The organism is Halorubrum marinum (assembly GCF_048381195.1).
Taxonomy (GTDB): Archaea; Halobacteriota; Halobacteria; order Halobacteriales; family Haloferacaceae; genus Halorubrum.
Window position 1 is genome coordinate 57,672 of record NZ_JBLWMM010000004.1, and the last position, 227,240, is coordinate 284,911.

Genomic DNA, 227,240 nt, shown 5'->3' on the forward strand with positions numbered 1-227,240 from the left:
ACGTCGCCGTTCGGCGCGTGGAAACACGAGTTTACGATTCGAGACCCGTCTCGGTCCTTCTCGAAGTGGACCAACGAGTCGATAATATCCGACCGAGTCGACGTCGAGGTGACGTGAACACCGTCCAAGACGACCTCGTTAGGCTGGTCGGCGCCGGAGTTGACACTCTGGAACCACAGGTTCGGTGCGAGAGTCTCGTTATAGATCCGAGTGTTTTCGATCGTCAGCCCGCCCGGGTTACTGTTCCCGGTGTTCGTGAGACGAATGGCTCCCCAGAGCGATCCGGCGTTGTCGGGCGCGACCGAGATGTCTTTATATTCGATATCACAGTTGCGGATGATCAGCCCCGAGTTCCCGACGCGGCTGTCGACGTGGATTCCCATCGCTTGATGGGGCTCAGTACCGCCGGTATCGTTGAGCTTGGAGTGGTCCTTTTCGATGTGAGCGCCGTCGATCACCGAGGTTTTCGTCGGGTGATCGCCGCCTTGGAAGCGGAGGCTCGACACGTCGCAGTTCAGGAAGTACCCGCCTTTGACCGTGACTACCCCGTCGTTGTTCGTCGAGCGCATCGCGTTGTGCCCGCACTGCTCGAAGTGGACGTCCTCTAAGCGCAACTCGCCGATGTGATCCGGGCTGTGACGCATGAACGTCGAGCCCGGCGTCGTGTTCGTGGAACTCCGGTGGCCGCCGAGGTAGCTGCCCTGCTTCCCGAACGTGACCCGACGGGCGATATTCACGCCGTCCGTCGTCGCACCGCGAGAGCGGTCGACGTTCATTCGGAGCAACGACCCGTTAGACTCGTTCTGCGCCGGGATGAATCCGAGCCATTCGAGGTCGATCGCCAGCCCGTTGTCGTTCACGTCGAACTGGATCGAGACGCTCGTCTCCATGTCGTCGGTGAGCTGGATCGAGAAATTCTCGTACAACACGTCCGTTCCGCCGTATTGGCGGAACCCCCAGTAGCCGTCCGACGATGCGGCGTTCGGGAACGTGAACTGGACGTCTCGGTGAGAGTCGCCGAGCCCCAGCATGCCGAACCGAGATTTCGACCCAGAGATGGGTGCCTCGTTGTCGATTCGGTAGGTTCCCGTCGGGAATTCGATAAGCGTTCCAGTCTCGTAGGCGTTGCGTAACGCCCCGTCGATGGAGTCGTTCCCGTTGGGGTCCATCCCGAGGTCGTCGACCGCGTTCACCACGCGATCGAACCGGATCCCGCGCCGTTCGGCCGCGGCCGACCCCAATCCGGACGAAGCCAGAACCGCACCCGTCGTCACCGCACTCAGCTTCACGTAATCGCGCCTGTTTATCATCCGCCCGGCGGCCCCGCCGCCGCTGTTCTCTCCGTCCAGTTCGTCGTTTTCGACAGACCCGTTGCTGTCGCTGTCGCTGTCCTCGCGTACCAGCTTGCGTGCCATGCAAGTAGTAGGTTCATACTAACCGCTATAAATGTATCGTTAATTATATATTTCAAAGTATATGAAAGTCACACAAAATCAGTAGAACAGCGAGCACAGTCTATTCAGTTCACACTTCCGAGTCGCTCTTCTTCGAGCTGTTAGAGCGGTATTAACGAGGTAGTAACGCGTGATTAACACGTGCGTATCGGATCGCACTGGCTCAGAAACGGCACTCGACGGCAGACAGACCGGGTTCGAGAGGCCGTTCGCCACTGCCCCGGTCGGTGGCAGTTCGACCTCGGTGCGAAGTCGCGCGACACGTTCGAGCGGGTAACAGGGCTATAACGATACGTTGCGTCGGCTTGAACTCCGCCGATGAAAGACCACGACGACGTCGTGCTCGTCACCGGCGCCGCCGGGTTCATCGGTTGGCATCTCTCGGCGGAGCTGCGAGACAGGGGATACGGAGTGCTCGGCGTCGACGGCCGCCCTACCCCCCGTCGGAGTGGAGGGATACGTCGATAATGACAACAGCAGAGGATGTCTACGGGTCTGACTCTTGGCAGAACGAATCGAACTCTCGATGGGATTCGGAAGCAAGCGCGACCGAGGAGGAGCGGTCGGTCGAGCGAGTGCTCTTCGTGTACGGGCCGACGAACGTCGAGAAGATAACGCGCCACGTAAAGCCGCTGGCAGACGCCGTTGAGTCGACGACGCTCGTCTGTACCAGTACCGATCCGGAGGTGGACGGCTTCCGACAGGTCGCGCCGCCGTCGACCGGCTACCGGCTCCTCGATCTGTTCTTAATGACCGTTCTGACCGCCGTCGAGTCCGTGAGAGGGGAGTACGACGCCGTCGTGACGATCTCGTTGTTTCCGCACGGTTGTCTTGGACTCCTCGCCGCGAAGTACAACGGGATCCCCTCGCATCTCGGGATCATCGGCCGTGACATCGACGTCCACGCTCGGGCGTGGTACGGTCGACCGGTCCGCTGGCTCATGCGTCGGTTCGACGCGGTGACCGTCCCCGGACCCACGCACAGGCGACAGCTCCACCGGTCGGTCGGTGTCCCGTGGCACAGGACCGCCATCCTCGCCAATCCCGTCGACATCGACCGGTTCACCGACGCGGAACCCGACCGGGACCGCCGATACGACCTCGTGTGGGTCGGTCGGATGACGGCGGAGAAACGGCCGCTGTTGTTCGTCGACGTGGTCGCGGCGGTCGCGGAGGGAGATCCCTCGCTGCGGGCCGTGATGATCGGTGACGGCCCGCTCTCGACGGCGGTCCGAGAGCGGATCGCCGAACACGACCTCGAGGGAACGCTCGAGACGCCCGGCTGGATCGAGGACCCGATTCCGTGGTACGCAGACGCTTCCGTGTTCGTGTTGACGTCCGAGCGAGACGCGCTTCCGCTGACGCTGATCGAGGCGATGGCGAGCGGGACGGTCCCGGTGACGCCCGCCGTCGGCAACGTGGGCGATCTCGTCGTCGACGGCTGGAACGGACGGATCGACGACCCCCTCACGGTCGACGGCGTCGCGACGGCGGTCGAGGACCTCCTGACGGACCCAGATCAGAGAGCCCGGATCGGAGCCAACGCACGCGGCGTTCGTGACCGGTTTTCGTACGCCGCAGCTACCGATGACTGGCGGCACGTGACTCGTGTGCTCGCCCGGTCGACCCGACAATAACCGGGTCAACTACTCCATAACGAAACGGGCGCGAACCGACGCGAGAGACATGCAGGATCCGACTGTCTTATTCGTCATCCTCGATTCCGTCCGCCGTGACCGGACCTCCGCGTACGGCCACGACCGTCCGACGACTCCCAACCTCGATCGACTCGCCGAGGAGGCGACGCTGTTCGAGAACGCCTACACCCCCGCGCCGTGGACGCTCCCGTCACACTGCGCGATGTTCACCGGCCGCTTCCCGAGCGAGCACGGCGTCACGAACGGCTTCTCGGACGTGTCGCTCAGGCTGCCTGACTCCGTCGAGACGCTCACAGAACGGCTCTCGGCGGACGGGTACCGGACCGCCGGCTTCTCGAACAACCCCTGGGTCGGGCAGCTGTCGGGAATCGACAGAGGGTTCGACGAGTACGTGGAGTGGGACCTCGAGATCGGCGTCGACGGGGACACCGACATCAACTCGACGCGCGACAGACTGTACTCGGCCGCACACACGGTGCTCGCACAGGGGGCTCGTCAGCCGGTGTTCCTCTTGAAACGGCGGCTGTTCACGTCGAACCTCGTCGAGCGGGCGACGCGGTGGATGCGAGCGACCGCCGCCGACGAATCGCCGGCGTTCACGTTTCTGAACCTGATGGAAGCCCACAGCCCCTACTTCCCGCCCACCGAGGCGTTCGAGGAGCTCGGACTCTCGCCGCCCGGGCCGATCGAGCCGCGACTGTTGAACACGAAGCTGCTGGCGTACGTCCTCGGGAAGGCCGACTTACCCCCGGAGCGACGACGGCGCGTGTTGGAGTTCTACGACGCCAGCCTCCGGTACCAGGACCGGAAGCTCGGCGAGCTACTGTCGACGATGAAAGCGACGGGGACCTACGACGATTCGCTCATCGTCGTCGTCGCCGACCACGGGAAGAACCTCGGGGACCACGACCGCGACGAGATCCCGCCCCACTCCACTCGCTCGGTCAACACCGACGTTCCGCTGATCGTGAAACGACCCGGACAGGAGACCGCCGAGCGGCTCGACGACCCGGCAGAGCTGACGGGGCTGTTCGACCTCATCTCCAATCCGAACATGTCACCGGCCGTCGCACTGAGCGGAGACGAAGGGGCACTCGTCGAGGACTACGTTCCGCACACGGGCCGGACCAGCGAACCGACCACCCGATGGCGGGTCCTCACGGACGGCGAACACCGGTACGTCAGGGCCGACGACGGGCGCGAGTTCCTGTTCGCCCCGGACGGAAATCCCGTCTCAGAAGACCGAGAGCCGCTGTTGTCGCGGTTTGCTGAGATGATGGACGGCCGAGAGGCGCGTCTCTCTGACCCCGAGGAAATCGACGATTCCGACCCCGAAGAGCTGTCGCGGGGCCTGGAGTCCCAACTCGAGGACCTCGGGTACCTGGAGTGAGCGACTGGCCCTGACGCGTCCCGTGGCGGATCAGCGTAGTTCACGAGAGGCTGCCGGCGATAGACCGGATGTCGTTTTCGATCTTCCACGGTGAGACCCGCGCTAACAGGAGGGCGACAGCCGTGTAGACGACGACGCCTGCGGGAACCAAGACGATTAGTTCGACCAGGGGAGTCACGTCCATCAGCCCGCGCAGCTGCCAGAGGGACGCGAACATGACGATGGCACCGACGAGCGGGTAGAACCACTCTCGGTAGAACTCAACCGGGCGAGTGTCCGTGAGCTTCGAGACGACGTACACATCGAGCGGGAGCATCGGAAACGCGTACACCCCGACGACGACGAGGCCGACGCCCTCGATGCCGAACCGCGCGGCTGCCGGCCAGATCAGGATGGCAATACAGGCGACGCGCAGCGCGGCGAGCTTCGCGAGGAGGTCCGGTCGGTCGAGCGCCTTCCAGACCGAGCCGAAGTTGCGAGTGATCGAGTGGAACATGCCGTACAGCGCCAGCAGCTGCATGATCCGGATCATCGGTATCCAGTCGTCTCCGAGGACGACCGGCACGAAACTCGGCGCCACGAGCGCGATCCCGACCGCCATCGGGATCGTGATGAACCCCGTGACCCGCGTCGTCGCGAGCAGGGCCTGGCGCAGTTCGGCCGGGTTGTCTTGGAGCTTCGAGTAGGCGGGGAAGCTGACGCTGGCGAGGATCTCGGACACCTCCGAGGACGGCGTGTCGGCGATGCGGTAGGCGTACTGGTAGAAGCCGAGCGCCGTCGCTGACAGGAACCAGCCGACGAAGGCGTCGTCGCCCTCGCTGTACAGGAAGTAGAGAATCGAGGACGCGGTGATCCACTTCCCGTAGTTGATCAGCTCTCGGGCGATGGAGACGTCGAAGGACGGCCACGGTCGGTAGTTGTGGATGACGTACGAGAGACCGAACTTGAACGCGTCCGCGGAAACGTACGCGAACACGAGCGCCCAGACGGTCGGGGAGATCAGCACGTATCCGACGCCGACGACGAACTGGACGATGCCCCCGCTGACCTGATAGACGAACTCCTTGTGGAATTCGAGGTCCTTCCGGAAGTAGATGATACCCGGGTTTCGAAGCCCGAACAGCAGCGGACCGAGCCCGATGACTCGTATCAGCGGAACCGCGCTCGGCTCACCGAAGAGGTCACCGATGAACGGCGCGGCGACGAACAGCACGGCGAAGATCAAGACGCCTCGACCCGCCTCGAGACACCACGCCGTGTCTAGGTACTCGTCGACGTTCTCGTTTTTCTGCTGAATGAGCGCCGTCTTGAGACCGATCTTCGAGAAGTTCCGCGTCGCGCTCAGCGACACCAGCGCGATGCCCATGAGCCCGAACTGCCGCGGCGCTAGCACCCGCGCGAGAATGATCAGCATCAGTATCTGGAGGAGCCGACTCGATACCTTGATCGCGGTGGCCCAGATTCCGCTCTGAACAGTCCGATCGAGCATCGAACCGCTCGGAATGATCCCGTCGAGGAGGGCCCGAAGGCGGTCCCTCACCGTCGCGCGAGTGCGAGACCGGTCATTGGTGGGCCGTGAACGGACGTCTTGTGAGCGGACATTGGGTACCGGAGACTCACAGGGAGTAGACAAGGTAATCAAGCACCTGAATTCCGTTAAGCACCGTACAACCTATCGACGCCGCGACGGGTACGGCGTCGGATCGGACCTGCGGAACGCCGTCTCCTGCGCGGAATAGCGTTTCCGCGTACTGACCGTCGTCGAATGCGATCTCGCGTCCGCATCGATCGCCGAGTATCTCGGCTCTACCGTGTGTGCCCGTCGAAATATCTATTTCACTGAAGCGACTGCACGCCTGCTTTCACGTACAATGCCCGCGGCGGGTATCGGTCAAAACGAATTGAATTCCCGGCGACCGCTACATGTACCCCAGATCGCGCAGCCGTTCCATCAGGTCCTCCTTGTCCTGTGCGCGGCCGGCGCGCTCCGTGGTGTCCTCCAAGTCCTGGAGCCACGCGGGCTCCTCGGTCGTTTTTTCCGTACTGACCTCGCTGCCGAGCGAGCGGAACCCGGCGAAGTACTTCGGCGAGATCGGCACGTCCTCTCGCTCGACGCCCTCCGGGAGATCGTCGTCGGACTGCGGGACGTACCCCTCGTCGGGGAAGGCGTCGACCGTGTCCGGGACGACGTAGTTCCAGAAGGCGTCCCACACGTCGCGCTCGGCGAACTGTAGGATTGGCTGAATACGGTCGTGCGGCGGGAACAGGTCGGGATCGTGGCGCGGCGAGAAGAACGTCTCGTCGGCCCGGGCCTCCTGTTCGTCCCAGCGCACCCCGGAGATGACACCGTCGATGTCGTACTCTTCGAGGGCGTTGTTGAGCGCGACCGTCTTCAGCAGGTGGTTCCCGACGTACGTGTCGAGGAGGAACGGGAAGGTGTCCTCCTCGTACTCCAAGATGTCGCGGATGTGGTGCCGGTTCTGCTCGTTCAACGCAGCGACCGGGATATCGTCGCCCGGCTCTAACCCGCGTTCCTCGACGTACGCGCCCACGTCTTCGTTGCGGGCGTACACGAGCTCGATCTCCCACTCGTCGGCCCAGTGCTCGACGAAGTCGGTGATGTCGTCGAAGTGCTGGAAGTGGTCGATGAACACGGCGGTCGGCTTCTCGTAGCCGAACTTCTCGGCCACCTGGTTGATGAAATACAGCGTCAGCGTGGAGTCTTTGCCGCCGGTCCACATGACCGCGGGGTTCTCGTACTGTTCGAGGCCCTGCCGGGTCACCTCGATTGCCTTTTCGATTTTGTGTTGCAGCGACGGGTAGTCGGAGGGGTCCTCTCCCTCACCGTCGGCGTAGTCGACATCGACGCTCGCCGGGAAATCCTCGCTCATACGGCCGAAGTGTCGACGCGGAAGGAAATATGCCTTCTGCATCCGAGAGCCCTCACTCGCTCCGCAACCCCTCGGAACAGAAGGAATATGCCGCCTCGCCCGGACACCTCACCCATGGGACTGTTCGATCGGCTGCGCGGCGACGACGCGGAGCGCGTCGTCTTCCTCGGCATCGACGGCGTACCGTATGACCTCGTGCAGGATCACCCCGACGTGTTCGAGAACCTCACCGCGATCGCCGAGGACGGGGCGGCCGGTCGACTGGAGAGCATCGTGCCTCCCGAGTCGAGCGCCTGCTGGCCGAGCCTCACCACCGGCGTGAACCCCGGTTCGACCGGCGTGTACGGCTTTCAGGACCGCGAGACCGACTCCTACGACACGTACGTCCCGATGGGGAGCCACGTGAAGGCGACCCGCCTGTGGGACCGCGTCACCGACGACGGCCGGGACGCGACGGTCCTCAACGTCCCCGTGACGTTCCCGCCGTCGACGCGGATCCAGCGACAGGTCTCCGGGTTCCTCTCGCCGTCTATCGAGCAGGCGTCGAGCGACGAGTCCGTCCAGCGGGTCCTCGAAGACCGCGACTACCGGATCGACGTGAACGCCAAGCTCGGCCACGACGACGACAAGACCGACTTCATCGAGAACGCCCACGCGACCCTCGACGCCCGCCACGACGTGTTCACTCACTACCTCGCCGAAGACGACTGGGACCTGTTTTTCGGCGTCTTCATGAGCACCGACCGCGTGAATCACTTCCTGTTCGGCGACTACGCGACCGACGGCGAGTACAAGGCGGAGTTCCTGGAGTTCTATCGGGCCCTCGACGAGTACATCGGCGAGATTCGCGACTCGCTCGACGGCGACACGACCCTCGTCGTCGCCTCCGATCACGGCTTCACCCGACTGGAGTGGGAGGTGAACTGCAACCAGTGGCTCGCCGACGGGGGGTGGCTCTCCTACGAGACCGACGCTGACGACGAACCCGACTCCCTCGCCGACATCGGCGACGACGCGCGCGCCTACTCGCTCATCCCAGGACGCTTCTACCTCAACCTAGAGGGCCGCGAGCCCGACGGCGTCGTCCCCGAGTCCGAGTACGAGGCCGTCCGCGAGGAACTCATCGCCGACCTCGAATCGCTCACCGGTCCCGACGGCCGCGAGGTGTGCAAGCGGATCGTGAAAGGCGAGACGGTCTTCGACGGCGACCACGACGATATCGCGCCCGACCTCGTCGTCATCCCCGCGGACGGCTTCGACCTGAAGTCCGGCTTCGGCGGGAAAGACGCCGTCTTCGCCGAGGGGCCCCGCAACGGGATGCACAAGTTCGAGAACTCGCTTTTGTACGCCACCGATCCCGACCTCGACGTCGAGGGATCGAACCTCTTCGACGTGGCGCCGACGATCCTCGACCTGATGGACGTCGAGCACGACGGCGACTTCGACGGCGACAGTCTGTTGAGCGTGTAACAGTCGAGGACGCGTCGTCGCACCTACCCGATCAGCGACCACCGCTCGCCCGGCGTCGCGTGAAACCCGTACAGTTCCCCGTCGTCGAAGGCGACTAGGCGACCGCCGACCGCGAACAGTTCGTCGACGGTGACGCCCTCGGGGAGCGGCGCCCGCCAGCGGTCTTCCCCGTCGACACCGACGGCGAGGATCGCTCGTGACCCGACTGCGTAGACCCCGTTCGAGTCGACGGCGACCCTCTGGTGGGCGGGTAGATCGGTGCGCTTCCACGCGGTGTCCCCGTCTCCGACGTCGAGCGCCCTGACCGTCCCGCCCCGGCGGAGATAGAGTCGTTGCCGGGCGGACCCCTTCTCGCGGTCCCCTTCGACGACCGGTGGCCGGTCCCTCGGCGCCGGCACCGACAGCGAGAAGCGCCGATCGAGGTTCGGGTCGAATCCGATCACGGTTCCCGCCGCGGCGCTCCCGGCGACGAGCGTCTCCCCCACCCGGACGAGCCAGCTGATGTCCACTGAGACCGGTCGCTCCGCGCGGCGCTCGCCGGACGGGCCGAACCGGGTGAGGACGGGTGTCGCCCCCTCTGACTCGCCGCCAGACCGGCCGTCGCTCTCACTGACGATCGCGGCCCACACGTTTCCGCCGTCGACCGCGACACGGTCGGACGCGCCGGCACGGTCCGGCCACGCCTCAGGGACCTGAAAGGCTCGATCGCCCGTCTCGGCGTCGAGAGCGATCAGTTCCGGTCCCGCGATCGCGACAGCGAGTCGGCCGCTCGCGCGGACGCCGTCGATTCCCGGGGAGTCCGCCGTTCCGTCATCGGCGGTCGCGATCCCGTCGACCTGCCAGCGAACGTCGTCGCCTTCGGCTTCGTCGCTTTCGGCTCCGTCACCGCTGGTGCCGCCGGTGGTCCTCCGCGCGTTGGGGTCGATCCCCGCCGTACCGCGGTCGATCGCGGTGATTCGACCGCCCTCGACGGGGACGAACAGCAATTCCTCGGTGACCGCTGGCGGGGCGACCGCCTGTCGTTCCGTCTCCGCGGCGAGCCGGGTCTCCCCCGACTCGTCGACCGCGGTCACGGACGCGTTCTCGACGTCTTGCCACGTACTGGTTCCGAAGTCGTAGGTGAGTCCCGACTGGTTCCGGACGGCGAAGAGCCGATCTGACGTGACCGCGAACCGCGGCGGCCCGGTCCTGTGAAGTCCGTCGGGTCCGATCGACGACTCCCACGCGAGGTCGCCGCCGCCGGGGCGGTAGCCGCACCCGGCGAGGCCGCCGACCGCCCCACTCACTGCCGCCGAGAGGAGTCGGCGTCGCGAGAGTTCCGAGCGTCGTTCTCGCCCGGTCACGCGGTCTCACCCGCGGTCTCACTCGCCATCTCGCGGAGCCGCGCGATTCGCTTCCGGGTCGGCGGGTGCGTCTCCGGAAACACGTCCGTGCTCACCAGTTCCTTGTCGCCGAAGGCTCGGCCCTCTAGGGGCGCGATGTACAGCGCCTCCGCACCGCCGTCGAACTCGCGGAGGTCCCGCTCCGGAACCTCGGGCATCGATTCGTCGAGCGTCTCCAGCGCGCTCGCGAGCGCCGCCGGCGATCCCGTGATCTCGGCGGCCGCGCGGTCGGCGGCGTACTCCCGGTACCGCGAGAGCACCCGGTGGATCAGGACGCTCCCGAACCAGAACATCGCCGAGACGGTCAAGGTGAGGAGCGCGCTCACCGTGATCACGACGAGCCCGATCGCGAGCGCGCGGCCGTCCCGATTTCCGCCCGACCGGCCGCCGCCGAACTGAAGGAACTTGAACAGCCCGTAGAGGACGTAAGAGGCGAGCACCGCGAGGTAGTAGGTGATCGTCGGGAGCACCCACGCCACGGTCATCAGGCTCGCGTCGCGGTTCTTCAGATGCGCGAGCTCGTGGGCTACCACGGCGTCTCGTTCCTCCTCGTCGAGCCGCTCCAAGAGCGCGGTCGTGACGACGACGGTCCCGTTTCCGGGGGTTCCGACCGCGAACGCGTTCGGTAGCTCCGTCCGCGCGACCGCCACGTCCGGCTTCGGGGCATCGGCCTGGGCCGCGATCCGAGTGACTGCGGCGTGGAGTTCGGGGTACTCGTCGGGTGACACGTGCCGCCCACCGATCGAGCGCAGAACGCTCCCGGGGCCGTACCGGTACTGCACCGCGAGCCCGCCGAGCACGACGATCGCGAGAGCGACCGGGTCGACGTACACCTCGCCGGTGTACGGGCGCTCGTTCGCCCACTCCAACAGCGGGAGGCCGACCGTGTTGATCAGAAACACGAACGTGTAGACGAACGCGAACGGGAGCAGGACGACTAAGCCGGTCGCGATCAGCAGACGGGCGCGTAGCTGCTGGTCCGAATCGAGACGGTTCGCCGGACGGAGGGGCCCGAGGGTCGCGCGGATGGAGGACGACATCGTGTGTTCGGTGAGGAGGTTTGGTCCCCTCTCTTAAACTTCCTCTGTCGGCGTCGAACACCGCATACAGAGCACGTCGGTTCCGGCCCAGTTGACGTCGTTCGAGCCGCACGCCGGACAGCGACGCGTCTCGTTGCCGTACTCCGTGGTCCCGCGCGGGGCCGCGAGGTGACCGTCGGCGATCGCTCCCGCAACGAGCCCCGCGAAGCGCTGTTTTTTGTATCGGGCGCGATGCGCGAGGAAGTCGCCCGCTTGCGAGGGGTCCGGACCGTGGAGGTCCTCCCACGTGACCGCGATCTCGCCGTTCGCCTGCCCGCGAGCGACCTGTTTGATCGTCGCGGCCGCGGCGCCGAACAGCGGGGTCGTCGCCAGCGCCTGGGGCGAGTCGACCTCGTCGCCGACAACCGCGTAGCGCTCTGCGGCGTCGTCGTACGCTTTCTCGGGACCCTCGAGCTCCCCGGCGACCCGGAAGTCGGCGACGAACTCCGCGAGGCAGGCACCCTGTCCGGGGGCGTCGAGCACCCGCTGGAAGTCGCGCGTCGCGGCGATCCCTTCGACGGCGCGCTGGGTGGCTCGACGGTCCGCGCCGGCAACGCGGTACGCCACCGCGGCCATCAGCAGCTGCTGGAGCCCCTGTCCGGTCCAGCCCTTCTCGTCGGGCTCGAACGGATCCAGATCCGGACGCGGATCGGCGAGTACCCGGCGACCGCCCCGAGTGTACCGATCCCCGGCCGTCTCGTACTCCCGAGCGGCCAGCGCATCGACCGCGGCGTCGTAGTGGCCGCCGTCCTGCGTGTTCATACCGATCGGAGGGTCTGCGGCGGATTAGGGATGGCGGTGCTGGCGGTGGCGGCGGTGCTGGCGGTGGCGGCGGTGGCGGCGGTGGCGGTGGCGGCGGTGCTGGCGGTGGTGGTGGTGGTGGTGGTGGCGGCGGTGGCGGTGGCCCTCAGACCGGATCGGTCTCCGGCCGAATCGACTCGTAAAACGCGACCGAGTACGTCGCGTAGAACGCGCCGAACAGCCCGGTCAGGACGACGTACCCGATCGCGCCGACGACGGCCGTCGCGGTCGTGGGGTCGAACGGAATCAGCTCGGCGATCGGACTTCCCGGCGGCTGCGGCCCGACGGCGAACGACGCCGCGGCGGCGAGCGTGCCCAGCAGCGCACTGCCGATAACGAGTAGGATAGTGTAACCGAGCGCACTGAGGAGGTTCGAGCGAACGACCCCGACGCTTCGGCGGAATCCATCGACCAGTTCCCGGTCGTCCAAGACGATCGCGTGAGCGTAAAACTGGATGAAGAACGTGATCAAGAAGTAGACGAGCGCAAGCCCGGTGGCGACGATCCCGAGGACGGTCAGCAGGGTCAGCCCGCCCGGGACGCTACCGGCGCCGGACGTCGGGTCACCGAATCCGCCGGGGCCGGAGGCCGCGCCGAACGAGGTGCCGAGGACCGCGATGAATATGCCGAAAAAGGTGATCAGGCCGAATATGAGGTTGATCGCCAACAGCACGAAGTACGCGAGCAGCAGCGAGACGTAGTTGGCTTTCCCTTCGGCGACGAGCGTCGAAAGGGTCGTCTCTCCGCGAATCGCCTCGCTGGCCATGGCGAGCATACCGCCTTGAAAAAAGGGGAGCACGACGAGCAACAGGCCCGTCATGGCGAGCGAAATCAGCGACGCGAGCAGGGGTCGCGTCGGTTGAATGAGCAGGTTCGGGAGCTGTGCGAGCCCGTACAGCGCGGTGATAGCGATCAGTATCGGGTTGCGAGCGACGCCGCTGGCTGCGGGCCGGAGGGCTTGGAGGGCTGCCATGCATCGGAATGCAGTTCGAGTTATATAAATGACATGGGATCCTTCGTCGCGGACACGTGGCACACCGCCACAGGCGACGCCCTCGTCACCAGGTGAGTCCCTCGTACACCAGCCCCTCGCGGCGCTCGATGATCCGGCGACCGTCGATCACGACCGGATCGGCCATCGCGTCGAAGTCGTCGTCCAACGCCGCGAACTCGTCCCAGTCCGTCACCACGAGCGCCGCGCTCGCACCGTCGAGCGCCGCCGGGGCCGACTCCGCGTACTCGACGTCCGGGAAGCGCTCGCGCATGTTCGCGGTCGCAACGGGGTCGTACCCGACCACCTCCGCGCCGCGCGCCTGGAGCCCCTCGATCACGGGGGTCGCCCGAGAGTTGCGGATGTCGTCGGTGCCGGGTTTAAACGCCAGCCCGAGCACCGCGACGCGCTTCCCGGCCACGTCGGCGTGGTCGTCGAGCAGGCCGAGCATGCGCTCCGGCTGCCCGTCGTTGACCGCGACGGTCGCGTCGAGCAGCGCCGGCTCGTAACCGGCCTCGCGGGCCGCGGCGCGGATGGCGTCGACGTCTTTTGGAAAACAAGATCCGCCGTATCCCACCCCCGAGCGCAGGAATTTCGCCCCGATACGGTCATCGAGTCCGACCGCGTCCATCACCTCGTAGGCGTCGATACCGAACTGCTTGCAGATGTTCCCGAGGTCGTTCGCCAGCGATATTTTCGACGCGAGAGCGGCGTTGTTCGCGTATTTGATCATCATCGCCGTTTCGGGGTCGGTCCGGACGACCGGAACGTCCCCACCGATCGCACTGAGAAGCGGCTCGTACAGCGCCTCCAACCGGCCCGTGGCCCACTCGGACTCGGTCCCGAAGACGAGTTTGTCCGGGTGCTGGAAGTCGTGGACTGCGGAGCCCTCTCGGAGGAACTCCGGGTTCGTCGCGAGCTCGACGCGGACGGCGGCCCCGCCCGCGCCCGTAAGAAGCGCGTCGCGAACCTCGGCGACGCCGGGCGGCGTGATCGTGCTCTTGACGACGACGAGGTGGCGGTCGCCCGTGTCCGCGGGCGAGGAATCGTTCTCCTCGGCGAGCGCCTCGCCGGTCATCTCCGCGGCCGCGGTCAGCGGTCCGAGATCGATGCTCCCGTCCCCGCGGGAGGGCGTGCCGATCGCGAGGAACGTCACGTCGGCGTCGGGGACGCTGTCGTACTCGGTGGTCGCTCGCAGTCGATTACCCGCGTGCTCGGCCAGTAGGTCGTCGAGGCCCGGCTCGTGGATCGCCGCGCGACCCTCGTTCAGCGCCGCGACCACATCGGAATCGATGTCGACAGCGGTGACGTCGTGGCCCACGTCCGCGAGGCAGGCCGCGAGCGTGGTTCCCACGTAGCCGCTGCCGATGACGGTGACTCGCATACCCCATCAAGCGACCCCCGGCTCAAAGAGCGTTGCGTCGGTGGCACTGGGGCTCGCGCTGGCGTCGGGAGATACTTGAGCGCAGGGGGCCGAGACGAGGATATGTCCGAGGTGCCGGCGGAGCGAGGCGAGCAACCCGGCCCCGTCGCACGTCCGGCGGCCGTCAGCAGTCGCCGCGGCTGGCTCCTCGTCGTCGCGCTGCTCGCGGTCCCGATGGCGGTGGTTCCCGCGGACGGCAGCCTGACGGTCGTCAGCCTCTGGGGGTTCCTGAACACGGGCTCGCCCGGACCGGGACTCGGCGTCGACGGCTATCCGGTGTGGGCGTACTTCCGCGACCAGCCCCGGGCGTTCGGCTCGCTGCCAGCGTCGATCCGAGCGTGGCCGCTCGCGATCGGCTTTCACCTTTTGGCGACTGCCAGCGCGACCGGTGGGGTCGCGTTCGGCCGCGAGGACCGCCGCGTCACCGGCGGTCTGCTGGCGCTCGCGTCGGTCGCCAGTCTGTGGGTCTCCGTCGGCCTCGCGACGCGGTTCGGCGTCGGTGTCACCACGGGCTGGCTCGCCGTGCTTCCGGTCGGGGCGCTGGCGACGCTCGCAGTTGTCATCGCGGTGTACGGCGATACTCTGCGGCGGGTCGTCACGCGCTGACCGCCTCGCTCGCCGCCGGTGCCCGTTTTTATGTGTGATCGGACGGAACCTCGGCTCATGACCGACCTCCTCACGGTGGTTACCGTCACCGGCGTGGCCGGACTCGCGACCGGCCTCGGGGCGCTTCCCGTGTTCGTTCGGGCGCGCGTCACCCACCGAGTCTACGACGCCGCACTGGGGCTCGCGGCCGGACTGATGGTCGCCGCCAGCGTCTTCGGCCTGATCCTCCCGGGGATGGAAGAGGGGACCCTCGCCGCGGTGATGGGCGGCCTCGCCATCGGCGGATTGGTGCTACTCGGCGGCAACTACGCCATCCCCCACCTCCACGCCGAGTTTCGCGAGTGGTTCCCGGAGGGGGGCGCAACGGGTGACGATGCGGCAGCGATGTCTCTCCCCGCCGATCCGGTTGCGGCCGCGACGGTGGACGACCGATCCGACGAGTCCGTTCCAGACGCCGCCCTCGGCGACCCGACCGCGCCCATCGATGACCCGGACTCGGTGCTCCGCAAGGCCCTGCTTATCGGCGGCGCGATCACCTTACACAACGCCCCGGAGGGACTGGCGATCGGCGTCGCCTTCGCGTCGGGGTTAGAGGAGGTCGCGCTGCTGCTCGCGGTCGTTATCGGCCTCCAGAACGTCCCGGACGGATTCGCGTTCGCCGTTCCCATGGGCGAGACGGGGATGTCGAACGCGAAGGTGTTCGTCTACACCGCGCTCTCCGGGCTCGTGCCGCAGGTCGCCGCCGGCGTCTTCGGCTTCCTGCTCGTGTCCGTCGCGGCCGGACTGTTCCCGATCGCTTCCGGGTTCGCCGCCGGCGCGATGCTCGCGGTGGTCTTCCGAGAGCTGATTCCCTCCTCACACGGCCACGGGCACGCCGACGCCGCGACCCTCGCGTTTTTGCTCGGATTCGTGGTCGTGATCGCCGTCGACGAACTCCTCGTGGTGTGAGCCGCGCAGACCCGCGGAAACCTTTCTACGGTCACTCCCGAAGTTCCGGGCGTGTCCACCACCGTATCGACGCCCGAAGCCGACGAGGCGTGCGCCTACTGCGGATCGCCGATCTTCGACCACGACCCGATCTGCGTGCGCGACTGCGACGACGACTGCGGGTCGCCAGCGTATTTCTGCAACTACGCGTGTCTCTCCGCGCACGTCGATGAAAACGACCTGACCGCGGGCGACGCCTGCGAGTGGTCGCCGGGGGAGTGACGACAGCCCGAACGACTGGAGGTCGCTACTCGTTGTCCGGGTTGCTCGGGTGGTAGTCGGTGTCGTACTGTCCCGGGCGGCCGTCGACCCGATCCGGGTTGATACGTCCGGCAAGCAGCATGAAGTCGAGGACGGTGCAGTAGAGCATCGCCTCGACGACGGGCACCGCGCGCGGCGGGAGGACGGGGTCGTGCCGCCCCACTACTTGGACCTCCTTCTCCTCGCCCGTCTCCCAGTCGGCCGAGCGCTGTTTCTTGGGGATCGAGGTCGGCGCGTGCCACGTCGCCTCGCCGTAGATCGGCTCCCCGGTCGTGATCCCGCCCTGGAGCCCGCCGTGGTCGTTGCCGACGGGGACCGGGTCGCCCGCCTCGCTTGCGACGTGCTCGAACGACTCGCCGTCGTCGAACGTCCAGTCCTCGTTGCGATCGCTGCCGGTCACGTCGGTCGCGTCCGTTCCGAGTCCGTACTCGACGCCCGTAGTGGCCGGAATCGAGAACATCGCCTGACCGAGCCGCGCCGGGAAGCTGTCGAAACGCGGCGCGCCGAGCCCGCGCGGGACGCCGCGACACTCGAAGTAGATGGAGCCGCCGATCGAGTCGCCCGCCTCCTGATACTCCTCGATCAGCTCCTGCATCTCGGCGGCAGCTTCGGGGTCAGCACATCGCACGTCGTTCTCTTCCGAGTGCTCGAGGATCTGCTCGAAGCTCACGCCGTCGGCCTCGACGTCGCCGATTCGGTTCACGTGCGCTTTGATCTCGACGTCGTGCTCGGAGGCGGCGAGGACCTGCTCGGCGACCGCGCCGGCGGCGACCCAGTTCACCGTCTCGCGCGCGGAGGAGCGCCCGCCGCCCCCCCAGTTGCGCGTGCCGAACTTCGCGGAGTAGGTGTAATCGCCGTGCGAGGGGCGCGGGGCGGTGACGTACGGCTCGTACTTGCCGGAGCGCGCGTCCTTGTTTTGGATCACCATGCCGATCGGCGTGCCGGTGGTGTACCCGTCCTGCACGCCGGAGTTGACGACGACCTCGTCGGGCTCGCCCCGGGAAGTCGTGATCATCGACTGGCCCGGCTTGCGCCGGTCGAGGTGCGCCTGAATGGCTTCCTCGTCGAGCTCGACCCCGGCGGGCACGCCGGAGACGGTCACGCCCATCGCGTCGCCGTGGCTCTCGCCGTACGTCGTCAGCTGGAAGAGCCGTCCGAACCGGTTTCCGTTCATACCCGTCCGTATGGCCGAGGGCATATAGGGGTTGCAATCCGCGCAACGACCGCGCGGTATCCGCGGCAACGACCGCGCTGTGTACGCGATGCGTCTCGGCGGGAACGGACCGGTGCTGGTATATAAACGGGCGATGATACTGTGACCGTGCGCGAACGACTCACCTCCGATCTCGGCGTGTACGCCCTCTCCGGGCTGTTCTCGCTCGTCGTGTTCGGCGTGGCGCTGGGTATCCTCTCGCGGACGCTCCCGGGCGGAATCGGCTCCCGACAGCTCGTGGGGCTCGTGGTCGGCTACCTGCTTTTCATCGGCGCCTACACCGCCGCGTGGTTCATCTACAGCGAGATCGACAGCCGCGAGGAGATCTGAGCGCTCCCACCGCCCGTTGGTTCGGCTCCTCGCTCGTTCGAGTTCCGCCTGCCGAACGGTTTTCACGCCTCCGCGAGACGGGCCGGTATGTCGTGGGACACGATCACGCTCGACGTCGATACCGAGACCGGTGTGACGACGCTCACCGTCACCCGCCCGGAACAGCTCAACGCGCTCACCGTCGACACGCTCGAAGCGATCGAGGAGGCGCTCGCGGAGGCCGAGGCGGCTGGCGCCCGCGCGCTCGTTATCGCCGGCGCGGGTGACGACGCGTTCGTCGCGGGCGCGGACATCTCCTACATGGTCGAGCTATCGACACCGGAGGCGCAGGCGTACGCCGAACTGGGCCACCGGGTCGCCGATGCTCTCGAGTCGTTTCCGGCCCCCACGGTCGCCGCGATCGACGGCTACGCGTTCGGGGGCGGCTGCGAGCTGGCGCTCGCCTGTGACCTCCGGGTCGCCGCCGAGAGCGCGGTGCTCGGCCAGACGGAGATCGACCTCGGAATCATCCCGGGCTGGGGCGGCACCCAACGGCTCTCCCGGCTCGTCGGCGACGAGACGGCGAAGCGGCTCGTCTTTTTGGGCGAGCGGATCGACGGGGCGGAGGCCGCCGAGATCGGGTTCGTCGGCGAGGTCGTCGACGACGACGCGTTCGACGAGCGGCTCGACGAACTGGCCGCGGAACTCGCCGCGAAGCCGGCGTTCGCGACTCGCGCCGCGAAGGAGGCGCTGAACGCGGTCCACGACGGGACACAGCGAAGCGGGCTCGCTCTGGAGCGCCGCGCGTGGTCCGGCCTCTTCGGAACCCACGACCAGCGGGAGGGGATGGCGGCGTTCCTCGAGAAGCGCGAGCCCGAGTTCGAGTAGACGGACTGGGGCTCGGTATCGGACGGGGTGTGGCTCGCGGGCAGCCCGAAAGAGTCGCCTTGACGCTCGGTTCGTCCCGTGCCACCGGTCCACACCGGACGGCGTAACCGCCACGCTTTATTAATCCGCCCGAGTACCGGCGACATGGACCAGTTGCGGCAGTCGCTCCTCGACGCGCCGATCATCGAGAAAGGCGAGTACCAGTACTTCGTCCACCCGATCAGCGACGGCGTTCCCATGCTCAAACCGGAGCTCCTCCGGGAGATCGTCATCCGGATCATCCGGAAGGCGGAGCTGGAGAACGTCGACAAGATCGTCACGCCCGCGGCGATGGGCATCCACATCTCCACCGCGCTCTCTTTGATGACGGACATCCCGCTCGTCGTCATCCGCAAGCGGCAGTACGGCCTCGACGGCGAGGTGCCGCTGTTCCAGGAGACCGGCTACTCCGAGTCGGAGATGTATATAAATGATGTCGAGGAGGGCGACCGCGTCCTCGTCCTCGACGACGTGCTCTCGACGGGCGGCACGATGAAGGCGATCCTCGACGCGCTCACCAACGAGGTCGGCGCGGAGGTCGTCGACGTCGTCGCCGTGATCAAGAAGGCCGGTGCGAACGAGCTCGACGAGACCGACTACAACGTGAAGACGCTGATCAACGTCACCGTCGAGGACGGCGAGGTCGTCATCGTCGACGCGAAGGGCGACGAGTAGGGCACTCCGACGCAACGGCGGTTATAAACCCCGCGCCCGCCCTCGTCGCTGCCGGGCGCGGACGTCTTTTCCGTCGGGACCGCGAACGATAGACTACACATGAGTAGCGCGCTGTTCGTCGTGAGCGAGGAGGGGTACTGGGCCGAAGAGTGCATCGAGCCGCTGACGACGCTCGAAGCGGAGGGCGTCGACGTGACGATTACGACGCCGTCGGGTTCGCCGCCGGTCGTCGACGAGCGGTCGCTGGAGCCGGACGCCGCGGGCGGCGAGGACCGAGCCGCGGAGCTCCGCGAGGTCGACGAGACGCATCCCGGACTCAACGATCCGGAGCCGCTCGCGACCGTGAGCGCCGACGGCTACGACGCGGTCGTAGTCCCCGGCGGACACGGCACCGTCTGGGACGTGAATCAGGACCGACACGCGCGCCAGCTCCTGCTCGACGCGGTCGCCGGGGACGACGGCGTCGCGCTCGTCGTCTGTCACGCGGTCGGAATCTTAGCGTTCACCCGCGAGGCCGACGGGACGCCGCTCGTCGAGGGTCGCTCGGTCACCGGCTTCCCGAACGCGTGGGAGGAGGGCATCGTCGACGACCACGACGTGATGCCGGACGGTCGGAAGCTCCCGTACTGGGTCGAAGACGAGGTCGTCCTCGCTGGCGCCGACTGGGACGCCGAGCTCGACGCCGACACCAGCGTCACCGTCGACGGTGACCTGATCACCGCCCGCGGCCCGGGATCCTCCGCGGCCGCCGCGGCGACGCTGCTGGACGAGCTGTAACTGCGTTCGAATAGCCGGGCGACGCTCAGCGGATCACGAACGCCGGCTCCTCGATTCGCTCGCTCTTGCACTCCGGACACCGAGACGGCTCGTTGACGGGGTCGTCGAAGCCGTCGAAGCCGCAGTCGCGGCACGTCGGCGGGGCGACGAGGAACTCGCCGTCGCCGTCGACCGACCGCGAGACGTGCTCCAAGTGCTCGTACACGACGGGCGTCGGCAGCGATAACGACTCCCCGATGTCGCTCGCGGTCGCCGGCGCTTCACGGAGCGTCTCGGCGATTCGCTGGCGCGTCGTCTCCATGCGTTGCGTTAGTCGGGAGTATATAAAACGACGACGGCGAAGCCGAGGGCGTCTCGACCGAGCCCCGACGGACCGGACCGTCACTCCACCGCGATCCGAGACCGGAACTCCGATCGACCACCGGTCGCGAGGCCCGTCGCTCGGAACAGCGCGCCCGCGCCGTCGCCCTCGATCGAGCGGTTCGAGTCGCTCAGCGCGGTCGTCAGGTACATCACGTCCCGTGAGGGGCCAGCGAACGTGAGAGAGGCGACCTTCCGCGCCGGCAGCGAGATCTCGGCGACGGACTGCCCGGTCGGGTCGTAGCGGACGGCCCGCCCGCCGTCCCAACGCGCCGACCAGACGTGATCGTCGGCGTCGACGGTCATCCCGTCCGGGACGCCGTCGCCGGGCGGCGTCTCGACGAAGGTGCGGCGGTTCGTTAGTTCGCCCGTGGCGTAGTCGTAGTCGTACGCGTATATCCGTCGGGCCTCAGACTCCGTGAGATAGAACGTGGTGGCGTCGCCGGAAAAGCCCATACCGTTCGGGATGTCGAGGCCCGTTTCGACGACCCGAACGGAGCCGTCGGCGTCGATTCGGTAGAGGTCGCCGAGTCGTTCGTCGCCCGGCATCGTCCCCGCGAACACCCGCCCTTCGGGATCGGCGATGACGTCGTTGAATCGCGTGTCGGCGTCGACGCTCGCCACCTGTTTCGCCTCTGAGGTGCCCGGAACCCATCGCTCGATCGCGCCGTGCGTGAACAGGAGAAGGGCGCCGTCGGCCTCGACCGTGTATCCGCCGAGCGGGTCGCCGCCGGTCTCGTAGGCAATCTCGTTGGAGCCGGACTCTGGATCGTACTGGTACAGTCGCCCAGCCGGGATGTCGACCCAGTAGAGCAGCCGCTCCGCCGGGTGCCAGAGCGGCCCCTCGCCGGTGTGTGCGGTCTCGTCCGCGACGCGGTCGGTCCGAACCATACGGATCCTCTCGAAGCGCAGTACTTCAGTGTGTCTCCCGGACGAAATCCGCCACCGGTTTCATATCGTCGCCCGACGAACCGCAGACATGGTCACACGTATTCTCGTCGCGATGGACGATTCGCCGCTGAGCCGCGAAGCGCTCGCGTTCGCGCTCGACACCTTCCCCGACGCCGATATTACTGCGGTGCACGTCGCGTACCCGGAGATCGATATGCTCCCGGCCGACGTGAACGAGGTGTACGACGCCGACCTCGACGAACTCGACGGCGTCGGGGACGACATGGCGCAGACGGTGTTCGAGACGATCCGCGAGGTCGCCGACGGACGCGAGCTCTCGGTCACTTTCCTCATGGGCGAGACGGATCGCCGACTCGTCGAGTACACCGACTCGGGCGGGTTCGATCACGTCGTTCTCGGCACCCACGGGCGGGAGGGACTCTCACGGCTCCTCCTCGGCAGCGTCGCCGAGGCCGTCGTGCGCCAGACGGACGTGCCGACGACGCTGGTCCGGTGAACCGAATTATCTCCCATATCAGAACGAGGGACGCCGATCTACGTCAAGATCGTCGAATATGGGCTCGTTATTTTCACGATCTGTTCCTCCTTGAGGGGCGCTCTCGAACGTGTTCAACCAGGCGTCCCGGTCTTCAGTCGTCGCCTCCGATTGCGATGCGTGTGATGCGCGTGTCTCCGGGATGGAGTACCCGATGGTGTGCCGGACGCCGATAGCTGATTCTGTCGGACAGAAGTCGCAGAACGTATGATTCCGTATCCGCAGACGCGTCGATCGGTCTAGATGCCGCCGGCGAGAACCTGGGCCGGGTCGCCGAGCACTTCGGAGGTAGTTGGAGAATGTTGATATCATAGTTGGAGAATGTTGATATCATAGTTGGAGAATGTTGATATCATAGTTGGAGAATGTTGATATCATAGTTGGAGAATGTTGATATCATAGTTGGAGAGAATTAATACTATGGTTGGATATAATTAATACCACAATTGTCGAGAACTATCAAATTTCTGTTATAGTATCGTTAACCGGATATAATACTGTTTTACTATTTGTTGTTAGATTTTTGATCTTTTGTCGGCCCAGCAGTAGGACGCGAACCGAAACCTGCCGGCCAACGGACAATCACACATATGCCACCGACACGATCGAAGCGGGCCTTCGCACTGCTCTTCTCGCTATTGATGATCACGTCTATGATGGGCGTGGCATCGATAGCGGTCGGAGCCGGTACCGCGCAGGCGCAGACAGGTGAAGACGTACAGTATCGACTGAACGCGGGAGGATCAACGGTCGGGGCCGTTGACGGCGCCTCCGACTGGACACCGCCGGGCTCCACGAGCGGCGTATCCGTGAGCGGGAGCTCGTCGACGTATAGTACAGGCGATTCGATCAGCCTCGATGGTACGGTCCCGTCGAGCACGCCCTCAGCGGTATTTCAGTCGGAACGCTACGGCGACCAGCAGTGGGACTTCGACGTCACGTCCGGTCAAGAGTACGAAGTCCGACTGTACTTCGCCGAAATCTACCAAGAATCGTCGAACGAGCGCGTCTTCGATGTCGCCCTCGAGGGAGAGACGGTCCTGAACGACTACGACATCCACGCCGAAGTCGGCCACGACGTCGGAACGATGAAGTCGTTCACCGTGACGCCTACGGACGGCACATTGGACGTCGACTTCACGACCGAGGTCGATAACGCGAAGATTTCGGCTATCGAGGTCGTCGAGGCCGAGCCTCAACCCGATACGCTCGGAGGGCCGAGCGCCGTGAACTTCGGAACGGTCGTCACCGGCGACAGCGACACCAAACAGGTCACGGTGACGAACCTCGGCGACAGCGACGATCCGAGCATCGATATCTCCGATGTCTCGATCGCCGGATCAGACGCGAACGAGTTCACCGCCGGCGCAGCATCCGAGACGACGCTGGCTCCGGGTGAATCAGCCGAGATCCCGGTGACGTTCTCGCCGTCGAGCGTCGACGCGATGAGCGCGACGCTCGAAGTGAGCCACTCCGGCACGAACTCTCCGCTGACGGTCGACCTCGCGGGTGAGGGTGCCAGCGACGTTCCGGTCGGCTTCAGCAAGTCCACGCTCCAGGGCTTCAGCGCCGGTAACCCGACGGCCATCGACTTCGGTCCTGACGATCGAGCCTACGTCTCGACACAGGGCGGCACCGTCTACGCGCTCGAAGTCGAGCGCACCGGCGAGGACAGCTACCAGGTGCTCAACGAAGAGGAAATCGGCGCGATCAAGGACATCCCGAATCACGACGACTTCGGGAACCACGACGCGGATCGGACCGCGCGACAGATTACTGGCATCACCGCGGGTGGAACGGCAGCCGAACCGGTCGTCTACGTCTCCTCGAGCGACGACCAGATCGATGTCGGCGATGACGACGATTCGAAGGACACCAACTCGGGAGCCGTCTCCCGGCTGACGTTCGACTGGAACGACGACGGCAGCCTCGCGAGCCTCGACCACGACGTGCTGGTGCTCGGCCTGCCGCGCTCCGAGGAGAACCACGCCCCCAACGGGATGGACCTCTCCGAGGACGGTGAGACGCTCTACCTCGCGGTGGGCGGCCACACCAACAAGGGCGCACCGAGCAATAACTTCGGACACACGCCCGAATACGCGCTCTCGGCGGCCGTCCTGAGCATCGATCTGGCACAGATCGAGGCCGAACACCAGCCGAAAAGCCTCCAGAACGAGGATTCGGCGTACGCGAATCTCGACTATTATTACTCGATTCCGACGGTTCAGGGCGGGACACTTCCGTTCGGCGGGGATGACGGGCTTAACCAGGCGAAGATCGTCCAGGGCGGTCCAGTTCAGATATACTCGCCCGGGTACCGGAACGCCTACGACCTCGTTCTCTCACAGGACGACCAACTCTACGTCATCGATAACGGGCCGAACGGCGGCTGGGGCGGCCAGCCGGTCGATGGGGGACCGAACGGGATCTGCACCAACGAGCCCAACGAGGACGGGAGCTACGGCACCGGCGATCAGCTCCACCTCGCCACCGAGGGCTCCTACGGCGGTCACCCCGCGCCCATCCGAGGCAACCCGGACGGCGCGGGCCTCTGGGACGCGAACGGGAATCAGTACCACGACTTCGACGAGTCGGACACGCCGGTTCCCTTCGACATGGCCAACCCGGTTGAGTGCGACTACCAGGATCCCACCGAGGACAATTCGATCGGCCCGACGTTCAGCTGGACCGGTGGCATCACCGAGTACACCGCCTCCAACTTCGGCGGCAGCATGCAGGGCGACCTGCTGGTCGTGGAGGGCGGTAGCGGGACAATCAAGCGCACTCAACTGAACAGCGCCGGTGACGACGTCACCGACGTAAGCAACGTCTTCAACACGAACGGTCCGCTCGGAATCGCCGCGCAGGGCGACGACGACCAGCTCTCCGGTACCGTCTGGACGGCGAACCACGGTCCGAACGACATCACCGTCTTCGAGCCGAACGACTACGACGGCAGCGGCGGCGGCGAACAGTGCACCGGCGCATACGACTGGGAGCTAGATGAGGACGGCGACGGCTACAGCAACGCCGACGAGATCGACGCGGGATCCGACCCGTGCTCGGCGGCGTCCACTCCCGCCGACTTCGACGGCGACGGCGTCTCGAACGTCAACGACGACGACGACGACGGCGACGGCTGGCTCGACTACGAGGACCCGTTCGCGCGCGACGCGGCGAACGGCCTCGACACCGACGTCCCGATGACGTTGGACTTCCAGCCGAACGCCCAGCCCGGTACGATCCTCGGCCTCGGCTTCACCGGCGTGATGACGAACGGCCAGGACGACTACATGGACCTCTACGACGACGAGAACGTCATCGCCGGCGGCGCGGCGAACGTGCTCACTGTCGAGGGAGTCCCGCAGGGCGACGCGCACGCGAACTCGAACAGCCAACAGTACGCGTTCCAGACCGGTGTGAACGCGCCCGACGAACCGTTCGTCGTCAGCTCCACGGTGACCGGCTATCCCGACTCCCCGGAGAACTACCAGTCGATGGGGATCTACCTCGGTAACGGCGATCAGGACAACTATGCGAAGTTGGTCGTCTCCGCCAACGACGGAACGGGTGGTGTCGAGTTCGCGAAGGAAGTCGACGGGACCTTCGACAACGTGGCGCAGCCCGATGACGCGAGCGTCACCGGACAAAACACAAACACCGACCTCTACCTGCACGTCTACCCGAGCAACGACACCGTCGAGGCGTACTACGCGACCGACGGCGGCGGGATGACCTACGTCGGCGAGACGACGATCCCGTCCGAGTGGCTCGACTCGACCGAGCGCGGGATGGCCGCCGGCGTCATCTCGACGTCGAACGGCGCGAGCTCGACGTTCGACGCGACTTGGAAGAACCTCTACGTCACGCCTCTCGAGGGCGACGGCGAGACGAATCAGCCGCCAGTCGCGGACGCTGGCCCGGACCAGACCGTCGACGAGAACACGGAAGTTCAACTCGACGCCTCGGGCTCTTCGGACCCCGACGGTGACATGCTCGGCTACACGTGGACGCAACTTGATGGGCCGGACGTCAGCCTCAACATCAACGACGCGGTGGATCCGACGTTCACCGCGCCAGAGGTCGACGAGGACACCACGCTCACCTTCGAGGTCAGCGTCTCCGACGGCGAACTGTCCGACACCGACACGGTGAACGTCACCGTTCAGGACGCGGACGACGGCTCCGACGACACGCTGACCATCGAGGAGGCGGTCGCGAGCATCGACGAGGACGGTGACGACACGAAGATCGAGTTCACCGAAATCCAGCAGGCGATCAACCTCTGGCAGACCGACGCGGAGGTGCCCAACACCGGTGGTCAGACTATCGACTTCCAGAAGATGCAGGAGCTGATCAACCTCTGGCAGACCGACGCGACCATCGGCGACGGTAACGAACAGCCGACGGCGTCGTTCACCTTCAGTCCCGACTCTCCCGAGGCGGGCCAGCAGGTGAGCTTCGACGCGTCCGGCTCCAGCGACGTGGATGGCTCCATCGCGAGCTACGAGTGGGACTTCGGCGACGGCGAGACCGCCACCGGCGAGCAGGTGACGAACACCTTCGACGCCGCGGGCGACTACGACGTCACCCTCACCGTCACCGACGACGACGGTGCCACCGACAGCACGGCCGAGACCGTCACGGTCGGCGAATCAACGGCCCAACCCGGCGCCGCGTCGGTGAGTGTCACGCCCAACAGCGGCACCGAGGCGTCCACCTACGGCAGTGGATCGTTCACGGTTGAGAACACCGGCGACCAGCAGATCTCGTCGGTCACCTTCGACCTCTCCTCGGGAGCCATGCCTGACATGGTGTGGGATCCCGATGGGACCGCCGGCGATCAGGCGGCGAAGGGACTGAGCATCGACTCGGAGTCGGGTGACGGCGTCGGCGTCGTCAGCACGGCCGATGACGACGTGTTCAGTCAGCCCCACAACGGCATCGACGGCGACGACGGCTACGACGTGTTGACCATCGAGTTCACCGACTTCGAACCCGGCGAGTCGGTGTCGTTCTCGGCCGACAACGACCCGACGAGCATCAAGGGCGCGACCATCAGCTCGCAGGAGGCCGGACCGGTCTCCGGGCTCGAACTCGCCCGCTCCAATGTGAGCACCGAGTACACCGATGGAATCGTCCAGGAGACGCAGCTCTTCGGTGACGGCAGTGCGGGCGGCGCACAGGCGACGCTCGACGAGTCGGTCGCACCGGCACCGAGTATCGACGTGCAAAACGTTAGCCTCGACGACGGCGCGCTCCGCGACCACCACAGCGCGGCCACCGTGAGCGAGGCCGACCAGACCGTGACCGTCACGGGAGAGCCCGGCGAGACGGTCACGCTACTGCACTTCGAGGCCGAACTCGAACTCGACAACGTGCCGGACACCGACGGCTCCGGGTCGCCCGGCTACGATATCGAGGACTACGAAGCCAACAAGATCGAGCAGGTGAACTACGAGACGGTCACCCTCGACACGAACGGCGAGGCCGAGCTGCCCGTCACGCTGCTCAACACCACTGATGTCGGCGGCTACAACTACTTCGTGGCGACGCACGGCGAGCCCAGCTCCGACACCGGCCTGGGCTCGAACGCGGTCGTCCTGAAGTACGAGCAGAGCACTGACGGCGGTGGTGACGACGGCGACTCGACCAGCTTCACCGTGAACGCCGGCGGCGACGCCTACACCGCCAGCGACGGGACGGAGTTCCAAGCTGACACCGCCTTCACCGGTGGGACCACGTACAGCTTCGTCCAGCCGATCGACAACACGCAGGACGATCCGCTCTACCAGACCGAGCGGTACGGCAACTTCAGCTACGACGTGCCCCTTGAGGACGGTCAGTATCAGGTCACCCTGCACTTCGCAGAGATCTACCAGGGGACGTCTAACGACAACAACCCCGACGAGGATCAGACCGGTGAGCGGCTCTTCGACGTGAGCGCCGAGGGAGAGCAACAGCTCGACAACTACGACATCTACGCGGAAGCCGGCGGCGAACTGATCGCGATCCAGGAGACGTTCACGGTCGAGGTCGCTGACGGCGAACTGAACGTCGAGTTCACCACCGTCGAGGACAACGCCAAGGTATCGGCCATCGAGGTCGACCCGGTCGAAGGCGACGCGAACCAGCCGCCGACGGCTGACGCGGGTAACGACCAGACCGTCGAGGAGGGCGACGAGGTCACCCTCGACGCCTCCGGCTCCAGCGACCCGGACGGTGACTCGCTGAGTTACGACTGGACGCAGACGGCTGGTCCCGACGTGACGCTCAGCGATACGTCCTCGTCCACGCCGACGTTCACCGCACCCGAGGTCGACGCCAACGAGACGCTCACCTTCGAGGTGAACGTCTCCGACGGCGGATTGACTGACACCGACACGGTGAACGTCACGGTGCAGGACGCCGAGCCTGCCAATCAGGCGCCGACCATCGAGGCTGTCGACGACCAGGCGGTCACCGAGGGCGATACCGTCACGGTGAACGTGTCGGCGTCCGACGCCGACGGCGACGACCTCACGCTGTCGGTCGACGGCCCCGACTTCGTCAGTCTGACTGACGACGGCGACGGCACCGGAACGGTCGACATCGCCCCGCAGTCGGGCGACGCGGGCACATACACAGTCAACGTGACAGCAGACGACGGTACGACCACGACGACAGAGAGCTTCCAGCTCACTGTCGAATCGCAGTCAACCGACGATGAACTCGTCTACGCGGTGAACGCCGGTGGCTCCGACTACACCGCTGCGGACGGTACCAACTACGCCAATGACACGGACTTCGGCGGCTCCTTCAGCGGATCGGAGGGAACGACCGTCGATACCAGCCTGACCATCGAGAACACGCAGGACGACCCGCTGTACCAGTCCGAGCGGTACGGCGATTCGCTCTCGTACAGTATGCCGGTCGAAGACGGCACCTACGAGGTGACACTGCAATTCGCCGAGATCTGGCACGGCGTCGATGGGGGGAACGCTGGCGGTGGAGAAGGCGACCGCGTGTTCAACGCCTCCGTCGAGGGCCAACAGGTCCTGACCGACTACGACATCTACGCGGATGTCGGTGCGTTGAACGCGACCGAGGAGACGTTCACCGTCGAAGTTACCGACGGCGAACTGAACATCGAACTCGACGCGTCCGAGGACTTCGGCAAGCTCAGCGCGTTCACGGTCTCGGAAGCTGACAGCTCTGACGGTGACGGTGACGAGAACACCGCACCGACCATCGACGCAATCGCGAACCAGACGGTCACTGAGGGTGACACCGCCCAAGTATCCGTCAACGCCTCCGACGACGACGGCGACTCGCTGACGCTGTCGGTGAGCGGTCCCGACTTCGTGACCCTCGACGGGGACACGATAACGATCGCTCCCGAGTCCGGCGACGCGGGGACGTACACGGTCGACGTGACGGCTGACGACGGGCAGGCGACTGCGACCGAGAGCTTCCAGCTTACCGTTGAGCAGGCTGACGATGGCTCGGGTTCCATGCAGATGCTGGTGACCCCGAACAGTAACAACATCGACGCCAGCACCTATGGTAGCGGTTCGTTCCAGATCACGAACACCGGCGACCAGGAGATCACCTCGGTGACGCTTGATCTGCGAACGGCCACGTTCCCCGACATGATCTACGATCCGGAGGGGACCGCCGGCGACGAGATCGGCAAGGACTTCACTGCCGACTCCGGTGCCTCCCAGACGGGTTTAATCGAGGGTGTGCTCTCGGAGCCCCATAACTCCGATCCCGACGACGGGTACGACGTGCTGACGATCGCCTTCGATGACTTCCAGCCCGGCGAGACGTTCGCGTTCTCGATCGACAACGATCCGACGAGCATCAAAGGTTCGTCCGGGTCGCAAGCGGCCGGTCCCGTCTCGGGACTCGAGCTCGCCGGCGCGACGATGACCGTCGAGTACGCCTCCGGGGCCACCCAGACGAACACCCTGTTCGGCGACGGCAGCGCGGGTGGCTCGCAGGCGACCACCAAAGACGGGATCGCCACCGCACCGTCGATCGACGTGCAGGGCGTCACGCTCGACGACGCCGTCCTTCGAAGCCATCACAGCGGGGCCACGGTAGCGGACGCCCAGCAGACGGTCACGATCACCGGCACTCCCGACCAGACCGTGAGGCTGCTCCGGATCGAGGGCGAACTCAACCTCAACGGCGTCCCAGACGCAGACGGCTCGGGATCGCCCGGCTACGACATCGAGCCGTACGAGGCGAACAAGGCGCTGCAGGTCGAAGAGGAGATCGTCACGCTCGACTCGAACGGCGAGGCGACCGTCGACGTCACGCTGACCGACTCGACCGCTGACGGCGGCTTCAACTACCTCGTCGCCGCCGTGCAGGACGGCGACGGTGACACCGGCGCGGCCTCGAACACAGTCGTGCTGAACTACGACGAGAGCGCCGGCGACGACGATTCGTCATCGGTTCAGACACTCCACCGCGTGAACGCGGGTGAGGAGACGACGATCAACGCGACAGACGACGGTCCCGACTGGACCGGGGTCGCAGACGAGAGTTCGCAGTACCTCGCTTCAGTGGGCCCCGGCTCGACCGGCAACTACGACGGCGGCTCGATCATCTCGACGACCGCGAACGTCCCATCGAGCACCCCTGACGGAGTATGGGACTACGAGCGCTACGGGAATATGACCTGGGAGTTCTCCGTCGACTCGGGTCAGCAGGTCGAGGTCCGGCTCTACGTCGGCAACTCGTTCGACGGAGCCAGCGATCCCGGTGACCGCCAGTTCAACGTCTCCATCGAGGGCCAGCAGGTCCTGACGCAGTACGACCCCGTGGCCGATGTCGGCCACCAGACGGGGACGATGAAGAACTTCACCGCCACCGACGACGGCGACGGCACGATAACGGTCGAGTTCGAGAAAGGCAACGCCGAGAACCCGGAGGTACGGGCCATCGAGATAGTCGAAACGGAGGACAGCAGCTCGTAGTAGCGACGCTGCGCCAAGATCGATGACCGGAACCACCACACGCGCCGTCGCTGTCCGCCCGCGGTCGACCGACGAGGTCGACCCCGATAGCGACGGCCGCGTGCGGATGCGAACCGATGACGGCAGGCGAGCGCTCCGGCGTTTCGCCACGTGGCACGGACCGGCGCCCTTCGGGGGTAACAATCACGAGATCCGAACTGCGCCGGCCGTCCGATCGGCAACTTGCCAGAGGCCCCATCGGAAATCGGTCGCCCTGACGACGCCGAGACGCGCCTCTCTCGGTGACGGGTACTGTGCGACGAGCGACTCAGTGAAACCAGACAACACCTAGACAACCACAGATAATGAAATTGATAGCGAAACAGAACCAACGGAAGACACTCTCGTTGGTTCTCACTCTCGTCGTCATCCTCTCGGTCCTCGGATCGGTCGGGACGGTGGCGGCTCAGGAAGTAACGACACTCGAACAATCGGAGACCGACGTCACAGCAGCGCCCGGAGAGACGGTCGAGCTGACCACGACGTTCAGTGTGGAGGGATTAAACGCGCATGGAATGCAAGTTGCTTTCCCATCCGGATGGGATGGAACAATCACGGACGCTGACGGCGGTGCTATTGGCCCAGACGGGATTGTCTGGCTTAATCAAGACCAGTCAGCGACCTACGAAGTCACCTACCAGATAGACGTCCCTGAGGACGCCGAGGAGGGTGACTACACCGTTGACGTCGAAGGGTCGGGCTTCGATCCCGGAACGGGCGACCGGATCGTCGAATCGACCCAGACCACTATCACCGTCGAAGAGCCCGATCAGAACACGCCGCCGACCGCCGACGCCGGTGACGACCAGACGGTCGACGAGGGCGATTCGGTGACGTTGGACGCCACTGGCTCCAGCGACCAGGACGGCGACGCGCTGACCTACCAGTGGACGCAGACGGCTGGTCCCGACGTGACGCTGAGCGACGCCGACACGGCGACGCCGAGCTTCACCGCGCCAGAGGTCGACGGTGACGAGACGCTCACCTTCCAGGTCGAAGTCTCGGACGGCCAAGCCAGCGACACCGACACGGTGGATATCACCGTTCAGGACGTCCCAGAGCCGAACCAGGAGCCGACCGCGGCATTCACCGTCGATCCGGCCTCGCCCGAGGTGGGTGAGGACGTAACCCTCGACGCCTCGAACTCCGAGGACTCAGACGGGGATATCGTCTCCTACGAATGGTCTATCGACGGCCAAACACTCGACGATACCGGTGAAACGGTGACGACTAGCTTTGACACCACCGGCGACTACGACGTCGCCCTTACCGTCGAAGACGACGACGGCGCCACCGACACGACGTCCCAGGTCGTGACAGTCGTCGAAGCGCCGCCGGAGAACCAAGATCCGATCGCCGACGCCGGTGACGATCAGACCGTCGACGAGGGCACAGAGGTCACACTAGACGCCTCGGGGTCCTCAGACCCGGACGGCGACAACCTCTCGTACCTGTGGTCGGAGACGACAAGTTCCGGTGTGACGCTCGACAGCGACACGTCGGTGATGCCGAGCTTTACCGCACCCAGCGTGGAGAGCGAGACGACACTCACCTTTGAGGTCGAGGTCTCCGACGGGAACGGCGGGACCGACACCGATGAAGTGAACGTCACCGTCCAGCCGGTTACCGAGGCACCTGCTCCGGCGGACTTCCAGGTTTCGAACCTGAACGCACCGGACAGCGCGACGCAGGGCGAGGCGATCGACGTCTCGGCTGATGTCACCAACGACGGCGACGAGGAAGCCACCCAGACGGTGGAGTTCCGACTCGACCTCGACGGTGACGGCACGCTCGACGAAGGCGAGATACTGGACTCACAGGAGGTGACGCTGGACGGTGACGAGACGCAGACGGTCACCTTCAGTGATATCGACACGGGCGGGCTCCTGGCTGGGGACTACGCCCACGGCGTGTTCACTGACGACGACTCCGCGACGGCGACGATCACTATCGACGAATCGGAAGCATCGGCTTCCGAAACGTCGGTGAGCCTTTCGCCTCAAAGCGCTGAAGTCGTGGCCGGGAACACCGAGACCTACGACGTGGTCGTGGATAGCGCCGACGGCGGCGTCGGTGCATACGAACTCACGGTCTCGCTCGATGACGCAAGCGTCGCGTCGATAACTGACGTCACGATCGCCGGTAATCCCGGCCTCACGAACGTGAACTACGCGGAGGACAACTCATCGGTGACGATTCGCGCGGCACTGATGGACACGGACGACACCGGCAGCGTCTCCATCGCGTCGATCACCGTTGAGGGAACGGCCGAAGGATCGAGTGACATATCCCTAGACGTGCAGGCGCTCGGAAATGAGGACGGCGAGAGCTACACCGTCACCGACGAGAACGGTGCGTCCATCTCGGTCGTCGAACTCCCGCCTATCGGTAACTTCCAGAATTCGCCGACCGACCCGGACGGTGACGGCCTCTACGAGGATATCAACGGCGATGGCGAGTTCAACATCGTCGATGTCCAGGCGCTGTTCGCCAACCTCGACGACGAGACGATCCAGAACAATCCGGACAAGTTCGACTTCAACCAGGACGGAGTCGTCGACGTGGTTGACGTCCAGAAACTGTTCACCGAGGTGCCCTGAATGAGCGCACGTAACATCACGCCGACACTCGAGCTGAATAGTCTCATGGCCATCGTGACGGTCGCGCTGGTCACGACGGCTGGCATCGGCGGCGCGGCACTAGGCGTCGGACCGATCGGCGGCCAGGAACCGGTGGCAGCACAGCAGGAGAACCCGCTCGAGACGGCAGTGAGTCTTGAGCCGAGCAGTGCGACCGTCACGAGCGGCGAGACGATGACGTACGACGTGGTAGTCGACACCGCCGACGGTGGCGTCGGTGCGTACGACTTCACCGTCAGTATCGCCGATCCGAACGTCGCCTCGATATCGGATGTCGCCGTCGGCGGGGACCCGAGCCCTCAGACGACCGATGTCTCGATCGCAGCGGACGGCTCCTCGGTCGACGTGCTTGCTGCGCTCGCTGACACGGACGATAGCGGCAGCGTGACCATCGCGACGATCACCGTTCAGGGTGACGAGGCAGGAACCAGTGACATCGGGCTGGCCGTTGAGGCGCTCGGTACCGAGGCCGGCGAATCGTACACCGTCACCGAAACGACGGGTGCTTCGATCACGGTCGAGGCCGACGACCCGGCGCCGGAACCCGACCCGCCGAACTTCCAGGTGTCGAACCTGGACGCACCGGACAATGCGACGCAAGGTGACGCGATCGACGTCTCTGCGGACATCACCAACGACGGCGACGAGGAAGACGCTCAAACGGTGGAGTTCCGACTCGACCTCGACGGTGACGGCACGCTCGACGAACAAGAGGCGTTGGACTCACAGGAGGTGACGCTGGACGGCGACGAGACGCAGACAGTCACCTTCAGCGACATCGACACGAGCGGTCTCGATGCCGGAGACTACACCCACGGCGTGTTCACCGACGACGACTCCGCGACGGCGATAATCACCATCGATGCCGTCGATGACGGTGACGACGCAGACGACGGCGACGACGCCGACGATGGTGACGACGCAAACGATGGTGACGACGGCGACGACGCAGACGACGGCGACGACGAAAACGATGGTGACGACGGCGACGACGCAGACGACGGCGACGACGCAAACGACGGCGACGACGCAAACGACGGCGACGACGCAGACGACGGCGACGACGCAGACGAGGGTGACGACGCAGACGACGGCGATGATACGGCACGAGAGACGGCAGTGAGTCTCCAGCCGCCAGATTCGACGGTTACCGCCGGTGAGACGATGACGTACGACGTGGTCGTTGACTCAGCTGACGGTGGCGTCGGTGCGTACGACTTCACCGTCAGTATCGCCGATCCGAACGTCGCCTCGATATCGGATGTCGCCGTCGGCGGGGACCCGAGCCCTCAGACGACCGATGTCTCGATCGCAGCGGACGGCTCCTCGGTCGACGTGCTTGCTGCGCTCGCTGACACGGACGATAGCGGCAGCGTGACCATCGCGACGATCACCGTTCAGGGTGACGAGGCAGGAACCAGTGACATCGGGCTGGCCGTTGAGGCGCTCGGTACCGAGGCCGGCGAATCGTACACCGTCACCGAAACGACGGGTGCTTCGATCACGGTCGAGGCCGACGACCCGGCGCCGGAACCCGACCCGCCGAACTTCCAGGTGTCGAACCTGGACGCACCGGACAATGCGACGCAGGGTGACCTCATTACCGTCTCCGCGGACATCACTAACGACGGCGACGAGGAAGCCACCCAGACGGTGGAGTTCCGACTCGACCTCGACGGTGACGGCACGCTCGGCGAAGGCGAGGCGCTGGCCGATAAGGAGGTGACGCTGGAGGGCGACGAGACGCAGACGGTCACCTTCAGCGACATCGACACGAGCGGTCTTGACGCCGGAGACTACGCCCACGGCGTGTTCACCGACGACGACTCCGCGACGGCGACGATCACCATCGAGGCCGTCGATGACGGTGACGAGGGCGATGATGCCGACGATGGCGACGACGCAGACGGGGGCGATGGCGACGACGCAGACGGGGGCGATGGCGACGACACAAGCGATGGTGACGACGCCGACGAGGGTGATGACGCAAACGATGACGACGCAGACGACGGCGACGACGCCGACGATGGTGACGACACAAGCGATGGCGATGGTGACGACGCCGGTGATGGGGATGGCGACGACGCAGACGATGGCGATGATGCCGACAATGGCGACGACGCAGACGAGGGCGATGACGCGGACGATGGTGACGACGCAGACGATGGCGACGACGTAGACGAGGGCGATGATGCAGACGAGGGCGACGACACAAGCGATGGTGACGACGCCGACGACCGCGATGACAGTGCGGACAGGGAGTTCACTCTCGACGAGATTGCACAGGCGAAGTACGATCGGAACTTCGCGGATCTCAGCACCAAGACCGCCGGAGAAGTACAGGCGATCTATAACCGCCAGCCGTTCCCCGAAGGAACGGAACCGGTCGATATCCGCACGCGGGATGAGATCACTAACGACCGCCACAATCGCGACTTCAGCGATGTGAGCCGCGAGACGACGATCGAGATACAGAACGACTACGACGCACAGTTCGGTCCGCACCCGTCCGATCCGGCGTTCACTCTCGACGAGATTGCACAGGCGAAGTACGATCGGAACTTCGCGGATCTCAGCACCAAGACCGCCGGAGAAGTACAGGCGATCTACAACCGCCAGCCGTTCCCCGAAGGAACGGATCTCGATGAGATTCAAACGCGGGATGAGATCACTAACGACCGCCACAATCGCGACTTCAGCGATGTGAGCCGCGAGACGACGATCGAGATACAGAACGACTACGACGCACAGTTCGAGGGGGACAACTAGCTCAGGGCACTACCGTTTCGGCGCTCGCTTCTTTTTAATTGTAACACGATTCATTGTGAGATTTTCTCGGTGAATACGTACTTGAAACCCTATGGCTGGCCCCGTCGATGAAATTCTACACCGGCTACTATCCCCCACAGATAGAGGACGGGCAGTAGAAGCGTCGCCACGTCGAACAGAACGTGCCCGTCACCGCCGCCGCCGAACGCGAAAAGCAGCGCAACGGTCCACAGAAGGACAGTTTTTCCCCCGAGAACGACGCCCGCCCAGTCGACGGCGCGATGCGTGAGCGATGTCGAGCGAAGTGCCCACCCGAGGAGCGTGACTCCCGTTCCGACGAGCAAGCCGTACACGAGGAGGTGTCCGGCACCGAAGGGAACAATCAGCGTCTCCAGTACGAAGTCGTGCGCCGCCTTGCGGGACCCTCGCACGTCCACGTACGCCCACGAGACCCACTGGAGACCCCGGAGTACGCCCAGTCCGAGCGCCCCGACCGCTAGTTCCCCGACCAGCCCGTCTCGGAGCTCCGCGATAGACCGCACGCTAACACACGCGGAGACCGTCAATAACGCTACTGCGAGCGCCCAGAGCCCGTGACGCCATCCCAAGTCTCGGCGACAGCGACGGAGGGACCTCGGTTCGCACGAGTATTATCCCACCGAGACAGAACGACACGCCGGCCAGCACGAATCCGGCGCTCGCGAGCCGCGGTGGACTCGTTCGGCGGCCGTCACGGGATCCGTCGTGTGTGTGGGTCATCGTGACCACCGCCTCAAGAGTGTGGTCGTACCAAGTATCGTGAGCAGTACCGAGACCACGCCGAACCCGACCTGACCGTCGATTCGCGATCGTTGAGTGACGACCCGTCGTCGGGTTCGCGGTCGTCCGTGGCGGTTGCGCCGCGGTCAGCGTTCCCCTCGTTCACTCTCGTCGAGTCTTCGCCGGCAGTTTCATCGGTGTCGCCGTCGTCCAACAGGTGGTTGTCCTCGCTCGGATCAGTCGACCGTGGCCGATTCAAGCGTGCCAAAGGGAGTGTCCGGCCGTCTCTCCATTGGTAATGGACCGACCATCCTGATATAGACCAAGTAAACACAGCCAGCCCGATATTCAAATTATCGTATCTTTATCAGAGCACACCATCAAGACGTGATCCTATCGATTTCAGAGACAGGTCTGAAAGCCCTGATCGCTTGCTATCCCGGGAGTATGTGACGGTACCACAACCTCGGAGGATGCAGTTGATGAGCGGTTTTTTCAGAATACGATCAGTAGGTTATATCATTCAATCCGGATCTGAACACCTTCCAAAGTGCTGCCAATAATGTGAAGTAATCGGACGTTTACATTGTTGACATCTCGGACCGAGAGTTGACCTCCCATGAGTAACGAGCCGAGCGGAAGCAACATCGAAGGCGATCGGCCGGTCGCAGAGAGTGTCGTCGAAACTGCGGAGGCGACGATCACCGACGACGCCGAACTCGAACGGACTCTCGGACTGACCGGTGGCCTCGCGATCGGCATCGGAACGATGATCGGTGCCGGAATCTTCGTGTTTCCCGGTCTGGCCGGGGCCAGAGTCGGAACGGCCGCAACCGCCTCCTTCGCGGTCGGCGGCGTCATCGCACTACTCGTTGCCCTGCCGACCTCGGAGTTGGCCACCGCGATGCCGAAGAGCGGTGGGGGCTACTACTTCATCTCTCGCGGCCTCGGCACCCTTGCAGGGACCATCGTCGGGCTCTCGCTGTGGCTCGGCCTCGTGTTCGCGACCGCCTTCTATCTCGTCGGTCTCGGCCTCTATGCGCTCGATGCCCTCGCCGAGATCGGGATCGCTATCGGTGCCAGCCCCGGACTCCTCGTCTCCGTACTCGCAGTCCTGTTCGGTATCGGATTCACGGTTCTGAACGTCACTGGCACCAAAAACGCCGCGAAACTCCAGAACGGCATCGTCGCCCTGCTGTTGTCGATGCTCGTCGCGTTTCTCGCGTTCGGAATGTTGGAAGCGCTCGGGTTCATCGACGCCGATACACCCCCAGGCGAAGCCGCCAACGTCTGGGAGGTCGTCCCGATCATGTCCGTCGCCGCGCTGGTGTTTACCTCCTATCTCGGATTCGCACAGGTCGCGACCGTCGCGGGCGAGATGAAGAATCCGGGCCGAAACCTCCCGCTTACCATGATCGGTTCGGTGCTTATCGTCACCGCGATGTACGTGTTGACGATCTTCGTCGCAACGAGCGTCTTCACCCAAGACGCGCTCGCGGCGGCCGGTGAGACGGCGATGGTCGAAGTCGGCCGGCAGCTGCTCGGGCCTGCGGGCGCGTTGGTGATCATCGTCGGTGGATTGCTCGCGACGATGTCGTCGGCGAACGCCTCGATTCTCAGCACTTCCCGGGCGATCTACGGCGTCTCGAAGGATGCACTCCTCCCACGGCGGGCGAGTCGGATCAACCTGAGATACGGCACACCACACGTCGCATTGGGGATGGCCGGCGGCCCGGTAATCGTGCTAGCGGCGACCCGACAGGTTCAGCTACTCGCCGAGGTCGCGTCGTTCCTCCATCTCATTATGTACGGGCTGATCTGCGTGGCGCTCATCGCCATCCGCCGGGATCAACCGGAGTGGTACGATCCCGACTTTCGAGTTCCCGGAGGACCGGTAATCCCGGTGATCGGCGCCCTCGCGAGCTTCGGCCTGATCGCCTTCATGAACCCGGTATCGATCGGCGTCGGCGTCGCCGTCATCGTCCTGACCGCCGGGTGGTACTTCTATTACGCTCGGAACGTGAAGCTCAAGGGGGCCTTATAATGACACGCGTGCTCGTTCCCGTCGAAGTCCTCGAGGGAAATACCGTCTCGCCCGGGTTGATGACACTGCTCGGCACGGTGGACGTCACCGTCCTCGGATACCACGTTCTGCCCGAACAGACGCCGCCGGATCAGGCCCGCATGCAGTACGGAGAACGGGCGAACAGCGCGCTGGAAGATCTGAGCCAAGAGTTTCGGACGGCCGGTGGCGCTGCCGATTATCGACTCGTGTTCACCCACGATCGCGAGCAGACGATCGGTCGGATCGCCGAGGAGGTCGACGCGCGGGCGTTTGCCATCTCCGGGATGACCGGTAATGTGGACCGACTCCTCGTCTCGCTGTCGGGTGACGTCGCTGTCGACCGAATCCTGACGTTCGTCGAAGAACTCGTCGGCGGCCGAGATATCAGTGTGACCCTGTTTCTGGCCACCAGTACGGAACCCACGGGAGCGGATCGGCTCGACACGGCAGCGGAACGGCTCGGCGAGGCCGGAATCGACGTCCGGACGGAACGAGCCGTTGGTGGGTCCCCGTTCGATGCACTGATCGAGACGGCTCCGAATCACGATGCGATCGTTATGGGCGAGAACGCCCCCTCGTTCCGGTCGCTCGTCTTCGGCGAAGAAACCGATCGCGTCGCCGCCGCCTCAGTCGGCCCCGTCCTCGTCGTTCGATACGACGAAGCCCTCGACGGCTAACGGGGCGCATCTTCCGCTCACTCAGTGCTCGGTGTCTCGACGGAGCCGGAAGAGCGGCCGCCCATGAGAACGACGTTGGTAACGGCTCCGATCAAGATCACCAGCGCTCCAAAGTAGAGAAAGGTAATGAGGAGTATCACACCACCGAGAACACCGTACAGGTCTTGAGTCGACGAGTACGCGACGTAGAGACCGAATCCGGCGTTGAGTAGTGTCCATCCGACGGCCGCAACCGCTGTCCCTGGAAGAACCATCTTGAAAGACAGATCCACGTCGGGGAACACGTAGTAGATGGGAATAAATACGATCGAGAGGCCGAAAATCAACAACACCTCTCTCGCCAGCCGCGGGAACGGAAGGTCCGGGACGAGACGGAGGCTCAGTCCCGCGACTATCACTACTAACAACGCGACCCCCAGAGACACTAGCACCACGATCCCGTCTTTGAACTGATGGACGAGGTCGTTCTTCCACTGGGTGTCGTAAATCGCTGAAAAGGCGGTGTCGAGCGCACGAAAGACCCTCAGTACTCCCCAAAGAAGCACGACGAGCCCGAGAATCGAAAGGCCCGTTTGGCTGCTCGCCGAGGTGATACTGTCGGCCAATAGGGACTGTCCACTCGGTGTGAGGTAGCTCTCTGTAACGGTTTGAACGCGGTTTGCCAGCGATTCGCCGCCGACTACAGACGCCGCGATCACCAACAACAAAATAAGCGGAAGCAGTGAGACGAACGCCGAATACGCGATGCTCCCTGCCATGAACGGGACGTTCTTGTTTTTAGATTCCTCGACGATGTCCCGCAGTATTCGGACCGCATTTTTCGCTGTGTGAGTGTACTGTGAACGCATGCGCTATCTCTCTCTCATTCGCGCCGCACCGACGTGTCCGCTACTCGATGGCTCCGTACAGGGACTTAGAGATCGGAGTCGCAGCAAGGACACCGGCAGGCTCATCGGCGGCGTAGAGCGACGCTCACAGGCGACCTTCCGCTCCGACCGTCGATTCCGTGAGCGTCTGTTCGACGAGATGGGAGTGAGCCCGTCGGAGACGTTCGGATACGGCTTGATGAGACACGTCGAAGCCCGTGGCCAGTTCCTGCAGCGTCGTACCCCGTGGGACGTTGTAGTAATCCGTCTCGAACGCTTGGGTGATCGTGCTGTGTTGTGTCGCCGACAACCCTCCCTTACTGCCTTCCCGACGGGATAGATTGCCGATACGAGAGAGCGACGGGCTCATACCGTTGTCACACCACGTTTGGAAGGCCGCTGATGCCGTCGCGCGGTCAGGAAACAGTATCTGTAGCTTCCACTGATCGGACGCCCCCCGGACGTCGAGCACCAAGCCGTCAGTCTCGGCAAACCCGTCGATGAGAGACGCCGCGGGTGCTGTCCAATCAATCGAGTATAGCGCACGACCCCCATCTGTGGACAGGCGGCGAACGCGCTCTAGAGACGAATCACCTCGTAAGGCAGCGTCCAGTTCGTCTGGTTGACTCGTCGACGCCCAGAGGAAGGGCATCGTGCACGCCGAACTGTGGATGGCAGATTGGAGGAACTCGCATTCGATGTCCGGGACCCGCTCGATAGTCTCCTCAAGAACGAACTCGCCAGTTGGGATGGTGGCAACGAGGACGGTCTCCATATGCGCCACTGTCCGTGTGAGGGTTTTAATATAAACAGCGTATGCGTCCGTTAGTTATATTTCGCAGACGGGTGGAATATTGGCTCCTGTAATCGGGTGAACACGGCCGAATACTGTGGGCATATTTTGTTCAGTACTCCATTAAGCCTTGAAAATCGTCCGGAGTGAGACTGTGCTGGCCACGAAACGAGAATTGGACTGAGAGACCGGTCAAAACGCGACCCGAGGTCGAGCCTGACCGCTGAGAGTGGCTGCCCTTCCGTGCCGGGAGTCGAGCTAACGCGGGCGGGAGACCGACCCATCCTGCCGGCCAGTACCGGCAGATCGCTGTCAGCGTCGCGACCACCCCTCGCTCAGGCCGGAAACATCGAATACTGCGATTCTTCGGGGGTCAGATTCTGGACGTCTGCCTGCAGCCGACCGGCCTGTTGCAGCCGTCGCGTTCGCGCTTCCGAGTCGCTGAGTTGGTACGGTCCGTGAAGCCTCGTCGAGAACGGATCGTACGCCGAGGTATCGAACCCCAAATCCTGCAGATACGCGTCGACGTCCGGGGATTCGAGCCCGGTTTCGATCGCCTTCCAGCTCAGGTCTTGAAGCGCCTCGAACTCCGGGATCCGAACGGAATCCTCCCCGACCGCTGGGTCGCCGACTTCGACGGACGCCGTTCGCGTGTGCGACATGAGCGTCTCGACGTCGGTCGCGAGTTGGAGAATTTGGCTGGGGAGCGTGGTGTCTGGCGCCCGCCACTCGACCGTCGGCTGACACTCTCGAAGGCGAACGGGGTTCAGCACGGTATCTTCGGGCGCGAACAGCTCCTCGACGGTCTCGCGGGAGACTCCCTTGTCGGCAGCCAGCCGCTTGAACCGATCGTACTTCTCGTCGACACGGCCTCGCCATCTCGCGGGGCTGTCCGCGTATTCACACAAGTCCGTGTAACAGCGGAAGTCGTCTCCGCAATCCGCTCGATACGCGAGGGAGCGCGATGAGTTTGCGCCGTGTGTCCCGCGGTAATAGGCCGAGGAACTCACCAACGCGAGTGCCGGATCGAGTGCAGTCAGAAGGTTGAGTTGGTCGACGATATCCTCCTGCTCAAAGTGGATGTGCGCTCCGGCGGAGTTCTTCGCGCTCTCGACACCGCTGCCGTAGATGGTTTCGAGGGCCCGTCCACGCTCGCAGTTCGCAGGGGCGTCTGACGCGGTCAAGGGGGTCCCCAGCGGAACGAGGCGTTTGCTCGCGCCCTCCGCCGCGAGGATCGCCGTCTGAAGGACCGACTGAAGATCACGCCGCAGAGCGCGTTCGCTGTCGTGCGGCTTCGTCTTCACCTCGATGAGCGGATCGATGAACTCGGGTTCTATCCGATCGTGTGCGTAGGTTATGTCCGTTCCGTCACACAGTCGTCCCGTCTCGTCGACGACCCACAGTTCCAGTTCGACGCCAGTGTTGAGTGTATACATGGGTTAGGTCACCGTCGGCTGGGTTGCCTCGATAGGACGGGTCTCAGTGCCGTACTCGACGAGTCCAACTCCCGTTATTTTCGGTGGGTGCGCTGCGTGGACCGGGGATTCTCTCGTTATATCGGACATACGATATCTCTGATAGGAGATACCGATGAGAGACGTGTGAAGGATCCGCCTAAGACTATAGATTGACGTCCGCTCTGCGCTTCGAGCTGGAGTGTCACCTCGCAACTTCCAAAAGGCCGCTACCGCGTGGTCACGTCGGCTCGATGTCTCGGAAGCGTTGTCGACAGCACCTGACCGGCTGGCCGTCACGGGAGGCGTTCCGCGATCTGAATCGGAATCTGCACTCTAGCGGTCCTTTCCGACGATTTCGTACCGCAGTTCACACGCAGGTAGGGTGCACGTTCAGTCCTCTTCGACGGCGGAAATCGCTTCCACTGGAGCGCTACAGTTCGGGCACGACTCTGGCAGTCCCCCGTCCAGTTCGTCCATCTCCCCGCACTCACCACACCGCCACATCAGGTATCCCTCACCGAACTCCTTCCCCGGCACTTCCTCGACTTCGCTCTCGTCGAGGGCCGTCTCCTCGGCTTCGAACCCGTCGTTGGTGAGGCCGCTCACTCGCCCTACGACCCGGCTGTTGCTGTCGTACACTAGTTCTCCCGGTTCGATAGACACGCTCTGGACTCGATTCTGGGCATCCATACCGTACTCGTGGTTCGTTCGCGGCATCAACGTGTGGCCAACATACGTGGAACCCCGCCGTTCCGAGACATACTACCGGATCACTGCACAGTACTCGCTAAACACGATGTGATGAAGAGAGTAACAGTCGGGTTATATCCAATTACGCGCGTTCATGGTAACTGGGTCAGGGAAAGCCTCTGACATTCCGGAACTTCGTTACGTTCCGGATTGGACTCCCCGATCCTTCGTTGCGATTCCGTCTCGTGTTGATGTTTGGATCCTACACACCGTCCAGGCATTCGAGTGGCGACGAGAGCGAGGAGGACTTCCGGCTTGACGACTCCGACAGTGACGCCATCTCCGACAACGAGATTCGCCTGAACAGATCCCACTGCCCGCTGGGCCTTCGCCGGTCCGTCTCCTGCCGGATCATTCTTCTCGGACGGCTGTTAGCATGTGATCTCACACCACGAGTACCCGCGATACCCGAGCGGCGCTCCGCGAGCCGCCGCAGTCAGGGTGGCAGCGGCTAGATACTGGGAGACCATTCGCTGTCGCGAATTAACGTACGTTGGCGCAATCCTATTGATAATTGTCGGCGATACGTGAGTGTGACAATAGGATTTGTCGGTTCGATAGTCGCATTCATCGTTGCGCTCCTGATCGGAGGGCTCGCAATATACATCAGTGCCCGCGTGATCGCGGACACTGACGATTACAGCCACGCCGTCGTCACCGCGTTCATCGGTGCCGTCGCGTGGGCCCTGACCGTATGGATCCCGCTTTTCGGGCCGGTTATCGCCCTGATCGTGTGGATAGCCGTCATCAACTGGCGGTATCCGGGTGGCTGGCTCCAGGCAGCGCTGATCGGCGTGGTCGCTTGGGCTTCCGCGCTCGTCATCCTCTTCGTCTTGAACAGTGTCCTCGGGCTCGGAATCGGTGCGTTCGGAGTCCCTGGGGCGTAATCTGATGGTCTCAGTACAACCCCTCGGGACCGCGTGGACGATCTGGAAGGTGGCGAGGAAGCGAGTCGGTCCAGTCGGTGCCTCGATCGCCACTGTCGCCATACTCGGCGGGATGGTGTATCTCGCGCCGTGGTTGGCCGTAAAATACCCCGCAATAGCGGCGGTCGTTACGAAAGTGACACAGGGAAAGCGCTCTGTCCCCGAATAGCGGGCCCACACGCTACCTGACATCCGACCTGTCGCAGCGTCTGTTACGGCACGGTCGCGGAGGATTACCGTCTACCAGGAGTACGGGTATGCACTGAACGGGCGCAGAGCCCCAAGCTTCAGAACGGGACTGTTCACTCCTGATTTGACGGCTCCCAAGGTGACGGCGGTATCGCTCCGTCGCCCGCGATCGTCTCGAACACCGCTTCGAACAGCGTGCGTTCAGCGGCTCGGAAGTGTTCGCTGAACGTCGCTTGTGTGACCCCGAGAAGTTCGGCCACCTCTTCACCGGTACTCTTTCGCGGCCAATCGAAGTAGCCGGCGTGGAACGCTGTCTTGAGCACGGCGCGTTGTTTTTTCGGAAGTTGATTCTCGAACGCCAGATGAAAGTCGGCGATAGCCGGGTTGTCACGGGGCACCGTCCATTGGGCACGCAGCGTCGCGTCCGGATAGTGGTCCTGAACGAGTGCGACCAAGTGATGCTTGTCCCGCCTTGGCGGGACGTCGACGACGAACTGAAGCTCACCGTCGGCGATACTGATCCCGGTTACGAAGGCACCGTGTTTTGCGAGGGCGGGCACCAGTTCTTCCCCCCAATTCATGACGAGTTCAATTTCGTACGTATCAGATTCAGGCGAGAGGATCCGAAGGTCCGTGACCAGTGTCGAGCGATCGACGACCTCGCGAAACTCGTCTTGACTGATTCCCTCGACGCCGCCGAACGCGAGAATCCCGGGATCAGTCCGAATGAGATGCTCGAACTCAAGCGTCCACCCCTGTGCTGAGGCAGCGACAAGCGCATCGGTCTCGCCGTCTTGACTGAACGTCAACTGGAGCACTGTCTCACTCGTGAGAGCGTCCTTGCGTTCGACGGCGGTAATGGCGTGGCCGATGTTCTGACCTAACCGTGAGAGGTTCTCGTGATCGATATTGCTGAAGGCGTTCGGCGACTCGTCGTAAATGGCTAAAATTCCGTAACAGACGTCTCCGTAGGCGACGGGTATCGCGACCATAGTGCGGTACCCGCACGCTCGCATCTGCTCTCGACGGTGTTCGAACTCGGGAGCGGTTTCGATATCTTGCACGACCCGTACCTCTTGGGTACGAACCGCGCTGGCTTCAGGTCTCTCAGCGTCTGTTTCACCGTCGAACGGAATCGTGGCGATGTCGAACCCGCAGTCAGCAGGGGCAGAGTCGCGCCGAGTGAATCGACCGGTCGAGTGATTCACCTCACCTATCCAAGCGAAGTCGTACGCGTCGGCTTCCACGAGCCTCTCGCAGACTGCTCGCTCGAGATCCTCGCGCGTCGATTCCGTTATCAGTGCGTGGATGACGTCTTGACTGATTCCGTACAGTCGATTGAACGCCTCCAGTTGCTTGCGATACCGGATCCGTTCACGCTCCTGACGGGACTGCTCGATCGCGTACTGAATCGAGTGGATGAGCAGGTCCTCCGTCACCTCGTTTTTCACGAGGTAGTCATGGGCCCCGTTCTGAATCGTCTGTACGCCGAGACCACGATTGTCCTGTCCCGTGAGCACGACGACGGGCGTGAATTCGGCCGCTTCGACGACGCTGATGAGCGTGTCGAAGCCGGTACTGTCGGGAAGCCCGAGGTCGAGCAGTATCACGTCAACGGCTCGCTCAGACAACAGCGCCACTCCCGCTGCGAGGGTCGGTTCGTGGTGGACTGACGGCCGATCGGGAGTCGACCCACCGAGATCGATTCGTCTGAGCTGTGTTCCCGCGTTGTCGAGCATCTCCGCAACGAGTCGTGCGTCACCGGGATTGTCCTCGATGAGAAGGACATCGAGCGTGTCGTCAGTCATATCCGTCCCCGGCTGGCGGCAGTTCAACGATCTCGAGCCAGAAATTTTCAAACGATTTGATGGTGGCGATGAATTCGGACGGATCCACCGGCTTCGTCATGTAGGCGTTAGCCTGCAACTCGTATGACTTGACGATGTCCTCTTCGGCCTGTGAACTCGTCAGCACGATCACCGGAATGTGCGCGAGATGAGGTGGCTCTTCCTCCAACTCTTCGAGGAACTCAGCCCCGCTTTTCCGGGGGAGATTGAGGTCGAGAAGGACGAGGTCGGGCCGCGGGACGGCTTCGTACGTATCGCGCTTGTTCAGGAAATCGAGCGCTTCGATCCCGTCGTTCACGACGTGGAGCGAGGTGGCGATGTGGCTCTGGCTGAACGCCTCCTGAGTGAGTCGGATGTCGCCCGGGTTATCTTCTATCAGTAAAACGTCGACCGGGGTGCTCAGATGGAGCTGGTCACTCACGGTCATCACCGACGGCCGGGAGTGTAACCGAGAAGGTCGCTCCCTCGCCCAGACTGGAGTCAACCCGGATATCGCCTCCGTGACGCTCGACGATCCGCTTACAGAGTGCCAATCCGATTCCCGATCCGTTTTCGCCCGGAGCGTCAAGGCTCTGAAACACCTCGAAGATGCGGTCGGCGTCGGTGGGATCAATTCCAATGCCCTCGTCGCGCACGGCGATCAGCCACCGATCACCGTCCCGTTCGGCGGAGATGTGTATCTGCGGTGGGGCGTCGCCGCTGTTTGCTATCGCGTTCTCCAACAAGTTTTGGAACAGTTGGCGCAACTGCCCGCGGTCCCCCGTAACACGGGGCAGGGAGTCCACTGTAATATCGGCTTGGTGCTCGTCACACAGCATTTGGAGAGCGTCTCGGACATCTGCGACGACAGCATCGAGCTCGACGGGCTCGAACGAATCGCCGGCTGACTCGACCCGTGCGTACGCTAACAGGCCGTCAATCATCTCACGCATTCTGTCGGCGCCGTCAACGGCGAAATCGAGGAACTCCTGTCCGTCATCGTCGAGCACGTCTCCGTAGCGCTCTTCGATAAGTTGGAGATAACTGGAGACCATCCGAAGGGGCTCTTGTAGGTCGTGAGACGCGGCGTAAGCGAACTGTTCGAGCCGTTCGTTGGACTCTTTGAGCTGCTGTTGGCGTCGTTTGCGCTCGCTAATGTCCCGCCCGATGCCCGCGATCATGGACTCGTCACTGGGCGTGTCGATCGCCGACGCAACGAACTCCATCGGAACTTGCTCTCCCCGTTTTGTCCTGATAGGCGCCTCAACTCGCCTGTCCCCCGTCTCAAGCGTCTTGGCCATGTTGTCGGCGACTCGCTCTCGATCTTCCTCAACGATGAAATCCAACGGATCCATCGTCTCGATCTCGTCGTCTGAGTAGCCGGTGATGGAGCGAATGCCTTTGTTCCACTGCCGGAAGCGTCCCTCTCCGTCGACCACATAGAACAGATCGTCGATCGTGTTCAGGACCTCGTTAATGTAGCCGTTATTCGCCTCGAGTGCTTGTTCGCGCTCGCGGACTGCGTGCTGACGTTCCCGCCGTTCGGTAACGTCGCGAAAGTATACCGATACGCCGGTTACGGAAGGGTAGACTGACACCTCGAACCGTGAATTCAGCGGTGAGAAGAACTCCTCAAACGAGACGCACTCTCGTTCGCTCATCGCTCGCAGGCAGTTCTGATGGAAGGACGAATCGACCGCCTCCGGAAACGCGTCCCAGAGTCCCTGCCCGTTTGCTTCTTCGGGAGAAATTTCGAGGACTTCAGCCGCGCGGTCATTAATATAAGTGAACCGCCACTCGTCGTCGAGTGCCAAGAAGCCGTCCGAGATGCGGTCGAAGACGTGGCGAAGTTCCCTCTCCACTCCCTCGTGACCGTCGTGCTGCTCGGTCACGTCGACGAGGCCCAGCGGGAGGTCTCGGGATTCGGAGCGGGACTCGTGAGGGGGTGGGTGCGCCATAGCGTCTGACCGAACGATGCCGAGCGATTCCTGACCCCCGGTATTCGTAGACAGCACGCTCACTTGTACGAGACACTCGATGGGTTCCCCCTGAAGAGAGTGTATCGACAGTCCGATCGGGGTGGGAGTACGCGAATCCCGCTGCCGTGCGATTTCGTCTTTCAGGCACTCGACGTCATCGTCGGTGAAGAGGACCGAAACGTGCTCTCCGAGCAGTTCGTTCCGGGGGTACCCCGTCATCGCGGTGAACGCTTCGTCGAGTGCGACGACGTGCAACTCGGAGTTCACTTGAAAGACACCGTCGCTCCGCGTATTGGCGAGGTCCCAGTGCTGTCGCCGAGCTGCGGTGTCATCCGTTTCGGTGACGCAATTCCGGTTGCTACCACTCGGAGACGGGATCATGATACTAGCCTACTAGACCAGAGCTATTTAACTACGAATACCGAAAATTGGATTAAGCAACCGTGACACGTTGAAGTATCGTCGTTACAGGTCCCTTTTTCGTAGGCCTGACCACACGCCGCCTGATCCAGCCGCACGGAACTTCACTTCTGACTGAACGCCAAAATCAGTCTCTGCAGTGGGAGCACCCCCGGGTCGCTCCCAAGCGAAAATCCGGATTTACCAGTATATTGGTCGGAGAGTCGTGTCGCCTCCACCCGTAGATGCTACGCAGCCGAATTCGTAGTCGACAGCGGCACAGATTCCATATAGCAACATAAGCTTCATGAGGTGGATAGCGGACACAAAATGAGTCGGGTTTTACTCAACAGAATACGGCTCGTCGACGAAAAACCGGCGAACACCCGGAGTCGCCGGTTACCTACGCGAGGAGTCGGTAGATGTTCGCCTCGTACGTCTCTCGGACCTGATCGCCCCAGTTGTGGGTGTACGTGTCTATCACGTCGTCGGCGACGTCGCCGCGCAGATACTTGACAACCCCGCGGTCCCCCGTTCGGTCGCGGAGATGCGTCGTGAAGAAGTGTCTGAAGTAGTGAGGTGTGACGTTTTCCGTGGCCCCGCCCCCCGTGCGATACCACCCCTCTTCGCGGGCGTATCCCTCGACGATGTGGCGTACGGCCTCCGGATCGAGCCGTTCGCCCCACGCTTCCGCAGTTCCGACAAACAACGGATCTGCGGGCGAATCCGTGTCCGGGCGTATCGCGAGCCACCGTTTGAGCGTCCGGGCGAGCTCGTCGTCGACGGGGATCACGGTTCCGCGCTTTCGCTTGTTCGAGGCGGTCCGCACCTCCCCGTTCAGCTCCTTCCCGACGGTCGCGTCAGGAGTCACATACAGCGAATTCGGCCGATCGGCGAGCATCGGTCGGGCCCCGAGATCGAACGCGTCGGACAGCTCGTCGTCCGCCACCGCGAGATCGCGCAGATCGAGATTACAGAGCTCGCCGACACGCATCCCCGTTTTGAGGAGCGTTACGACCAGCGCTCGGTGAAGCGGATGGCGGATATCGGTGACGAACGACCGCATGGTGGGAATCGGAATATCCCGTCGAGCCGGGTCTTTATCAACGGTCTCGTCCATCTCCTCCATCACGAGCGTCATCGGATTGCCGTCGAAGACCCCGACCTCGGTCATGTACCCGTAAAACCGATGGAGGTAAGCCGCGTACGTCGCGACCGTGCTGTCTGCGACCTCGCCGCGCAGTGAGTGAACGAATGCCATGCAGTCGCGGTGCGTAGCGGTTCCGGGTGTCGTCTCGGCGTCCAGAAACGCCTCGAACTGCCGAAGCACGCGCCCGTACGACTCCCGAGTTCGCTCGGTCTTTCCGTGGTACGTCAGGTCCTCGATGAAGTAGCCTATCGGATCCTCGACGTCGGCAGGGGCACGTGCGCTACTCATCTGTCAACACGTACCCACCCTTCCGTCCGTTGTATCGAACACGATCGCGACCTTGGAGAGAATCGAGCGCGTCCTCCAACTGCGCCTCGAAGTCACCGATCACCGCGTCCACGAGCTCCTCCCACGAGTGCGGCTCCGCGGCGAGGGCGGCTTCGACCTCGCTCTCCAACCCAATTTCCGGGGCGTCACCCCTGGGGTCAGACCCCTCGGGAGGGGACTCCACGGGATTTGTCGAGGGCGACGTGGTAAACCCTCGTCTCCCGGCCTGTACCATCGTTCTGACGAACTCGCTCTGTGACATCCCGAGTTCGGCGGCGTGGTCCTGCCACCGACCCTTCTGTTCGGCGGGTACGTACGTTTTCACCGATCGGCGATCGTCGCTCATCGCTCGATCGGTAGTTCACGAGCCGGTGACTTCAATGTATCCCACAATTCCGGATAAGGTCACTTATCCAAAATGTAGGTACCATATATCGACCGCGAGGATACGGTAATACGCTATTCTAGTACTACTATTTTCGATCGAGTTCCTATATTCCGGGATATAATATAGGCACTGTTCGTTGTGAACGTGATTCGTACTCTCCTATTGTGTCGTTCAACGGTGGTCGTCGCGGTCACCAAATTCGGTACAGTTGGTTTTTCGGTCGTGTCCGACGTCCGTCGCTACCGTCGAAGCGAGCGTCGTGGTCGGCCAGGTGTGTGGGTCGCGTACCGGGTCGCCACGACGAGAGCGCGAGTTAGGGCCCCCTCGATCCTATGGGTCACTCGGCCGTTCCGGCGGTCGGTACACGCGCCGTTGATGTCACTCGACTCCCTTCCACAGGGATAGTGAATCGCACAGAGCGTCGCGAGGGCGTCTTGGATGCTGTTGTACTCCGCGTGTCTTGGAACTGCTACAGTCCGTGAGACGCCGACAAAAGGGGTGTAACCGATCACTCGTGCGCGAGTCGAAACACCAGCGATTCGCGATCACGTATATCGCATATCGCGATATCGATGCGGGGAGTTACAGTTGGATCTCAGACGCGGGCTCGTCGACGTCCAGCACGGCCAGCGCGCGTTCTACGCTCGGGTCGCGTTCGGCGGCGTTTCGCATCAGTACCGTCTCGCTCGGGAAGAGATGTTCGCCGACGACGAGTCCGTGTTCCCGGGCTGTCGACCCGGTTACGGTGAGGTAGACGCCGAGGCCCGCCCGAGCGATCGCGGCCTCCTCCTCCTCGTCGGGGCTGGGATAGACGAACTCCACCTCGTCGAGCGCATCCGTGCCTAGTACGGCGGTGACGAGCCGTTCGTACCGCGGTGATATACACAGGTCCCCTTCGTATTTCTCGAAGAAGTCGCGGTCGAGGGTAACTGTCGGGTCGATCGCTTTCGGCTGCCCCATCAGCGTGTGGTACACGGTGTCCCCGAGACCGTTGACGACGCGGACATCGGTGTCGACCGGGTCGATCCGCTCGTTGATGTCTGCGATGGTGCCGAGCCCTCCCGGACGGATCCCGACGACTTCCTCCAAGACGAGGTCGGCGGAGTCGAAACCGAGTGCGAACTCGTGGGTTCTGAGCGCTCGAAACGGCTCCTCGCGGCCGACGAGCTTGAGGCTGGTCGCGCCGAGATCGACCGTCGCCGCATCGAACACGATCCGACGCGGCTTTCCGTCGCGGTCGTCGCGCATCAGCGTAAACTCCGGTTCGTTCGGCTCACCCGGATCAGAGTACTCCATCAATCGTTTGTAGGGGCCGTGCTCGGCCTCGACGCGGCCCTTCGTGACCGCTTTCTCGTACCTGAGGGTGTTGCTGACGCGGTCGGCGAGATCCTCCAGCCGGCTGTCGTCCCCGGCGTTCGCGATCCGTTCGAGGACCGCCTCCAGCGGCCTCCCTTTGCGGGGGACGGCGACCGGCACCGGTTCACTCATTATCGGGAGTGGGTCACCACAGCTAAAACGGGTTGCGCTTTCCGTTCGAATCGCCCGAACCGCTGATCCGAACCCACTGACGGTCTATCGAGGCGTTACGGGCCGAAAGCCTCGTTGAGCCGCTTGCGGAAGGCCTCCAACTCTTCGAGGTGTGCGTTGATGTCGTCGAGTTCCGACTCGACGTCGCCGAGGTCATCGCCGAGACGATCCTCGATGTCGGTCAGTCTGGTGTCGACCTCGGCGAGGTCGTCCCACAAGTCGTCGAACTCCTCGTCGAAGCGACCGAGGCGCGATTCGACGTCGTCGACGCGGTCTTCAGTCGATTCGAGCCCCGCTGCCGTGTCGTCGACCTGTTCGTACAGCGTCTCGACGTCGTCTCCGAGGTCCTCGACGGAATGACCGATTTCCGTGGTCCGGTCGTCGATCCGAGAGACATCATCGCTGACCTCATCGACCGTCGTTTCGACCGTCGAGACCGTCGTTTCGACGCCGTCAACTCGGTCGGTGACACCGTCTACGCGTTCACCCACGCTATCGACGTCCGAGGAGACCGACGACACCGAGTCGTCGACCTGCGAAACGTCCTCTCGGAGGTCCTCGCGATCCGCGGCGGCGGCGGCGAGTCGATCGTCGATCGCGGACATCTCGGATTCGACCGTCTCGACGGTCTCGTCGAGGTCCTCGAGGATCGCCCGTGCGGTTCCTTCGCCGTCGATGAACTCCGCGAGCGCGTCGGCGTACGCCTCGATATCCGCGACGCTGGACTGTAAGCGCGCGATTCGGACATCGACGCTCTTGGGGACGCTCACCTCGAGCTCGTCGCGGAGCGTCGCGAGATCGGACTCGTCGACCTCGTCGGCTCGGATCTCGGCCGCGAGCGCAGCCGCGAGGCCTGCGTCCGCCGTTGCGGACGGCCGCGTCTGTGATGCGCCGTCTGCATCGGGCTCCGACCCGTCGTCCGATTCGTCGGTATCGTCCACCGAGTCGGCCTCGTCGAGGGCTTCCGCGTCCGGTTCTGTCTCACCGATCTCGTCGGATTCCCCTTCGGCGCGTGGCGTGACAGCGGCGGTTCCGCCAGCCGAGACTGTGCGAGGTGCGGGTGTCGACGGTTCTCCATCCGCGGGACCCGAATCCGCGGTCGCCGAGTTATCTACGTCCGAAACCGGCTCCTCCATTCCGGGGAGCGTCGCGCGATCCCCCGAGAGAACCTCTCTGACAGCGTCTGTGTCTCCGGTTCCGAGGACATCTTCGATCTCCTCACCGACGGGGACGTGCTCGATGACGGGCGTACCGAGGAAGCCGTCCAGATCCGGCTCGTCGTCGCGAATACCGAAGACCGTCTCGACGACGTCTCCAGGCTCGAGGACGCGTTCGAACTCGACGCGGTGGTCCTTGTACGCGGTCCAGTTCTCGCTCTCGTAGTCGGGATGGAACCCGATCTGGTCCATCGGGAAAGACTCCGGGATACGGTCCACGATCCGGATGCGGACCGGGTCCTCGCGGGTTGAGGAGAGCTCGTACATCACCGCCGGTACGGGAAACGCGTCGTCGGTAAAGGATTTCTCGACGCGAATACCGTCCTCGTCGACGGTCGTCGTCGCTTCTGCCGTCCGTTCGCTCATATCGTGAGACTCCCGGAGCAGGGGCTTAAATTCCACGGGCTATGTTTCGGCGTTGATAACCGAAGCGGCGTGAAAATTGGCCGGACGACGAACTCCGTCGCAGATTCGTTTATAAGTCGATTCGGTCGCCGATCTCGACGATCGCCAGCTGATTCGGATGCGAACGGCTCCGAACGTGCTCGTGAAGCGCTGTCGGATCCGCGGTCAGCCCCTTCCACATGTCCCAGTGGGTCGGCACGAGGCGGTCGAGCGCGAGGTCTGCCGCGGCGGCGGCGATCTCGTTTTCGTCGCTGTACCACTTCGTCTCGACCGGTTCGCCGGTCTCTTTGTCAGGAACCATCCCCACGGAGCCGAACGCGAGGATTCCGAGATCGATGTCGAAGCGATCGGCGAGAGACGGGAAGGACGGAGACGGTTTGCTGTCACCGGCGTGGAACACGGTGCCCGTCGCGTGTTCGATAACGTATCCGACCGGATGCGTCGCGTCCGAGTCGTGCGTTTCGACGACGTGAACGGTGAACTCGCCGATCCGAAGCTCGTCGCCCTCGATCACTTCACAGAAGGCCTCGTCGTCGACCGCCCACTCCTCGGTCCACTCCTCTTCCTCGCGAGCGACCGCGATCGAGTCGTCAGGCGCGACGAAGTCGGCGTCCGTGTTCGCGAGGATCGGCGCCTGCGAGGGACCGTGCACGTGGTCAGTGTGCTCGTGGGTCGCCAGCACCGCGTCGGCGACGTCGACGTCTTCGGGGTCGAACGGCACCGGAATCATCCGGATCGTCCGGGGCGGGTCGCCGGTCCCGACGTAGGGGTCGATCCAAATGACCGTCCCCTCGCTGCCCTTGATCGCGAAACCGTTACAGCCGAGATACCACAGCGCGACGGTGTCGGGGTCGGCGTCCGCGACCGCACGCGGCAGCCACTCCCCCCAGTCGGAGTTCGTCATGGGTGTCGCTGCGGGGGCGTGTGGGGTAATCGTTGCGGAGTTCGTGCCAATTCCGTCGGATAGGAACGAACAAGATGCTGTCCGAGTTGCGACCCATATATGATATGTCGCTATATGGAATCAGTGCTCTCGGGAACTGACCAGCGTCTCAATGCAACGACGAAGATCACGTCACCTCGAATCGATCCGCTTTGGCTTCAAATCTCCAGCAGAGTGTGAGGATTCGGGTTACCGACACGGGTTTTCACACGGTCTGTGAAGTATCTAGCGTTCACGCGAGCCAGTGTCCCGACCAGAACGGGACCATCATGAATGACTTACAACAGCGGATATCGACCGAGACAGCACTACGGCTGCTGACCAGACAGCAGCGACGACAGATCCTCCGTCAGATGGCAGACGCCGCTGAGGAGACGACTGTCAGCCAGCTCAAGAAACATCTAGAAGTGGCGGACTCGGAGTATTCAGCGGAAGACGACTCGGTGGAACGTCGAGGTATCGGGCTTCATCACATTCACCTGCCGATGTTACAGGACGCGAACGTGATTGAGCACGACGCCGGTCGGGGCGTGGTGTATCGAGGCGAAGCGTTCCAAGACGTTCTGTCCCTGCTTGAGGCGATTGACGCCCAGCGAGAAGAGCGGTCACCACCGATCCCCTGATCGCGGATCGTCTACCGGAATTCTCTCCGAAGGCGAGTGGAGCAATCAGACGGTCTTACCATCGACCTGAACTTCAATGCCATCGTGCCGGTTTCTGTTCACCGAGACGTCGGTGTCGGCGTATCGAAACGAGACTACTACCGAGGACGACCGTCCATTGAGCAGCGTATCAAGTGCATCTGAATCGATGGCATCCTGCAGTGGCGGCAGATCGGTCGGCATCCGGTTAGTGGCTTTAGCGACCGCTTCGATGATCGTTACACAGTGCTCGTCAGTTATCTCCGAGGTATCCAGAGTCATTGTGTTGTTACGCATTGTGTATCACTGTTATTGGGAGAACGACACCGGTGGAACCCACTACGGTTTCTCTTACTGACCGTTCGGTCTGGGCCCGTATAGAGCTGTTGTGATTATCTGAGTAACTGATTATCGAGCTACTCGCGGTTGTTATTGAGCTGCCAGGTAAACACGGTCTTCAGAATCACGACAAGGCTGTTCGTCGCTCCCGTCCCCCAGATGGCCGTTTCGTCTCGCGGTTCGGGCGGGTGCTCACCGTTGCCGTCGACGAGCACACTCACGAGCGTCTGCTCCTGATCCACCATCAGGAGGCGACCGGCAGGCGTGTCCGACCAGTCCCACAGTGACTCGAACAGCTGCGCGTCGGGAACTTTGCGTTCGAGTCGGTCTTGGGCGGACCGAGACATCTCTGCGAGACGAACCGACACTCCGCGATCACTCGCACGCGAGAGACTTTCGGCGATCTCTTCGCTGAGCACCTCCTCCGCGGTCATGTAGACGATCTCGTCGTCGGCAGTCGAGATGAAATCAATCACGCGCTCACTTACGGTATCACGGCCGACTACCGTCCAGACACCTCGTTGTTCGGTGGTATGATTTCCCGAGTCGAGCGTGTCCAGCGCGTCTGTCAGTGAGGTCACGCGGTGTTCGTATTCCTGTCCGAAGTGCCGACCCGCCGTTTCCGTCGAAATCGCCCAATATCGCTTGGGACTCGACTGTTTTACGTCGACGAGGCCGCGATCACGGAGTTCGTCGGCCGCGTCGTAGACTCGCGTTCGAGGCACGTCGGCAACCTCACTCACGTCCTGAGCGCTCCCTTCGTCGAGGCTGACGAGTGCGACGAACGTTCTGGCGGCGTAGGTACTGAGACCGAGTGCTTTGAGCTGCCTGATGGCCGTGGACCGTGCTCGGTCCGATGAATCCTCGGACATTGTGTCGTCACCGCTCCCGTGAAAACCACCGAAGGTGGTGGCTTGGCGTGTAGCGACAGAGAGGTTGGGACCAGTTCTGAAGTTACACGCCACGCTACGATCCGTGCTACCGGTACAAAGATGTGTTGTGATTAAGTGGGTGAACAGCTTTGTGATACGACTGTTCCGGGCCCGAAGTCGCTAGTTCCGGCATAATTAGGTGATTATGTGAGTGACATGGCGGGGTCTCGGTGCGATGTACTAAACATCCGGGGGACAAATGAGGGTATAGCAGCCGAGGTTGGGACCAATGGACAACACATCAAATCAAGACCAAGCGATCGAACTGCTCCAACAACTCGGCCTCAAAGAATACGAGGCCAAGTCGTTCGTAGCACTCGCACGCCGCAAAAGCGGAACGGCAAAAGACATCGGAGAGACCTCTGAAGTGCCCCAGACGCGCGTCTACGACGCAATTCGGGTGTTAGAATCGAAAGGATTAGTCGAGACCCAGCATTCGAACCCACGGATGTTTCGTGCGGTCTCTATCGATGAGGCCGTCAATACACTCCGGACCGAGTACGTGGAGCGCGCGGAATCACTCCGAGACGCACTGAGCGGGCTCGAACCGACTGATGACGAAAGCGTCACTGAAGCGACTCACGAGGTGTGGGCGATCTCGGGCGATCAGGGCATCACGAGTCGGACCCAACAGTTGATCGAGGGCGCGACTGACGAGGTAATCCTCGTGATCGGGCACGAGAGCATATTTACCGACCAGTTGGCAGAGCTGCTGAACGGCGCCAACGACCGGGGATTAAACGTCATGGTCGGTACGGTCGATGAGGAACTACAGAGCGATATCCAAGCCAAGCTTCCGGGTGTATCGGTGTTCCTCTCGGAGCTGGACTGGGTGAGTCGCTCGCCGCTTCCGGGCGACGACACCGAGATCAGCCGACTGTTACTGACCGATCGAGAGGCGATCCTGGTGAGTTCGTTCACCGAGGCCCGTCGCGACGAGCGAGAACACGAACAGGGTGTGTTCGGACGAGGATTCGATAACGGCCTCGTCACCATCGTTCGACGGCTGATGGCTACCGGGCTACTGGTGGAAAACGACCCGAAAAAAGGCGAGGCCTGAGTGAGCTGGCACGCCGCAGCACACGGGTCAGGTTCATTGGCTGGACGCGCCGAGTACTTCGATCGGACGCGGTACGCCGAGACCGCCGACTACGTCTTCCCGCGGCTCGCCGAGCTCGTCGAACCTGCGTCGTCTCCGAACGTCCCGTCCTACTGACGGGCGTTTTCCGACCCGCTGTCGCGACGGACGGTCGGTCCCTCGTTGGCCGTCCCCCGCGTCACGCTTAATCCGACGGCACGTGAACTGCGACCTATGATCACGACCGACCGAATGGCCGCGGTCGACGCCAACGCCGCGGCCCTCGGCGTGCCGCAAAAACAGCTGATGGAGTCCTCGGGCAACGCGGTCGCCCGAGAGGTCCGGGCGGTCGCCGACCCGGGCGCCTCGATCGCGTTGGTCTGCGGGCGCGGGAACAACGGCGGCGACGCGCTCGTCGCCGCACGCTTTCTCGACGACTACGACGTGACCGTTCACCTGCTCGGGCGACCGGGGACCATCGGGACCGACATCGCGCGCGAGAACTGGGACGCCCTGACCGCGGCCGAGGTCCCGACCGAGGTCGTCGGCGACTCGGCCGACCTCGGGCTCGGTGGTCCAGATCTCGTCGTCGACGCGATGCTCGGTTCGGGAGCGACGGGCGCGCTCCGCGAGCCGGAGCGGACCGCGGCTCGGCGGATAAACGGGAGTGATGCCGCCGTCGTCGCCGTCGACGTTCCCTCCGGGATCGACGCCGACACGGGGGAACCGACCGCCGACGGCGACCGTCCCGTCTTCGTCGACGCGGATCGAGTGGTCACCTTCCACGACGCGAAACCCGGGCTCGACCGTCTCGACGCCGCGGTGACGGTCGCCGACATCGGGATCCCCCGAGCCGCGGAGCGGTTCACCGGGCCGGGCGACCTGCTCGGGCTCGCACGCGATCCCGACTCGCACAAGGGCGAAAACGGCGAGGTGCTGGTCGTCGGCGGCGGCCCCTACACCGGCGCTCCGTCGCTGTCGGCGCGTGCCGCGCTCCGGACCGGGGCCGACCTCGTCCGCGTCGCGTGTCCGGAATCCGTCGCCCGGGAGGTCCAGGGGTACTCCGCCGACCTGATCGTCCGAGACCTCCCCGGCGACCGCGTCGGTCCGAACCACCTCGAACGAGCGCTCCGATTGGCCGACGGAAACGACGTCGTGGTGCTCGGTCCCGGAATCGGCGACGGCGACGGCGCCGCCGCGTTCGTCCGCGAGTTCCTCGCCGAGTTCGACGGTCGCGCGGTGGTCGACGCCGACGCCCTCCGGATCGTCCCCGAGATCGACACCGACGCCGAGCTGATCTGCACGCCGCATCAGGGCGAACTGGTCGGCATGGGCGGCGAGACCGCCGACGATCCGAACGAGCGAGCCGCGCTCGTCGAGGCGTTCGCCGGCGAACTCGGTCACACCCTGCTGGTGAAGGGCGCGTACGACGTGATCGCCGCCGGGAGCGACGAGGAAAGCGGCCCGTCGGACGCGGTCCGCCTGAACCGCACGGGGAACCCGGGGATGACGGTCGGAGGGACCGGGGACGTGCTCGCCGGGGCGGTCGGCGCGCTCGCGGCGACGACCGATCCCTTCCGCGCCGCGGCCGTCGGGGCGTACGTCACGGGGACCGCGGGCGATCTCGCCGCCGCGGACAACGGGTACGGGCTGGTGGCGACGGACTTAATCGACCGGCTCCCGCAGGCTATGCGTAATGAGTGACGAGGACGCGGAGGGAGCAGAACCCGCCGACGGCGACCCCGCAGCGGCGCTGACACACACGACGGACGCCGGCGATGTCGACATGGTCGACGTCGGCGCGAAGCCGGACACGAGCCGTCGCGCGGTCGCGCGCGGCGAGATCCGACTGACGCCGTCGACGATCGCCGCCGTCGAGGCCGACGCGGTGGAGAAGGGAGACGTGTTGGCGACCGCGCGGATCGGCGCGGTACAGGCGGTCAAACACACGTGGGAGACGATCCCGATGTGTCACCAGATCCCGATCACGAACGTCGACACCGACTTCGCGGTCGGCGCCGACCGGATCGAACTGACCGTGGCCGTCGAGACGACCGGCAAGACGGGCTGTGAGATGGAGGCGTTGGAGGGGGTCACGACCGGTCTCAACGTCGTCTGGGACATGGTGAAAGCGGCCGAAAAGAACGCGGACGGACAGTACCCGGACACGCGGATCGCGGACGTCGCGGTCGTCGAGAAGGAGAAGCGGGTGGTCGGTGACGGAGACGGGGGTAAGTAACCCGTTCAGAACAGCCCGCTCACGTCGCCGTCGGCGTCGACGTCGATCCCCTCGGCGGCGGGTCTCGCGGGCAGTCCGGGCATCGTCATCACGTCCGCGGTCTTGACCACGACGAACCCGGCGCCGGCGGAGGGACTCGCCTCCCGAACGGTGAGCGTCCACCCCTCCGGAACGCCCGTGAGCGACGGATCGTCGGCAAAGGAGTACGGCGTCTTCGAGACGCATATCGGGAGGTCGCCGTGTCCCCACTCCTCGATCCGATCGAGATCGTCGCTCGCGCCGTCGACGTACTCGACGCCGTCGGCACCGTACACCTCACGGGCGACGGTCTCGATCTTCTCGCGAAGCGACGCGTCGAGGTCGTACAGCGGCGCGTACTCGCCGGTTCCGGCTCGCTCGCGGACGAGGTCGGCGAGGTCGAGCGCCCCGTCGCTCCCGTCCAGATACGCGGTCGAGCGGGCGACGGCGACGTCGCTCTCGGCGAGCGTCGATTCGAGCGCCGCCAGTTCCGCCTCCGCGTCGTCCGGGAACACGTTGACCGCGACGACCGTCGGAATCCCGAACGACTCGACGACCTCGACGTGGCGGCGGACGTTCGCGACCCCCGCCCGCACCGCCTCCGGATCCGGCTCGTCGAGCGCGTCGAAGTCGGTCGGCCACATCTCCAGTCCGTGTCGCTTGGCGCCCCGTACGGTGGCGACGACGACGGCGACATCCGGGACGATCCCCTCTCGGGCGACGATGTGCGCGAACTTCTCGGCACCCAGATCCGCCCCGAATCCGGCCTCGGTGACGAGGTAGTCCGCGAGCGAGGCGCCGACGCGATCGGCGACCAGCGTGTTCGTCCCGTGAGCGATGTTCGCGAACGGACCGCCGTGGACGAAGGCGGGGACCCCTTCGTTGGTCTGGACGAGGTTGGGACGGAACGCGTCACGCAGCAGGGCGGTGACCGCGCCGGCGATACCGATATCCGCCGGTGTGATCGGGTCGCCGTCGGCGGTTTCGGCGAGGACGATCCGCCCGATACGCGCCTTGAGATCCGCGAGGTCGCTCGCGAGCCCGAGCACGGCCATTAGCTCGGAGGCCGCGGTGATGACGAACTCGTCCTCGCGAGGGACCCCCCGCGCGGGTCCGCCGAGCCCGACCACCGTCTCCCGGAGCGCACGGTCGTTGACATCGAGGGCGCGGGGCCAATCGACGCGTCGCACGTCGACCGACTCCTCGTTCCCCTGATGGAGGTGGTTATCGAGGGCGGCCGAGATGAGGTTGTGTGCGGCCGTGAGCGCGTGGATATCACCGGTGAAGTGGAGATTGATCGCCTCCATGGGGAGCACCTGCGAGTAGCCCCCGCCGGCGGCGCCGCCCTTGACTCCGAAGACAGGGCCGAGCGACGGCTCCCGAACCGCGAGCGCGGTCGACTCGCCCCGCGCCGAGAGCGCCTGTCCGAGTCCCACGGTCGTCACCGTCTTCCCTTCGCCCTTCGGCGTCGGTGTCATCCCCGTCACGAGGACGGTCGTGCTATCGACCGCGTCCGGGTCCGCCGTCGCCGAACGGACCGCCTCGTGGGTGAGCTTCGCGATCCCGTCGCCTCTGGGCTCGATGTCGGCCGAGCCCAGTCCGAGGTCGGCGGCGACGTCTGCGATCGGCCGCGAATCGGCAGCCCGCGCGACCGCGAGATCGGACTCCGGTACATCGACGGCCTCGGCAGCGGAATCGAGTCCCATATCGGCCCTTCACAGGGGGAGAGTATGAGGATTGTTCGGTGTGTGCTGGCGTGTGACGTGGGCGGCCGGAAGCCGTGATAGTAGAATACAGGGCGCGCGCAGTCAGTCGTCGGCCGGCTCCGCGCCGTCGCCGCCCGACGCGTCATCCGCGGCTCGGCCATCCGCGGTTCCGCCGTCCGAGACGGTGACCGCGATGTCCGCGGCCGCGGCCTTGTACTCGGGGATTTTCGCCCGATCGTCGAGCACGTCGTTAGTGAGCCGGTTAGCGGACGCGGCGGCGAAGTGCGGGGTCGTCCAGACGACGCCCTCCTTGATGTCCTCGGTCACCTGCGCTTTCACCTCGATCTCGCCGCGCCGCGACCGGAGGGTCACGGTGTCGCCGTCCTCGATCCCGTACGCCTCGGCGTCGTTCGGATGGACGTCGACGAAGTTCTCGGGGTGCTGGCGCAGGAGCGTGGGGGACCGGCGGCTCATCGTCCCCGTGTTGTAGTGCTCCTCCAGACGAGCGGTCGTGAGGATCAGCGGGTACTCCTCGTCGGGGACCTCCGCGGGCGGCTGATGCTGGACGCCCTCTATGTGTCCGAGACCGTTCTCGGTGTCGAACGAGTCCGCGTAGAGGTACTGGTCGCCCTCGTCGCCCTCCTCGTAGCAGGGCCACTGGATCCCGGTCTCACCGAGCGAGTCGTACGTCATCCCGTGGTAGATCGGACACACCTGTCGAAGCTCCTCGAAGACGGCCTCAACGTCGTCGAACCGGAACTCCTCCTCGCTGAACAGGCGGCTCCCGATGTCCATCAGGATGTCGAGGTCGTGTCTGGTGTTCTCGTGGACCTTGTCGGCGCCGCGCATCAGCTGGACGCGTCGGTCGGTGTTGGTGACGGTGCCGCCGCGCTCGGCCCACGTCGTCGCCGGGAGGACCACGTCAGCGAGTTTGGCGGTCTCCGTCATGAAGATGTCCTGGACACAGAGGAACTCGAGGTCCTCCTTGAACCGCTTCTCGGTCTCGTTGCCGTCGGGTTCGCTCATGATGGGATTTTCACCCATCACGTACAGCCCGTGGACCGTGTCGCCGATCGCATGCGATATCTCGACGTTCGTGAGTCCCGGCTCGTCGGGGACCTCGAAGCCCCACTCCGCTTCGACCGACCGGCGGGCCTCGTCGTCGTCGACGAGCTGGTACCCCGGCAAGACGTTCGGCATCGCGCCGACGTCGCAGGTTCCCTGGACGTTGTTCTGCCCGCGAAGCGGGTTGACGCCGGCTCCCGGCTTCCCGAGGTTCCCCGTGATCAGCGCGAGGTTGATCTCGTTTTGCACGTTGTCGACGCCGCAGGTGTGCTGGCTCATCCCCATTCCGGTGAAGATGGCGGCGTTGTTCGCCATCGCGTACTTCTCGGCGGCGATCTCGATGTCTTCGAGCGGCACGCCAGCCTCCTCCGCGGCCGCCGCCTTGTCGAAGTCGTCGAGCGTTTCCTTCAGGTGCTCGAACCCTTCCGTGCGCTCCTCGACGAACTCCTCGTCGATCCAGCCCGCGTCCGGCTCCTCCTCGTGGCGTTCGAGGACCGTCTTGAGCACGACGTTCAACAGGGGAATGTCGGTCCCCGGGTTCAACTGGAGGTGCATGTGCCGCTCCGTCTCCTCGATCTCGAACGAGCGCGTCGTCTTGTTGGCGTGCGGGTCGACCTGGATGACGGTCGCGCCCTCTAAGACCGCCTGTCGGAAGTACTGGCTGTTGGCGATCGGATGCTGCTCGCCGGGGTTCGCCCCCTGTATCCAGAGGACGTCCGCAGACTCCTCTAGGTCCGCCATACTGTTGGTCATCGCGCCCTGCCCGAGACTGGTCCGGAGCGCCCACACCGTGGAAGCGTGACACATCCGCGTGCAGTTGTCGACCTGATTCGTGCCGTATCGGCGTGCGAGCTTCTGGAGGAGATAGTTCTCCTCGTTCATCGTCTTCGAGGAGCCGAAAAAGCCCATTCCGTCCGGGCCGTGCTCCTCGCGGATCCCCTCCATCTCCGAGACGATCCGCGAGTAGGCCTCCTCCCACGTCGCCTCGCGAAACTCCCCGTCCTCTCTGATCAGCGGTTCGGTCAGCCGGTCCTCGTGATCGACGACCTGCGTCGCCGCGCCGCCCTTGATGCAGACGCGCCCCTCGTTGACGGGCGCCTCGCCCCACGGCATGAAGTTCACGTCGCCCGGGTCGTCGCCCTGATTCACCTTGATCCCGCACCCGACCCCACAGTACGGGCAGATGGTCTTGACCGGCTCGCCCTCGTCAGCGGACATGACTCTCACCTCGATGTGTGTTCATATGACATGATTTATGACCCATAACTCATGAGTGTGTCGGTGGTTCCCACGAGCGGCCCCGTGGGGACTCCCCACGGACGTCTCCGCGAACGCGTCTGCACCCCTCTGCCGCCGAACGGTTTTATTTCGTGCCCGCAATCGGTCGGTATGGGACCGTCGCTCGGAGATATCGACGTCGACGCGTACGCCGAGGCGTACCGTGACTCCGCCCCCTATTACCCGGTCGAAGACGAGGCGATCGGGTCGCTGTCGAAGGCGTTTCGGGAGGGCGAGTACGGGAAGCGAGACGTCGAATGGATCGTCCGATGGTACTTCCGCCGTCGCGTCGAGGCGATAGATCACGTCGAACGGAGAGCCGTCGAATCGGCGGTCGCCGACGCCGACCGCCGCGAGCTGCGAGGCCGGTTGTGGGACGCGATCGACGCGCTGGACGAAGCCGATCAGGCGGACGAAGCAGAGCAGGCGGACGAAGCAGAGCAGGCGGACGAAGCAGAGCAGGCGGACGAAGCCGATCAGGCGGACGAAGCAGAGCAGGCGGACGAAGCCGATCAGGCGGACGAAGCAGAGCAGGCGGACGAAGCAGATCACGCAGACGAGACAGACGCGGCGGACGAAGCGAGCGAAGCGGATGAGACTGAGCAGTCGGCTGTATCCGACTCGCCGCCCCACCACCGGGCGCTCGACGCGCTCACCCGTATTCCGGGCGTCGACGTCGCGGTCGGCTCCGCATTCTTGTGGTTCCTCGAGCCGGATCGGCACTTCGTCCTCGGCGACCGTGAGTGGCAGGTCGTCGCCGCGCTGGGGGATCTGGAGGGACCCTTCCCGGACGCCCCGACCGTAGACGACTACGACCGATATCTCGACGCAGTTCGCGCGGTTGCACGCGATCTGGATGTCGATCACTGGCGGCTCTATCAAACGATTCAGCAGGTGTACGCCGAGGAGTTCGACGACTGAGTCGATTCGAAGGGCCCTGTTGAGACGCTATTTTAGATTTGCTTAAGCGTGGAACAGCCGGTCGTTGAAAGGGACTTTTTGATCAGTCGCGGGAGTGAGCGTTGCAGTACGTTGGAGCCGTTGTTTATCACGGATTGAGTTGTGTTGCTGGCGGCTGTTTATAAACGATTGACAACTCTGCGGTGAACATCTTCAAAACCCCACCCGAACCGCAACCGCAGCCTCACGCCTCCGCAGCCTCACGCCTCCCCGGCCTCATCGGTGGTCCTCCGCTTCGCTCCGGACCACCGACTCCCTCGTGCGGGCTGCTCGCGCCCTCCGGGCGCTCGCAGGCGCACGCCACCGCACCGTTATTAATCACCGACCGTTGCTGTCGCTCACGGTTACTTAAAGACTGTATCGCCACCACCGACCTGCAACACTCACTCTCGCTATCGATCGCCGTTGCGTCTGCGTTGATCCCGGTCGGGTCAGAACGGATCTCCTGCTGCGGTTTCAACAAGCCCTCAAATGGGAATCGGTTCCGGCCTACCGGTCCACGAACGGCGGGATGACGACCTCGGCGCGCTTCTCGTCGCCGCGAACGACGACGCTCACCTCCGCGTCGGCCTCGGCGTAGCTCTCGTGGAGGTACCCCAATCCGATCGGCTCGTTGAGCGTCGGGCTCATCGTTCCGGAGGTGAGGTGACCGATCCGGGTGAGGTCGCCGTCGGTGACCGCGTAGCCGCCGCGGGGAACGCCGCGGTCGAGCAGGCGGACGCCGACGAACTTCTCGTCGACCCCCTCCTCGTGTTGGGCTTCGAGCGCGTCGCGACCGACGAACTCCGTGTCGAGCTTCACGACGAACCCGATTCGGGCCTCGTACGGCGTCCGCGGCTCCTCGTCGGGGTCGAAGTCCTGTCCGGAGAGGAGGTACCCCATCTCCGTCCGGAGCGTGTCTCGCGCGCCGAGCCCGCACGGCTGGGCGTCGCCGAAGGCGGTCCAGACCGTCTCGACGTCGCCCGTAGGGCACATGACCTCGAAGCCGTCCTCGCCGGTGTAGCCCGTCCGAGCGACCCAGCTGTCGACGCCGTCGACCGCGGCGACGGTCGCCTCGAACTTCGAGAGGCCCACCACGCGGTCCGCCGGGGTCGCGTCGTCGAGCGCGTCGGCCGCGTCCGGACCCTGAACGGCGAGCATCGCCCAGTCGTCGGTGACGTTCTCGACGGCGGCGTCCAGCCCCTCGTCGTCGCGGTAATCGACCCACCGGTCGTACATCTGCTCGTCGTGGCCCGCGTTCGGCACGAAGAGGTACGCGGGGTGTGCCGGGTCGGCGGCGGGCGCGTCGAGATCGCGGTCGAGGTCGGCGAGCGCGGCCGCCCCCGTTCCGGCCGCGACGCCGTCGGGCAGCCGGTAGACGACGGTGTCGTCGAGCATGATCCCCTCCTCGGTCGTGATCGCGGCGTACTGGGAGTCGCCGGGATCGAGCGCGGTCACGTCGTTCGTCGTCAGGCGATTCATGAGCCTCGTCGCGTCCGGTCCCGACACCTCGATCTCGCCCATGTGCGAGACGTCGAAGATCCCGACGCTTTCGCGGACCGCGGCGTGTTCCTCGCGGATCGAATCGAACTCGACGGGCATCTGCCAGCCGCCGAAGTCGGTGAACTTCGCGCCGCGCGTGTCGTGGGCCGCGTGAAGCGGGGGGAGTCGGTCGGTCATGGGGATCACGTCTTCGGGACGAACCTAAGGTCTTGTCATGAACGAAGTGAGGGAGGCACGTTCGTATGGCCGACACGCTCAAATCGACGCCGACCGTTCTCCCGGACGTGACTCGGAACCTCGCCGGTCTCCTCGCTCCGGCCGCGGCGGTCCTCCTCGTCGCCCTGGTCGTCGCCGCGGTCGTCGGCGCGTGGCCCCCGTTCGTCGCCGTCGAGAGCGGGAGCATGGCCCCGGCGGTCGAGCGCGGCGACCTCGTCGTCGTCACGTCGACGGAGCGGTTCCCGTGGGGCGGACTCGTCGGGAGCCACGAGCCGGGCGCGCCCACGCGACTCGGCGGGCCGGGCGACGTCGCGGTGTTCGCTCCTCCACAGAGCGGGGATCGCCCGATCCTCCACCGGATCGCCTTTTCAGTGAGCGAGGGCGAGGACTGGACGGAGCGCGCGGACCCGGCGCTGCTCGACGGGAGCTGTGAGGCGCTGACCAGCTGCCCCGCTCCCCACGGCGGCTACGTCACCTACGGCGACGCCAACGGGGAGTACGACCAGAGCGCCGGGCTGGCCCCGGTCGTCAGGCCGGAGTGGATCGGCGCGAAGGCGCTCGTCTCGGTGCCGAACCTGGGCTGGGTACGCGTCGGGATCGACGCCGCGATCGCCCGGTTCGGGATCGGACCGACGATGCTCGGCGTCGGCGGCCTCGCAGCGATACTGGGCGGGGTCGGGGCGACCGTGATCGGATGGGTCGGAAAGCGACGGCGAGTATAACAGGGTCGAGCGGGCGTCCGTCGTCTCGGTGGGGGATGTCGGCGGTCTCCAGCGGAGAGAATCAGTCGTTTCCGAGCGGCGCTTTCACTCGGAAGACGCTTCGGCGGTCGCGTCGGCGGATTTCTCAGCGTCGTCGACGTCTCCGTCGAGCGTCACCGAGTCGTTCGCGGCGTTTCGGAGGGCGTCGGAGCGACCGAACTCGCCGGGCGCGATCGCGAGGGTTCGAATACCGTACCCGTTCGCGGTCTCGAGGACCGGCTTGAAATCGGTGTCACGAGAGGCGATCGCGAGCGTCGTCATCCGGCCTTCGGCCGCGAATCGAGCCGCGTCGACGGCGAGTTTCACGTCGACGTCGCCGCTGGTGATGACGACCTCGAAGCCGCGGGCCTCGGCGGCCTGAATCAGTCCGGGCGTCGCGTGTTCGTCGAGGTACAGGCGCGTCGTCACGAGCGGGCCGACCGCCTCCGCCGTCGTCCGAACGTCGTCGAGGTCGACGTCGAACTCCTCGCGCAGCACGTTCGGGCCGTCGACGAACAGCGCGACGCCGACCGGCTCGTCGTCCGCCCGACCAGTGGTGTCCATGGAAAACGGTCGGGGACGAGCGAAAATAGGCGTGCTGGTCTGCGACGGGAAGCCGTTCTCGGTCAAAGGTGGAGGTATAGCCGACCGTTCCCGATGACCTGTCACTTATTACCATATCGAGTGTATCACCACTATGATATCTCGCGTGCTGGTGCCGATGGACGACTCGGAGATGGCAGAGCGCGCGCTCCGATACGCGCTCGACGCCCACCCGGACGCCGAGATCACGGTGGTTCACATCGTCGGCGAGCCGTCGTCGATGATGGGGGGTCCGGCCGGGATCGCCCTCGCCGACGATCCCGAGGCGGCCGCACGGGAACACGCGGGCGACCTGTTCGATCGCGTCCGCGAGATCGCCGCCGAGTCCGACGTTGAGATCGAGACGGTCGTCAAGGTCGGGCATCCCGCACGAGCGGTGATCAACATCTCCGAGGAGTTCGACGCCGTAGTCATCGGGAGCCACAGCGGCAGCCTCGCCGACCGACTACTCGTCGGTAACATCGCGGAGAAGATCGTTCGCGGATCGGCGGCGCCGGTGACCGTCGTCAGGTAGCTCATCGTCGGGCCTTCGATCCCTTATATTCGTATTACGACCTCACTGACGACTGTAGTGAATATACGGAGTATTGAAGTATAGTGTCCAAGAATACCGAAGTAAGATGGCGAAATCAAACGCATTCACCGTCATTTCCGAGCAGAACGATCACGATTGCACCACCGTTCGTGCACATCCCCGCAACGAGACGTACCACATCGTCGAGTACGTCGACGACGACGCGCGTCAGCGGGTCGCGGACCTCCCGGTCGGCTCAGTCGTCCGCATGGAGCTGTCGCGGGCGGGCCGTCGGAGTAACGTCTGGTGCGCCGAGTCCGTACGGACCGCACACACCGACGGGGGGACTGAGCAGTAGGTGATCCCAATCGATCGTCGGTGATCCCCATCGATCGTTTCAACTGACCGGCGCTGCCGGACCTCACCGTCCGTTACGTCCTCCGTCCCGTCTCGCGGGCCGCCACCGCCCGCAGTCTCCCCTCGGCTTGCCGTCAGTCGCTGCCTATCAGCCGCTATCCCTCCTCGTATACCGAGCATTCGAGGGGAGATCGACCGCAATAGCTATATTAGAATACGCTTATATTAGTACGCACTACTATGAGTGAACAACCGGCGAACGGTCGTTCCGGGGGAGCAACGACCCACTCGATCGGGCCAGCGGGCGCATCGGCGGCGGACGACGGACGTTGCGAGGGCGTTACGCACACGCTCTCGGAGCGGGACCTCGCGGTCGACGTCGAGACGCTCGCAACGGTCGGCAGCCGGACGCGGTACGAGACGCTTCGTCTCGTCGCGGCCGCCGACGGCGGCGTCTGTGGCTGTGAGATTGAGCCCGCGCTCGACGTGAGCCAAGGGGCGATCAGTCAGGCGCTCTCCCGGCTGCACGACGCCGACCTCCTCAAGCGTCGCAAGGAGGGCCGCTGGCGGTACTACGACGTAACACCCCGAGCCGAGCGGTTGCTTGCGGTCCTCGACGGGACGCGACCGGAACCTGATACGGCCGTTCTCGACGCCGGATCGGAGGACCGATCGTGAGCGATCCGGCAGAGGCGGGCGACGACGCGGGCACCGACGCGAGCACTGACGCGAGCACCGGTCCGATCGACCCGGCCGAGCAGCGGCGCGTCGTCCGGGAGCGGTACGGCGGGATCGCCCGGAGCGCGACCGACTCGGACGCCGGGTGCCGTGAGGCTGGCCCCGGCGAGTCCACGGGATGCTGTGAGAGCGACGGAAACGCCGGGGTCGATCCCGGCTCGGAGTCGCTTCGCCTCGGTTACGATTCGACCGACGTCGACGCGGTCGCCGAAGGTGCGAACCTCGGGCTCGGCTGTGGGAACCCGACCGCGCTCGCGGCCCTCAGCGCCGGCGAGACCGTCCTCGACCTCGGCTCCGGCGGCGGGTTCGACTGTTTCCTCGCGGCCCGCGAGGTCGGTCCGAACGGACGGGTCATCGGCGTCGATATGACGCCGGAGATGGTCGAACGCGCCCGCGAGAACGTCGCGAAGAACGACGCCGAGAACGTCGAGTTCCGGCTCGGCGAGATCGAGCACCTGCCGGTCGCGGACGAGACGGTCGACGTCGTCATCTCGAACTGCGTGATCAACCTCTCGCCGCGGAAGCCGCAGGTGTTCCGCGAGGCGGTCCGCGTCCTCCGTCCCGGCGGACGACTCGCTGTCTCCGACGTGGTTCAGACGGCGCCGTTCCCGGACGACGTGCGGCTCGACCCGTCGTCGGTCTCGGCCTGCGTCGCCGGCGCCGCGACCATCGACGAGATCGAGTCGATGCTCGCGGACGCGGGATTCACGGAAATCGAGATCGATCCGAAAGAAGCGAGCGAGTCGTTCATCCGAGACTGGGACGCCGACCGCGACCCGAGCGAGTACGTCGTCTCGGCGACGATCGAGGCGCGAAAACCGCGGTGAACGACCGGCGGTCATTCATGCCTCATAACAGATGAACGCCGCGCGATTCGCGCTTATAAATCGCGCGTGAGCCGCGGGTTCGTCACCGCGCCGTCGGCCGCCGAGGCGAAGTCGCGAGCGTACTTCGCGAGGACGCCGCCCTCGTACTGCGGCGCGGGCGGCTCCCACGCCTCGCGCCGCTCGGCCAGCTCCTCGTCGGAGAGGTCGACCGCGAGGTCGCGCTCGGGGATGTCCACGGTGACGTGGTCGCCGTCCTCGATGAGCCCGATCGGGCCGCCGTTCGCGGCCTCCGGCGCGACGTGGCCGATCATCGGGCCGCGCGTCGCCCCGGAGAACCGTCCGTCGGTGAGTAGCGCGACGTCCTCCTCGTGACCCGCGCCGACGACGGCGGCGGTGACGCCGAGCATCTCACGCATCCCGGGGCCGCCCGTCGGCCCCTCGTTGCGGATCACGATCACGTCGCCGGAGTCGACCGCGCCGGACTGGACGTACTCCATCGCGTCCTCCTCGTGCTCGAACACGCGCGCCGGCCCCTCGTGGTAGAAGGCGTCGTCGCCGGTCACTTTTAAAACGGCGCCGTCGGGCGCGAGGTTGCCGTCGAGGATCTTGATCGCGCCTTCCGCCTCTTTGGGGTCGTCGACGGTGTAGAGGAAGTCCGCCTCGATCTCATCGTCGTCGGGGAGCTCGCCGTTCGCCTCCAGTTCGGCGATCTCCTCGGCGAGGGTGCGCCCGGTGACGGTCATCGCGTCGCCGTGGAGGAGGTCGGCTTCGAGGAGGCGCCGGAGGACGACCGGGACGCCGCCGATCTCGTGGAGGTCGTTCATCACGCGACTCCCGCCGGGCTGGAGGTTCGCGATCTTCGGCGTGCGCCGCGAGATCTCGTCGAAGTCCCCGATCGCGAGGTCGACGTCGGCCTCCGCGGCGAGCGCGAGCAGGTGGAGGACGGCGTTCGTCGAGCCGCCCATCGCGGTCTGGACGGCGATGGCGTTCTCGAAGGACTTCCGCGAGAGGATGTCGGAGGGACGCCGGTCGTTCGCGAGGCAGTCGAGCACGAGCTCGCCGGCGCGTTCGGCGACCGCGTAGCGCTCCTCGTCCTCCGCGGGCGGCGACGCGGAGCCGAGCGGCGCCATCCCGAGCGCTTCCGAGAGCGACGCCATCGTGTTCGCCGTGAACATGCCGCCGCAGGAGCCGGCTCCGGGACAGGCGTGTCGCTCCAGTTCGTCGAGCTCGTCGCCGCTCATGTCGCCCTCGGCGTACGCGCCGACGCCCTCGAACACCTGCACGATCGTCACGTCGCGGCCGTCGTGCTGCCCCGGCATGATCGAGCCGCCGTAGAGGAACACGCTCGGGAGGTCGGTGCGGATCGACGCCATCAGCATGCCGGGGAGGTTCTTGTCACAGCCCGCGACGGTGACCAAGGCGTCCATCCGCTCGCCGAACGAGACGAGCTCGACGGAGTCGGCGATGACCTCCCGGGAGATGAGACTCGCCTTCATCCCCTCCGTCCCCATCGAGATGGCGTCGGAGATGGTTATCGTCCCGAACTCGATCGGCATTCCGCCCGCGCCGTCGATCCCGTCGATCGCGGCGTCGGCGACGTCGTCGAGGTGGACGTTACACGGCGTGATGTCGGCCGCCGGGTTCGGCACGCCGACGATCGGCGAAGAGAGGTCCTCATCGTCGAACCCCATCGCCCGGAACATCGAGCGGTGGGGCGCGCGCTCGGCGCCCTCGGTCACGTCTCGGCTTCGAAGGTTCGCGTCCTTCTTGCCCGCAAATCGGTCCGCGTCGTCCCCTCCTCGGCGAGGTGTTTCTTCCTCGTCGGGTCGTGGCTGCTGTTCGCTCATACCTAGACCTGTCGCTCGGGGGTCTTAAACGGACGTGACGAAACAAGGGTTGCTTCGAGGGAATCGCGCTCAGTACGGCGGCGACGTGAACCCGTCGAACTCCCCGACGGGCCGAACGCCGACGCCGTGGAAGTCGCTGTCGGGGTTATCGCCGTCGGGCTGAACGACGTCGACGCGCTCGCGCGTCTCGATGTCGAACACGGCGTAGCCGGGGTTGATGCCGGTCGCGGCGTGCGGGTCGCCCGAGAGCGGGTTCGGTCCGCGGAGGGTGACGAACATGTACTCGCCGTCGGGCGAGGCCCACATGATGTCGGGCGCGTCGGACTCGGCCGGGTCGTCGGACTGCTCCGGGCCGAACGCGTCGATCTCCTCGATCACCTCGTCCGTCTCGGGATCGAGAATGAGCCCGTCGTTCGTCTCGCGGTTCAGCACCCACAGCTCCTCGCCGTCGGGAGTGAACCAGAAGCCGTGCGCGTCGACGCCGCCGGTCGAATCGACGGTCGTCACCTCGTCGTCGGCCGTGTCGTACACGTAGAAGTCACCGACGCCCTCTGCGGCGAACGGGTCCTCCTCGGGATCTGCGTCGGGATCCGACGGGAGCCCCGCGGTGAGGTAGAACTTCTCCTCGGTCGGATGTGGGGTGGTGCCGCAGTTCGTCGGGACCTCGTCGTGCGAGTACGCGCGGTCGACCGAGAAGTCGTCGTGGTCGACCACGACGAGCGCGCCGTCGTAGTAGCTCGGCCCCATCGTGTGGAAGGAGCGCCCGTCCCGTGCGTACTGGTGACAGATCGGCGCCCCCGACTCTATCCCCGCGTCGAGGATCGTCTCGTTCTCGCGGACGTCGATCTCCGCGACCTGCTCGAACGTCTCGTTCTCGAGGTCGGCGTCGACGCGGACGATCTTCTCCTCGCCGATCACGTCGACGTGGATGTACTCGTCGTCCGGCGAGAAGCCGGCGAAGTGCGAACCGGAACCGGTCTCGATGTTTCCGACCAGCTCTCGGTCCTCAGTTCGGTAGACGAGGACGCGCGCACCGGCGGTGCAGGCGACGGCGGCGTACTCGTAGTCGGACGTGTAATCGACCATGTGCGGCACCTCACCGTTCTCGGCTCCGGTGTCGATCTCGTCGACCTGCTCGAAGCCGCCGTCGTCGGTCGGTCGGTGGATGTAGATCGTGTTCGTCCCCTGGTCGGCACCCCAGATCTCGTAGGTCGAGGCCGCCTCGTCGTCGGTCGAGCCCGTCTCGTCGTCGGCCGAAGCCGCCTCGTCATCGGTCGAAGCCGGCTCGTCGTCGGTCGAGTCCGTCTCTTCGTCTGCACAGCCCGCGAGCGCGCCGATCCCTGCCGCCGTCGCTCCGGCGACGAAAGTTCGGCGAGTTGTCTCGTTCATCCTGACTGTACCCGAGCGATACGCACCCTAAACACTACCGATCCAACCTGTCCTAAACAGCCGAATGAACGCGTTAGGGCGCCAAATTCGGCGGATTAGCGTCATAGGATGGAACAATATTAGCCGCTACCTACGACGGCGCATTCTTCCCGAAAATCGGTTGAGAGAGACGGTGAACCGCACGAATCCGTAACAAGACGCGAAACAGGCGTCATCGGTCGAAACAACCCTCCGAACCAAGCGTAGGCTCTTGTCCGTGCCGCGCCACCGATCGGTATGACCCTCCCACGTCGCGAGTCGCTGTCGCGGCGCGCGTATCTCCGTGCGGCCGTCGCCGCCGGCGGTGTCGCCGGGCTGTCGGCGTGCCTCGGTGAGCGGGACAGCGACGACGTGCCCCGCGGCGACCCGTCGGATCGGCCCGAGCGGCAGCACGCGTGGAACGCGGTCCTCTCCACGGACGCCGACGGCAACCCCGTTCCGCCGGACCACTGCGTGCTGGTCCCGCTTCGCCTTCGAACGGTGCCCGACGACGAATCCAGACGGCAGGTCGAATCCGCGTTCGAGCGACTCGAATCGGCGTACGACCACGATCCGACCGGGCTCCTGTTCACCGTCGGGTACTCGTCCGCGTACTTCGACCGACTCGGTGGGGACGACGGAGTCGACGGGGTTGACGGAGTCGATGGAGCCGACGGGGTCGACGCGCCGGTTCCGGAGCCGACGGCGCTCACGTCGATGGAATCGCCCGAATTCGACGAGTTCGACGCGATCGTTCACCTCGCGAGCGACGATCCCGCCGTGGCGCTCGAAGCGGAACGGGCGCTGTTCGGCGAGGCGGACCCCAACGGACTCGACCCCGAACCCCTCGACGAGGTGTTCGAACGGGCCGAGCCGCGACGGACCGGGTTCGTCGGCGCGGGGTTGCCCGCGGATCACGCCGACCTCCCCGGAGTTCCGGAGTCGGTCCCCGACGAGGCCCCCTTTTTCATGGGGTTCCGGTCCGGGTTCGCGGAGAGCCAAGCGCCGGAGGACCGGGTGACGATCCGCGAGGGCCCCTTCGCGGGCGGTGCGACGCTACACGTCTCGACCATGGATCTGAACCTCCGGCAGTGGTTCGAGCAGGACTCGCGGTACCAGCGCGTCGCGAAGACGTTCAGCCCCGACCACGCCGACGAGGGCGTCGGCGACATCGGGGAGGCGCTCGGCGCCGCGACCGGCGCGGCGGCGGTTGCCGGAGACGCCGAGGCGGACGCGCGGACCCGTGGTATCGTCGGACACGCCCAGAAGGCGGCCCGAGCGCGGGATTCGGACGGGACGCCGCCGCTGCTCCGCCGCGACGTGAACACGGTCGACGGCGACACTCCCGGGGTGCACTTCATCGCGTATCAGCGGACCATCGACGACTTCGTCCGCGTGCGAAACGCGATGACCGGCGCGGACCTCACCGAGGGCGGGGTCGGCCAGCGACTGAATAACGGGATCCTGCAGTACATCCTCGTTCGTCGGCGCGGGAACTTCGTCGTCCCGCCGCGCTCGACGCGCGCGCTCCCGGACCCGCGATGACGTACTTACCGGAACCTCACCGATCGGACCGCGACCACACCGTTCCCGACCAATGACACGCCAACTCGACCCGACCGGCGATCGTAACGCACCGTCTCCCGACAGTCACGACGTCCACGCCTCGCGTACCACGGCTCCGACGACGCGGAGGGCGCTGCTCTCCGTCGGCGGGGGAGCGCTCGCGACCGCGGGACTCACTGGGTTCGCGGGATGCCTCGGAAGCGACGCCGACGGTGGTGGCTCGGATGGTCGCTCGGACGGAGGCGACGAAGCGAATACGCTTCCCGACCTCCCCCGGGTCGAGAACCCGCCCGACGGCGTGTACGTGCCGACCCACCGCGAGGCGATGGAGCACCTCCCGACGCAGCGCGTCGGCGAGTTCGCGGTGACGCCGATGATCACGTACCCGCACCGCTTCTGGCTCGTCACCGGTCAGCGCGTCGAAGAGGTGCTCCCCGAGTCCTCACGGGGAGTCCACCTGATGTTCACGCCGTGGGATCCCGAGACGGAAACCGTGCTCCCGGTCGACGCGGGCGCACAGATCCGAGTGTCGCGAGACGGCGAAGCGGTCGACCAGCGCGCCCCGTGGCCGATGCTCTCGCAGTCGATGGGGTTCCACTTCGGCGACAACGTCCCGCTACCGGGGGACGGCACTTACACCGTCGAGATCGAGCTCACTCCGATCGCGACGCGGAAGACGGGCGGGTTCGACGGGCGGTTCGAGGAGGGGGCGACCGCGACGTTCGAGTTCGAGTACGACGAGCCCCTTCGACGACGGCTCATCGACGACGTCCGATACTTCGACGAGGAGCTGTGGGGGCAGCTCGGCGCGATCGAACCGATGGACCCAGACCACGGGAGTCACGGAGACGACGGCGGCCACGGTGACGGCGAGACCGACGATCACGACGAGACGGAGATTACGATGCCGTACTCGCGGCTCCCGGCTCCCGAGGAGTACCCGGGCGTCGCGATGGGCGAGCCGCGGACCGGCGACGCCCGCGTCGTCGTCCGGTCTCTCCGTGAATCTCGGCTCGCCGACGGCGACGACTACCTGCTCGTCAGCCCGCGAACACCGTACAACGCGGTGCCGCTCGCCGACACGGCGATATCGGTGGCCGGTGCGGTCGAAGGGAACCTGACTCAGACGCTCGACGACGAACTGGGCCTCCACTACGGAATTCCGGCGTCGCTCTCGCCCGGTGACACGGTCGAGGTCCGGTTCGACTCCCCGCCGCAGGTGTCGCGACACGCCGGCTACGAGACGGCCTTTATCGACATGCCGCCCGTGGAGGTGTCGATCCCCGAATGACGGGCGACGATCGATTCCGGACCGCGAACGCCCGCGCTCTTCTCGGAGTCGCCGCGGCTCTCGCCGTCCTCGCGCTCGTCGCGGCCGTACTCCTGACGGGATTCGCCGGGCCGGGAGCGGCCGCGGACAACCCCGGCCTCCTCGACTTCGAGCCGGCGGACGTCGAGGCCGACTCGGGCGGGACAGTGACGGTCGACGTGACGCTCGCCGCGATGGGCGGGTACGACGACGACGGCGTCCGCTCGTTGCGGTACACCGTCGCGTACGACAGCGCCCTCCTGACGGCGGCAGACGTGGATATCGGGCCGTGGATGTACCAGGAGAACGAGACGGAGGTCGTCCACGAGACGACGATCGATGAGGACGAGCCCGTCGGACGCGTCACGGTCGAGCAGTCGCGAGAGCCGCCCGCCGGTGGTGTGAGCGATATCGGTGACACCCCGACCGCGGCGATCACCTTCGCGGTCGACGAGGACGCCGAACCCGCGGACGCGGTCGTCCAGTTCGAGGACGCCGAGGCGGAGCTACTGGAGTTCCCGCTTCCCGTGTTGACCAGCCGCGAGCTGGTTATTTCTATCGACGGTGGCGGTGAGCGCCGAGCGCCGCTCGACGCTGAAAACGGCGGTGACAGCGACGACGACGGCGACAGCGACGACGATCCGGGCGTCACCCTCGCGGACGACTCCACCGACTCGGAATCGGATAGTTCGGGGACGTCCGCAACCGCTCTCGTTGTCGCGCTCGTCGTCGCCGGTACGGTCGCCATCGCCGGGGTCGCCGCGCTCGCGGCACGGCGGAGAACGTAGCTCGGGAGAGCTACGCGCCTACTCAGAGAGTCGTGCGCCCGCTCCGAGAGTCGCGCGTGAAGAAGGCTACGCGAACGCGTCGAGGACGCCCGCGCCGTCGGTGCTCCGACCGAGATCCGGGAGCGTCGCGCGTTCGGGATGCGGCATCAGGACCGCGACCGTCTCGCGCTCGCCGAGGACGCCGGCGACGTTGCCGGTCGACCCGTTGGGGTTCGCCTCGTCCGTGACGTTCCCGTCGGCGTCGCAGTAGCGGAAGAGCACGCGGTCCTCGTCGACGAGTTCCTCGAACGCCTCGTCGCCGATCTCGAAGCGACCCTCGCCGTGGGCGATCGGCACCTCGATCACGTCGCCCTCGTCGTAGGCGGCGGTCCACGGGGTGTCCGCGCGCTCGACGCGGAGCTGAACGGGTTCACACTGGAAGCGCGCGGAGGCGTTCGTGGTGAACGCGCCGGGAGTGAGTCCGGACTCGGAGCCGATCTGCGCGCCGTTACAGACGCCGAGCACGGGAACGCCCTCGTCGGCGGCGGCGCGGACTTCCCGCATAACTGGCGCGCGTGCGGCCATCGCGCCGGCACGGAGGTAATCGCCGTACGAGAAGCCGCCGGGCAGGACGATCCCGTCGGTGTCGGCCGGGAGTCCGTCCTCGTGCCAGACTCGCTCGGCGTCGATTCCGAGGTGATCGAGCGCGCGGACCGCGTCGCGGTCGCAGTTGGATCCGCCGAATTGGACGACTGCGACCGTCACGCCGACCACCTCGCGTGGGCGGCCGCGCGGTCCGCGTCCGTCCCGGTCGGCGTCGTCGAGACGGCGACCGTCATGCCTCGGCGACCGCGACGTCGTAGTCGTGTATCGTGGGATTCGCGAGCAGCCGCTCTGCCATCTCCGTGGCGCGCTCGGCCGCCTCGTCGGCGTCTCCCGCGTCGAGATCGACCTCGAACCGGTCGGCCGACCGGAGGTCGGAGAGCTCGAACCCGAGCCGTTCGAGGGCCTGCTGGGTCGTCTCCGCCTCGGGGTCGAGGACGCCCCGTTTCAGCCGCACCGTCACCGTCGCGGTGTATGCCGTCATAATCGATAGTGCGGAGTCGTGTGTAAAAACGGTTTTGGAACGCCTTTTATATCCATATTCGTGGATAGATATCGGTCGATCGTGAGAGAAACGCCTGCCGCGGAGCGAAAGGGGCAAACCCCTCCGCGTTCTGGAGTGGGTGTATGCAGCCGTTCGAACCATCGGAGGTGATCGTCGCATGACCCGCGAACTGACCGAGATCACGGTCGTCGGAGGAGACAAGACCGGACTCATCGCGCGGGTCACCTCCCTGCTGTTCGAGCGGGGAATCAACATCGAGGACCTCGATCAGGCGGTCCGCGAGGGCGTCTTCCGGATGACGACCCGCGTCGACGCCTCCGAGATGGAGACGTCACGCGGCGAGCTCCGGCGCGCGCTCGCCGAGCTCGGCCGCGAGCTCGACGTCGACATCCAAGTTCGGTTCCCGAGCGACCGCGACGCCCGGCGGATCGCGCTTCTGGTCACCAAGGAGACGCACGCCCCCGAAGCGCTACTGGAGGCGGAGGCCGCGGGCGATCTGGCCGACGACGGCGAGGAGGCCGAGATTCCGGTCGTGATCGGTAACCGCGGCGACCTCAGATCGCTCGCAGAGCGCTACGACAAGCCCTTCTACGACGTGGGCGACGGCAGCGGCAACACGGACGAGGGGCGCCTGCTCGACCTGCTCGCGGAGTACGACGTGGACCTCATCGCCTTGGCGCGGTACATGCGGATCCTCTCGCCCGAGGTCGTCTTCCGGTACGAGGGCCGGATCATCAACGTCCACCCCTCCTTGCTACCGGCGTTTCCCGGCGCAGAGGCGTACCGGCAGGCGAAAGACGCCGGAGTTCGAATCGCGGGCGTCACCAGTCACTACGTGACGACGGACCTCGATCAGGGGCCGGTGATCGCCCAGCGCGCCTTCGACGTCCCCGCAGGGGCCGGTGTCGGCGAGATCAAGCGACGCGGGCAACCCCTCGAAGCCGACGTCCTGCTCGACGCGGTCCGGCTCCACCTCGCTGACGCCATCGCGATCCACCGCGGAACGGTCCACGTACGGGAGGACGCGGACATCGACGCGCAGCTCGGGCTGAGCCAGGCCGCCGTCGAGGCCAACCCCGACGAGCCGGTCGACGGGGAGCCGCTGTCGCGGTCGCGGGTCCCGTCGGCCGGGAGCGACTGATGGGCTCCCGTTAGCGGCTCGATTCGAAAGACAAAACCGTCCCACGCATTGATGAGCGCTCCTCGCGATTCACGGTTCGTAGCCGCCACGAGAGCGATTGTCCGCAGCGACGAGCGGATGGTCCTCCTCTTTCTCCTGCTGTTGTCTGTCGCGGCACTCGCCGTGTTCCTCCACTACACGGTCGGGATTCTCGACGGGCTCCCCGAGGTGATCCCCGCGAATCCGCCGAGGCCGTAGGTGGTGCCGTCCGGAAGCCGAATGCGAGCGACTGATCCGGATAAGGCAGCGACTGGTCCGTGTAAGCGAGCGAATCTCGCTTATAAACGAACGAGCAGATCCCGGTTGGCGGCCGTGTACGTGAGTTCGCCGTCGCGGAACGCCTCTCGTCGTCGCGTCGCCCAGTCGCTCGCGTCGTATCCGGTCTCACCGACCGCGGACTCGATCGTGTCGAGCAGATGCGCGAGAACGGTTCGATCGCCGCTCTCGTACGGTGGTTCGATTCGCCACGGCGACGGCCCCTCGGCGAGGACAGCGTCCGCGGCCGCCGCCAGCGCCGACGCACCCTCCGGACTGCCCGGACGGTACTCGCGCATGTGCCGGTGATACGCGTCGAGGACGGCGTCGTCTGCGGGGTCGGACGGCGATAGCGACGTCTCGCCGTCGTACGTTATCGGCGCGTACGCGAGCGGTGCCGCCTTTTTAAGCGTCTCGACCGCGGGGGCGGCGTCGACGACGTCGAAGAAGGCGCAGCCGATCACGGCGTCGAACGTCACATCGGCCTCAGCGGCGAACTCGAACGCGTCCGCGACGCGGAACTCGACGGCGACGTCGCCGACCGCGTCCCCGATGCGGGCTTCGCCCGCGGCCAGCGCTTCCGCGTGGGCGTCGACGGCGACCCACCGTCCACTGTCGATAACGCCCCACTCGTGGAGTCGCTGCACCATCGTCGCCGTGCCCGCACCGACTTCGAGGATCGTCGGGTCCGGCGGAAGCGACGCGGCGAACGCGTCGAGCACGCCCCGGTCCAGCGCGCGGTCGTCGAGCCCGCGCTTCGCGTCGAGGTAGGTCGCGTGGTCGATGGCCGGCTCGGTCATCGCGCCACCTCCTCGAAGAAGTCCACCGCGTCGTCCATCGATTCCGTCCAGGTCGGCCACGCCTCGTATGCCTGCCGAGCGGCGGTCCCCATCTCCGCCAGTCGCTCGCGGTCCGCGAGCCGCCGCAGTCGGTCCGCGATCGCGTCCGCGTCCTCGGGAGCCACGAGGAACCCCGACTCGCCGTCACGGACGAATTCGGCGGCCCCGCCCACAGTCGTCGCCAGCGGCACACAGCCGAATCCCATCGCCTCTAGGTACACCATGCCGAACGGCTCGTATCGGGAGGGGACGGCCAAGACGTGGGTCTCGCGGAGCCGATCCGCGACCGCGTCGTCGTCGAGTCGGCCGGTGAACTGGATCCGCCCGGCGATTCCCGCGTCGGCCGCCGCGTCGCGAACGCGGTCGACGTACGCCGGGTCGCGGTCCGTGTCGCCGACGACGGTAAGGCGGTAGTCGACGCTTCGGCCGTCGGTGTCGCTTCGGCCGCCGCCGTCGCTTCGGCCGGATTCGCTTCCGCGATCGAGCCGCGATACCCCCTCGACGAGCGCGTCGAGCCCCTTCCGTTCGACGACGTTGCCGAGGAACGTGATTTCGAGGGGCCGCTCTGCCGCTCGCTCGCGTATCGCCGCCGTCGAGACGTCGGGTGAGAACCGGTCTCCGGCCGGGGGCGCGACCACGCTCCGCTCCGGTGCGCCCATCGCCTCGGCGGCGCGGCGCGTCGCCTCGGCGTTGTACACCGCGGCGTCGACGGTCGAGAGGAACCGCCTCTCGATCTGCCGAACTCCGTAGCGGACGAGCCCCGCTCGCGCTCGCGACGCGATCATGTGCAGCAGCGCCACCGTCGGCGTCTCGACGCGAGGGTTGACGGCGACGAGCGAGGGATGCGCGAGACCGTCTTCGACGAGGACGTCGGCGCCGATGGCGTCGAGCTGTGTCGCGATTCGGCGCGCTCGTAGCGCGTCCGCGAGCTGGCGCGGATACGACTCCCACGAGAGCGAGGCGACCGTCACCTCGTGGCCTCGGTCGCGGAGCCGGTCGCGGAGGCGGCGGTCGTAATAAAAGCCGCCGGAGCCGTCGTCGATGTCACCGGCGATCACCAGTCCGACGTGCATCACGACAGCGGCCCGGCGTAGCGCACGACGGCCTTGTCGTCCTCGCTGACGGCCACCGTCAGCGATTCGGCGGCCGGCGCGTCGATGTCGGCGAGTCGGTCGAAGATCGCCCGCGCGAGACGCTCGACGCTCGGGTTCCCCTCCAAGTGGTCGTTGAGCGTCTCATCGCGGTACGCGTCGACCGCCTCGGCGAGTTCGGCGCGCGCCAGATCGATGTCGAGCAGGTAACCGTACTCGCCGAGTTCGGGGCCGCGAAACGTCACCTCGGCCTCGAAGGCGTGCGAGTGGAGCGTCGCCTCCTCCGGCGGCGGGTTCGGAACGGTCAGGTAGTGCTGTGCGACGAACGACTCGGAGACGGTGACGGCGTACATGTGTGATCTGGTGACTGTCTGGTGTGTCGATGTGTGGCGCGTTTGTCGCGGTCAGTACGTGAAAAGCACTTGTAGGGTGTCCGCGTCGTCGGCTGCGAGCCGCCGATACGCCGCGGGGGCGTCGCCTACGGGAACGCGGTCGGTGACGAGCCGATCCCCGATTCGGCGGTCCGTCGCCAGCCGCTCCAACTCGCGCCACGCGGTCTCGCGGCGACGCTCGCGGTCCCAACGTCCGCGGAGCTCCGGAGCGATAGAGGAGACTTGGCTGCTCGTGACGGTGACGCGGTCGCGGTGGAAGTGGTCGCCGAACCCGAGCTCTGCGCGCTTCGTCCCGTACCACGACCCGACGAGCACGCGCCCGTCGAAGCGGGTGGACTCGACGGCGACTTCGAGCGTCTCCGGCCGACCGCTGAGCTCTACGGCGAGGTCGGCGCCACCGGTGAGGTCTCGGACGACACCAGCCGCGTCGACGTCGGTCGGATCGACGGTCCGGTCGGCGCCGAGGTCGGCGGCCAACTCCCGACGACGATCGCGAGGCTCGACCGCGACGACCGTCTCCGCCGCCGAGCGCGCGATTATGGCAGTCGTCAGTAGCCCCACGACGCCCTGTCCGAAGACGGCGACTCGCTCGCCGATTCTGGGTGCGCCGTCGAGCGCGAAGTTGACCGCGGTCTCGGCGTTCGCGAACAGCGCGGCGGTCTCCGGGGTGAGTCCATCGGGGACGGGGTGAAGGTCGTTCGGGTCGGCGAGAAAGTGGCTCTCGTGGGGGTTGAACCCGAACACGGTGCGCCCCTCCCAGACCGGATCGACTCCGTCGCCGACCGAGGCGACGGTGCCGACGACGGAGTAGCCGTAGCGGAGGGGGTACGAGAAGTCGCCGTTCAACGCCGCGAGCTCCTCGTCGGCGACGGTCTGCCGGTCGAGGTCGCCGCGGTAGACGAGCAGCTCCGTCCCGGCGCTGACCGCCGACAGCGTCGTCTCGACGAGGACCTCGCCGGGCCCCGGAGTCGGCACGGGAATGTCGATCACCTCGACGTCGCGGGGCGCTGCGAACTCGACCGCGCGGGCGTCGCCCGCGCTCACAACCGCTCCTCCGTTCGCGGCTCCGAGGTGAGATGGTAGGACATAACAGATCACACGGGCCGATGCCTAATGGATGTTCGGTGACAGCGAACCGCTGTGGGGACGACCTCACCGCGGCGAGGGTCCCGGGGTAACGGGCCTCAAAGCGACAGTTTCCCCGTGACTACGCCCCCGACGGGTACACCTAAGGGTCGCGAACCCGTGGTATGCGTGTCCATGGCTCTCGCTGACGATACGACTGACGCCGGGACTGTCGAGTCGCTGACCGCCCTCCACTGGGTCGGGATCGCGGCCGCGGCCGTCACCGGGGCCGTCCACCTCTATTTGGGCGTGCAGATCGGCGGAACGTTCGGCACGGCGTTCCTCGTCGCGACCGCGGGGTTCGCCGCCGGAATCGCGGCGGTCGTCCTCGATTACCGCCGGACCGTCGTCTACCTGCTCGGAATCCCGTTCACTGCCGGACAGATCGTCATGTGGTACGCGTTCAACGACGTGCCGCCGGTTCCGCCGATCGAAATCGCGGATAAGGCCGCTCAGATCGTGCTGGTAGTGGTGCTCGCGGCGCTTTTCCGTCGGGAACGGGGAGGATGAGAGCGGTGAGGATACGAGCGGTGAGAGCGGTGCGTTCGGCCTAGCGACCGGGGTCCGCGACCGGCGGCTCGGTTCGTCCGAGTCGACCCGTGGCCGCGGCCCAGTCGCGGGCGAAGCTCGCGAGGAGGACCGCGAGCGCGACCGCGGCACCCCCGGTCAGAATCGGACCTCCCGCTCCCGGCAGCAGCGCGACCGCGACAACGAGGAACTGGGCGCTCCCGATCGCTCGGCGCACGCGGCTCGGCGGCAGCTCGTAAATCGGGTCGCCGCCGCGGCGCCGGAGCCACAGCGACCCGCTGTACGCGTACCAGACGGCGCCAGCGGCGAGATACCACGCCGGAAGCGCGCCCGCCCCGACCGCGACGGCGCTGCCGACGAGCACCGCGAGGGCGTCGGTCGCGCCGTCGAGCCGCGCCCCCAGCACGGTCTCTCGCGTCCGTCTGGCGACCGCGCCGTCGACGGCGTCCAACAGCGCGGCCGCGACGAACAGGCTCGCGGGGAGCCACGGCTCCGGCGACGACAACAGCGTCCCGGCGAGCACGGCGACGAGCCACCCGCGGAACAGCGTGACCGCGTTCGCGGAGCCCAGCGTCGGGTGGATCCCGGAGCCGCTTGGCGATCGATTCGCCGGGAGGTGGACCCCGGCGTACGCCGCGAGGTAGAGACCCACGGGGGTCGCTCCGAGGAGCCATCCGCTTCCCAGAAGCGACCACAGGGCGGCGACCCCGAGGGCTCCGACCGCGACGGCGGCGAGGAATCGCATCCTGATCCGCGATCGGTCGGTCGACGACGTCTCTCCCCAGAGCGACATACGTCACCGAACGGCACGCACGATGTTCGGTGTTGCGGTCGCGACACCCTCGGGAGAGGTCGGCGAGGCGTCAGTCCGTTCGACCGTCGGCAGCGCCCTGATCGCTACCGAAGTCTTCGCTGACATCATCCCCGACAGCGCCATCTCCGTCCCCGACCTCCCGGCTCTTGTCCCCGACCTCCCGGCTCTCGTCCCCGACCCCCCGACTCTCGTCCCCGACTCCCCGACTCTCGTCCCCGACCGCGTCCATCACCCGAGCGTGGAACTCCCGTAACACGGCCGACTCGTCGTCGGCGAGCACGGTGTCGGAGTCGACGAGCGTGGCGAGCCCGAACGAGAGGGGCGTCGGCGAGTCGACCGAGTGGTGGACGACCGAGAGCACCCCGTCTGCGAGCCGCTCTACCATCGCGCGGATTCGTTCGACGTCGAGTCGGTCCTCCAAGAGCTCCCGGTACGTCTCCTCCATCACGGCGAACTCGTCGAGGCCGTTCGCGAACGAGAGCAGCATCTCGGCCGACACCTGCTGTTCCGCGGCCGTCTTCTCGTACCCCTTGTACCGCTTCAGGATCATCAGCGAGCGCCCGGCGTTGATCCGGAAGTAGCGCTGGAGGAGGTCGGTCCCCTGTATCGCCGCCCGCAGGTCCTCGCGGACCGTCTCCGGATCGAGCTCGCGGACGATTCCGGGCACGTCGACCTTCCGGTTCAGCGGGAGCGCGAGCGAGAACCCGCGGTCCGCGACCGCGACGGCGACGTTGGCGTCGGTCCGGTTCGCGACCTCGGCCGCGACGAGCCGGGAGAGGCCGTCGTTGAAGCGCCGACCGTAGTTCGAGTGGACGTAGAAGCGGCGCTTGTACTCCCCCCGATCGAGCTCCTCCTCGACGACGAGCCGGGAGGGGGTCGGCACGCTGTCCTCGCCGGCGTACGCGACCTGTTCGTCGTAGGTCCGAGCGATCGCCCGGACCGTGTTCTCGTCGAGGGGGAACTCGCGAAGCCACGCGCGGACCGCGGGCGGCCCCCCGTCCGAGAGCCGGTCGAGCAGCTCGGACTGGAACGACAGCACCTCACAGGCGAGGTCGTACGAGAGGGGGAGGCGCTCCGAGTACCACGAGGGCACCGTCGGGCGCTCGCTCGTCCGGTCGACGTACACCTTCGAGCCGCGCCGGTAGCGAAACCCGAACCGCTCGCCGCCGAGCGCGAACACGTCGCCGGAGTCGAGCGTGTCGAGGTACGTCTCGTCGAGGGTGCCGACCCACTCGTCGTCGCGGGTGAACACGTCGCAGCTGAACGAGTCGGGGATCGTCCCGATGTTCGTCATGTAGATGACCCGCGCGAGTCGGCCTCGTTTCCCGATCAGACGCTCGCCGACCGGGTACTCCTCGTGGTGGTGCTCGCCGTCCGGCGGGTCGTTGGCGTCGCGCCAGACCTTCGGATAGACGTTCTTGTCCGTCAGGCCCTCGTAGTCGGCCGTGAGGTAGCGGATCAAGCGTTCGTACATGACGTCGCCGAACCCGCGGTACGGGTGCGCGCGCCGGAGCACCTCCCGGACCTCGCGGTCCGGACGGATCCGGTTTATCGCCATCCCGTACACGTGTTGGGCGGCGACGTCGTAGGCCCCCTCGGGGAGGAACACCCGATCGACGAACCCGTCTTCGGCGCGGGAAAGCAGGGTCGCGCACTCGACGAGTTCGTCGCGGTCGAGCGCGAACACCCGCCCCTCGACCGTCTCGCCGGGGCTGTGTCCGGCGCGTCCGACGCGCTGGAGCAGCGCGGCGACCGACTTCGGCGACCCGACCTGAACGACGAGGTCGAGGTGCGGCATGTCGATGCCGAGTTCGAGGCTCGTCGAGGTGGTGACCACGTCGAGGTCGCCCGCCTTCAACCCCTCCTCGATGCGGGTGCGCTGTGACTCGCCGAGGCTCCCGTGGTGACACCCGGAGTCGGACTCGTCGTAGCCGAAGCGTTCGCGCAGCTCTTGGAGGGTTCGCTCCGCGCCGGACCGGGAGTTCGTGAACACGAGCGTGTTCTCGTGGGACTCGATCAGCTCGTGGAGGTCGTCGTAAAAGCGGTCGGTGACGACCGACCGCGGGGTGTGGATGAGATCGGCGGCCGGCGTCCGGAGTTCGAGGTCGAACTCGCGGCCGAACCGCGCGTCGACCAACTCGCAGGGTCGCGGTTCGAGGCCTGACTCGTCTCCGCTCTCGCCCGCGACGCGCTCTCGGCCCACGAGGAACGACGCGACCCCGTCGAGCGGTTCGATCGTCGCCGAGCAGCCGATCCGGGTGGGAGAGCCGTCGGCGAGCTCGGTCAGTCGCTCCAGCGACACGGCGAGGTGCGTCCCCCGCTTGTTCGCGGCCAGCGAGTGGATCTCGTCGACGATCACGTACTCGACCGATCGGAGCTTCTCTTTGAACTTCGGCGAGTTGAGCAGGATCGCCAGCGTCTCCGGAGTGGTGTTGAGGACGTGCGGCGTCTCCGACAGCATGGCCTGTCGGTCCGCCGTGCTCGTGTCGCCGTGGCGGATGGCCTGCCGGACCGGCGGCTCGTCCGGGTTCTCGCTCTCGCTCTCTCCCGAATGTGATTTCAGCTGTTCCTCCCAGATGCCTTCGAGCGGTGCTTCGAGGTTACGGTTGATGTCGTTCGCGAGCGACTTCAGCGGGGAGACGTACAGGCAGTACACCGCGTTCTCCAACTCGTCCGCGGCGGCGCGGTCGAACAGGTCGTCGAGGACGGCGGTGAAGGCGGCGAGGGTCTTCCCGCTGCCGGTCGGGGCGGCGACGAGGGCGTTCCGGCCCGCGTCGACGTGGGGAATCGCTCCCCGCTGCGGTGGCGTGAAGAACCCGCCGTTCTCGGCCACGTACTCGCCGAACCGATCGATCCACCACCGACGGACCGACGGGGAGAGCCGTTCGAGCGCGTCGGCGTCGGGGAGCGGAACGGTTTCGGGGTCGAACTCGACGGCAGGGGTGTCGTCGCGCTCCTCGTCGCCGAATCGATCGACGAGGAGCTCGCGCGCCGACGGCGCGTCGCCCTCGGAGTCCGTGAGTTCGGTCACTATCCTCTCTCAGGGTCCCCGGCGGCATATCGGTTGTGACGGGATCGGCGTTGATTCCAGCGATCTCGCCGTTCGGCGCGTCGCTGGCGTTGAGCGAACCGGCCCGTTTATCCGGCGGCCGCCCGTGGCCGCGGGTATATGAGTGGAACGTCGCCGGAGGCGGAGCGGGATATCGACCGAAACCTCTTCATCACCGTCTCGGGACCGCCGGGGTGCGGCGCGACGACCCTCGTCGAGGGGCTCTCCGAGGCGCTCGACTGCGGCTACGTCTCCGGCGGCGAGCTGTTCCGCGAGATCGCCGCGGAGCGCGACATGAGCCTCTCACAGCTGATCGCGAAGACCGGCGAGTCGGAGGAGATCGACCGGGCGCTCGACCGGCGACTGCGCACGATCGCCGAGAAGTGGGGGACCGCGAACAAGGCGTTCGTACTCGAATCGCGGCTCGCCGGGTGGATCGCCGGCAACCGCGCCGACATCCGGATCTGGCTCGACGCGCCCGACGAGGTCCGGGCCGACCGGACGCTCGACCGCGAGGAGATGACCTCCGAGATGCAGGTCCGCGAGGTCATCGAGGAGAAGCGCTACAAGTCGTACTACGGGGTCGACCTCTCCGATCGTTCGATCTACGACCTCGCCATCAACACCGGGCGCTGGGACCCCGAAGGGACGCTGGACCTGGCGCTCACGGCGATCGAGAGGTACGATATCGAGAACGACGAAGGAGCGTTCGAAACGGCCGATTTCGAGATCTAGAAGGTGATGATCTCGTAGTCGTCGTCGACGAGCGACCGGATGCTCGGGTGGCCGTCGTAGTCGTCGAGCGTGACGAGTCCGGAGTCGGCGACGGCGTCCTCGACGCCGAACGCGCCGGAGCAGTAGTCGCACACCGCGGCGTCGTCGCGGACCGCTTGGTAGAGTTCGTGGTAGTCGCTCTCTTCGTCTTCGAGCTCGGGGATCCACTGGGTTCCGGCGCCGTCGAAGATCAGCTCGACCTCGTCGCCGTCGGTCTCGGCGAACTCTTTTGCCGCCTCTAGGGCGTTGGCCATGCGACCGTAGTCGGCGTGCGATTCGTTGCCAGCGAGAATAACGATTGCTGCGTTTGCCATCGTGTTCGTTTATATACTGCAGTGGTACAAAACTCATCCGCGGGTGTGCGTCCGTGACGCCGATTCGTCACGTGGTAGCACGCATTGACACACGGCTACCGACGGGATCCCCCGGCGTGTCCTAGTGTCGGTGATCGTGCCCGCCACCCCGCGAGAACTGCCCGGAGAACGCTCGATCGACGACCTCAGAGAGCGCCGGATGGACGTGAACCGCGTCGCGGATGTCCGCGACCGTCCCCGAGCCCGCGGTCATCGCGACGACGACCTCCTCGATCAGGTTCGACGCCTCAGGGCCGATGATGTGACACCCCTCGATGGTGCCGTCGAGACCGACGAGCACCTTCACGAAGCCGTCGGCACCCATCGCGCTCCCGCGGGCGGTGTCCGCGTAGGCGTACGTGTTGGTGGCGTACTCCCGGCCCGCATCCCGGAGGTCCTGCTCGCGCGCGCCGACCCCGGCCACTTCCGGAGACGCGAACACCGCGAACGGCATCCCGGTGTAGTCGACCGGCTCCAGCTCCTCGCGCAGCAGGTTCCGAATGACCGCCTTCGCCTCGTGGTTCGCGCTGTGTTTCAAGAGGTACTCGCCGACGACGTCGCCGAGCGCCCACACCCCCTCGGCGGTCGTCCGGAGGTACTCGTCGGTCTCGACGAAGCCGGCCGGGTCGGTCTCGACACCAGTCGCCCGGAGATTCAGCGCGTCGGTGTTCGGCCGCCGCCCGGCCGCGACGAGCAGCGCGTCTCCCGAGACGGCCACGTCTTCGGCCTCCTCGGGCGACCCGATTCGCTCGCCGCCCGCTCGGACCGAGTCGCTCTCGGGATACGGTCGGGCATCGACGGTGACTTCACCGTCGGATTCGGCGGCCGCGACGGCCTCGTACCCCGTGTACACGTCGAACCGCTCGGCGTAGCGCTCGGTGAAGGCCTCGCCGACCTCCTCGTCGGCCTCCGGGAGGAGGTGTTCGCGCCGGCCGACGATCGTCACGTCGCTGCCGAACGCCCCGAAGAAGTGCCCGAGCTCGGCCGCGATGTACCCGCCGCCGACGATCACGAGGTGATCCGGCGGTGACTCCAGTCTGAGCGCCTCCGTGCTCGTGAGGTAGTCCACCTCGTCTATTCCGTCGATCGGCGGGATCGACGGGCGCGTCCCGGTCGCCACGAGCACCGTCTCCGCGCGGAGGGTGGCCGCCTCGTCGTCGCCGTCGACGATCTCGACCGTGCGGTCGTCGACGAATGTGCCGGTCCCCGCGAACAGGTCGTGGCTGTTCGAGGACGTGAGCCCCCGTCGGATCGACTCGGAGCTCCCGGAGACGTCTTCGGTGACTTTCCGAACGATCTCGCCGAAATCGACACCGGTCACCTCGGCGTCGATCTCGAACGCGCCGGCGCCCTCGATCGTCTCCAGGACTTCGGCGTGATAGAGGAGCTGTTTCGAGGGGATACAGCCGCGGTTGAGACACGTTCCGCCGAGGCGTCCCTCCTCGACGACGGCGACCGAGTTCCCCTGACCGGCCATCGCGTTCGCCACGTCAAGTCCCGATCCCGACCCGATCACGAGGAAGTCGAACTCTTGCATACGCCGGTCAACGGCGCCCGCCGTCATCAACCCACGTCCGCGTTGGCACGCGTCACGCACGACCGCGAAGAGTGTCGAAGAGAAGTACCGTTTCCGTGCGCCGCCGCTCACCGCTCGGCTCAGAGCGTGATCACGTGATCGACGCCTCCGGCCTCGCCGAGCGCAGCGTACAGATCGGGGAAACAGCCGACAGTGGCTCCTTCCACCGTGTTCGTCGGCTCGTAGCGGTCGCGCCCGTGGTCGTCGGTCCGATCGAACTCCGCGAGCCCGCGGCGGGTCGCACACTGGTCACAGAGCATGAGCAGGATGTCCCGCTCGGCCGCGACGGCCGCGAGTCGCTCTCCGAGCGGGTCGCCCTCTCGGAGCGCGAACGTGTTGTCGTGGAAGAAGAACATCCCGACGACGTCGACGCCGTGGGCCTCCGCCTCCAACTGCGGGAGGATCATATCGCCGAGCACGTAGTCGATGGTCTGTCCGGCCGTCGCGAAGACGTACGCCACCTTCATACGCCGACGACACCCGGGTAGGGCATGTGTACGCGGACACCGGCAGGGTTCCCCGCCGTCTGTGACGGGTTCGTTTATATAGGGCCTCAGACGACGACCGAGCCGAACGGGTAGGCGGGCGTCTCCGCCGTCCAGACCACCCCGTCGCCGAGGTCGACGAGCGACACCCGGTCGTCGTCGTAGTGAGAGACGACGAGTCGGCGTCGACCGTCCGCGAGGTCGACCGGCGTCCCGACGAGCCCGGGAGCGGGGGTCTCGACGGCATCGCCGGCGAGCGAACGGATCCGTGGTGTCTCGGCGTCGAGCACCCACCAGTCGCCGTCGATCCGAAACAGGTCCACCGGGCGGTCGAACCCGTGATGAACGGCTCGGCGCGTCAGGTCTCGGTCGAACTCGTGAACGACGCCGTCTCCGCGGCCGGGAACGAACGCCCGCTCGTCGGTGACGACGAGGTCGTACGGGTCCGCACCGACCTCAGCTGAGCCGGTGATTCCGGAGCTGTGCGCGGTCGACTCCGGCGTCACCGACGGATCGAAGGCGACGACCCGCGGGCCGCGCTGATCGACCGCGTACCCGCGGGTCCCGTCGGGGGAGAGGGCGACGCCCTGCACCCGGGCGTCGTCTCCGACATCTATCGCACCGAGCCGCTCCCGGGCCGCAACGCCGACGATGTCGACGACGCCGTCGCGTCGGCTCCCGGAAAAGAGGCGGTCCCCGTCCGGCGAGGCGGCCACCTCGTGCGGCTCCGCGCCGACCGCGATTCGACCCGTCAGGGTCAGCGACTCGGGGTCGACGACCGCGAGCGCGTCGCCGGCGGAACAGGAGACGAACAGCGCGCCGTTCGCCGCCGCGAAGTGCGACGGGCCGAGCACTCCGGTCTCGATCCGCGTGACCTCGCCGTCCGGAGCGACCGCAGTGACGGCGCGCTCGCCCATCGTCGCGACGAACGTCCGTCCGCGATACGATACCGCGTGAACGGGGTGGCTCCCGACCGGAACCTCGCCGAGGGGGTCGCCGGTCTCGAGCGCGAACAGCGCGAGGACGTCGTCCCCCTCACAGGGAACGGCGACGACGCGATCGTCGGGGTCGTCGAGACCGTTAGGGCCCTCGGAGGCGTCGGCGGGCTCCCGGCGGGAGTCGGCGGCGCGGTTCGCGCTCATCCCGTACAGGAGAAGTCGCCGCCGCGGTCCTCGCCGCCGACGCTGCCGTCCGTCTCGATCACGACGCTCGTCGCGGTCTCGACCGGGTACCGCCCTCGATCGCCGGCGGCGTTCGCCCACTCGCCGAAGCCGCCGTCGTACAGCCGGACGTCCTCGAAGCCGATCGCCCGCAGGGTCAGCCACGTCGACGTCGGGTCGACGTTCTCGTCTCCGTACACGACGACGGGCGCGTTACGGTCGAGGTCCGCCTCCGCCTCGTAGAGCCGCACGAGACGCGCGGGATCCGTCATCCGCCTGCCGGCCACGTTCCCGACCCAATGCACGTTTATCGCGCCCGGTAGGTGTCCGTGGCGGTCGTGGTCGGGATCGAGCGCGTCCGACCCGGGCGCGCCGAGGTACGCCTCCGGAACGCGCACGTCGACGAGCCCGGGGCCGCCCTCGTTGAACGACCCGACTCGGTCGGCGATCCACTCGCGGGTGACCCACGCGGACTCCGCGGGGTCCGGCTCGTAGTCGACCGACGAGACGCGGTCGCGGGAACCCGTTCCCACTCGGCCGTTCCAGGCGCCGAAGCCGCCGTTGAGGACGCTGATATCGCCGGCGTGACCGAGCGCGGCGAGCGCGAACGCGACGCGGGTAACCCGTGATCCGACGCTCGCGCCGTAGACGACCACGTCGTCGTCCGGAGCAACGCCGAGGTCGCCGAGCACGGTCGCAATCGCGTCGACATCGGGGACGAGACCGCCGTCCGTGCGGTCCTGCGCCGAGAGCGCGTCGACCGGCGCGCGTCGGGCCCCGTACACCCGAGACCGGCGGAACCGGTCGGGGTCTCGGGCGTCGAGGACGACGACGTCCTCGCGGTGGTCGGCCAGCCAGCCGGGACCGACGACGTGAGCGACGTTTCCGCTCACCTCGTTTCTCGCGGCGACGTCCGCCGGAGTCGTCACCGCGAGACAGCCCGCGGTGCTCGCCGCACCGGCGACCGTCGCCCCGGCCGCCGCCTTCAGTAGCCCTCGACGGGTGGCGTCGGATCCGGCTTTCTCGTTCCCCTCGTCGCCGACGGCGGCGGGAGTCTCGTCGGCCACGGGGTGAGCGCTGTCGCCCGTCATCCGCAGTAGCAGTGATCGTCCATGCAAAACGTCGCTTCCATGTCGCCGAAGGCGATTCCGAGGGAGGCGAGCGACGCCTGAATGCTCGCCACCGCGTCGCCTTGGGGTCGGACCGTTCCGGCGATCGCGCTCGTGGGCGCCTCGCCCGTCTCGACGGTCTCGATCACGGACCGGCTCTCGTGGTCGACGACGGCGACGTGGTTGGCGTCCTGCACCGGGACGTACAGCTTCTCGCGGTTCGGCCCCCACGCCGCGGCGATGCTGCTCCCGCCGACGTCGAGGGTCGCCTCGTACTCGAACGTCTCCAGGTCGATGACGCCGACGCCCTCGCCCGGAATGAAGAGGTACGCCGCATCGTTGTTCGGGTCGATCTCGCTGGTGATCGGCGCGCCCGGCAGCCCGTCGTCTCGGGTGACCTTCGCCACCTCCTCGGGGTTCTCCGGGTCGGAGATGTCCCAGACGCTCTCGGAACCCTGTCGCGGCACGTCCGGATCGCCCCCGAGCGTCCCCTCGCCGTTCTCGACGAGGAGGTACTGGCCGTCGAACGTCGCGGTGCACATGAACGGGAGGACGTCGCCGTCGCCCGCCGGCTCCCCGGCGTCGATACGCGCGACCGTCTCGAACGGGTCGACGCCCACCACGCGGAGCGCCTCGTCGGCGACGTCGACGACGAACGCGTACTCGCCGTCCGGCCCGAGGGTCATGTCACAGGGGCCGACGTATCCCGTCTCTATCTCCCCGGTCACCTCGCCGAAGGTATCGCTGTCGCGGTCGGCGTCGACTCGGAAGATCGCGTGGCTCTCGGGGTCGTCCGGGTCGGGATCCATCCCGGTCGTCCCGCCGGAGGCGATGAGGAGGTGCTGACCGTCCGGCGTCACGTTCGGGTAGTTCGGGCCGTATCCCGTCTCGACGAAGGCGAGCTCGTCGAGGGTCCGCTGGTCGATCGCTCGGACGCCGCCGGAGACGTTGAGCCAGAGCACGTCGTAGTCGGCGTCGAGTTCCGTCGTGTACTGGTTGGCCGGGAACGAGGCCGTCGTCCCCAGGAACGCGGTGTCGAGCAGCTCGTCCGTGTCGGCGTCGATGACGCTGACCGTGCGGTCGCCGTTGTTGAACACGAACATCGTCGGAGCCGGATCGCCGTCGCCTTCCGCGTCGCTCTCGTCCGAACAGCCGGCAAGCGCAGTCGTCGCGCCGACCGCGCCCGACGCCTGTAGCAGCCGACGGCGGTCGACGCCGTCCGCGAAGGGGTTTCGTCGATCCGCGTTCGCCAGATCGCTCCCCTTCGACGGCCGCGCCGCCGTGTCTCGTCGTTCGCAGCCGCAGTTCTCGCTCATACCCGGTCAACGGGAGTCCGGAGTAAATGGTTCCCGAAGGCCCCCTTCGTTGCCCCGTGTGCCACGTATCGGTAAGTATCGCGTCTTCCTCCGACAGAAGGGGACCGTTACCGTGTTCAGCGCCGATTTACGTGTGGGAACGCTGTGTCTCGCTAATGTTGCTGTCGCCTTCGGGATACGTGGTCGTCTCTATCGCGGTCGGACTATCGTTCGGGATCCTCCTTCAGAAGGCGCGGTTCTGCTTCGTCAGCGCCTTTCGCGACTTCGTCGCGTTCAAAGACACCCGCGTGTTGAAGGGACTCCTCGCGGGAATCGCCGTGATGACGGTGTTCTGGAGCCTGCAGGCGACGTTCGGCTACTTCCGCGGGTTCTGGACGCCCGCGTGGGGGCTCGGATCGCTGCTCGGGGGGTTCGTCTTCGGACTGGGGATGACGCTCGCGGGCGGGTGTGCTTCGGGGACCTTGTATCGCGCCGGACAGGGGTACCTCCAGTTCTGGCTCGTACTCGTATTCATGTTCGTCGGGTACGTGCTGTTCGCGTTCGCGTTCCCGGTCGCGGAGACGTACTACTTCCAGACGCTGAACCCCTTCGAGGGACAGACGCTGTACCTCTCGCTCCCGTTCTCTCCCGCCGTCACGGGCGCGCTGGCGGTCGCCGTCGGCACGCTCGCGTACGCCTTCGTGAAGGGGCGGAGCGCGCTCCCGGACGACCCCACCGGGGGAACCGGGGTCGGTGCGGACGCCCGAGCGCAGGCCACCCTAGGCGGGTCTCGGTTGCTCTCGGCGGTGAGCGTCGGCCTCCGCGGCATCGCCGACGGAACGGTCGCGTACGTCCGCGGCCTGCTGAACGACGACCGCCCGGTGGGAGTCAGACTCCGCGACTCGTGGGACGCCCGGACGGCCGGCGTGGCGATGGCGTTGATCGCGAGTCTCTGGTTCTGGGTCCACGGTCACTGGGCGATCACCGGCAGCGAGGCCCGATGGGCCGGATACCTGCTCGCACAGACGGGGTACGACGTCGCGAGCGTCGACTACTGGGGGTCAGTCCTCTTCCGCGACGGCGACATCGCCCTGACGATCGACATGCTGATGATCGCCTCGCTCATCGTCGGGTCGTTTATCGCCGCGTATCTCTCCGGTGACTTCCGGATTCGCAAGCCGAAGCTGAATCGAGTCCCGAACTACGCGGTCGGCGGACTCCTGATGGGCGTCGGCTCGCGGCTCGCGGCGGGTTGTAACATCGCGAACCTCTTTTCGGGCGTCGCGCTGCTCTCGGTTCACTCCTTCTTGGCCGGCGCGGGGATCATCCTCGGCGTGTACGTGATGACCCACTACATGTACCGCGAGGTCGGCTGCGCGATTTAAATAGGATCCGCGGTTGAGTAGCAATTCGCCGACCGTGACGCTGATAGTGTGGTTTTCGCCGACGTGACGTCTCCCGAAACCCAGATAATCATTTATAAGCAGTTGCTACGGTGGCCACATCCGAACCTCCAGCCGCTCGACGATTCATCGCTGATTGCGCGGTGAACCACTCCAAAGCCTCCGCCGCTTGATGATAACTCGTTGTCTTTGTTCAAATCCTATTTTTTAGATACGGAATAGCTGGAACAGCCAGTCGCTACAGAATGCATATTGACGACTGACGTATTTACCAGTCAGCAGAGATGTAGAAACGGACGCGCTAAACACAGGGCGTATATCGATCATGAATCGGGTGAGCCGTGGCACGTCACCCGCTGGTCGGACTCTGACGATTGTTCAGGAGATGAATTTATGTTACTCTCTCGCATAGCTTATGAGGGTGGATTACCCTTCGACCGGGCACCACCAGAGAAAGGAACGAAAGGTGATTACGATGACTGAATCCGATCTGGAGGATTTCCTAATCCTTCGAGAGTTAGAGGAACCGATCACCCAAGAACGTCTCCAAGCAGTTGATGAGCGATCAACTGCGTGCCGTCGAGAACTCGACGATGAGGGGATCAAAGTGCGTGCTGTCGAGTCGGAGGTTCTGACGGACGAAGACGGAAACGTGACTGGGACACACTGTCACTACAAGGCAGAGAGCGAAGAGGCAGTGCGAGAACACGCAAGTCGGGCTGAGCTCCCCATCTCGCGTATTGATCGCCCTGGTCGCCCGATTGGAGGTGACTTCGACTAATCCGTTTCAACAACCTATTTCGACTCTTCTCAATATCCGTCTCGGTAAACCCGACTGCAACCGCACAGCACCTCATCCCTCCCCAACCTCGTCGGTGGTCCTCCGCGTTGCTCCGGACCACCGACTCCCTCGCACGGGCTCCTCCCGGCCACCGAGGGCGGCCGCTCGGAGGCGCGCGCCACCGCGTGTCACGATATATTAGCGCAGACGCCGCTCAGTCGTTTATAAATAGCCACTCCGAAGGGCTCGCAGCACCCGCGAAGCCACGCAAAATTGATCGCTTATTTAAAAACGGACCGCCGCTCAGGCGTCCGCCGCCGCGCCCGTCTCAAGTTCGAAGTCCCACTCCTCGTAGCCGCCGGACATGCTGGCGACGACGACGCCGTCCTCGACGCCCTCGTAGCTGCTGATGAGCATCGCGGCCTGTTTCGACGACTGACCGATCGGACACGCGCACACCACGTCGCGGTCGTCCCAGTCGATGTCCGGGACCGTCGACGGGAGGTCCCCGAGCGGCACGTTGATCGCGCCAGGGATGTGTCCCTGTTCGAACTGTTCGGGCGGACGAGTGTCGATGACGCGGATGTCTCCCTGCTGGACCCGCTCGTTGACCTCTTCAGGGGTGAGCTCTTCGACCATGGTCACTCCTTCCGCATGAAGATGCGGTAGCGACCGTCGCCCGATTTCCACACCTTCGCGGTCGCGTCGTCACCGACCGCCTTCGGGACGTTCTCCGTGCTGGGGACGTGGTCTGTCTTCTGGACTAACACGTCACCGGGAGACAGGCCCGCGATCGCCTTCTTCGCCTCCACTTGGGGGTACGGACAGACCTCGCCGGTCATGTCCTGTATCTCGGTCGCGTCCTCCAAGAGCGCCTCGGCGGTCTCGTCGTCGAGCTCGTCCGGCATCTCGACGACGTCGTCCCACGATGGTTGACTCATACGGTCACGGTAGACGCGTATCGGGGTAACCGCTTTCGTGACCGGCAGGCTTCTCCCGTATCTCGGACGGACGTTCGACGCGCACGACCGCGATAGGCGTCGAGAACGCCGTTTCCGTCGGACTCTTATTGGACACCGATGTACGGTTGGTATGAGCGACTACGTCGTCGACGAGTCGACGATATTCGAGACGCCCCTCGTGGAGCTCGACCTCGGCCTCGAGACCGACGCGGACGTGTACGCGAAAGCCGAGTGGTTCAACCTCTACGACGCCCCGCACGGCGGCGGCTCGATCAAGTCCCGTATCGCGAAGGGGATGCTCGACGGGGCCGAGGCGCGCGGCGAGCTCGAACCCGGCGTCACCGTCATCGAACCCACCTCGGGCAACACGGGAAGCGAGATCGCCAGGCTCGCGACCGCCCGCGGATACGACGTGGAGATCGTCATGCCGGACAACGCCGCCGGCGGAAAGGTAGCGGCCGTCCGTGACGCGGGCGCGGAGATCCACTTCGTCGACGCGAACTTGGGCTACGACGCCGTCATCGAGCGCTGCGAGGAGATCATCGCCGCCGACCCCGACGCGTACTTCCGCCCGAACCAGTACGAGAACCCCGACAACCCGGGGACTCACGAACGGACGACCGCTCAGGAGATCTACGAGGCGACCGGCGGCGCGGTGACGCACTTCGTCGCCGGCGTCGGCACGGGCGGGACGATCACCGGGACGGGACGGGGGCTGACGGAGCTGAGCGACGGGGCCGTCGAAATCGTCGGCTTCGAGCCGGACGAACCGCTCCACGCGATTGACGGGTTGAAGTACTTGAAAACGGGCGACCACTACCATCCGGACACGTACGACGAGTCGGTCCTCGATCGGACGGCGTACGTCACGACCACGGACGCGTACGACCGGGCGCGAGCGCTCCGAGAGCGCTACCAAGACACCGCGGTTCCGATAGCCGATACCGGACAACACGACGAGGAGACGGCGCGTGACCACCTCCGCGTCGACGACCAGTTCGTCGTCGGCACGTCCGCCGGTGGCGGTGCGGCGGCCGTCGCCGAACTCGACGAGGACGGCGTCCTCGACGACGACGACGTCGTCGTTTTCATGTTGTGTGATCGCGGCGACAAGTACGCGGATATCCCGCTGTGGGAAGACTACTTATAAAACGAGACAGCGGTGAAAAGACCAGCCGCGAGTCGTCTTATCGGCCGCCGCTGGCGGCCGGGATGACGCGAACCTGCGCGTCGTCGGGCACCTCGGCGTCGAGGTCGTCCACGGGGGTCCCCTCGACGTAGACGTTGATGAACTCCTTTATTTCGTCGTCTCCGATCACGCTATCCCGGAGTTCGGGACCGTGCTCGTCGGCGTGGTTGTCGAACAGTTCGCGCACGGTGTCGCCCGGCACGTCGACCTCGGAGGTCGCGGAGCCGCCGACGAGTACCGCTGGCAGTTTGATCGTGGCCATACACGCGATGCGTCGTCCAACTCAAAAAGGCGGCCGTCGACGGCAACGTCAGCCACGGTCTCGGACGACCGGCGATCGACGCCGTCGCACCGCGAAGACGATCTGCGGTGATTCGCGGATGAACCGCGCGTACCCGACACCCTCGACCCGGGTCAGAGAGGCCGTCCGCCGGATTCGGCACCGGTTGTGCGTTCGCGACACAGCTCCGAGATGGCGGCAGTACACACCGGTGGACCACCGGCTTATGGGTTCGTAGCCGGTAAGAACAGGCGAATGAGTGACCTCGATCTCGATCCCACCCAGCTCGATCGCTACTCCAGACATATTATCATGGACGACGTCGGCCCGGACGGGCAGCAGGCCCTACTCGACGCCGAAGTGCTCGTACTCGGTGCCGGTGGGCTCGGCTCGCCGATCATCCAGTACCTCGCGGCCGCCGGCGTCGGCACCCTCGGCGTCGCCGACGACGACGAGGTAGAGCTATCGAACCTCCAGCGACAGGTGATCCACGGCGACGACGACGTGGGGCGGAAGAAGGTCGACTCCGCCGCCGAGTTCGTCGAACAGCTCAACCCCGATGTCGACGTGCGAAAACACGAACTCCGGGTCACGCCCGACAACATCGAGGAACTGATCGAGGGGTACGACTTCGTCGTCGACGGGACCGACAACTTCGCCACGCGATACCTCGTCAACGACGCCTGTACGCTCGCCGGAATTCCCTTCTCGCACGGCTCTATCTTCAAGTTCGAGGGACAGGTGACGACGTTCGCGGGCGACGACGACTCCCCGTGTTACCGCTGTCTGTTCCCGGAGGCACCGCCGGCGGGAATGGTGCCGAACTGCTCGACCGCCGGCGTTCTCGGCGTGCTTCCCGGCACGGTCGGTTGTTTGCAGGCGACGGAGACGGTCAAACACCTCATCGGCGAGGGGAAGTCGCTCGACGGGTCCATGCTCTTCTTCGACGCGCTCGAGATGGATTTCGACAAGGTGAGTATCCCCAAGCAGGACGACTGCCCGGTGTGTGGCGACGACCCCGCCATCGAATCCGTCCAGGACGTCGAGTACACGGCTTCTTGCGCGATCGATGTCGGTGGGGACGACGAGGCCGAGCCCGAGATAGAAGTCTGAAACATCGGCGACCTCAGATCGCCAGCACTCCGGTCGCTTTATTCGAGGAACCGGTCGCTGACGTCCTCGTCCGGGAGCATACACCGGTCTTTTTTCCCGAACCAGTCGTATCGGTTGCTCGCGACGATATCGTACGCCCGGTCGCGGAGCCGCTTCGGAAGGATTCGCGCAACGGCCCCGACCTTATACGGCCACCCGAGCAGCTCCGCGGTCCGGATCGCCGCGCTCGATTTGGTGTACGCTCGGTCGCCCTCGACGAGCACGAACGAGTCGAACCCCTCCGTCGCGAAGTCGTGACGCTCCAGTAGCTGTTGGCCGACCGGCGACTGCAGCGACGCGAACCGGAGCGTTCCGTCGGTGTCGCGTGGGATCAGAAACGAGACGACCCCGCTACACAGGTTGCAGACGCCGTCGAAGAGGACGGCGGGGTGTTCGTCGAGCTCCGCCGCGGTCGGGGGCGGGCTCTCGGCCTCGGCGCGCTCGGTTCCGCCGCTCTCGCCTGAGGCGTCTGTCTCGTTCGTCTCGGGGGCAGTCGTTTCGGTGGGCATCGTGAAGGAGAGTCCCGTGCAAGCGGTTGGGTCTCCAACGACATCTAACCCGGGGTTCGCGAGTCTCAGCGCTCGCTTCGGACGGCGACCGTCTCCTGTTCGAACCCGTCCTCGTCGCCTCGCCAGCGCCACGATCCGACGAACGGGTAGCCGTCCAGCGCGCAGATGACGTACGAGTGCTCTGGCCAGGTCGCTCGCGCCGCGTCCGTCTCGCTCGGATGCGTCGGCCCCGTCGGATGCGAGTGATAGAACCCGACGAGATCGAGTCCGTCTGATTCGACCCGCTCGATCAGTTCGAACTGCTCTTCGGGATCGATCAGGTAGCGGATCTCCGGCGTCTCCGCGACGTTCTCGGCCGCGTACGTTTGGGTTACGACGCTCGGACCGCCGTCCGTGCCGTGCGTGCCCGCCAGCACGCCGCAGATTTCCGCCTCGCCGCCCTCGTACGCGTGGTAGACGATGTCGTCGTACGCCGCTCGACTCAGTTCGATCATGGTCGCACTGAGGCGGGTCCGCCCGATAAGTCCGTCCCGACCGGCAAGCGGTACGTCGCGTCCGAGGTAGCGGCAGTCGTTGACGCCCAGCCGAGCGTTTTGGTCGCAGGCCCGTGGTCTTCGATCACGGTCCAGATAATACATGCGCGAGACAGACGCCGAAAGCGGAGAAACGCCCGCCGCGGCGACCGCCGACGAGGCGCTCCACACGACCCTCGATATGCCGTTCGATGACGCGGTCCCCTTCGTCCAGATCGAACACGAACTCGCCGACTTCGAGACGGTTCGCGTCACTCGCCTCGATCAGATGATCGAGGGGATGCTCGGCCACGACGACGTCGAACGGACCGCGCTTATCGTCGTGTGTCATCCCGAGATCGCGTTCGACGCGATCGACATCGATCCGACGCTCGCGGGAATGCTGCCGTGTACCACGCTCGTGTACGAGCGAGCGGGCGACGATCAGGTTCACGTCCACCACGTGTCGGCGACGAAGGCGATCCGCGATCTCGGGTGTGCACCCGCGGGCTGCGGCGATGCCGTCGACGATCTCGTGGCGAAAACCGGCGCCCTGATGACGGTCGTTTGGGAGAACATCGAGGAGCACGGTCACAGCCAGGAGTCGGGGTAGCGGGTTACGCCACCGCACGCGAGCTACGGTCCTTCGACGCGTCGGAAAGCGTCACGGACCGTCGAAGGCGTCGCGTACGGCCCCCCGCGAACGCGGTGGTCCGGGAGCAACAGCGGGACCGGGTTCTCGTTCAGCGCCGCCGTCACCAGTTCGAGGTCCTTCGGGTCGTCGGCATCGAGTCCGGCCAGTCGCGTCAGTCGACTCACGGAAACCTCCTCGCCGTACGGCACCGATCGGAGCGGTTCGAGGACGCCGCGCCGGTCGGTCGGCACCGTGAGACCGACGACGACGTCGTCGAACGCGTCCGGCTCACCGCGGAGGTACGCCTCGATTCGGTCGAGCAGCTCGTGGTCCTCGGTCGCGTCGTCCGGCACCGTCGCCGGAAACGACACGGAGATGACGCGGCCGCCGGCGACGCCGACCTGTACCGCCCGGTCGAGTTCGGCGTAGTCGCGGGCGAACACTCCGGAAGTCCCTGTCGAATCCATGTCCGGAACTGCGAGGCCCCGTCGGTTAAAAGACGCGTCGGCGACGGCTCCGGAGGTGGGGCTCGATCAGGCTCCGCTCTTCTCGACTTGGTACCACTCGCCGTCCCAGCCGAGGAGGTATTCGAAGGCACACCGTACCGTCAAGAGACCGAAGCCGGGGTACACCAGCGGCACGAGCGCCAGTCCCGGGCTGAGCTCGGTGACGTGGCCGTCCCGGTAGTCGGCGTACACCGCCGGGAGTACGGAGAGCGCGACGGCAGCGAACGGCAGCAGGAAGAACGCCTCGAGGTCGACGACGAGCAGCACCACGACCTTCGCGGCGAGCGCGAGCAGGTAGACGCTGGCGAGGAGACTCGACGCGATGCGGACCGTCGAGAGGAACCCGCGGAGGCCGCCGCGGTCGAACCCGCCGCGGAGCGCCTTGTGGAGCACCTCGATGTGGCCGAGCCGCCAGCGTTTGCGCTGCCCCCAGAGGTCGCGCACGGAGTGGGGCGCTTCCATCTCGTTGGTGACGTTACGTGCCTGTCGAACGTCGAGTCCCTCGCGGAAGCACTTGTGTGCGAAGTCGATGTCCTCGGTGAGGAGGTGATCGAGCCCGTCCACCGACTCGAACGCCGCTCGCGTGAACGCGACCGAGGAACTGCGACAGTAGGTGAACCCGAGCGGTTCGACGAGCTTGTAGCCGGCGTGGAACAGGAGCCGCTCGCAGTACGCGAGCGCCTCGACCGGGCCGGTCACCCGCGGCACGCGGCGGGCCTGAAAAATGTCGCAGTCGGTCTCGGTCAGGTGGTACACCCCGGTCGGCACGAAGTCGGGGTCGACCCGCTCGTCGGAGTCGAAGGCGACGAAGTGGTCGGCGTCGAGCCGGGCGACGGCGTCGTTGATCGCGCCGGCTTTCGACCCGGGGACCCGACTCGCGAGCACCCGGACGTTCGGATGAGCGGCGTACTCCTCGGCGGCCTCGCGGGTCGCGCCGTCCTCCGGTTCGGTGACGACGGCGATCTCGAGGTTCCGGTAGTTCGACGCCAACAGCGTCTCGACGCTCTCGCCGACCACGTCGGCGTCGCGGTACGCGGGCACGATCGCCGCCACCCGAGGACCGTCGAGCAGCCGTTCGTCCGGGTCGCGCTTCCGAAGTACCTCGCGGGCCAACAGGAGCCCGCTGATCGAGACCAAGACCGAGAAGACGACGGCGGTCGTCACTGCCTCTATCGTCGCGACTCGGACGATCATCCACGGGAGGGAGAGATCGAACGTCTCCATCTGGATCGCTTGATACGTACCGACGGCGAGGACGACCCCGACCGTGAGGACGTACCCCGTCAGCTCGACGGCTCTGCCGAGGCGACCGAGCATATCCCGTGTTCTCCGAGCGGACACAATCAATATTTCGCTCTGAATGCGCCAATTTCCCTCCGACACCGCGCTCGGCGAGAGCCGTGTCGGCAGAGACGGTCGTCCGAAACGTCGACCGAGATGACTCCCCGCAAGCCTTATGTACAGATACGTGCATTAGTGTACACTAATGGAGGACACAACCGAGCTGGCCCCGGCCGTCCGGTCGATCCTATCGGCCGCGCAGAGCCGGGCATCAGAGGGTCGGTCCGGCCGCGTCGCGGTCGGTCCGCGGAATCTGCGAGCCGCCTTCGAGGCCGCAGAGGCCGAGGGACGCGTTCCGGTCATCGCCGAAATTAAGCCGACGAGTCCGACGACGGCGGGGACCCGCGAGGACGACCCGGTCGAGTTGGCCGGATCGATGGTCGCGGGCGGGGCCGCGGCGCTGTCGGTGCTCACTGAGCCGGAGCACTTCGGCGGGAGCGTCGAGACGCTCGAACGCGTCCGCGACGCCGTCGACGTGCCCGTCCTCCGGAAGGACTTCGTCGTCGCGGAGTCGCAGCTCGACGCGGTCGAGAGCGACGTGGTCCTCCTCATCGCCCGATTCGTCGGCGACGACCTCCCGGACCTGCTGACCGCCGCCCGCGACCGGGGGTTCCAAGTGCTCGTCGAGGTCCACGACCGCGAGGAGCTGGCGGCCGCCCTCGACGCGGGCGCGACGTTCGTCGGCGTGAACAACCGCGACCTCGCCGAACTCGTCGTCGACCTCGGAACCTTCGAGTCGGTGGCGCCCGACGCTCCGGACGACGTGACGCTCGTCGCCGAGAGCGGGATCGGATCGCCCGACGACGTCCGCCGAATGCGGGCGGCCGGCGCGGACGCGCTGCTCGTCGGCAGCGCGATCATGGACGGCGACGTCGAGGCGAACACGCGCGAACTGGTGCGGGCGGAGGCGACCGCGGAACGCGACGCTGCAGAACGCGACGCCACGGAACACGACGCAACTACGGACCATCCAACATGAGCGAAACCGACACACAGACGACGGATCGAACGGAGACGACGCGACGACCCGGTCGCGAGCGCGGACGCGGAGACGGGAAATTCGGCCGCTACGGCGGTCAGTACGTCCCCGAAGCGCTGATGCCGGCGATCGAGGAACTGACAGACGCCTACGAGCGGTACGTCCTCGACAACGAGGACGGGTTCATGGACGAGTTTCGCGAGCGACTCGCGGACTTCGGCGGCCGTCCGATCCCGCTCCAGCGGGCCGACCGACTCTCGGAGCGGTACGGTCGCGACGTGTTCCTCAAACGCGAGGACCTCCTCCACGGCGGCGCGCACAAGCTGAACAACGCCCTCGGCCAAGTCCTCTTGGCGAAGTACATGGGCAAAGAGCGGATCATCGCGGAGACCGGTGCGGGCCAACACGGCACCGCGACCGCGATGGCGGCGGCCCACCTCGACATGCCCTGCGAGATATACATGGGCGAGCGCGACATCAACCGGCAGCGACCGAACGTCTTCCGGATGAAGCTCAACGGGGCCGAGGTGAACCCCGTTACCGCGGGCCGCGGCACCCTTAAAGAGGCCATCTCGGAGACGATGCGCGACTGGGCGACGACCGTCGAGAACACTCACTACGTGATCGGCTCCGTCGTCGGTCCGCACCCGTTCCCGGTGATGGTCCGCGACTTCCAGGCCGTCATCTCCGAGGAGGCGCGGGAACAGACGATCGAGAAGACCGGGGCGCTCCCGACCGACGTCGTCGCCTGCGCGGGCGGCGGGTCGAACACGATGGGGTCGTTCGCGGCGTTCGTCGACGACGAGGACGTCGCGCTCCACGCGGTCGAGGCCGGCGGTTCGACGCTGGAAGTCGACGAAGACGCCGGCGTCGCCCCGAACTCGGCCTCGCTGTACACCGGTGAGGAGGGCGTCCTCCACGGCGCGCGCACGAAGCTCCTGCAGGACTCCGACGGACAGATCATGGAGAGCCACTCGATCTCCTCCGGACTCGACTACGCCGGTGTGGGTCCCGAACTCGCGTACCTCGTCGACGAGGGGCGCGTGAATCCGGTCGCCGTCGACGACGACGCGGCGTTGGAGGGGTTCCACCGGCTCTCACACACGGAGGGGATCATTCCCGCCTTGGAGACGGCGCACGCGTTCGGGTTCCTCGAAGAGCACTACGAGGAACTCGGCGACCGCGTCGTCGTCACCGTCTCGGGACGCGGTGACAAGGACCTCGACGCGGCCATCGAGGAGACGGACAAACGAGACATCGCGGAAGCGCCCGACATGTCGATGTTCACGGGGGGGATCTGAGTGGCGGACCGAGCCGCTGAGACCGGGAATTCCGCGGCCATCGCCGCCGCTTTCGCCGACGGTCCTGCTTATATACCCTACCTCGCCGTCGGTGACCCGGACTACGAGTCCTCGCTGGAGTACGTCCGAGCGCTTGACCGCGGCGGCGCGGACATCATCGAGCTCGGCCTCCCGTTCTCGGAGCCCATCGCCGAGGGACCGACCATTCAGGGTGCGCTCGTCAGGTCGCTCGACGCCGGGATGACGCCGGACCGGTTCTTCGCGTTCGCCGAGGATCTCGACGTCGAGGCACCGCTCGTCTGCATGACGTACTACAACCTCATTTATCAGTATGGTGAGAGCGACGGTCCGCAGTCGTTCATCGAGCGCGCCGCCGCGGCGGGCATCGAGGGGCTCGTCGTTCCCGACCTGCCGGCCGAAGAGGCCGACCCGCTGCGGGCGGCCTGCGACGAGTTCGGTCTCGATCTGGTGTTCATCGTCGCGCCGACCACGGTCGGGGAACGGCTCGATCGGATCATGGGGCAGGTGTCGGGGTACGTGTACGTGCAGGCGCGGCTCGGCACGACGGGCGCGCGCAGCGACGTGTCCGATCAAACCACGGAGAGCCTCGACCGGCTGCGCGAGTACGACGTGCCGAAAGCGGTCGGGTTCGGGATCTCCGCCGGCGAGCACGCCGAGCGCATCGTCGCGGGCGGAGCAGACGGGATCATCGTCGGCTCCGCGCTCGTCGACATCATCGCGGAGGGCGTCGAGGACGAACTGTCGACCGACGAGGTCGCCGAGCGGTTGGAGTCGCTGTCTCGGGAGTTGAAAGCGGGTGCCGAGCGGGGGTACGCGACGCGCGCGGAAACGACCGAGGTACAGTAGCGCCTCGCGAGGCGCGCGAGCCCAACAGCGCGACGCGGCAGCCCCTCGCGGAGTTCGAGCCAATACGTCCCCGAACGAAACCCACTTACCTCCGATTGCCACACACTCACACAACGACCGACCATATCATGACAGCAGGACTCTCGGCACGACTCGACCGCATCTCCACGAACGACCGCTACCTCATCGTCCCCATGGACCACGGGATCACCATGGGCGCCGTCGAGGGCCTCGTCGACATCGAGTCGACGATAGACGGCGTCACCTCGGGCGGCGCCGACGCGGTGCTCACCCAGCGCGGGATCGCCCCGCGGGTTCACCCGAACAAGAACGACGCCGGCTACATCGTCCACGTCAACGGCTCGACGACGATCGGCCCGGACGAGAACGACAAACGCGTCACCGCGACCGCCGAGGACGCGGTGCGCGCGGGCGCCGACGCCGTCTCCTTCCACATCAACGTCGGCTCCGACCACGAGCCGGACCAGATCGAGGAGCTGGCGGAGCTGACCGCCGACGCCGAACGGCTCGGCCTGCCCGTGCTCGCGATGGCGTACGCCCGCGGACCGGGCGTCGACGAGGCGGACCCCGAATCGCTCGGGCACGCGGTGCGTCTCGCGGAGGAGCTCGGCGCAGACGTGGTAAAGACGGGCTACTCCGGGGACGGCGACTCCTTCGCGCGCGTCACGGAATCGACTCGCCTCCCGGTCGTTATCGCCGGCGGCTCGAAAGGCACCGACCGCGAGACGGTCGAAATGGTCCGCGGCGCGATGGACGGCGACGCCGCGGGCGTGTCGATGGGGCGATCGATCTTCCAGCACGACGACCCCGAAGGTATTGCTCGCGCTGTGTCCGCCGTTATCCACGACGACGCGAGCGTCGACGAGGCGCTCGCGGCGGGCGGATTCGTCGAGGCCTGACGGTCACTCCGCGCCGACGTTCTGGTCGCTTTCGAACGAGTCCGGGTCGGGTTCGATGTCCGCGTACTGGACCGCTCGACGGCCGAGGACGAGGGTTCGTCGCTCGAGTCCGTCGTCGACGAACTCGCCGTTCTCGAACTGATCGCTCGCGTTCGGGAGCGCGACCTGATGCGGAATCACCCACGCGTTGAGCGCTCGGCAGACGGAGCGGAGGTGTTCGAGCGCGGTGACCGGGAAACCGCCGCCCGCGACCGCGAGCAGCCCGACGGTCTCGTCCTCGAACTCGTCGAACCCGCAGTAGTCGAGGGCCGTCTTGAGCGTCGAGGAGTACGACCCGTGGTACATCGGGGTCCCGAGGACGACCGCGTCGGCCTCGCGGATCCGTGCCGTGAAGGCGTCGGCATCGCCCGCGGCGCTCCGATCGGCGTCGTACGTCGGGAGATCGTACTCCCGGAGGTCGAGCAGTTCGGCGGTACCCCCCGCACGGCGAACGCCGTCGAGTGCGCGACTGACACTGAGTCGGGTGTAGCTCGTGTCTCGAAGGCTGCCAGCAACGCCGACGACGTGTGGTGAGTCGGGCATGCCCCGTACGACAGGCCGTCAATACTAATACGATCGGAGTGAGCGACGCCGCGAGGCGGACCGATAGGAGTTAACAGGCGGCGCTGATCCGCTCCTGTGGCTCCGGGCCCCCCACTGGCCCGTTCGGATCGACCTCCTGCTCGACGTGGAAGACCGTCACGGACTCCACGCTCCGATCCGTTTGCTCACAGACGTACGCCACCACCGGCCGGTACTGCGACTCGTCGGCGTACCGGACCCTGTGTCCGAACTGATGCCAGAGGGTCGTCGGATACGTTTCCGCCGCGTCTGGTGGGCGATCGAACGCGACCGTGCCCCCGTTGAGCGCGTCGACTGACTCACCGGATTCGAGCGTCGCCTGGACGACGTACCAACTGGAGGTGTCCGGCGGATTCGGCGCGAAGAACGACCAACTCACCTCTGACAGCTCGCCGGCCGGTTCCGACTCCGGGAGGTCGACGAGCCCGACCCCCACGGCCTGCCAGCCCACGAGCGCGAGGAAGACACCCACGAGCAGAAGAGCGCTTCCCGTTCGGATTCCGCGTCCAAGCCGGGACAGGGCCGGAACCGACGATTCGGTTGTCTCTCCGCCGTCGCTTCGGTACACACGCCCCGCGAACCGGGATGGCCCGTGGAGCCTCGACGTGATCGCCTCGACGACGTCCCAAGCCCTTGGCGGGAAGTACAAAAGCAAGACCGCGACCATGACGAACGGGAACACCCCGAGCCGCATCGTCGCGGCCATCCCGAGGTGCGCGGAGACGAACGCGAAGGCGACCCCGAACCTGAGCCGTTCGAGCGGGGCGATCAGCAATACGGACGCCGAAAGGAGCGCGATCCAGAGCCAGTTCATCGCCGTGAGGGCCGCGGCGTGCTCCGAGACGAACGGACCCAGTAGCACGACGAACTCCTCCAGCTGAAAGATCCGGGGGACTGCGATACCCGACATCCACGCGTCGCTCCGATATTTGGAGATCACGTTCGCCGCGTAGATCGACACGAGCGTCAGGAGGATGACGGCCGTCCCGAGCGAACAGACCCGTCGGTCGATCCGGTTTCCTCGTTCGGCATCCTCTCGTTCCTCACCCGTTCGTCTGTCGACGTCGTCCCGATCGTTGCGGCCGTCCGGACGGTCCGCACTGAGCGACCAGCGGGCGTCGAGCGGGAGAAAGAGGCTCAAAAACAGGACCACGACTAGGATCGTGTTCCCGCCGTTGATCACGAACGGATTTCGAGCGTACAGCGACGCGAGCAGAACGAGGGAGAGAGCCGTCGATATCCGGGTTCGATAGCCGACGAGCAGACAGGCAGCGGCACAAGCCGCAATTGCGAGTAGCCCCGTTTGCACCCACGCCGAGCCGGATATCGCGTGGATCGAGAGGGCCTCTAACACGGGGTACACATCGGCGAGCGTCGAACGCGGAAGGACTCCGCTGTCGGTGTAGAACGCGCTCAGCCCCGGGAGTCGGTAGGCGAGCAGATCTCCGAGAAGCAGGAGCGCCAACGCGATCCGGAACGCGCCGAGCGCTCGCGGATCGATCCCGAAATACGGTGTGCCGCGCTCACGGAGGGATTCGCGCGTCGCGGCGTATCGGGAACCCGCTTTCGAGAGTCGCTGGCGTGGTGTCGTCATTCGGTGATAGTAGTTGTACGATACGATCTCAGTGATAAGTGCTTTGTCGTCGTTTCGCCTGCCGCTCGCAACGCGCGACCCTTCCGCAGTTTTCAAGCCCGCCCGCCGTGAGGTTCCGACAATGACACGCACGGTCTGGATCAAAGCCGACGGAAGCGTCGGCGACTGGGAGACGCGTAAGCGACGGATCACGACCGCCATCGAGGCCGGGGCGGACTGGGTGCTCGTCGACGAGGCGGACGTCGGGCGCGTCCGCGAGCTGGGCGACATCTCGATCGCCGCGTTCCGGTCCGAGGCGGACGTCATCGACGACGCCGAGAGCGACGCGGAAGCCGACGCGTACTTCGTCGGCAAGGGCGGCGAGGGCGACGGAACGATCGACATGCCCGAGGACTTCTCCGGCTCCGCCGACCTCACCACGGTCCGCCGACGCGACGACCGCGCGCAGGGGGTGTACGTCCGCGTGCTCGGCACCGAGTACGAGCGGTTCGCCGAGGAGGCGGCGACCGACGCCGAGTTCACGATCGTCGTCGGCGAGGACTGGTCGATCATCCCGCTGGAGAACCTGATCGCTCGGGTCGGGGAGGAGACGCAGCTCATCGCCGGGGCGACGACGGCCGCGGGGGCGCAGACCGCCTTCGAGACGCTGGAGATCGGCGCGGACGGCGTCCTCCTCGACACGGACTCGCCGGACGAGATCCGCGGCGCGGTCGACGCCCGCGACGCGGCCGACCGCGAATCCCTAGACCTGCGGTACGCGGAGGTGACCGCGGTCGAGCAGACCGGGATGGCCGACCGGGTGTGTATCGACACCGGGACGCTGATGGACGACGACGAGGGGATGCTCGTGGGGTCGATGTCGCGCGGGCTCTTCTTCGTCCACGCCGAGACCGCCGAGTCGCCGTACGTCGAGTCGCGCCCGTTCCGCGTGAACGCCGGGGCGGTCCACGCGTACGTCAGGAACGCCGAGGGCGGGACGAACTACCTCGCGGAGCTGTCGAGCGGTGACGAGGTGCAGATCGTCGACACCGCCGGCCACACGCGGGAGGCGATCGTCGGTCGCGTCAAGATCGAGAAACGGCCGATGTTCCGGGTTCAGGCGGAGGTCGAGACGGACGACGGGGCCGACCGCGTGGAGACGCTGATCCAGAACGCCGAGACGGTGAAGGTGGCGACCAGCGACGGCAAGAAGGCTGTGACCGACCTCGAAGCGGGCGACGAGACGCTCGTGTACTACGAAGACGTGGCGCGGCACTTCGGCGAGGCGGTCGAAGAGAGTATCATCGAGAAGTAGCGGGGCCGAGCAGCGCGAGGCCCCGTATGCGAGCGGCGCAGCCGCGAGCCGAGTGGCCGACCGCACGGGAGGCCAGTATAACGGAGCGGGCCTGTGGCCCGTGAGTGTTCTTTTAAGTGCCACTCTGAATTGAGCGGATCGTATACCTACGAGAGCTGTTGTAGCAGGATCTAATCGGTTTTCGTGAGTCAGTAACTGACAATCCACGCGAACCCTTATCGGCGATGGAGAACGAATTGACCGTATGAACACGCCAGCCGAGCCCAAGACGGGCGTACCTGGCTCGGTCGGTTCGTCGGACGAAGGGCCGATCGAAACCAAGGATCCGCTCGATCGCCCTTTGGTTCGAGCACGGGCGATATCGGTCGCGCTCACGTTCCTGGGGATGATCGTAGGTCTGCTCGGTGGATGGCTCAGTGCGCCCTCGTGGCTCGTTTGGGGAAGCTACGCGGTCGCGTACGTCTCCGGCGGGTGGCACGGGCTTATCGGGAGCGTCACGGCCCTCCGCGAGCCCGCCGTGGAGATCGACCTCCTGATGGTTCTCGCGGCGCTCGGCGCGCTGATCATCGGTGCGCCGTTCGAGGGAGCGCTACTGCTGTTCCTCTTCTCGCTGTCCGGGGTGTTAGAGGAGTACGCGATCGGACGGTCGCGCACCGCGATCAAGTCGCTCATCGAGATGCGACCGGAGTCTGCCCGGGTTACGCGCGACGGCGAGCCCGTGTCGGTACCGATAGACGATGTCGAGGTGGGCGACGTGTTCGTCGTCCGGCCGGGCGACCGGCTCCCGCTCGACGGCGTCGTCGAGTCCGGCGAGAGCACGGTCGACCAGTCGTCGCTTACCGGCGAGTCGGTCCCCGTCACGAAGGAGCCGGGCGACGAGGTGTTCAGCGGGACCATAAACGAGACGGGAAGTCTGGAGGTGCGCGTCACGCGTGAGGCCCACGAGTCCGCGATCTCGCGGCTCATTCACATGGTCGAGGACGCCCAAAGCAAACAGGCACCCACCCAGCAGCTCATCGACCGCTTCGAGCAGCCGTACGTGCTGGCGGTGCTCGCGATGACGGTCGTCGCGATCGCCGCACCGATCCTCCTGTTGGATCACGCCTTCGACCCGACGTTCTATCGCGCGATGACGCTCATGGTGGCCGCCTCTCCGTGTGCGGTGATCATCTCGACGCCGGCGGCGGTGCTGTCGGCGATCTCGGCGGGCGGCCGACAGGGAGTCCTGTTTAAGGGCGGCGAGCACATCGAGACCGCGGGCGACGTGGACGCGATCGCGTTCGACAAGACGGGGACGCTCACAGAGGGGAACACCCGGCTGACCGACGCGACGGCGCTCGACCGCGCCGCGTTCGACGGCGGGGTCGCCCCTGGCGAAGGGGCCGAAGGCGACGCCGACGTCGCGGTCGCCGCCGCCGACATCACCGACGACGAGCTCCTCGCGATCGCGGCGGCGGTCCAGTCGCGCTCCGAACACCACCTCGCCGAGGCGACCGTCGAGGCCGCGGCAGAGCGCTCGCTCGATCCGTCGGAGGCGACGAAGTTCCAGGCCGTCGTCGGGAAGGGCGTACACGCGGTCGTCGACGGCAGAACGATACACATCGGTAATCCGCGGTACTTCGAGACGGTGCTCGACGGGCGGTCGATCCACGGGCTCGACCGCGGTCTCGACGCGGTCCACGACTTGGAATCCGACGGGAAGACCGCCGTGCTCGTGGCGAGCGAGCCTCACGATAGCGAACCGGAGGACGACGGAAACACCACCGCCGAGGGCGACGGCGCGGCACCGGTCCGCGTGCTCGGCTGGCTCGCGTTCACCGATACGATCCGCGAGGACGCGGCCGCCACGATCGCGGAACTCCGCGAGCAGGGCGTCGAACAGATCGTGATGCTCACGGGCGACAACGAGCGCGTCGCGCGCCACATCGCCGACGAGCTCGGCATCGACGAGGTGTACGCCGAGCTCCTTCCCGAACAGAAGGTCGAGCACATCGAGCGGCTCAAGGAGCGTCACGAGGGCGTCGCGATGGTCGGCGACGGCGTGAACGACGCGCCCGCGCTGGCGACCGCGGACATCAGTATCGGCATGGGCGGAGCGGGGACGGACGTGGCGCTCGAAACGGCCGACATCGTCCTCATGTCCGACAAACTGGAGAAGCTGCCCTACGCGTTCGCCCTGAGCCGCGAGACGAAGAAGACGCTGTACATCAACTTCGCCATCGCCTTCGGCGCGATCGCGATCATGATCGCCGCGATCCTCACCGCGGGGATCCCGCTCCCGCTCGCGGTGGTCGGCCACGAGGGATCGACCGTGCTCGTGAGCCTGATCGGGTTGCGGCTCCTCGGTTTCGACGGGTGATCGCGGTACGTGTATTCGGGAGGTCTGCGGTCAGATCCCGTACAGCTCGCCGTACTTCTCCTCGACGTAGTCGGTGAACGCATCGGCGGAGAAGTCCGCACCCGTGGCGCGGCGCACCAACTCGTTCGTCTCGTAACGGGACCCGTGTCGGTGGACGTTCTCGCCGAGCCACTCCTGGAGCGGCCCGAACTCGCCGTCGGCGATCTTCCCGTCGAGATCGTCGATGTCGCGTTCGGCGGCGTCGAACAGCTGGGCGGCCATCACGGAACCGAGCGAGTAGGTGGGGAAGTAGCCGAAGTTCCCGTGGCTCCAGTGGATGTCCTGCAGACAGCCCTCGCTGTCGGTGTCCGGGCGGATCCCGAGGTACTCCTCGTACTTGTCGTTCCACGTCTCCGGGACGTCTTCGACGGCGAGGTCGCCGCGGACGAGGTCGCGTTCGATCTCGAACCGGACGATGATGTGGAGGTGGTAGGTGAGCTCGTCGGCCTCGACGCGGATGAGGTTGTCCTCGTGTACTTGATTGAACGCCTCGTAGGCGTCCTCGACCGTCGCGTCGGCCGTCTCCGGGAAGCGCTCGTGGAACGCGGGAAGGAACTGCTCCCAGAACGCGCGGCTCCGGCCGACGTGGTTCTCCCAGAGCCGCGACTGGGACTCGTGCACGGAGAGGTCGCGCGATTCGCCGAGGGGGGTCGCCCAGTGCTCCTGCGGAAGTCCGAGGTTGTACTGCGCGTGGCCGTACTCGTGGATCGTCGAGCCGATCGCGCCGAGCGGGTCGGACTCGTCGAAGCGGGTCGTCACGCGGCAGTCGAACTGGTTGCCCGAGGTGAACGGATGCGAGGAGACGTCGAGGCGCCCGCGGTCGAAGTCGTAGCCGACGAGGTCGAGCGCGTCGCGCGCGAGCGCTTCCTGATCGTCCTCGGGGAAGGTCCCCTCGAAGGTGTCGACGGCGAGGTCGGCGTCGGACTCGCGGATCGCGTCGATCATGGGAACGAGCGTCTCGCGGAGTTCCTCGAGGATGGACTCGGCGCGATCGATGGAGAGGCACGGCTCGTACTCCTCGAAGAGGACCTCGTACGGGTCGCGGTCAGGGTCGATCTGTTCGGCGTACTCGCGTTTCAGCTCGACGTGTTTCTCCAGGTAGGGAGCGAACGTCTCGAAGTCGTCTTCGGCTTTCGCCTCCTCCCACGCCTGCAGCGCTTCCGAGCCGGTCTCCGAGATCTCCTCGACGAGCTCGACGGGGACGGCGTCGGCGCGCTCGTACTCCCGGCGGACCTCGCGGACGACCGCGGCCCGCTCGTCCGTGAGATCGGTCTCGTCGAGCTCGCCGAGCAGCTCGGCCGTCTCCTCGTCGGTGACCATCTCGTGCTGGATCGACGAGAGCGTCGAGAGCTGTTTCGACCGGGCGGGGGTGCCGCCCGCGGGCATCATCACCTGCTGGTCCCACCCGAGCACGCCGGCGGCGCTTCCGACCGTGTTCCACCGTCGAACGCGGTCGAGGAGGGCGTCGTACGCGTCCGGGGCGTCGGTCGTGTCGTCGGCTTCGGCTTCCGTTGCCATACGCCACGGATCGGTCGCGCAGGTTAAGAAGGGACCGAACGCGGAACCGCCGAGTTCGCCGTCCAGCGGACGCGGCGGCGGACCGACCGCAGGTCGACCGCGAGCGGGTCGCCCCACGGAGCCGGGCGAACCCGCCCCGAGCGCGACCTATTTCAGACCGGCCGCCGAAGCGTCGACAACGAATGGACACCGACGAGGACACCATCGACCTGCGATCCGACACCGTCACGACGCCCTCGGATGAGATGCGCGAGGCCGCCCGCGACGCCGAGGTCGGCGACGACGTGTACCGCGACGATCCGACGGTCAACGAGCTGGAGCGCCGGGCCGCCGAGGCGGTCGGCACCGAGGCCGCGCTCTACGTCCCCTCGGGGACGATGGCGAATCAGATCGCCGTCCACGTCCACACCGAGCCCGGCCAAGAGCTGCTCTTAGAGCGGGAGTCGCACATCTACCGCTGGGAGCTCGCGGGCGCGGCGAAGCTGTCCGGCGTCCAGACCCGGACGATCGACGCCGGTGAGCGCTGCGTGCCGACCGCGGACGCGGTCGCCGAGGGGCTCGTGAACGAGGACCTCCACAGACCGGGAACGGGGCTACTCGCGCTGGAGAACACCCACAACTACCGCGGTGGGATCGCGGTCCCGGTCGCGGAGACCGCCGCGGCCGCCGAGGTCGCCCGCGACGCCGACGTGCCGGTCCACCTCGACGGCGCGCGCGTGTTCAACGCCGCGGTCGCGCTCGGCGTCGACGCGAGCGAGATCGTCGAGCCCGTCGACAGCGTCACATTCTGTCTCTCGAAGGGGCTCGGCGCGCCCGTCGGCTCGATCCTCGCCGGCGACGAGGCCTTCGTCGGGGCCGCTCGTCGCGTCCGGAAGCTGTTCGGCGGCGGGATGCGACAGGCCGGGATGATCGCCGCTCCCGGACTGCTCGCGCTGGAGAACGTCGACCGGCTCGCCGAGGACCACGCCAACGCCGAACGGCTCGCGGCCGGGCTCGGCGCGATCGACGGCATCGACGCGCCAGCGCCGGACACGAACATCGTGGTCGCGCACACCGAGGCCGCCGGGATCCGAGCCGCGGACCTCGTGGAATCGTGCAAGGCGACTGGCGTCGGCTGCGTCGAGTTCGACGAGTACGCGACGCGGTTCACGACGCACCTCGACGTCGACCGCGGGGACGTCGACGACGCGGTCGAACGGATCGGCGACGCGGTCGCCGCGCTGTCGACGTGAGACGGCAACGGCAGGCAGCGGTCAGCTGATATCGACGGGTCGGCGGGCTCCGTTCTCACGGAAACCTTCAATTTGACGCGCGATCAACACGGCGGCATGGACATGAGACGGTTCGGCGCGGAGCCGCAGCCTGGGCGAACAGAGGTGAACGGCTCCCTTCCCTGAGGTCGTCGGGGTCGACATCAGCGGCCGTCACGAGGAAGACGACGGGTACCTGATGGTCGCGGCCGCGGTCCACGCGCGGATCGATTCGACGCGGATCCGGTCGGTCGAGGGGATGGGATTCGCCGCCGCCCGCGAAGGCCCGACTCTCGACGCGACGCTCGAGGTCACGGCGTCGGCGATCGGGAACCTCCCCGAGCCGCCGGACGGTCCAATCGTCGCCGAGAACGGCGAGTTCTACGAGGAGCCGGCGGATCGCGTCGGACTGAGCTTCCAACCCGACTTTAAATATGTCGAGAGCATAGGGGAACGCGAAACAGTGCAGGCAGCACACTACGCCGCGTACGCCGCTCGCGACCTCCTCTTATGACGAGGGACGTCGCGGGGGCGGACGCCGACGGAGACGCAGAATCGGTCCCTCGGGAGCAGCGGGCAGTCGTCGCGAAGCGCGTCGACACCGGGACCGCCGACCTGACCGAGATACGTCAGCTCGCGGCCGCCGCGGGCTACGAAGTCGTCGGTGAGCTCTCGCAGACTCGCACGGAGGACGCCGCGTTCATGTTCGGCGAGGGGAAGGTCGCGGAGCTGCGCGACTTGGTCCGCCGGACCGACGCTGGTGCCGTGATCGTCGACAACGACGTCGGACCCTACCAGACGTTCAATATCGGCGGCGAGCTTCCCGAGGGCGTCGCGGTGATCGACCGGTTCACCCTCATTCTGGAGATTTTCGGCCAGCGCGCGAACACCCGGAAGGCCCAGATCCAGGTCGAGCTCGCGGAGCTCCGGTACGAGCTCCCGCGCGCCGAGGCGAAAGCGAGTCTCGCGAAACGCGACGAGCGACCCGGATTCATGGGGCTCGGCGAGTACGACGAGAGCGTCGAGCGCGACATCAAACGACAGATCTCCGAGATCCGTGACGAGCTCGACTCGATCGCCGAAAAAGAGCAGGACCGTCGCGAGCAACGCCGCGATTCCGGCTTCGATCTCGTCGCACTCGCGGGGTACACGAACGCCGGCAAGTCGACGCTGATGCGGCGGCTCGCCGCCGAGATCGATGTCGACGAGAACGCCGACCGCCACCCCGACCTCGATCGGACCGCGGAGTCGCAGGACATGCTCTTTACCACGCTCGGCACTACGACCCGCCGCGCCGAGATGGAGAAGCGGGACGTACTCCTGACGGACACGGTCGGGTTTATCGCGGACCTCCCGCACTGGCTCGTCGAGTCGTTCGAGTCGACGCTCGACTCGGTGTACCGCGCCGACCTCGTCCTGCTCGTCGTCGACGCGAGCGAGCCGGTCGAGGTGATGCGCGAGAAGCTCGTTACCAGCCACGACACGCTCTACGAGCGCAACGAGGCGCCGATCCTCACCGTCTTCAACAAGGTCGACTGTCTGGCTCCCGGTGAGCTGGCGGACAAGCGCGGGGCGCTGTCCGGCGTCGCGCCCGATCCGGTCGCGGTCTCGGCGAAGACCGGCGCTGGCGTCGCCGAGCTCCGCGACCGCGTCGAGGCGGAGCTCCCCGACTTGGAGCGCGAGCGACTGGTCCTCCCCGTCTCCGACCAAGCGATGAGCCTCGTCTCGTGGATCCACGACCACGGCCACGTCGACGACGAGGCGTACGCGGACGATCAGGTAACCGTCGATTTCGAGGCGAAGCCGTCTATCGTCGCTCGCGCCCGGTCGAAGGCGGCTGACCTCGCGGCGACGGGATCGGCCGCCGACTCGGCCTGACGAGCCGACGTGACCGGCGATCTCCCTCTCGCCTCGCCGTGAGTGCCTTCGGAGCGGTGCCCCGGCGACCGTCGTCGGTCAGCGGGAGCGCGGACAAAGTATACATTCCTCCACTTGCGAACACGTATCATGGATAACGCCGGATCCGACGGCCGGCGGTTCGACGAGCCGAGCCACGCTGACGGTGTGGGCGGCGAGGCGGTTATCGAGCCGCTGGCCGCGTTCCGCGAGCGGGCCGTTACGAGCGACAGGGGGGTCTACGAGAGATTTGAGGCGGACTGGCCGGAGTGCTGGGAGGCGGCCGCTGACCTGCTCGACTGGGAGCGCCCGTACGAGACGATTTTGAACGACGACGACCCGCCGTTTTACGAGTGGTTCGCCGGCGGCGAGCTGAACGCCGCGGCGAACTGCGTCGATCGACACCTCGACGACCGCCGCAACCAGCTCGCGATCAGATGGTTCGGCAAACGCGGCGAGCGCCGGTCGTACACCTACCTCGACCTCTATCGAGAGGTGAACGCACTCGCGGCCGGGCTCCGCGAACTCGGCGTCGAGGAGGACGACGTCGTGACCCTGTACATGCCGATGATCCCGGAGCTACCGGTCGCGATGCTGGCGTGTGCGCGGATCGGCGCGCCGCACAACGTCGTCTTCGCGGGGCTCTCGGCGGAGGCGCTCTCCACCCGCCTCGACGCCGCGGACTCCGAGTACCTGATCACCTGCGACGGCTACTACCGCCGGGAGGACGCGTTCAACCAGAAATCGAAGGCCGATAACGCCCGGCTACGGATGGACGGCGACCTCGACGCGACGGTCGTCGTCGACCGGCTCGGCGACGCCCTCGATGTGCCCCTCGGGGAAGACGAACACGAGTACGAGTCGCTCGTCGACGCGCACGACGGCGAGACGGTCGAGCCGGTCGCACGGGACGCCACCGACCTGCTCTTCGTGATGTACACGTCGGGAACGACGGGGCGGCCGAAGGGCGTCGAGCACGCGACCGGCGGCTACCTCGCGCACGTCTCGTGGACGACGCGGAACGTCCTCGACGTGCGCCCGAACGACACCTACTGGTGTGCGGCCGACATCGGCTGGATCACGGGTCACTCCTACGGGGTGTACGGCCCGCTCTCGGTCGGGACCACGACCGTCCTCTACGAGGGCTCGCCGGACTATCCCGACCGCGATCGAGTGTGGGACCTCATCGAGCGCAACGCCGTCAGCGTCTTTTACACCTCGCCCACCGCGATCCGCTCGTTCATGAAGTGGGGCGCGGAGTACCCAGAGCGCCACGACCTCTCGTCGATCCGCCTCCTGGGGACCGTCGGCGAATCTATCACGCCGAAGGCGTGGCGGTGGTACCGCGAACACGTCGGCGGCGGCGAAGCGCCGGTGGTCGACACGTGGTGGCAGACGGAGACGGGCGCCATCGCGCTCGCGACGCTCCCGGGGGTCACGCCGATGAAGCCCGGGAAGGTGGGGCCGCCGCTGCCCGGAATCGACGCGCGGGTCGTCGACGAGGACGGCGAGCGAGCTGATCCCGGCACCCCCGGCTACCTCACCATCGCGTCGCCGTGGCCCGGAATGCTCCGCGGGCTCCGCGAGGGAGACGAGCGCTATCTGCGGGAGTACTGGGTCGACGCCGAGGACGGCTGGCGGTACCGGACCGGAGACGGAGCGGCCGTCGACGAGGACGGATACGTCACCATACTCGGTCGCGTCGACGACGTCATCAACGTCCGCGCTCGGCGGTTCAACACCGCGGAACTCGAGGCCAGTATCGTCGGCACGGACGGCGTGACCGAGGCGGCAGTGGTCGGCGACGACGGCGGCCGAATCGTCGCGTACGTGACGACCAGGGGCGACGTCGACCCCGGAGCGGATCTCCGGACGACGATCGCGGATCGAGTGGCGCAGTCGGTCGGCGACCTCGCGCGGCCGGACCGGATCGTGTTCACTCCGGAGCTCCCGAAAACGCGGTCGGGGAAGATCATGCGGCGTCTGTTAGGAGATATTGCGCGCGGCGAGGAGTTCGGCGACGTGAGCGCGCTCCGTAACCCCGAGGTCGTCGGCGAGATCGAGTCGGCTGTTCGAAAAGAGTAACCAAAGAAAGTTACTATTAAAGCACACAGAAACATAATACGGTTTCATATTACCCCGCTCGTAGTAGCGGTATGCGCACCCTCGTCTCGCGGTCCGCCCTCAACCACCGCAAGCGGGCGCTCGTCAAGACGCTCTGTTATCGACTCGTTATGGTCACGATTACCGTCTTCGTCGCGTGGGCGGTCGTCGGCAACATCGGCGACGCGCTGCATATCGGTATCGTGACTAACTTGGTGAAAACAGCGACGTACTACGGGTACGAACGGTTCTGGGACCACATTACGTGGGGTATCAGGGACAGGCGGTGAGCTCGGAGCTGCCATCCTCTTGCGACTGAAGCCGCGGTTGTTGCGGACAAGCCGCGGTACCGGTCGATCCACGCTGCGGGTAGTTGTTTCGTATTTTTGTTTATAAGCGATCCAGATAGACGGCAGTGTCAACCATAGTGGCCGTAATGTTCTCACTTGACGGCCGTTCACCGGCGTTTCGCGCTCATATCGTCGTTCTATCCAATACTTATATTTCGGGTTATCTTCGTTATACGAAACAGATGCCGGACGGACTCACCGCCGACGCGTACGACGCGCTCGTCACCGCCGCGGAGACGTACCGCGCCGGGATCGTCGTCAGACTCGCCGGAGAAGCGGGCCTCCGAACCGCCGAGATCACTCGTGTGGCGCCGGGTCACCTCCGCGAACCGGACACCGGGACGGGTTCGGGTCTACTCTCCGTGCCGGTCGAGAGCGGAGGCGCGGGCGACGGCGATGGCCGAGACCGTCGAGACGCGGCGGATCGAGAGACGACCGTTCCCGCGTCGCTCGCGGCGGAACTCCGCCGATACGCCGAGAACACGGGGCTCGACGAGGACGAGCCGTTCGTCGACGTCACCCCCCGCCGCGTGCAGATGATCGTGAGCGAGACGGCCGCGCGTGCCGCCGAGCGGACCGGCGGTGCGGTCCCCTCGGACGTGACGCCGAGCGACCTTCGCGCGACCTTCGCGCGGCGACTCCTCGTCGATCGCGGTGTGAGTCCGCACGTCGTACGCGAGGCGGGAGGGTGGGAGACGATGGGGTCGCTCGACGAGTACCTCGACCCCCTCGACGGGGACGCGATCGCCGAGGCAGTAGCCGACGGCTCCGACGGAGACGAGACCGCCGATCCGATCGACGGCCACGTCTCCGCCGTGTTGAGCGGGTTCGAAGGCATCGCGGACGCAAGCGACGCGGAGATCGACCCGCCGATCGCGGCGGTCCCTAACCGGCTGACTGACGCAGAGCGCTGGTCCGAGGCGTGGGTCGTTCGCGGGTGGACCGACGGCGAGCGCACGGAGGTCGTGGGGGCGGCAGGCGTCGACCGAGAAGTGCTCGTCGACCGCGGCGTCGCCGACGGCGGCCCGTGGCGCGACGCGCTCGCTGATGGGGAGCCGGTCGCGAGCGACGGCCACCCGGCCACGGGAGGTCGCCCGTCGCTCGCGGTTCCCGTTCGCTATCGGGAGGCCACGCACGGGGCGCTGTGTGTCGTCGCCGCGAACGGTGCTCCCGTGACCGACGACGAGCGACGGGCCCTGTCGACGCTCGGGACCTGTCTCGGCTGGGCGGTGACCGCGGCGCGGTGGCACGACTTGCTCCACTCCGACGCCGTCACCGAGGTAGAGTTCAGAACCGCGGACCAAGGGGCGTTCATCGCCCGGACGAGCGCGGCGCTCGGCTGTCGCATCGAACTGGATTCGACCGTCTCCGTCGACGACGACGCCTCCCGGTTCTATCTCACCGTGGACGACGCCCGACCGCAGGGAATTGCCGACGTAGTCGCCAACGCGGACGGCGTCAGCGACCTGCGAGTCGTCGATACCCGCGAGGGCGGCTGCGCCGTCTCGGTCCGCGTCGAGGGCGGCTCAGCGGTGCGAGCCCTGACCGAACACGGGGCGACGGTCCGAGACGCGACCGGAAGCGACGGCGCCGTTCGCGTCGTCGCCGATCTCCCCGAGGGCGCGGGTATTCGACCCGTCGCAGACGGGCTCAGGAAGCGGTTTCCCGACGCTCGCCTCACGAGCAAGGAGTCCGTTTCACGGCCTCCGGTCACCGAATCGTCGCTCCGGGAGGGAGTCACCGATCGATTCACCGACCGACAGTGGGCCGCTCTGTCGGCCGCGTACCACGGGGGTTACTTCGACTGGCCGCGGGGAAGCACGGCCGAGGAAGTCGCCGACGCGATGGGCGTCTCCTCGCCGACGTTCCACAACCATCTCCGGAAGGCACAGCGGGCGCTGCTCGACGGGCTCTTCGAGGAGGAGCAGCGACGCGACCCGAGCAACCGATACGCGCCCTGAAGAGAGTGATGACCGCGCCGATTCGACCGGAGATCTATCACGATTTTTCGTATTTAGCGTTAGCGTTTATATGCCGAGATCGGTTGGGTACGCCCGTACCATGACAGAGGGTGACGGTCAACTGGAAGCGAGATTGGAAGAGCAGGAGGTGTTCGAGCCGTCGGCGTCGTTCGCCGAGCAGGCGAACGTGTCCGACCCAGACATCTACGAGGAGTTCAACGAGAACTGGCCGGGATGTTGGGAGGCGGCCGCGGACCTCCTCGACTGGGAGTCTGACTACGATCAGGTGCTCGACGACAGCAACCCCCCGTTCTACGAGTGGTTCACCGGCGGGGAGCTGAACGCGTCGGCGAACTGTCTCGACCGACACCTCGACGAGCGGGGCGACGAGGCCGCGATCGAGTGGGTCGGCGAGCCCGTCGACGAGGACGATCGCACGTACACGTACGCGGAGCTCCACCGCGAAGTGAACGAGTTCGCGGCCGCGCTCCGCGACATGGGCGTGGAGGAGGACGACGTCGTGACGATGTACATGCCGATGATCCCGGAGCTACCGGTCGCGATGCTGGCGTGTGCGCGAATCGGCGCGCCACACAGCGTCGTCTTCGCCGGGTTCTCGGCCGACGCGCTCGCGACGCGAATGAACTCCGCGGACTCCGAGTACCTCGTTACCTGTGACGGCTACTACCGCCGCGGCGATCCCCTCGATCACTTGGACAAAGCCAACGAGGGGCTCTCCGGCGTCGAGCACGACACAACCACCGTCGTCGTCGACCGACTCGGCCCCAACGGCGACGACTTCGGCCACGAGCTCGACGACGACCAGCTCGACTACGGCGACGTCGTCGCGGACCACGAGGGCGCCGAGGTCGAGCCGGTCACCCGCGACGCCGAGGACATGCTCTTTTTGATGTACACCTCGGGAACGACAGGGAAGCCGAAGGGAGTGAAACACACGACCGGCGGCTACCTCTCGTGGGTGTCGTGGACCTCGCAGGCGGTCCTCGACATCAAGCCGGACGACACGTACTTCTGTTCGGCCGATATCGGCTGGATCACGGGTCACTCGTACATCGTCTACGGGCCGCTCGCGCTCGGAACGACGACGATGATGTACGAGGGCACTCCGGATCACCCCGAGCGTGACCGGCTCTGGGAGATCGTCGAGGAACACGAGGCGACGCAGCTGTACACGGCTCCGACGGCGATCCGCGCGTTCATGAAATGGGGCTCGACGTTCCCCGACCAGCACGACCTCTCCAGCCTGCGACTGCTCGGGACGGTCGGCGAGCCGATCAACCCCCGCGCGTGGAAGTGGTACTACCAGCACATCGGCGACGAGGAGTGCCCGATCGTCGACACGTGGTGGCAGACCGAGACGGGCGGGATGATGGTCACGACGCTCCCCGGTATCAAGGACATGAAACCCGGGGCAGCCGGACCGCCGCTGCCGGGACTCGACGTACAGATCCTCGACACGCTCGGGGAGGAAGTCGGTCCGGGGAAGGCCGGCTACCTCACCGTACAGAAGCCGTGGCCCGGCATGCTCCGGACGCTGTACAACAACGACGAACGCTACATCGAGGAGTACTGGGCGGAGTACTCCGACACGGACAGCGACGACCCCGACGACTGGGTGTACTTCCCCGAGGACGGTGCCAAGATAGACGACGACGGCTACATCACCGTACTCGGCCGCGTCGACGACGTGCTCAACGTCTCGGGCCACCGGCTCGGGACGATGGAGATCGAGTCGGCGATCGTCGGCGTCGAGGGCGTCGCCGAGGCCGCCGTGGTCGGCGGCGACCACGAGATCAAAGGCGAGGCCGTATACGCGTACGTGACCACCGAAGACGGCTACGAGGGCAACGACGAGCTCCGAGACGCCATCATCGCCGGTGTCGAGGACGCCATCGGTCCGATCGCCCGACCAGAACAGGTCGTGTTCACGCCCGACCTGCCGAAGACGCGGTCCGGAAAGATCATGCGCCGCCTGCTGGAGAACATCGCCGACGGCAAGGAACTCGGCAACACCAGCACGCTGCGTAACCCGGAGATCGTCGAAGATATCCAGAAACAGGCGAACAACTGAGACCACGCTCGGTCTCATTTTCGGCCGAAGACGCGCGGTTAAGTGACAGGAGACGGCACGAACCACAACCGAGACACACGCACACGAGCTATGACAGATAACGACAGACACGATTCGACGGCAGACGCGGCCGCCCCAACCGATGAAGGGGTTGCCCGAACCGACGGAGGAATGACCGATGTCGAACGAGAGAAGCAGACGGATTACCTGGACGTCGAGATCAACCTATTGAAACCCGCGACGCCGTTCATGCGCGATCACCTCCGAGTGATCTGGATCGGCTTCGCGATCTGGGTCGTGACCACGTTCGGACCCATAACCGCGACGCGGATCGCCCCGGGCGCGATGACGACGGAGATGCCGGTGATCGGCTTCCCGTTCCACTACTTCGCGATCGCGATCGGTGCGCCGGGTGCCGCGCTGCTCCTCTCCGTGTGGTACGCGAAGAAGCGCGACGCGATCGACGAGAAGTACGGCATCGAACAGGTCGACAACGCGGCGTTGGACGCCGACGACCCAGCCGATGAAGGGGCTGCCGCCGCCGACGGGGGTGCCGCCGAATGATCCCGACATCCGTGCTCATGCAGTCGGAGGAGCTGCTCCCGGAAGGGCTGGAGATCGGCTTCAAGCTCGTTCCGGCGATCATCGTCATCTCGATGATGGGCCTGTTCCTCGCGGTCGGCTTCGTGTTCAAGGTCGCCGACACCGACGACATGTGGGTCGCCGGGCGGTCGATCGGGAACGTCGAGAACGGGATGGCGATCGGCGCCAACTGGATGTCCGCGGCGTCGTACCTCGGAATGGCCGCGCTGATCGCGCTGTCGGGCGTGTACGGACTCGCCTTCGTCGTCGGCTGGACGACGGGCTACTTCGTCCTGCTCATCTTCATGGCCGCGCAGATGCGTCGGTTTGGCAAGTACACGGCGCCCGACTTCGTGGGTGACCGCTTCAACTCGGACACGGCGCGGGCGCTCGCGGCGATCACCACCTTCCTCATCGGGTTCGTGTACGCGCTCGGACAGGCTCGCGGGATGGGACTCGTCGGGATGTACGTCCTCGGCGATATCAACAACGTGATCGCGCTCCCCGGGCTGAGCGCGTATCAGGCGATGATGGTGCTGTTCATGGTCGTCACCGTCGCGTACCTGACGCTCTCGGGGATGCTCGGCGCGACGAAGAACATGGCGCTGCAGTACGTCATCCTCATCGGCGCGTTCATCGTCGGGCTGTTCGCGACGGGCTGGGCGTCCGGGTACTCGACGATTCTCCCCCAGATAGAGTACGGGATGTTGATAAGCGAGCTCGGGAGCGAGTTCTCAGCGCCGTTCGCGGGCGGGAGTTACTACCTCTGGATCGCGACCTGTTTCAGCCTCGTGTTCGGGACCTGCGGACTCCCGCACGTGCTCGTCCGGTTCTACACCGTCGAGAACGAGCGGACGGCCCGCTGGTCGTGTACGTGGGGGCTCGGATTCATCGCCGTGCTCTACCTGTCCGCACCCGCGTTCGCCGCCTTCGGGACTGACCTCTACAGCGACGCGGTCCGTCCGGCGTACGGCGACCCCGGCATGACCAGCGCGGCCGGAGACGTGATCGTCGTGCTCGCCGCACAGCTCGCGAACCTGCCGACGTGGCTCGTCGGCTTCGTCGCCGCGGGCGGCATCGCCGCCGCCGTCGCGACGACCGCGGGGCTGTTCATCGCCGCGTCGTCCGCCATCTCGCACGACATCTACGCGAACATCATCAACGAGGACGCGACGCAGCGCCAGCAGGTGCTCGTCGGTCGACTCAGCATCGTCGCCATCGGCCTGCTCACGATCATCTTCGCGCTCGACCCGCAGCAGCCGATCGCCGCGCTCGTCTCCTTCGCGTTCTCGCTCGCTGCTATCGTCCTGTTCCCGATGTTCTTCCTCGGGCTCTGGTGGGAGAACACCAATCGGCCCGGCGCGCTCGCCGGGATGATCACCGGACTGGTCGTCTGGTTCATTCCGATGTTCAACGAGGCGAACTTCGGGCTGTTGACGACGCCGGAGGGACAGACGGCCTTCATCCCGGTGCTCAACACGTGGATGCCCGCCATCGGCTCGGCGCTCATCGGCGTCCCGATCGTCTTCGCGGTGACGATCTTCGTCTCGTACGTCACCGACGAGCCGCCGCTGCGGACCAAACAGATGGTCCGGCAGTGTCACAGTCCCGACCCGATGCCGAAGGACAAGACGGCCGCGCAGGTCGTCGCCGAAAAGAACAACAACGCGCCTGCTGACGACTAACCGATGTACGAAAAGATCCTCATTCCGACCGACGGAAGCGACGTGGCGAACAACGCGGTGGCTCACGCGATCGATCTCGCCGAGAAGTACGACGCCGAGATCCACGCCCTGTTCGTGGCCGACACGGACATGGTCGCGTACAGCCTCGGGACCGAGCAGGTGGACCGAATCCGCCAGGGTAAGTTCGGTGAAATGACCGAGTTGGCCGAGGACGCCGCAGAAGCGACGGGCTTCGTCCGTGACCAAGCGGAGGCCGCTGGCCTCGAGTTCTTCGAACGACACGCGGGGGGCCAGCCGCACGACGTGATCGCCGACTACGCGCGGAACCACGATATCGACCTCATCGTGATGGGGAGCCACGGTCGCTCCGGCGTCCGTCGCGCGCTCCTCGGGAGCGTCACCGAGCGGACCCTCCGATCGACCCACGTTCCGGTGTTCGTCGTCGACTACGTCGAGGGGCGCTGAGGCCGTCGAACTCGGACTCGAATCTTTTTGTCGCCGTCGACGAGAAACACCGATACCCGGACCGATCCCGAACATCCAAGCCGCCGGCACGAGGACGCACACTCATGACCGACACGACCGCACCAGACGACTCGGGGAGCGAGCCGAGTCTCGGCGATCGGCTCCGCAGGCACGTCTCCGAGAACCGGCGAGGCATGTTACATGACCTCGTGTTCGCGTTGGCGTGGGTGACACTCGTGTCGCTGTTGTTCGATTACGTCTTCGTGAACGCGCCGACGTGGGCGTACTACATGTTCATGCTCGCTGGAATCCCGGCGTACTTCGGCTTCTTTATCTCGTTGGACATGGCGCGGGAACAGCGGTAGCGCCCAAGCCGCCAATGCTGTTCGGCGTTTACCGTGCCGGGCCGTCGAGTCGGTCGGTCGTCGAGGCGGTCAGTCGTCGAGTGCGTCGGCAGACGGGTCGGCTGATGCCTCCGACCCGCCCTCGACGACCCCCTCGGTCCACGTCCCGCGGAGGAACCACGCCGCGCCGACGACGAAGGAGACGACCGCGGCGGTCGCGTACGCCCACCACAGGCCCACAACGCCCCAGTCGAGGCCGGTGTAGCCGATATCGAACGCGGGAACCGCAACTGGGCCGACGTCGACTCCACCGAGCGTGACGCCGACCGCGCCGAACGCGAGCAGCGCGGCGAGCGGGATCCTGACGACCCACCGCGAGAGCAGCGACAGCACCAGCGCGGCCTTCGTGTGTCCGGCGCCGCGGAACGCGCCCTGAATCACCATCAGGCCGCCGAAGAACGCCCACGACAGCGCGATGACGCGGAGGAAGACGACTCCCTCAGCGATCGTCGCGGGATCGTCGATGAAGACGCCGATCGCGGTCGCGGGGAACAGCCAGACGGCGCCCCCGGCGACTCCCAAAAGCGCCATCGTTCCGAGGGTGGCGACCCGGGTGACCGCGGCGGCGCGCTCGGGCGTCTCCGCGCCGAGGTTCTGTCCCACGCCGGTCGCGGTCGCCTGTCCGACCGCGCCCGCGACCGACCACGAGATCGACATCAGCCTGACGCCGATGCCGTACGCGGCGGTCGCGGCCGGGCCGAACCGCGCGACGAGCGCCGCCATGAACACCGCCGCGAACGACCGCGCCCACCCGTCGAGGGTGGCCGGGTAGCCGACGTCGATGAGCTTCCGGAGGATCGCGGGATTCGGCTTGAGGTCCCCCAGGTACAGCTTCACTCCCCAGTCCCCGCGGAGGAGGATCCAGACTCCCGCTCCGGTCGCGAACAGCCGCGCGATGAGCGTCGCGACCGCGGCCCCCCGCGTGCCGAGCGCCGGGACCGGCCCCCACCCGAGGATGAACACCGGGTCGATGACGATGTTGATCCCGGCGGAGATCCCGACGAGCCACATCGCCGTTTTCGTGTCACCGGCCCCCTGCAACGAGGAACGGAACGCGAAGAAGAGGAACGTGAGCGGCAGCGTCAGAAAGATGACCTCGATGTACGCGAGCGCCTCGACGAACACCGCGTCGCGCGCACCGATCCAGTACAGCAGCCAGTGTCGGGCGGCGAACCCGACGAGCGCCAGCGCGACGGAAACGACCACCGCGAGCAGTATCGTCTGGGCCACGATCTCGTCGGCGCGCCGGTCGTTGCCGGCGCCGACGTGCTGGGAGACGAGGGCGATAGTCGCGGCCGTGAGTCCCATCGCCGTCGAGACGAACAGCCACGACAGCGGGAACATGAGCGAGACCGCGGCGACGGCCTCGGTGCTCACGCGGCCGACCCAGAACATGTCCGCGAGGTTGTAGAGGGTCTGTAGCAGGTTTCCGAGCACGAGCGGCCACGCCAACTCGAACAGCTTCGGGGATATCGCTCCCGTCGTCATGTCGACCCGGGCGTCGTCGTTTCCCACGGTTCAGTCTACGAGGGCACACGAGGGGCACGCCCCTAACGGTTCGGGAGCCGGTGGGTTCGAAGGGGATCGGTGGGCCCACGGTCGACCTCGATCCGCGGCGTCATCGACCCGCGCGACGGATGTCCGCGACGTCTAACAGCGGCTCGTCCGGGTCGAGCGCCGAGCGGTACGCCGCCCGCGCGACGACCTCGACGGGGAGCGGGCGCGCCTCTCCGAGGCGGTCAGCGACGGGTGTTACGGAGTCGACGAGCCTGAGTCCGGTGTTAACGAGCGCCGAGAAGTGCGGCTGGTCGGCGCCGTACACCGGACCCAGACGCAGCGTCACGAGGGCGATGTCGAGTCCGGCGATCGCCGCCTCAGCTCGCCGCTTGGCCGTCAGGTACGCGCTCCGAGCGCCGGGCGGTTTCATCGCCGATGAGAGAAACACGAAGGTTTCGACGCCGGCCCGCTCCGACTCCAAGGCGGTGATCACGGCGCTGTCGCCGTTGAGCCGCTCGAAGGTGACGCCGTCGCCCGGTACTTCCTCCGTGATCCCGACGGAGTGAACGACCACGTCGACGCCGACGAGTCTGTCTCGCCACGCGTCGGGACGGAAGAGGTCGGCGCTGGTCCACGAGACCGCGTCGGCCCAAGGGGCGTCGGTCGGTGGACGGCCGCGTCGCGAGACGCTCCGCACGTCGTGACCGTCGCGCACCGCGAGCCGGCAGATCTCGCGGCCGATGAACCCGCTGCCGCCGACGACGAGGAGGGTCGACATACGTATCGGTTGTCACCGAACTGCCTTGGCGTTTTGGTCGGTGCGTCGTGGGTACAGCGCCTCGTATCGACGGTTTCGCCGGACGTACGCCGACAGATCGCGGCGCGAGTGACGCACACAACACTTATCATGGAGTCGGGAGTCTGTCCAGACGCGATGGCGAAAGGCAAGGTCGACTTCTTCAACGACACCGGCGGCTACGGATTTATCGAGAGTGACGACGCTGACGAGGACGTGTTCTTCCACATGGAAGACGTCGGCGGCCCGGACCTCGAGGAAGGCCAGGAGGTAGAGTTCGATATCGAGGAGGCGGACAAAGGTCCGCGCGCGAAGAACCTCACTCGACTGTAGCTCCGACGGCAGCATCCGCGCCCGACGATACCGAACAGCTCTCGAAACATATCTCGCGTATATTCACGCGCCGAGCGACGGCCCTGTCGACGCGCCGAGCGACGACGCTGTCTGTTTGTCCGCCGACTCTCCGCGTAGACGCAAGGGCGTACACCGCGAGCGACGCCGGAAGTTCGCCGAGCAGTACCGCTTGCGGGGGCACATCACGCCTTCCTCACGACGCGCCGAGCGTGGAGGCGGACGAGGAGCCGGATCGAAATGACGGTGACAATCAGACAGCCGGTGATGGCCGCGAAGACACCGATCACCGCCGACAAATCACCGAGCGCACTGGGGGCCGGAACGGTAACCGGGCGACGAACGAGCGGCGACGCAGCCCGGGCCGCGGCCGCCGTCGTGTCGGCCTGCCAAGCGACGACGCTCGTCAGTGAGGCGATAGCCGCGACGGCCCCGAGCCAGGCGGCCACTGAAGCCGCTCTCGCCCGGCGGCGCCGACTCTCTCGTGAGATCGTCGTCTCGGATGGGGTGGATCGCCGATTCCGTCGGGATCGAACCCGTACGGCCGGGGGTTCGCCGTCGCGGTTTCCGGGACGGCGGCTTCGACCGGTCGATCGCCGCCCCCTACGCTCTGGTCGCCGGTTTCGCGGGCGCATACGGCCGGTGGCCTCGCCACCGGTGGTAAACGCTCGCCTCCCGATCGCCGTCCGGTCGATCGGGCCCGTCTGTCGAGCAACTCAGGGGTTTTTGCCGCACGACGGCTTACGGACTCCATGTCGTCCCCCGAGCCGACCTACCGGACGCTGCGGGTGCTGTGCGCGAACGCAGCCGGTATGGCCGGGTTCCTCCTCGCGCTCGTCGCCGGACAACAGCTCGCGGGCGCGCTCGTCGTCGCCGCGATCGTTGGAGCGATCGGGTACGTCGCCTCCAGCGTGGTCGTCGACTTCGCGGCCGCCGGGTCGGACGGCCCTCGGTCCGGTTCGTGATCCGATCCGGTTCGGTTCGCAAAAAGGCAAAAGCAGAGGGGATCTGAAAGCGCGAGTTAGAACGCGCCGGGGTAGACGCTGACGTCGGCGTGGAGCTCGTCGCGGAGCGCGGTGTGGACGTGGCAGATGCCCTCCGCGCGCTCGGCGATATCGCTCGCGGTTTCGTCGTCGAGATCGGCCTCGACGTGCACGTCGAAGGCGATCGCCGAGAGGTCGTCGTCCTCGTCGAGTTCGGCGCTCGCGTCGATCTGTACCTTCCCGAGGTCCTCCTCGCCGCGCTGGCTGCCGCCGACGCGGAACGCGGGGAGATAACAGGAGGCGTAGGTTGCGATGAGCGCGGCGTTGGGGTTGGGGCCGGTCTCGTCGGTCGCGTCGATCTGGAGGTCGAAGTCGCCGACTTGGCTCGTGCAGGCGTATCCTTCCTCGGAAACGGTGGTGGTTTCGATGTCCGACATACGTGTACGTGGTGGGTTCGCCCCGGCCTAAAGGTTGCCATACCCGAAACGCCGCGAGCGAAAACGAGGCTCGGAGCGGTCGCGGGACGCTACTCCAGCGTGTACGTCTCGTCGCCGTCGAGCACGACCGGTTCGGCGGCCGCACCGGCCGCTTTCACCTCGTTGACGAACTCACGCGTGTCGATCTCGATCGGCGGGAACGTGTCGTAGTGCATCGGGAAGACGACGTCGGCACCCACCCAGTCGGCGGCGATACCGGCCCCGGCCGGTCCCATGGTGAAGTGATCCCCCGCGGGGAGCGCCGCGGCGTCGGGTTCGAGGTACGGCGCGATCACGTCGACCATCTCGGACATGATCCCCGTATCACCGGCGTGGTAGAAGGTCGTGCAGTCGGCGTCGGACTCCTGTGTCGGCTTCTTGTCGCCGATCACGAATCCGGCGGGCATTCCCGCGGACGTGCCGTAGCCGGTGTCGATCCCGTTGGAGTGGTCGGCACGGACCATCGTCACCCACGCGTCGCCGCATTCGACGGTGCCGCCGATGTTCATCCCCATGCCGCCGACCGCGGAGTCGTGGCCGAACGTGTCCTGGACGTAGCTCGTGAGTTCGGGCGTGGCGACCACGGTCGCGCCCTCGTACCGATCGGCGTCGGCGATGTGGTCCGTGTGACCGTGCGTCAAGAGGAGGTAGTCGGGGTCGAGCTCTTCCGGATCGACGTCGGTCTTCGGATTGTCGAAGTAGGGGTCGATCAGCAGTTCGGTGTCGTCGACCACGACGTGCCACGTCGAGTGGCCGTGCCAAGTGAGTTCCATGATACGCGTTGGATCTCTCAGCGAGTCGTAATAAAAACCGACGCCGCGATCTGGTCGAACGGGATCGACACCGGCACCGTACCCAGCCGTCGGGAGAGGAATTAAGCGCTCGCCGCGCGAACCGTCTGTCGATGCCCTCCGAGCGGAACGACGCCCCGCCGCAGACCGAGCGGTGTCGGGAATGCAATGGGGCGGTCGCCCCCGACGCGAACTTCTGTCCGGGCTGTGGCGCGGATCTGCGCGCGGCGGAACCGCGGAGCGGTGCCCCGCCCGCGTACTGCACGGAGTGCGGCGAGCCCGTCGCGCCCGGCGACGAGTTCTGCGCGAACTGCGGAGCGGCGTGCGGGAGCACCGGGAGCCCGACTCCCGATTCGCGGACTACCGACGCCGACGACACCGCGGATCCGGACGCCCGACGCGAGTTCCGCGCCCGAGTACGGGACCACCTCAACACGGGGTGGGAGCTCACCGAGGACCACGGCGATCGGGTCGTACTCGTCGACAGGGACATCGGCTCGATTTCGATCCACGTCCTTCTCCTGTTGACGACCGGCGGCGTCGGAAACCTGCTGTACGGGTGGTACCACCACTCGGAGCTGGCGGAGACGCGCCGGCTCAGCGTCTCCGACGGTCCGCTCCCGGACGGGGAACTGGCGACGCCCCGCGATGCGGACCCGCTCGTCACGCTCTCCGGCTATCTCCTGGGCGGACTGTTACTGTTCATCGGGCTGGGAATCGCCTCCGTCTCGATCGGAGAGGGAGCGGTCCTCGGCGCGCTGTTCGGGCTCGCGTTCGCCGCGATCGGGCTGTGGCTGACACCGCCTGCAGAGCGTCGGCTCGATCGTCGACACGGTCTCTCCCGATTCGGCCGTATCCGAACCGTCGACCACCGGATCACCCCCGCAACGGAGCGGACTGAGGCCCCCTGCGTCGTCTGCGGCGAGGACTTCGAGCGCGGGGTCGTCCGCCGGCGCCGCGATGAGACGGTCGTCGCGGGCGTCCCGATTCGGACCCACTCGATCCGTCACAACCACTACTGTACCGACTGCGCCCGCGAGGAACTGTTCGGCCGCGACGCGAGCGAAACGCAGATCGATCCGGACGTTGACCTCGACGACTCCGAGTTCGGACGGAACGGGGAGACGAAACTGGATGGGGAGACGAAACTGGATGGGGAGACGGAGCGGAAGCGCTGATCAGTCGATTTCCGCTGAGCGCCCTCCGGCAATCCTTTTATCAGTCCGTCCGACGGGGCGGTATGCACCGCGCACGGTTCCGCGACCCGGCTGGCTCGATCCGCGAGGGAACGTACGACCCCGAGACCGACACCGTCTCGTTCGCCGGGGCGGCGTACGCGCTCGACGACCCCGTCATCGACGTGCTCCCGCCCGTCGAGCCGACGAAGATCGTCTGTATCGGCCGTAACTACGCCGACCACGCCGCCGAACTCGACAACGAGGTCCCGGATCGGCCCCTCCTGTTCTTGAAGCCGCCGAACGCGCTCGCGGGCCACGGCGACACGGTCACGGTCCCCGAGGGCAAAGACCGGATCGACTGGGAGGCCGAGATCGCGGTCGTCATCGGCGAGCAGTGTAAGGACGTCGACGCCGCCGACGCGATGGACGTCGTCGCGGGGTTCACCTGCATGAACGACGTGTCGAACCGAGACGACCAGAACCGCGAGCAGAACTGGGTGCGCGGGAAGGCGTTCGACAACGCCGCCCCCCTCGGACCCGTCCTCGCGACGCCCGACGAGGTTCCCGCGGACGCGAGCGTCGAACTCCGCGTGAACGGCGAGACGAAACAGTCGAGCGACCGCTCGTACCTGATGTTCGACGTGCCGACGCTGATCGAGGAGGTCACCTCGTACCTCACCCTCGAAGCGGGCGACGTGATCTCTACCGGCACCCCGGAGGGGGTCGGTGCGCTCGCCGACGGCGACACCGTCGAGGTCGAGGTCGAAGGCGTCGGCACCCTCGAACACGACGTGCGGGTCCCGTGAGACGACGCGAAAGCTGCGACCCCTGAGACGGAGTGACCGCGAGAGACGACCAGACCGGCAACCCGGTGCCGCACGGGCCGATTCCACACCGGGTTTCCGATGAACGGTTCGCCGTCCCCGCTGTCCGGGCTCTCGCGTGACGGACTCGCACGACCAGCGAGTTCGGCCACTCTTAAGACTGACCGACCCGGATACCTCTCCATGCAACCACGGGATCTCTCTGATCACTCTCCGTACGTGCCCGGTCGGGGCGTCGAGGAGGTCGCCCGCGAGCGCGGGCTCGACCCCGACGACCTGATCAAGCTGTCCTCGAACGAGAACCCGCACGGACCGAGCCCCGACGCGGTCGACGCGATCCGGAACCACGCCGATCGCGTCCACCAGTACCCCAAGTCGTCGCACACCGACCTCACCGCGAAGATCGCCGAGACGTGGAGCGTCGACCCCGAGCAGGTGTGGGTGTCGCCGGGGGCGGACGGCTCGATCGACTACCTCTCGCGGGCCGCCTTGGAGCCGGGCGACGAGGTCCTCGTGCCGAGTCCCGGATTCGCGTACTACGCGATGTCGGCCCGCTATCACCACGGTGAGGTCACCGAGTACGCGCTCTCCGCGGACGACGGCTTCGCGCAGAGCGCCGAGACGGTCCTCAGCGCCTACGGCGGCGAGCGAATCGTCTACGTTACCTCGCCGCACAACCCCTCCGGATCGACGATGTCGCTGTCGGCGATAGCGACCGTCGCGGACGCGACCGCGGAGGAGACGCTCGTCGTCGTCGACGAGGCGTACGGGGAGTTCTCGGACGTCGACAGCGCGATTCCGCTGGTCGACGAGCGCGACGACGTGGCGGTCCTCCGCACGTTCTCGAAGGCGTACGGGCTCGCCGGACTCCGGATCGGCTACAGCGTCGTCCCCGAAGCGTGGGGCGAGGCCTACGCGCGGGTCAACACGCCCTTCGCCGCCAACGAGCTGGCGTGCCGGGCCGCGCTCGCGGCGCTGGACGACGAGGAACACGTCGCGAAGTCGGTCGAGACGGCTCGGTGGGCCCGCGAGCACATCGCCGCCGAACTCGACGCACCGACAGTCGAATCCGCGGGGAACTTCGTCCTCGCCGAGGTCGGCGACGCCGACGCGGTCGCCGAGGCCGCACAGGACCGCGGCGTTATCATCCGCGACTGCACCTCCTTCGGTCTCCCGGGCCACGTCCGGATCTCGACCGGCACCCGCGAAGAGACGCGCGAGGCCGTGGCGATACTCAACGAGACGCTGGCGGACCTCGATCTCGGTGTTCGGGCGTGAGCGGTACGGATCGGTCCGGTTCGGACTCCCCGCCGACCCGCGTCGCCGTCACCGGCACCCCCGGAACGGGGAAGTCGACGGCGACGGCGCTCCTCGCGGGAGAGTACGACGTGATTCACCTCAACGACCTGATAAAGGGGGACGACGACCTCTGGACCGAGCGCGACGCCGAGCGCGACACGCTCGTGGCGGACCTCGACGCGGTCCGGGACCGTCTCGACGACTGGTCCGGCGTGCTCGACTCCCACCTCGCGCACCGCTTCGACGTCGACCGCGTTATCGTGTTGCGGTGTCACCCCGAGACGATCGAGGCGCGGCTCCGCGAGCGCGGGGAGTCCGACGCGAGTGTCGCGGAAAATTCGGAGAGCGAGGCGCTCGACGTGATCCTCTCGGAGGCGGTCGCCGAACACGGCGTCGAGAACGTCTACGAGATCGACACCACCGACCGCGACCCCGAGGCCGTCGCCGACGCGATCCGCGCGGCGATCGAGGGCGAGCGCGAGCCGAGCGCCGGCACCGTGGACTTCATCGATTATATATGAGCCGGACGAGAGGGTCGGATCGATAGATGACTCTCGACCAGTACCGATCGGTGGCGGATCGCCTGCTCGGACCGTGGGTGCGCGCCGCCGCGAAGATCGGGCTCTCGCCGGACCAAGTGAGCGTCATCGCCTTCGGCGTCGCCGTCGCCGCCGGTGTCGCCTTCGCCGTCGGCGAGCCCGCGTTTTATCTACTCGGCGCGGTCCTCGTCCTGCTCAACGGCTGGTTAGACCTCGTCGACGGAGCGCTCGCTCGTCACTTGCGGGTGTCCTCCGACGGCGGCGACCTCCTCGATCACGTGCTCGACCGATACGCCGACATCGCGATCATCGCCGGGTTCACGGCCGGGATCGACGCGTACGCGCTCGGATTCGCCGCGGTCACGGGCGTGCTGATGACCTCGTACCTCGGAACGCAGATCCAGGCGGTCGGTATCGGCCGCGAGTACGGCGGGCTCCTCGGGCGCGCGGACCGGCTCGCGCTGATGGGAGTCGTCGGCGTCGTCGCCGCGGTGTACTCGGCCCCGCTCGTCGTCGGGCTGAACGTCGTCGGCTTGTTGCTCGCGCTGTTCGCCGTCGTCGGCCACCTCACCGCGCTCCAGCGGTTCCTCGGCGCGTGGAGCGACTTGTAAGCCCGCCCACCGCAGACGAGCGAACGTTTAAAAGCGTCCGGCCGGAACTGGGGGTATGCCCACCTTCGAGCTGAACCTGTCTGACGACGTCTACGCGGAGTTCCAGCAGCTCGCCGACCAGGAGTTCGTCTCCGAGGAGCAGGCCGCAGAGGACCTCATCGCGTCCGGTATCGAGGCGTACAACGTGAGCGTCGTCGACGACGACCCGCGCGACGAGATGCTCGACGGCGCCGAGAACAACATGTTCGACACGGCACAGGACCCCGGCAGCCTCGAAGACGACCGGCTGTAAGTCGGCGTCGCTCTCCTTGTTATCTCAACTGTCGGCCGCGGAGTGACGACAGCCGAGCCGACCCCTACGAGCCGCCGCTAGTACCCGAGCCGCAGGGCCCGGTTCGCCGCCAGCGTCGCGAGGCCGAGCGCCATCACGACGGCGAGCAGTCCGACGGCGACGGTCCATCCGGCGATATCGGAGATCGCGCCGACGACGACGCTGCCCGAGGCACCGATCACCATGTAGGCGGTCCGGACCAGTCCGAAGCCGGCCCCGCGCTCGGCCTCTGACAGGAGGTCCATGAACCGCGACTGCAGCGGCGCCCCCCACGACATCGCGAGACCGACGAAGCCGACGGCGACGACGGTTACCGGGAGTCCGAGGTCGAACGCCGCCGTCGCGGCGAGCAGCCCGTAGCCGACGACGCCGGCCGCCATCGTGCCCATCACGGTCGCGTCTCGTCCGATTCGGTCGGATACCGATCCCGTGATCGGCTGTGTCCCGCCGTGGACGACGAAGTACAGCGAGAACAGCAGCGCCGACAGCGCCGTGGAGAATCCCCCGCCGATCTCGAGGAACGTCGGGAGGAACGAGGCGGTCGCTTGCCACGTGAACGCGCCGAGCGTCGCCAGCGCGGTGGTGTACGCGATGCGCGGCCGGGAGAGGAGTTCGACGAGGGGCCCGAGCGCGAACCGCTCGCGGATCGGTTGGTCGGGGCGGACCGGCTCGGTCGGTCGCACACGCCACGCGAACAGGAGGAACACCGGCACCGCGGCGGCGACGCCGAGCAGGATCCCGACGCGCCACCCGTATCGCGACCCGACGAGCGCGGCCAACGGGGGCGCAGCGAGCCCCGCGAGCGGTCCCCCGGCCACGTGGACGCCGATAGCGCGGCCGATGTCGTCGAACTGCTTGGTGAGGAAGGTCGTCGCGACCGAGTAGTGGAGCCCCGCTCCCGTACCGAGAACGACGGTGAACAGCGCGAACACCGCGATCGACGGCGAAAGCGCGATCAGCAGCGAGGCGACCGCGGTCGCCCCCACGGCGGTCAAAATGATGAGGCGCTCGCCGTACCTGTCACCGAGGACGCCGGAGGGGAACTGCGCTAGCGCGTACGCGAGCCACATCCCGGAGAGCGCGAGCCCGACGGTCGCGTTCGTGACGCCGAACTCGGCGGTGATCCGCGGAACGAGCGGACTGATGACCAGTCGGGCCACCATCGTCGCGGTGAACGCGAGCGTACAGAGCGCGAGCGCCGTGTGTTTGTACCGCCAGTTCACGGTCGTCGTATTCGACCGGTATCAAAGCGGCTTCCGGTCGCGGCCAGCGGGACCGGCTGTGGTGTGCGATCGGGACACGCACGGCACCAGACGGAGCGGCCACCCGACGGAGCGGCCACCCGACGGAGCGGCAACTCGACGGGACCGGTCAGACCTCGAACGCGATCGGGTACTCCGTGAGGTTCTCGTAGCCGTCCTCGGTGACGACGACCAAGTCCTCGATCCGGACGCCGCCGACCGCGGGGTCGTAGAGCCCGGGCTCGACGGTGACGACGTGGCCCGGCTCCAGTTCGCCGCCGCCGCTCGCGAGCCGCGGGAGTTCGTGGACGTCGAGGCCGATGCCGTGACCGGTCGAGTGGATGAAGCCGGTCTCGGTGTCGGGGTCCGTCCGGAACGTCGGCTCACCGGCGTCCTCGTACACCGCACAGGCCGCGGCGTGGACGTCGGCGCCGGTCGCGCCCGGCTCGACCGCGTCGAGCGCGGCCTCGAACGCGCGTTCGGTGAGGTCGTACCACTCCCGCAGCCGCTCGCTCGGCTCTCCGACGCAGAACGTCCGGGTCATGTCCCCGTTGTACTTCGTCGCCTTCGAGCGCGGGAAGATGTCGACGATGATCGCCTCGTGCGCCCGGAGCGGCCCGGAACCGCGGTTGTGGGGGTCAGCGGCCTGTGCGCCACCGGCGACGATCGTCTCGTCGAGCGCGCAGCCGTGACGCAGCAGCGTCACCTCGATCTCCTCGGCGACGCGCTCGCTGGTGAGCGCCTCGCCCTCGTAGAGCAGCGTGCCCGGCTCAACGTCGCCGTCCTCGACGTCTTCTGTCGACACGTCTTCGCCCGCCACCTCGGCGTCGGCAAGCAGCGATTCCGCGGCTCGCATCGCGGCCTCGTTGGCCGCCTGGGCCTCGCGGATCGCGTCTATCTCTTCGTCCGTCTTGACCGCGCGGACCTCGGCGAGCGCGTCGTCGCCGTCGACGGTCACGCCGATTCCCCGGTCGCGCAGTGCGTCGGCGGTCCCGACCGGCCCTCGCGGGGGCATCGACACCGACTCGACGCCCTTGTCGCGGACGAAGGCGGCGTACATGTCGTACCGTTCCTCGCGGCCGCCGTACTCGTAGTCGTAGTCGGCGTGCCGCTCGACGGTGTCGGCCGCCGCCTCTTCGGTCGCGCGACCGTACTCGAGTCCGGAGACGAGGACGTGGACGGAGCCGTCGGCGTACAGCGTCACGAACGGGTCGGGACCGGTGAACCCGGAGAGGTACAGCTGGTTGGCGTCGTCCTGTGACGCGTCGAGGAGGTAGCCGTCCGTGTCGATGTCGGCGAGACGGGCGTCGAGACGCTCGCGGTTCATACCCCTCATCCTCGGGCGCGGGCCATATCGGTTGCCCTCTCGGGCGGTCGTCTCAGCCCCGGCCGCGGCCGCCATCGACGAACCGATCGGTACGAAATATCTATATAGGAGAAACCGCCCGAACAGCGGGCGAACAGAACCGGAGATCGAGCACCGGAAATTACCGGCAACTATCGCCATATCACCGTTCATGACGGTCCCTACTCACGCTTTTCAGAATTGAAATCAGACCTATGATTTAAATTCTCTCAGTCCTTATCTGTTAGTGAGGAAACCAACCGAGATTCGTCTCTCGGGCTCTCGTTCCCTCCACTTGAACTAACCAATGAGCGAAAACGTTCGAACGTATACGACGGAGCACGTCGACGAAACCGAATCGGACGAGTCGGCGGCGGAGGAACTGCGGTGTCCCGAGTGCGACGGCCAGCTCGCGACGGACACGGAACACGGCGAGACCGTCTGTGTCGACTGCGGGCTCGTCGTCGAGGAGGACGAAATCGACCGCGGGCCGGAGTGGCGCGCGTTCGACTCCAAAGAGAAGGACAGCAAGTCGCGCGTCGGCGCCCCGACGACGAACATGATGCACGACAAGGGGCTCTCGACCAACATCGGCTGGCAGGACAAAGACGCCTACGGCAAGTCGCTGTCGAGCCGCCAGCGCGAGAAGATGCAGCGGCTGCGCACGTGGAACGAGCGGTTCCGCACGCGCGACTCGAAAGAGCGCAACCTGAAGCAGGCGCTCGGCGAGATCGACCGCATGGCCAGCGCGCTCGGGCTCCCGGACAACGTCCGCGAGACCGCCAGCGTCATCTACCGCCGCGCGCTCGACGAGGACCTGCTCCCCGGCCGCTCCATCGAGGGCGTCGCGACGGCCAGCCTCTACGCGGCGGCCCGACAGGCCGGGACGCCGCGCAGCCTCGACGAGATCGCCGCCGTCTCCCGCGTCGAAAAAGACGAGATCGCGAGGACGTACCGCTACGTCGTTCGCGAGCTCAAACTGGAGATCCAGCCCGCTGACCCCGAGAGCTACGTCCCGCGGTTCGCCTCCGATCTCGGCCTCTCGGACGAGGCCGAGCGGCGGGCGCGATCGCTCCTCGAAACGGCGAAGTCACAGGGGATCCACTCGGGCAAATCGCCCGTCGGACTCGCGGCCGCGGCCGTGTACGCCGCGTCGCTGCTCGTCAACGAGAAGGTGACCCAGAGCGAGGTCAGCGACGTGGCGAACATCAGCGAAGTCACGATCCGGAACCGGTACCACGAGCTGCTCGAAGCCGAGGACGGCGTCGCGCTGAACTGACGACGTTTTCACCTGTTGTTCTCACCGTCCCAGTAGTCCACGTCGTCGTCGATCCGATAGTACCCCGATAACGACCGCTGCTCGCGTCCGCCCGGCGGTGAGCCGACGTACACGCCGAACGTCTCCGAGTCCGGGTACACGGTCACGTCGGGCTCGCGCATCGTCGAGACGACGAGGTACCGGAGCGGTTCGTCGCCGTCGTTGACCACGCGGTGCGCGCCGGACGCGTCGGCGGGGAACGCGGCGTACTCGCCCGGACGGAGCGGGTAGGTCTCCCCGTCGAGTCGCAGCGTTCCCGCTCCCGCGAGGACGTACAGCGCCTCCTCGTTCGCCGTGTGGTAGTGGTACGGCCACGACCGCTGGCCCGCCGGGAGCTCGTAGAGGCTACAGCCCAACTCCTCGCTATCCGCCGCTTCGCCCAGTTGTTTTCGTCGCCACGCGGCGTCCGCGGCATCGGGCGTCGTCCACGACAGGTCGTCCGCGTTAATCGGCATCGTGAGTCGATCTCACGCGGCCCCGACAAAGGTGTTCGCGTGGAAGGTGTTCGCGTGGAGCGTGTCGAAACTCGCGAGACGCTGACGCCGCGAGCCGAAACCGCGAAGGGGGCGTGTGCCGATCCGAACGCATGGAGACGACTCGCCACTTCACGGCGACCACGTACATCGTCAACGACGGCGCCACCGCGTTGCACGAACACGATCGGCTCGGAATTCGGCTGCCACCGGGCGGCCACGTCGACCGCGACGAGCTTCCGCACGAGGCGGCTCTGCGCGAGGTCGGCGAGGAGACGGGGCTGCAGGCCGATCTCGTCGCGACCGAGTCGTCGATCACCGGGCCGAACACGCGGGGGCTCCCGGAGCCCGCTCACCTCATGTTACACGACATCAACGTCCACGAGGACGGATCGGTCGGCCACCAACACGTCGATCACCTCTACTACGCCCGCGTGGACTCGCGCGATATCGATCCGAACGGCAACGACGAGGTCGACGCGAACGGGTGGCGATGGTACACGCCCGCGGAATTGGCGGCGAGCGACCTCGAAGAAGACGTCGTCGATCTCGGACGGGAAGCGATCGAAGCTGTCGAGGACGAATTCTCGTCGTCGCGATAGGTGAACCGGTCACGTTTAGGACATGAATACGTCGTCGTACGGCGTCAGACGGCCGTCTCACGCTCCGGAAGGTATTTGAGTCGTTGTTGGCGACATAAACCAAGAATGGACGCACAGCGAAGAACGGAGATCACCGAGTGGGACGCCCGCGAGTTCTCGGGCGGCTTCTCCGGACTCCGACCCCTCGCGGACCGTGGATTCTCCGGTGCGGTAACCGACGGGATGGGGTGGCTGTTCCTGTTCGACGGTCGCGTCGTCGGCACGGCCGACGCCGACCTCGACGCGTTCGCGGACGCGTCGGGGACCGTCTACGAGGCACCGCACGAGTCGCTTCCGGTCCTGTTCGCTATGCAGGAGCAGGGAGGTGAACCCCGAGCGCAGTACTACACGAACGACACGCCGCTGTCGGAGGCGGACCGCAAGCTCTCGCGGGGGGGATTCACCGGCTACATCGAACTGTCCGAGAACGTCCTATCGGGCGACTACTACGTCACGTACACCGCCGGAGAGTCGATGGCGGCCGCGTACGTCGGTAACTCCCGTCGGCTCGAAACCGGCGATGACGCGTTCGCGCTCGCCGACGACGAAGTCGGGATATACACGGTCTACGAGGTCGATGTGACCGTCCGAGAGATCCCGAGCGACACCGATGATACCAGCAGTGGCGGCGAGCGGTCGACCGAAACGGGAACTGATACCGACGGAGAAACAGCGCCGTCTGGTACCGACGCAGCCGCTTCGTCCGGTACAGCCGAGGACGGGGTGACGGGCGCCGACGAGGTGACAGGTACCCGCGAGGTGACGGGCACCGACGAGGTGAGAGACGCTGCCGAGGCAACAGGCGCCGAGGAATCCGAGCGGATCGAAGCCGACCCGAGCGAGAGCGCCGGAGACGATCCGGTTGCTGTCGACGACGCCGACGACGCCGACGACGCCCACGACGCCCACGACGCCGACCAGGGAGGGCAAGCGGCGGAGGAGGGGGAACGGACTCGCGAACCGGAAGCAGATCCCGCGTACCGGGAGACCGCAGACGCTGCGGCTGTGGACGCGACGGCCATCGACGCGGCGGCGTCACGGCACGACGAATCCGCTGGTGTCAACGCGGGACCCTCACCCCGCGAAGCCGACGACATCTCGTCCGCCGAAAGCGACGACCGTGGCGCGAAAAATTCCGACGGCGGCGTCGCTGACGACGACGTGTTCTCCGAGGAGGAGCAGTGGCGCGAGCAGAAGTCGATCCCCGCGCTCGACCCCTCCGAGGCGAGTGACCCGCCGGGACAGGGATCCGAATCGAACGCGGACCGCTCCGACGCCAACACGAGCGCCGCAGGCGACGACAGGAACTCACCGGAGCCGCGGGCGACGGGGCGACGATCCGAACGACGGTCGGCAGTGTCACAGACCGCCTCGGAGACGCAGAAGGGCAGTGGGTCGGAGCGCCTTCGACAGCTCGAACGCTCCCTCGACGAGGCGCAGTCGGAGCGGGAGTCGCTGAAAGCGGAGCGTGATGCGATCGCGGCGGAACGCGACGAGATCGCCGAGGACCTCGACGCGCTCGAACGGGAACTCGAGAGCCTTCGGTCCGAGCGGGACCGACTTCGCGAGGAGCTCTCTCAGGCACGCACTCGGCTGCCGGACGGCGAGCGAACGATCTCGCCGTCGGAGGCTCGCAGCGGGACGAACCTCTTCGTCCGCTACGACTCCAAGGGGGGCGCGACGCTGGAGGACGCGCACGACGGTGCCATCGACCGCGACGCGCTCCGCGAGAACCTCCAGATCGAACACCACACGAGCTTCGAGACGGACGGGCTCCTCGTCGACGGCCGTCCCTACGAGGAGTTCCTGCGGGAGACGATCGAGTACGGATTCACGCGCTGGCTCGTCGAGGATCTGCCGTTCGAGGTGAGCTCGACCGGGAACCAGAGCGTGCTCCGCGACCTATACGACGCGATTCCGGAGATCGACCGCGCGGAAATCGCCGGCTCCGTCTCCATCACGATCCGAGAGAACGGCGAAGAGATGCGCGAACAGCGCACGTTCGATCTGGTGTTGCGCGATCGGATGGGAAACCCCCTGTTCGTCGCCGACCTCAACGACAGCCGTGATCCGACGGCGGAGGGGACGCTGGAGTCGCTCGTCTCCAACGGCCGCGATATCGCCGAGTCGAACGACTCCTTCGCGGCGGCGTTCGCGGTGACGGAGAGCTTCTTCGAGCCGGGAGCGCTAGAGACCGCGAGCGACGCGGTCGGTGGCGGACTGTTCAGTCGGTCGAAGCGCTCGAGCTTCGTGAAGCTCTCGCGCAAGCAGGGGTATCACCTCTGTCTCGTCGAGGCTCGCGACGGCGGATTCCACATGACCGTTCCCGATCTGTAGTCGGGCGTCATCACGCCTCGAAGCTGAAAAACGACGCAGCTCCGTCGCTCACCGAGGGGTATTCCTCTGTCGGCGTCGGATACGCGTCACTGGTACCGGTGTAGACAGGGTCAAACGAAACGCAAATCAACCGTCAGCGACCGTCGACACGGACAAAGTCGATCCAGTTCAGTTCTCGAGTTCAGCGGCGTCGTCGATGCGCATCGAGCCGAGCTTCTCGACCGTCTCGTCGAGCTTCTCGTCGAGCTCGTCGACGAACTCGTGGGTGCGCTCCGTCGTAATGGCCCCCTGACTGGACGGCTCGATGAGGTTCTCCTCTTCGAGCACGCGGAGCGAGTAGCGGACCTTGTGGTGCGGGTATCCCGTCTCGTTCGACATCTTCACGATGCCAATCGGTTCGTTCTCGATAACCATCCGCAGGACTTGGAGGTGCCGTTCAAGCATGTCTACCTCCTTCTCTAGTCGATCTATCATGGCACATGTTAACTTGTCATGCCCCCGTTTAAAAGTTGCTGTCGACGGCCGCCACCGCGTCGCTCGATCCGAGGCTTTGACGTGGCAGTAGTTAACGTGTTCGATCGGTCCAGCCTGACGGGAGACGGTATCGGCCGCCCGGGGCGGCGTGGTGAGACGGGACCGGCCCTCTGTTCGGCCGGTGAGTTTTCGGATTCCTCGCCGGAAATTCGTCTCTGAACGCAGTTTGAAGCGTCAGCCGAGCCGCTAGAGACACTCGCTTCACAACGAATGTGCTACATGAACGGGGATATACTCTGGTTGACGCTCCGAGATTGATGCACGTACGTGGGCAATGTGCGACGCTGGACCGTAATCTGTTTTACCCCCCGGCGGAAACTGGCAGGCCGTATGACACTCACCATCGTCGGCTCCCAGCTGGGTGACGAGGGCAAGGGCGCGCTCGTCGACCGGTGGGGAGGGGACGCGGACGTCGTAGTCCGTTATCAGGGCGGCGACAACGCCGGCCACACCGTCGTCGAAGGCGGCGTCGAGTACAAGCTTTCGCTGGTTCCGAGCGGCGCGGTCCGAGGCACGGTCGGCATTCTCGGAAACGGCTGCGTGGTCAACCCGCGAACGCTGTTCACCGAGATCGATGACCTGCGCGAGCGCGGCCTCGATCCGGACGTGCGGGTCGCGCGCCGGGCACACGTCATCCTCCCGTACCACCGCGCGCTCGACGGGATCGAAGAGGAGGTCAAGGCGGACGACGACGCCGGCGACGAGGTCGGGACGACCGGGCGGGGAATCGGACCCACCTACGAGGACAAGGCGGGCCGCCGAGGGATCCGAGTCGCGGATCTCCTCGACCCCGACGTGCTCCGCGAGAAGCTGGAGTACGCCGTGCCGCAGAAGCGCGCGCTCGTCGAGGACGTGTACGGCCTCGACCTAGCTGGCGATGACCGCGCCGAGGCGTTCGACGTCGACGCGCTCCACGAGGAGTTCACGGGTATCGGTGAGCGGCTCGTCGACGAGGGGATGACGGTCAACTGCTCGGACTACCTCTACCGGCGTCACGAGGCGGGCGACGAGATCCTCTTCGAGGGCGCGCAGGGGACCCACATCGACATCGACCACGGGAACTACCCGTTCGTCACGTCCTCGAACCCGACCGCTGGCGGTGCCGCCGTCGGCTCCGGGCTCGGCGTCACGACCGTCGGCGACGGCGAGGTCGTCGGCATCGTGAAGGCGTATCTCTCGCGGGTCGGCTCGGGCCCGCTCCCGACCGAACTCGACGGCGACGCCGAGGCGGAAGCGCTCGCCGACGAGATCCGCGAGAAGGGCGGCGAGTTCGGGACCGTCACCGGTCGCCCCCGTCGGATCGGGTGGCTCGATCTCCCCATGCTCCGACACGCTGCGCGCGTCTCTGGATTCACCGGAGTCGCGGTCAACCACGTCGACGTGCTCGCTGGCCTCGACGAGCTGAAGGTGTGTACGACCTACGAGCTCGACGGCGAGGAGAGAGACACCGTTCCCACGACGACCGACCGGTGGGAGCGCTGCGAGCCGGTGTTCGAGACGGTGGAGACGTGGGACGAGTTCGACTCGACCGCGGTCGCCGAAGCGGGCTACGACTCGCTCCCCGATGCGGCCCGCGAGTACCTTGATCTCATCGCCGACGAGATCGACACGCCCGTTTACGCGGTCGGCGTCGGCCCGGACCGGGAGGAGACGGTCGAGCTGACGAACCCGTTCGACGAGTAGGCCGCCGGACGGACGCCATATCGACCGAACGGGGACTATTTTCACGATCGGACTCGAACCGGAGGTATGGTCCAGCCCTCCAACGGGGCCTCCGATAGCGGAGCGTCTCCCGCCGAACCGCTCCTCGATCGCACCGTGACACACGCCTCTCGGCTACGGGCCCTCGCTCTGGTCCCGCTCGTGACCGCCCTTCTCAATATCGGCGATCTACTGGCGGTGGGGGAGGCGGACGGGATCTCGATTCACGCGTCGTTTCCCGTCTACCGGTACGACCTGTGGAGCTTCGTCGATCCGCCGAGGAGCGACGGTCTCTCGGTGTCAGTCCCGTTCGGAACGCTGGAATCGCTGGCGCTGATCGTCCCGCTTCTCGGAGCCTACGTCGTCGTCTCCGGCGCCCTGAGCGCGGGGTATTTCGGCGGCATCGCCGACGGGATCACGACCGGGCAGTTCGATTTCGTCCCCAGCGTTCGTCGGTTCGCCGTCCGGATGATCGCGCTCGAGGCGCTCGTCATCGTCGCGCTCGCGGTCGTCTTCCTCCCGCTTCTCGTCGTCCCGCCGTTGTTCGTGCTTGCGATCCTCGCGCTCCTCGTCGCCGGGTACCTGTTTTTCCCGACGGTGTACCTCATCGCGCTGGAGGACCGCGGCATCGGGTCCGCGGCTCGACGAGCGTACGGGCTGGTCACACGCCACCAGCCGCTGGGATTCTTTCTCGCCGTCGCCGTCGCGACCGCCCTCTGTTCCGTTCCGCTGAGCCTGCTCGCCCGCGCCGGTCCGTTCTTCGGCGTGCTCGCGGCGATCGCGGCCGCGCCGCTCGGGCTCGCGTTCAACGTCGCGACCGCGCTGAAGGTCGTCGAGATGGCGGGGATCGACGCGGTTCGCTGACCGCTCGTCGCACGACGATCCGTTTAGTTCCTACTGCGGATCGATCTCGTCCAACGCGACTATATCCTCGTCGGTCAGCGACAGCTCCGCGGCCGCGAGGTTCGATTCGAGGTGCTCGACGCTCGACGTGCCAGGGATAGGCAGCGTCACGTCTGAGTGCTCGAGCAACCACGCGAGCGCGACCTGCCGGGGAGTCGCGTCGCGACGGTCGGCGACGTCGCCGAGCACCTCGGCGGGGCCTTCGTCGTCGACCGCGTACATCGGCCCCCACGGGACGAACCCAACGCCGTCGCGCTCGCAGGCGCGGAGCACGTCCTCGTCGTCGCGGTGGCCGACGTCGTACCGGTTCTGGACGGTCGCGATGTCCACGATCTCCGTGGCGGTTTCCAGCTGTTCGACGGTGACGTTCGAGAGCCCGACGTGAGCGATCTGACCGGCGTCTTTCATTTCCGCGAACGCGTGAACCGACTCCTCGAAGTCGGTGTCGGGATCGGGGCGGTGGAGCTGATAGAGGTCGATCGTGTCGGTCCCGAGCCGGTCGAGGCTACACAGGACTTGATTCTTCAGGAAATCTGGGTCGCCGTGGGGGAGCCAGTCGCCCTCGCGGTTACGGAGCAGTCCGGCCTTCGAGGCGACGACCACATCGTCGGGGTCGCCGAGCGCCTCGCCGATCAGCCGCTCGCTGACGCCGGGACCGTACGAATCGGCTGTGTCGACGAAGTCGACGCCGAGTTCGACCGCGTGCCGGAGAACTCGCGTGGCCTCCGCTTCGTCGTCTGGTCGACCGATGATGTCCTCGCCGGTGACCCGCATCGCGCCGAAACCGAGGCGGTTGACGCTCAGGTCGCCGCCGATGTCGAACGTGCCGCTTCGGCTGGTGGTGTCTGAAGCCATGGCCGAACGATCACGCGCGACGCGGAAAGCCGTGGGGGATGGCGGAAGCTGACGCCTTCGAACGGCACTGACCAGGGCTCGAATCCCGATCGGAGCGTCCTACCCCGACGCGTTCTCTCGATTCTCGCCGTGAGTGACCCGGAGAAAATCCATGTTCGCGGGCGATTCGACTCGCGAGGTGTATCGAACCCGCCGCAGTCTGGTGATCGTCGAAATAGAGGACGAATAACCCGGGACACCGTCAGGTCGGAGACCGCCTGCACGAAGGGATCCGGTGTCTCGATTGCGAGCGTCTCCTCGCACAGTTTGCCCCACTGCGCGACGGTACTCGTTCGAGGAAAATCGTCAGAAGGAGACGGTAGACTCGTCATCTGTTACGGTTCCGAACGTCGTGCCGCCTCGGTCATCATAATATTTGCGTCCAATGAACGTCTCGTCGAGGTTGCCGACGATTGCGGCGTAGAGAGAGTCCGAATTCAGGTAACTCTCTTCTTCGACTGGGTCTAAAATCTCTCGAATTGTCACCGAGTCGCCGGATGGAGATGTGATTTCAATGGCACCGATCTGTTCGACCACAGCGGTATGCGTCGCTGGGAATTCGAGCGACTGCTCGACGATCTGCTCTGTATCTGAGTATTCCATATCTGTTGTTTGTGAACCGACGTTCGGTCTCTGCGTTATCCAGTACGCGGCGAACAGGAATCAACCCCAAACAGTTTTATTCAAGATCGGTTTCTGATTAAGTGAGTTACAGCTGGTGAACCCGTTATATTCGTGTACGTCTGCTGTGGTGTGAATGTCATGTGGTGTCGTGGTGGTCATGTGGTGTCGTGGCTAACTCAGTCAGTTCGCACCTTTCAGACGCCGGATGAATTCGATCACAACGAGAGACGGTGCCGACGTGCGTGCTCGTCTGAACGGAGCCGTTCGGGACCGGCAGCGCTGAGTTCACGTCTTAGCCACCGGGGATTATACCTCGGTCGGCCGAACCACGAACATGGCACTTGCGGCTCCTGACCTCTCGGGCTCGACGGCGTTCATCACCGGAACGACCCGCGGCATCGGCAAACAGCTCGCGCTCGCGCTCGCCGACCACGGCTGCGACATCGTCTCGACGGGCAAGACGACCGACGACGACGATACCGAGCTCGAAGGGTCGATCGAGCAGACGGCCCGCGAGGTGCGCGACCGCGGGCCCGAGGCCCTCGCGCTCGAACTCGACCTCCGCGATGAGACCCGCGTCGAGGCGGTCGTCGAGGAGGCAATCGATCGCTTCGGCGAGGTCGACATCGTCATCAATAACGCGAGCGCCATCCAACTGGCGAATATCGCTGGCATACCGGCTGACCGATTCGATCTCTTAACCGAGGTGAACGTCCGCGGGACCCACCTCGTTGCGCGTGCGTTCGCCGACCACCTCGCGGGGCTCGAAGAGGCGTGGCTGCTGTCGAACTCGCCGCCGGTCGTAACTGACCGCTCGCCGGGGAAGGCGCCGTACGCGTGGTCGAAGCTCGGGATGTCGTTCATCACGCTCTCGCTCGCTGAGGAGTTAGCCAGCGACGATGTCGGCTGTAACACGTTCTGGCCGGTGACGGCGATCGACACCCGTGCGACCCGCTACTTCGGACTCGGAACCGAGAACGACTGGCGCACCCCGGCGGTCGTTTCCGACGCGGTGCTCGAAATCCTCGCGCGCGACCCGTCAGCGTGTACGGGAAACAGCTTCTACGACGAAGCCCTCCTCCGTGAGGCGGGAGTCACCGACTTCTCGACGTACAACCTCACCGACGGCGATCCGGTGCCGATGTCGGCACAGATGTTCGATCCGGCGTTCGAGCGCGACGCGTGACCGTGTCCTCAACGAGTTGGCGTCGTCTATGCCGTCTCGCGATCGGGTGTCGAACGGTCCTCGTCAATGGCGACATCGTGTCCAGCGGCGTACCCGTTCAACTTGGCAGCGATCGGTGACTCGCGTAACTCGACATCGCCGTATCCGACCGCCTCAAACGCGTCCGTGACTGAGGAGACAGAACAGAGGTTGTAGTTCTGGTGGGAGTCCTCAGCGGGGTAGAACCGTGAGAGCCGTTCGACGCGGGTTGCAGTTCCCTCGGCCGTGAGCCCTCGCGTAGTGAGAAGCTCATCGAGGTCAGCTCGTTGGGCCGCCGTCGCAGCGGAGACGACGTTCTGCTACTGCGTGTTGCCGGTTTGGCTCTGCGGGTTGTGCCCCTCGAACGCCGTCTCGAGAGGGTCTCGATACGCTATCGCGTCGGGATCGAACTCGACTTGGAAGACTTCCGTGTGGTCGCTTAGAGAGCGATACGTCGGATTGAGCGTCGTTCCGCCGGCGTAGTCGGCAGCGGTCGTGCCCGATCGCTCGTCTTGCGCGCGTCGCTACTCATAAACCGTCCCCGTGTGATGAACCGGTATGGACGCCGAGCGCGAGGTACTCGACGTGTTGGCGCGGAACGCCCGCGAGGACATCGACGACATCGCGGCCCAGACGGGCCTCGATGCCGACGCGGTAGCGGAGGCCATCGCAGCGCTCGAAGCGAACCACGTCGTCCACGGCTACCAGGCGGTCGTCGACTGGGACCGCGTCGACGAGGGGAAGATCCGCGCGGTCGTCGAGATCAACGTCGAACTCGACCGCGAGACCGGCTACGAGCAGGTGGCCGACCGGATCGCGAAGTTCCCCGCCGTCGACGCCCTCCACCTCGTCTCGGGCGACTACGACTTCGCCGTCGAGGTGCTCGGCGAGACGATGCAGGACGTCTCTCGGTTCATCTCCGAACAGGTCGCACCCATGCCTGAGGTCACCCAGACGGTGACGCACTACATCATGGAGACCTACAAGGACGGCGGGGTTCGATTCGAGGACGGCGACGACGACGATCGGCTCTCGATATCGCCATGAGGCTCTCCGAACGTGCCCGTGATCTCCCCGAATCGGGGATTCGGAAGTTCTTCGAGTTGGCGGAGGCGCGCGACGACGTGATCTCGCTGGGGGTCGGCGAGCCGGACTTCTCCGCGCCGTGGGCCGCCCGGACCGCCGCCATCGACTCGCTGGAACGCGGCAAGACGTCCTACACCGCGAATCGAGGGATGGCCGCCCTTCGTGAGCGGATCGCGGACCATCACGAGCGATACGACCAGTCGTACGACCCGATCGAGGAAGCGATCGTGACGACCGGTGCGAGCGAGGCGGTCGACCTCGCGTTCCGCGCGCTCGTCGATCCCGGCGACACCGTCGCGGTCCACGAGCCGACGTACATCTCGTACGGTCCCGGAATCGAACTGGCTGGCGGCGAGCAGCTCACGGTGCCCACGCTCGCCGCGGACGGTTTCGCGTTGACGCGCGAGCAGCTGGAAGCGGCCGGTGCGGCCGACGCCGACCTGCTCGTTGTCTGTTATCCGAACAATCCGACGGGGGCGACGATGAGCGACGAGGAGATGGCCGAGGTGGCCGCGTTCTGTCGCGACAACGACCTCCGGGTGGTCGCCGACGAGATCTACGCGGCGCTCACGTACGGGGCCGACCACGCCTCGATCGCCACTCAGCCCGGGATGCGCGAGCGGACCGTCGTCGTGAACGGCTTCTCGAAGGCGTACGCGATGACGGGGTTACGGCTCGGCTACGCGCTCGGTCCGGCCGAGGTGATAGACGCGATGAACCGTATCCATCAGTACACGATGCTCTCCGCTCCCACGACGCCGCAGTACGCTGCAATCGAGGCGTTGGACCGGTGCGACGACGAGGTGGCGGAGATGGTCGACGAGTACAACCGACGGCGACGGCTCGTCGTCTCGCGGTTCAACGAGATGGGACTCGACACCTTCGAGCCCGGCGGCGCGTTCTACGCGTTCCCCGACTGCGGCGGCGACGACGAGGCGTTCGCCGAGGAGCTGCTGGAGGCGCAGGGGGTCGCCGTCGTTCCCGGATCCGTCTTCGGCGCCGGCGGTGAGGGCCACCTCCGGGTGTCGTACGCGACGTCGATGCGCGAGCTGAAGGAGGCGACCGATCGGATCGCGACGTTCGTCGAAGGGCGGAACTGACGGGACTCGCTCGGATTTGATCGGCGAGAAAATTCTGATCCGTATCGGCCGTGGTGGCTGCTGGCGGGCTTACCGCGTGATCGATTGCGGGAGTGAGTGGTACAGAACTCAATGGCGCTACAGTATTTAACCAATTGCGAGCGACGGCGACGATCACTCATAAGGGACGGTGCGGTGGCGAGCCGACGGTGCGAGGGAGTCGGTGGTCCGGAGCGAAGCGGAGGACCACCGACGAGGCTGGGGAGGCGTGAGGTGCGGTTGCGGGCGGTCGGGTGGGAGTTAAAGGGGCAGTCGCGAGTCGTCGCGGCTGGGGCTTTGGAGGCGTTCGCCGTCGGTCCGCTGACAACCGATTATAAGCGAGCGGCTGGGGCTTTGGAGGTAGTCAACGCGGACTCCTCAATTACGTATAAACAGCCGACAGCAACACCAGTCGTTCACTTATAAACACTCACTCAGTCAACCCGAGATAATCACTCCCGCTATCGATCACGCCGCCTAATTAAGAATTATAAACGCAATCTGAATTTCATATTGTTTGCGAACGATTATGATATATTCGGCGAAACGGTCGGTTATGGAGTTCCGGCTATCCGACGAGCAACGACAGCTACGCGAGGAGGTACGAAAGTTCGCCGACGAGGAGATCCGTCCCGTCGCGACCGAGTACGACGTGGAGGAGGAGTATCCCTACGAGGTGATGGAGAAGGCGGCCGAGATGGGGCTACTTGCACCGCACGTGCCCGTCGAATACGGCGGTGTGGGGTACTCCGCGCTGGAGAACGCCATCCTCACGGAGGAGCTGTTCGCGGCCGACCCCGGCATCGGGCTCTCCGTGTCGAGCGCCGGCTTCGGCGCGGAGGCGATCATGGGATTCGGCACCGACGAACAGAAAGAACGGGTCCTCCCCGAGGTCACGGCGGGCGACGCGATCATGGGCTCGGCCATCTCGGAGCCGCAAGCGGGATCAGACGTGACTTCGATCGCGACACGCGCGGAGAAGGACGGCGACGAGTGGGTGATCAACGGCTCGAAGATGTGGATCACGAACGGGACCGTCGCCGACTACTTCGTCGTCGTCTGCGAGACAGACCCCGATATCGAGGACCGATACACCGGCTTCTCGCAGATCCTCGTCGAGGCGGACCGCGACGGGCTCACGCGCGACAAGATCACCGGGAAGCTCGGGATCCGCGCGAGCGACACCGCGGAGCTCCGCTTCGACGACGTCAGGGTGCCGGAGGAGAACCTGATCGGCCAGCGCGGTATGGGGTTCCTCCAGCTCATGGACTTCTTCGACGAGACCCGCACCGCGGTCGCCGCACAGGGAGTCGGGATCGCCCGCGGCGCGGCCGAGCGAGCGCTCGAATACGCCGAGGAGCGCGAGCAGTTCGGGCGCTCCATCTCGGACTTCCAAGCGATCAAACACAAGCTCGCGGAGATGCACACCGACACCGAGGCGGCGCGCTGGCTCACCTACCGGTCGGCGTGGGCCGTCGACAACGAGTCGGAGAGCCTGACGGCGCTCGCGTCGATGGCGAAGGAGTTCGCGTCGCGGGTCGCCGTCGACGTCGCGAACGAGGCCGTCCAGGTCCACGGCGGCGCGGGCTTCGTGAACGACCACGACGTCGAGCGGCTCTACCGCGACGCGAAGATCACCCAGATCTACGAGGGGACGACGGAGATTCAGAAGAACATCGTCGCCCGCGAACTGCTCGACGAGGGGTTCTGAACCGACGGACTTCGGCGGGTCTGGCGGGCGCAGTCGCGGGCGACAGCGCCCCGGACACTCACTCGTCGTCGTACGTCATCGCGACCGAGTTGATGCAGAACCGCTTGCCGGTGGGCTCGGGACCGTCGTCGAACACGTGTCCGAGGTGGGAGTCGCAGTTCGCACAGCGGACCTCGGTCCGTCGCATCCCGTGGCTGGTGTCGACCGTCGTCGTCACCGACTCCTCCTCGGCGGCGTAGAAGGCCGGCCAGCCGCAGCCGGACTCGAACTTCGTCTCTGCCTCGAAGATAACCGTCCCACAGGCCGCACAGCGATACTCCCCGTCGTCGGGGTGGTGGTCGACGTACTCGCCCGAGAACTTCGCTTCCGTGCCGCTCTCGCGGAGCACGCGGTACTCCTCCTCGGAGAGGCGCTCGCGCCACTCCTCGTCGCTCAGTTCCCGGGGGTCGTCCTGCTTTCGGTCGTCGGTTTCGCTCATACGCGAGATACGGGTCCCACGCTCAAGGCGGTTGCGGCGGTCGCGTGGCCGTTCCGAACGCGTCGGCGCAAGCCGTATTCGGCTACGCACCGATCGACGGGTATGGCACGCGAGATCACCCACGCGGAGCGCGGACCGGCGAAACTGGACGAGTCGGACATGGGCGACGACGATATGATATACGTCTGCCAGTGCGGGCTCTCCGACTCGAAGCCGCTCTGTGACGGCGCACACAACGCGACCGCGGACGAGGAGGACGGGATCGTGTATAAATACGCGAACGACAGCGCGGGCGGGGAGCGCCGCGAGGTCGGCGAACTGGACGACCCCGACGAATAGCGGGACGCCGACGTCCCGCGCCAACGCCCGCGCCGGTGACCGCCCTCAGATCACGCCCATCGCGTCGAGCCGTTCCGGGAGGTACGTGTCGGTGACGAAGTCGAGTCCTCGACTCGCGAGCGACTGCTGTTCCGACTTCTTTCCGATGTCGAGCTGCAGTTCGATCTGCTCCTCCCAGTAGTCCGTCTGGAATCGGGGATCTTCCAGCTCCGATTCGAGAGCGTTCACGTCGGAGTCCGAAAGCGGATCCGAAGGCAGGTCGTACTCAACGATGTCCTCCGGCTGAATCCCGACGAACTGCGCCTCGGGCGTCGCGAGGTACTTCGAGAGGTGTGCGGACTTGATCGAGCCGTACGCCACGGAGCCGTAGATCCGATAGGACCACGGGTCGCCGTCGGCGAAGACGGCGATGGGCACGTCGAGCTCGTCGTGGACGCGCTTCGTGATCCGGCGGGTCGCCCGCGCGGGCTGGCCCTTGAGATGGATGACGAGACAGTTGTAGTCCTCGTCGAACCCGTTCTCGACGAGTCGGTCGCGCATCCCGCCCGTCTCGACGGCGAGCGCGAAGTCGATGTCGTCGTCGATAAAGTCGATCATGTCCGGGTTGTTCGGGATCTGGTAGCCCCCCGTGCCGACGTCCTCCTGACAGTGGATCTCGCGTTCGCCGCGGCGGGTTTGCTCGCGGAGCAGCAGCGGCCCCATCAGCGTCGCGCCCGACTCCTCCGGGCGCATGTGGAAGTCCTCGCGGGTGACGCCCGTGACGATTTCGAGGTCTTCCACGAGGTCGTTGGACTCGTCCTGTGAGCCGAACTGCGCCTCGTTGTTGTCCCACGACTCCGAGAGGTAGTACAGCTCCCGCAGCGTGGAGGAGCGACCGTCGTCGAGCTGGTTCGCCAGGAACTCGATCGTGTAGGCAGCCTTGAGCAGCTTGCGAGCGCCCCGTACGGAGTTCGCGCTCCGGGTCGACGTACGGTCCCCGTACGTCCAGACGCCGCTTTCGGTGTCGTACTCGATGTTGCTCTTCGTCCGGGTCGGGAGCGTCATCTCCGGGATATTCCCGCCCGCGAACTGGTCGTAGAAGTCCGCGGCCAGATCGATGAGCTCGTCTCGTGCGTCGCTGTCTGTCGTCATTTACGCGTTCACCGTGAGTTTCTCCGTCTCGACGCCGCCGACACTGATCTCGAAGTCGGCGTCGTCGGCTGTCGTGTACGTCAGTTCCCGCTCGTCGCCCGAACCCACCTCGGGTTTCCACTGGACGAACCACTCGCCGTCCATGTCCACGACGGTACCGTCTGACAGGTCCGTCGGCTCCGTCGAGACGATGTCCGTGATCTCCAGGCGCTCGCTCACGTCCGAGTGGTTCTCCACGATCAACGTCACCGTCTCGCCGTTCACTTCGCGCTCGACGCTGACGTTGTTCATGATCCGCGCCAACGCGCCGTCGATGTTCGGGCGCGGTCGACCGGTCACCTCCGAGACCTTGTCGGCCATCTCGGGGAGGATCGTGCCGAGCACGTTCTGTTTCTCCCGGCGCTGCTGCATCGACCGCCGCTTGTTGAGATACGACTTCAGCTCGCGGGCGGCCTCCCGCACCGCGAGTTCGATCTCGTCTTCGATCGCCGGGACGTTCGCGAGCGCGTCCTTGGACTCGCTCGTGAACGGCACGTTCGTGGAGGCGACGTGAATCGAGATGACGGCCGGCCCGTTCGGCATCCCAGAGCCGCCGGGCTGGTCGAGCCCGTAGTTGCGCCAGCCGATCGATTTGATCACGTCGGTCGTCGCGCACGCGCCGCGCTGGTAGACGAGCGGGACGCGGTTCGCGAAGCGAAGCAGCTCGACCGAGCCCTCCGCGGGGATCTCCCCGCCGTAGGCGATACCGGCCTCGACGATGAACGGGTCACCGCCGTGGACCTCCGCGTCGCGCGTCGCGGCGGCGTAGAAGTCGGCGTCGTACTCCTTCCGGAGCCCGGCCTCGACCAGTTCGGCCGTGATCGGCGCGAGGCAGTCCGTCGGCGGCGCGAGGATGTCCGTCACCCGCATCGCTTCGAGGAGGTCGGCCGAGGCGTCGCGGTCGGCGGCGACGTCACGGACTTTCGGCGGGTCGTCCGGAACCGTGCGGGCTCGCGACCAGAGCGCCTCGACGATGTTCTCTCGAGCGGTCTCCCCGAACGTCGCGTCGTGCTGTTCGGCGACGAACGAGGCGGCGTCGGCGACGAGACGTTCGAGGTCGTCACGGGTGACCCTGAACGCGTCCCCGTCGAGGTTCGCGAACCGTCGAACGAGCGCGTCGGTCATCGCCTGCACCGCCGCGTCGTCCTTTCGCGTCGACGTCGCGTCGTCGACTAAGGCGTACACGTCCGCGGCGATGGCAGCCTCGACGGGGTCCGTCGAACCCCCGTCGCCGTCAGCGTCGGCGGCGCTGTCGGCGTCGCCACCCGCCCCGCTGATCGCGGTCCATGCGGCGGCGACCGCGTTCTCGCGGACCGTCTCGCCGAAGGTCCGCCCGGTACCGTCCTCGACGTTCTCCGCGATATTCTCGACGATCTCCGCGAGTTCGGCGCGCGAGAGGCGGTCGTTGCCCGCGACCGTCTCGGCGACGCCCTCAGCGAAGGCGGCGGTCGCGTCTTTTCCCTTGTTGGCGACGGCGTTTGCGACCGCGGCTTCGACGTCGCGATCGTCGTGTGCCCGCGGCGGCGACCACGACAGCTCGCGCCCGTAGTACACGTCGCGGAAGTTGTCGATGACGCTGTCGGCGGTCTTCTTGCCGACTCGCGTGAACTCCTCCTGGAGGAACCCGGAGACCGAGTACGACTCCGTCGCCTCCAGCATCTTGATCAGCGAACCGAGCTCGACGCCGTGCGGGTGCGGGCGGATCTCCTCCGTTTCCGCCGGCAGTTCGTCGGTCGCGCGCTCGAACTTCAGCGGCTCGTCGAGCCCCGGTTCGCGCAGTTCGATTCGCGCGTGCGGGTTGACGACGGCGGTGTGTTTCACGTAGTCGTGGAGCTGGTTGCGCGCGCGCATGTTCGCCTCCATCTCCAACTCGATCCGCGTGCCGTGGGGGCGGTCCCACGTCGTCTCCTCGTCCGCCTTGATCTCCGGCTCGTTCGTGTCGGTGTCGATGATGAGCTCGAAGTACTGCGCCCGCGACTGTCCCTTCGGACGAGACGTGATTTTTGCGGGTTGGCCGGAAGTGAGCTGAGAGTACAGTACAGCCGCTGAAATCCCGATCCCCTGCTGGCCGCGGCTCTGTTCACGCTTGTGAAACCGCGAACCGTACAGAAGCTTCCCGAACACTTTCGGGAGCTGTTCTTTCGTGATGCCCGGCCCGTTGTCCTCGATCACGAGCCGGTAGTAGTCGCCCACTTCCTCGATCTCGATGTAGATATCGGGGAGGACGCCGGCCTCCTCGGTCGCGTCGAGGGCGTTGTCCACCGCCTCCTTGACGGCGGTGACGAGCCCGCGGGCGCCCGAGTCGAACCCGAGCATGTGTTTGTTCTTCTCGAAGAACTCGGCGATGGAGATCTCGCGCTGGCCCTCGGCCAGCTCCTCCGCGATCCCCTCCTCGTCGCCGATCGTCGACTGGAAGGACGTCATTCGGTATCCCTCCCTTTCACCGAAGCACCTAAAAACGCACCGCCAGCGAGGCGGAAGTGAAGACGGACGCGTGACGACAGATAAGCCCCGTGTGTGGGCCGAGGTCCCACCCGACCGCGACGACGCGACGATCGACTCGCATCGCCCGCCGCGGGCCACCGAACGGTTTTGCCCTCGGCGACGCTACCGTCGCGTATGGTCGCAGCAGAATCCGATTCCGATCTCGAACGCGGCGACGCCGCACCGGAGTTCGAACTCCCCGGCACGGACGGCGAGACGCACACCTTAGAGTCGTTCGACGGGCAGGCGCTGTTGATCGTGTTCACCTGCAATCACTGCCCGTACGCGAAAGCGAAGTTCGGGCTCCTCAACGAGCTCGCGGACGAGTACGACGCGCTCGACGTCGTCGGGATCAATCCGAACGACGACACGGAGTACTCGGAGGACTCGTTCGAGGCGATGCGCGAGCGGGTCGCCGACGGAACCGTCGCCTACGACGCGTACCTCCGCGACGAGACCGGCGAGATCGCCGCGGCGTACGGGGCCGTGTGCACGCCCGACCCATTCCTCTTCGGTCGCGAGGACGGAGCGTGGCGCCTCCGGTACCACGGGCGCCTCGACGACGCGCTCAACCCCGACGAGGAACCGACCGAGTTCTACGTCCGAGAGGCGGTCGAGTCGGTTCTCGCTGGCGAGGAGGTCGACGTTCCCGACCGGCCCTCTCGGGGCTGTTCGATCAAGTGGCCGGACGAGTAGCGCCCGCGAGCGCGCGTTACGGTGGTCGAATCGTGGTCGAGTCGTGGTCGAGTCCTGAGCCGCCGACGACGATCGATCCGAGAGACGGGTTGAAAGGGGTGCAGGCCGAACGGTCAGTATGCCAATGAAAGCGGACGGCGAGGCCGATCTCCACGAGATCGATCGCTTCGGCGGCGGCGTCGGCTGGATCGCGTATCCCGACGAGACGATGGAGCGCGCGAGCCACGCGGTCAGCGTGTCGAACGAGGAGACCGAGAGCGACGACGTGTGGGTGATAGACCCCGTCGACGCTCCCGGAGTGGACGACCTCCTCGCGGATCTCGGGACGGTCGCCGGCGTCGTCGTCGGGTTGGACCGCCACACGCGCGACAGCGCGGCCATCGCGCGGCGACACGACGTTCCCGTCTACGTCCCGGAATGGATGAACGGCGTCGCCGACGAGCTCGACGTCCCAGTCGAGCGCTTCGGTTCACGGCTAGCGGATACCGGCTTCGAGGCGTTTCGGATCCGCGACTCCTCGCTTCCGCCGTGGCAGGAGGTCGGGCTCTTCGACGGCGAGACGCTGATCGTCCCCGAGTCGCTCGGGTCGTCCTCGTACTTCCGCGGCGACCGCGAGCGGCTCGGCGTGCACCCGATGCTCCGGTTAACCCCGCCGCACGAGGCGCTCTCGGGACTGAACCCCGACCGCGTTCTCGTCGGCCACGGCGTCGGTGTCCTCGACAACGCCGCGATCGCCGTCGAGGACGCGCTCTCCGGCTCCCGGCGGAAGGCTCCCGGACTGTACGCGAAGACCCTGCGCTCGGCGCTCGGGATCTGATTCGGTCGCTCCCGTGATCCACATCACCCGCGATCTGTTGACCGTCCTGCTCGACCACGCCGCCGACAGCGACCCCGAGGAGACGAATCTGCGACTCTCCGCCACACGAGCCGGGGAGTTCGACGAACCCACGGGACTCGATCCGGCGATTCCCGTGCTGACGCACTTCACGCTCACCGGCGTCGGCGGATCGGTGAACGCCGTGTTCGGCGTCGAACTCGGGACGCCAGCGGGACACGGGAGTGCGCGCTTCGTCTCGCACCCGGACGGCTTCCTGGGAGTGTCGAAGACGGACGACCTCGCCGCGGTCGTGCTCGTCGCCGTCCCTCCGTACGACGGAGATACCGTCGCCGCGTTCGACCGTACCGGCGACGGCGTCGAGCTGGCGGTCGTCGACGCGGCCCCGCCGGAAGAGTCGGTGCCGGAGTAGTCACAGACCCCATACCGCTCCCACGCGTCACTCTGCGGCGGATCCGTTCGTCGGCTGACGAGCAGGAGTTTAAAGCTTCCCGAGGAGTATCACGACCCAATGGCAGCACGCCCACCCGGCGGCGGCGGATCCTCAGAGCCCGAAGCGATCGAGTTCGGTATCGCCGTGCTCGACGAGCGGGTCGAGGAGGCGGACGTGTCGTTTCCCGCGACGAGCGAGGAGCTACTTGACGCGCTCGGCGATCAGGAGATCCCGTACGACGCCAAGGGTCGAACGGTGACGCTGTCCGCGGCGCTCGACCAGGTGCCGCAGACGTCGTTCGAGAACGAGACCGAACTGCTCGACGCGCTGTATCCGGTGTTCGACAGAAAGCGACAGGAGAACGGCGGATTCTTAGCGAGCCTGCGCGACGCGCTTCCCTTCTGAGCGCGAGCCGTTCCCGGTTTTTGCGGCGGGCCGACGCAGTCCGGCACGACTGCTGGACCGACTACTGAGCCTACTGGACCGACTGCCCAACCTCGGCTTCCTGTTCGTCCGTACCGGTATCGAACCGCTCGATGATATCGTTGACGAGCACGACGTCGCCGACGGCCCGGACCCAGCGGTACGGGACGATGACACCGGTGTTCCGATCGACACGCCCGGCGAACAGCTCGCGGTTGAGTTCGGCGAGCGCGAGCCCGGTAACGGCCTCCGCGTCCAGATCGAGCCTGACATCCTCGATCTCACCGACGAAGACGCCGTTGTTCGAGTACACCTCACGACCGACGAGCGACGTGATCTCCTGCGGGACTGCGTTCATATGGAATACGGTCACGAGCGCGCCTATTAAGCGTTCGTTGTCGAACGACGCCCGTCAGACGAATCAACGGCGAGCCCGCGGGAGACGCCGAGCCCGCGGGAGACGCCGAGCTCTCGGTCGCTCACTCCCGCGGCGCGACCAGCTCCACCGGGTGCATCGGCGCGGCGCCGAGCAGCGCGTCCAACTGCTCGGTACAGGAGGTCCCCGCAGCGACGACGGTTCGATCGGTGTCGCCGAACTGCTCGCGGAGCGGCTCGCCGACGTCCATGCTCAGCTCGTAGTAGTCCGTCTTGTAGCCGAACGAGCCGGCCATGCCGCAGCACTCGGTGTCGGAGACGCGAACGTCGTAGCCGAGCCGCTCCATCACCGCGGTCGCGTGCTCGCCGACGCCGATCGTCCGGGCCTGACAGTGCGGGTGGTAGGCGACCCGCTGTCCGGACGCGACGGGACCGGTCCCCGCCGACGGCGCCCGCAGTCCGGCGGGGTCGCCGCCGTTCTCCAACAGCCCGAACAGGTACTCCATCACGTCGTAGCTGGCCTCGGCGAGCCGCTCGTGCGAGGCCTCCGGAAGGAACTTCTCGTACTCGCTTCGGAACATGGCCAGGTCGCTCGGTTCGATCACGACCACGTCGCGCCCGGCGTCGACGTGTGTCGCGAGCCCGGCGTACACGTCTTCGGCCGCGGATTCGGCCGTCGAGATCATCCCCTGTGAGAGCGGCGGCCGACCGCTACCCGGGAGGTCGGGGACACGAACGCGGACGTCGAGCGCCTCCAAGGCTCTGACCGCCGCTTTCCCGCGGTCGACATCGACGTAGTTCGTCGCCGTGTCCGGGTACACCACGGCCTCGCGTTCCGCGTCCTCGGGCGAGACCATCGCCCCGCCGCGCGCCTCGAACCAGTCGACCAGCGGCTCCGAGGCGAACCCGGGGAGATCGCGTCGACGGTCGATACCCGCGACGCGCTCCGCGACCGCACGGAGCGGCCCGACATCGGCGAGCCGGTTCGCAAGCGGGGCCGTCCGGCTGCCCCACTTCGCGAGCGTCTCGTAGTTGCCGACGAGCCGGGTCGACAGGTCGAGTCCCGCGGGCTCGTCGTCGGGGACCAGCTCCTCGAACAGCCAGTCGGTCTGCCCGGGGTCCGCCTCTCCCCGGTTGATCCGGTCGCGGACGACCGTGTTTATCCACGGGATGTCGATGCCGACCGGGCAGGCCGGGACGCAGCGCGAACAGCCGGTACAGAGGTCGTTGAACTCCGCGGCGACGTCGAGCCCTTCGATTCCCGTCTCCCAGCCCGTGGCGATACCGCCGGAGTACGTCTCGCCGCCGAAGGCGTGGCCGCCGACGCTCTGGAAGTTCCCGCAGGAGTTCGAGCAAGCGGAACAGCGGATGCAGTACAGCGTCTCCCGGAGCTGTTCGTCCTCGCGCATCGCGAGCCGCCCGTTGTCGATCAACACGAGGTGGAACTCGCGGTCGTCGCCCGAGCCGTCGGCGAGCGGGCCGTCGTCTTCGAAGTCCGGAACGGGGGAGTCGACCGGAGGCGTCAGCGTCGAGATGTAGGAGGTCACGTCCTGTCCCGTCCCCGACCGGCCGATCAGCTCGACGAAGGGCGAGAAATCCTCGACGGTGGGAACGATCTTCTCGACCCCGGCGACCGCGACGTGCGTGTCGGTCGCGGTCACCGTCTTTCGGGCGTTTCCCTCGCTGGTGACCAGCAGCATGGTGCCGGAGTCGGCCGCGATGAAGTTCGCGCCGGTCATTCCGACATCCGCGCCCTCGATTAGTTCGCCCAACCGTTCGCGGGCGAACATCGTGAGCTCCTCGGCGGTTTGTGGGGGGTCATCGGGATCGAACCGCTCCGCGAACAGCTCCGCGATCCCCTCCCGCGACTTGTGGATGGCGGGAGCGACGATGTGCGACGGCGCCTCGTCGGCGAGCTGAAGCACCCACTCGCCGAGGTCCGTCTCGACCACCTCGACGCCGGCGCCTTCGAGCGCTCCGTTCACCTCAATTTCCTCGGAGGTCATCGACTTCGATTTGATAAGCCGATCCGCGTCCCGCTTTTCGGCCGTCAGTTCGGTGATGTACTCGTTCGCGTCCTCGGCGTCGTCAGCGAGGTAGACGGTTCCGCCGTTGGCCTCGACGGTTGTTCTCACCTGCTCGATCAGCTCGGGAAGCTGCGCGATCGCGTCCTCCTTGATCGCTCGGGCTTCGTCTTTCAACTCCTCGTAGTCAGTGAGCCGCGCCGTCGATTCGTAGCGCCCCTGATTGAACCCGCGGGTATTCGCCGCGACGGCGTCGCCCTCGGTCGCCATCAGCTCGCGGATCCGGTCGGCCTTCGCAGTTCGATCTGCCGTCCCCGCCCGATTAGCCGTCTCCGTCTGGTCGCCCGTCTCGGCGTCGCTACTCATCGGAGGTCACCTCCGACTCGGACGCGTCGCCGTCCCCCCGAGCCTCCGCGTCGGTCCCCTCCCGAAGCAACACCACGTGGACCTCCTTCGGTCCGTGCGCGCCGTGGACGAGCCCACCCATGTCGGCGGTCGCGCTCGGGCCGGTCGCGAGCACCACGTCGACCGACTCGTCGCGAGCGCGGGGACCGAGCCACGCGAACGCGTCGGGCATGTCCGGCACGATATCGCGTTCGCGGAGGACGACGACGTGCCGATCGACGAAGAGGCTCACGGGCTCGGTGCCGGCCGTGTCGGCCTCGATCGCGACGCTCCCGTACTCGGCGATACCCAGCGAGGCGCTCGTGACGCCGGTGTGGGCCGCGCGCAGCTCGGCGGTCGTCGGATCCGTTACCACGCGGTCGGGGAGCGACGGCGTCTGGCCGTCCGACTCACCGGACTCCTCGTCCCTCCGGCCGAGCGGGATCCCGACCGCCGGGTCGCCTGCAGCCTCCGAAACCAACTCGGCGCACGCACTCTCGGGACCCTCGCTGATGGTCACGCCGAGGTCGTCGAGGCGACGCTTGAACGTCGATCTGTCGGCGAGTGACATACCGAACGGTCAGTCGGAGAGTATTTGTGTGTTGTGTCGATTCCCAGCGACGGTCTCTCGCCGCCATCCACTGAATCGCTAGACTGCGTCCGTATCGGCGATGCCGCGCGATAATCAGCACTCGAGGACCGAAGCGCCCAACACTGCTGTCACACCTGTCCGGATTAGCCGACCGAGCGCACGGATGGGACTGCGAGTTTTGTGAAACTGTCCTGACGTGTGCGGTCTACAGCATTAAGCGAGCCGTAAAACCGTGAAATCAAACGCGGTCTGGCGATTCACTAGGGTCGGGTACGCGGATTGGTGTGAAAGTGAGGTCCAGTGTGAATTACCATATATAAATGTATTACTGCAGAAAATATCTCCTTACCACTAGACCATGGCTCTCCGTGCGGGCGTGGAGTTCCGGGTAATCCTTATGAATTTTTTTATGAACTAATTCGGCGTAGAATTGTGCCTGCGCATAACAAATACGAGTCTCTTCGAAGCGGTGATGTGGTAAATTCAGACGGCGACAATCTGCTGAGGAAAAGCCCAAACAACACACGACGACAGTTCGTCGCCGGGACTGCCGGTGCTCTCGGTGGGCTCGCGGCTGGCGTGGGGATCGTAGCCCCCGTTAGCGCTCAAGAAGAGGACGGAGAGGAACAAGAGGAGGAGGGGGAAACCGAGGAAGAGGAACCGGAGGCCGCCGAAAACGAGTTCGAGGACGACATCGAGATTCTCAACTATGCGCGAACGCTCGAACTCCTCGAAGCGGACTTCTACCGGCAGGCGCTAGAAAACATCAGCGAGGAGGAGCTCTGCACCTGCAACGTGCTCCAGGAGGACAGCGCCTTGGCAGACAGGGCGTACGAAGAACTGGAGACGATACAGGAACATGAGGAGACGCACGCGGAGGTGCTCGGTGAGACGATCGAGGAGTTGGGCGGTGAACCCGTCGAGGATCTGGAGTTCGACTTCGGACTGCGTGTCGAGTACGTGGAGCCGTTCCTCGCGACCGCCGCCATGCTCGAAGACATCGGCGTCTCTGCGTACGCCGGCGCTGCACCGCACATCGAGAACGAGGACCTGGTCGCACCCGCGCTCAGTATTCACAGCGTGGAGGCGCGACACGCGTCCTTCGTTCGCACGTTGACCAACCAAACCGGCTACCCGGAGGCGTTCGATGCGGCCCGCTCCCGCTCGGAAGTGCTTGAGCTCGCAGCCCCGTTCATCGTGGGCGAAGAGGAGGCTGAAGACGAAGAGAACGGCGAAGAGGAGGACGGAGCGGACGCAGATGAAGACGAAGAGAACGGCGAAGAGGAGGACGGAGCGGACGCAGATGAAGACGAAGAGAACGGCGAAGAAGAGAACGGAGCGGACGCAGAGGAAGAAGAGGGAAACGGAGAGGACGACTCGCCGGGAAACGGTGACGAAAACGGTGACGGCGAGTAAAGCGCGGAGAGTAGATACTGAGAACGACTCCGCGAAAGAGTACGCCCGTCGGGCGTACTGACGGCTTTCTTTTTTGACGTACTTCTCGCAGCCCAGTGCTCACTCACCGCTGACAGAGTATACGACGATCGGGTCTCCGCACCGTACGGCACAGACACTGCGCCTCTGCTGACGATAATCCGCACAATCACCGCTCGGTGACCGAACCCGCCGACTCCTCGGTCGAGGGCTCGACAGAGCAAGGAGATAGTACCCGACCGGCTGTCGACATCTCGGCGGGTTCTCACACTCCCGGCGGGGTCAGGGGATTTTTCATACTTCGACCGTGACACACTCACATGGCAACTAACACGCCGGATCCAGATCCACTGGAGGGGGCGAACTTCGATTACACTGGGGGCGACGTTGAGCGCCCGGATCTGGTCGACGCACTGGAGCAGCGCGTCGACGGCGACGTGCGATTCGACGAATACTCGCGGCGGCTGTACGCGACCGACGCCTCAGCGTACGAAGTCACGCCGATCGGGGTCGTGGTCCCGGAGTCGACGGCGGACGTGGCCGCGGTTCACGAGTACTGTTTCGCGGAAGGGATCCCGGTGCTTCCCCGAGGTGGCGGCACCTCACTGGCGGGACAAACGGTCAACGAGGCGGTCGTCCTCGATCTCACGGACTCGATGGACGCGGTGCTCTCGACCGATCCCGAAGCGAGGGTCGCCACCGCGCAGGCCGGTGCGTACGTCGGCGATCTCAACGCGGCCGTCCAGCCCCACGGCCTGAAGTTCGCTCCGGACCCGGCGTGGCGGGACAAGTCGGCGATCGGCGGTGCGATCGGCAACAACTCCACCGGATCGCACTCGCTGAAGTACGGGAAGACGGACCATTACATCGAGGAGTTGGAGGTCGTGCTCGCGGACGGTACCGTCACTACGTTCGGCGAGGTCGCCGTGTCGGAGCTCCGCGAGTCCGCGGACCCCGGCGCCGACGGCCTCCTCCCGCGGATCCACGCCGAGATCGTCCGGATACTCGACGAGGAGGCCGACGAGATCGACGACCGGTTCCCCGAGATGAAGCGGAACGTCTCCGGATACAACCTCGACCGCCTGCTGGCCGAGTATCGCGGCGAGTACGGCGAGGAAGGCGTCGTCAACCTCGGACGGCTGATGGCCGGCAGCGAGGGGACGCTCGCGACCGTGACGGAGGCGACCGTGTCCCTCGTCGAGATTCCGGAGACGAAGGCCGTCGCGCTGCTCACGTACGACGACCTCCTCGACGCGATGGAAGACGTGGCGCCGGCGCTCGAACACGATCCGGCCGCCGTCGAGGTGATGGACGACGTCCTGCTCGGACTGGCGGCCGAGACGCCCGAGTTCGAGGACGTCGTCGGAATGCTCCCCGACGGGACCAACTCCGTGCTCCTCATCGAGTTCTACGCCGACACCGACGAGGCGGGTCGACAGAAAGTCGCGGACCTCATTGCGGACCGGGTTGGCGCGACCGACGATCGAACCCGTCCCGAGACCCAGGCCGCCCCGAGCGAGGGGGCGTCCGATATCACGAGCCAGCCGCGACGCGCCGTCACCGCAATGGAGGCGCACGACCCCGCGGAGCGCGACCGGTTCTGGAAGATGCGCAAATCGGGGCTGCCGATCCTGCTGTCGCGCACCACCGACGAGAAGCACATCTCCTTCATCGAAGACTGCGCGATCCCGCCCGAGCACCTGCCCGAGTACACGCGGGAGTTCCAGGAGATCCTCGCGGACAACGACACGTTCGCGACGTTCTACGCGCACGCCGGGCCGGGCGTGCTCCACATCCGTCCGCTGATCAACACGAAGAACGTCGACGACGTGGAGGCGATGGTCGACATCGCGGACCGAGTCACCGACGCCGTCGTCCGACTCGGCGGGAGCGTCTCCGGCGAGCACGGCGACGGCCGGGCGCGGACCCAGTGGAACCGGAAGCTGTACGGCGACGACCTCTGGGAGACGTTCCGCGGCCTCAAGACCGCTTTCGACCCCGATTGGCTGCTGAACCCCGGCAACGTCTGCGGCGACTTCGACATGAGCGAGAACCTCCGGTTCGACGCCGACTACGAGTACGACGCGGGCTTCGATCCCGCGATGGAGTGGGCCGTCGACAACGGGATGCAGGGGATGGTCGAGCTCTGTCACGGCTGCGGCGGCTGTCGCGGTCCGCAGGAGACCACGGGCGGCGTGATGTGTCCCACGTATCGCGCCTCCGAAGAGGAGATTCAGGCGACGCGGGGGCGGGCGAACATGCTTCGAGGGGCCATCTCGGGCGAGCTCCCCGACGACCCCACCGACGACGAGTTCGTCACCGAGGTGATGGACCTCTGTGTCGGCTGTAAGGGCTGCAAGAAGGACTGTCCGAGCGGCGTCGACATGGCGAAGCTGAAGGCGGAGGTCGAACACGCGCACCACGAGGAACACGGGATCGACCTGCGTACTCGTCTCCTCGGTAACTTCGAGCGACTCGCGCCGCTCGGATCGGCGCTCGCTCCGCTCTCGAACCTCCCCGGGAAGATCCCCGGAGCGGGCCTCGTTATGGAGAAGACGCTCGGGCTCGCGAGCGAGCGTGACCTCCCCACCTTCCGCTCCGAGAGTCTCACCGACTGGTTCGAGGCGCGCGGCGGAGCGATGGTCTCGCCCGAGGCGGCCGACCGGCAAGTCCTACTCTTCCCCGACGTGTACACGACCTACACCAACCCCGGGGCCGGAAAGGCGGCGGTGCGCGTGCTGGAGGCCGCGAACTGCCACGTGCAGATTCCGGACGTCGACGGCAGCGGCCGCCCGCCGCACTCGAAGGGGATGCTCGACACGTCACGGGCCGTCGCCCGGGAGGCCGTCGAGACGCTCGCGCCCGATGTCGAGAACGGGTGGGAGGTCGTCGTCGTCGAGCCCTCCGACGCCGTCATGCTGCAGACGGACTACCACGATCTGCTCGACGGCGACGCGAGCGACGTGCCGGACGCGGACGTGGCCGCGGTCTCGGAGCACACCTACGGGATCATGGAGTTCGTCGACGCCCACCGGCTCGACGAGACGCTCTCGTTCGACGCGCCGACCGAGTCGCTCACGTACCACGGGCACTGCCACCAGAAAGCGACGAAGAAGGACCACCACGCGGTCGGCGTCCTTCGCCGGGCTGGCTACGGGGTCGACCCACTCGACTCGTCGTGTTGCGGGATGGCCGGTTCGTTCGGCTACGAGGCGGAGCACTACTCCATGAGCAAGGCGATCGGTCGGATCCTCTTCGATCAGGTCGACGCCAGCGACGGCGACGAGGTCGTCGCGCCGGGCGCCTCCTGCCGGAGTCAGTTGAAGGAGCGCGACGACGGCGCGCCGGAGCCGCCGCACCCGATCGAGAAGCTGGCTGCGGCGTTAAACTGAGAAATCAGTCGTCGCGGCCGGAGGCGAACCGATCGCGCTCGCGCTCCCACCGCCGATCGAGCACCTTCGAGAGCGCTTTCCCGGGACCGCCCTCGATCGGCCACCCCTTCGTGCGCCACTGCGGCGGTTCGGGCGAGAACGACGGGCACGAGCCCGAACACTCTCTCGCGGTCGGTAGCGTCTCCTTGGCCGCACAGTACGGCACGAGCGCCCGCCCCTCGCGGCGCAGCTCGAAGTGCCTGCAGTCCGGTCGCATCGTGTCTCGGAAGGAGCGCCACCCCTTCCCGTAGGCGCGCTCGGCGATCTCCAGCCGACGGGTCTCGGTCTCTGGGTCGCGGACAGCCCCGTTCGCGGGCGAGAGGTCGCTCGGATGCCACGCCACGTCGGCGTCGTCGCCCCCGACGCCCCCCGCGAAATCCGTCGCGAGGATGCCCGCCTCGACCGGCATCTCGCGGAGGAGCGCCGGTTCGACGCGCTCCCCCGTGGTCTCCGTCGCGAGCCACGCCTCGTCCGCGAGGGCGACCTCGACGTCGTGCGCGAGCTGGTCCGAGAGGCGATCCGCCGCGGACCGGTCGAGGTCCGGCTTGTTCTCGACCGCGACGATCCGCGCCACCCAGTCGGGATACGGTCGCTTCCGGCGGAGCTGGATGCGGTTGTTCCGCCGCCGCTTCTCGATCAGGTCCCGTCCCGCCGCGCGGTGGACCGCCTGCCGGACGTATCGCCACGGGTACCCGGGGTGAGGGAGCGCGTCGCGGTACCACGCCCAGTCGGCGGGCGCGTGGCGGACGACGTGGAGGAGGTCGGAGTCGATTGTCCGGTCGCCGAACGCTCGACGGGCGGCGAACGCCTCGGGATCGACCTCTATCACGACCGTGTCCCAGCGGCGCTTCGCGGTTCCGAGCTGACGCGAGACGATCGCCGGCCGGACGCCGTCGCTCGGGTGCCACGACAGCTCGGCGTACCGGCAAACGAGGAGCTCGTAGCCGAATTCCGCGTCCGGGGTCACGGCTGCGGTTGTAGGGGATTGAATAAAAACGAATCGCCGGTCACCGCCGGCACTTCACACGTACTCGCCCGTCTCGTCGTCCTTCCGCTCGTCGAGGTACTCGTGGGCGCCTTCGAGGATGTCGCGGGGCCCGTCCTGGGTGATGGTGTTGAGCGCCTGGTCGTAGTCGCGCCACTGCAGGTCGCGGTGCTCGTTCGAGATCTCGGCGCTCGCCTCGAACGAGCGCGCGATGAACAGGTGAACCGTCTTGTGGATGGTGTTGCCGTTCGCCTCGAACACGTAGTCGTACTCCTCGCGGAAGCCGTCGATCAGCCGGAAATCTTCGATTCCGGCCTCCTCCGACACCTCCCTGATCGCCGTCTGCTGGAGCTCCTCGTCCCCCTCGACCCCGCCCTTGGGGAACTCCCAGTCCCCCGGTCGGCTCTTCAGGAGTAAGTACTCCCGTTCGCCGCGGGTGTCGCGGAAGAGGATGGCTCCAGCGCTGGTCGCTTCGACCGTCATTAGCGTCAGGTAAGCCATCACCCCTAAAGAGGGTGTCGGAGTGGCTAACACACCGGCCGTTTCAGACGCCATCCGCCGTTTTGCGCGCCGCTGATCGCTTGAACCGGTGGATATAAACCGCCAGAATGACCCCGACGCCGCGGGTCGTCCGCGGTAGATGCGTTTTTAGGCGTCGGGCGACCATCCACGCACGACCCCCAGCCATGACCTTCGTCACGAAACTCTCCTTCGCGTCCGGCGACCGCGACGTGCTCGCCGAGACCGTCCAGGAGCTCAAAACGACCATCGAACGGAAGGGCGCCGAGTGTAAGGGCCCGCACGCGACCCCCACCGAAACCGTCCGCGTCCCGCTTTATAAGCAGCTCCGCGCTGGCGACGAGTTCTCGCCGTGGAGCTACTCGGTGTATAAACGGTCGATGGAGATCCACGGGGCCGACGACATCGCTCGCGACATCGTCGGCCGCGACTTTCCCGACTCGATCCACGTCGAGGTCGAGGTCGATCAGAAGAAGCCGCTCGGCCACCGACGCGACTGACCACCTTCTGCACGGCGAGGCTCCGTTCCCGCACGCTAGGAGTCACATATATATCCTCACCGAACATATTCTCTTGAATGATACATTCTCGATTATATGATATTCTCTGGTTCGTGTGCGTTTCCGTCGCGGCCGTCGGAGTCGTTGCCGTTGGTCTGTGGGAGCACCCGATCGGCTGGACGCTCCTTGCTGTCGGGATGACGGTGCTGACGGTCGCCGCACTCGGGGACGCCTGGCGAATTACGCGGGCCCGTGCCGCCCGACCGATTGGCGGGGCGGTAACTATCGTGTTCGGGACCGTCGCGCTCCTCGTCGCCCTCCTTCTGGCCGGAGAGGCAATCGTCGAGCTGCCGACGACCGTGCGTATCGTCTCGCTGACGGCCGGCGTGCAGGCGTTCTTCGTCGCGATCGACGTGCGTATTTCCGGAGCGTCTCGAAGCGAGCGGGTCGCCGTACCGTTTAGCGGTCACGTCGCGGTACTGCTCGGGTCGGCGCTCGTGTTGGAGTCCGGCTTTTTCGCCCCGCGAGCGGCTTTGCTGGCGTACACCGCCGGGTTCGCGGCTCTGTCGGTTCACGTGTTCTGGATGCGCCAACGGGTGTCCGGCGTCTCTCCGCCGCGTTCACATACCGTACCGAGTAACTGGGAGACGGTGCTGCTCACGGCGGTCGGCGCCGGGGCGCTCTCGGCGGTTCTCGTCGCGCTCACCGCGGGATCCGATCCGATCGTGTCCGCGTCTTGGGCGACGCGGCCGGCGGCGGTCGTCGCCGGTGTCGGCTTCGTGGGGGCACTCGCGGTGCAGACGCCCGTGCCGCGCATTCCAGAACTACCGGCAGTTCTCACGAGCGTGGGTTCGACGGCGACTCAGCACGCGGTCGCCACGGTGGTGGCGTTGAACACGTTAGCCCTCGCGCTGCTTCTGGCGGACACTCGGGTGTTCCTTCCGCTTCTCGGCGGATACCTCGTACTGTTGACCCTCAGTGTCACGTTTGAGTACTTGATGGTTCTCCACGCCCGACGCTGGCTCGGGCGCGACCGGCCGGAGCCGGATCCACTCGACCCGGACGCGCCGGTGACGGTTGTGGTGTCCGCGGCAAACGAGGGCGAGGTGTTGCCCGATAGCCTCTCGCACAACCTGGAAGCGCTGCCGGGGATTCAGTTCCTGTTGTTGCCGGCGGCGAAGTCATCGGACGACACGGTAGCGGTCGCTCACGAGTTCCGCGACGAGTATCCCGACCGGGTCCGAGTGATAGCGGGGGTCGCGGGTTCGAAGGCGGGCGATCTCAACGCCGCGTGGGAGCACGTCGAGACGCCGTACGCCTTGCTTCTCGACGCCGACGAGACGATCGACGACGAGTTCGTTTCTCGGGGACTCGCGCGGCTGGAGGCGGATCCAGAGATCGGCGTCGTACAGGGACGAAAAGCGGCGAAATACCCGGAATCGAACGCGCTCTCACGGTTCGTCAGCGCGGACCGACAACACAGCACGTGGATCGAACATCCGTTCATGAGCGATGTGTTCGGTGCCGCTCACTTCGCCGGGTCAGCGGCGATCTTCCGGCGTGAAGTGCCGCCGGCGGTGGGCGGTTGGTCTCCGTATCGACTCACCGAGGACATCGACCTGACGCTTCGACTGCTCATAGAGACCGACTGGCGGGTGGCTTACGACCCTGAGATGGTCGCATACGAGTTCAATCCGGCAACCGTTCCGGCGCTGATCCGCCAGCGCGTCCGATGGGCGCGCGGGTGGGCGCAAGTAACGGCCAAACACGCCCCTAACGTGGTTCGGTCGTGGCGCTCTCTCGGGGTCAAACGTACGTTCGGCGTCTGCTGGCTGTTGTTCGCCTCAGTGAGTGCACCGATATACACGGTGTTTCCGGCGTTGCTTCTGCTGTCACTCGTCGGGTTCGCGAGTCCGCTGCCCGTGGCGGTCGCAGTCGGTCTCGCGTTGCTACTGTTGCCCGCACGCGGCGTTTCCATCGGCTACGCGACGATACGGGACCCCGAGATCGTCCTCCCGCGGGGTATCGGCCGCCGAGTGCGGGTGCTGGGTCACGCGTACCTCTGGATCCCCGTCGGGTGGGTGATCCAGATACACGCGCTGTATCTCCAACTCGCCGGCGCACCGGGCGTCTGGCACGTGACGCCCAAGCGAGGGCAAGAAACGACGGAACGGGAGGCGACGAAGCGTCGGCTCCGACCGGCGGCGGGGTCGACCACCCTACGGGAGGGAGAGCCCGACGAGGTGCCGTGGACCCGCGCTCGGTTCGAGGTGTACACCGACCGGGCGGGCGAACACCGGTTCCGGCTCAGACACGAGAACGGGAACATACTGTCAGACGGCGGAGAGGGGTACGCCTCTCGTCGGGGAGTCTTACGGGCGATAACCGCGCTTCGGGAGCTGGTCGGTCCCGCGGCGTACCTCCGGTGTGAGCCGGCCGGTATCGAGGTGTACCGCGATCAGGAAGCCGCCTGGCGATGGCGGCTGGTGGGGCCGAACGGTCGTGCACTCGCCACGTCGTCGGCGGGGTATACGTCCCGTTCGGGAGCGGTGAAGGGGGCCACCCTCGCGCGCGACTGTCTCGCGGATCCCGATGTGGAACCGGAGCTAACGCGAGACGACAGGGGCGAGTACCGATGGCGGCTTCGTGCGGGGAACAGTCGCCCTGTCGCCCGTAGCGCTCAGTCCTTCGGCAGGGAGCGAGCGGTCCGCGAGTCGTTCGCCCGCGCTCGGGAGTACGCTCCGGTCGCCGATCTCCTCGATATCGGCCGCGCGGCCTTCGAGTTATACGCGGACCGAGCCGGCGAGCACCGGTTCCGGCTTCGACACCGTAACGGCAACATCCTACTGGATTCAGGCCAAGGATACGCTTCGCGGCAGGGAGCGCGCGACGGCGTCGAACGGATCCGGCGCTACGCCCCGATCGCACCCGTCAGACTGCTCGACGGACCCGGGTCGGAGTTGGAAAACGAGGACGAGCCGAGAGTCGGGAGCGAACCTGTGAGCGACGCGAAGGACGTCCGTATCGAGGAAACCGCCGCAGACCCCGACACCGCGTGAGTGAGGGCTCGTGATGTAGGGATCGTGATGTAGGGATCGTCGGGAACGCGTCATAAAGGCGAGCGGTTCTGCGGTTCTCCGGTACCGGTTCCGGAGAACCAGCCCGCCACTGGACCGTTTAATACGTGTCGGGTATATGCGGACGTATGAGCACGCGAGACGCCGACGCGTACACCGAGTTTCGACGCGACCTCCACCGCCACCCGGAGCCCGCGTGGTGCGAGTTCTACACGACCGCTCGCATCGTCGAGGAGCTGCGCGAGCGCGACCTGACCGCGCTCCACGTCGGCCCGGACGCGTTGGCGACGGCGGAACGCCGGAACGTCCCGGACGACGACGAGCTCGCCGAGTGGGAAGGGCGCGCCCGCGAGGGCGGCGCCGACCCGTCTGTCCTCGATCGGCTCGCCGGCGGCAACACCGGCTGCGTCGCCGTCGTCGAACGCGGCGACGGCCCCGTGATCGGGCTCCGCGTCGACATCGACGCCCTGCCGATCACGGAGTCGACGGCCGACGGGCACGTCCCCGCCGACGCGGGGTTCCGCTCGGAGAACGAGGGGTTCATGCACGCCTGCGGTCACGACGTCCACGCGACGATCGGCCTCGGCGTCCTCGACGCGGTCCTCGCCTCGGAGTTTTCGGGCACGCTCAAGGTGTTCTTCCAGCCCGGCGAGGAGCAGATCGTCGGCGGCAAGCCCATGGCGGAGTCGGGTCACCTCGACGACGTCGACTACCTCTACGCCGTCCACATCGGCCTCGATCACCCCTCGGGCGAGGTCGTCTGCGGCATCGACGGGTTCCTCGCGGTGCGCCACTTCCTCGCGGAGTTCACGGGCGAGCCGGCCCACGCCGGTGCCCGACCCGAGGAGGGACGGAACACGGTGCAAGCGATGGCGGCCGCGATACAGAACCTCTACGCGATCCCGCGGCACGCCGACGGCCCGACGCGAGTGAACGCCGGCCTCGTCGGCGGCGGCACGGCGACGAACATCATCCCCGAGGAGTCGTACGTCGAGGGGGAGGTTCGGGGTGCGACGACGGAACTGGCCGACTACATGTCTGACCACGCCGACCGGATCCTCGATTCGGCGGCCGAGATGCACGACTGCGAGGTCGACGTGTCGACGCTGGGTGAGGCACCGAGCGCGACGAGCGACGCCGCGCTCTCGGCGATCATCGGAGACGTCGCCGGCGACACGGACGGCGTCACGAACGTCGTCGAAAGCGCTGAACTCGGCGGCTCGGAGGACGCGACGTTCCTGATGCAGGCGGTACAGGACAACGGCGGACTGGCCTGCTACGTCGGCGTCGGTACGGATCACCCCGGCGGCCACCACACCAGCACCTTCGACGTGGTCGAGTCCGACTTGGCGGTGGGTATCGACGTGCTCGCCGGCGCGATCCGGCAGGTTGCCGAGACGCGGCCGTAAGAGCCTGGATCCGGTACGCCCCTCGCGACCGCGGTTTCGGCTTCCGCGAGATGAGGTGCGTCGGTTCAGTCGTCGTCGCCGGCGGCGACGATTCGCTCGCCGGAGACGAACCAGCCGTCGTCGTTCGCTCGCGCGGCGATCTTCGGTTGGAACACCCACGCGGTGAGCCCGATGATCGGGATCATCGACGCGCCGACGATCGCGTAGCCGACGTGGAGGTTCGGGAGGAACGCGGCCGAAAAGGCGAGGGGATAGACGACGCCGCCCACCGTGCCGATTCCCCCGACGATCCCGGCGACCGAGCCGGAGTTGTTCGGGAACATCGCCGGGACCTGCGCGAAGATCGCCCCCTCGGAGAACGCACAGCCGGTCCCGACGAGGAAGCCGGCCACGACGGCGACGTAGATGTTCCCCGTCAGCCCGGCGAGCGTCATGCCGAACATCGAGAGCATGACGAACACGAGCGTGGCGAACGTCCACTGATTGCGGTACTCGCCCTGGAAGACGGGGAGGATGTCCCGCTCGTTGCGCGCGACGACGTCGCTGACGTACCCGCCGATGGGGCGTAAGAGCCCGGCGGCGACCGAAAAGGTCGCCGCGAAGGTCGCCGCGATCACGATGTCTCCCTGTCCGAACGCTTCGCGGTAGTACGTCCCGAGCCAGCCGTTCATCGCGAGTTCGAGGCCGAACGTCATCACGTACGCCACGGAGAGGACCACGGCGCCGTATCGGGTCGCGATGAACCGCCACTGCTCCCAGCTGACGCCCGCCTTCGTCGCCTCCCGTTTCGCCTCGGTCTTCGCCGCACCGCAGAGGACGTAATAGGCGATCCCGAGCAGGACGGCGAGCACGCCGGTGTAAAAGAACGCCGCCCGCCAGTTCGAAGACGTCGCGAGGAACGCCGAGCCGAAGATCGGGTCGACGTACCCCTCGCCGAAGATCCGCGGCAACGTGAAGTACGCGCCGAGTCCGGCCCCGGCGTTACCGATTCCCGCGAAGATCCCCTCCGCAGTTCCGAGGTTCTCCTCTTCGAACCACTCCGCGACGTGTTGGATCCCGATGACGAACGTGATACCGGCGAGCGAGGCGACGATCCGCGACGCGGTGAACACCTCGTACGTCTGGGCGAAGGCGCTGAGAATGGCGAACGCGCCCACCGTGACGAGCGTGACGCCGCCGGTCACGTCCGCACCGAAGCGGTCGGTCAGGGGGCCGATGACGATACGACCCAGCGGCACGGCCACGATGGCGGTGCTCGCGACGATCCCTAACTGTTGGATCGAGAGACCGAACTCGTCGGCGATTCCGCCGGTGAACGGGGCGAACGAGAACCAGATGACGAATCCGAGGTTGAACATCGCGGTCGCCAGGATGAGGTTCCGGTACTTGCCGTAGAGCAGATCGCTCGGTCTCACGAGGAGTCACCTCCGATAGCGGGGTCAACGGCGACAGCGACGTCGACGCTCGTCCACCGTCCACTCGGAGCGGCCACCTCTCCGAGCGTCCGAAGCGGAATATATTCGTGCTCATTGAATTTCGATCTGAGTATTGATCCGGATTTAACATGGCCAAACATATCTTTTCTCACGCTTCTACAACAAATTCTGTATATTAATAAGCAGATCGGTTGACAATATTCGTATTTTGTAAGATACTACTTGTGCATTCCCAGTATCCGCCGCTAGAAACATATATCCGATGCGATTGCAGAGAAATTATAATACCCACACTCTATCGAGAGGTTATTTGAAAAGCGACATCATGAACACGGAACGCGAAATAGTATATACAATATAAATTTCGCAGTAGCTCCACCGGCGTTCAGTGCCCGATCGTCTCCGTGAGTGCGACGGCTCAGTCGCTCGTGGATCGACCAACCGAAGAAATTTCTGCCGATGCCAGAGGACGCTGACGTTCCGCTACGGGTATCGATCCCACGTCAACGCCCGGCAGTTCACGAGTACGACTCGGTCCCGTTCGATCGTTTCGAGCTGCCGGTGATGTCTGGTTGGCCGTCGTCCGGAGCGCTCAGGCAGATCGCACACTGTTTGAAATTCGGCTCGGCTGACTCCGGGTCCGCGGCGGAGAGGGTGAGTTCGTTCGCGGCCGGGTTGTGGATCGGGAGCCAGACGAGCCCAGGCGGGATATCGGCGTCGGGGATCGCATCGACCGCGACCGCGGACCGGCGAGACTCGATCACGACTCGCCCCCGGTCGAACGCCTGCAGGTTGTCGGCGACCGTTTCGGGGTGGATTCGCGCGGCCGTTGCGCTCGATCCGTCGCTGGCCTCGGTCCGCGTCCGGACTCCGGTGTTGTACGCGTCCGGCCGACGACCGGTCGTCAGGGTCAGCGGATACGCCTCATCGATCGGTTCCGGGACACCTTCGTGAGAGGCGTTCGAGAACTGCGCTCGACCGGAGTCGGTGTGGAACGACCACGACTCGCCAGAGGCCTCTCCACTCGCCGTGTCCCCGTCTCTCGGCTCGTAGTACCGATAGCCGCCTTCCGTCTCCGCGTCGGGGGCGGGCCACCGGACGGCTAACTCATCGGAGAGCCGCTCGTATGAAATTCCCGAGAAATCGGCGGTCGTGTGGCGCGTCAGTGCGGCGACCTCGTCGAACAGCGCCTCGGGATCGAGCCGAACCGAGCCGAACAGGTCCGGGACGACGCGGTCGGCGATCGCGCCGATGATGTCCGCGTCTTGTCGGACGCTTCCCGGCGGCTCTCGCGCCGCGGTGACCCGGGAGACGCGGCGCTCCATGTTCATCACCGTGCCCTCGGACTCGCCCCACGTCGCCGCGGGCAGCACGACGTCGGCCAACTCGACGGTGTCGGAGTGGAACGCGTCCTGCACGATCAGGAAGGTGTCGTCGAGGGCACGCTTCACGTGGCTCGCGTCCGGCATCCCCGCGACCGGGTTCGTCGCCACCGTCCAGCACACGTCGATATTGTCCCGAGCGAGCTCGTCGATGATCCGCACGAATCCGGGTCCGGACGAGTCGGGGAGTCTACTCAGCGGGACCCCCCACGCGTTCGCCATCGCCTTGCGATGTGTGGCGTCGTCGAACGGGCGATATCCCGGCCATGAGGACTTCGAAGCACAGACTCGATTTCCCATCGAGTTCGCTTGTCCGGTCAACGAGAACGGACCGCTGCCCGGACCCAGGTTCCCGGTCGCCAAGCAGAGGTCGATAAGCGACCGAGCGGTGCCGGTTCCCTGCACGCTCTGATTGACGCCCATCCCCCAGTACACGAGCGTCTGTTTCGTTACCGCGGCGGCGAGGCGTTCGACGGTTTCTATCGACACGCCGGCGGTCTCGGCCGCGATGTTGACTGAAGGCAGCGATCCGACCATCTCCTCGAATCCGTCGGTGTGTCGGTCGATGAACTCACGATCGACGGCGCCGTCGTCGACGATCTGCGCCAGGGTCGCCCGCGCCAACGCCAGATCCGTCCCCGGTTCGGGTCGGACGTGGAGGTCCGCGTCGGCCGCCGTCTCGCTTTCGACGGGGTCGACGACGATCAACTCGTCGGCGTCGTCGGCCGCGCTCTCGGCTATCCAGCGGTACAACACCGGATGCGCGATCTTCGGATTGGCACCCCAAACGACGTGGGTGTCGGCGTCGGGGACGTCGTCGTACGTCGGCGGCGGCGCGTCGCTCCCGAACGCCTGCGTATACGCCTGTACCGCCGAGGCCATACAGAGGGTGGTGTTGGCGTCGTAGTACCGCGTCCCGAAGCCGCCCCGGGCGAGTTTGCCGAGCGCGTACGCCGCTTCGTTGGTCTGCTGTCCGCTTCCCAGCACGGCGACGTTGTCGTTCCCGTTTCTGAGCGCTTCGATGAGACGCACCGACACCGTCCCGAGAACGGTGTCCCAGTCCGTCGGCCGGAGCTCGCCGCCGCGACGTATCAGCGGCTCCGTCACCCGCGTGCCGCCCGGGTCGACCGTCTCGCGCACCCCTCGGCTGCACGTCGCTCCCCGGTTCGTCGGGTGCGCCTCGTCGCCGCGGACGTCGACGTTCCCGCGTCCGTCGTCCGTGCCGCGCTGCCGATAGCCGCAGCCCACCGCACACCGCATACACGTCGTCGGGTTACGATCACTCATAAGGGATAACAGTGGCCTTTTATCACGAATATCTTCGAACTATTGTTTGATCGTGGCGTATCTCGACTGTATGGGTCGCATTTCTACTCTCGCGGTATAATCCTTTTTACGGATAGATAATCGTGAAGGATGCTGCCGAGAGGGCGATCAGCGCGAGTGTCAGTCGTCCGTCGAGACCGTGTCCCCGTCAGCGGCGGGACGTCCCTCGTGTACGAGCGGATTCGACGGCCGTGGTGCCCGAACGCCGACCGCACACTGTTTGAGATTGGGCTCGGCGGACTGGGGGTCAACGACGGGGAGGGTGAGGACGTTCACCGCCGGGTGATGAACCGGCAGCCACACCATCCCTTTCGGGACGCCGTCGTCCGGGTTGACCGCGATTGTCGTTGAACCTCTGCGCGACGAGAGCACCGTCTTCCCGCGATCGAAGGCCTCGATGTACTCCAGCGTCGTCTCGGGGTGGATCCGCGCGACCGGTGGCGTGTCGGTCTCGCCGTCCCGGCTCCGAACGCCGGTGTTGTACGCGTCGGCTCGCCTGCCGGTCGTCAGCGTCAGCGGATACTCGTCGTCCGCGGGCTCGGCGAGACCGCCGTGGCCGCCCGTCGAGAATCGGGCCCGACCCGACGGCGTCGGGAACTCCCACCCGCGCTCCGTGACGTAGCGATACCCGCCTTCGGCGTCCGCCGACGGTGCGGGCCATCGAACCGCGAGATCCGCGTCCAGCCGGTCGTACGTGATTCCCGACAGGTCTGCGGGCGTCCCCGCCGTCAGCGCACGCAGCTCGTCGAAGGTCGCCTCCGGCGAGACCGTCGGCCGTGGAAACAGGTCCGGATCGATCGCCGTGCCGACGGCGACGACGATGTCGAGGTCCTGTTTGATTTTGGGTGAGGTCTCGGTCGCGGCACGAACCCGCGAGACACGGCGTTCCATGTTCGTGACCGTGCCCTCGGACTCGCCCCACGTCGCCGCGGGCAACACGACGTCGGCCAACTCGACGGTCTCCGTCCGGAACGCGTCCTGTGCGACGAGGAACGCGTCGTCGAGGGCGCTCTTCACGTGACTCGCGTCCGGCATCCCCGCGACGGGATTCGTCGCTACCGTCCAGCACACGTCGGGGGGCCCGTTCGCGACGGCCTCGACGATACCGACGGGTCCCGGCCCCGGATCGTCCGGGAGCCGACTCCGCGGAACGCCCCACGCGTCGGCGACGGTCTGCCGATGGTCGGGGTCCGTGAACTCGCGCTGGCCGGGCCACGTCCCCTTCGACGAGCACACTCGCGTTCCCATCGAGTTCGCCTGCCCGGTCAACGAGAAGGGACCGCTTCCCGAACCCAGATTCCCGGTCGCGAGACAGAGGTCGATGAGCGCCCGTGCGGTCGCGGTGCCCTGTACGCTCTGGTTGACCCCCATCCCCCAGTACACGAGCGTCCGCTTCGTCAGGGCCGCGGCGACGCGTTCGACGGTCGCTATCGGGACGCCGGCGGTCTCGGCCGCGGTCTCGACCGAGGGCAGCGAATCGACCGTTTCCTCGAACCCGGTCGTCGCCGCCGAGACGAACTCGCGATCGACGTCGCCGTCGGCGACGACCCGCGCGAGCACCGCTCGGGCGAACGCGAGGTCGGTTCCCGGATCGAGTCGGACGTGGAGGTCCGCGTCGTCGACGGTCTCGCTCTCGACGGGGTCGACGACGATCAGTTCGCCGTCGTCGTCGGCCGCGCTGTCCGCGATCCACCGGTACATGACGGGATGGGCCACCGCCGGATTCGCGCCCCAGACGACGTGAGTGTCGGCGTCGGGGATGTCCTCGTACGTCGGCGGCGGCGCGTCGCTCCCGAACGCCTGGTAGTACGCGGTGACGGCCGAGGCCATACAGAGGGTGGTGTTGGCGTCGTAGTACCGCGTCCCGAAGCCGCCCCGGGCGAGCTTGCCGAGCGCGTACGCCGCCTCGTTGGTCTGCTGTCCGCTTCCCAGCACGGCGACGCCGTCACGGCGCTTCGCGAGGGCCGACTCGATACGGGAGACCACGGTTCCGATCGCGTTCTCCCAGCTGGTCGGGATGAGCGTCCCGTCTTCCCTGATAAGCGGACGCGTGAGCCACTCCCCGCCGGGGTCCGCGCTCTCGTCGATTCCGCGCTGACAGGCGAGACCGCGGTTGACCGGATGGTTCGCGTCTCCCCGCACGGTGTCGATTCCGTAGTGATTCGCGTACTCCCGTTGCAGGTGACCGCACCCGACGGCACACCGCATACACGTCGTCGGAGTCCACTCGCTCATGCGGATTCCCACCGCTTCCAGACCGTTCTCCCCGGTACCCGAACGACCGTTCTGTCGTCGTTCTGCTCCAGGGACCGGTCGGTGGTGGCCGCTCCGTTCGCGTAGTGATTCATCAGTTAGGTTCTGAGTGTTGTTTACATGAGCCCCGATATAATTGTTTTGATGTTCAAATATAAGAGAGATAGTACGATAATCGTCCTAATATATGGTATATATCTAAACAAACACGCGTGCACGGATGTGGCCCGTGCAAGCGTGCGTGTGCTTGCGCGACCCCTTCTTATCTCTCGTGGCGGGGTGTGCCGTCAGACCGCCGGTCAGATCAGGACGGCGTCGGTGACGACGGCGATCGATGTCGAGCCGCGGCCGAGAGCGTTGTGATGCCGGCCCGCGGCAGCGACATCTGCGACGGCGACATCTGCGGCAAAATCGACTAGTTACGTTCGTAGTGTTTTGACCGGGTAGAGTTCACCAAATATAATTTCTTTCTCCTCAATCCGTAATATAGGTCGTCTCGCCAGGCCGATCTCCCGATCGCGTCGAAACTGCACCTATTTTGTGATTTTATAAATAGCGAAGTATTTTATGTAGCTATGTAAATTTTGAAGCGAGATGAAAACCTATTCGCCCAATATAATCGGGAGAGAATTGCGGTTTGACGAGAGGGGTGATCGGTGATGGCGAACAAAAAGGAGTCCTGGAAATCTGAACTGTACGGCGACGAGGTACGGGAGAAGCTGCTGGAGTTCGCCGAGACGGGCTTCGACTCGATCCCCGAGGACGAGCGCGACGCGTGGTTCACGCGGTTCAAGTTCTGGGGAGTCTTCCACCAGCGGTCCGGTCAGGAAGGGTACTTCATGATGCGGCTGACCAACGCGAACGGCATACTGGAGCCGGGCCAGCTCCGCGCCATCGGCGAAGTCGCACGCGACTACGCGGCGGGGCCTGTCGAAAACCCCGAGTTCGGCGACAGCTGGATCGATCTCACCACTCGCCAGTCGATCCAGCTACACTGGATCGACCTGGCGGATGTCCCGGATATCTGGGAGAAGCTCGAAGCGGTCGGCGTGACCACGCGGTCCTCCGGCGGCGACACGATGCGGAACATCTCCGGGAGCCCGGTAGCCGGAAAAGACGCCGACGAGGTGATCGACACGCTCCCGCTGCTCGAACGGTTCCAAGCGGAGATCCGAGGCGATAACGACCTGTGTAACATGCCCCGGAAGTTCAACATCAGCGTCTCCGGAACGCCCGAAGGCGGCGCGCAGGACGCGATCAACGACATCGGCCTCGAACCCGCACGCAGGGAGATCGACGGCGAGTCGACCCTCGGGTTCAACGTGCGCGTCGGCGGCGGACTCGGCGGACGCGAACCCCGAGTCGCCCGTCCGCTCGACGTGTTCGTGACGCCGGACGAGGCGTACGACGTCGTTCGGGGGTTCGTGGAGCTGTACCACGATCACGGCGGCCGACAGGTCCGCGCCAAGAACCGGTCGCGCTTCTTCGTCGACGAGCACGGGACCGAGTGGATCCGGGAACTCCTCGACGAGGAGTACGTCGATCACGAGCTCCGACACGCCGGCGACGACATCCGCGAGGAGTACACGTACAACGCCGGACGGACCTCCGAGGACGGAAAACGGGACTTCACCGGCGTCCACAAGCAAGGTGACGGCAGACGGTACGTCGGACTAAGCGTCGCCGTGGGTCGGCTCCCCGCCGAGGAGGCGATCGAACTCGCCGACATCGCGGACGAGTACGGCTCCGGCGAGATCCGCCTCACCCGGCGGCAGAACCCGATCATCGTCGACGTGGAACCGGACCGCGTGGACGAGCTGCTCGCCGAGCCGCTGCTCGCGAAGCACCGCCCGGAGCCGAACCCGTTCGTCCGCGGTGCGATGGCGTGCACCGGGACGGAGTTCTGCTCGCTCGCGCTCGTCGAGACGAAGGCGCGCACCGCGGCGCTGCTCCGGTGGCTCCGCGACAACGTCGAACTCCCCGACGACGTCGACCAGCTGAAGCTCCACGTCTCCGGCTGCACGGCCGACTGCGGTCACGCGAACACCGCTGACATCGGCCTGCTCGGGATGCGGGCTCGGAAGAACGATGAGATGGTCGAGGCGGTCGACATCGGCGTCGGCGGGGGGATGGGGGAAGACCCCTCGTTCGTCGACTACGTCCAGCAGCGGGTGCCCGCCGACGAGGCACCCGGCGCGATCAGGAACCTCGTCGAGGCGTTCTCCGCGCGGCGAGAGCCGGGGCAGACGTTTCGGGAGTGGGCGGACGAGACCGACGCCGAGACGCTGGGAGCGCTCTGTGAGCCGGAAGAGACGAGCTACGTCGACCCGTCGCTCACCGACGCGAAGCAGTCGTGGTACCCGTTCGCCGACGAGGAGACGAGCGCGGCCGAGCCGGGGGTGGCCTCGACCGATGACTGACCCGAACGCCTCCGGCCGGAACCGCGACGGCGACGCGAAACGCGCCGGCGATGGCACGGGTGACGCGGAGGAGGGCCGTGTCAGCGCGGAGAGTCGTGTCAGAGGGGAGGACCGCGTCAGCGAGACCAGCCCGGATACCACTAGTCAGCACGCGTCGGCCGACGTCGCGCCGGAACTGTTCGGGTGGTGACCGTGTACGACGAGATCCTCTTTCCGACCGACGGCAGCGAGGCCTCGAAGGCGACGTTCCCGCACGCGGTGAGTCACGCCCGCGCGTTCGACGCGCGCGTCCACGTCCTGTACGTCGTCGACACGACGTACGCGGGCGTCGGCGCGGGCGGGAGCAAGAACGTCAACTCGCTTCGCGCGGAGGGTGAGCGAGTCCTCGAAGAGTTCGAAGAGCGGCTCCTCGACGAGGACGTGGACGTCATTCCGCAGATCGCGGACGGCGATCCGCACACGAAGATCAAAGCGTACAGCGACGACGTCGCCGACATGATCGTGATGGGGACGCGGGGGCGCAGCGGCGTCGAGAAGTACCTGCTCGGCAGCGTCACGGAAAAAGTCGTTCGGACGGCAGACGTGCCCGTCTTCACCGTTCGGACCCCGGAGACGGAATGACCGAGCGCATCACGTCGGTGACCGCGTACACGACGCTCGATTTCGTCGACGGCACGGCTATCGGCGCCGGCTGGCGCGAGGAGGCCACGGGCGTGTTGAACGTCGCCTCCGAGGACGACCCGGACACCGTGGAGCTCCAGGTCGAACTCGACGCCGTCGGTCTCGACGCGCTCCCCAACCACGCCGATCGGATCGCGCTGACGCCCGAACAGGCCCGAACCGTCGCCGCCGCGCTGTCCCGTCACGCGGACCGCTGTGAAGACACGCACGTTGAGTGAAGACGGAGCCGCGGGATCGGGGAGACAGTTCGGTTCGATGTCTCGCCCGAGCCCGGAACCGTCTACACCGCGTTCGCGGTCGGGTATCTCGACCCGGACGCGGCTCCCGCTGACGCACCCTTCGATCTCGAACTCGTCGATGACGCGATCGACGACGCCGAGGAATGACCCGTGAGAGGCTGCTGGCCCCGGTAGGTTTAGGCGCTGCACACCCCATGATCTGCGTATGGAGGCCGTCCTCTGGTACGTGCTCACCGGAACCCGCGGCGGCCCCAACCGCGTCCGTATTCTTCGGGCGATCGACGAGCGTCCCCGGAACGCGAACCAGCTGGCCGAGCATCTCGAACTCGACTACACGACGGTCCGCCACCACCTCGACGTGTTGCGCGAGCACGACGTCGTGAAACGGACCGGAAACGGGTACGGTACGGTGTACTACCCGGCCGAGGGAACCCGACAGCACTGGGAGCTCGTCGAGGAGATCGCGGAGGGGTTACCACTATGAACACGACGACACGCACTGAAGCGGACGACGACACGCGGTCGGTCGCGAAGCGATCCGCCGCGGACGAGGAGGGAAATCGATGGAGTGGATAGACGTCGCGCGCATCAGCGTCACGCTGAACGTGCTGATGCTGTTCGGCCTCACGTGGGTGTGGGCTCGGAACTACGTCGCCTTCCGGTCGAAACACGCCATCGGACTGGCGCTGTTCGGCGCCCTCCTTCTCGTCCAGAACGGCCTCTCGCTGTATTTCTACCTGTTTCATCCCGTGCTGGCGGGCTGGTTCGCGACGGACATGCCGCCGCTGGCGTGGCACGCGAACATCGTGGTTCACGTCTTCCAGACCGTCGCACTCGCGTTCCTGCTGTGGGTGACGTGGGACTGAACGAAAACAGCAGTACCGCGACCGATCGGAACCGCAGCGCTCCGTCGACCAAGCGAAACCGCGCCGCTCCTCAGTACTTCGCGTCCGCGCCGGTCGTCTCGTAGATCCGGTCCATGATCGCGTCGCGTTCGCTCGTCCAGTTCGCCATCGCAGCCGGGCTGGTCGGGTACGAGTCGTAGTGTACGAGCAGTTCGTCCGCGAGCGACTTCGTCTGGTAGAAGTTCCGAATCGTCCCCCAGTAGCCGAAGCTCTTGACGGCCGCCTTCAGCTTCAGCCCGAAGGACATCGACGTCGAGCCCTCGTACAGCGCCTCCGCGAGCTTCTCGCCGGGGAGCGCGGCCAGCAGCCCCATCAGGTCGTCGACGTCGATCGCGGTCGAGAGCACGTTGTACACGTCGAGCCCGGCGTAACGGCCGCCGAAGTGGTCCATGACGCGGGTGTTGTATCGCCAGAGGTTCTCCTCCGTGACGTCGCCGTCACTGATCGCCTTCACGGCCTGCTCGCCGGCGTACTTGCCCGCGTACGCCGCGCCGGCGATGCCCCCGCCGGTGGTGGGGTTGACGTGACCGGCGGCGTCGCCGACCGCCATGTATCCGGGCGCGACCGCCGAGTCGTAGGGACGACGCGTCGGAAGCGCGGCGCCGAGCTTGTCGCGAACTACGGCGCCCTCGAACTCCGGTCGATCCCTGAGATCGCGTTTTAGCGCTTCGACCAACTGCATCGGCTTCTCGTTCATCTGGAAGCCGAGCCCCGCGTTGATCTCCGTGCTCGTGCGCGGGAAGTACCAGAGGTACCCCGCGGCGCGGTCCGTCGCCTTGAACACCAGCGCGTCGTCCCACTCGACGGGCTCGGGCACCTCGACGATCTCGCGGTACGCCGAGCAGAACTGCGAGTAGCGCACGTTCGTGTCGAAGGTGGTCCCCTCGAAGTCCGCCTTGTCCTGGAGCAGCGACAGCGATCCCGCCCCGTCGATAACGATGTCAGCCTCGTAGGTGCGCGGCGTTCCCTGCTTTTTCGCCCGAAGCCCGGTCACGCGACCGCCGTTGCTCTGGATCACGTCGTTGATCACGGTGTCGTAGTGGAAGTCGACGCCGGCGTCCTCGGCGGCGGCGATGATACGGCGACCGTACTCCCAGCGGTCGATGACGGCGAGCTCTCCGGGCACGGGGATCTCGAGGACCGTGTCCTCCTGTGGGATCTCGAACCGCCCGTGGTCGACGCCGGTGTTGGTGAACGCCGGCTCCAGTCGCTCTTTCGGGATCGCCTCGGGGAAGGCGTCGGCCCCTTTCAGGGCGTCCCCGCACGCGATGTGTCCGGCCTCCTCGGCGTCCTTTCGCTCGACGATGACGACGTCGAGCCCCTCGTTCGCGATCGTCGCGGCGGCGTAACAGCCAGCGGTACCGGCACCCGCCACGACGACGTCGTACTCGTCGATGCTCATTACCGTGAGGTGTCGTGCCCCACCCAAAACTCTTTACTCCCGTTTCGGTTGGACCGACAGCGACAGAAGGCGAGGGATCGGCGATTCTCCGGTTCCGTCCGAGACACACGGAAAGCTCCGATCGCTCGCTCTCACTCCTCCGTCTCGTAGTGGTCGCCGGCGGCGGCGGGGATCCGCGTTCGACCGACGAACGCGAGCACGATGATGACGACCACGTACGGGATGGTCTCGACGAGCGAGCTCGGAATTCCGTACCCGAGCTGCTGGAGGCGGGTCTGTAGCGCTTCCAACGCGGCGAACAGGGTTCCGGCGCCGAGCGCGCCGATCGGGTTGTAGTTGCCGAAGAGGTAGACGACGATGGCGATGAACCCCTTGCCTTGGACCATCGTCTCGCCCGATCCGCCGAACCGACCGACGCCGAGCGCGAGCAGGCTACCGCCCGCCCCGGCGAAGACGCCGGAGAGCACGACCCCCGCGTGCCGGATCTTCGAGACGGAAACCCCGACGGTATCGAGTGCTCGGGGATTCTCGCCCGCCGCCTTCAGGTGAGTGCCGAACGCTGTGTGGTCGAGCGTCCACCACGCGACGACGGTCCCGAGCGCGACGAGGACCGCCGAGTAGTGCCACGTGATGTTGCCGACGCCGGGCGTGTTCACGGAGCCGAAGAACACCGTCGAGAGGAACGGCGCGAGCCCCAACGCGATGAGCCACACCGCCAGCCCGGCGATGATCTGGTCGGCCTTGTACTCGATACAGACGACGCCGAAGACGAACGCGAGAAGCGTGCTCGCGAGTACCCCGGCGAAGAATCCGACGAACTGCGCGTTCCCGCCCGTCAGGATTCCGGCGTCGCCGAGGACGTACGCGACGTAGATAGACGTGAACGCCGAAATGATGAGCAACCCTTCGAGACCGATGTTGATCACGCCGGACTTCTCCGCGAAGATGCCGCCGAGCGCGGCCAACACGATCGGCGCGGAGATACGGACCGTCGCCGCCACCATCCCCCCGGAGAACACGACGCCGGAGAGGTCGCCGGCGACGCTCTCCGGGAACAGCGCGCCGAGGACCGCGAGTACCACGAGCGATCCGAGCGTCCCGACGAGGACGTTTTGCACGTAGCTCCCGCCGAAGAGGCGGCCGAGGACGGGCCCGTCCGCGTCGGCGAGCGGATTACGCACCGGCCTCACCTCCCTCGTCTGCGACGGGGTCGTCGGCGGGGCTACTCCCGCCGGAGTCGCCCGAGCCACCCGAGTCGCCTCGCTTGGCCTCGGGTTCCTCCGGCACGAACCGCCTGCCGATCAGCCGGAAGAACTCCGGCATCGCCACGAAGAGGATAATCAGGCCGCGCAACACGCCGATCAGTTCCGGGGGCACGTCGGTCTGGAAGCCGACCTGCAGGGCACCGCCCTTCAACACGCCGAACAGCGCCGCGGCCGGGAGCACCCCGAGCGGGTTGTTGCCGGCGAGGATGGAGACGGCGATCCCGTCGAAGCCGAGCGCGGGTACCGACTCCACCCACCGGCCCTCCGACATCAGTACCCACATGCTGCCGCCGATCCCCCCGAGTGCCCCCGAGAGCGTCATCGCCCGGACCGTGGTGAGTTTGGCGTTCACACCGCTGTACTCGGCCGCCAGCGGTTGGATACCGCTCACGCGGAGGTCGTAACCGAGCGACGTGTGTTCTAAGAAGAGGTACAGCCCGACAACGGTGACCAGCCCGATCAGCAGGGCGGCTTCCGCGAAGTCGCCGGTCACCGGGAAGAACCACGGATCGAGTTGGGCGTAGTCGGGCACGTACTCGGTCGCGACGACGGAGCTCCCCTCGGCGCGGAACACCTCCAGTACGAGGACGTACGCGATGTTCGCGGCGATGAAGTTCAGCATGATCGTCGTGATCACCTCGTTGGCGTCGGCGTACGCCTTGAGCGCGCCGGGAATCGCCCCCCAGACACCACCGCCGAACGCACCGGCGAGGACGCCGATCGCGATCAGCGCCACCCCGCCGACGCGGTTGGCGGGGAACAGCGGCGCGAGCGCGACGACGACCAACGCGGTCAGCAGCGCTCCGACGACGAGCTGGCCCTGCGTTCCGATGTTGAACAGGCCCGCCCGGAACGCGACCGCCACGGAGAGCCCGGTGAAGACGAGCAGCGTGGTCTCGCTCAGCGTCAGCGCGAACGAGTTGTTGAACGGCGACCAGCCCGGCATGAAGCCGAGCCACGGGAGCGTGATCGGCAGCCATCCGGGGTTCAGTATCGACGGGTACCACACGTAGAACGGCTCGCCGAGCGCGCCGTTGAACAGTACGAAGAACACCTCGAACGGGTCGTAACAGAATCCGAGACCGGTGATCGGCATCGTCCACGCGGCGGTGCTGCACTCGGCGATCCGTCCGGACGCGAGGACGATGACGAATCCGACGAGCACGGAGAGTCCGAGCGCGGCGGCCGCGATCAGGATTCTGTCGACACCCGAGAGCCCCGCGAACGCGCGGAGTATCGATGTCGCCCGCGAGCGCGCCGCGTCGAGTCGACTGGGGCTCACGCCGACACCTCCCCGTCGCCGACATCGTCACGCGCGTCGCTACCGCCGCCATGCGCGTCGCTACCGCTGCCACGCGCGTCGCTATCACCGTCGATACCGACGTGGTCGACGGTGTCGTCGTCCAGCGTCTCCCCGGCCATCAACAGCCCGAGCTGTTCTTCGGTGACGGTCGTCGGGTCGACGACGCCGGTGAACTCGCCGTCGTGCATCACGGCCAGCCGGTCGGAGAGCGCCTGCACCTCGTCGAGCTTCGAGGAGACGAGAAGCACGGCCTTCCCCGCCGAGCGGAGCTCCGTGAGTCGATCGTGGATGAACTCCGTGGAGCCGATGTCGACTCCCCGCGTGGGGTGTGTCGCGACGACGAGGTCCGGATCGCGCTCGAACTCGCGCCCGACGATGAACTTCTGTTGATTCCCGCCGGAGAAGGACTCCGCCGTCGCGTCTCGGTCCGGTGGCCGAACGTCGTACTCCTCGATGACCGACTCCGCGTGTTCCGTGGCCCGATCCCAATCGAGACGGAGGCCGTCGGTGAACGCCGGATCGTGTTGGCTACCGAGCACGGCGTTCTGCGTCAGGTCGTACTCCATCACGAGCCCGCGTGCCTGTCGGTCCTCCGGGACGTACGCCATGCCTCGGTCGATACGTCCGCGTCGGCTCACGCCGTCGAGCGACTCGCCGTGGAACGACACCGCCCCCGCTGTCGGGGATCGAAGCCCGGTTATCGCTTCGATCAGCTGTGACTGACCGTTTCCGTCGACACCGGCGATACCGAACACCTCGCCCTCGCGGACCGTCGCAGAAACGCCCGAAACGACTTCCACGCCTCGGTCGTCCTCGGCGTGTACGTCGTCGATGTCGAGGACGGTGTTTCCGGGTTCGCCCGCCGACGGCGACCGCTCCATCAGCACCTCACGGCCGACCATCATCTCGGCGAGTTCCTCTCGGGTCACATCCGCGGTCTGCACCGTCCCGACGTTCCGTCCGTCACGAAGGACGGTGATCTCGTCGGCGGCGTGAGTCGCCTCGCTCAGCTTGTGCGAGATGAAGATGATCGTCTTCCCCTGATCGGTCAGTTCCTCGAACACGTCGTACAGCTCTTCGACCTCCTGCGGCGTGAGCACCGCGGTGGGCTCGTCGAGGATGAGGATGTCAGCCCCGCGATACAGGGCCTTGAGGATCTCGACGCGCTGTTGGACGCCGACGGAGACGTCTTCGACGCGATCGTCGGGATCGACGTCGAACCCGTACCGAGTGCTCAGATCGCGGACCGCGTCGTGAGCGGCTTCCTCGTCGACGCGAAGCCCGTACCACTCGGTCGGCTCGTTGCCGAGCACGACGTTCTCCCAGATCCGCATCGGTTCGACCAGCATGAAGTGCTGGTGGATCATGCCGATCCCGGCGTCGATCGCGTCCCGCGGCGAGTCGAACGAACGCGGCTCGCCGTCGATAACGACGCGCCCCTCGGTCGGGCGATAGAGGCCGTACAGGACGTTCATTAACGTCGTCTTCCCGGCACCGTTCTCCCCGAGCAGGGCATGAACGCTTCCCCGTTCGACTTTGAGGTCGACGTCGTCGTTAGCGACGACACCCGGGAACCGCTTGGTGATGCCGTCTAAGTGCACCGCGGGGTTCATCTACTGCCCTCTCTCTGTGGCGCAGTCAAAAGTACGTCGGGTTCGAGATCCGACTCGCAGAAACCTGTCAGCGGTGTGTCGTCGACTAGACGTCGTCCGGGTCCGTGGGGACCTCGATGTCGCCGGCGATGATGTCGGTGCGGATCTCGTCGATCTCGTCTTTGACCTCCTGTGGAATCTCGTCGCCGATCCCGTTGCCGTACACGCAGGAGACGCCCTCGTCTTCGAGGCCGAGCATGACCTGCGAACCGCCCTGGAACTCGCCGTTCACGGTGTTCCCGACCGACTCGTACACCGCGCTGTCGACGCGCTTGACCATCGACGCGAGAATGACGTCGTCGAAGTCGGCTTGGGTGAGCGACTGGTCGGAGTCGACGCCGATGGCGAATCGGCCCTCGTTCTGGGCCGCCTGGAACACGCCGACACCGCTGCCGCCGGCCGCGTGGTAGATGACGTCGACGCCGCTCCCGTACATCGAGAGCGCCGCCTCCTGGCCTCCGCTCGGGTCGGCGAAGTCGCCGACGTAGCTGGTCGAAACGTCGACGTCGTCCGTCGCGTACGCGACGCCGGCCTCGTATCCGGCCTGGAACTTCCGGATGAGCGGCGCGTCGACGCCCCCGACGAACCCGACGCTCGTCGAATCGGAGTCCGTCTCGCCCGCACCCGCACTGAACGACTGCTCACTGAGGAGCGCGGCGAGCGCGCCGACGAGGAACGACCCCTCCTCCTCTTTGAACTGGTAGCTGGCGACGTTCGGCTCGTCGAGCTGGTCGTCGACCAGGAGGAAGTTCTGTTCGGGGAAGTCGGGCGCCGTCTCGGAAAGGGCGTCGAGCTGCGCGAACCCGATACAGGAGACGAGGTCGTAGTCCGGATCGGTCGACTCGGCGTACAGCCGCTGGAATTGCGAGAACTCGCCTGCGTCGGCCGGCTGTGACTCGTCGTAGGAGACGTCGAACTCCTCGGCCGCGTCGATGATGCCGCGCTGTGCCGCGTCGTTGAACGACTCGTCGCCGAGCCCGCCGAGCGCGTACACCATCCCGACGTTGGTCGTGTCGTCGCCGCTCTCCCCGCCACTCCCGTCGTCGCCGCTTCCGTCTTCGCTCCCATCGTCTCCGCTGCCGTCGTCGCCCTCACTCTCGGGGCCGCCAGTACAACCTGCGAGTCCCGCGATACCGGTGATGCCGGCCGCTTGAATGAAGCGGCGACGGTCGAAGTCGGATGCCATAACGATTCAAGGGGGGCGGGTGACGGGCATAAAATCGTCGGTATCGAGCGTCTCGGAGGGCGAAACGGCCCGATGTTGCTGAGACCGTGCGCTACTTACTCAGTCGCGGCCGCCGCGTCCACTGCCGCCGCAACGAGGTCGGCGACCTCCGCCACCAGCTCGTCGACCGCGTCGCTCTCGGCGTACACGCGAACGTACGGCTCCGTGCCGGAGGGGCGAACGAGGGTCCACGACGCGTCCGAGAACTCCAAGCGCACGCCGTGGTCGGTGTCGACCGTCGCCTCGGGGAACGCCTCGGGGAGGCTGGTCGCCAGTCGGTCCATCGCGTCGGCCTTGCGGTCGTCGGGGCAGTCGACGCTCACCTTGCGGTAGGGGCGCTCGGTGATCGGCTCGCGGAGCGCGGCGAGCCCCGACTCGGCGACGAGGAGAGCGATCACGGCCGCGGACGTTACGCCGTCGATCCAGCCGCCGAAGGCGACGTGCACGTGCTTCCACGGCTCGGCGGCGAAGACGACGCGGGTGTCCGCGCTCGCCGACGCCCGGACTGCGGCGATCCCCTCGTGAAGCGCCCCGAGGCGCACGCGCTCGACGCGGCCGCCGGCCTCGCGGACGCGCTCGTCGATCCGCCCGGAGGCGTTCGGCGTCGTTACCACGACCGGGTCGTCGACGTCGCTCTCGCGGGTATACAACTCGGCGAGCAGCGCCAGAACGGTGTCCTCGTGGACCACCTCACCGTCGGCGTCGACGATCACGATGCGGTCGGCGTCGCCGTCGTGGCCGATGCCGAAGGCGAACCCCTCGGCCTCCCCGTCGGTGTCGGACCGAGGACGGCCGGGGTCCGAAACGCCCTCGTTGGCGTCGGCGATGAACGCCCGGAGGTCGCGCAGCGTCTCGGGCGTCGGCTTGCTCCCCCGACCGGGGAAGTGGCCGTCGACGTTACCGTTGAGCGTGACCACGTCGGCCCCGAGTCGGCGCAGCACCGTCGGTGTCGCCGGTGCGGCCATCCCGTTTCCGCAGTCGACCGCGATCCGGAGCCCGTGGAGATCCGCGCCGAAGTCGCTCGCGTACGCCAGCACGTCGTCGAGATATCTCCCGAGGGTGTCGACGCGGTCAGTCGTCGACCACTCGTCCCACGACGCGGGGGGCTCGTCCGCCGCGACGCGGTCCTCAACGGCGCTCTCGGCGTCCCGGTCGAATTCGCTACCGTCGCGGAACAGCTTGATCCCGTTGTCGGTCGGCGGGTTGTGCGAAGCGGTGAGCATGACGCCGTACCGTCCCCGCGAGGCGTGTGCGAGCGCCGGCGTCGGGAGCTGTCCGGCCCGATGCACCTGCACGCCTCCGGAGGCGAGCCCCGACTCCATCGCGGCCGCGATCGCGGGGCCCGTCACGCGCCCGTCACGAGCGAGCACGACCTCGGGGGTCGGGCCGCCGCTCTCGTCGTCGCCCTCGCGCGCTTCGGCGCTCATCTCCGCCGCGACCGCCCGACCGACAGCCAGCGCGAGCTCGGGCGTGACCCGCTCCTCGGCGCTGCCGCGGATGCCCGCGGTTCCGAACAAGTTCATATCCGTGGTGTCGCCCGCGTTCCGTTAGAAGCCGTCGGTTGCGGGTCGGCAGCCGTGGTCGTCGGTTGCGATCGTCGATCGCGATCGTCGGTCGTGAGTGCACGTCTCGTGAACGAGACACGACGCGCTCGCGACAACCACCTATTTAAGGACGATGCGCCCGCAACGACCGGCCATGAGCGACGACACGCGAGCGCACGTGTACGTCTCGGGGAACGTACAGGGCGTCTTCTACCGAGCGACGACCCGCGATACCGCCCGAGAGAAGGGAGTCAGCGGCTGGGTCCGCAACCTCGACGACGGTCGCGTCGAGGCCGTCTTCGAGGGGTCTGAAGACACGGTCCGCGAAATGGTCGAGTGGTGTGAAACCGGAAGCGACGCCGCCACCGTCGATGACGTCGACGTCAGGTTCGAAGAGCCCGAGGGAATCGACGGGTTCGAAGTCACGTGGTGAGCGGACCGTCCGGAGGATCGCGAACATCGAGTTCTTCCAGCGCCCGCAACACGACGATAGCTTCGACCACGTCCCGCTCTTCGGTGTAGGGGTCGTCGACAACGCCGAGGGTCGCCTCCGCCTCGCGTTCGAGCCGCGATTCCAACTCCGTCTGGTCCGTCTCCGCTTTCGTCGCCGACAGCAGCGCCTCGTGGTCCTCGCGGAGGTCCAGCGAGACGTGCGCCGCGTTACACCGCGAGAGCGGATGCGTGTCCATCTCGATCGCGAGGTCGCTCACGAGGTCCCAATCGTCGGCACAGAAGCGGAGCGTCACCGTCCCGACCACGTCGCGCCACGCGATCGGGCCGCCGTTGTTCATCAGGGTGAGTGCCCGCGGCGGTACGGCGATGCGGGTGTGGGTGTCGTCGCGACCGCACAGGCAACAGGGGGTGCTCTTCAGTCCAGCGTACACGCCGATCCGTACGGCCCGGAGGAGGGTGTTGCTTTCGGTGGGAGCGGCCTCGGCGGGGCACTACGGCACAAAACGTATTACTGGGGGCCTCGACCCGGAATCTAACGACTCCGTTCCATCGCCATGGCTCCGATCCCTTCTCCCGTTTCCGGCCGGTTCCGATCCGTCGAGATACTCGTCGGCGTCTACTTAGTGACCGTCTTCGGTCTCACGGCCGTCCTCGTCGGCGTGTGGCTCCCGATCGAGTGGACGGTGCCGACGCTGGCGATCGTCGCTACGGTGCTTCTCGTTCCCTTCTGGCCGGCGATGAGACGGGTCGCTCCAGGCTCGACGCGACCAGACTGACAGTTACCCGCTACACTCGGCGAGCCACTCGTGTGCCCACTCGTCGATCTCCTCGAAGACGGGTGCGAGCGACTCGCCCTTATCGGTGAGGCTGTAGTACGTCGCCACCGGCGAGTCCTCCTCTAACCGCCTGTCGACGAAGCCGGTCTCTTGGAGGTCGTCGAGTACGCGGGAGAGCGTCCGAGCGTTCGCGTCCGTCTCACGTTTCAGCTCGTTGAATCGTCGCTCGCCGTTCAACAGCTCGTGGAGGACGACGAGCCGCCAGCGCGAGCCGATCTGTTCGAGCGAGTCGACGACGGGACACGGCGTCTCTGGCCCAGAGGACGCGTCCGTTTCGGGTTCCACCTCCGTCGTTTCTGCCGGATCCGAACCGGCGAGATCGTGCGATGACATTGCTGTTACCTGCTTACCCTTTTGTCCGGGAAGCGATATATAGGTTACGTCCGTATATGTGGTTACACGATGATAGCTGAAGTCGCGACGATACCGCTCCAGTTCGACACTCCCCTCGCGGGCGAACTCTTCCTGATCGGTCGTATTCTGTTCGGGGCGACGCTCGCGTTCATGGGACTGAACCACTTTATGGACCTCGACACGATGGCCGGCTACGCCGAGTTCAAGGGGCTTCCGGCCCCTCGATTTTCCGTCGTCGCCTCCGGGCTCCTGCTCGTGTTGGGCGGCCTCGGCGTCGTCGTCGGCGCGTTTCCCGTTCTCGCGGCCGGCGGCCTCGCCGTCTTCCTGCTCGTCTCCGCCGTGACGATGCACGACTTCTGGTCGATGGAGGACCCGGAGGACGAGCAGAGCGAGATGACGAGCTTCCTCAAGAACGTCTACGGCGCCGGTGCCGCGCTCGTACTGCTGGCCGTCGGCGGTACCGCGTGGCCGTACAGTGTCGGCATCGGCCTCTTCTGAAGGGTCCAGAGGTGCCGGAAACGCACCTCAGTCGTACTTCTCGAACCCCATATCGCGAGCCAGTTCACGAAACGTCTGTCTGCTGAGCCAGATGTCGTACGCCCCGACCAACCCCTGCTCGCGGCCGGTCACGCGACAGACACGTCGTTCGGACGACTCGTCGGCAGGCGAGTTCGAATTCGTCATTTCTGCTCGGCTGTCCGCCTGATCTCCGGTGGGAGTGACGTGTCGGCGGCGACGGCCGCGAGCTCCTCGTCCGCGTTACACGTAGCCAGCCCGTCGATGGCCTCGCGCCGTAGCCCGCCAGAGAGCCCGCGAGTGCGGACGAGCACTGCGAGGTCGGATGCCCGGCTGTTCGCGACGAGGGCGTCGATTGCGGCACGACGTTTTTCGAGCGGAACGGCGTGTGAGACCGCGCGCTGGAAGTGGTTCGTCATCGGCACGCCTCCAGCGACTCGAACGATCCGGCCGCCGCCGTCAGCCACGTGGTCGATAACGAATCGCCGGGCGCGATCGAGTAGATCGTACACAGATCGGGACGGTCCTCACGCACCTCAACGACGGCGTGACAGCGTCGGCGGTCGCCGTCGCCGGTCGGTGATTGCTCCGTCCGGTTGTGATTCGGCGACTCCATCGAATCAGTTCGCAAGACCGATCTCCTCCTGTTCGTCCGCGGCGGCAGCCGCGTTGTCGGCTCCGTCGCCAGCCGCGTTGTCAACCTCGTCGCCAGCCCCGTCGGTCGCGCCGTCCGCCTGTTCGTCCGCTGGGGGTTCGAACGTCGGGAAGCGGTCCTCGAACGCCGACCAGTCGGCGGTCATCTCCGCGTCGTCGAGGAGGCAATCGTCGAGTCGCTCGCGGAGCGCGTCGTGGTCCATGTCGGTGCCGATCAGCACGAGCTGCGTCCCGCGGTCGCCCCACTCGTCGTCCCACATCTCATCGAGTCCGGGAATCTCCTCGCGTTTCGCCTCTCGCTCCTCGGGGGGTAAGGCAGCGATCCACGGCCCCGCGGAGGCGACTCGGACGGACTGGCCCGCCACGTTGAGCATGATCGCTTCTTCCTCGCGGCCCGCCAGCCAGAAGTGCCCCTTCGAGCGGACCACGGCATCCGGGAACTCGTCGAGCAGCGTAGCGAACCGCTCGGGGTGGAACGGACGACGTGCCTCGAAGACGAACGAAGCCACACCGTGCTCCTCCTCGGCGGATTCGTGTGGCTCACGCAGTTCCGCGATCCAGCCGGCCGACTGGCTGGCCGCCTCGAAGTCGAAGCGGCCGGTGTCGACGATCGCGTCGATATCGACCGTCCCGCGGGTCGTTCGAATAACCTCGGCACGAGGCTGGAGCGTCTCGACGAGTTCCTCGATCTCCTGAAGCGTCGCCTCGTCGACGAGGTCGCACTTGTTGAGCAGCAACACGTCACAGAATTCGACTTGCTCGACGAGCAGGTTACCGAGGTGTTTCTCGGTGCCGTCGTCGTCGAGGAGTTCGGTCGACTCCATCGCCGACTGGAACTGATGAGCGTCGACGACGGTCACCGCGGTGTCCATGTCGCACGATTCGAGCGGCTCGATACCGGTCTCCTCGTAGAACTCGGTCGGATCGAGGTCCGATTGATCGAAGCCGAGGGTGAGCGTCTGTGCCACCGGTAGCGGCTCCGCGACGCCGGTCGACTCGACGACGATCGCGTCGAACTCGTGATCGCGGGTGAGCCCGCCGATAGCGTCGAGGAGGTCTCCGCGAAGCTCACAGCAGATGCAGCCGTTATCGAGCTGTACGAGCTCTTCTTCTTCCGCGGAGATATCCGAGGACTCCGCGACGAGCTCCGCGTCGACGTTGACCGCTCCCATGTCATTCACCAACACGGCGAGGTCACGCTCTCCGCTCTGAGCCAAGATGTGGTTGAGCGTCGTCGTCTTTCCGGCGCCGAGCGTTCCGGAGAGCACAGTTACGGGGATGGTCTCTCGCTCCATGTATTATCAAACAAGAGGCCCCAATAAATAATTCTTATTATCTCTTACAGAGTTTTTATTAACTTGGGTCTGCTCTACGATGGCACGACGAATTACGTGACATGAGTACGAGACACCAAGACGACGCGCAGGGGTGCGTCATCGTCGGCGGCGGCATACACGGCACACATCTCGCCCAGCGACTGCTGGAGGGCACGTCGTTGGAGCACGAAGACATCACCATCGTTGACCCGCACGACCGCTTGCTGGCGGCGTTTCGTCGCCACGCGCGAGCCTGCGGGATGGAGACGTTACGATCGACGTACGTCCAACACGTCGGGACCGAGCCGTTCGGGCTCGAATCGTTCGCCGACTCTCGCGTTCGCGAGGACGAACTCATTCCGACGGTCGACTACCCGGATCGACCCTCGTTGGATCTCTTTCTCGACCACGCCGACCGGGTCATCGAGTCGAAGGCGATCGATTCGCTGCATCTGCGCGGAACCGTCGAGCGGATTCACGAACGAGCCGGCGGGGGCTTCCGACTCACGACCTCCACGGGGAGCATCGACGCCGACACGTGCGTCCTCGCCGTCGGTCACGGCGGTCGGTATCGACTTCCGGAGTGGACACAGGGAGTCGACGAGGTCGATCACGTCTGGGGCGGGTTCGACCCCGAAGCGACGGTCGATCACACGGTCATCGTCGGCGGGGGAATCACCGCGGCTCAACTCGCCCGCACTCTCAGCGAGACGCAGTCGGTGACGGTGGTAAGCCGACACCCGCTCCGGTGGGAGATCTCGGAGGCCGACCCGCCGTGGCTCAACTGGAACCACATCGAACGCGAGCTTCACTGTCACCCACCGGCCTCGAAGGCGCGACTCGACGCCGTGCGAGAGGCGCGGTATTCGGCCACGATCCCGCCGCATCTCTACGAGCTGATCGATGATCGACAGGCCGCCGGACGCCTCCACATCCGTCAGGCTGCGATCGAGGCGGCAACCGCGATCGAGGGCGAGGTACGACTCACGCTCGACGACGGCGACACGCTCGCGGCCGATCGCGTCGTGTGCGCGACCGGGTTCGAACCCGTCTTCGACCATCCATTCGTCGACCGACTGGCGACAGACATGAACCTCGCTCAGGGGTACCGTGGACTCCCGATGCTGGACGACGAGACCCTCTCGTGGGAGACGGACCGTGGGCGCTCAGTGCCGATGTACGTCACCGGTGCGCTCGCGGTCGGCGTCGTCGGTCCGTACGCGCCGAACGTTCCGGGAGCGAAACGCTCGGCCGACCGGATCACGCGGGCCGTCGCAGCGATCAGAGCAGATTCGTCCCCTTCAGCCATGCGCGCACGGCGGTAACCCGCCCGATCCGTCCGGAAGCAGCAAAACGCGGACAACCCATTTGTGGGTCGGGAATCGAGAGTAGCGTATGACCGACGCGCCACCCACCACCGGGCTCCACCACGTGACGAACATCTGCACCGACATGGACGAGACCGTCGAATTCTACGAGGACGTTCTCGGTTGGTACACGGTCAAGCGGACGCAGAACTACGACGACCCCGGAACGCCGCACTACTACTTCTCGTCGACGCCCGCGGGTGAGCCCGGAACCACCGTCACGTACTTCGAGTACCCGGGTTCACAAGGTGCACCCGGCCCGGGAGCGAGCCATCACTTCGCGTTCGGCGTGGAAGACGAGGAGACGCTCCGCGAGTGGCAGGAGCACCTCCGCGACCGCGGCGTCCGGGTCTCGGAGGTCAAGGACCGGACCTACTTCACCAGCATCTACTTTAGCGACCCCGACGGGCTCGTTTTCGAACTGGCGACGGAGGGGCCGGGGTTCGACTGCGACGAAGACGATCCCGGCAGCGACGTGATCGACCCGTTCGAGCGCGGCTACGAGGCGTAAGCGTCGGCGTCGACCTCTGAGTCGGTAGAGAACTCGCCGCTCGTCACGAACGGCGTTCGACCAGCGCCGCGAACCGATCGAGGGCGCGGCGACAGACCGGAACGTACCCGGCCGCGACGACGGGCACCTCGACGACGACTCGACAGCGGTGCGGGTCGTCGGCGTACCGGTCGACGCGGTGCCCGGTGGCGGGGACGCCCGCCACCCGCCAGTCCCAGCGACGGTCGGTGGCGCCGGTCACGCGGAACGGCAGCCACGCGCCGCCGACGCGGACGCGCCCGGACGTGCCGGCGCGGACGAGTCGGTCATCGCTCTCGACCGCATCGATGGCGGGCCCCCACTCCGGCCACGTCCGCGTGTCGCGAAGCGCCTCCGCGGCGACCGCCGGCGGGACCGACACGTCGCGACCGACCGCGAGGGTAAGCCCCTCGCGCGCGACGGCTGCCGCCGAGTCGCCGTCGGCTCGACGCGCAGGTTCACAACGCGTGTCCGATTTTGACTCCCGAAACGGGCGACAAATCACGGTTCGTCCAACGGTCTCGGTCGAAATAAGCAGACGTATATTAATACCTTAAATGGTATCAGGTCTCATTATCTCATTCCACGAAGGGTTAATACGGGGATCGGCGCAACTCGCAGGCAAGATGGCAAGCGATCGCGACACCATGAAAGACGTCTCGCACACGGCACCGAACGACACCTCCGCGAAAGCGGTCTGGGAACGAGGACGCGGCCACGTCGAAGAAGAAGAAGAGGAGTAGGCCGACCGGCTCACGAGTTCTCGTTTTTCCGTTTTTTCGGTTCCGACGGACCCCGAATCGGGTATCGACTATCGAGCCGCGGCATCGAGCGCGGCGCGCGAGGGACCGTCGTCACGGTCACAGCGTCCCCGTCTCACTGACGCTCGCCGCCCTCGTCGACAGTCTCCCGTGAGCCGTCGTCGTCCGCCGGAGCGTTTCGCGGCTTTCGACCGAGCATCGCGCGAAGCGACTTCCACGCCTGTCCGCGTCCGGCACCCTTCGATATCTGCACTCCGTCGAAGGACGCCGCCGGGTGAGCCGTTTCGGGTCCGAGGTGATCCATGTGCGCGGAGATCCACGTGAACGCGCCGACGGTACCCGTCAACAGCGCAAACGACCCCCACATCCAGAGTGCGGCCAGTCCGGCCGCGCCGACCACGACGCCGGCGATGACGTAGACGAACGCGACGAAGATCAACAGCACCGTGACGGTCGCGAGCAGATCGTTGACGGCCGTGACGCGGGCGTTGTAGTCGATCCACTCGGCGTAGCTCCGCAGCAGTCGTTCGTCGAAGTCGATCGCGGAGGCTCCGTCACCGTCTAGCTCAGGGGTCGCGGTGCCGTCTGTGCGATCGGGGCCCTCCGTGTGCTTCCCTCTCGCCGCCTCTTGCGCGAGTATATCGTCGATCGCGGCGATATCGAGGCCGCCGCGGAGGTCCGACGCGGTATAGGTGACTGCGGCCAACCCGGTCGACGCGAGCAGGAGGAATCCGCCGACGACCGTGAACGGGTTCAGAAAGACGCCGATGTCGAGGTCGGTCTGGACGATAATCGAACCGCCGGTGACGACGATCCCGATCAACAGCAGGTTCGCTTTGAGGATCTCTATCGCCTTGGTGTCGATCTCGCGGAGTCGTTCGACCTGGTAGTCGAACGTCGTCCGCAACTCCTCCCGCGTCGCGTCTGCGACCGCGGGGTCGACGGCCGGCCCCCGGTCCGACATGTCCCCTCGATCGCTCATTGGGAATCGATTTCCGAAGCAGCGACGTAAGCGTGTCGGCAGTCGGTTAGGAACGCCGCGAGACGGGCCGCTCCCGTTATGTGCGTGTGTTGAAATCGACTTCTTCAGACACACTACCGCAGGAAACGGCCGTTCGCTGAAAACTGCGTGTTGGCCAGTGACCTCCCCTCCCCCGCTCGCTGACGACGAGGAGACCGTCGCTTCCAGTGATTCAGAGGGGTATCACACCCGACAGCGCACGATCGATGGTAACGTCTCACAAACCTTGAAGGTAGTGGACAACGAATCCGAGACGGGAGGAAACATGGCAATCACCTCAGCAATCGGGGGGAACCGCGCAACGTTCGACTCGGTGACAGACGTACTCGCAAAAGCCAACGAGCGCAAGACCGGCGATGAGCTTGCGGGCGTCGCTGCCCGGTCGGACGCCGAGCGTGTTGCCGCCAAAGACGCGCTTAGCGACCTCACGCTCGAAACGCTACGAGAGAACCCCGTTGTCCCCTACGAAGACGACGAAGTGACCCGAGTGATCCAAGAAGCCGTCCGCGAGCCGGTCTACGAGCGAATTCGGGACTGGACGGTCGGTGAGTTCCGCGAGTTCCTCGTCGACGCCACCACGACCGATGAAGACATTCGCGCCATCCGTCCCGGTCTGACGAGCGAGATGATCGCGGCGGTCGCCAAGCTGATGTCGGATATGGACCTGGTCCTGGTCGCCTCGAAGATCACCGTGACGGCTCGCTGTAACAACACCGTCGGCGAGCCCGGCCGGCTCTCGTTCCGCTTACAGCCGAACGACCCCGCCGACGACGTGGACAACATCCTCGATTCGACGCGCGAGGGGCTCGCCTACGGCGTCGGCGACGCGGTTATCGGCGTCAACCCGGTGACCGACAACGTCGCGACGACGACCGAGATATTAGCGGCGACCCGCGGAATCATCGACGAATACGACATCCCGACCCAGAACTGCTGTCTCTCGCACGTGACGACTCAGATGGACGCCGTCCGGGAGGGCGCGCCTGCGGACCTGATCTTTCAGAGTCTCGCGGGGACCGAAGCCGGTAACGACGAGTTCGGCGTCGACGTCGCGACGCTCGACGAAGCGTACGAGCTCGGGAAAGCGCAGTGTAGCTCCGCGGGCCCGAACGTCATGTACTTCGAGACCGGCCAAGGCTCCGAGCTCTCGGGTGACGCCCACCACGGAGTCGACCAGGTAACGCTCGAAGCGCGTTGTTACGGCCTCGCCAAGCGGTACGATCCGTTCATCGTCAACACTGTCGTCGGCTTCATCGGGCCCGAGTACCTGTACGACGGCAAGCAGGTGATTCGCGCCGGCCTCGAGGACGTCTTCATGGGGAAGCTTCACGGTATTTCGATGGGCATCGACGCCTGCTACACCAACCACATTCAGGCCGACCAGAACGACATCGAACAGCTGGCGATGTTGCTCTCGAAGGCCTCGAACTACTTCATTACCGTTCCGATGGGCGACGACGTGATGCTCAACTACCAGTCCAACAGCTACCACGACGCCGCCTCGCTGTGGGAGTTACACGACCTCCGACCGGCGGCCGCCTTCGAGGGGTGGCTCGAGGAGATGGGTATCATGCGCGAGGGCAGGCTCACGGAGAAGGCGGGCGATCCGACGATATTCACCGAGGGACCACCCGATGACGGCTAACAACTCATCGGACGACCGCGACGCGCTTCTCGACCGCATCGCCGACCGCAACCCCTCTCGGCTCGGCGTTGGTCGGGCGGGCTCGCGGCCGCGAACGTCGACGCTTCTCGAGTTCCGCTCGGATCACAGCGTCGCTCGCGACGCGGTCCACAGCCACGTCAGCGACGAACTCGTCGAGACGATGGGGCTCTTTTCGGTCCGGACGCTCGTCGAGGACAAAGACGACTACCTCGCCCGCCCCGATAAGGGCCGAGAGATTTCCGAAGAGACCGCCGACCTGCTTCGCGACGCGTGTCAGCGAGCACCTCAGGTACAGCTGATCGTCGCGGACGGGCTGAGCTCGACGGCTATCGAGCGCAACATACCCGATCTCCTGCCGATTCTCACTGACGGACTCGACCGGCGCGGGCTCGACGTTGGAACGCCGATCTTCGTCACCTACGGTCGGGTCGACGTGATGGACGCGATCGGCGAGGAGCTCGACGCCGAGTGCTGTCTTATCTTGATCGGCGAGCGCCCCGGACTGGCGACCGCCGAAAGCCTGAGCGCGTACATGGTCTACGGCCCCGAACGCGGGACGCCGACGGCCAAGAAGACGGTTATCTCCAATATACACGCCGGTGGACTGCCGCCGGTCGAAGCCGGAGCCGAAATCGTCGACCTCATCGACGAGATGTGCGACAAGCAGGCCAGCGGCCTCGACCTCACGGCTGCGGACCGCGAGTTCGCGAAGGGATGATCGTGCCGACACCGAAGTGGGGTATCAACCGTGTCTGAGTCACCCGCGGATTCGACGTCGACACTGACGAGCGTCGGGATCGACGTCGGGACGACGACGACTCACCTCGTCGTCAGCGAGCTGGCGGTCGAATCCGCCGGCGTTTCGGGGACCGAGAAACTCGCTATCGGCGACCGGACGGTTCGCTTTCGCGGCCCGGTTCACGAGACGCCGCTGATCGACCCCGAGACCGTCGACACCGAGGCGGTCGCCGGACTCATCGCTGCCGACCTCGATGCCGCCGGCGTTACTCCCGCGGAAATTGATACGGGAGCGGTCATCGTCACCGGTGAGACGGCCCGCACCGCGAACGCCGAGCCGCTGGCACACCGACTCGCCGACGAGAGCGGGAGCTTCGTCGTCGCCACCGCCGGCGCGGCACTCGAGGCAGTCTTGGCCGGACGGGGTTCCGGTTCGGCCGCTCACGCGACCGAGTCGCAAACGACCGTCGCCAACGTCGACGTCGGCGGCGGCACGACCAACACCGCGATTTTCGACGCCGACGGCACCGTCGAAACCCGGTGTCTCGACGTCGGTGGGCGGCTGGTCGGCGTTGACGACGGGACGATCACGAAACTGGCCGCTCCGGCTCGCGCGATCAGCGAGGCGAACGGCCTCGACCTTTCACTCGGTGAGCCCGTCGATCCGGACAAACTGTCCGCGCTCGCGTCTGCGATGGCTGCCCTCGTGATCGACTCGCTTCTCGGACCGCCGTACGACCGGCTCACGCTGGAGCTGTCGATCGGGTCGCTACCGGACGAACCCCGGGCACTCGACGCGGTCGTCTTTACTGGCGGTGTCGGCCGACTGGTCGGCGAGCACATCGATTCGCCAGTCGGTACCGACCCGTTCGCCTACGGCGACCTCGGGCCGCTGCTCGCCGAGGCGCTAACGGAGGCGGCCGTCGACTCACAGTTGTCGGTGACGCGGCCGTCGGAGGATCTGCGTGCGACCGTCATCGGTGCGGGAACGCACACGACCCGGCTCAGCGGCCGTACCGTCTGTATCGACCCCGATCTGTTGCCGCTGCGTAATCTTCCGGTGATCTCAGCCGGCTCACTGGCCGACATCGATAACGCCGCACTCACAGCGACGTTTTCGACGGTTCTCGAACAGGCGACTCAGCGGTATGACGTTCGGGATATCGGCGGCGTCGCGATCGGGATCGACGACACTGGCGGCCTCTCGTACGACCGGCTTCGGGCGGTTGCGTCGTCTTTTGTAGCGGCCCTCGAGAACGGCTACCCTCAATCGGTTCCGATTACCGTCGTCACTCACCAGAACTGTGCGAAGGCACTCGGGCAATTGCTGAGGGCGAACTGTTCGGACAGGCCACTCGTAGTGATCGATGAGCTCGCTGTCGGAACGGGCGAATACCTCGACATCGGAAAGCCGATTGCGCACGGCGAGACGGTTCCGGCGGTAGTCAAAACGCTCGTGTTCGGATCGTGAGTAATTCACCATCGTCAGAGCGGTTTTGTACCCGTGTCGTGAGGACCTCGTATGCACGACGTACGGCCCGAAGCGAAGCCATTCCGATTCGACACGGAGGTCGATCCGGGCGAGAAGCGACACATCCGGTACGAGGTCGGCGAGACGTACCTCGGCGACCCGATCCAGATGCCGGTGACGGTGATCAACGGCGAGCACGGCGGACCGACACTCTTCTGTTCCGCCGGAATCCACGGCGACGAACTGAACGGCGTAAAGGTCGTTCAAGAGGTCGCCGCGCGGTACTCGCCCGCCGAACTCCACGGGACTATCGTCTGTCTGCACGTGTGCAACGTCCCGGCGTACGAGGCGCAGCGCCGCGACACGCCGATATACGACCAGGACATGAATCGGTCGTTCCCGGGGAGAGAGCGGTCGAACACCACGGAACGGATGGCGAACCGCATCTACCAACGGTTCGTCTCGCAGTGCGACATCGGACTCGACTTCCACACGTCGACGCGGAACCGAACGACGATATATCACGCCCGCGCCGACCTCGACGACCCGGACGTCCGTCGGCTCGCGCGGGCGTTCGCGACGAACGTCGTGCTGTACGGCGCGGGAGACACCGGGTCGCTTCGCTCGACCGCCACCGCGGACGGGATCCCGACGGTCACCGTCGAGATGGGTCGCGCCCACCGGTTCCAACCGGTGCTCGTCGAGAAGGCGCTGGAGGGGGTCGAGAGCGTCCTCGCCGAGTACGGACTCCTCCCCGAGAAACCGGTTCACTGGCCCGGCTGGTACCTGTCGACGGCGGCGGACAGCACGAAGCGCTGGCTCCGGGCCGACACCGGCGGACTCGTCGAGATGGAGTGGGGACCGTATCCCCTCGTCTACGAGGGAGAGACGATCTGTACGATCACGAACCACTTCAAAACGGAGGAACACGCCGTCGAGGCGCCGTTCGACGGGCTGATACTCGGGTCGCTTGAGAACCCAGTGGCGGCGCCGGGGCATCCCCTGTGTCACATCGTCCGGCTCGACGCGGAGACCCGCGACGAGATCGAGCGCGAGATCGACATCGGCGAGTTCGACGGCTACCGCGCGCACGGCGACGCGTGGGCGGACGACTGATCGGTTCGGGTCCGCAGGACGAGAATCCGATTTCGAACCGATCCGCCGAGCCCCGTTCTCGCGGGTGATAGCCGCGGGGGTGGATTTAACCGAACCCGAGGGCGACCGAGAGCCATGATCGAGGTGACGGGGCTCCGGAAGACGTACGGCGACTTCGCGGCCGTCGTCGACAGCACCTTCACCGTCGAAGAGGGAGAGGTGTTCGGGATCGTCGGCCCGAACGGCGCCGGCAAGACGACGACCCTGAAGGTGCTCGCCGGGCTCGTCGACCCGACGGCGGGCGAGGTTTCGGTCGCCGGGTTCGCCTCCGACGACCCGGAGATGCGGCGGCGACTCGGCTTTCTCCCCGAGGAGTCCCCGCTGTACGAGGAGATGACGCCGCGGTCGTACCTCCGGTTCTTCGCGGACCTGTACGACGTGCCGGGCGACGTCGCCGACGAGCGCATCGAGGCCGCGCTCGACCGGCTCGCGCTCGACCACCGGAAGCGACGCCTCGGCGACATGTCGAAGGGGATGAAACGCAAGGTCGCGATCGCCCGGTCGCTCGTCAACGACCCGGACGTGCTGGTGTACGACGAGCCCGCGTCCGGACTCGACCCCGTGACGACGAACTCGGTGCTGGAGTTCACCCGCGAGCTGCGCGCGACCGGCAAGACCGTCGTCTTCTCCGCGCACAACCTGTATCACGTCGAGTCGGTCTGTGACCGCGTCGTGGTGATGAACGAGGGGCGGATCGTCGCCCGCGGGAGCGTCGACGGGATCCGCGAGCGACACGGCGAAGCGAGCTACCACGTGTTCACCGACGTGGAACCGACGGCGACGGACCGACTCGTGGCCCTGCGCGAGGGCGACGCGAGCGCCGTGACAGAGGAGGTCGGCGATCGCTACCGGACCGTGGTTCCGGACATGGCGGCCGTCGAGGCGGTTCGAGAGGCGGCCGAGGAGGGTGGCGGCGAGGTCGTCGACATCCGGACCCACGAGCCGAGCCTCGAGGACGTGTTCCTCGACATCGTCGGACGACCGATGCCGGGGCGGTACACGGGCGACGGTGAGCGAGACGAGAGTAGCGAAGCCGGTGACGAGCGTGCACCGAGCGACGCGACGCCACCGGTATCGACGGAGGGGACCGAGTGAGAGGTCGGCTTCGCCGGGTCCTTCGGGTCGCCCGCTGGGAGACGGCCCGGGCGGGCGGGGGCGTCGACCGACGGACCCTCGCCGCCGCGCTGGCGCTGCTGCTCGTCGCCGGTGGCGTCCTCGGCGGAGGGCTCGCGGTCGGGGCCGTCGGGCTCGACGTCGATCGGGACGTGTACCGCGTGGGCGTCGACGCCGATTCGCCGTACGCGGACGCGGTCGGCGCCGACCCCTCGCTCACGGCCGTCTCCCGAGACGGGGCGTCGCTCGGTGAGAGCGCGGACGTTCTGGTCCTCGACCGCGGTGTCGAGACGGGGACGATCGACGGAGAGACCGTCGGCGACGCGGTCGTCGTGGTCGCCAGCGACACTCAAAAAGGGGCGGCCGCGGCGGCGGCGTTCCGCGAGGCCGTCGAGGCGCACAACGAGCGGCTGATGGCCGCCGAGGAGAACGCGACCGCGGCGTTCCCGGTCACGGTCACCCTGCAGTACGCGAGCCGGACGAGCGGCCTCGGTAGCGGGGCGACGCTGGGCGGGGACGACGGCTCCTCGACCAGCGGCGGAACTGACGGCGGCGAGGCGATAGACGGTAGCGGGACGGACGGGAACGGAGACGGGACGGACGGGAACGGAGACGGGACGGACGGGAACGGAGCCGGAACGGACGGAGACGGGGCCGAGGACGGTGAGCGCGAGAGTGCGACAGCGTCCGACGGCGACGAAGCCACAGATGGCGATCACGGTCTCGCGGTCCCCTCGATCGGTGGCGGCGTGTTCGGTGCCGACACGGTCGGGTCGCCGGGAGCGATCACGCCGCCGTTCCCGTTCGCCTCGCTCCTCCTGGCGTTCGCCTTTCTCGTGCCGATGAATTTCCTGATCCAGGCGTACGGCTCCTCGGTGCTCGACGAGCGCACGAACCGCCGGGGTGAGCCCCTGCTCGTCACGCCGCTGTCGCCCGCCGAGATCGTCGCCGGAAAGACGCTGCCGTACCTCGTCGCCGCGCTGGCCGTCACGTCGCTCATCGCGGTCGCGGTCGGGGGTGGCGCGCTCTCGGTGTTCGCCGTCCTCCCGATCGCCGCGACCTTCCTCGCGGCGACGTTCGTCGGGGCGATGTTCGCGCGGTCGTTCAAGGAGCTCACCTTCGTCACGGTCGGCGTGAGCGTCCTGCTCACGACGTACGCGTTCGTCCCCGCCGTCTTCACGAACGTCACTCCGGTGGCGCTCGTGTCGCCGCTGACGCTCGTCGTCTTCGACCTCCAGGGCGAGGCCGTCTCGGTGAGCGAGGCGCTGTTCTCGACGACGCCGATGGCGCTCGGCGCGCTGCTGCTGTTCGGCCTCGGCTTGGGCGTCTACCGCGAAGAGGACATGTTTACCCAAAAGCCCGTGACGCGGAAGTTCCTCGACGCGCTGGCGGTTCGGCTGTCGCCAGTTGGTATTACCGGTGCCGCTGGCGTTACCGGTGGGAATGTCGGGGAGACAGCGAAAACCGGTCCGGAACGCAAGTCGAACCCCTCCGTCCGCGACCGACTCCGACCGCTCGCGACGGTCGGGGTCCTCACCGCCTGCACGATCCCCTTCGTGTTCGTCGCCGAGCTACTCGCCGTCGCCCTGCTGTTCGCGCTCCCGGTGACGGTTTCGATTCCGGTGTTGCTCGTGACGATCGCCTGTATCGAGGAGCTAGCGAAGAGCGTTCACCTCTACGCCGGCTTCGAGCGCGGTCGCTTCGCTCGGACCGACCGAGTCGCCGTCGCCGTCGGACTCGCCTCCGGCGCGGGATTCTTCATCGCCGAGAAGGCCACCGCGGTCGTCCAGGCGATCGGCCTCACCGACCTGTACGTCGGACGGGCCGCGTTCGGCGGCGTCGCTGGCGTGGGGGGCCTTTCGACGCCCGTCCTCGTTGCACTGCTATTCGCCCCGCTCCTGCTTCACGGGTTCGCGACGACCGTCGCAGCAGTGGGAGCGAGCCGGAGCCGGGCGCAGTACGCACTCACGCTGGCGCTGGCGACGCTGATCCACGCCGCGTACAACTTCGGGGTGGTGAGCGTCCATGGATGACGGGATCTGGTCGCGAACCGGCGGCAGCCGGCTGACGATCGCCGGGCGGGAGCTCGCCGGGCTCCGGGCTGAGAAGACGATCCTGCTCGCGATCGGGATTCAGCTGTTCATCGCGGCGTTTTCGTCGTTCCTCGTCGTCGGGCTGGTCTCCATGTACGACCCGGGCGCGCTCGACGGCGCGGAGATCGAGGTGGCGGCGGCGGGCGACGCCGTGGCGGACTTGGAGCGAGCGGCCGACGAGGTCGCCGGGGTCTCGGTAACGCGGTACGCGGACGCCGGTGCCGCCCGGCTCGCGTTCGAGCGGAACGCGGCCGACGCGGCGGTGGTCGCCAGCCGAGAGGGCGGGGGCGGGGTGTCGGTAGTGGCAACTGCGCCCGACGCGGCCGTCGAGACGACGGTGATCGTCGTGCAGCTCCGCGAGCTGTTGCGGACGTACGAGCTGAACGAGCGCGCGGATCGGGTCGCGTTCCTGAGCGAGTCGCCGCTCCCGCTGCCGGAGCAGACCGGATCCAGCCCCTACTTCACGTTCACGTACACCGTGTTGATCCCGGTGTTGGTCTTTTTACCCGTATTCATCTCCGGGTCGCTCGTCGTCGACTCGATCACCGAGGAGATCGACCGGGGAACCCTCGAACTGCTCAGAGTCGCGCCCGTCACGCTCGGGGAGATCGTCGACGGCAAGGCGCTGGCGGCGATCGCGATCGCCCCGGGACAGGCGCTTCTGTGGCTGTTATTGCTCCACGCCAACGGCACCCCGGTCGCGAACGTCCCCTCGATCCTCGCGTTGATGACCGCGTTGACGACGCTCGTCGTCGCGCTCGGAGTCGCCATCGCGGCGCTCGCCCCGGACCGGCGGGCCGCGCAGTTCCTCTATTCCATTGGTGTGCTCGTCTTCTTCGGCGGGGCCACGGCCGTGGCCGGCGGTCCGACGAACGCGGTGGCGCGGCTCGCGATCGACAGCGCCGACGCGACGACGACCGCCCTGATCGTCGCCTACGTCGGCATCGCCGCAGCCGGGTACCTCGGCGTCCGGCGGTTGGTCGCCGCGAGCGGATTCGACGGGTAATCCTCGCGTTCGCGGTCGGCGCTCATCGCTCGCGGAATCGGTCGTCGAGCCGCGCTCGAAGTCGCCCACCGGCTCCGTCGAGCTGCTGGGCGCTCGGGACGCTCCAGCCGCGCGCGACCGCCACGAGTCGCGTCCCGACGGTCACGGCGGCACAGACTGCGGCTGCGACACCGGCAGTCGCGCCGAGGAGTCCGGCCAGCCAGTAGGCGCTGCCGCCCAGCACCGCGCAGCTCGCGTAGAAGTCGTCGAAGAGGATGAACGGCGCTCGGTCGAGCAGGATGTCGGCGAACGCGCCGCCCCCGGCGGCGTTGATCGTCGCGACGGCGACCACGCCGAACGCCGACACCCCCGCCTCCGTCGCGACGATCGCGCCGGCCGTGGCGAACGCGGCGAGGCCGACGGCGTCGGCGACGAGCGTGACCGGGTGCGTGTCCGGCGACGCGAGCACGACGCGCAGCGCGACGGCGAGGCCGACGCCGATCAGTCCGAGCGCGATCTCGACGGGGGAGACGAGCGCGAGCGGAACGCGATTCACCAAGAGGTCACGGGTCACGCCGCCGGCGAACGCCATCGCCAATCCCACGACGGCGACGCCGAAGAGGTCGAACTCCTCGCGGATCGCCTTCGTCGCCCCCACGAGCGCGAACGCGACGAGCCCGACCGTGTTCATCACGGCGAACGGGTCGCCGACTAACACCTCGACGAGGTCCTGCGTCACGGTTTCACGGTTGGGCGATACCCCTCTTGAGCCCTCCGGCTCTCACGTCTCGAACGCGCGAAAACCTCCGTCCCGAACGCTCCCGGATCACGTCCCGAACGCGCCCAGACTCGACTGCAGTTCGCGGTCCGGCACCTCCTCCGTCAGCTCGAACCCGACGAGGTCGCGGGCGTCGACCGCGTAGGTCGAGCCGCCGCGGTCGAGTACGAGGACGCGGCCCTTCCACCCGCGAACCGTTCCGGCCGCGAGCGTCTCCGCGACGGGACGGTCAGCGAGGTCGAGCCCGTCGTCGAACGAAAACGTCTCGATCGGGTCGAACCGGTCGAGAAGCGCTTCCCACGCGCCCTCGTCGACGTCGCGTCCGAAGCCGTCGAGCTTCGTCGGGACGCGAACCCGGTCGACGAGCCCGTCTCGGCTGGCCAGTTCCGACTCGACCTCCCGGGCGATCCGTCCGTCGGGGAGCGTGCGGACGTGCGCCGCTCGGTCCGCACCCTGCTCGCGGAGCCGCGTCTCCAGCCGCCAGAGCCGGGTGACGCCCACCTTCAACACGTCGGGCGCGAACGCGGCGAGGTACAGCGCGTGCTCCTCGTGACAGTCCATCTCGTCTTTTAAACACGTCCCCGTACAGCGCGCGCACACCCAGACGCCGCCGTGGGCGTCGCAGTACGGCGACTCCGGTGCGTCGCAGGCGATGTGATCGCCGTCGTGGACGGTCCCCGCACAGCGGCGGTCGCCGAGGCCGTACGTCAGCTCCGTACCGGCGGTCGCCTCGACGAACTCGACCGCGCCACCGCTCGCGACGTACAACCCCTCCCCCGTCTCGTAGCCGACGACCTGCACGCTCGTTCGTACGCGGAGCCGGGACTTATGCGCGTCGCTGGCAGCCCTTTTAAGACGAATCGCGTGCGATGGTGACGCATGCTCGACACCGAGCTCGCAGTCACCGGGAGAGACGGCGGCGTCGACCTCGCGCTCACGGTGACGAACGCGGGCGATGACCCGATTACGCTTCGGTTTCGGACCGGACAGCGGGCCGAGTTCGCGGCGTACGCGATCTCGGACGCAGATCCGGACGCAGACGCTTGCGAGGAGTTCGACCCCGTCGACATCGACCCGATCTGGCGTCACGGCGCCGGTCGGATGTTCACACAGGCGCTCGGCACGGAAACCCTCAAACCCGGGGATTCGGCGACCTACGAGGGCCGTTGGAGCGACCCGCCCGCCGGGACCTACCGGATCGTCGGGACGCTGACCGCGGACGACGCCGGGCCGACGGCGACCGCGACCGTGACGATCTGACCGTCGGTCGATCGCGACGTCGGTCACCTGCTCACTTCTGTTGAGAACCGGCAGCTACCGCTCGGTCAGCGGTTGGGCGTGAGCCACGCGGGCTTCACCGATCGTCGGCGCCGACTCGTTCGGTGTCATCTCCGTCCGCGTTGGCGCCGTGTACGGCCTGCGTGACCGCTCGTTCGAGTCGCTCACGCGTCCGGTGGCTCGACTCGCCGTCGGTCCGCACCTCGATCAGGTGTGACCCGTCGGCCTCGCGGGCGCGAGCGCAGGCCTCTCGGAGCGACGATGCGATCGATTCGGGCGATGCCGTCTCGCCATCGTCCCCGTTCTCTCTGTCGCTTCTGTCGCCATCGTCGGTCGATCGCACGTTGGCAGGCCGCGCATCGATACGAGCGTACGCCAGCCCGTGAAGGTCGGCCAGCGGCTCGAACGCGAGCCCGTGCGGCGTCTTGAACGACCCGGTAAACGGGGGATCGAACGACTCGATCGGGAGCGCGTGGAAGATCCCGCCGCCGTCGTTGTTGATGAGGACGATAGTGACGTCCACGTCGCAGCGATCGATCGCGAGGAGCCCGTTGGTGTCGTGGTACAAGGCCAGATCGCCGACGACGAGGGTGAGGTCGTCGGTCGTCGCGGCACCGGCCCCCAGCGCGCTGGAGACGATTCCGTCGATGCCGGAGACGCCGCGGTTGCCGAGGGCGGTGACGCTCGTCGTCGAGGGGCCGACGAACCGATCGAGGTCTCGGACCGGCATCGAGTTGGAGACGAACAGCGTCGCCGGGTCCGGGAGCGCGTCGGCGACGACGCGGAGGGCGTCGCCCTCGTGGAACGGGACGGCGTCGCCCTCGTGGAGCGGGACGGCGTCGGGACCGAGCGCGTCGTCGGGGAGTTCCCCCTCTTCGTCGGCGGTCTCCCGACGGTGAAGCGCTCTGGCGGCTCGGTCCGCGTTCTCCCACTGCGCGCGCCACTCCGGGTTGCCGCCGCCGGCGACAAGTCGGGAGAGGCGTGCGCAGAGACGGCTCGGCTCGGCGACGACGAGGTCGGTCGCGGCGAACTCCGCCTCGCGCCACCGACCCGCCGGATCGACCTGATACTGGTCGGCACCCGTACCGGCGAGGTACGTGCGGAGGTTCTTCGAGGTCGGCGACGCGCCGAGTCGGAGGACGACGTCGGGGTCGTCCCAGTCGGCCGTCGGCTCTGCGGAGTCCCCCGCAACGGCCGCGGAGAGGTACGCGTCGTACGCACCGATAACGGGCGCAACTCGGGTATGGCCACCGTAGCGGAGGCCCGAGAGCGGGTCGGCGAGGACGGGGAATCCGGTCGCGTGTGACAGCGCCGTGACCGCCTCGGGGTCGAGCCCGGGCGGATCTGCGGGCCCGGCGACGATCAGTCCGCGTTCGGCGCTCGATAGCTCGTTCGCGAGCAGCCGGAGCTCGTCGTCTCCCGGTTCCGGCGACCCCGGCGTCACGTCCACGTACGGGCCGTTTCGTCCCGTCTCGGCGATCGGATCGAGGTCGGCAGGCACGTCGCCCGAGACCCGCGTCGGCTCAAGCGGCTTTTTGAACGGAACGTTGAGGTGAACGGGTCCGGGGTCGGCTCCTTCGGCGGTCGCGACGGCGCGGGCGACGGTCGTCCGGAGCGAGCGGAGCGCCCGGTCGTCCGCGGCCGGTTCGGGGAGGTCTTTATAAAACCGGACGGCGTCGCCGTACAGCTTCTCCTGGTCCGCGGTCTGGTTCGCGCCCGAGTCTCGCAGCTCCGGCGGGCGGTCGGCGGTGAGCGCGAGCAGCGGGACGCGCGCGTTGCTCGCCTCCATCACCGCTGGGTGATAGTTCGCGGCGGCGGTGCCGGAGGTGCAGATCAGCGGCGTCACCTCGCCGGTCCGCCGGGCGCGTCCGAGCGCGAAGTAGGCGGCGGACCGCTCGTCCAACTGGGAGAACACGTGCAGGTCCTCGTGGCGGGCGGCGGCGACCGTCAACGCGGTCGAACGGCTGCCCGGCGAGACGACGACGGCGTCGACGCCCGCGGCGACGAGTTCGTCGACGAGAGCGGTCGCCCACAGCGTGTTCCGGTTCGGCGCGGTCATTGCCACCGCTTGGGAGCCGATATTTAAATACTCCCGCGGGTCGGGGGCGGGAAGCCGTCGACTCCGTTCTGCAACGCTTATGCACGCTGACCGACTTCATTCGGACATGAGCGACGACGACGCCGTCGACGTCGAGGTCGAGTCCCCGAACGACGCCGAGGGCAGTGCGTCCGCCGCGGCCAACGCGGCGAGCGCGAACGGCACGGCGGAGGCGACCGCTGAAGAGGCGAGCGGCGAGTCGACCAGCGACGACGGCCGAGCGCTGGGCGCCGCCGTCGCCGAGCACGACGAGGCGCTCGCGCGGGAAGTCGCGGCGCTCGAAGCCGAGCTGGCCGAGACACGCGAGGAGTTGGTCGACGCCGAGGAGGAAGCCGAGGAGCTGACGAGCAAGCTCGCCCGCGTCAAGGCCGACTTCAGCAACTACAAAGAGCGCGCGAAGCGGAAGCAAAACGAGATCCGCGAGCGGGCCTCCGAGGACCTCGTCGAGCGTATCACCCCCGTCAGAAACGACCTCCTGCGCGCGCTCGACCAAGAGGAAGGCAGCGACCTCCGTCCCGGCGTGGAGTCGACCGTAGAGAAGTTCGACGAGGTGCTCGCGGACGAGGGCGTCGAAGCGATCGACCCCGACCCCGGCGACGACGTCGACCCCGCCCGTCACCAGGTGATGCTCCGCGTGGAGAGCAGCGAGCCAGAGGGCACCGTTCACGAGGTGTACGAGCCGGGGTACGAGATGGGCGACCGAGTGATCGCCGAGGCGCAAGTCACCGTGAGTAACGGCGAGGAATAGTCGCTCCGTTCGCGCTCGTCTCCGCGTTTGTTTCTCCGTCCCTGCCCTCGCTCACCGAGCCGTCGCACCCGCGTACGCCTCCGCCAGCTCTTCGACGCCCGCTTCGGGCTCCGAGGCGTGCGGCACCGACAGCGCCGAGACGGACACCTCTCCGTCGACGACCGCCCGACGGTCGGTTCCGACCGGGTCCGGGACGTCCTCGGGGGTCATCCGACTCCAGATCGGGTCCGATATCTCGACGCGCCCGTCGCCGTTTCGCGTCGCCTCCAGTCCGTACCACGTCGACGGTGTCGTGGCGCGCATCGGAGCGTGGTCGTCCGGATACTCGGCGTCGTCGAGCGTTCCGTCGGTGTCGGGTTCCGCGGTCGGCGCGTTGACGTTGAGGTAGTCGGCGCGGTCGAACACGCCGGCGCCGACCGCCTCGTCGAGGAGGAACCGCGTCGCTCGGGTCGCGTGGGCGAAGTGCTTCGGTTCGAGATCGCGCTTCCACCAGTCGCTGCCGCCCGGGACGTACATCGACACCGCCACGGCCGGGACGTCGAAGAACGCGGCTTCGACGGCGGCGGACACGGTTCCCGACCGTCCGAGAGTGTACGATCCGAGGTTGGCGCCCTTGTTACAGCCCGCGACGACGGCGTCGACATCGGGGACGATCTCGCCGAGCCCGGCGACGACGCAGTCGACCGGCGTTCCGTCGACCGCGTAGCCGAGCTCGTGTTCGGCGAGGCTCACGTCGTCCGACATGGTTCGACCGACCGACGACCGGTCTCCGGTCGGCGCGAGCGTCACCACCTCGTACTCGTCGGCGAGGGCGTCGTACATGGACCGGATCCCGACGGCGTCGATGCCGTCGTCGTTCGTTAGCAGGATGCGCTCGACGCTCATACGGGGACGAGGGGCGGTTCGGGCAAAAGCCCACCGTCGGCGCGGGTCGTCGGAGGGCGCAACGGTACCCTCGCTCCGGTGAACGGAAACACCCACGTATCCCGAGGGCGATGACCCGGTATGGGATTCGGGGACACCGCAAAGAAGATCCAGACGCTCGCCGACCGGGCCGAGCGCACGTATCAGAAGATCAACGAACTGCGGGACGAGGTCGAACAGACCCAGACGACGGTGCTCGACACCTCGGAGCGCGTCCAGACGCTCGAAAACGAGATGGCCGAACAGCGCGCGGTCTTAGACGCCGTGGCGCGCGAGGTCGGCGTCGACCTCGACAGCGTGAGCACGGAGGCGCACATCACCGAGGCCGAGCGCGCTGCCGCCGCGGAGGCGGAAGGAGGTGTCGACGGAGATGAGACGGTCGACGGTACCTCCGAAGATGCCGAGGAGGCCGAGGAGACCAAAGACGGCGACGAGGAGTCACCGACCGACGCGTAGCTCAGCTGGCCATATCACCGTTCGCTCGGGAGACCACCGTCGCGGGGACACCAGCGACCGTCGTCTCCGGCGGAACGTCGTCCGCGACGAGCGAGTTGGCGGCGACGCGGGCGTCCTCACCGATCGTGACGCCCGGAAGCACGACTGCGCCAGCGCCGACCATCGCGCCGTCCTCGACGACGATATCGCCGAGGCGGTACTCGTCGCGGAGGAACTCGTGGCACAGCAGAGTTGCGTCGTATCCGATGATAGCGTCGTTCCCGACGGTGATCCGTTCCGGCCAGAACACGTCGGGAGTCGACTCCAGCCCCCACGCGACGCCCGCGCCGACGGTCACGCCGATCCGGCGCAACAGCCAGTTTTTCAGCCGGAGACTCGGACAGATCCGCGCGAGCACGATCACGACGTAGTTGCGAACGACGACCAGCGGAGACTTCGCGTCCGGCCACGACCACAGCGAGTTCCGCACGCCCGGTGTGGCGTGTCGGTCCAGTCGGTCGACCCGTGCTGTCGCAGACGACCCGCTCTCATCGTCTTCGCTCCCCTCGTCGTCCCCGTCGCCCTCGGCTCCCGCGGCTCCCGCGCTCGTCCCCGACGGTCCGTGGTCCTCGTGAGTCACGACCACCCGTTCACGGGGCTCGAATAAAAGGGTCGCTGCCGCCGAGGCGGGGGCCGGTTGCTGGCAACACGAGCCCCCCTCATCGCCTGTGTACCTCCCGCCACCCGACTGCCGTCCCGGCGTTCATAGGCGATACCGCGGCCAGTGCCTCCACGACCTGAACCAAGTCCGCGGTCGGCCGAGGCGGGTGCGCGGTCAGTCGCCGTGGAAGCCTCGTCGCCGTCGACCGCCCGTTCGCCACCTCTCAGCGCAGCGGCGCGACGAATCGGATCGTCGCCAGCGCTGTCGTCAGTGACGGAGCTCGTTCATGTGGTCGATCCGACGCTGCACGAGGTCGGCCGTTCCGATGTCGTGCCGGATCCGAACGCGGTCACCGGCCGCCGACAGCGCGTCCTCCGCCTCGGCCTCCGCCGCGGCGATGGAATCGCCGCGACCGACGACGGCGAACGCCCGCGAGGTCGTCGTGTACAGCCCGTCGTCGCGCTCGTCGACGCTCGCGTAAAACAGGAGCGCGTCGCCGACGCTGTCCTCGTCGACGGCGATCCGCGCGCCGTCGTCGGGTTCGTCGGGGTAACCGTCCGGCACCGCGTACTTACACACCGTGGCCTCGCCCGTGAACGACAGCTCCGGGAGCGTATCGTCGTCGCGGGCCGCCGTCAACACGTCGATGAAGGGCGTGTCGAGCACCGGCAGCGTGTTCATCGCCTCCGGGTCGCCGAACCGGGCGTTGAACTCGACGACCTTCGGTCCGTCAGTCGTGAGCATGAACTGCCCGTAGAGGACGCCCTTGTACGCCGGGAGCGCGTCGACGACCGCCTCCAGCACCGCGACGGCGTCGTCGTAGTCGCCCTCGCTCATAAACGGCAGCGAGAGACCGGTGTCCGTGTACGATCCCATCCCGCCGGTGTTCGGCCCCTCGTCGCCCTCGTAGGCGCGCTTGTGGTCTTGGACCGCCGGTGTCGTTCGCAGCTCGCCGTTCGCGACGAACGCCTGGATCGTGAACTCCTCGCCGACGAGCCGCTCTTCGAGCACGACGCGGTCGTACTCGGACTCGCGGAGGTACGCGATCGCCTCCTCGTGAGTCACCTGATCGCCGATCACCTTTACCCCCTTTCCGCCGGTGAGCCCGGCGGGCTTCACCGCGAGATCGCCGTCGTACTCGTCGATGTACGCGCAGGCGGCCTCGATGTCGTCGAACACCTCGAAGTCGGGACAGCCGGGTATCGCCTCCTCGTCCATGAATCGCCGCTGGTACGCCTTGTCCGTCTCCAATCGGGCCTCCTCGGCCTGCGGCCCGAACGCGTACACACCGACCTCGTCGAGCGCGTCCGCGACGCCCGCGGCCAACGCCGATTCGGGGCCGATGACCGCGAGGTCCGCGCCCACTTCGGTCGCGTACGCGGCGATCGCGTCGGCGTCGGTCTCCGAGAGCGTCTCGAACCCGTCTGCAAGCCGGCGGATCCCGGGGTTTCGGTTGCTCGCACAGGCGTACAGCGCGCAGTCGTCGGCGACTGCGCGGGCGATCGCGTGCTCGCGACCGCCGCCACCGACGAGGAGTACGGTCTCCGTCATGTGCGACGGGTAACCGCACGGTAGTGTAAAGGTTACTCTCTCAGCGCCGGATTGTATCCACAGACGTGAGTATTCCTCCGAGGCCCGACCGATCGGCCGCGCCGCCGAGCGTGTGACGGGTTTTTGCCTCGCCGGATTGAACCGAGTGTATGACGCAGCCGACGGAGCGGAATCGCCTCGGGGACGAGGCGAGTCCGTACCTCCAGCAACACGCCGACAATCCCGTCAACTGGCAGCCGTGGGGAGACGAGGCGTTCGAACGTGCCCGCGAACGTAACGTGCCGGTGTTCGTCTCCATCGGGTACTCGTCGTGCCACTGGTGTCACGTGATGGCAGAGGAGAGCTTCGAGGACGAGTCGATCGCGGCCGTACTCAACGAGGAATTCGTCCCGATCAAGGTCGACCGCGAGGAGCGGCCCGACGTCGACAGCACCTTCATGACGGTCTCGCAGCTCGTTACCGGTGGCGGGGGGTGGCCGCTCTCCGCGTGGTGTACCCCCGAGGGGACGCCGTTCTACGTCGGGACGTACTTCCCGCCCGAACCCCGTCGGAACCAGCCGGGGTTCCGCGACCTCTGTGAACGCATCGCAGACTCGTGGAGCGACCCCGAGCAGCGCGAGGAGATGAGGCGGCGAGCCGACCAGTGGGTGACGAGCGCGCGCGACGAACTGGAGTCGGTGCCCGCCCAGAGCGCGGGCGGCGACGCGCCCGAAGCCGGGCTTCTCGACGAGGCCGCGGCGGCGGCGATCCGCGGGTACGACGACGAGTTCGGCGGGTTCGGACGCGGCGGCGCGAAGTTCCCGATGCCGGGACGCGTCGACCTGCTCATGCGTGCCTACGCCAAGAGCGGTCGAGACGCCGCGCTCACGGCCGCGACGGGGACGCTAGACGGCATGGCGCGCGGCGGGATGTACGACCAGATAGGCGGGGGCTTCCACCGGTACGCGGTCGACAGACAGTGGACGGTCCCGCACTTCGAGAAGATGCTGTACGACAACGCGGAGCTCCCGATGGCCTACCTCGACGGATACCGGCTGACCGGAGATCCGTCGTACGCCCGCGTCGCGAGCGAGTCGCTCGCGTTCCTCGACCGCGAGCTCCGTCACGACGGGGGGGCCTTCTTCAGCACGCTCGACGCGCGAACCGCCAGGCCCGAGAACAGACGCGGCGGGAAGCGCTCGACCGGAGCGTTAGGGACGGACGCCGACGGCGAGGCCGATGTCGAGAGCGACGTCGAGGGCGCGTTCTACGTCTGGACGCCCGAGGAAGTCGACGCGGTACTCGGCGAGCCGGCGGCGTCGCTCGCGAAGGAGCGGTTCGGGATCCGCTCGGGCGGCAACTTCGAGCGCGGCACGACCGTCCCGACGATCGCGGCGTCGATCGAGGAACTCGCCGACGATCACGACCGTTCCGTCGACGAGGTCCGTGAGATCCTCACGGAGGCCCGGGTCGCGCTCTTCGAGGCCAGAGAGTCGCGTCCGCGCCCCGCCCGCGACGAGAAGGTGCTCGCCGCGTGGAACGGGCGTGCTATCTCGGCGTTCGCGAGGGCCGGAGACGTCCTCGGCGGGTCGTACGCCGAGATCGCCGGCGAGGCGCTCGCGTTCTGTCGGGAGCGCCTGTACGACGAGCAGTCCGGCGAACTCGATCGGCGCTGGCTCGACGGCGACGTCCGCGGACCGGGGTACCTCGACGACTACGCGTTCCTCGCCCGCGGCGCGCTGGACGTGTACGCCGCCACGGGCGACCCCGAACCCCTCGGCTTCGCGCTGGAGCTCGCGGACGCGATGGTGGCGGCGTTTTACGACGCCGATGACGGGACGATCTACTTCACTCGGGACCCCGACGCAGGGGGCGACGACAACACGCTCTTCGCGCGGCCGCAGGAGTTCACCGACCGGTCGACGCCGTCGAGCCTCGGCGTGGCCGCGGAGACGCTTGCTCTCCTCGACGGGTTCCGAACCGATCGCGAGTTCCACGAGATCGCGGAACGCGTCGTGACGACCCACGCCGACCGGATCCGTGCGAGCCCGCTGGAGCACGTCTCGCTCGTGCGGGCCGCGGAGCGGATCGCTGTCGGCGGTATCGAGGTCACGCTCGCCGCGGACGACGTGCCGGACGCGTGGCGGGAGACGCTCGGCGAGCGGTACCTTCCGGGCGCGCTCGTCGCTCCTCGACCGTCGACCGACGCCGGAGTGGACGCATGGGTCGACGAGCTGGGACTCGACGGGGTGCCGCCGGTCTGGGCCGACCGCGACGCCGTCGACGGGGAGCCGACCGCGTACGTCTGTGAGGGGTTCACCTGCTCGCCGCCGCGGACGGACCTCGACGAGGCGCTGGCGTGGCTCGCCGATCGGGAGTGAGCGGTCGACAGTCGGCGACTACTTATATACCGTGCGACGCTGATGTCGGATATGTACGACTTCGTCGTCGTCGGGGCGGGACCCGCCGGGTCGCGCTTCGCGCGTCGGGCGGCTGAGACCGGCCGCGATGTCCTCCTCTTGGAAAAGGGGAGCGTCGGCGAGCCGCTGGCTTGCTCGGGACACGTCTCCAACGATATCTGGCAGTTCGTCGGCGACGACGCCCGCGAGCGACTCCTCCAGAACCGGGTGTACGGGGCGCGGTTCCACGTCGGCGGCCCGGACTCCGCGGCGCACCCCTTTTATAAACGAGAGCCGGTGTCGAACGTGATCGATCGCGTCGGGCTCGATAGGACCCTCGCGGACGCGGCCCGCGACGCCGGTGCCGACGTTCGGGAGGGACACACCGTGGTCGACGTCGAGGAGCGGGACGATCGGGTGGTCGTCGAAGCGAGTGTCGCCCGCGAGTCCGGCGGGCCCGACGGAAGCGATGGCCTCGGCGGGTCCGACACCGTGCGCTTCGAGGCGAAGACGGTCGCCGGCTGCGACGGTCCCACCTCCCGAGTGAGACGGACGCTCGGTCTCCCCGAGCCGGACGAGCTGCTCCACGGCGTGCTCGCGTTCGACGACGCGCCGGACGACGGCGACCTGGTCGACGTCCACCTCACCGCCCCGCGCTTTTTCGCGTGGCGGATCCCTCGGGGTGACGCCGGCGTCGAGTACGGTCTGGCCGCGCCGCCCGGAGACGACGTGTCGGCGTTGTTCGATCGCCTGACGGACGCGTACGACGTGACGACGGACCGCTTCTGCTCGGGCGTCATCCCCGTCGGTCCGCCCGAAAAAGTGACGACAGACAGGGCGTTCCTGATCGGTGACGCGGCCGCGCAGACGAAGCCGTTCACCGGTGGTGGCATCCTGTACGGGATGACCGCGGCCGACGTGGCCGCGGACGTGATCGACCCCGATGACCCGGGATCGCTCGCGGAGTACGAGTCGGGATGGCGCGACGAACTCGAGACGGAGATCCGGCTCGGGAAGGCGATACGCGCGTGTTATTCGCTACCAGAACCGATCCAACGGGTCGGACTACGGGCGCTGTCGGGGGAGATCGGCGTCCACATGGACCGGCCGACCTCCGTCCTGTCGCCCGCACATCTTCGGCAACTCGTCTCGCGGAGCGAGCCGCCCGAGGCGGTGCTCGGCGACGGCCAAACGAGAGCGGACGGAGTCGGTGACGAAGAGCGCCCGTCCGAACCGGCTACTCGTCGATGACGTTCGCGAACGAGACGTTCTCGCGGACGCTCGTGATCTCGACGGTCGGCTCCTCTCCGGGCTTCGCGTCGGGAACGATGACCACGTAGCCTCGCTCTATCTTCGCGATCCCGTCGCCCTTGTCGCCGAGCGTCTCGATCGTCACCTCACGGACGTCCCCCTCGGAAACCGGTGGACTGGCCAGTTCGGAAGCAGCCGTGGGCCGATTTGAGGAGTGCGATTCGGAGTTTGCTCTGTTCGTGGGAGCAGAGGATGTCTCGGTCGGTTCCGCGCCGTCGGCTGCTGTCTCGGTTCCGCTTGTGTCGACGTCGCGCCGTATTAAGGCCACGCGATACGTGTCGTTCGGGCGCACGCTTCCGTGGTCAATCTCTGACGCCGGGACGGTGACCACATAGTCGCCGTCGTGCTCCTCGACTTCGCCGGTAAATAAACACGTGAGTGAATCCGTGATCTCGACCATGCACCGTGTTGCGAGTACGCCAATGAAAAGCTCCCTATTCCGGCCGAGCGGATCCGCCCTGTTGAGCAATCGAGGCGCGTATCACGGTTGAACATAAACATTTACCCTGTGGCGAATTAATTAGGCCGCATGAGTCGAAATTACGATTCGCTCCACGACCCGAACGCGGAGTACACGATGCGAGAACTCTCGGCCGAGACGATGGGGGCGACGGGCTCGCGGGGCGGTCGTCGCGACGTCGAGATCACCGACGTCCAGACCACCATGGTCGACGGAAACTTCCCGTGGACGCTCGTCCGCGTGTACACCGACGCGGGCGTCGTCGGCACCGGTGAGGCGTACTGGGGCGCCGGCGTCCCGGAGCTGATCGAGCGCATGAAGCCGTTCGTCGTCGGCGAGAATCCCCTCGACATCGACCGGCTGTACGAGCACCTCATCCAGAAGATGTCGGGCGAGGGCTCCGTCGAGGGCGTCACCGTCACCGCGATCTCCGGGATCGAGGTCGCGCTCCACGACCTCGCCGGGAAGATCCTCGACGTTCCCGCCTACCAGCTGCTCGGCGGGAAGTACCGCGACGAGATGCGCGTCTACTGCGACTGTCACACCGAGGCGGAGGCGGACCCCGAGGCGTGTGCCGACGAGGCCGAGCGCGTCGTCGACGAGCTGGGCTACGACGCCCTGAAATTCGACCTCGACGTGCCGTCGGGCCTGGAGAAAGACCGCGCGAACCGGCACCTCCGTCCGGGAGAGATCCGCCACAAGGCGGAAATCGTGGAGACGGTTACGGAGCGCGTAAAGGACAAGGCCGACGTCTCCTTCGACTGCCACTGGACGTTCTCGGGCGGTTCCGCGAAGCGCCTCGCGGACGCGATCGAGGAGTACGACGTGTGGTGGCTCGAAGACCCCGTTCCGCCGGAGAACCTCGAAGTGCAGGAAGAGGTCACCAAGAACACGACCACGCCCATCGCGGTCGGCGAGAACCGCTATCGCGTCACCGAGCTCCGCCGGCTCATCGAGAACCAGGCGGTCGACATCGTCGCACCCGATCTGCCGAAGGTCGGCGGGATGCGCGAGACGCGGAAGATCGCCGACGTCGCGAACCAGTACTACGTCCCGGTCGCGATGCACAACGTCGCGTCGCCGGTCGCGACGGTGGCGGCGGCGCACGTCGGCGCTTCGATACCGAACTCGCTGGCGGTCGAGTATCACTCCTACGAGCTCGGCTGGTGGGAGGACCTCGTCGAGGAGGACGTGATCGAGGACGGATACATCGAAGTGCCCGAGAAGCCCGGCCTGGGCGTGACGCTCGACATGGACGCCGTCGAGGAGCACATGGTCGACGGGGAGACGTTGTTCGACGAAGCATAGCTTCGTCGGACCGTACCGCGTCTATTCACCCCGCCGAGCGAGCGGCTCTCGCGACGGCGGCGGCGGCTCGCGAAGCCGCCGAAACGCCTCCGGGGTCTGTACCGCACGGGCCTCCGCGGCGCGGCCGCGGTCGTCGCGAAACCTGACGCGCGACTCGAACGTCCGCGGGCCGTCGTAGCCGTCGAGGGGTGCGAGCACGGTTCGGAACCGGCCTCCCGGCGGGACGACTCCGATCGGCGCGAACGGGGTCGCCGCGTCGGGATCGACGTCGGCCGCCACCTCCTCCCACGGGGGGTCGAGCGAGACGGCGACGTCGTGGGCGGCCCGAGAGCCGACGTTCTCGACGACGAGCGTCAACAGCCGCCGCTCGGCGTCGAGCGAGAC

211 protein-coding genes and 2 pseudogenes (2 of these 213 cut by a window edge) are annotated in these 227,240 nt (G+C 66.4%); 112 read left to right on the forward strand and 101 right to left on the reverse strand.

The genetic code is table 11. The features are described from left to right. A protein-coding gene (locus tag ACNSN4_RS06790) for a hypothetical protein (protein WP_418285038.1) crosses the window boundary here: on the reverse strand, positions 1–1,415 show its 5' end (the start). 1,924 nt of this gene lie to the left of the window's left edge; 1,415 of the gene's 3,339 nt are visible here — the first part of the coding sequence; the start codon lies at positions 1,413–1,415; the stop codon falls past the left edge of the window. 357 nt (positions 1,416–1,772) lie between these two features. Here ACNSN4_RS06790 and ACNSN4_RS06795 point away from each other — a divergent pair, with 357 nt between their 5' ends. Genes ACNSN4_RS06795 through ACNSN4_RS06805 form a run of 3 tightly spaced genes read left to right on the forward strand, consistent with a single transcriptional unit; the run spans position 1,773 to position 4,502 of the window. Next, complete coding sequence (locus ACNSN4_RS06795; protein WP_418285039.1) at positions 1,773–1,922, forward strand: NAD-dependent epimerase/dehydratase family protein; 150 nt, start codon at positions 1,773–1,775, stop codon at positions 1,920–1,922. Next, positions 1,922–3,091, forward strand: a complete 1,170-nt coding sequence (locus ACNSN4_RS06800) for a glycosyltransferase family 4 protein (RefSeq protein WP_418285040.1) — start codon at positions 1,922–1,924, stop codon at positions 3,089–3,091. Before ACNSN4_RS06795 ends, ACNSN4_RS06800 begins: the two co-directional genes overlap by 1 nt. A 49-nt stretch (positions 3,092–3,140) precedes the next feature. After that, positions 3,141–4,502: a sulfatase gene (locus tag ACNSN4_RS06805; protein ID WP_418285041.1), complete on the forward strand. Its 1,362-nt coding sequence runs from the start codon at positions 3,141–3,143 to the stop codon at positions 4,500–4,502. 40 nt (positions 4,503–4,542) lie between these two features. Here the strand turns inward: ACNSN4_RS06805 and ACNSN4_RS06810 are convergent, their stop codons facing one another. Together ACNSN4_RS06810 and ACNSN4_RS06815 are read right to left on the reverse strand one after the other, a co-directional pair. Next, the gene (locus ACNSN4_RS06810; RefSeq protein ID WP_418285042.1) at positions 4,543–5,991 is read right to left on the reverse strand and encodes a lipopolysaccharide biosynthesis protein; all 1,449 of its coding nucleotides are present in this window, start codon (positions 5,989–5,991) and stop codon (positions 4,543–4,545) included. Between the two features lie 430 nt (positions 5,992–6,421). Then, entirely contained in the window at positions 6,422–7,393 is a 972-nt protein-coding gene (locus tag ACNSN4_RS06815) for a phosphoadenosine phosphosulfate reductase family protein (protein WP_418285043.1), read from the reverse strand. Between the two features lie 114 nt (positions 7,394–7,507). On the opposite strand from ACNSN4_RS06815, the gene ACNSN4_RS06820 reads away from it, so the two are divergent. Next, complete coding sequence (locus ACNSN4_RS06820) at positions 7,508–8,863, forward strand: alkaline phosphatase family protein (RefSeq protein ID WP_418285044.1); 1,356 nt, start codon at positions 7,508–7,510, stop codon at positions 8,861–8,863. Positions 8,864–8,886: 23 nt separating this feature from the next. Here ACNSN4_RS06820 and ACNSN4_RS06825 read toward each other — a convergent pair whose 3' ends face one another. From ACNSN4_RS06825 to aglM, 5 genes are all read right to left on the reverse strand, one after another. Continuing rightward, complete coding sequence (locus ACNSN4_RS06825) at positions 8,887–10,206, reverse strand: outer membrane protein assembly factor BamB family protein (RefSeq protein WP_418285045.1); 1,320 nt, start codon at positions 10,204–10,206, stop codon at positions 8,887–8,889. Next, a complete protein-coding gene (locus tag ACNSN4_RS06830; protein ID WP_418285046.1) occupies positions 10,203–11,285 on the reverse strand; it encodes a M48 family metalloprotease in 1,083 nt (360 codons plus the stop codon). Before ACNSN4_RS06830 ends, ACNSN4_RS06825 begins: the two co-directional genes overlap by 4 nt. Before the next feature lie 33 nt (positions 11,286–11,318). Further along, positions 11,319–12,086, reverse strand: a complete 768-nt coding sequence (locus ACNSN4_RS06835) for a hypothetical protein (protein ID WP_418285047.1) — start codon at positions 12,084–12,086, stop codon at positions 11,319–11,321. Between the two features lie 145 nt (positions 12,087–12,231). Then, positions 12,232–13,098 carry a DUF7847 domain-containing protein gene (locus ACNSN4_RS06840; RefSeq protein ID WP_418285048.1) on the reverse strand — a complete coding sequence of 289 codons (867 nt, stop codon included), beginning with the start codon at positions 13,096–13,098 and terminating at the stop codon, positions 12,232–12,234. 85 nt (positions 13,099–13,183) lie between these two features. Further along, entirely contained in the window at positions 13,184–14,500 is a 1,317-nt protein-coding gene (aglM, locus tag ACNSN4_RS06845; RefSeq protein ID WP_418285049.1) for a UDP-glucose 6-dehydrogenase AglM, read from the reverse strand. A 102-nt stretch (positions 14,501–14,602) separates the two neighbouring features. Here aglM and ACNSN4_RS06850 point away from each other — a divergent pair, with 102 nt between their 5' ends. From ACNSN4_RS06850 to ACNSN4_RS06860, 3 genes are read left to right on the forward strand one after another with little or no spacing between them, the layout of a single operon-like run. Continuing rightward, complete coding sequence (locus ACNSN4_RS06850; RefSeq protein ID WP_418285050.1) at positions 14,603–15,145, forward strand: TIGR04206 family protein; 543 nt, start codon at positions 14,603–14,605, stop codon at positions 15,143–15,145. Between the two features lie 57 nt (positions 15,146–15,202). Then, positions 15,203–16,093 carry a ZIP family metal transporter gene (locus tag ACNSN4_RS06855; RefSeq protein WP_418285051.1) on the forward strand — a complete coding sequence of 297 codons (891 nt, stop codon included), beginning with the start codon at positions 15,203–15,205 and terminating at the stop codon, positions 16,091–16,093. A 51-nt stretch (positions 16,094–16,144) separates the two neighbouring features. Beyond that, complete coding sequence (locus ACNSN4_RS06860) at positions 16,145–16,354, forward strand: hypothetical protein (RefSeq protein ID WP_418285052.1); 210 nt, start codon at positions 16,145–16,147, stop codon at positions 16,352–16,354. Between the two features lie 25 nt (positions 16,355–16,379). Here the strand turns inward: ACNSN4_RS06860 and aroC are convergent, their stop codons facing one another. Next, the gene (aroC, locus tag ACNSN4_RS06865; RefSeq protein WP_418285053.1) at positions 16,380–17,567 is read right to left on the reverse strand and encodes a chorismate synthase; all 1,188 of its coding nucleotides are present in this window, start codon (positions 17,565–17,567) and stop codon (positions 16,380–16,382) included. Positions 17,568–17,714: 147 nt separating this feature from the next. On the opposite strand from aroC, the gene ACNSN4_RS06870 reads away from it, so the two are divergent. The 4 genes from ACNSN4_RS06870 to ACNSN4_RS06885 all read left to right on the forward strand — a co-directional run bounded on the left by ACNSN4_RS06870 (position 17,715) and on the right by ACNSN4_RS06885 (position 20,294). Next, the gene (locus tag ACNSN4_RS06870; protein ID WP_418285054.1) at positions 17,715–17,936 is read left to right on the forward strand and encodes a hypothetical protein; all 222 of its coding nucleotides are present in this window, start codon (positions 17,715–17,717) and stop codon (positions 17,934–17,936) included. 87 nt (positions 17,937–18,023) lie between these two features. Next, on the forward strand, positions 18,024–18,803 hold the full coding sequence (locus tag ACNSN4_RS06875) for an enoyl-CoA hydratase/isomerase family protein (RefSeq protein ID WP_418285055.1): 780 nt from the start codon (positions 18,024–18,026) through the stop codon (positions 18,801–18,803). A gap of 144 nt (positions 18,804–18,947) precedes the next feature. Continuing rightward, positions 18,948–19,517 carry a hypoxanthine/guanine phosphoribosyltransferase gene (gene hpt / locus ACNSN4_RS06880; protein WP_418285056.1) on the forward strand — a complete coding sequence of 190 codons (570 nt, stop codon included), beginning with the start codon at positions 18,948–18,950 and terminating at the stop codon, positions 19,515–19,517. A 99-nt stretch (positions 19,518–19,616) separates the two neighbouring features. Next, positions 19,617–20,294 carry a DJ-1/PfpI family protein gene (locus tag ACNSN4_RS06885; protein ID WP_418285057.1) on the forward strand — a complete coding sequence of 226 codons (678 nt, stop codon included), beginning with the start codon at positions 19,617–19,619 and terminating at the stop codon, positions 20,292–20,294. Between the two features lie 25 nt (positions 20,295–20,319). On the opposite strand, the gene ACNSN4_RS06890 is transcribed toward ACNSN4_RS06885, so the two are convergent. Next, the gene (locus tag ACNSN4_RS06890; protein WP_418285058.1) at positions 20,320–20,595 is read right to left on the reverse strand and encodes a transcriptional regulator; all 276 of its coding nucleotides are present in this window, start codon (positions 20,593–20,595) and stop codon (positions 20,320–20,322) included. A gap of 80 nt (positions 20,596–20,675) precedes the next feature. Then, complete coding sequence (locus ACNSN4_RS06895) at positions 20,676–21,545, reverse strand: SMP-30/gluconolactonase/LRE family protein (RefSeq protein WP_418285059.1); 870 nt, start codon at positions 21,543–21,545, stop codon at positions 20,676–20,678. Positions 21,546–21,633: 88 nt separating this feature from the next. On the opposite strand from ACNSN4_RS06895, the gene ACNSN4_RS06900 reads away from it, so the two are divergent. From ACNSN4_RS06900 to ACNSN4_RS06915, 4 genes are all read left to right on the forward strand, one after another. Beyond that, positions 21,634–22,062 carry a universal stress protein gene (locus ACNSN4_RS06900; protein ID WP_418285060.1) on the forward strand — a complete coding sequence of 143 codons (429 nt, stop codon included), beginning with the start codon at positions 21,634–21,636 and terminating at the stop codon, positions 22,060–22,062. Positions 22,063–22,691: 629 nt separating this feature from the next. Further along, entirely contained in the window at positions 22,692–31,070 is an 8,379-nt protein-coding gene (locus ACNSN4_RS06905) for a malectin domain-containing carbohydrate-binding protein (RefSeq protein ID WP_418285061.1), read from the forward strand. A gap of 344 nt (positions 31,071–31,414) precedes the next feature. Then, on the forward strand, positions 31,415–33,709 hold the full coding sequence (locus tag ACNSN4_RS06910; RefSeq protein ID WP_418285062.1) for a PKD domain-containing protein: 2,295 nt from the start codon (positions 31,415–31,417) through the stop codon (positions 33,707–33,709). Further along, complete coding sequence (locus ACNSN4_RS06915; RefSeq protein ID WP_418285063.1) at positions 33,710–36,517, forward strand: CARDB domain-containing protein; 2,808 nt, start codon at positions 33,710–33,712, stop codon at positions 36,515–36,517. It begins immediately after the preceding gene. Between the two features lie 89 nt (positions 36,518–36,606). On the opposite strand, the gene ACNSN4_RS06920 is transcribed toward ACNSN4_RS06915, so the two are convergent. Beyond that, entirely contained in the window at positions 36,607–37,059 is a 453-nt protein-coding gene (locus ACNSN4_RS06920) for a hypothetical protein (RefSeq protein WP_418285064.1), read from the reverse strand. Positions 37,060–37,895: 836 nt separating this feature from the next. On the opposite strand from ACNSN4_RS06920, the gene ACNSN4_RS06925 reads away from it, so the two are divergent. Next, positions 37,896–39,320 carry an APC family permease gene (locus ACNSN4_RS06925; protein WP_418285065.1) on the forward strand — a complete coding sequence of 475 codons (1,425 nt, stop codon included), beginning with the start codon at positions 37,896–37,898 and terminating at the stop codon, positions 39,318–39,320. Further along, positions 39,320–40,018 carry a universal stress protein gene (locus ACNSN4_RS06930; protein ID WP_418285066.1) on the forward strand — a complete coding sequence of 233 codons (699 nt, stop codon included), beginning with the start codon at positions 39,320–39,322 and terminating at the stop codon, positions 40,016–40,018. Before ACNSN4_RS06925 ends, ACNSN4_RS06930 begins: the two co-directional genes overlap by 1 nt. A gap of 17 nt (positions 40,019–40,035) precedes the next feature. Here the strand turns inward: ACNSN4_RS06930 and ACNSN4_RS06935 are convergent, their stop codons facing one another. The 4 genes from ACNSN4_RS06935 to ACNSN4_RS06950 all read right to left on the reverse strand — a co-directional run bounded on the left by ACNSN4_RS06935 (position 40,036) and on the right by ACNSN4_RS06950 (position 43,824). Then, positions 40,036–40,866, reverse strand: coding sequence for a YihY/virulence factor BrkB family protein (locus tag ACNSN4_RS06935; protein ID WP_418285067.1), 831 nt, complete (start codon positions 40,864–40,866; stop codon positions 40,036–40,038). Positions 40,867–40,990: 124 nt separating this feature from the next. After that, positions 40,991–41,659, reverse strand: coding sequence for a helix-turn-helix domain-containing protein (locus ACNSN4_RS06940; protein WP_418285068.1), 669 nt, complete (start codon positions 41,657–41,659; stop codon positions 40,991–40,993). Positions 41,660–42,012: 353 nt separating this feature from the next. After that, on the reverse strand, positions 42,013–43,113 hold the full coding sequence (locus ACNSN4_RS06945; RefSeq protein WP_418285069.1) for a glutamate--cysteine ligase family protein: 1,101 nt from the start codon (positions 43,111–43,113) through the stop codon (positions 42,013–42,015). Positions 43,114–43,524: 411 nt separating this feature from the next. Beyond that, positions 43,525–43,824, reverse strand: coding sequence for a DUF7130 family rubredoxin-like protein (locus tag ACNSN4_RS06950; RefSeq protein WP_418285071.1), 300 nt, complete (start codon positions 43,822–43,824; stop codon positions 43,525–43,527). 599 nt (positions 43,825–44,423) lie between these two features. Here ACNSN4_RS06950 and ACNSN4_RS06955 point away from each other — a divergent pair. After that, complete coding sequence (locus ACNSN4_RS06955; RefSeq protein WP_418285387.1) at positions 44,424–44,771, forward strand: hypothetical protein; 348 nt, start codon at positions 44,424–44,426, stop codon at positions 44,769–44,771. Positions 44,772–44,775: 4 nt separating this feature from the next. Continuing rightward, complete coding sequence (locus ACNSN4_RS06960; RefSeq protein WP_418285072.1) at positions 44,776–44,979, forward strand: hypothetical protein; 204 nt, start codon at positions 44,776–44,778, stop codon at positions 44,977–44,979. Between the two features lie 133 nt (positions 44,980–45,112). Here ACNSN4_RS06960 and ACNSN4_RS06965 read toward each other — a convergent pair whose 3' ends face one another. From ACNSN4_RS06965 to ACNSN4_RS07000, 8 genes are all read right to left on the reverse strand, one after another. Beyond that, a complete protein-coding gene (locus ACNSN4_RS06965) occupies positions 45,113–46,807 on the reverse strand; it encodes a bacterio-opsin activator domain-containing protein (protein WP_418285073.1) in 1,695 nt (564 codons plus the stop codon). Continuing rightward, the gene (locus ACNSN4_RS06970; RefSeq protein ID WP_418285074.1) at positions 46,800–47,273 is read right to left on the reverse strand and encodes a response regulator; all 474 of its coding nucleotides are present in this window, start codon (positions 47,271–47,273) and stop codon (positions 46,800–46,802) included. The genes ACNSN4_RS06965 and ACNSN4_RS06970 overlap by 8 nt, the downstream gene beginning before the upstream one ends. After that, positions 47,260–49,185, reverse strand: coding sequence for a PAS domain-containing sensor histidine kinase (locus ACNSN4_RS06975; RefSeq protein WP_418285075.1), 1,926 nt, complete (start codon positions 49,183–49,185; stop codon positions 47,260–47,262). Before ACNSN4_RS06975 ends, ACNSN4_RS06970 begins: the two co-directional genes overlap by 14 nt. A 421-nt stretch (positions 49,186–49,606) precedes the next feature. Next, positions 49,607–50,641 carry a tyrosine-type recombinase/integrase gene (locus ACNSN4_RS06980; RefSeq protein WP_418285076.1) on the reverse strand — a complete coding sequence of 345 codons (1,035 nt, stop codon included), beginning with the start codon at positions 50,639–50,641 and terminating at the stop codon, positions 49,607–49,609. Continuing rightward, positions 50,634–51,026, reverse strand: a complete 393-nt coding sequence (locus tag ACNSN4_RS06985) for a DUF5805 domain-containing protein (RefSeq protein WP_418285077.1) — start codon at positions 51,024–51,026, stop codon at positions 50,634–50,636. The genes ACNSN4_RS06980 and ACNSN4_RS06985 overlap by 8 nt, the downstream gene beginning before the upstream one ends. Positions 51,027–51,650: 624 nt before the next feature. Beyond that, positions 51,651–52,556 (reverse strand): phosphoribosyltransferase HisG-related protein, encoded by a 906-nt coding sequence (locus tag ACNSN4_RS06990; protein WP_418285078.1) that lies wholly within the window; start codon positions 52,554–52,556, stop codon positions 51,651–51,653. 95 nt (positions 52,557–52,651) lie between these two features. Continuing rightward, complete coding sequence (locus ACNSN4_RS06995; RefSeq protein WP_418285079.1) at positions 52,652–54,178, reverse strand: hypothetical protein; 1,527 nt, start codon at positions 54,176–54,178, stop codon at positions 52,652–52,654. A 109-nt stretch (positions 54,179–54,287) separates the two neighbouring features. Beyond that, a complete protein-coding gene (locus tag ACNSN4_RS07000; protein WP_418285080.1) occupies positions 54,288–55,121 on the reverse strand; it encodes an MBL fold metallo-hydrolase in 834 nt (277 codons plus the stop codon). A 308-nt stretch (positions 55,122–55,429) separates the two neighbouring features. Between ACNSN4_RS07000 and ACNSN4_RS07005 the strand changes: the two genes are divergently transcribed. Beyond that, positions 55,430–55,783: a DUF7344 domain-containing protein gene (locus ACNSN4_RS07005; RefSeq protein WP_418285081.1), complete on the forward strand. Its 354-nt coding sequence runs from the start codon at positions 55,430–55,432 to the stop codon at positions 55,781–55,783. A 45-nt stretch (positions 55,784–55,828) separates the two neighbouring features. Here ACNSN4_RS07005 and ACNSN4_RS07010 read toward each other — a convergent pair whose 3' ends face one another. Then, a complete protein-coding gene (locus ACNSN4_RS07010) occupies positions 55,829–56,083 on the reverse strand; it encodes a HalOD1 output domain-containing protein (protein ID WP_418285082.1) in 255 nt (84 codons plus the stop codon). A 134-nt stretch (positions 56,084–56,217) separates the two neighbouring features. Next, a complete protein-coding gene (locus ACNSN4_RS07015; protein ID WP_418285083.1) occupies positions 56,218–57,012 on the reverse strand; it encodes a TrmB family transcriptional regulator in 795 nt (264 codons plus the stop codon). A gap of 289 nt (positions 57,013–57,301) precedes the next feature. Here ACNSN4_RS07015 and ACNSN4_RS07020 point away from each other — a divergent pair, with 289 nt between their 5' ends. From ACNSN4_RS07020 to moaC, 3 genes are all read left to right on the forward strand, one after another. After that, complete coding sequence (locus tag ACNSN4_RS07020; RefSeq protein WP_418285084.1) at positions 57,302–58,132, forward strand: TrmB family transcriptional regulator; 831 nt, start codon at positions 57,302–57,304, stop codon at positions 58,130–58,132. Positions 58,133–58,384: 252 nt separating this feature from the next. Further along, positions 58,385–59,854, forward strand: a complete 1,470-nt coding sequence (locus tag ACNSN4_RS07025) for an NAD(P)H-hydrate dehydratase (RefSeq protein ID WP_418285085.1) — start codon at positions 58,385–58,387, stop codon at positions 59,852–59,854. Further along, positions 59,847–60,389: a cyclic pyranopterin monophosphate synthase MoaC gene (gene moaC, locus ACNSN4_RS07030; RefSeq protein ID WP_418285086.1), complete on the forward strand. Its 543-nt coding sequence runs from the start codon at positions 59,847–59,849 to the stop codon at positions 60,387–60,389. Before ACNSN4_RS07025 ends, moaC begins: the two co-directional genes overlap by 8 nt. Before the next feature lie 5 nt (positions 60,390–60,394). Here moaC and ACNSN4_RS07035 read toward each other — a convergent pair whose 3' ends face one another. Beyond that, positions 60,395–62,113: a formate--tetrahydrofolate ligase gene (locus ACNSN4_RS07035; RefSeq protein WP_418285087.1), complete on the reverse strand. Its 1,719-nt coding sequence runs from the start codon at positions 62,111–62,113 to the stop codon at positions 60,395–60,397. A 102-nt stretch (positions 62,114–62,215) separates the two neighbouring features. Beyond that, entirely contained in the window at positions 62,216–64,396 is a 2,181-nt protein-coding gene (gene fdhF, locus ACNSN4_RS07040) for a formate dehydrogenase subunit alpha (protein WP_418285088.1), read from the reverse strand. A gap of 171 nt (positions 64,397–64,567) precedes the next feature. Here fdhF and ACNSN4_RS07045 point away from each other — a divergent pair, with 171 nt between their 5' ends. After that, positions 64,568–65,377: a hypothetical protein gene (locus tag ACNSN4_RS07045; RefSeq protein WP_418285089.1), complete on the forward strand. Its 810-nt coding sequence runs from the start codon at positions 64,568–64,570 to the stop codon at positions 65,375–65,377. Positions 65,378–65,905: 528 nt separating this feature from the next. On the opposite strand, the gene ACNSN4_RS07050 is transcribed toward ACNSN4_RS07045, so the two are convergent. Next, positions 65,906–67,075: a glycine cleavage system aminomethyltransferase GcvT gene (locus tag ACNSN4_RS07050; RefSeq protein ID WP_418285090.1), complete on the reverse strand. Its 1,170-nt coding sequence runs from the start codon at positions 67,073–67,075 to the stop codon at positions 65,906–65,908. A 65-nt stretch (positions 67,076–67,140) separates the two neighbouring features. Here ACNSN4_RS07050 and ACNSN4_RS07055 point away from each other — a divergent pair, with 65 nt between their 5' ends. Then, on the forward strand, positions 67,141–67,836 hold the full coding sequence (locus ACNSN4_RS07055; protein ID WP_418285091.1) for a S26 family signal peptidase: 696 nt from the start codon (positions 67,141–67,143) through the stop codon (positions 67,834–67,836). An 84-nt stretch (positions 67,837–67,920) separates the two neighbouring features. On the opposite strand, the gene ACNSN4_RS07060 is transcribed toward ACNSN4_RS07055, so the two are convergent. Beyond that, entirely contained in the window at positions 67,921–68,418 is a 498-nt protein-coding gene (locus ACNSN4_RS07060) for an NYN domain-containing protein (protein WP_418285092.1), read from the reverse strand. 133 nt (positions 68,419–68,551) lie between these two features. Between ACNSN4_RS07060 and ACNSN4_RS07065 the strand changes: the two genes are divergently transcribed. The 4 genes from ACNSN4_RS07065 to ACNSN4_RS07080 all read left to right on the forward strand — a co-directional run bounded on the left by ACNSN4_RS07065 (position 68,552) and on the right by ACNSN4_RS07080 (position 70,893). Further along, entirely contained in the window at positions 68,552–68,971 is a 420-nt protein-coding gene (locus ACNSN4_RS07065; protein WP_418285093.1) for a universal stress protein, read from the forward strand. A 106-nt stretch (positions 68,972–69,077) separates the two neighbouring features. Next, positions 69,078–69,329 carry a DUF7999 family protein gene (locus tag ACNSN4_RS07070; protein ID WP_418285094.1) on the forward strand — a complete coding sequence of 84 codons (252 nt, stop codon included), beginning with the start codon at positions 69,078–69,080 and terminating at the stop codon, positions 69,327–69,329. Positions 69,330–69,568: 239 nt separating this feature from the next. After that, a complete protein-coding gene (locus ACNSN4_RS07075; protein ID WP_418285095.1) occupies positions 69,569–70,006 on the forward strand; it encodes an ArsR/SmtB family transcription factor in 438 nt (145 codons plus the stop codon). Next, complete coding sequence (locus ACNSN4_RS07080; RefSeq protein ID WP_418285096.1) at positions 70,003–70,893, forward strand: arsenite methyltransferase; 891 nt, start codon at positions 70,003–70,005, stop codon at positions 70,891–70,893. Before ACNSN4_RS07075 ends, ACNSN4_RS07080 begins: the two co-directional genes overlap by 4 nt. 53 nt (positions 70,894–70,946) lie before the next feature. Here the strand turns inward: ACNSN4_RS07080 and ilvD are convergent, their stop codons facing one another. Together ilvD and ACNSN4_RS07090 are read right to left on the reverse strand one after the other, a co-directional pair. Continuing rightward, entirely contained in the window at positions 70,947–72,740 is a 1,794-nt protein-coding gene (gene ilvD / locus ACNSN4_RS07085) for a dihydroxy-acid dehydratase (protein WP_418285097.1), read from the reverse strand. Positions 72,741–72,809: 69 nt separating this feature from the next. Continuing rightward, positions 72,810–74,129, reverse strand: a complete 1,320-nt coding sequence (locus ACNSN4_RS07090; protein ID WP_418285098.1) for a cell surface protein — start codon at positions 74,127–74,129, stop codon at positions 72,810–72,812. A gap of 276 nt (positions 74,130–74,405) precedes the next feature. On the opposite strand from ACNSN4_RS07090, the gene ACNSN4_RS07095 reads away from it, so the two are divergent. From ACNSN4_RS07095 to ACNSN4_RS07105, 3 genes are read left to right on the forward strand one after another with little or no spacing between them, the layout of a single operon-like run. Continuing rightward, on the forward strand, positions 74,406–75,692 hold the full coding sequence (locus ACNSN4_RS07095; RefSeq protein WP_418285099.1) for a DUF7405 family protein: 1,287 nt from the start codon (positions 74,406–74,408) through the stop codon (positions 75,690–75,692). Positions 75,693–75,744: 52 nt separating this feature from the next. Beyond that, entirely contained in the window at positions 75,745–77,004 is a 1,260-nt protein-coding gene (locus ACNSN4_RS07100) for a DUF7350 domain-containing protein (protein ID WP_418285100.1), read from the forward strand. Beyond that, positions 77,001–77,810 (forward strand): hypothetical protein, encoded by an 810-nt coding sequence (locus ACNSN4_RS07105; protein ID WP_418285101.1) that lies wholly within the window; start codon positions 77,001–77,003, stop codon positions 77,808–77,810. The genes ACNSN4_RS07100 and ACNSN4_RS07105 overlap by 4 nt, the downstream gene beginning before the upstream one ends. 66 nt (positions 77,811–77,876) lie before the next feature. Here ACNSN4_RS07105 and purQ read toward each other — a convergent pair whose 3' ends face one another. Both purQ and purS read right to left on the reverse strand, forming a co-directional pair. Further along, entirely contained in the window at positions 77,877–78,554 is a 678-nt protein-coding gene (gene purQ, locus ACNSN4_RS07110; RefSeq protein ID WP_418285102.1) for a phosphoribosylformylglycinamidine synthase I, read from the reverse strand. Between the two features lie 70 nt (positions 78,555–78,624). Beyond that, positions 78,625–78,876: a phosphoribosylformylglycinamidine synthase subunit PurS gene (gene purS / locus ACNSN4_RS07115; RefSeq protein ID WP_418285103.1), complete on the reverse strand. Its 252-nt coding sequence runs from the start codon at positions 78,874–78,876 to the stop codon at positions 78,625–78,627. Between the two features lie 178 nt (positions 78,877–79,054). Between purS and ACNSN4_RS07120 the strand changes: the two genes are divergently transcribed. Beyond that, a complete protein-coding gene (locus ACNSN4_RS07120; protein WP_418285104.1) occupies positions 79,055–80,038 on the forward strand; it encodes a formyltetrahydrofolate deformylase in 984 nt (327 codons plus the stop codon). Between the two features lie 51 nt (positions 80,039–80,089). After that, on the forward strand, positions 80,090–80,275 hold the full coding sequence (locus tag ACNSN4_RS07125) for a hypothetical protein (RefSeq protein ID WP_418285105.1): 186 nt from the start codon (positions 80,090–80,092) through the stop codon (positions 80,273–80,275). Positions 80,276–80,355: 80 nt separating this feature from the next. On the opposite strand, the gene ACNSN4_RS07130 is transcribed toward ACNSN4_RS07125, so the two are convergent. Genes ACNSN4_RS07130 through ACNSN4_RS07145 form a run of 4 tightly spaced genes read right to left on the reverse strand, consistent with a single transcriptional unit; the run spans position 80,356 to position 83,698 of the window. Then, positions 80,356–81,132, reverse strand: a complete 777-nt coding sequence (locus ACNSN4_RS07130) for a class I SAM-dependent methyltransferase (RefSeq protein WP_418285106.1) — start codon at positions 81,130–81,132, stop codon at positions 80,356–80,358. After that, a complete protein-coding gene (locus tag ACNSN4_RS07135; RefSeq protein WP_418285107.1) occupies positions 81,129–82,244 on the reverse strand; it encodes a glycosyltransferase family 4 protein in 1,116 nt (371 codons plus the stop codon). The genes ACNSN4_RS07130 and ACNSN4_RS07135 overlap by 4 nt, the downstream gene beginning before the upstream one ends. Continuing rightward, a complete protein-coding gene (locus ACNSN4_RS07140; protein ID WP_418285108.1) occupies positions 82,244–82,615 on the reverse strand; it encodes a 6-pyruvoyl trahydropterin synthase family protein in 372 nt (123 codons plus the stop codon). Before ACNSN4_RS07140 ends, ACNSN4_RS07135 begins: the two co-directional genes overlap by 1 nt. A gap of 51 nt (positions 82,616–82,666) precedes the next feature. Next, positions 82,667–83,698: a zinc-dependent alcohol dehydrogenase gene (locus tag ACNSN4_RS07145; protein ID WP_418285109.1), complete on the reverse strand. Its 1,032-nt coding sequence runs from the start codon at positions 83,696–83,698 to the stop codon at positions 82,667–82,669. Between the two features lie 216 nt (positions 83,699–83,914). Here ACNSN4_RS07145 and ACNSN4_RS07150 point away from each other — a divergent pair, with 216 nt between their 5' ends. After that, entirely contained in the window at positions 83,915–84,289 is a 375-nt protein-coding gene (locus ACNSN4_RS07150; RefSeq protein WP_418285110.1) for a DUF7475 family protein, read from the forward strand. A 40-nt stretch (positions 84,290–84,329) separates the two neighbouring features. Here ACNSN4_RS07150 and ACNSN4_RS07155 read toward each other — a convergent pair whose 3' ends face one another. Both ACNSN4_RS07155 and ACNSN4_RS07160 read right to left on the reverse strand, forming a co-directional pair. After that, on the reverse strand, positions 84,330–85,100 hold the full coding sequence (locus tag ACNSN4_RS07155; RefSeq protein ID WP_418285111.1) for a CDP-alcohol phosphatidyltransferase family protein: 771 nt from the start codon (positions 85,098–85,100) through the stop codon (positions 84,330–84,332). Positions 85,101–85,170: 70 nt separating this feature from the next. Beyond that, complete coding sequence (locus ACNSN4_RS07160; RefSeq protein WP_418285112.1) at positions 85,171–88,152, reverse strand: ATP-dependent helicase; 2,982 nt, start codon at positions 88,150–88,152, stop codon at positions 85,171–85,173. Positions 88,153–88,290: 138 nt separating this feature from the next. Between ACNSN4_RS07160 and cmk the strand changes: the two genes are divergently transcribed. Then, positions 88,291–88,905, forward strand: a complete 615-nt coding sequence (gene cmk / locus ACNSN4_RS07165; protein ID WP_418285113.1) for a (d)CMP kinase — start codon at positions 88,291–88,293, stop codon at positions 88,903–88,905. Here cmk and ACNSN4_RS07170 read toward each other — a convergent pair. The 6 genes from ACNSN4_RS07170 to ACNSN4_RS07195 form a co-directional block, all read right to left on the reverse strand. Further along, positions 88,902–89,258: a hypothetical protein gene (locus tag ACNSN4_RS07170; RefSeq protein ID WP_418285114.1), complete on the reverse strand. Its 357-nt coding sequence runs from the start codon at positions 89,256–89,258 to the stop codon at positions 88,902–88,904. The genes cmk and ACNSN4_RS07170 overlap by 4 nt on opposite strands. Before the next feature lie 121 nt (positions 89,259–89,379). Beyond that, positions 89,380–90,834 carry a dihydrolipoyl dehydrogenase gene (locus ACNSN4_RS07175; RefSeq protein WP_418285115.1) on the reverse strand — a complete coding sequence of 485 codons (1,455 nt, stop codon included), beginning with the start codon at positions 90,832–90,834 and terminating at the stop codon, positions 89,380–89,382. A 119-nt stretch (positions 90,835–90,953) separates the two neighbouring features. After that, complete coding sequence (locus tag ACNSN4_RS07180) at positions 90,954–91,340, reverse strand: SaoD/DsrE family protein (RefSeq protein ID WP_418285116.1); 387 nt, start codon at positions 91,338–91,340, stop codon at positions 90,954–90,956. Positions 91,341–91,426: 86 nt separating this feature from the next. Beyond that, a complete protein-coding gene (locus tag ACNSN4_RS07185; RefSeq protein ID WP_418285117.1) occupies positions 91,427–92,500 on the reverse strand; it encodes a YncE family protein in 1,074 nt (357 codons plus the stop codon). Beyond that, positions 92,497–93,609, reverse strand: coding sequence for a sulfurtransferase (locus tag ACNSN4_RS07190; protein WP_418285118.1), 1,113 nt, complete (start codon positions 93,607–93,609; stop codon positions 92,497–92,499). Before ACNSN4_RS07190 ends, ACNSN4_RS07185 begins: the two co-directional genes overlap by 4 nt. Continuing rightward, positions 93,606–94,943: a YncE family protein gene (locus tag ACNSN4_RS07195; protein ID WP_418285119.1), complete on the reverse strand. Its 1,338-nt coding sequence runs from the start codon at positions 94,941–94,943 to the stop codon at positions 93,606–93,608. The genes ACNSN4_RS07190 and ACNSN4_RS07195 overlap by 4 nt, the downstream gene beginning before the upstream one ends. 155 nt (positions 94,944–95,098) lie before the next feature. Here ACNSN4_RS07195 and ACNSN4_RS07200 point away from each other — a divergent pair, with 155 nt between their 5' ends. Together ACNSN4_RS07200 and ACNSN4_RS07205 are read left to right on the forward strand one after the other, a co-directional pair. Then, the gene (locus ACNSN4_RS07200; RefSeq protein WP_418285120.1) at positions 95,099–96,307 is read left to right on the forward strand and encodes a YeeE/YedE family protein; all 1,209 of its coding nucleotides are present in this window, start codon (positions 95,099–95,101) and stop codon (positions 96,305–96,307) included. Positions 96,308–96,800: 493 nt separating this feature from the next. Next, entirely contained in the window at positions 96,801–97,106 is a 306-nt protein-coding gene (locus tag ACNSN4_RS07205) for a nickel-binding protein (RefSeq protein WP_418285121.1), read from the forward strand. A 303-nt stretch (positions 97,107–97,409) separates the two neighbouring features. Here the strand turns inward: ACNSN4_RS07205 and ACNSN4_RS07210 are convergent, their stop codons facing one another. Continuing rightward, positions 97,410–97,745 (reverse strand): rhodanese-like domain-containing protein, encoded by a 336-nt coding sequence (locus ACNSN4_RS07210; RefSeq protein ID WP_418285122.1) that lies wholly within the window; start codon positions 97,743–97,745, stop codon positions 97,410–97,412. Between the two features lie 2 nt (positions 97,746–97,747). After that, positions 97,748–98,047: a sulfurtransferase TusA family protein gene (locus tag ACNSN4_RS07215; protein ID WP_418285123.1), complete on the reverse strand. Its 300-nt coding sequence runs from the start codon at positions 98,045–98,047 to the stop codon at positions 97,748–97,750. 151 nt (positions 98,048–98,198) lie between these two features. Between ACNSN4_RS07215 and ACNSN4_RS07220 the strand changes: the two genes are divergently transcribed. Further along, positions 98,199–99,218 (forward strand): PLP-dependent cysteine synthase family protein, encoded by a 1,020-nt coding sequence (locus ACNSN4_RS07220; protein WP_418285124.1) that lies wholly within the window; start codon positions 98,199–98,201, stop codon positions 99,216–99,218. A 37-nt stretch (positions 99,219–99,255) separates the two neighbouring features. Here ACNSN4_RS07220 and ACNSN4_RS07225 read toward each other — a convergent pair whose 3' ends face one another. Beyond that, positions 99,256–99,519, reverse strand: a complete 264-nt coding sequence (locus ACNSN4_RS07225; RefSeq protein WP_418285125.1) for a MoaD/ThiS family protein — start codon at positions 99,517–99,519, stop codon at positions 99,256–99,258. 273 nt (positions 99,520–99,792) lie between these two features. Between ACNSN4_RS07225 and ubaA the strand changes: the two genes are divergently transcribed. Further along, a complete protein-coding gene (gene ubaA, locus ACNSN4_RS07230; protein ID WP_418285126.1) occupies positions 99,793–100,650 on the forward strand; it encodes an SAMP-activating enzyme E1 in 858 nt (285 codons plus the stop codon). 38 nt (positions 100,651–100,688) lie between these two features. Here the strand turns inward: ubaA and ACNSN4_RS07235 are convergent, their stop codons facing one another. Both ACNSN4_RS07235 and ACNSN4_RS07240 read right to left on the reverse strand, forming a co-directional pair. Next, the gene (locus ACNSN4_RS07235; protein WP_418285128.1) at positions 100,689–101,198 is read right to left on the reverse strand and encodes a thiol-disulfide oxidoreductase DCC family protein; all 510 of its coding nucleotides are present in this window, start codon (positions 101,196–101,198) and stop codon (positions 100,689–100,691) included. Between the two features lie 65 nt (positions 101,199–101,263). Then, the gene (locus tag ACNSN4_RS07240) at positions 101,264–101,692 is read right to left on the reverse strand and encodes a desampylase (protein WP_418285129.1); all 429 of its coding nucleotides are present in this window, start codon (positions 101,690–101,692) and stop codon (positions 101,264–101,266) included. A gap of 142 nt (positions 101,693–101,834) precedes the next feature. On the opposite strand from ACNSN4_RS07240, the gene ACNSN4_RS07245 reads away from it, so the two are divergent. Next, the gene (locus ACNSN4_RS07245) at positions 101,835–102,323 is read left to right on the forward strand and encodes a DUF302 domain-containing protein (RefSeq protein WP_418285130.1); all 489 of its coding nucleotides are present in this window, start codon (positions 101,835–101,837) and stop codon (positions 102,321–102,323) included. Between the two features lie 23 nt (positions 102,324–102,346). Here the strand turns inward: ACNSN4_RS07245 and ACNSN4_RS07250 are convergent, their stop codons facing one another. Both ACNSN4_RS07250 and ACNSN4_RS07255 read right to left on the reverse strand, forming a co-directional pair. Further along, the gene (locus ACNSN4_RS07250; protein WP_418285131.1) at positions 102,347–102,811 is read right to left on the reverse strand and encodes an MGMT family protein; all 465 of its coding nucleotides are present in this window, start codon (positions 102,809–102,811) and stop codon (positions 102,347–102,349) included. 66 nt (positions 102,812–102,877) lie between these two features. Then, the gene (locus ACNSN4_RS07255; RefSeq protein WP_418285132.1) at positions 102,878–104,167 is read right to left on the reverse strand and encodes a glycosyltransferase family 2 protein; all 1,290 of its coding nucleotides are present in this window, start codon (positions 104,165–104,167) and stop codon (positions 102,878–102,880) included. Between the two features lie 169 nt (positions 104,168–104,336). On the opposite strand from ACNSN4_RS07255, the gene trpC reads away from it, so the two are divergent. From trpC to ACNSN4_RS07275, 4 genes are all read left to right on the forward strand, one after another. After that, positions 104,337–105,170 (forward strand): indole-3-glycerol phosphate synthase, encoded by an 834-nt coding sequence (trpC, locus tag ACNSN4_RS07260; protein ID WP_418285133.1) that lies wholly within the window; start codon positions 104,337–104,339, stop codon positions 105,168–105,170. Next, a complete protein-coding gene (trpB, locus tag ACNSN4_RS07265; protein ID WP_418285134.1) occupies positions 105,167–106,471 on the forward strand; it encodes a tryptophan synthase subunit beta in 1,305 nt (434 codons plus the stop codon). The genes trpC and trpB overlap by 4 nt, the downstream gene beginning before the upstream one ends. Then, positions 106,472–107,338: a tryptophan synthase subunit alpha gene (gene trpA, locus ACNSN4_RS07270; protein ID WP_418285135.1), complete on the forward strand. Its 867-nt coding sequence runs from the start codon at positions 106,472–106,474 to the stop codon at positions 107,336–107,338. It abuts the gene before it with no gap. A gap of 128 nt (positions 107,339–107,466) precedes the next feature. Beyond that, positions 107,467–108,258, forward strand: a complete 792-nt coding sequence (locus tag ACNSN4_RS07275; RefSeq protein WP_418285136.1) for a 2-amino-3,7-dideoxy-D-threo-hept-6-ulosonate synthase — start codon at positions 107,467–107,469, stop codon at positions 108,256–108,258. Positions 108,259–108,261: 3 nt separating this feature from the next. On the opposite strand, the gene ACNSN4_RS07280 is transcribed toward ACNSN4_RS07275, so the two are convergent. Together ACNSN4_RS07280 and ACNSN4_RS07285 are read right to left on the reverse strand one after the other, a co-directional pair. Beyond that, positions 108,262–108,840 (reverse strand): NADPH-dependent FMN reductase, encoded by a 579-nt coding sequence (locus ACNSN4_RS07280; RefSeq protein ID WP_418285137.1) that lies wholly within the window; start codon positions 108,838–108,840, stop codon positions 108,262–108,264. A 70-nt stretch (positions 108,841–108,910) separates the two neighbouring features. Beyond that, positions 108,911–110,473, reverse strand: coding sequence for an HTTM domain-containing protein (locus tag ACNSN4_RS07285; RefSeq protein ID WP_418285138.1), 1,563 nt, complete (start codon positions 110,471–110,473; stop codon positions 108,911–108,913). 121 nt (positions 110,474–110,594) lie between these two features. On the opposite strand from ACNSN4_RS07285, the gene ACNSN4_RS07290 reads away from it, so the two are divergent. Both ACNSN4_RS07290 and ACNSN4_RS07295 read left to right on the forward strand, forming a co-directional pair. Continuing rightward, entirely contained in the window at positions 110,595–111,767 is a 1,173-nt protein-coding gene (locus tag ACNSN4_RS07290; protein WP_418285139.1) for a 3-dehydroquinate synthase II, read from the forward strand. A gap of 244 nt (positions 111,768–112,011) precedes the next feature. Then, a complete protein-coding gene (locus ACNSN4_RS07295; protein ID WP_418285140.1) occupies positions 112,012–114,126 on the forward strand; it encodes a heavy metal translocating P-type ATPase in 2,115 nt (704 codons plus the stop codon). A gap of 30 nt (positions 114,127–114,156) precedes the next feature. On the opposite strand, the gene ACNSN4_RS07300 is transcribed toward ACNSN4_RS07295, so the two are convergent. Next, on the reverse strand, positions 114,157–115,683 hold the full coding sequence (locus ACNSN4_RS07300; RefSeq protein WP_418285141.1) for a carboxypeptidase M32: 1,527 nt from the start codon (positions 115,681–115,683) through the stop codon (positions 114,157–114,159). A gap of 182 nt (positions 115,684–115,865) precedes the next feature. On the opposite strand from ACNSN4_RS07300, the gene ACNSN4_RS07305 reads away from it, so the two are divergent. The 11 genes from ACNSN4_RS07305 (at position 115,866) to ACNSN4_RS07355 (ending at position 128,432) form a co-directional block, all read left to right on the forward strand. Beyond that, complete coding sequence (locus ACNSN4_RS07305; RefSeq protein WP_418285142.1) at positions 115,866–116,915, forward strand: threonine aldolase family protein; 1,050 nt, start codon at positions 115,866–115,868, stop codon at positions 116,913–116,915. 181 nt (positions 116,916–117,096) lie between these two features. Beyond that, a complete protein-coding gene (locus tag ACNSN4_RS07310; protein ID WP_418285388.1) occupies positions 117,097–117,447 on the forward strand; it encodes a DUF2209 family protein in 351 nt (116 codons plus the stop codon). Further along, positions 117,444–118,811, forward strand: coding sequence for a GTPase HflX (hflX, locus tag ACNSN4_RS07315; protein WP_418285143.1), 1,368 nt, complete (start codon positions 117,444–117,446; stop codon positions 118,809–118,811). Before ACNSN4_RS07310 ends, hflX begins: the two co-directional genes overlap by 4 nt. A gap of 129 nt (positions 118,812–118,940) precedes the next feature. Further along, positions 118,941–120,914 (forward strand): acetate--CoA ligase, encoded by a 1,974-nt coding sequence (gene acs, locus ACNSN4_RS07320; RefSeq protein ID WP_418285144.1) that lies wholly within the window; start codon positions 118,941–118,943, stop codon positions 120,912–120,914. Between the two features lie 71 nt (positions 120,915–120,985). Next, the gene (locus ACNSN4_RS07325) at positions 120,986–121,222 is read left to right on the forward strand and encodes a DUF2061 domain-containing protein (RefSeq protein WP_418285145.1); all 237 of its coding nucleotides are present in this window, start codon (positions 120,986–120,988) and stop codon (positions 121,220–121,222) included. A 242-nt stretch (positions 121,223–121,464) separates the two neighbouring features. Then, positions 121,465–123,243 (forward strand): bacterio-opsin activator domain-containing protein, encoded by a 1,779-nt coding sequence (locus ACNSN4_RS07330; RefSeq protein ID WP_418285146.1) that lies wholly within the window; start codon positions 121,465–121,467, stop codon positions 123,241–123,243. A gap of 100 nt (positions 123,244–123,343) precedes the next feature. Continuing rightward, a complete protein-coding gene (acs, locus tag ACNSN4_RS07335; RefSeq protein ID WP_418285147.1) occupies positions 123,344–125,335 on the forward strand; it encodes an acetate--CoA ligase in 1,992 nt (663 codons plus the stop codon). A 90-nt stretch (positions 125,336–125,425) separates the two neighbouring features. After that, positions 125,426–125,899, forward strand: coding sequence for a DUF4212 domain-containing protein (locus tag ACNSN4_RS07340; RefSeq protein WP_418285148.1), 474 nt, complete (start codon positions 125,426–125,428; stop codon positions 125,897–125,899). After that, entirely contained in the window at positions 125,896–127,602 is a 1,707-nt protein-coding gene (locus ACNSN4_RS07345; protein WP_418285149.1) for a sodium:solute symporter family transporter, read from the forward strand. Before ACNSN4_RS07340 ends, ACNSN4_RS07345 begins: the two co-directional genes overlap by 4 nt. 3 nt (positions 127,603–127,605) lie before the next feature. Next, entirely contained in the window at positions 127,606–128,067 is a 462-nt protein-coding gene (locus ACNSN4_RS07350; RefSeq protein ID WP_418285150.1) for a universal stress protein, read from the forward strand. A 104-nt stretch (positions 128,068–128,171) separates the two neighbouring features. After that, positions 128,172–128,432, forward strand: a complete 261-nt coding sequence (locus tag ACNSN4_RS07355) for a DUF8119 family protein (protein WP_418285151.1) — start codon at positions 128,172–128,174, stop codon at positions 128,430–128,432. Between the two features lie 69 nt (positions 128,433–128,501). Here ACNSN4_RS07355 and ACNSN4_RS07360 read toward each other — a convergent pair whose 3' ends face one another. Next, positions 128,502–129,959 (reverse strand): MATE family efflux transporter, encoded by a 1,458-nt coding sequence (locus ACNSN4_RS07360; protein ID WP_418285389.1) that lies wholly within the window; start codon positions 129,957–129,959, stop codon positions 128,502–128,504. Positions 129,960–130,089: 130 nt separating this feature from the next. After that, positions 130,090–130,746, reverse strand: a complete 657-nt coding sequence (locus ACNSN4_RS07365) for an SDR family oxidoreductase (protein WP_418285152.1) — start codon at positions 130,744–130,746, stop codon at positions 130,090–130,092. 156 nt (positions 130,747–130,902) lie between these two features. Here ACNSN4_RS07365 and ACNSN4_RS07370 point away from each other — a divergent pair, with 156 nt between their 5' ends. After that, the gene (locus ACNSN4_RS07370) at positions 130,903–131,097 is read left to right on the forward strand and encodes a cold-shock protein (RefSeq protein WP_418285153.1); all 195 of its coding nucleotides are present in this window, start codon (positions 130,903–130,905) and stop codon (positions 131,095–131,097) included. A 203-nt stretch (positions 131,098–131,300) separates the two neighbouring features. On the opposite strand, the gene ACNSN4_RS07375 is transcribed toward ACNSN4_RS07370, so the two are convergent. Further along, complete coding sequence (locus tag ACNSN4_RS07375) at positions 131,301–131,564, reverse strand: hypothetical protein (protein ID WP_418285154.1); 264 nt, start codon at positions 131,562–131,564, stop codon at positions 131,301–131,303. A 303-nt stretch (positions 131,565–131,867) separates the two neighbouring features. Here ACNSN4_RS07375 and ACNSN4_RS07380 point away from each other — a divergent pair, with 303 nt between their 5' ends. Next, on the forward strand, positions 131,868–132,080 hold the full coding sequence (locus ACNSN4_RS07380) for a hypothetical protein (protein WP_418285155.1): 213 nt from the start codon (positions 131,868–131,870) through the stop codon (positions 132,078–132,080). A gap of 56 nt (positions 132,081–132,136) precedes the next feature. On the opposite strand, the gene ACNSN4_RS07385 is transcribed toward ACNSN4_RS07380, so the two are convergent. Both ACNSN4_RS07385 and ACNSN4_RS07390 read right to left on the reverse strand, forming a co-directional pair. Continuing rightward, positions 132,137–132,535 carry an OsmC family protein gene (locus ACNSN4_RS07385; protein ID WP_418285156.1) on the reverse strand — a complete coding sequence of 133 codons (399 nt, stop codon included), beginning with the start codon at positions 132,533–132,535 and terminating at the stop codon, positions 132,137–132,139. 89 nt (positions 132,536–132,624) lie between these two features. Then, complete coding sequence (locus ACNSN4_RS07390; RefSeq protein WP_418285157.1) at positions 132,625–133,347, reverse strand: metal-dependent hydrolase; 723 nt, start codon at positions 133,345–133,347, stop codon at positions 132,625–132,627. Positions 133,348–133,478: 131 nt separating this feature from the next. On the opposite strand from ACNSN4_RS07390, the gene ACNSN4_RS07395 reads away from it, so the two are divergent. The 6 genes from ACNSN4_RS07395 (at position 133,479) to ACNSN4_RS07420 (ending at position 138,108) form a co-directional block, all read left to right on the forward strand. After that, the gene (locus tag ACNSN4_RS07395; RefSeq protein ID WP_418285158.1) at positions 133,479–134,543 is read left to right on the forward strand and encodes a zinc ribbon domain-containing protein; all 1,065 of its coding nucleotides are present in this window, start codon (positions 133,479–133,481) and stop codon (positions 134,541–134,543) included. A gap of 62 nt (positions 134,544–134,605) precedes the next feature. Further along, on the forward strand, positions 134,606–135,349 hold the full coding sequence (locus ACNSN4_RS07400; protein ID WP_418285159.1) for a fumarylacetoacetate hydrolase family protein: 744 nt from the start codon (positions 134,606–134,608) through the stop codon (positions 135,347–135,349). 201 nt (positions 135,350–135,550) lie between these two features. Continuing rightward, on the forward strand, positions 135,551–136,645 hold the full coding sequence (gene hisC / locus ACNSN4_RS07405) for a histidinol-phosphate transaminase (protein ID WP_418285160.1): 1,095 nt from the start codon (positions 135,551–135,553) through the stop codon (positions 136,643–136,645). Continuing rightward, entirely contained in the window at positions 136,642–137,187 is a 546-nt protein-coding gene (locus tag ACNSN4_RS07410) for an adenylate kinase family protein (RefSeq protein ID WP_418285161.1), read from the forward strand. The genes hisC and ACNSN4_RS07410 overlap by 4 nt, the downstream gene beginning before the upstream one ends. 26 nt (positions 137,188–137,213) lie before the next feature. Beyond that, positions 137,214–137,816: a CDP-alcohol phosphatidyltransferase family protein gene (locus ACNSN4_RS07415; RefSeq protein WP_418285162.1), complete on the forward strand. Its 603-nt coding sequence runs from the start codon at positions 137,214–137,216 to the stop codon at positions 137,814–137,816. Between the two features lie 55 nt (positions 137,817–137,871). Next, a complete protein-coding gene (locus ACNSN4_RS07420) occupies positions 137,872–138,108 on the forward strand; it encodes a DUF7120 family protein (RefSeq protein WP_418285163.1) in 237 nt (78 codons plus the stop codon). A 77-nt stretch (positions 138,109–138,185) separates the two neighbouring features. On the opposite strand, the gene ACNSN4_RS07425 is transcribed toward ACNSN4_RS07420, so the two are convergent. Then, the gene (locus tag ACNSN4_RS07425; protein ID WP_418285164.1) at positions 138,186–139,370 is read right to left on the reverse strand and encodes an MFS transporter; all 1,185 of its coding nucleotides are present in this window, start codon (positions 139,368–139,370) and stop codon (positions 138,186–138,188) included. A gap of 148 nt (positions 139,371–139,518) precedes the next feature. Next, positions 139,519–140,715, reverse strand: a complete 1,197-nt coding sequence (locus tag ACNSN4_RS07430; RefSeq protein ID WP_418285165.1) for a M24 family metallopeptidase — start codon at positions 140,713–140,715, stop codon at positions 139,519–139,521. A gap of 325 nt (positions 140,716–141,040) precedes the next feature. Here ACNSN4_RS07430 and ACNSN4_RS07435 point away from each other — a divergent pair, with 325 nt between their 5' ends. Next, positions 141,041–142,012 (forward strand): transcription initiation factor IIB, encoded by a 972-nt coding sequence (locus ACNSN4_RS07435; RefSeq protein ID WP_418285166.1) that lies wholly within the window; start codon positions 141,041–141,043, stop codon positions 142,010–142,012. Positions 142,013–142,020: 8 nt separating this feature from the next. Here the strand turns inward: ACNSN4_RS07435 and ACNSN4_RS07440 are convergent, their stop codons facing one another. After that, entirely contained in the window at positions 142,021–142,506 is a 486-nt protein-coding gene (locus tag ACNSN4_RS07440) for a cupin domain-containing protein (protein ID WP_418285167.1), read from the reverse strand. 131 nt (positions 142,507–142,637) lie between these two features. Here ACNSN4_RS07440 and ACNSN4_RS07445 point away from each other — a divergent pair, with 131 nt between their 5' ends. Both ACNSN4_RS07445 and ACNSN4_RS07450 read left to right on the forward strand, forming a co-directional pair. Further along, the gene (locus tag ACNSN4_RS07445; RefSeq protein WP_418285168.1) at positions 142,638–143,126 is read left to right on the forward strand and encodes an NUDIX hydrolase; all 489 of its coding nucleotides are present in this window, start codon (positions 142,638–142,640) and stop codon (positions 143,124–143,126) included. Between the two features lie 105 nt (positions 143,127–143,231). Then, complete coding sequence (locus ACNSN4_RS07450) at positions 143,232–145,502, forward strand: DUF7527 domain-containing protein (protein ID WP_418285169.1); 2,271 nt, start codon at positions 143,232–143,234, stop codon at positions 145,500–145,502. A 168-nt stretch (positions 145,503–145,670) separates the two neighbouring features. Here ACNSN4_RS07450 and ACNSN4_RS07455 read toward each other — a convergent pair whose 3' ends face one another. Next, the gene (locus ACNSN4_RS07455) at positions 145,671–145,976 is read right to left on the reverse strand and encodes a hypothetical protein (protein WP_004595838.1); all 306 of its coding nucleotides are present in this window, start codon (positions 145,974–145,976) and stop codon (positions 145,671–145,673) included. A gap of 390 nt (positions 145,977–146,366) precedes the next feature. Between ACNSN4_RS07455 and ACNSN4_RS07460 the strand changes: the two genes are divergently transcribed. Together ACNSN4_RS07460 and ACNSN4_RS07465 are read left to right on the forward strand one after the other, a co-directional pair. Beyond that, positions 146,367–147,719 carry an adenylosuccinate synthase gene (locus ACNSN4_RS07460; RefSeq protein ID WP_418285170.1) on the forward strand — a complete coding sequence of 451 codons (1,353 nt, stop codon included), beginning with the start codon at positions 146,367–146,369 and terminating at the stop codon, positions 147,717–147,719. A 66-nt stretch (positions 147,720–147,785) separates the two neighbouring features. Next, positions 147,786–148,601 (forward strand): hypothetical protein, encoded by an 816-nt coding sequence (locus ACNSN4_RS07465; protein WP_418285171.1) that lies wholly within the window; start codon positions 147,786–147,788, stop codon positions 148,599–148,601. A 30-nt stretch (positions 148,602–148,631) separates the two neighbouring features. On the opposite strand, the gene ACNSN4_RS07470 is transcribed toward ACNSN4_RS07465, so the two are convergent. Beyond that, positions 148,632–149,495, reverse strand: coding sequence for an aldo/keto reductase (locus ACNSN4_RS07470; protein WP_418285172.1), 864 nt, complete (start codon positions 149,493–149,495; stop codon positions 148,632–148,634). 345 nt (positions 149,496–149,840) lie between these two features. Continuing rightward, a complete protein-coding gene (locus tag ACNSN4_RS07475) occupies positions 149,841–150,137 on the reverse strand; it encodes a DUF5789 family protein (RefSeq protein ID WP_418285173.1) in 297 nt (98 codons plus the stop codon). 355 nt (positions 150,138–150,492) lie between these two features. Between ACNSN4_RS07475 and ACNSN4_RS07480 the strand changes: the two genes are divergently transcribed. Continuing rightward, complete coding sequence (locus ACNSN4_RS07480; RefSeq protein WP_418285174.1) at positions 150,493–151,344, forward strand: SDR family oxidoreductase; 852 nt, start codon at positions 150,493–150,495, stop codon at positions 151,342–151,344. A gap of 338 nt (positions 151,345–151,682) precedes the next feature. On the opposite strand, the pseudogene ACNSN4_RS07485 reads toward ACNSN4_RS07480, so the two are convergent. Continuing rightward, positions 151,683–151,844: pseudogene (locus tag ACNSN4_RS07485) on the reverse strand (peptide-methionine (S)-S-oxide reductase); the annotation flags it as partial. Positions 151,845–151,920: 76 nt separating this feature from the next. On the opposite strand from ACNSN4_RS07485, the gene ACNSN4_RS07490 reads away from it, so the two are divergent. From ACNSN4_RS07490 to ACNSN4_RS07500, 3 genes are all read left to right on the forward strand, one after another. Next, the gene (locus ACNSN4_RS07490) at positions 151,921–152,409 is read left to right on the forward strand and encodes an Lrp/AsnC family transcriptional regulator (protein ID WP_418285175.1); all 489 of its coding nucleotides are present in this window, start codon (positions 151,921–151,923) and stop codon (positions 152,407–152,409) included. Further along, a complete protein-coding gene (locus ACNSN4_RS07495; protein ID WP_418285176.1) occupies positions 152,406–153,548 on the forward strand; it encodes a pyridoxal phosphate-dependent aminotransferase in 1,143 nt (380 codons plus the stop codon). Before ACNSN4_RS07490 ends, ACNSN4_RS07495 begins: the two co-directional genes overlap by 4 nt. Positions 153,549–154,122: 574 nt before the next feature. Next, complete coding sequence (locus ACNSN4_RS07500; protein ID WP_418285178.1) at positions 154,123–155,277, forward strand: acyl-CoA dehydrogenase family protein; 1,155 nt, start codon at positions 154,123–154,125, stop codon at positions 155,275–155,277. A 58-nt stretch (positions 155,278–155,335) separates the two neighbouring features. Here ACNSN4_RS07500 and msrB read toward each other — a convergent pair whose 3' ends face one another. Then, positions 155,336–155,755 carry a peptide-methionine (R)-S-oxide reductase MsrB gene (gene msrB / locus ACNSN4_RS07505; protein ID WP_418285179.1) on the reverse strand — a complete coding sequence of 140 codons (420 nt, stop codon included), beginning with the start codon at positions 155,753–155,755 and terminating at the stop codon, positions 155,336–155,338. A 102-nt stretch (positions 155,756–155,857) separates the two neighbouring features. Between msrB and ACNSN4_RS07510 the strand changes: the two genes are divergently transcribed. Further along, a complete protein-coding gene (locus ACNSN4_RS07510; protein WP_418285180.1) occupies positions 155,858–156,094 on the forward strand; it encodes a CDGSH iron-sulfur domain-containing protein in 237 nt (78 codons plus the stop codon). A gap of 45 nt (positions 156,095–156,139) precedes the next feature. On the opposite strand, the gene ACNSN4_RS07515 is transcribed toward ACNSN4_RS07510, so the two are convergent. Together ACNSN4_RS07515 and ACNSN4_RS07520 are read right to left on the reverse strand one after the other, a co-directional pair. After that, positions 156,140–157,225: a DNA topoisomerase IV subunit A gene (locus tag ACNSN4_RS07515; protein WP_418285181.1), complete on the reverse strand. Its 1,086-nt coding sequence runs from the start codon at positions 157,223–157,225 to the stop codon at positions 156,140–156,142. Continuing rightward, positions 157,226–159,688, reverse strand: a complete 2,463-nt coding sequence (locus ACNSN4_RS07520; protein ID WP_418285182.1) for a DNA topoisomerase VI subunit B — start codon at positions 159,686–159,688, stop codon at positions 157,226–157,228. A gap of 195 nt (positions 159,689–159,883) precedes the next feature. Here ACNSN4_RS07520 and ACNSN4_RS07525 point away from each other — a divergent pair, with 195 nt between their 5' ends. From ACNSN4_RS07525 to ACNSN4_RS07540, 4 genes are all read left to right on the forward strand, one after another. Further along, the gene (locus ACNSN4_RS07525) at positions 159,884–160,444 is read left to right on the forward strand and encodes a thioredoxin family protein (protein ID WP_418285184.1); all 561 of its coding nucleotides are present in this window, start codon (positions 159,884–159,886) and stop codon (positions 160,442–160,444) included. Between the two features lie 124 nt (positions 160,445–160,568). Beyond that, positions 160,569–161,261, forward strand: a complete 693-nt coding sequence (locus ACNSN4_RS07530; RefSeq protein ID WP_418285390.1) for a hypothetical protein — start codon at positions 160,569–160,571, stop codon at positions 161,259–161,261. Positions 161,262–161,274: 13 nt separating this feature from the next. Further along, the gene (locus ACNSN4_RS07535) at positions 161,275–161,691 is read left to right on the forward strand and encodes a JAB/MPN domain protein-containing protein (RefSeq protein WP_418285185.1); all 417 of its coding nucleotides are present in this window, start codon (positions 161,275–161,277) and stop codon (positions 161,689–161,691) included. A 99-nt stretch (positions 161,692–161,790) separates the two neighbouring features. After that, on the forward strand, positions 161,791–162,117 hold the full coding sequence (locus tag ACNSN4_RS07540) for a DUF5789 family protein (protein ID WP_418285186.1): 327 nt from the start codon (positions 161,791–161,793) through the stop codon (positions 162,115–162,117). Positions 162,118–162,187: 70 nt separating this feature from the next. On the opposite strand, the gene ACNSN4_RS07545 is transcribed toward ACNSN4_RS07540, so the two are convergent. From ACNSN4_RS07545 to ACNSN4_RS07555, 3 genes are all read right to left on the reverse strand, one after another. Continuing rightward, a complete protein-coding gene (locus ACNSN4_RS07545; RefSeq protein ID WP_418285187.1) occupies positions 162,188–162,493 on the reverse strand; it encodes a PRC-barrel domain-containing protein in 306 nt (101 codons plus the stop codon). Between the two features lie 121 nt (positions 162,494–162,614). Continuing rightward, on the reverse strand, positions 162,615–164,900 hold the full coding sequence (locus ACNSN4_RS07550) for an LUD domain-containing protein (protein ID WP_418285188.1): 2,286 nt from the start codon (positions 164,898–164,900) through the stop codon (positions 162,615–162,617). Continuing rightward, the gene (locus ACNSN4_RS07555) at positions 164,893–165,489 is read right to left on the reverse strand and encodes an LUD domain-containing protein (RefSeq protein WP_418285189.1); all 597 of its coding nucleotides are present in this window, start codon (positions 165,487–165,489) and stop codon (positions 164,893–164,895) included. Before ACNSN4_RS07555 ends, ACNSN4_RS07550 begins: the two co-directional genes overlap by 8 nt. Positions 165,490–166,089: 600 nt before the next feature. Here ACNSN4_RS07555 and ACNSN4_RS07560 point away from each other — a divergent pair. Then, positions 166,090–166,926: a ferritin-like domain-containing protein gene (locus ACNSN4_RS07560; protein ID WP_418285190.1), complete on the forward strand. Its 837-nt coding sequence runs from the start codon at positions 166,090–166,092 to the stop codon at positions 166,924–166,926. Between the two features lie 338 nt (positions 166,927–167,264). Continuing rightward, a complete protein-coding gene (locus ACNSN4_RS07565; protein ID WP_418285191.1) occupies positions 167,265–170,336 on the forward strand; it encodes an FAD-binding and (Fe-S)-binding domain-containing protein in 3,072 nt (1,023 codons plus the stop codon). 4 nt (positions 170,337–170,340) lie between these two features. Here the strand turns inward: ACNSN4_RS07565 and ACNSN4_RS07570 are convergent, their stop codons facing one another. Together ACNSN4_RS07570 and ACNSN4_RS07575 are read right to left on the reverse strand one after the other, a co-directional pair. Then, positions 170,341–171,342, reverse strand: coding sequence for a DUF5787 family protein (locus ACNSN4_RS07570; RefSeq protein ID WP_418285192.1), 1,002 nt, complete (start codon positions 171,340–171,342; stop codon positions 170,341–170,343). 54 nt (positions 171,343–171,396) lie between these two features. Further along, the gene (locus tag ACNSN4_RS07575) at positions 171,397–171,843 is read right to left on the reverse strand and encodes a bis(5'-nucleosyl)-tetraphosphatase (RefSeq protein WP_418285193.1); all 447 of its coding nucleotides are present in this window, start codon (positions 171,841–171,843) and stop codon (positions 171,397–171,399) included. A 203-nt stretch (positions 171,844–172,046) separates the two neighbouring features. On the opposite strand from ACNSN4_RS07575, the gene ACNSN4_RS07580 reads away from it, so the two are divergent. The 3 genes from ACNSN4_RS07580 to ACNSN4_RS07590 all read left to right on the forward strand — a co-directional run bounded on the left by ACNSN4_RS07580 (position 172,047) and on the right by ACNSN4_RS07590 (position 176,865). Beyond that, entirely contained in the window at positions 172,047–172,379 is a 333-nt protein-coding gene (locus ACNSN4_RS07580; protein WP_418285194.1) for a 30S ribosomal protein S10, read from the forward strand. A gap of 77 nt (positions 172,380–172,456) precedes the next feature. Further along, positions 172,457–175,438, forward strand: a complete 2,982-nt coding sequence (locus ACNSN4_RS07585; protein WP_418285195.1) for a DUF1508 domain-containing protein — start codon at positions 172,457–172,459, stop codon at positions 175,436–175,438. Between the two features lie 146 nt (positions 175,439–175,584). After that, positions 175,585–176,865 carry an amidohydrolase gene (locus tag ACNSN4_RS07590; protein ID WP_418285196.1) on the forward strand — a complete coding sequence of 427 codons (1,281 nt, stop codon included), beginning with the start codon at positions 175,585–175,587 and terminating at the stop codon, positions 176,863–176,865. A 65-nt stretch (positions 176,866–176,930) separates the two neighbouring features. On the opposite strand, the gene ACNSN4_RS07595 is transcribed toward ACNSN4_RS07590, so the two are convergent. The 3 genes from ACNSN4_RS07595 to nasA (ACNSN4_RS07605) form a co-directional block, all read right to left on the reverse strand. Further along, positions 176,931–178,280 carry an MFS transporter gene (locus ACNSN4_RS07595; RefSeq protein ID WP_418285197.1) on the reverse strand — a complete coding sequence of 450 codons (1,350 nt, stop codon included), beginning with the start codon at positions 178,278–178,280 and terminating at the stop codon, positions 176,931–176,933. Positions 178,281–178,819: 539 nt separating this feature from the next. Continuing rightward, a complete protein-coding gene (gene nasA / locus ACNSN4_RS07600) occupies positions 178,820–180,970 on the reverse strand; it encodes an assimilatory nitrate reductase NasA (protein WP_418285198.1) in 2,151 nt (716 codons plus the stop codon). 159 nt (positions 180,971–181,129) lie between these two features. After that, the gene (gene nasA, locus ACNSN4_RS07605) at positions 181,130–183,244 is read right to left on the reverse strand and encodes an assimilatory nitrate reductase NasA (RefSeq protein ID WP_418285199.1); all 2,115 of its coding nucleotides are present in this window, start codon (positions 183,242–183,244) and stop codon (positions 181,130–181,132) included. A gap of 299 nt (positions 183,245–183,543) precedes the next feature. Here nasA (ACNSN4_RS07605) and ACNSN4_RS07610 point away from each other — a divergent pair, with 299 nt between their 5' ends. The 8 genes and pseudogenes from ACNSN4_RS07610 to ACNSN4_RS07645 all read left to right on the forward strand — a co-directional run bounded on the left by ACNSN4_RS07610 (position 183,544) and on the right by ACNSN4_RS07645 (position 187,468). Beyond that, on the forward strand, positions 183,544–183,681 hold the full coding sequence (locus ACNSN4_RS07610; RefSeq protein ID WP_418285200.1) for a hypothetical protein: 138 nt from the start codon (positions 183,544–183,546) through the stop codon (positions 183,679–183,681). Between the two features lie 240 nt (positions 183,682–183,921). Then, complete coding sequence (locus ACNSN4_RS07615; RefSeq protein ID WP_418285201.1) at positions 183,922–185,682, forward strand: nitrite/sulfite reductase; 1,761 nt, start codon at positions 183,922–183,924, stop codon at positions 185,680–185,682. After that, on the forward strand, positions 185,675–185,872 hold the full coding sequence (locus ACNSN4_RS07620) for a hypothetical protein (protein WP_418285202.1): 198 nt from the start codon (positions 185,675–185,677) through the stop codon (positions 185,870–185,872). Before ACNSN4_RS07615 ends, ACNSN4_RS07620 begins: the two co-directional genes overlap by 8 nt. Before the next feature lie 2 nt (positions 185,873–185,874). Then, positions 185,875–186,303, forward strand: a complete 429-nt coding sequence (locus tag ACNSN4_RS07625) for a universal stress protein (protein ID WP_418285391.1) — start codon at positions 185,875–185,877, stop codon at positions 186,301–186,303. Then, positions 186,300–186,581 (forward strand): DUF6360 family protein, encoded by a 282-nt coding sequence (locus ACNSN4_RS07630; RefSeq protein ID WP_418285203.1) that lies wholly within the window; start codon positions 186,300–186,302, stop codon positions 186,579–186,581. The genes ACNSN4_RS07625 and ACNSN4_RS07630 overlap by 4 nt, the downstream gene beginning before the upstream one ends. A gap of 33 nt (positions 186,582–186,614) precedes the next feature. Beyond that, positions 186,615–186,749: pseudogene (locus ACNSN4_RS07635) on the forward strand (DUF4397 domain-containing protein); the annotation flags it as partial. A gap of 58 nt (positions 186,750–186,807) precedes the next feature. Beyond that, positions 186,808–187,086 carry a winged helix-turn-helix domain-containing protein gene (locus ACNSN4_RS07640; RefSeq protein ID WP_418285204.1) on the forward strand — a complete coding sequence of 93 codons (279 nt, stop codon included), beginning with the start codon at positions 186,808–186,810 and terminating at the stop codon, positions 187,084–187,086. A 79-nt stretch (positions 187,087–187,165) separates the two neighbouring features. After that, the gene (locus ACNSN4_RS07645) at positions 187,166–187,468 is read left to right on the forward strand and encodes a DUF8036 family membrane protein (RefSeq protein WP_418285205.1); all 303 of its coding nucleotides are present in this window, start codon (positions 187,166–187,168) and stop codon (positions 187,466–187,468) included. Between the two features lie 70 nt (positions 187,469–187,538). Here ACNSN4_RS07645 and ACNSN4_RS07650 read toward each other — a convergent pair whose 3' ends face one another. From ACNSN4_RS07650 to ACNSN4_RS07675, 6 genes are all read right to left on the reverse strand, one after another. Next, a complete protein-coding gene (locus ACNSN4_RS07650) occupies positions 187,539–188,909 on the reverse strand; it encodes a geranylgeranyl reductase family protein (RefSeq protein WP_418285206.1) in 1,371 nt (456 codons plus the stop codon). A gap of 131 nt (positions 188,910–189,040) precedes the next feature. Then, a complete protein-coding gene (locus ACNSN4_RS07655; RefSeq protein WP_418285207.1) occupies positions 189,041–190,090 on the reverse strand; it encodes an ABC transporter permease in 1,050 nt (349 codons plus the stop codon). Next, positions 190,083–191,456, reverse strand: a complete 1,374-nt coding sequence (locus ACNSN4_RS07660) for an ABC transporter permease (protein ID WP_418285208.1) — start codon at positions 191,454–191,456, stop codon at positions 190,083–190,085. Before ACNSN4_RS07660 ends, ACNSN4_RS07655 begins: the two co-directional genes overlap by 8 nt. Beyond that, on the reverse strand, positions 191,453–193,090 hold the full coding sequence (locus ACNSN4_RS07665) for an ABC transporter ATP-binding protein (RefSeq protein ID WP_418285209.1): 1,638 nt from the start codon (positions 193,088–193,090) through the stop codon (positions 191,453–191,455). Before ACNSN4_RS07665 ends, ACNSN4_RS07660 begins: the two co-directional genes overlap by 4 nt. Before the next feature lie 85 nt (positions 193,091–193,175). After that, the gene (locus ACNSN4_RS07670) at positions 193,176–194,315 is read right to left on the reverse strand and encodes a BMP family lipoprotein (protein WP_418285210.1); all 1,140 of its coding nucleotides are present in this window, start codon (positions 194,313–194,315) and stop codon (positions 193,176–193,178) included. Positions 194,316–194,410: 95 nt separating this feature from the next. Beyond that, positions 194,411–195,877: a phosphohexomutase domain-containing protein gene (locus ACNSN4_RS07675; RefSeq protein WP_418285211.1), complete on the reverse strand. Its 1,467-nt coding sequence runs from the start codon at positions 195,875–195,877 to the stop codon at positions 194,411–194,413. Between the two features lie 175 nt (positions 195,878–196,052). Here ACNSN4_RS07675 and ACNSN4_RS07680 point away from each other — a divergent pair, with 175 nt between their 5' ends. After that, positions 196,053–196,331 (forward strand): acylphosphatase, encoded by a 279-nt coding sequence (locus ACNSN4_RS07680; RefSeq protein ID WP_418285212.1) that lies wholly within the window; start codon positions 196,053–196,055, stop codon positions 196,329–196,331. Here ACNSN4_RS07680 and ACNSN4_RS07685 read toward each other — a convergent pair. Further along, a complete protein-coding gene (locus ACNSN4_RS07685; RefSeq protein ID WP_418285213.1) occupies positions 196,321–196,782 on the reverse strand; it encodes a DUF7960 family protein in 462 nt (153 codons plus the stop codon). The two genes, ACNSN4_RS07680 and ACNSN4_RS07685, sit on opposite strands and share 11 nt — an antisense overlap. A 123-nt stretch (positions 196,783–196,905) precedes the next feature. Between ACNSN4_RS07685 and ACNSN4_RS07690 the strand changes: the two genes are divergently transcribed. Beyond that, positions 196,906–197,127: a hypothetical protein gene (locus tag ACNSN4_RS07690; protein WP_418285214.1), complete on the forward strand. Its 222-nt coding sequence runs from the start codon at positions 196,906–196,908 to the stop codon at positions 197,125–197,127. 3 nt (positions 197,128–197,130) lie between these two features. On the opposite strand, the gene ACNSN4_RS07695 is transcribed toward ACNSN4_RS07690, so the two are convergent. Then, complete coding sequence (locus ACNSN4_RS07695; protein WP_418285215.1) at positions 197,131–197,520, reverse strand: winged helix-turn-helix transcriptional regulator; 390 nt, start codon at positions 197,518–197,520, stop codon at positions 197,131–197,133. A 69-nt stretch (positions 197,521–197,589) separates the two neighbouring features. Between ACNSN4_RS07695 and ACNSN4_RS07700 the strand changes: the two genes are divergently transcribed. Further along, complete coding sequence (locus ACNSN4_RS07700) at positions 197,590–198,039, forward strand: DoxX family protein (protein WP_418285216.1); 450 nt, start codon at positions 197,590–197,592, stop codon at positions 198,037–198,039. 27 nt (positions 198,040–198,066) lie between these two features. Here the strand turns inward: ACNSN4_RS07700 and ACNSN4_RS07705 are convergent, their stop codons facing one another. From ACNSN4_RS07705 to ACNSN4_RS07720, 4 genes are read right to left on the reverse strand one after another with little or no spacing between them, the layout of a single operon-like run. Beyond that, positions 198,067–198,225, reverse strand: a complete 159-nt coding sequence (locus ACNSN4_RS07705; RefSeq protein ID WP_418285217.1) for a 30S ribosomal protein S14 — start codon at positions 198,223–198,225, stop codon at positions 198,067–198,069. Further along, on the reverse strand, positions 198,222–198,476 hold the full coding sequence (locus ACNSN4_RS07710; RefSeq protein ID WP_418285218.1) for a hypothetical protein: 255 nt from the start codon (positions 198,474–198,476) through the stop codon (positions 198,222–198,224). Before ACNSN4_RS07710 ends, ACNSN4_RS07705 begins: the two co-directional genes overlap by 4 nt. Beyond that, positions 198,473–198,688 (reverse strand): DUF7511 domain-containing protein, encoded by a 216-nt coding sequence (locus ACNSN4_RS07715; RefSeq protein ID WP_418285219.1) that lies wholly within the window; start codon positions 198,686–198,688, stop codon positions 198,473–198,475. The genes ACNSN4_RS07710 and ACNSN4_RS07715 overlap by 4 nt, the downstream gene beginning before the upstream one ends. Further along, positions 198,678–200,006, reverse strand: a complete 1,329-nt coding sequence (locus ACNSN4_RS07720) for a GTP-binding protein (RefSeq protein ID WP_418285220.1) — start codon at positions 200,004–200,006, stop codon at positions 198,678–198,680. The genes ACNSN4_RS07715 and ACNSN4_RS07720 overlap by 11 nt, the downstream gene beginning before the upstream one ends. A gap of 101 nt (positions 200,007–200,107) precedes the next feature. Here ACNSN4_RS07720 and ACNSN4_RS07725 point away from each other — a divergent pair, with 101 nt between their 5' ends. Together ACNSN4_RS07725 and ACNSN4_RS07730 are read left to right on the forward strand one after the other, a co-directional pair. Continuing rightward, positions 200,108–201,352, forward strand: a complete 1,245-nt coding sequence (locus tag ACNSN4_RS07725) for an FAD/NAD(P)-binding protein (protein ID WP_418285221.1) — start codon at positions 200,108–200,110, stop codon at positions 201,350–201,352. Positions 201,353–201,422: 70 nt separating this feature from the next. After that, positions 201,423–201,905 (forward strand): VOC family protein, encoded by a 483-nt coding sequence (locus ACNSN4_RS07730; protein ID WP_418285222.1) that lies wholly within the window; start codon positions 201,423–201,425, stop codon positions 201,903–201,905. A 43-nt stretch (positions 201,906–201,948) separates the two neighbouring features. Here ACNSN4_RS07730 and ACNSN4_RS07735 read toward each other — a convergent pair whose 3' ends face one another. Continuing rightward, positions 201,949–202,425: an SRPBCC family protein gene (locus ACNSN4_RS07735; RefSeq protein ID WP_418285392.1), complete on the reverse strand. Its 477-nt coding sequence runs from the start codon at positions 202,423–202,425 to the stop codon at positions 201,949–201,951. 124 nt (positions 202,426–202,549) lie between these two features. On the opposite strand from ACNSN4_RS07735, the gene ACNSN4_RS16555 reads away from it, so the two are divergent. Further along, positions 202,550–202,666, forward strand: a complete 117-nt coding sequence (locus ACNSN4_RS16555) for a DUF7989 family protein (RefSeq protein ID WP_496923288.1) — start codon at positions 202,550–202,552, stop codon at positions 202,664–202,666. Positions 202,667–202,799: 133 nt separating this feature from the next. Here the strand turns inward: ACNSN4_RS16555 and ACNSN4_RS07740 are convergent, their stop codons facing one another. Further along, positions 202,800–203,666, reverse strand: a complete 867-nt coding sequence (locus tag ACNSN4_RS07740; protein ID WP_418285223.1) for a hypothetical protein — start codon at positions 203,664–203,666, stop codon at positions 202,800–202,802. Between the two features lie 304 nt (positions 203,667–203,970). Between ACNSN4_RS07740 and ACNSN4_RS07745 the strand changes: the two genes are divergently transcribed. From ACNSN4_RS07745 to ACNSN4_RS07775, 7 genes are all read left to right on the forward strand, one after another. Next, entirely contained in the window at positions 203,971–205,350 is a 1,380-nt protein-coding gene (locus ACNSN4_RS07745) for an ethanolamine ammonia-lyase subunit EutB (RefSeq protein WP_418285224.1), read from the forward strand. Continuing rightward, a complete protein-coding gene (eutC, locus tag ACNSN4_RS07750; protein ID WP_418285225.1) occupies positions 205,340–206,089 on the forward strand; it encodes an ethanolamine ammonia-lyase subunit EutC in 750 nt (249 codons plus the stop codon). The genes ACNSN4_RS07745 and eutC overlap by 11 nt, the downstream gene beginning before the upstream one ends. 30 nt (positions 206,090–206,119) lie before the next feature. Then, positions 206,120–207,580, forward strand: coding sequence for an ethanolamine ammonia-lyase reactivating factor EutA (locus ACNSN4_RS07755; protein WP_418285226.1), 1,461 nt, complete (start codon positions 206,120–206,122; stop codon positions 207,578–207,580). Between the two features lie 51 nt (positions 207,581–207,631). Next, positions 207,632–208,696: a succinylglutamate desuccinylase/aspartoacylase family protein gene (locus tag ACNSN4_RS07760; RefSeq protein WP_418285227.1), complete on the forward strand. Its 1,065-nt coding sequence runs from the start codon at positions 207,632–207,634 to the stop codon at positions 208,694–208,696. 114 nt (positions 208,697–208,810) lie between these two features. Beyond that, a complete protein-coding gene (locus tag ACNSN4_RS07765; protein WP_418285228.1) occupies positions 208,811–209,830 on the forward strand; it encodes an ABC transporter ATP-binding protein in 1,020 nt (339 codons plus the stop codon). Next, positions 209,827–211,881 (forward strand): ABC transporter permease, encoded by a 2,055-nt coding sequence (locus ACNSN4_RS07770; RefSeq protein WP_418285229.1) that lies wholly within the window; start codon positions 209,827–209,829, stop codon positions 211,879–211,881. The genes ACNSN4_RS07765 and ACNSN4_RS07770 overlap by 4 nt, the downstream gene beginning before the upstream one ends. Further along, positions 211,874–212,947 (forward strand): ABC transporter permease, encoded by a 1,074-nt coding sequence (locus ACNSN4_RS07775; protein WP_418285231.1) that lies wholly within the window; start codon positions 211,874–211,876, stop codon positions 212,945–212,947. The genes ACNSN4_RS07770 and ACNSN4_RS07775 overlap by 8 nt, the downstream gene beginning before the upstream one ends. Positions 212,948–212,969: 22 nt before the next feature. On the opposite strand, the gene ACNSN4_RS07780 is transcribed toward ACNSN4_RS07775, so the two are convergent. Next, on the reverse strand, positions 212,970–213,617 hold the full coding sequence (locus ACNSN4_RS07780; RefSeq protein WP_418285393.1) for a trimeric intracellular cation channel family protein: 648 nt from the start codon (positions 213,615–213,617) through the stop codon (positions 212,970–212,972). A gap of 135 nt (positions 213,618–213,752) precedes the next feature. Further along, positions 213,753–214,505 (reverse strand): DUF2797 domain-containing protein, encoded by a 753-nt coding sequence (locus tag ACNSN4_RS07785; protein ID WP_418285232.1) that lies wholly within the window; start codon positions 214,503–214,505, stop codon positions 213,753–213,755. 78 nt (positions 214,506–214,583) lie between these two features. On the opposite strand from ACNSN4_RS07785, the gene ACNSN4_RS07790 reads away from it, so the two are divergent. Beyond that, positions 214,584–214,964, forward strand: a complete 381-nt coding sequence (locus tag ACNSN4_RS07790) for a BsuPI-related putative proteinase inhibitor (protein WP_418285233.1) — start codon at positions 214,584–214,586, stop codon at positions 214,962–214,964. 94 nt (positions 214,965–215,058) lie between these two features. Here ACNSN4_RS07790 and menD read toward each other — a convergent pair whose 3' ends face one another. Then, a complete protein-coding gene (gene menD, locus ACNSN4_RS07795) occupies positions 215,059–217,041 on the reverse strand; it encodes a 2-succinyl-5-enolpyruvyl-6-hydroxy-3-cyclohexene-1-carboxylic-acid synthase (protein ID WP_418285234.1) in 1,983 nt (660 codons plus the stop codon). 106 nt (positions 217,042–217,147) lie between these two features. Between menD and ACNSN4_RS07800 the strand changes: the two genes are divergently transcribed. Continuing rightward, positions 217,148–217,828, forward strand: coding sequence for a nucleotide exchange factor GrpE (locus tag ACNSN4_RS07800; protein WP_418285235.1), 681 nt, complete (start codon positions 217,148–217,150; stop codon positions 217,826–217,828). 51 nt (positions 217,829–217,879) lie between these two features. Here the strand turns inward: ACNSN4_RS07800 and surE are convergent, their stop codons facing one another. Then, on the reverse strand, positions 217,880–218,713 hold the full coding sequence (surE, locus tag ACNSN4_RS07805) for a 5'/3'-nucleotidase SurE (protein ID WP_418285236.1): 834 nt from the start codon (positions 218,711–218,713) through the stop codon (positions 217,880–217,882). Between the two features lie 120 nt (positions 218,714–218,833). Between surE and ACNSN4_RS07810 the strand changes: the two genes are divergently transcribed. Continuing rightward, positions 218,834–219,208 carry a DUF5798 family protein gene (locus tag ACNSN4_RS07810; protein WP_418285237.1) on the forward strand — a complete coding sequence of 125 codons (375 nt, stop codon included), beginning with the start codon at positions 218,834–218,836 and terminating at the stop codon, positions 219,206–219,208. A gap of 1 nt (position 219,209) precedes the next feature. On the opposite strand, the gene ACNSN4_RS07815 is transcribed toward ACNSN4_RS07810, so the two are convergent. Further along, a complete protein-coding gene (locus ACNSN4_RS07815; RefSeq protein WP_418285394.1) occupies positions 219,210–219,701 on the reverse strand; it encodes an acyltransferase in 492 nt (163 codons plus the stop codon). A 414-nt stretch (positions 219,702–220,115) separates the two neighbouring features. Beyond that, on the reverse strand, positions 220,116–221,399 hold the full coding sequence (purD, locus tag ACNSN4_RS07820) for a phosphoribosylamine--glycine ligase (protein WP_418285238.1): 1,284 nt from the start codon (positions 221,397–221,399) through the stop codon (positions 220,116–220,118). 149 nt (positions 221,400–221,548) lie between these two features. Here purD and ACNSN4_RS07825 point away from each other — a divergent pair, with 149 nt between their 5' ends. Then, a complete protein-coding gene (locus ACNSN4_RS07825; protein WP_418285239.1) occupies positions 221,549–223,759 on the forward strand; it encodes a thioredoxin domain-containing protein in 2,211 nt (736 codons plus the stop codon). 51 nt (positions 223,760–223,810) lie between these two features. Continuing rightward, complete coding sequence (locus ACNSN4_RS07830) at positions 223,811–225,028, forward strand: geranylgeranyl reductase family protein (protein ID WP_418285240.1); 1,218 nt, start codon at positions 223,811–223,813, stop codon at positions 225,026–225,028. On the opposite strand, the gene ACNSN4_RS07835 is transcribed toward ACNSN4_RS07830, so the two are convergent. Beyond that, positions 225,015–225,488 carry a TRAM domain-containing protein gene (locus ACNSN4_RS07835; protein WP_418285241.1) on the reverse strand — a complete coding sequence of 158 codons (474 nt, stop codon included), beginning with the start codon at positions 225,486–225,488 and terminating at the stop codon, positions 225,015–225,017. The genes ACNSN4_RS07830 and ACNSN4_RS07835 overlap by 14 nt on opposite strands. A gap of 129 nt (positions 225,489–225,617) precedes the next feature. On the opposite strand from ACNSN4_RS07835, the gene ACNSN4_RS07840 reads away from it, so the two are divergent. Next, on the forward strand, positions 225,618–226,856 hold the full coding sequence (locus tag ACNSN4_RS07840) for a mandelate racemase/muconate lactonizing enzyme family protein (protein ID WP_418285242.1): 1,239 nt from the start codon (positions 225,618–225,620) through the stop codon (positions 226,854–226,856). A 21-nt stretch (positions 226,857–226,877) separates the two neighbouring features. Here ACNSN4_RS07840 and ACNSN4_RS07845 read toward each other — a convergent pair whose 3' ends face one another. After that, on the reverse strand, positions 226,878–227,240 hold the 3' portion of the coding sequence (locus ACNSN4_RS07845; RefSeq protein WP_418285243.1) for a DUF8453 domain-containing protein. 51 nt of this gene lie beyond the right edge of the window; only the last 363 of its 414 coding nucleotides appear in the window; its start codon lies beyond the right edge, outside the window; the stop codon is at positions 226,878–226,880.

Coding starts and splice junctions, on each gene's coding strand:
- ACNSN4_RS06795 (WP_418285039.1), top strand. CDS start 1,773: ATGAAAGACCACGACGACGTCGTGCTCGTCACCGGCGCCGCCGGGTTC.
- ACNSN4_RS06800 (WP_418285040.1), top strand. CDS start 1,922: ATGACAACAGCAGAGGATGTCTACGGGTCTGACTCTTGGCAGAACGAA.
- ACNSN4_RS06805 (WP_418285041.1), top strand. CDS start 3,141: ATGCAGGATCCGACTGTCTTATTCGTCATCCTCGATTCCGTCCGCCGT.
- ACNSN4_RS06810 (WP_418285042.1), bottom strand. CDS start 5,991: ATGCTCGATCGGACTGTTCAGAGCGGAATCTGGGCCACCGCGATCAAG.
- ACNSN4_RS06815 (WP_418285043.1), bottom strand. CDS start 7,393: ATGAGCGAGGATTTCCCGGCGAGCGTCGATGTCGACTACGCCGACGGT.
- ACNSN4_RS06820 (WP_418285044.1), top strand. CDS start 7,508: ATGGGACTGTTCGATCGGCTGCGCGGCGACGACGCGGAGCGCGTCGTC.
- ACNSN4_RS06830 (WP_418285046.1), bottom strand. CDS start 11,285: ATGTCGTCCTCCATCCGCGCGACCCTCGGGCCCCTCCGTCCGGCGAAC.
- ACNSN4_RS06835 (WP_418285047.1), bottom strand. CDS start 12,086: ATGAACACGCAGGACGGCGGCCACTACGACGCCGCGGTCGATGCGCTG.
- ACNSN4_RS06840 (WP_418285048.1), bottom strand. CDS start 13,098: ATGGCAGCCCTCCAAGCCCTCCGGCCCGCAGCCAGCGGCGTCGCTCGC.
- aglM (WP_418285049.1), bottom strand. CDS start 14,500: ATGCGAGTCACCGTCATCGGCAGCGGCTACGTGGGAACCACGCTCGCG.
- ACNSN4_RS06850 (WP_418285050.1), top strand. CDS start 14,603: ATGTCCGAGGTGCCGGCGGAGCGAGGCGAGCAACCCGGCCCCGTCGCA.
- ACNSN4_RS06855 (WP_418285051.1), top strand. CDS start 15,203: ATGACCGACCTCCTCACGGTGGTTACCGTCACCGGCGTGGCCGGACTC.
- aroC (WP_418285053.1), bottom strand. CDS start 17,567: ATGAACGGAAACCGGTTCGGACGGCTCTTCCAGCTGACGACGTACGGC.
- ACNSN4_RS06875 (WP_418285055.1), top strand. CDS start 18,024: ATGTCGTGGGACACGATCACGCTCGACGTCGATACCGAGACCGGTGTG.
- hpt (WP_418285056.1), top strand. CDS start 18,948: ATGGACCAGTTGCGGCAGTCGCTCCTCGACGCGCCGATCATCGAGAAA.
- ACNSN4_RS06885 (WP_418285057.1), top strand. CDS start 19,617: ATGAGTAGCGCGCTGTTCGTCGTGAGCGAGGAGGGGTACTGGGCCGAA.
- ACNSN4_RS06890 (WP_418285058.1), bottom strand. CDS start 20,595: ATGGAGACGACGCGCCAGCGAATCGCCGAGACGCTCCGTGAAGCGCCG.
- ACNSN4_RS06895 (WP_418285059.1), bottom strand. CDS start 21,545: ATGGTTCGGACCGACCGCGTCGCGGACGAGACCGCACACACCGGCGAG.
- ACNSN4_RS06900 (WP_418285060.1), top strand. CDS start 21,634: ATGGTCACACGTATTCTCGTCGCGATGGACGATTCGCCGCTGAGCCGC.
- ACNSN4_RS06905 (WP_418285061.1), top strand. CDS start 22,692: ATGCCACCGACACGATCGAAGCGGGCCTTCGCACTGCTCTTCTCGCTA.
- ACNSN4_RS06910 (WP_418285062.1), top strand. CDS start 31,415: ATGAAATTGATAGCGAAACAGAACCAACGGAAGACACTCTCGTTGGTT.
- ACNSN4_RS06915 (WP_418285063.1), top strand. CDS start 33,710: ATGAGCGCACGTAACATCACGCCGACACTCGAGCTGAATAGTCTCATG.
- ACNSN4_RS06925 (WP_418285065.1), top strand. CDS start 37,896: ATGAGTAACGAGCCGAGCGGAAGCAACATCGAAGGCGATCGGCCGGTC.
- ACNSN4_RS06930 (WP_418285066.1), top strand. CDS start 39,320: ATGACACGCGTGCTCGTTCCCGTCGAAGTCCTCGAGGGAAATACCGTC.
- ACNSN4_RS06935 (WP_418285067.1), bottom strand. CDS start 40,866: ATGCGTTCACAGTACACTCACACAGCGAAAAATGCGGTCCGAATACTG.
- ACNSN4_RS06940 (WP_418285068.1), bottom strand. CDS start 41,659: ATGGAGACCGTCCTCGTTGCCACCATCCCAACTGGCGAGTTCGTTCTT.
- ACNSN4_RS06945 (WP_418285069.1), bottom strand. CDS start 43,113: ATGTATACACTCAACACTGGCGTCGAACTGGAACTGTGGGTCGTCGAC.
- ACNSN4_RS06950 (WP_418285071.1), bottom strand. CDS start 43,824: ATGGATGCCCAGAATCGAGTCCAGAGCGTGTCTATCGAACCGGGAGAA.
- ACNSN4_RS06960 (WP_418285072.1), top strand. CDS start 44,776: ATGGTCTCAGTACAACCCCTCGGGACCGCGTGGACGATCTGGAAGGTG.
- ACNSN4_RS06965 (WP_418285073.1), bottom strand. CDS start 46,807: ATGACTGACGACACGCTCGATGTCCTTCTCATCGAGGACAATCCCGGT.
- ACNSN4_RS06970 (WP_418285074.1), bottom strand. CDS start 47,273: ATGACCGTGAGTGACCAGCTCCATCTGAGCACCCCGGTCGACGTTTTA.
- ACNSN4_RS06975 (WP_418285075.1), bottom strand. CDS start 49,185: ATGATCCCGTCTCCGAGTGGTAGCAACCGGAATTGCGTCACCGAAACG.
- ACNSN4_RS06980 (WP_418285076.1), bottom strand. CDS start 50,641: ATGAGTAGCGCACGTGCCCCTGCCGACGTCGAGGATCCGATAGGCTAC.
- ACNSN4_RS06985 (WP_418285077.1), bottom strand. CDS start 51,026: ATGAGCGACGATCGCCGATCGGTGAAAACGTACGTACCCGCCGAACAG.
- ACNSN4_RS06990 (WP_418285078.1), bottom strand. CDS start 52,556: ATGAGTGAACCGGTGCCGGTCGCCGTCCCCCGCAAAGGGAGGCCGCTG.
- ACNSN4_RS06995 (WP_418285079.1), bottom strand. CDS start 54,178: ATGAGCGAACGGACGGCAGAAGCGACGACGACCGTCGACGAGGACGGT.
- ACNSN4_RS07000 (WP_418285080.1), bottom strand. CDS start 55,121: ATGACGAACTCCGACTGGGGGGAGTGGCTGCCGCGTGCGGTCGCGGAC.
- ACNSN4_RS07005 (WP_418285081.1), top strand. CDS start 55,430: ATGAATGACTTACAACAGCGGATATCGACCGAGACAGCACTACGGCTG.
- ACNSN4_RS07010 (WP_418285082.1), bottom strand. CDS start 56,083: ATGACTCTGGATACCTCGGAGATAACTGACGAGCACTGTGTAACGATC.
- ACNSN4_RS07015 (WP_418285083.1), bottom strand. CDS start 57,012: ATGTCCGAGGATTCATCGGACCGAGCACGGTCCACGGCCATCAGGCAG.
- ACNSN4_RS07020 (WP_418285084.1), top strand. CDS start 57,302: ATGGACAACACATCAAATCAAGACCAAGCGATCGAACTGCTCCAACAA.
- ACNSN4_RS07025 (WP_418285085.1), top strand. CDS start 58,385: ATGATCACGACCGACCGAATGGCCGCGGTCGACGCCAACGCCGCGGCC.
- moaC (WP_418285086.1), top strand. CDS start 59,847: ATGAGTGACGAGGACGCGGAGGGAGCAGAACCCGCCGACGGCGACCCC.
- ACNSN4_RS07035 (WP_418285087.1), bottom strand. CDS start 62,113: ATGGGACTCGATTCCGCTGCCGAGGCCGTCGATGTACCGGAGTCCGAT.
- fdhF (WP_418285088.1), bottom strand. CDS start 64,396: ATGTCCGCTGACGAGGGCGAGCCGGTCAAGACCATCTGCCCGTACTGT.
- ACNSN4_RS07045 (WP_418285089.1), top strand. CDS start 64,568: ATGGGACCGTCGCTCGGAGATATCGACGTCGACGCGTACGCCGAGGCG.
- ACNSN4_RS07050 (WP_418285090.1), bottom strand. CDS start 67,075: ATGACCGACCGACTCCCCCCGCTTCACGCGGCCCACGACACGCGCGGC.
- ACNSN4_RS07055 (WP_418285091.1), top strand. CDS start 67,141: ATGGCCGACACGCTCAAATCGACGCCGACCGTTCTCCCGGACGTGACT.
- ACNSN4_RS07060 (WP_418285092.1), bottom strand. CDS start 68,418: ATGGACACCACTGGTCGGGCGGACGACGAGCCGGTCGGCGTCGCGCTG.
- ACNSN4_RS07065 (WP_418285093.1), top strand. CDS start 68,552: ATGATATCTCGCGTGCTGGTGCCGATGGACGACTCGGAGATGGCAGAG.
- ACNSN4_RS07070 (WP_418285094.1), top strand. CDS start 69,078: ATGGCGAAATCAAACGCATTCACCGTCATTTCCGAGCAGAACGATCAC.
- ACNSN4_RS07075 (WP_418285095.1), top strand. CDS start 69,569: ATGAGTGAACAACCGGCGAACGGTCGTTCCGGGGGAGCAACGACCCAC.
- ilvD (WP_418285097.1), bottom strand. CDS start 72,740: ATGAGCGAACAGCAGCCACGACCCGACGAGGAAGAAACACCTCGCCGA.
- ACNSN4_RS07090 (WP_418285098.1), bottom strand. CDS start 74,129: ATGAACGAGACAACTCGCCGAACTTTCGTCGCCGGAGCGACGGCGGCA.
- ACNSN4_RS07095 (WP_418285099.1), top strand. CDS start 74,406: ATGACCCTCCCACGTCGCGAGTCGCTGTCGCGGCGCGCGTATCTCCGT.
- ACNSN4_RS07100 (WP_418285100.1), top strand. CDS start 75,745: ATGACACGCCAACTCGACCCGACCGGCGATCGTAACGCACCGTCTCCC.
- ACNSN4_RS07105 (WP_418285101.1), top strand. CDS start 77,001: ATGACGGGCGACGATCGATTCCGGACCGCGAACGCCCGCGCTCTTCTC.
- purS (WP_418285103.1), bottom strand. CDS start 78,876: ATGACGGCATACACCGCGACGGTGACGGTGCGGCTGAAACGGGGCGTC.
- ACNSN4_RS07120 (WP_418285104.1), top strand. CDS start 79,055: ATGACCCGCGAACTGACCGAGATCACGGTCGTCGGAGGAGACAAGACC.
- ACNSN4_RS07125 (WP_418285105.1), top strand. CDS start 80,090: ATGAGCGCTCCTCGCGATTCACGGTTCGTAGCCGCCACGAGAGCGATT.
- ACNSN4_RS07130 (WP_418285106.1), bottom strand. CDS start 81,132: ATGACCGAGCCGGCCATCGACCACGCGACCTACCTCGACGCGAAGCGC.
- ACNSN4_RS07135 (WP_418285107.1), bottom strand. CDS start 82,244: ATGCACGTCGGACTGGTGATCGCCGGTGACATCGACGACGGCTCCGGC.
- ACNSN4_RS07140 (WP_418285108.1), bottom strand. CDS start 82,615: ATGTACGCCGTCACCGTCTCCGAGTCGTTCGTCGCACAGCACTACCTG.
- ACNSN4_RS07150 (WP_418285110.1), top strand. CDS start 83,915: ATGGCTCTCGCTGACGATACGACTGACGCCGGGACTGTCGAGTCGCTG.
- ACNSN4_RS07155 (WP_418285111.1), bottom strand. CDS start 85,100: ATGTCGCTCTGGGGAGAGACGTCGTCGACCGACCGATCGCGGATCAGG.
- cmk (WP_418285113.1), top strand. CDS start 88,291: ATGAGTGGAACGTCGCCGGAGGCGGAGCGGGATATCGACCGAAACCTC.
- ACNSN4_RS07170 (WP_418285114.1), bottom strand. CDS start 89,258: ATGGCAAACGCAGCAATCGTTATTCTCGCTGGCAACGAATCGCACGCC.
- ACNSN4_RS07175 (WP_418285115.1), bottom strand. CDS start 90,834: ATGCAAGAGTTCGACTTCCTCGTGATCGGGTCGGGATCGGGACTTGAC.
- ACNSN4_RS07180 (WP_418285116.1), bottom strand. CDS start 91,340: ATGAAGGTGGCGTACGTCTTCGCGACGGCCGGACAGACCATCGACTAC.
- ACNSN4_RS07185 (WP_418285117.1), bottom strand. CDS start 92,500: ATGAGCGCGAACCGCGCCGCCGACTCCCGCCGGGAGCCCGCCGACGCC.
- ACNSN4_RS07190 (WP_418285118.1), bottom strand. CDS start 93,609: ATGACGGGCGACAGCGCTCACCCCGTGGCCGACGAGACTCCCGCCGCC.
- ACNSN4_RS07195 (WP_418285119.1), bottom strand. CDS start 94,943: ATGAGCGAGAACTGCGGCTGCGAACGACGAGACACGGCGGCGCGGCCG.
- ACNSN4_RS07200 (WP_418285120.1), top strand. CDS start 95,099: ATGTTGCTGTCGCCTTCGGGATACGTGGTCGTCTCTATCGCGGTCGGA.
- ACNSN4_RS07205 (WP_418285121.1), top strand. CDS start 96,801: ATGACTGAATCCGATCTGGAGGATTTCCTAATCCTTCGAGAGTTAGAG.
- ACNSN4_RS07210 (WP_418285122.1), bottom strand. CDS start 97,745: ATGGTCGAAGAGCTCACCCCTGAAGAGGTCAACGAGCGGGTCCAGCAG.
- ACNSN4_RS07215 (WP_418285123.1), bottom strand. CDS start 98,047: ATGAGTCAACCATCGTGGGACGACGTCGTCGAGATGCCGGACGAGCTC.
- ACNSN4_RS07220 (WP_418285124.1), top strand. CDS start 98,199: ATGAGCGACTACGTCGTCGACGAGTCGACGATATTCGAGACGCCCCTC.
- ACNSN4_RS07225 (WP_418285125.1), bottom strand. CDS start 99,519: ATGGCCACGATCAAACTGCCAGCGGTACTCGTCGGCGGCTCCGCGACC.
- ubaA (WP_418285126.1), top strand. CDS start 99,793: ATGAGTGACCTCGATCTCGATCCCACCCAGCTCGATCGCTACTCCAGA.
- ACNSN4_RS07235 (WP_418285128.1), bottom strand. CDS start 101,198: ATGCCCACCGAAACGACTGCCCCCGAGACGAACGAGACAGACGCCTCA.
- ACNSN4_RS07240 (WP_418285129.1), bottom strand. CDS start 101,692: ATGATCGAACTGAGTCGAGCGGCGTACGACGACATCGTCTACCACGCG.
- ACNSN4_RS07245 (WP_418285130.1), top strand. CDS start 101,835: ATGCGCGAGACAGACGCCGAAAGCGGAGAAACGCCCGCCGCGGCGACC.
- ACNSN4_RS07250 (WP_418285131.1), bottom strand. CDS start 102,811: ATGGATTCGACAGGGACTTCCGGAGTGTTCGCCCGCGACTACGCCGAA.
- ACNSN4_RS07255 (WP_418285132.1), bottom strand. CDS start 104,167: ATGCTCGGTCGCCTCGGCAGAGCCGTCGAGCTGACGGGGTACGTCCTC.
- trpC (WP_418285133.1), top strand. CDS start 104,337: ATGGAGGACACAACCGAGCTGGCCCCGGCCGTCCGGTCGATCCTATCG.
- trpB (WP_418285134.1), top strand. CDS start 105,167: ATGAGCGAAACCGACACACAGACGACGGATCGAACGGAGACGACGCGA.
- ACNSN4_RS07275 (WP_418285136.1), top strand. CDS start 107,467: ATGACAGCAGGACTCTCGGCACGACTCGACCGCATCTCCACGAACGAC.
- ACNSN4_RS07280 (WP_418285137.1), bottom strand. CDS start 108,840: ATGCCCGACTCACCACACGTCGTCGGCGTTGCTGGCAGCCTTCGAGAC.
- ACNSN4_RS07285 (WP_418285138.1), bottom strand. CDS start 110,473: ATGACGACACCACGCCAGCGACTCTCGAAAGCGGGTTCCCGATACGCC.
- ACNSN4_RS07290 (WP_418285139.1), top strand. CDS start 110,595: ATGACACGCACGGTCTGGATCAAAGCCGACGGAAGCGTCGGCGACTGG.
- ACNSN4_RS07295 (WP_418285140.1), top strand. CDS start 112,012: ATGAACACGCCAGCCGAGCCCAAGACGGGCGTACCTGGCTCGGTCGGT.
- ACNSN4_RS07300 (WP_418285141.1), bottom strand. CDS start 115,683: ATGGCAACGGAAGCCGAAGCCGACGACACGACCGACGCCCCGGACGCG.
- ACNSN4_RS07305 (WP_418285142.1), top strand. CDS start 115,866: ATGGACACCGACGAGGACACCATCGACCTGCGATCCGACACCGTCACG.
- hflX (WP_418285143.1), top strand. CDS start 117,444: ATGACGAGGGACGTCGCGGGGGCGGACGCCGACGGAGACGCAGAATCG.
- acs (WP_418285144.1), top strand. CDS start 118,941: ATGGATAACGCCGGATCCGACGGCCGGCGGTTCGACGAGCCGAGCCAC.
- ACNSN4_RS07325 (WP_418285145.1), top strand. CDS start 120,986: ATGCGCACCCTCGTCTCGCGGTCCGCCCTCAACCACCGCAAGCGGGCG.
- ACNSN4_RS07330 (WP_418285146.1), top strand. CDS start 121,465: ATGCCGGACGGACTCACCGCCGACGCGTACGACGCGCTCGTCACCGCC.
- acs (WP_418285147.1), top strand. CDS start 123,344: ATGACAGAGGGTGACGGTCAACTGGAAGCGAGATTGGAAGAGCAGGAG.
- ACNSN4_RS07340 (WP_418285148.1), top strand. CDS start 125,426: ATGACAGATAACGACAGACACGATTCGACGGCAGACGCGGCCGCCCCA.
- ACNSN4_RS07345 (WP_418285149.1), top strand. CDS start 125,896: ATGATCCCGACATCCGTGCTCATGCAGTCGGAGGAGCTGCTCCCGGAA.
- ACNSN4_RS07350 (WP_418285150.1), top strand. CDS start 127,606: ATGTACGAAAAGATCCTCATTCCGACCGACGGAAGCGACGTGGCGAAC.
- ACNSN4_RS07355 (WP_418285151.1), top strand. CDS start 128,172: ATGACCGACACGACCGCACCAGACGACTCGGGGAGCGAGCCGAGTCTC.
- ACNSN4_RS07360 (WP_418285389.1), bottom strand. CDS start 129,959: ATGACGACGGGAGCGATATCCCCGAAGCTGTTCGAGTTGGCGTGGCCG.
- ACNSN4_RS07365 (WP_418285152.1), bottom strand. CDS start 130,746: ATGTCGACCCTCCTCGTCGTCGGCGGCAGCGGGTTCATCGGCCGCGAG.
- ACNSN4_RS07370 (WP_418285153.1), top strand. CDS start 130,903: ATGGCGAAAGGCAAGGTCGACTTCTTCAACGACACCGGCGGCTACGGA.
- ACNSN4_RS07380 (WP_418285155.1), top strand. CDS start 131,868: ATGTCGTCCCCCGAGCCGACCTACCGGACGCTGCGGGTGCTGTGCGCG.
- ACNSN4_RS07385 (WP_418285156.1), bottom strand. CDS start 132,535: ATGTCGGACATCGAAACCACCACCGTTTCCGAGGAAGGATACGCCTGC.
- ACNSN4_RS07390 (WP_418285157.1), bottom strand. CDS start 133,347: ATGGAACTCACTTGGCACGGCCACTCGACGTGGCACGTCGTGGTCGAC.
- ACNSN4_RS07395 (WP_418285158.1), top strand. CDS start 133,479: ATGCCCTCCGAGCGGAACGACGCCCCGCCGCAGACCGAGCGGTGTCGG.
- ACNSN4_RS07400 (WP_418285159.1), top strand. CDS start 134,606: ATGCACCGCGCACGGTTCCGCGACCCGGCTGGCTCGATCCGCGAGGGA.
- hisC (WP_418285160.1), top strand. CDS start 135,551: ATGCAACCACGGGATCTCTCTGATCACTCTCCGTACGTGCCCGGTCGG.
- ACNSN4_RS07415 (WP_418285162.1), top strand. CDS start 137,214: ATGACTCTCGACCAGTACCGATCGGTGGCGGATCGCCTGCTCGGACCG.
- ACNSN4_RS07420 (WP_418285163.1), top strand. CDS start 137,872: ATGCCCACCTTCGAGCTGAACCTGTCTGACGACGTCTACGCGGAGTTC.
- ACNSN4_RS07430 (WP_418285165.1), bottom strand. CDS start 140,715: ATGAACCGCGAGCGTCTCGACGCCCGTCTCGCCGACATCGACACGGAC.
- ACNSN4_RS07435 (WP_418285166.1), top strand. CDS start 141,041: ATGAGCGAAAACGTTCGAACGTATACGACGGAGCACGTCGACGAAACC.
- ACNSN4_RS07440 (WP_418285167.1), bottom strand. CDS start 142,506: ATGCCGATTAACGCGGACGACCTGTCGTGGACGACGCCCGATGCCGCG.
- ACNSN4_RS07445 (WP_418285168.1), top strand. CDS start 142,638: ATGGAGACGACTCGCCACTTCACGGCGACCACGTACATCGTCAACGAC.
- ACNSN4_RS07450 (WP_418285169.1), top strand. CDS start 143,232: ATGGACGCACAGCGAAGAACGGAGATCACCGAGTGGGACGCCCGCGAG.
- ACNSN4_RS07455 (WP_004595838.1), bottom strand. CDS start 145,976: ATGATAGATCGACTAGAGAAGGAGGTAGACATGCTTGAACGGCACCTC.
- ACNSN4_RS07460 (WP_418285170.1), top strand. CDS start 146,367: ATGACACTCACCATCGTCGGCTCCCAGCTGGGTGACGAGGGCAAGGGC.
- ACNSN4_RS07465 (WP_418285171.1), top strand. CDS start 147,786: ATGGTCCAGCCCTCCAACGGGGCCTCCGATAGCGGAGCGTCTCCCGCC.
- ACNSN4_RS07470 (WP_418285172.1), bottom strand. CDS start 149,495: ATGGCTTCAGACACCACCAGCCGAAGCGGCACGTTCGACATCGGCGGC.
- ACNSN4_RS07475 (WP_418285173.1), bottom strand. CDS start 150,137: ATGGAATACTCAGATACAGAGCAGATCGTCGAGCAGTCGCTCGAATTC.
- ACNSN4_RS07480 (WP_418285174.1), top strand. CDS start 150,493: ATGGCACTTGCGGCTCCTGACCTCTCGGGCTCGACGGCGTTCATCACC.
- ACNSN4_RS07490 (WP_418285175.1), top strand. CDS start 151,921: ATGGACGCCGAGCGCGAGGTACTCGACGTGTTGGCGCGGAACGCCCGC.
- ACNSN4_RS07495 (WP_418285176.1), top strand. CDS start 152,406: ATGAGGCTCTCCGAACGTGCCCGTGATCTCCCCGAATCGGGGATTCGG.
- ACNSN4_RS07500 (WP_418285178.1), top strand. CDS start 154,123: ATGGAGTTCCGGCTATCCGACGAGCAACGACAGCTACGCGAGGAGGTA.
- msrB (WP_418285179.1), bottom strand. CDS start 155,755: ATGAGCGAAACCGACGACCGAAAGCAGGACGACCCCCGGGAACTGAGC.
- ACNSN4_RS07510 (WP_418285180.1), top strand. CDS start 155,858: ATGGCACGCGAGATCACCCACGCGGAGCGCGGACCGGCGAAACTGGAC.
- ACNSN4_RS07515 (WP_418285181.1), bottom strand. CDS start 157,225: ATGACGACAGACAGCGACGCACGAGACGAGCTCATCGATCTGGCCGCG.
- ACNSN4_RS07520 (WP_418285182.1), bottom strand. CDS start 159,688: ATGACGTCCTTCCAGTCGACGATCGGCGACGAGGAGGGGATCGCGGAG.
- ACNSN4_RS07525 (WP_418285184.1), top strand. CDS start 159,884: ATGGTCGCAGCAGAATCCGATTCCGATCTCGAACGCGGCGACGCCGCA.
- ACNSN4_RS07530 (WP_418285390.1), top strand. CDS start 160,569: ATGAAAGCGGACGGCGAGGCCGATCTCCACGAGATCGATCGCTTCGGC.
- ACNSN4_RS07540 (WP_418285186.1), top strand. CDS start 161,791: ATGGCAGCACGCCCACCCGGCGGCGGCGGATCCTCAGAGCCCGAAGCG.
- ACNSN4_RS07545 (WP_418285187.1), bottom strand. CDS start 162,493: ATGAACGCAGTCCCGCAGGAGATCACGTCGCTCGTCGGTCGTGAGGTG.
- ACNSN4_RS07550 (WP_418285188.1), bottom strand. CDS start 164,900: ATGAGTAGCGACGCCGAGACGGGCGACCAGACGGAGACGGCTAATCGG.
- ACNSN4_RS07555 (WP_418285189.1), bottom strand. CDS start 165,489: ATGTCACTCGCCGACAGATCGACGTTCAAGCGTCGCCTCGACGACCTC.
- ACNSN4_RS07565 (WP_418285191.1), top strand. CDS start 167,265: ATGGCAACTAACACGCCGGATCCAGATCCACTGGAGGGGGCGAACTTC.
- ACNSN4_RS07575 (WP_418285193.1), bottom strand. CDS start 171,843: ATGACGGTCGAAGCGACCAGCGCTGGAGCCATCCTCTTCCGCGACACC.
- ACNSN4_RS07580 (WP_418285194.1), top strand. CDS start 172,047: ATGACCTTCGTCACGAAACTCTCCTTCGCGTCCGGCGACCGCGACGTG.
- ACNSN4_RS07585 (WP_418285195.1), top strand. CDS start 172,457: ATGATACATTCTCGATTATATGATATTCTCTGGTTCGTGTGCGTTTCC.
- ACNSN4_RS07590 (WP_418285196.1), top strand. CDS start 175,585: ATGAGCACGCGAGACGCCGACGCGTACACCGAGTTTCGACGCGACCTC.
- nasA (WP_418285198.1), bottom strand. CDS start 180,970: ATGAGTGATCGTAACCCGACGACGTGTATGCGGTGTGCGGTGGGCTGC.
- nasA (WP_418285199.1), bottom strand. CDS start 183,244: ATGAGCGAGTGGACTCCGACGACGTGTATGCGGTGTGCCGTCGGGTGC.
- ACNSN4_RS07615 (WP_418285201.1), top strand. CDS start 183,922: ATGGCGAACAAAAAGGAGTCCTGGAAATCTGAACTGTACGGCGACGAG.
- ACNSN4_RS07620 (WP_418285202.1), top strand. CDS start 185,675: ATGACTGACCCGAACGCCTCCGGCCGGAACCGCGACGGCGACGCGAAA.
- ACNSN4_RS07630 (WP_418285203.1), top strand. CDS start 186,300: ATGACCGAGCGCATCACGTCGGTGACCGCGTACACGACGCTCGATTTC.
- ACNSN4_RS07640 (WP_418285204.1), top strand. CDS start 186,808: ATGGAGGCCGTCCTCTGGTACGTGCTCACCGGAACCCGCGGCGGCCCC.
- ACNSN4_RS07645 (WP_418285205.1), top strand. CDS start 187,166: ATGGAGTGGATAGACGTCGCGCGCATCAGCGTCACGCTGAACGTGCTG.
- ACNSN4_RS07650 (WP_418285206.1), bottom strand. CDS start 188,909: ATGAGCATCGACGAGTACGACGTCGTCGTGGCGGGTGCCGGTACCGCT.
- ACNSN4_RS07665 (WP_418285209.1), bottom strand. CDS start 193,090: ATGAACCCCGCGGTGCACTTAGACGGCATCACCAAGCGGTTCCCGGGT.
- ACNSN4_RS07670 (WP_418285210.1), bottom strand. CDS start 194,315: ATGGCATCCGACTTCGACCGTCGCCGCTTCATTCAAGCGGCCGGCATC.
- ACNSN4_RS07675 (WP_418285211.1), bottom strand. CDS start 195,877: ATGAACTTGTTCGGAACCGCGGGCATCCGCGGCAGCGCCGAGGAGCGG.
- ACNSN4_RS07680 (WP_418285212.1), top strand. CDS start 196,053: ATGAGCGACGACACGCGAGCGCACGTGTACGTCTCGGGGAACGTACAG.
- ACNSN4_RS07690 (WP_418285214.1), top strand. CDS start 196,906: ATGGCTCCGATCCCTTCTCCCGTTTCCGGCCGGTTCCGATCCGTCGAG.
- ACNSN4_RS07695 (WP_418285215.1), bottom strand. CDS start 197,520: ATGTCATCGCACGATCTCGCCGGTTCGGATCCGGCAGAAACGACGGAG.
- ACNSN4_RS07700 (WP_418285216.1), top strand. CDS start 197,590: ATGATAGCTGAAGTCGCGACGATACCGCTCCAGTTCGACACTCCCCTC.
- ACNSN4_RS07705 (WP_418285217.1), bottom strand. CDS start 198,225: ATGACGAATTCGAACTCGCCTGCCGACGAGTCGTCCGAACGACGTGTC.
- ACNSN4_RS07710 (WP_418285218.1), bottom strand. CDS start 198,476: ATGACGAACCACTTCCAGCGCGCGGTCTCACACGCCGTTCCGCTCGAA.
- ACNSN4_RS07720 (WP_418285220.1), bottom strand. CDS start 200,006: ATGGAGCGAGAGACCATCCCCGTAACTGTGCTCTCCGGAACGCTCGGC.
- ACNSN4_RS07725 (WP_418285221.1), top strand. CDS start 200,108: ATGAGTACGAGACACCAAGACGACGCGCAGGGGTGCGTCATCGTCGGC.
- ACNSN4_RS07730 (WP_418285222.1), top strand. CDS start 201,423: ATGACCGACGCGCCACCCACCACCGGGCTCCACCACGTGACGAACATC.
- ACNSN4_RS16555 (WP_496923288.1), top strand. CDS start 202,550: ATGGCAAGCGATCGCGACACCATGAAAGACGTCTCGCACACGGCACCG.
- ACNSN4_RS07740 (WP_418285223.1), bottom strand. CDS start 203,666: ATGAGCGATCGAGGGGACATGTCGGACCGGGGGCCGGCCGTCGACCCC.
- ACNSN4_RS07745 (WP_418285224.1), top strand. CDS start 203,971: ATGGCAATCACCTCAGCAATCGGGGGGAACCGCGCAACGTTCGACTCG.
- eutC (WP_418285225.1), top strand. CDS start 205,340: ATGACGGCTAACAACTCATCGGACGACCGCGACGCGCTTCTCGACCGC.
- ACNSN4_RS07760 (WP_418285227.1), top strand. CDS start 207,632: ATGCACGACGTACGGCCCGAAGCGAAGCCATTCCGATTCGACACGGAG.
- ACNSN4_RS07765 (WP_418285228.1), top strand. CDS start 208,811: ATGATCGAGGTGACGGGGCTCCGGAAGACGTACGGCGACTTCGCGGCC.
- ACNSN4_RS07775 (WP_418285231.1), top strand. CDS start 211,874: ATGGATGACGGGATCTGGTCGCGAACCGGCGGCAGCCGGCTGACGATC.
- ACNSN4_RS07780 (WP_418285393.1), bottom strand. CDS start 213,617: ATGAACACGGTCGGGCTCGTCGCGTTCGCGCTCGTGGGGGCGACGAAG.
- ACNSN4_RS07790 (WP_418285233.1), top strand. CDS start 214,584: ATGCTCGACACCGAGCTCGCAGTCACCGGGAGAGACGGCGGCGTCGAC.
- menD (WP_418285234.1), bottom strand. CDS start 217,041: ATGACCGCGCCGAACCGGAACACGCTGTGGGCGACCGCTCTCGTCGAC.
- ACNSN4_RS07800 (WP_418285235.1), top strand. CDS start 217,148: ATGAGCGACGACGACGCCGTCGACGTCGAGGTCGAGTCCCCGAACGAC.
- surE (WP_418285236.1), bottom strand. CDS start 218,713: ATGAGCGTCGAGCGCATCCTGCTAACGAACGACGACGGCATCGACGCC.
- ACNSN4_RS07810 (WP_418285237.1), top strand. CDS start 218,834: ATGGGATTCGGGGACACCGCAAAGAAGATCCAGACGCTCGCCGACCGG.
- purD (WP_418285238.1), bottom strand. CDS start 221,399: ATGACGGAGACCGTACTCCTCGTCGGTGGCGGCGGTCGCGAGCACGCG.
- ACNSN4_RS07825 (WP_418285239.1), top strand. CDS start 221,549: ATGACGCAGCCGACGGAGCGGAATCGCCTCGGGGACGAGGCGAGTCCG.
- ACNSN4_RS07830 (WP_418285240.1), top strand. CDS start 223,811: ATGTACGACTTCGTCGTCGTCGGGGCGGGACCCGCCGGGTCGCGCTTC.
- ACNSN4_RS07835 (WP_418285241.1), bottom strand. CDS start 225,488: ATGGTCGAGATCACGGATTCACTCACGTGTTTATTTACCGGCGAAGTC.
- ACNSN4_RS07840 (WP_418285242.1), top strand. CDS start 225,618: ATGAGTCGAAATTACGATTCGCTCCACGACCCGAACGCGGAGTACACG.